The sequence below is a fragment of the Clostridium sp. AT4 genome (assembly GCF_001517625.2).
In the GTDB taxonomy this organism is placed as follows: Bacteria; Bacillota; Clostridia; order Lachnospirales; family Lachnospiraceae; genus Enterocloster.
Genome location: NZ_LN999828.1, coordinates 57,672 through 288,357, shown reverse-complemented (window position 1 = coordinate 288,357; position 230,686 = coordinate 57,672). Strand labels below are relative to the sequence as shown.

Below are 230,686 nucleotides of genomic sequence, written 5' to 3'. Positions count from 1 at the left end.
TTGTGGCTGTCCTGCCAGTCCACCCCGTACCCTCTTTCATTCATCAGCCGGATAAAGGTTTCCCGGCTGGTCGCTGTTTCCTTACAATCCAGCACCGCAAGGGCAATATCCTGCACATAGCTTTTGACCTTTCCCTGCTCTGCCTGTTTCAAAAGCTGGTAGGTGTCTTTGCTCCATGCCACCGTTTCTTCCCGGACTTCTCCAGCAAATGTCTTTCCTTTCTCCGGCACATGCAAGCCCTGTTCCCAGCTCTGCTCGTTGCACCGTTCCTTTAAGTCTTTAAGGTCGTGCTTACTCCATTGGAGCTTATGACCGTTCTCATAATTTACGGAATTGACAATAAAGTGCGTGTGTATATGCCCCTTGTCTATATGCGTGGCTATCAGAACTTCATGCCCTTTCCATGCCTTTGTATGCTCTGCCAGCTCGACAGCGTTCTTGTGAGCCTGCTCCGGGGTTATTTCCTCGTCCTCATGGTAGGATTGCACATAATGCTTATAGGTTCTTCCGTCCGTCTTGCCCCACAGCTCCTTTGTGGCTTGCATTTCCTCCTTGACCGTCTCCGGCTCACAATGCAGACCGCTGACAAGCTTCTCCTCTGTCTTTTCTTTTTTCGTCACATAATCTATTGCGTGCCCTATGCCCGCCTTTGAAGATACCGCCTTAATGACTGCCATACTTTGTTCAGCTCCTCTCCATGCTTCCGCACTTCCGCTTCACTCGGCAACATTCCCCCCTCATTACACCTCTTTGCTATTTGGTTGAGGTTGTTCCCTATCCGTTTCAGTTCCGGGATAAGTTCTTTGATACCGTCCGTATTCACGATCTGCTTCTCCAGCACACAGGAAAGGATATACTCCTGCTGGTTCTTTCCACTCTCTGAAATCTTCTCCTGCAACTGCTGGTATTCTTCTTCACTTACTCGGAATGATAACTGCTTTGGTCTTGTCTTGTTCATGCCCTTACCACTCCATATCCATGACATCAAGTAAGTCAAAGAAACGCTCCAGCGTCTTATTTTCCTTTTCTGCCGGGTTCTGTTTTACATATTTATCAATTACTTTCATCAGCTCCTGCACCTCGTATCTGTACTCAAACTGAATTTTATCCATTTCTTTTTTCATGCCTTTGACCTCTCTTTCTTCGGTGCTACCACCGTCAAATTATGAGCCTTTCGGCTCTCTAAAAAGGGGGATTGAAGGGGGGCTTGCCACCCTCACAAGTTCTAAAGTGGTAACACTTTAGGGAACTTGCAATATATCCGCTACACATATTATAGCATGATAGACACCCTATATCAAGCGGATATATTCGTGCGTATACTCTGTCAAGTATATAGTGCAGCTTACTTCTTCTTGGGCGACTTTGGAAGTGTAGGTGGAAGAAAGTCAAGGGCTTGTTTTTTATCTGCAGTATGAGCTTAGGCTTGCTGCTCAGCGAGTCCAGCAGCTAAAAAATGGTCGCAGACCACCCTTTACTTTCTTCCGCCGGAACGGACAATGAAGCACAGGGGGAAGTAACGGAACGGACGGACAGCCGTTTTCCCCTCCGGCATTATAGCCAACAAAAAAGAGTATCAAGGGTAAACGCTGCGGTCTATGACCGCCCTTGACACTCTTTTCCTTATGGCTTTGATAATAAACAAGGGGAAATGGCTTCTTGTGGCATTTCTGCCACTATGGTATAATGAGCGACGCTACCACCCCTATACAGGTACAGAAAGGGGGTGTGCCACCATGAGTATATTTTCGTCTTTCTTACTCTCTGTCTTGGCAAGTGTAGTCGCCTACTACATCTGCAAATGGCTGGACGGAGATAAATAGGCGGTAGCCAGCCTAAGGAATAAGCCACCTTGCCACAACGGAATAGAAAAGCCCCGGAGTTGCGACCTCCGGGGCTTTTTGCGTGCCACAATGAGCACTTTCGTCTTTCTTGCCTACTGGCATTATAGCATATGCCTTTCGGCATTTCAAGTATGCCCTCCTTCCCCCACTTGTAAACGGCGCGCTTGCTCAATCCTGACTCTCGAATGCAGTCCGCTTTCTTTCCTGCTGGGTGGCTCTCCTGCCATTCTCTGACTGTCTGCTCCGCTGTTCCACTCCCTTTTGGTCTACCCTCTTTTACTTCTTCTCCTAACTGCTTTTTTAAAGCTTTCATAGTATTCATAACCTTTACATGGTCTTTTTGCTTTCTGTAATTCCGCTTATTTGCAGGTATCGCAACCCTTGTGTTGTCCTCTATCCATTCCCGGCTTGCTATCGTTGACAGCCTTTTTCTGTCCCCTTTCAATGCCCGAAGAGCGTCTTTCACATCTGCCCGGCTGAAATGGTTGTCCTCGTCCTCGGTAAGGCTCTCTAAATGGTCCAGGAACGCATAGGCGTCTCTCCGTATCTTCTGCTCGGATATGCCACACTTCAAGCCATAAGAGCACAACGCCATAATAGAAAAGTAACGCCCTCCGGCTTTCACTTCCTCGGTTATTTTCCGTTTCCACCACTCATATAAAGCTTCGTTACATACCCACGTACCGCCCTGCTTCTTACTTTTCTGCTTCGGCTCTCCCTGCACGATCCGCTTCTCATACCATTCCGGGTACAGCTCCTTTGCTTCTTCCAGCGTAACGGTACTTTTTCTTCTCGGCTTCTCGTACAACGGAGCAAGGTCTACCTTACAGCTCGGTATGCTGGCTTTTATGTCCTCCAGCGTGTAACGGTTCTCTGACAGCTTATAGGCTTTTACTGGGAAATCTGCACCCAGCTTCGACTGACTCCCCACACACCGGAAACCTTGATAAATTCCGGTTATATCCGGGCTGTCCGGACGGATAGAGCTGGTATCATTCCATAGCCGCCGGATAAAGGCTTCTTTCAGCTCCGCAAGCACTTCTTCCCGGTTTCGATACAACTGAACCGGCTCCTGCAAGAAATAGTAAAGATGTACCCCCTTGCCGGAGCTGACAAGATAAGTCGGACGAAGCTGCACACCATTCCCAAACTGCTTCAACAGGTTCTTTAACTGCTGTTTGCCTACATAATCCACGTCCACCACCACCGCAAACAGCTCATGAGCGTTCTCTTTCGTGTGTGACTTTCCGTAAAAACTAATAGGCGGTATCAGCCCAAACCTATCTCCTATGACCTTATCCAGCATTTTCAGACTATCATCAATTACCCACTGCCGGGTTCTTCCTTTGCCAGACGGTCTAATCTGTGTCGCTATAATATTACCTTTTCCGTCCTCCGGCGCTTGCTGGAGACTGCGAGCCGGAAGCAACGCCCGATAGAAATCATGATGACTTACCTCCGGGTATCCCCTCGCCAACATAGTGGCTTCTTTCTCCCGATAAGCAGACTGCCACTCATACCCTCTTTTATCTCTCCTTTTGGTGTATTTTGCCATAGTCTTTTGCTCCTCTCTCCCTCTCGCCTTGACCGCTAATCTTATCAATGAGTTTTGTTTACCTTTTTCCGTCAAGTATAAGGGAGTGCCTTTTGAGTGTCAATATCTACACCTCACTCCCTCTCGCCTTGACCGCTAATCTTATCAATGAGTTTTTTTTACCTTTTTCTCTCAAGTATAAGGGAGTGCCTTTTTGATGTCAATATCTACACCTCACTCCCTCTCGCCTTGACCGCTAATCTTATCAATACATTTTTGCACCTTTTTCTTCGTACCGACAAACTGCAATTTATCTTAGAAATTACAGCGATGTTATTTTGATAAACTTTCAAGAATTGAAATATCATGCTTATCTTTATCTCTTAATTCATAACCTGAATGGAAAACTTTTTGGCCTTTTAAAGATATACAAGGAATTGTTTTGCCTTCAAAAAAAACACTACCAAAGTAATCTTTTTCAAACTCATACCATCCACCCTCTAAATCAGCTTGTTTTGAAGTTCCGTCCTCATTTAAAACGAACGGGTGAATGTCTAAGTAACCAAGTTCATCACTATATAACTCTATTCTAACCGGTTTCCAGTCTGTATCAATTTTATAGCCCAGATTCAAAAGCACATTTAACAATTTTTCCGTATGTTGAGCATCAAAATTTATATCTATATCTCTATGAATTCTTGTTTGTTTACCAGCTAAAATATCTACACCCCATCCGCCATCCAACCAGTATGTAATTCCAGTATTTTCGAATAATTCTATTACTTTCATTAAATCTTCTTTTGTTGTTATTTCTTTTCTACCCATACAAAGTCTCCTTTACAACTTCTATATAATTGTTTAGTTAAGTCAATATCAATATCTAATTGCCAAGGCTCAAAATCAAAAATCATGGTCATCACACTCCTTTTTAAAATTCAAATTTGTTGCTTACATTATACTTCATCAACAAAAAGAATGGAAGATTTTTTCCAGAGTTCCTACTTAAACCTTGTAAAGCATATTTCCACAAAATTCATTTTACCTTTTCTTATATCACATTACCTACAGAGCATTCACCTAATCCTCAAAGGTCTGCCAAATCTATTTTCTCTCTTTTCCTATATAAAACTATTCTCTTTGATTTACAATCCCAAAAAGCAACGTCTAAACTTTGCTTTTTTATCATAGATTTGATTTCTACAACTCCTCTATCTACTATCTCTGTCTATACGTTTCCTCTTGATGTTTTGTTTTGCATTTGTCTGTTCCAAATGCTTTGCAACTTCTATTGCTTCCTTGACCTTATTTTCTCCTAAAACAACTACAACCCGATCCATATCGTATGCCACATTTAACAAAGATACATTCTCTTTCTTTATAATAGACACTTCCTCTCGCAATCGATCCACACGATTTTCAAGATCACTGTTTCTATCTGATAGCTTTTGATTTTTGTTTTTCAAATCCAAATACTTGCTATATAATGACTGTATCATGTTTGCAACTTTTTTCAATAGAGGGAATATCCTCTTTCGATAAGATTTTGCTGACTCTAAAGTTCCGGCTTCTGGCAGCCATTCTTCCGGATAATATCCATACTCACGTGCATGTGAGTCAACAAGTCCAGCTTTTGAATTTAGTGCAGAAAATCGTTTCTCTAACACTTCTGTCTTTTGAATTACTATCTCTCTCTCTTTTTCTACCTGTTCTTTTTCCTTTTGAATCTCATTCACACATTCACTGATATCATGCAAATCATGTTCCAATAAATTCTTATGTTCCGTTAATTCTTCTACTTCCTGTTCTCGAACCTTTTTCTTGTAATCCAATACAGAAAGATGTGGTTCATGAGTTCCTTTCTGATCCCATTCTATCTCATTTTCTCTCATGACCATGGCTAGTTTTTCCTTTTCCGATTGCACCCATTGATTTAACTCCGTCTCACTTCTTGATCCACCTTTAAATCCTAATGACGATAAGGCTTGTTTTAAAGATACTCTTGTATCAAGTCCTCGCTTACTTCCTGTAACATAGGGAATAAAATCAATATGTAGATGTGGCGTTGCTTCGTCTAAATGCAGATGAGCAGCAAATACTCGCAACGTAGGATTTCGTTCCTGAAATCCTCTCATGTATTCATCTAATATCTTTGCAGCAAGTTGTCCTTCCATCGTTTCTGATCCCATATTGTCTTTATCACCGATCTGAAGGATAACCTCATGAAATAATTTTTCTTGTTTTCCAGAACGTATCTTTTCATAGTAATCATCGATCTTACGATCTTTCCGAGTCTGCTTATCGTTGTAACGCTTCAAGGCATCATCAAACAATTCATGATATACATCTTTGATATCTTCATTACAATATTCAACATTCCAATGGGTTCTATTCGGATCTGTATTCTTTGCATGAAATTTTCTACTATTATGGTTCAGGGAGCCTTTCCCTGTCATAAAACTAATTGTCCTCTTCAATAAATCTCCTTTCCTTCATTTTAAAACGCCAGATATGGCAATTATGTTTTGTTACTTTTGTCAAAAGTAACGCAAAAGCACTTTCGACAGCCTAACGTCCATCAAAAGTACCCTTGCGCCCTGCCGGGAGCTTTCAAATCAGCCAGTACGGTATCGGCTCTATACCCTACAGCAATTCTCCTTGTTTGGTATGATACAGGTGCGTGCCACGCTCCTGTTCTATATTCCCCAAACAAACATCACCATCGATAACTGGCTGACACTCCACGCTTATCTAAATATTCCTGTCGTGCTTTCTCCTGCTCTTCCTCAGAAGGAGCAGTCTTATACTTCGTATAGAGTTCATGTCTGACTAATGCATCCAATTTTTCTTCCAAGCCATTTCGAATCTCTTCTTCATACTGATCATTTGAACCCAGATGATAAAAGATCAATTTTCGAAACAGTTCATAATCAATCTGTACTTTTTTCATCGCTTCACTCCTTTTGTTCAAGGTGGCAAGATTCCCTATTCTTTAAGATATGGTAATCTTGCCATCTTCCTTTACTCTTCTTGCAACATCCAAAACCATTTATTTCCTATTTTCACAGAGTCAATCTGCAGCTCCTTCTTCGCATTCCAAAGTGTTTTCTTTTTAATTCCTCGTTCTTCTGCTTCTTCCGCTATTTTTGCCTGTTCCATTGAGCCATTCTCTAAGATCTCTTTTAAAAATTCTTTCGCACTTCGGATCTTTTGCCCTCGTCCATCACCAGATAATAAGTCCTCTGCACTGATGTCATATTTCCCAATCCAATGGAATCCTTTTTCTTTGTCTAATCGAAAGGCGATAGCATCTCCTTCCGGAGCAAGAGAACTCTTTACGTGACAGATCACTCGGATTTCCGGTTCATCTTTCACTCTTCCAACAATCAATACGCTTCTTGCTGCCGCTTGAAAGTCAATAGACCCCAATCCACGATAGGATGATTTTCCATTACTATTCTTATTCATATGACCGATCAGAATAATAGCACATTGATATTTCTCTGCTAATACAGAAATTCTTTTCATCAATGGGCGAATCTCATTTGCCCTATGCATATCAACACCAGCCCCTAGAAAGCCTTGAATTGGATCTAATACTACAAGTCTTGCTTTCGTCTGTATAATCGCTTCTTCCAGCCTTGCATCTACCATTGTTAATGGCTGATCCTGGTCATCAATCACCAAGACTCTGGAACAATCCGCCCCTGCCGCTAACAATCTTGGTTTGATTGTATCGCCCAATCCATCTTCAGCTGTTTGATAAATCACATTGATTGGCTTTACACCTGTTTCTTCTTCGGTTATCTCATTTAGTATTGGTTCTCCCTTTGTTAATTTTGCTATGATCTGCAACACCACAGTAGTCTTCCCCTCTCCAGGATCTCCCTGAATAATAGTGACCTTCCCATATGGTATGAAGGGATAAAAGAGCCATTCGATTTCTTCCACTTCAACCTGATCCATGTGGATCAATTTCAGGCATGGTTCTGCCTTTTTTACTTCTCTATAATTATCTTCCATTTCCACCTCCTGCCCAACCGGGCAAGTCCCTGGCAAACAGAATTTAACAATTGTTGCAACAACAATTTTGTGATATACTCAAGTTGTTAAGGTGATATATCAGTTATTCTGATGATCAGGGAACTTGCTCAGATTATTTCTGGGCTTTTTCTTTTTTCCTTTTTTCATAGTTTCTTTCTTCTGCAAATGCATTTAATATCTCCAACATTGTTCGAATAGGTGTAAACAACTCTTCATCGGCATCCTCTAATGTAGTTAACCTTTTTAGTTCCTCTTCAATCCCTCGAAGCTGTTTTCTAAACTGTACTAACATCAACGGATTTCCTACTGCTGTGACTTTTTGATGTAAAACGCTTTCAATGATATATTCTTGTCTCGTCTGGTATCCACAAAGTTTTACTCTTAAATCCAGCTCTTCATTTTCTTCCGGAGACATTCGAAACGCTATGGTCACATTACGCCACCGATTCTTGTTATCCCTATTTTTTTCACTCATCCAGATATTCCTCTCTTTCCTGATTTAGATTTTCCGCCATCTCTGTTTGAATTGTCGGGAACAAATGTGCATATCGATATGTGATCTCCACACTTTCATGCCCTACCCTTTCTCCAATTGCCACCGCAGAATATCCCATATTAATCAACAATGACACATGAGAATGTCGTAAATCATGGATTCGTATTCTCTTCACCCCTGACAACTTCACACCACGATCCATTTCATGATGAAGATAGCTTTTTGAAATTTGGAATATCCTGTCATTTTCATTTAAACCATACAGCATTCCTATATATGATTCTAATTCTTCGCTTAAAAATTCCGGCATGGTAATTATGCGATTACTCTTCACAGTCTTAGGATCCGTAATAATATCCTTCCCTTCTAATCTTTGATAAGATTTATTGATCCGGATAGTACAAGCCTGAAAATCGAAATCTGCCGGTGTCAGTGCTAACAACTCTCCCATACGCACTCCACACCAATATAGAATTTCAAATGCATAAAAGGAGATTGGCTTATCCGCCACCGCTTCAATGAACTTCATATACTCTTCTTTTGTCCAGAAAAGCATTTCTTTTGTTCTTTCTTTTCCCATAGATCCCGCCTTGCGTGCAGCATTGCTTTTCAAATCATAGAAATTAACTGCATGATTCAAAATTGCACTCAGCTGATTATGGATGGTCTTTAGATAGACCTGCGAATAGCCTTCTCCTTGTTTATTCCGATAGTTCATCATGGTGTTCTGCCACTGTCGAATATCGGAAGGTTTTATTTCCTGCAACTTCTTTTTCGAAAAATATGGGAGAATCTTTTTTTCTACAATATGCTTTTTCGTCAGCCAGGTATTATATTTGATTCTGGATTTGATATCATTCAGATAAAGATCTACAAAATCTTCAAAATACATATCCAGACTCAAATTCTCCTTTAATTTAAACGCTCTTTCCCATTCCTGGGCATCACATTTGCGTTTAAATCCCCTTTTCGTCTTCTGCTTTCTTACGCCGGTCCAGTCCTTATAATAGGTTCTTACCTCGTAAGTATTTGACTTTTTGTTTTTGATTACTGTCAAAACATCACCTCCTGCTATTTCATTTCGTTCATACCGTAAACTCGTTCTTCAAAATATTTACGGCTGATTTTTCCTTTGACAACAACGAAACCTTTTTGCTCCAATTCCGCATTTAACTGACGGATCAAACGATACGCATAGGAATCAGATACTTCTAATTCTTTCGCTACTTCTTTTGCTGATATAAATAATTTACTAGCCATCTATATCCCTCCTTTCTTTTTCAGTTCATTATCGAACGGTGTATATGCATCATAACATTTCATTTCCGTACTGTCAATAGAATAATTTCAAAATTGAACGGTTTATTTTTATATTTCATTTTTGAACTGTTTATGCTATACTTTTAAGTAACAATCAGCAAAGGAGTGTTTTCTTATGACAGTAGGTGAGAAAATAAGAAAATTCCGGATCGATCAAGGATATACACAGAAAGAATTGGCAATCATGTCCGGATTGAGCGAATCGGCAATTAGAAATTATGAACTTGGGAATCGTTTTCCATCATCAGAACAATTAGAAAAAATAGCAAACTCATTAAAAATCAGTCCATACGCCATGTCTGATCCAAACTTTGATACTTATGTTAGTGTCATGCACGCATTATTTGCTTTAGAGGATCAATATGGTCTGCACGCCTACCGAGATGAGTCCGGCGTACCACAACTCATGTTTAAAGACAAAGGACATGATTCTTTAAATATGCTGGATCATATTGGAACATGGGCTGATATGTACCAGAAATTCAGAAATGAAGAGATTACAGAAAAAGAGTATTTAGACTGGAAGAGTCAATTCCCAGCTAAATAAGAAGAAATTATTTACAATAATATTAAAAAAGTATTGTCATTTGATTGTCACCAGACATAGAAAGAGCCAAGAAAGCCCGTAAAATAGGCATTTCTTGGCTCTAATATATTATTCAAACTCAATCGTCGCCGGCGGCTTCCCCGTACAGTCATACAGCACGCGGTTCACGCCTTTGACCTCATTTACAATCCTGCTGGTGACTTTTGCCAGGACTTCCCAGGGGATCTGTGCGGACTCTGCAGTCATGAAATCGCTTGTGAGCACGGCACGGAGGGCGATAGCGTAGTCATAGGTTCTTTCATCTCCCATGCATCCAACGGAGCGCATATTGGTAAGGGCGGCGAAGTACTGGCCCAGATTCTTGTCTGCTCCTGCCTTTGCAATCTCCTCACGGTAGATAGCGTCAGCGTCCTGTACGATCCGCACCTTGTCTGCCGTTACCTCTCCGATGATGCGCACGCCCAGACCGGGGCCGGGGAATGGCTGACGGAATACCAGATTTTCAGGAATGCCAAGCTCCAGTCCTGCCTTGCGGACCTCATCCTTAAAGAGCAGTCTTAAAGGTTCTACCAGCTCCTTGAAATCAACATGCTCCGGAAGCCCGCCTACGTTATGATGGGATTTGATCACTGCGGACTTTCCAAGTCCGGACTCAATCACGTCGGGATAAATGGTTCCCTGAACCAGATAGTCCACTGCTCCGATTTTTTTGGCTTCCTCCTCAAATACGCGGATAAATTCCTCTCCAATGATCTTGCGCTTTGCCTCAGGCTCCTCCACGCCCTTTAATCTCTCGTAGAAACGCTCCTGTGCATTCACGCGGATGAAGTTTAAGTCATAAGGACCTTCGGGACCGAATACCGCTTCTACCTCGTCGCCTTCGTTTTTACGGAGCAGACCGTGATCTACGAAAACACAGGTCAGCTGTTTTCCGATGGCCTTGGAAAGCATAACAGCCGCAACGGAGGAATCAACGCCGCCGGAAAGAGCGCAGAGCACCTTACCGGAACCGATTTTTTCCCGAAGAGCCTTGATTGTCGTATCTACGAAGGAATCCATTTTCCAGTCGCCGGAGCAGCCGCAGACATTATATACAAAGTTGGAAAGCATCTTTGTGCCTTCTTTCGTGTGAACGACCTCAGGATGGAACTGAACTGCATAGAAATTCTTCTCGGCACACTCCATACCTGCTACCGGACAGGACTCTGTATGAGCAGTGATGCGGAAACCGGCAGGAACCTCAGCAATATATACGCCGTGGCTCATCCAGCAGACGGTTTTGGGAGATACACCGTCAAAAAGCTGAGAGGCTGTATCCACGTCTACTTCTGTATGCCCATATTCGCTTACAACGGCTTTTTTAACAACGCCGTCCAACAGGTAGCTCATCAGCTGAGCGCCATAGCAGATTCCCAGAACCGGAATACCCAGTTCAAAAATCTCCTTAGAGCAGCGGGGTGCTCCATCCTCAAATACCACATCGGGACCGCCGGTAAAAATGATTCCCTTGGGATTCATCTCCCGGATCTGATCCAGACTCATGTTATAGGGATGTACCTCGCAGTAAACATTACATTCACGGACACGGCGGGCAATCAGCTGGTTATACTGGCCGCCAAAGTCTAAAACAATAATCATCTCTCTTGCCATGAGATTATCTCCTCTATCTGTTATTTCCTTATAAATCGAAAGAGATTGTACATTGAAAGTACAATCTCCTTTTATCTTTGGTACACACACATTATAAAGGATGGAGGATTAAATAGCAAGATATTTTCTCAAGTTTTTTCCTCTGATCTGGCAGTTTTTTCCCGACTGTGGTAAAATTTTCTTATAAAATATAAGGAGGCTGTGCCTATGAAATGTAAAATATGCGGCAGTGAAAGCGGAAGCTATCCCTTATGCAGAACCTGCTATGCCAAACGGGAAGCTGGTGAGATCATAAAATGCGTCAAATGCGGAAGCTGGCACTATGCCGGTTCCCCCTGCCACTGTGAAGAAGGCTTCCAGGTATCCCGGACCTCCTCTGAAGCGGAGCTTCCATTTTTATATGAAGCAAAACCATCTCTTGTGACGAAAACTGAGACGGCATACTTAAACTGTATTAAATCCTTTCTTCCCCATACCTGCCTGATCCAGGCTCAGGCCAATCTGGCCTCATTTATCAGAAGAACGGATGGGGCCAAATATCAGAATGAGCTCTTTCGAAATGTAGATTTCATCATTACAGATCTGTCATACCGCCCTCTTCTTGTAATAGAGATCAATGACCAGACCCACCGGCTGCCTGAGCGGAGGGAACGGGACAAAAAGGTGGCCTGCATCTGTGAGGAAGCCGGAATCCCCTTGATCAACCTGTGGACCTCCTACGGCGTAAATGAAGAGTATATAAAAAAGAAAATCACACAAACCCTTGCTTCTCTTCCCGTTGAGCGTATCCACCACTTTGCCCCTGTACACGAAGAGACTGCACAGCCGGTTTTAGAATCGCCTCTGCCGGGAGCATCTGCTGCTTCATCCAGCCACGCTGCACCAAAGCAGCCTCAGACCTCCGCCAACAAACAGACGCAGCCCGCCTCCCAAAAGGAAGGCTGCTACATCGCAACCTGCGTCTATGGCTCCTATGACTGCCCTCAGGTCCGGCTCCTTCGCCGTTTCAGAGACGAACATATGAAGAAAACTCCTGCCGGACGTATCTTTATACGATTATACTATGCCGTCAGCCCAGTCCTGGTCCGCTGCTTTGGAAAAAATCCGGCCTTTCATGTCTTCTGGAGACACATTCTTGACTCCCTGATCCGCCGGCTGGAATCCGGCAGATAAAACCAAAACAAGACAATCCGGCCCCTATTTTCTCTCACGTTCCTCCTGCTCCGTCCAGATATTTCCGCCGCCTGTAAGAGCCCGTCTCTCCTTCCGGTTCTTCCCCGGCTCTTCCCGGACGCTCTTCATCCGGCGGAAATAGGAGCTCATTTCATCTGCCATTCCGGACAGGCGGTTTAACAGCGTGGAAAAATCCTTTAACATTTCATCATCTTTAAAATAGGGATATACGATATCGTGATCGATCTCACTCCACCCCTCTTCAAACAGGGTTCTTCCCTGGATCTCCACATAGTAGCCCCTGTATTTGATAATATAATGAAGCGACCGGTAAATTCCATCCGATTTAATGTCGATCAGCTCTTCATCGTAAATCCGGGTATCTCCGTTTCTCCGGTAAACCTTTGGCCGTTCGGCAATGTAAAAATGCTCCGGATCCTCGTCAAAATCCCTGATACGATCCTCTACATAGTTCTCAGGATCATTTTCAAACACCGTTGTAATATAATTGTGAAAATAAATCCAGTCCTCCCGGTACAGAAAAAATACGCGGATTCCGATCAGATCGGTAATATACTTGTGATAATTAGTCCGGTCAATATGATCAAATCTCCCCGGGTGCTCGCTGCGCTTGCGGATAATCTTTTCCAGCAGATGGCCCGGGCTTTTCGTGCGGTAACGATAGGAATGGATTCCCGCCCGTTCGATATCATAGAGGTAATCATTTACAAACTCCTTTCCGATTCCCCTTAATTTCCCCTCAATGGACAAATAGTCATCATAAATAGCAGCCAGCTCCTCCCATGGGACATTGGCTGCCTTAAAATCCGCCTCATCAATATTATAAGCTCTTAAAAATGCGTTCCGTTCGAACACGTTTTCACTTCCTTCCAGGCTAAATCAAATTTACGTTTCATTTGAAATGCTCATGCTCTGTACTGCAAAATCCGTTTCTATGATACTGCAAACAAAGCGTATTTTGCAAGGAAAAAATTCACTTCTCTATTCATGCAGCTCCAGAGGAAGCCCATCTGGATCTGCAAAAAAAGTCATTTTCTTTCCTGTAAACGCATCCAGCCGGATCGGTTCCACGGAAATTCCCTTTTCCTTCAGCTCTTTCACATCTTTCTCTATATCCTCCGTATAAAAGGCCAGATGGCGCAGTCCGGCTGCCTCCGGTCTGGTCACTCGTTTGGGAGGATTTGATACTCCAAAAATTTCCAGTTCTGTAGTGTCATTGATCCGAAGATCCAGCTTCCAGTCTCCTCTGTCCGGCCGGTAATTCTCCCGTATCACGGAAAATCCCAGCTTATTTACATAAAAATCTCTTGATTTTTCATAATCGGAAACAATGATCGCAATGTGATGTATGGTTGAAAATTTCATATATCTCCTCTCTCCATATAACAAATTCCTATCCAATATTATCTACCATCAGCATATTCAGTTTCTGCCACTGCTGCAGTTCCCTTCTTGTGATCAAAAGGCGCTTTTTAAACTCCTCTGTGTGCTCCTGAGGGTACAGTGTCACCAGACACTTAAAGGCACAGGGCATAAGATCCGCACTGGAAATCCCGCACAGAAGGCCGTCCGTTGAATCGCGCAGCTCTAAGGGGTTAAAAATATAAAGCAGATCCTCCTCTAAAGGATTATAGCGGTTTACAAAGGAAAAACGGATCAGCATATCGCTGTAGATGACCTTTCCGGTATAATACAGCTTGCTGCTGCGTCCGGAAGGATTGACAGCGCTCACCGACAGATCTGCCTCATAACTCCCCGCCTCTTTCGTCTCCCGGATATCAATGATTCCGTCCTTCAGCCGCTTATAACGGCCGTCATAAAAATAGAAATACAGCCGCCTGGCCTGAAAAAACGGGCTGATCCCGCTGTTTGCGGAAGGGAGCCTGGTCTCTTCCTCTTCCTGAACCGGAAGATCCACCAGCTGCCCCGGCTGTACCTCCAGAACTCTGGCAATCTCGGTCAGCGTGACGATATCCAGAGAAACCTCTCCCGTCTCATACTTGCTCACACTGGCCCGGCTCTTATGGATCCTGTCAGCCAGCTGCTGCAGCGTCATCTGTCTGTTTTTTCTGTATCTGCGGATCTGTGCTCCCACGTACAGATTCACCTGCTCCACCCTTTTTTCCTCCCCATCTGTATTTATCCTCCTTTCTCCCGGTAAATAGGGAAATGTTTCATATAAATATACATTTTACGTTTTATCCAACTATATTTCTGCTATTATACCTCTTTTTCCGGTATTTTTCCAGTTATATTCAATTTTTATATTATATTTTCTCATTTAATGAAACTTTTCGGCGGTTGCTTTTTCTCTGCAAACCGATATAATCATACTGTTTGGGTCAAAACAGATTTGGCCCCTTTTACAATCCAACAAGACAACGAGGTATTCAAAACATGGAAGCAAAGAAAAAAAGCAGCTTTACAGGCTCCTTAGGCTTTGTGCTGGCAGCAGCAGGAAGCGCAGTAGGAGTAGGAAATATCTGGCGGTTCCCCTATCTGGCCGCCAAGGACGGAGGCGGACTGTTCCTGATCATCTATCTGGCGCTGGTACTTACCTTCGGCTTTACCCTTCTTGTCACAGATGTGGCCATCGGACGGCGCACCAAGACAAACGCCCTTCACGCCTTTGGGAAAATACAGAAAAAATGGAGCTTTTTAGGTTATCTTACCTTCTGCGTTCCGGCCATTATCATGACCTATTACTCCGTCATCGGCGGATGGATTTTAAAGTATCTGGCTGTCTATCTTACCGGAGCAGGAAAGGCAGCCGCCCAGGACGGATATTTTACAGACTTTATCACCTCACCCGTATCACCTGTGGTTTTCATGCTGATCTTTTTATGTTTTACCGCACTGGTCGTATACCGCGGGGTAGAAAAGGGCATTGAAAAATTTTCCCGGATCGTCATGCCGGGACTGCTCTTAATGATCATCGGGATCGGCCTTTTTTCCCTCACATTAAGCAGTACCGGAGCAGACGGAACAGAGCGGACCGGCCTTCAGGGACTGACAGTCTACATTATGCCGAATCTTGACGGAGTTACTCCTGCCAGATTTTTGGAAATCCTTCTGGATGCCATGAGCCAGCTGTTCTTTTCCTTAAGTGTTTCTATGGGAATCATGATCACCTACGGCTCCTATGTAAAAAAGGATGTAAACCTAAGCAAATCCTTAAGCCAGATCGAGATTTTTGATACAACGGTTGCATTTCTGGCCGGACTTATGATCATCCCTGCGGTCTATGTATTTTTCGGCACAGAAGGAATGGCCTCCGGTCCCAGCCTGATGTTCGTATCCCTTCCCAAGGTATTTGAAGCCATGGGACCCCTGGGCGGAGTCCTTGGAATGATATTTTTCCTTATGGTTGTGTTTGCGGCTCTTACCTCCTCTGTATCCATTCTGGAAACACTGGTTGCAAACTGTATGGAGATTTTCCACTCCACACGAAAAAAAACCAGCCTTGTGATCGCACTGCTCTCTGCGGCAGCCTCCGTGATCATCTGTATGGGCTATAACGTATTCTACTTTGAAATGAAGCTGCCAAACGGAGCATCCGCCCAGCTTCTGGATCTGATGGACTATATCAGCAACAGCTTTCTCATGCCATTCATTTCCCTCCTCACCTGCATCTTTGTAGGCTGGATCATCCGGCCGACGTGGATCTGCGAGGAAATGGAAGCCAGCGGACATACCTTTAAGCGCAAAAAAATGTATGCCTTTATGATCCGGTATGTGACTCCGATCATCATGGCTGTGCTGTTTTTACAGTCTGCCGGCGTGTTTGAAATGATCAAAAAGCTTTTCGTCTGATCTGTTGCTCCGGCAAAAAAAGTCCCTTCCGCTCCGTCGGACCAAAGGTCTGTGACGAAAGCCGGAAGGGACTTTTTAGTGTCTGCCCGATACGTTTTTATACTGCTCCACTGTAAATATTTTCCAGCTGCTCATCGGTAAGCTGTACATGGTAGAACAGATCAAAGAATTCCTTTACCTCTTCATCCACATTGTAATTCAGATACTCCGGATAGATGAGGCCGGACAGCCAGCGGATTCCCACAATACGATTGGGCCCCATAGGACGGTCCATCCAGCTAAAGGGGGCATTGGGCGTTCCGTATACCTGTTGGTTCTGCACTGCCTTTAAAGATGCGTAATCCGGATTGGCCAGAATTGCCTCAGCAGCCGAAGCGCCGCTCGTATCCGCCTTTGGCTCTCCGTTTACCACAATCACATCCGGATCCCAGGCAAGAAGCTGCTCGGCAGAAATCTGCACTCTGGAGCCTTCTCCCATTTCCAGATCTGCCACATTGACTGCATTTACCATATCGATGATCTGTCCGTGAGCAGAGCCGGCCGGAGCGGTCTCCAGGGAATCCTCTCCGTTTCCATAATAAATACGTACCTTTTTGTCCTCAGGAACCTCCATTTTTTCAATATCTGCAAAGGTCTTTTCCGCATAGGAAGCCAGTTTTTCAGCCTGCTCTTCCTCTCCCAGCAGCTCTCCCATAAAACGGTAGGCTTCTGCTGAAGCGGCCAAATCTCCGTCTACAGCCACAACCGGAACTCCCAGGCTCTCTGACAGCTTATCGCAGTCTGATATCATTTTGTCATTGATGGTTCCCACGTTGACTGCAATGGTAGGGCCTGCGGCAATGACCGCCTCATAATTAATGGAATCCCCCATTCCAAAATTAGGAAGGTCATGGTATTCTTTCAGAATAACGCTCTTTTCCAGATCATTCAGCTCATAATTCCATCCAAGAAGCTTATCCGGAGCCAGCGTATACATAAAAATAGCAGTTACCGTACTGGCGGAAAATACCGTCTCAACCTCATCCGGCACCACAACCTTACGGCCTGCCATATCTGTTATCTCCCGCTCTCCCGCCGCCTCAGACGCTTCCTCTGCCTGTGCGCTCTGTGCGGCTGTTTTCGTTTCAGCCTGGCTCTGTGTGCTTTCTTTGGCTGTTTCCGTCTTTGCAGAAGAAGCAGAGCATCCTGTAATACTTCCTGCAGCCAGGGTAAGTGCCATCACTGCCGGTAAAATCTTTTTTCCTCGTCTCATTTTCCCTCTCCTCTTAATTGACATTCTGGTCTTTATGCGTTATATTTTTAAATATCGTACTTTTTTATAAAATATAACGGTATTTTCATACTAGCACGGCAAATTTTTTTTGTCAAGCATCAGGAAAGGCGGAAACGTCCATGTTGAATCATCATCTTGAAGTAAAACAGGAAGCGGTCCAGAGACGGCGCTACTGTTTCCTGAACACCGGACTGCTTATCTTTCTGTTTGCAGCAGTCCTTTTATCCTTCTGGGTGGGCTACTATCCCCTGTCACCCTCTCAGGTCGTAACGGCATTTTTATCCCGGTTCGGCTATGAAGGCGAAATCCTTCCTCAGGCTGTTACCATTTTCTGGAATATTCGTCTGCCCCGGATTCTGTCCGCAGTCTTTATCGGAGCCTCGCTGTCCACAGCGGGCGCAGCCTATCAGGGAATGTTCCGCAATCCTTTAGTCTCCCCCGACATCTTGGGAGTCTCCTCCGGAGCCAGTCTGGGAGCCGCTTTTGCAATCCTTTTCGGCGCCTCTAACTGGCTTATACAGCTTTCCGCCTTTGCAGGCGGCACCGCAGCGGTCGCTGCCTCTTATCTGATCAGCCGCAGATCCGTCCATTCCATAACCCTCAGCCTGGTTCTCACCGGCTCCATGATCATGGCGCTGTGCAACGCAGGCGTAACCATGATCAAATATGTGGCAGATCCCAATGATGTGCTTCAGCAGATCACCTTCTGGCTCATGGGGAGCCTTACAAAAACCGATACCCGCTCCTTTTTATGGAGCCTGATCCCCATGTCTGCGGGACTGGTCATCATCTTTCTTCTGCGCTGGCGCATCAATCTCCTCACTCTGGATGAAGAGGAAGCCAAAAGCCTTGGGATCAATATCCGTCTTTACCGTCTGATCCTCATTGCTGCTTCTACGCTCCTCAGCGCTGCCTCCGTTTGTCTGGGCGGCCTCATCGGCTGGGTCGGACTGATGATCCCCCATATGGCACGGGCTTTGGTCGGAGCCGACTACGGCCGTCTGATTCCTGCCAGCGCCATGCTGGGAGCCACCTATCTGGTTCTCATGGATGATCTGGCCCGTTCCCTTCTTTCCATGGAACTGCCCCTGGGCGTTGTAACTTCTATTATGGGAGCGCCCTTTTTTGTATCTCTTATCATTCAGAAAAAGGAGTAAACGACCATGCTTTTACAACTGCAGAATGTTTCCGGCGGATATGGGAAAGGCGATATTGTAAAAAATGTAAGCTGCGAAGCAGACGAAGGAGACATTCTCTGTCTGGCCGGCCCCAATGGCTGCGGAAAAACCACTCTGTTCCGTCTGATAATGGGGTCAATCCCTCTTTCCGGAGGCCGTATCCTCATAGACGGACAGGATCATTTAAAGCTTTCCCCCAGAGAGCTTGCAAACCGTATCGCCTATATTCCACAGTACCATTCTCCCGTCTTTTCCTATACCGTGCTGGATGTGGTGCTCATGGGCCGTGCCTCCCATTTTTCTGCCTTTGACAGTCCTAAGGCTGTCGATCGTGATGCAGCCTTTGAGGCTCTTTATAAGGTCAATGCCCTGGAGCTTGCCAATAAAAAATACACCTCCCTCAGCGGAGGACAGCGCCAGCTGGCGCTGATCGCCCGTGCGATCTGCCAGTCTGCTAAAATCCTTGTGATGGACGAACCCTCTGCCAGCTTGGATTACGCCAACCAGCAGCTCCTTATGGATGTGATCAAGGATCTTGCTTCCAGGGGCTACTGTATCATTATGTCTACACACAGTCCCGAACATCCCGCCTCTGCCGGTACCAGGGTGCTTATGATGAAGAAAGGCTCTGTGGCCGCTTTCGGCTCTCCCGAAGAGGTAATTACTCCCGAAAATCTTCAGGCCGTTTATGGCATTGAAATGGATGTTGTAACTGTAAAAGACAGGTATGGACATTCCCGAACCATCTGTATGCCCGTAAAAGCACCTGTCGGAAAGGAGCGGACTTCTCTTGAATGATCTGGCCTATTTTATCTCTTTAATGGAAAAGGAGACTGAGCCTTCTCCCAATATCTGGGACCGCCGAGCCCGTTCCTGGGCTCATGAGCGAAAAAACAATCGAAAAACGGATGAGCGTCTGGAAAAAGATTTCCTTTTTCTGGAGAACCATGGGCTTCTGAAAAAAGATTTCTCAGTGGCGGATATCGGCTGCGGACCGGGCCGCTTTGCAGCTGCCTTCGCTTCCAGAGTCCGCTTTGTCACAGCCTTGGACATTTCCGGTGAAATGATCGCTCAGGGAAAAGAATATGCCAAAAGCCTGGGACTTACCAATCTCCAGTTCCATCTTTGTGATTTTGATACTTTGGATTTGAAAAAAGAAGGCTTCAAACGGGCTTTCGATCTGGTATTCGTTTCCTTAACCCCCGCAGTCCGCAGTCACAGCCAGCTTTTAAAGGCCATGGAAATGAGCCGGGGCCGTTGCTGCTGTATTTCCCATCTGTACCGCAAAAACCGGCTCATGGAACAGATTATGAACGAAGTCTTTCCCGAAAAAGCCATGAGGCATGAAAATAGCGGCCGATGGTTTTATGCCGCTTTTAATATGCTGTTTCTTATGGGATACAAACCAGAAACCAGTTATGAACCAAGACACAGTGAAAAACAGATCGTTCCGGATGAGGAATATCTGGATTTCCTTATGGAAAAAATGTTTTTGCCTGACGATCGTACTGCTGCAAACAGAAACGCTGTCATGACCTGGCTAACCGATCATACTGAAACAGATGGCACCATAACGGAAATCACCGACTCCTGCTATGGACGTCTTCTCTGGGAGGTAACAAACCAATGACACACCATGTATTTTTAACCGGTGCAAAACAGGTGGGAAAATCCACCCTTTTGAAAAAAACACTGCGCTCGTTTGACGGACAGATCGGCGGCTTTTTTACTCTGCGTACCTGTGAATATTTAAAAACCGGCTTTTCTGTCCATCTTCTTCCCGCCGCTGTCCTTGCAGATCCGGATGAAACCAACCTTCTCTTTATCTGTGGCACGTCTTCGCCGCTTTCATCAAATGAAACGCCCAGACGGTTTGACCGCCTGGGCTGTAACGCGCTGTCTGATTTTCTTCAAAAGGATCTGATCCTCATGGATGAACTGGGCCCCCATGAAGCAGAAGCAGTCCGGTTTCGTCAGATGATTCTTAAAGTCCTGGACGGTCCTGTTCCCGTTCTTGGTGTTCTTCAGGAGGCCCCCTCTCCCTTTTTGCAGGAAATTGCCCAAAGGCCTGATGTGACCGTCCTGCGGATCACCGAAGAAAACCGGAATGAACCGGAACTTTTAAAACAGCTCGCTTCCCTTCTGCCTACCCTATCCTGTCAGTCATCTGTTTTACCGGCTCGCTTACAATAACTCCCAATATGGTGATCACAATATCCTTTGGCACAAAAGCCACCATAGAGTAGGCAAATACAGCGCCTGTGGTCATGTCTCCTGAAAGAGCTGCCCATTGGAGACCGCCGATCAGTTCCACCGCCACCAGACCGATAAGAGAGAGCAAAATCCTCACCGCCAGATCCGAAATCCGGTTTTTGAGTCCTGGACGGATCCCGCAAAGCACCGCCATAACCGGCCAGGCCCAGATATAACCTCCCGTAAGCCCTATAAGCGACCGGATGCCGCCGCCAAAATTAGCAAACACCGGAAGCCCCGCTGCCCCGATCAGGATATAAACCAGTACCGAACAAAGTCCCAGCTTCCATCCCAGAACCGCCCCTACAAGAGCCACTCCAAATACCTGGATCGTCACCGGAACACCTGCGGGCGTAGGGATTGACAGCTGGGAGATGACTGCCAGAACAGCTGCAAACATTCCCGCCAATACCATTTCTCTTGTCGTAAAAGCAGTGTTATGTCTTATTTTTTTCGATTTTTTTGCAGAAACTGAATCCATTTCCATCCACTCCTTTTTCCGGTTCCGTTTTAGATATTTCATCTGCCTGAAACGAAACCTGTTTTATCTTACAGGAATGGTATATCACAGGATGTCCCGATTGTCAACCAATTGTATTTTATGGTTGACATTGTTTTTAATCATTGCATGGCAGGCCGCTGTGGTAAGAATAATTTCCAAGTTCTGTCAAAAGCCGTTCAAATGCCACCGGACGAAGAACCTTTGACCCCTCTATGATCTCATTGATCATATAGAAGATCGTACTCAGTTTCCCAAGACACCGTCGCAGCAGATCCGGCACAGACGCTCTGGAGGCAATGCTCCTGTCCCAGGGATTGCACCAGATTTCATGACGCAGATTTAAACTCCAAACCGGATCCTCTACCACGTCTGTAACCATTTTGCTGGAAGCAATGGGATTTTTAAGGAACAGCGACTCAAAAAACTCAATCCGGTCCTTTTTCCGGCTGTTGGGATCGGCCAGCGTGCGGCAGCCAAAGCGCATGGCCAGAATCGACCGGTGGATCATTCCTGCTGTTACCTGATAATGATTTTTGCTGCTCAGACGGTAAAACGCATCATTGATACAATCGGAAAGGAATACGGAAATAAACTGTGTTTCCATCCCATTGAGACAGATCGTGGCTGCCTGATTAAACTGGGAGGGCTTTTTCTTTTTATATTTTTTCAGAAGAAGGGCGTCAATATCATTTTCCAGCTTGGCATGAAGGCCATGGTAGTATCCCCCCGGATTCTGTACATCATAGCCGATCCGTCCATAGACATAAGGATGGCAGATGGAATCTCCAATATAATGACAGATAAAACCGCACAGAAAAGCCATTCCCTCTTCCTTCTGCTGCTTGGATTCAATCCTGGAAAGGCGGTCAAAGGCGCAGCGGAAAAAATCATTTACACGATGCTCGTGCATATAGGAGCCTACATTTCTGTGGTCTCTATGGCGCAGGATAGGGAGATTGTAAAAAAACATATCCGGCCCCTGAAGTCCCAGCTGATACAGCCAGCGGTACTTTGTAATGACAAACTTAAGATAGTTGGCAGGAAGGTCATTATATGCCTTCATTCCTAATATATAATGGGTTGTAAATCCCGGCATGAGACACCTCTTTTCTGCCTGTGGGGCAGTAGTTTTTGCTGTTACTCTTATTCTATCACACTCTATTTGGAAATGCGAGGCGGAAATCTGCTCCATTTTCTTCCTGTCATACTTTTCCCCCGCTCTGAATACACAGTATAAAGCCTGTTTAAAACACCCGGAGTCTGTTTTTGGGTATATCTCTTGGAGGTTTTGTTATGAAATGGCTCAAGCTGCTGCACGGGATGGTCTGGGGACCATGGACGCTTCTTATCTTTCTGGGAACAGGATTATTTCTCACGGTAAAATGCCGTTTTTTTCAGTTCCGGGGATTTTCCTTCTGGTGGGATGCCACCGCCGGAAGCATCATCCGGGGTAAAAAAAACAACGCGACAAACGAAAGGACGCCAGATGAAGGTTCCCCGGAAACCATCAGCCAGTTCCAGTCTGTATGCACGGCCCTGGCTGCTACCGTTGGAACAGGAAATATTGCCGGTGTTGCTACTGCACTTACTGCCGGAGGCCCCGGCGCCCTGTTCTGGATGTGGGTTTCTGCTTTTATCGGTATGATCACGGCCTATGGGGAAACCTGTCTGGGGATCCGCTTCCGGCTCCGCGAACCGGACGGCCGCTTCCTGTGCGGCCCCTTCCTCTATATGGAGCACGGGCTTAATGTCCCTTTTATGGCCGTTCTCTACAGCATACTCTGCGTTATGTGCGCCCTTGGCATGGGGAGCATGGTCCAGGCGAACTCTGCTGTTACTGCCCTGTCCTTTACCTTTAACCTTCCTCTCTGGCTCCCGGCTGTGTGCTTCACGCTCCTTACAGGAGCCGTCATCCGGGGAGGGATCCGGAGCATCGGAAGGACAGCAGAGCGTCTCGTCCCGGCAGCCGCTGCAATCTATGTCCTCTTTTCCCTCACCGTGATCCTTTCCTCTCTTCCTGTCCTTCCCGGCGTATTAAAGGATATTTTCGACTCTGCTTTTCATATACGGGCTGCCGCAGGAGGAGCAGGAGGCTTTCTCATCAGCCGCAGCGTGCGGTACGGTATTGCCAGAGGGGTATTTTCCAACGAGGCCGGCCTTGGAACTCTGGCCGTGCTCCACGGCCCCGCCGAACACACAACGCCTGAAAAACAGGGGATGTGGGCCATGTTTGAGGTGTTTTTCGACACCGTGATCCTCTGCACGCTCACTGCCCTTGTCATCCTCTGTATGGCAGAAGCTGCGTCACCAGGGCTGGCTTCTCTTCCCTATGAAGGCTCTGCCCTGGCCGCCTGGGCCTTTAAGTGCCGTCTGGGAAATCTGGGAGAAGCCTTTATCAGCGCTTCCATGGCAGTATTTGCCTTTGCTACTGTGATCGCATGGTTTTACCTTGGAAAGCAGGCGCTCACCTATCTTACGATCCGCTGCTCCCTTCCTGCCCTCTTTTCCCGTTTTCTCTATCCTCTGTGCTTTTTATCTGCAATTTTAGCCGGAGGGATCATACAGTCTGAAGCAGTCTGGCTTTTTTCCGACCTCTGGAACGGCCTGATGGCCTTTCCCAATCTGACTGCCCTTCTGTTTTTATCCAGGGAAATCTCTCTCCCCAAAACCTGGAAAAAGATGCACTCAGGATCCAGGCTTCGGTATAACAGAAAAAGCGCATCACCGGATGATGATACGCTCTTTCTGGAAAAAAGTATTATTAAAAGGGAGGAGAGCTGATAATCACTTATCAGCTCGAGTATTATGAAAAAAATCTTGTAAGCATATTGGGGATAGATGAATGTTTCTCTCTCATCTATGATTAAAGTATACCCATGAAAGATGAAGAAAAAATGTTCATTGTGTAAAACCTTTTTGAATGAATTATGAACAGAATGTGAATATCCCTATTCGCCTACTCAATTACCTGATCTCCGTCCTTTGTACAGAAATAGGTCTTTACGCCCAAACGGACCATCCAGTTACGGGTTTCCTGGGTTTTCCACGGTCCGGTTCCTGTTCCGCCGCCGTTGTCATTATCCCAAAGCCACTGAGGTGTGGGCCACAGGCATACGGATGGACGGAGCGCCTTGTAAACTTCGTAATCAACCCCGTTCTGACCGTGGTGAGCCATCTGTACCATGGTACAGTTTAATGCCCCCAGATCTACATTGGCCATCAGGTTTTCACCGCCGGATCTGGCCATATCTCCTAAAAATACGACATTCGTACCATTTAAGGATACAAGGTAGGCCACGCTGCTGTTATTGACAAAGTCATTATTTGCCGCATATGCCTGGTTTAATACCTGGATTTTGGCAGGGCCTGCCTCGATCACCTGTCCGGCCACAATATTTCCGTGAAGAACAGAGGGATCTACCTTCTGAAAGGCTCCCTTTAAGTGGGATACCATGGCAGCCACCGCCGGCTCCTTCTCGGCATACCAGCTATCCTCTAAAAAGGAATAATAAATGCCGTCAATGGTAATCTCACTGCTATGGTTATAAAGAATATCTGCCAGCGCTCCCACATGATCGGAATCCGGATGGGTAAGCAGCCATGCTGCTACATGACCGCCTCTCTGCTTGATCTGCTCCAGTACATAGGCGCTGTTTTCCTGCCATCCTCCGTCTACCACGATCAGTCCGCCGGCTCCATTTTCGATAATTACGGCCAGCTGCTGGGCTCTTGTGTCATGGTTTGCCAGCATGATCATGCGTCCGGCTCCAAAATAGGAGGATGCGTCTGTCACCGGCGTATTTACCGTTCCAAAAGCTGCCGTAGTTACCGGGGCGCTCTGTAATGCAGAAGCGTTTCCTTCCTGGGTCTGTGTATTGCTGATCACAATCTTGGAAGGAGAATTGAGGCTCTGGGCCGCAAAGCTGGTAAAACCTCCCTCTCCCGCCGTCATAAGCATAAGAGCAGCCATCATGCCGGCCGCGCAGCGTTTCCAATATCGGTCGATCCTTCTCATGGCGTCTGCCTCCTTATTTCTTCACAGGCTCAAGAGCTCTTACATCTCCCGCCTTTAGGGTGTCATTGATAATATACTCGGATACCTCTCCCTCTTTATCATAAGGGAATACCTGAACCAGCACATCATGCTCATCAAAAAAGCTGCCGTAGTCGGTGGTGTAGCCTTCTTCGTTTGTCTCAGGCTCCGTGTAATAGAAATTCTGGGTATGTACACAAGTGCCGATGGTAGCCAGGACATCCTGCGCATAAGCGACTGCGGCCTCCGGCGTTGTCTGGTGCGTTACAGGCAGCAGTACCGTCAGAACGCCTGTTTCTTCATTATAGCGTGCATCCAGATCCATCACATAATCAGCAAACGCACCATATGGCTCCAGATACTGATCCCGCAGCTCCTCCCGCACTTCCAGCCAGTCGATTTTAATATTTTTATCGATCTCTGTATCAGGCTGTCCGTCATCGGCTCTTGTACCTCCCTCAGGAGACACGATATTACTCTTGGTACATCCGCTTAAAAGTGAAACAGCCGCTAAAAGGACCAGAGACATTTTCTTCCAGTTAAACATTTCAAAAACCTCCTTTGTTCATAACGTTACTATTATAACGGACAAACTGAAAATTTAACAGATCTTTTTTCTTACAAAATTGTTACACATTCGAAAAAGGATTCTGTATACACATACAGTTTTTTTGAAAAACTTCTTGATTTTTCCAAAATGCGGTGGTATTATGTTCAATATGTTTTATATTACTTAATTTTTGAACAAAAAACGATACAAGCCTGTATCATCAAAGGAGGTTATCATTTTGAAGCACCTTACAAAAAGGCTGGACTGGCTTACCACCCTTGTTCCTTTTCTGTGCATCCTTTTTTTGTGTATTCTTTTTATTGCCTTTCCTGAAGACTCCTCTTCTGTGCTGGGATCCATCCGCTTCTTTCTCGGAGACCAGTTTGGAAGCTTTTATCTTTTAATGGGGCTGGGAGCGCTTTTCTGTTCTCTCTATGCTGCATTTTCCCGTTTTGGCTCCATCCGACTAGGCGGCAAATCCCCCCGGTATTCCAATCTCCAGTGGGGCTCCATGATGTTTACTGCCGGCCTGGCAGCCGATATCCTGTTTTATTCCCTCTGCGAGTGGATGCTCTATGCGGGAGAACCTCATATCTCTGATATGGGTTCTGTGCAGGACTGGGCCTCTGTTTACCCGCTGTTTCACTGGGGACCGATCCCGTGGAGTTTTTATATCATTTTAGCTGTTGCCTTTGGCTTTATGCTCCATGTCCGGAAACGGAACCGTCAGAAATACTCCGAAGCCTGCCGTCCTGTTTTGGGAAAGCGAGTAGATGGAGCTTTGGGACGCATCATTGACCTCACTGCCGTATTTGCCCTGTTAGCCGGAACAGCTACCACTTTTTCTCTGGCAACGCCCCTTTTATCCATGGCTTTAAGCCGTGTAACGGGGATTCCGGAAACGCCGGCCTTTACGATTGCGATCCTGATCGCCATCTGCATTGTATATACAATGGCCGTGTACTTTGGCATGAAAGGGGTGGCCCGCCTGGCTTCTTCCTGTGTGGGACTTTTTTTCGTCCTCTTAGCCTATTTTTTCTTTGGCGGCGGGGAAATGCGCTATATCGTAGAAACAGGTCTTACCTCTTTGGGAAACCTGAGCCAGAATTTCATCCCTCTGGCAACCTGGACCGACGCTCTGCGCACCTCCTCCTTTCCACAGAACTGGACTATTTTTTACTGGGCCTACTGGATGGTGTGGTGCGTGGCGACTCCGTTTTTTATCGGCAGCATCAGCCAGGGACGCACCATACGGCAGACCGTTTTGGGTGGATATTTCTTCGGACTGTCCGGCACCTTTACTTCTTTTATCATTCTTGGAAATTACGGGCTGTCCCTTCAGATGCATGGAAGGCTGGATCTGATGGCAATTTATGTTCAATCCCAGAACCTCTATGAAGCAATTATGGCAGTTTTTGAAACCATGCCTTTCGCCAAAGCAGGCCTTCTTCTCCTGGCCCTTACCATGATCGCTTTTTACGCTACCAGCTTTGATGCCTTAACTATGGTCGCTTCCTCCTACTCCTACCATTCTCTGGATGAGAAACAGGAACCGGACCGCTTCATCAAGCTTTTCTGGGCTGTAACGCTGATGCTTCTTCCCATTGCTCTGATCTTTTCAGAAAACTCCATGAACAACCTGCAGACCGTATCCATCATTGCAGCCTTTCCCATCAGCTTTATCATTCTTCTTATTATATGGAGTTTCTTTAAAGATGCGGGATCCTATCTGAATGAAACAAAAAAATAAGCAACAAAAAAGAGCAGGAAAAACTGACATATCACCTGCTCTTTCTTTTATTTTATGTGCCGCTAGGCGCACCACCACACAAAAACAGGAGGCCTGGTCACACAGCCTCCTGTCATTCTGTCTTGTGCATGAAATGCTACACTTCCTTACTTATCCGTTAGTATTTTGCCATAAAATAGTATGTATCCTGTTTTCTGCCGCATTCTCGTCGCTTCCCTTAAAGCAGAATGTGAGAAAACCACACATATTTAATCTCTTCATTTCATCGTAATGTTTCATATTTGCTGTCGTACTTTCATTGGTTACAAAGATGTCGCAGTCAAACTGATTCGCTGTCTGAATCAGATAAGAAATCGGAATCGGATTAAATCCTCCTTTCCTTATGTCCATACGCCGTGTTACCATAGACTCACCTCAATTCACAAGAAACAAAACGTGCAGGTTACCTTCCTCCTTTAACTTAAAATATATTCCTCTTATAAAACATAATAGCATCTTTTCACAACAAAATCAATGACGTCATTTATATTTTTATGCAGTCTTAATAACTTTCATTCTTTTTTCTCTGTTTACACAAAAGAATCCCACAAGCGGGATTCTCCGCCTGCGGCGGGCCGCATCAGCGGCATAATCCCACTCCGCCGCAGTGCGGTTCCCAAAGGGATTTTTTAATTATTAACTGTATTTATGAAACGCTCACAGCTGCGCCGGCTACAGCCCATCTGTAATTCTGGATTGCCTGCTGAAGTTCCAGACCTGCACAGTGGTATCCTGATTCTGCGGTCAGCCATGCAAGTTCCTGCTGAAGGTATTGGATCTGGCTTAAACTTCCGTTCTGCTTCTGGATCTGAGCCGCATCCCAGACCATTTTTCCGCTTTCATAAGCGGTTTTTGCAGCATCATAGGCAGCGCGTTTTTCCAGGATCTGATCGTACAGCGCCTGAATATCGGAACGGACTGTATTTTCTGAATACTCTACATTTCTTAAACGGTTTTCAGTCTGTGTAGTCGTCTTTGTAGTGCGAGCCTGAAAATCGGTCATACCGCCTCCGGTAGAGCTTCTTAAGCTGATCAGGTTATAGTTGTTATTTACTGCCTTTTCCTTATCTGCATTTACGTCAATGGCGTCAATGGCCGCCAGATCTGCAGAGGGGATTGCTCCAAAGGTAACGCCGGAGGCAGGGTCATATCCTGTAAAGCTGCAGAGAAGCTTATAGATCTGCTCCATTCCCGCATCCAGACTGGCCAGCTGGGACTGCGCAGAGGAAAGAGAAGCCGCTGCGGATAAAACATCGCTGTCCACCGCCATCCCCTGAGACTGCATGGTATCCTGAAGCGCTCTGGCTGTCCGGGCCAGTTCCACTCCCTTTGCAGCCATGGCACGCTGGGAGACCAGCTGCTCATACTGATTCATCATGGACTGGACATTCATGATCAGGGAATTGGCCTGGCGGTCTACCTGACGTTCCGTAGATGAGGTCTTTTTTAAGGACTGACCCATCATGGATGCCGCATTTCTCATCTGTCTGGCAGACTGGCGCAGCGCCTTGGCGGTTGCCGCAGAGATCGCCTGATCCATACCAGTCTGTTCCTCTGCCATATCCTCTGCCACATCGGCCTGGGACAGAAGGTCATTTGCCATAATACGCTCATTTACAGCAATATCAGCCTGATCCTCTACCATTCCCTTTGCCATATCATAGGCGCTTTTCATCGGTCCGTAATAATTTTTTACACGTCCCTCAATCTCACCGTAATCCAGATGTCCGTCTGAGAGAAGCTGCTGCTCCTGTTCATAGGCCACATTTGGATCTGTCTGATCTGCCAGCACAGTAAAGGGCACAGATGCTGCCAGAACCACGCTTAAGGACGCTGCTGCCGTTCGTTTTAAAAATGTGGTTTTCATTTCATCGTCTCCTTTTCATCCTGCTTAATTGGAGGTGGTAAGGCCCTTCACATTCCAGTCATAGCCTTCTAATGCCACTAACAGCTGAAGCTTTTTCGTATTTACATCGCTTTCCGCTGTCATTACAGCATTCAGCGTGGTCTGATACTCAAGATTTGTAATCTGTCCTGCTGTCAGACTGGCAGAAGCCTTGTTTAATTTGGATTGCTCAGCAGCAAGCTGAGACTGAGCGGCATTCAGGGCATCTCTTGCCGTAAGTACAGTATTATACTGCGTTTTTAAGGATCGCACAGCCGTATCCTTTGCATTCTGAATGGAAGCCTGATTGGATTCGATCAGATCCTGGCTGGAAAGATTTCCTGCCTTTTTTTCGTAATATCTTACATCATAGTTATTGGCAAGCGCTGCCTCGGCATCCCCATCCGGGTTTAAGGTATCAATACGGGACATATCCGGCTCCGGTACTGCAAGGATCTCCGGCTGGGCGTCTGCGTCCCATCCGAGCATCAGACAGAGATTTCTGTGGACATTTTCCTTATTCTTCTGGGCAGCAAGGATGGCTGTATCCTGATCCTGGACGCTTTTCTGAGCAGTAAGCACATCTATCTGGGTCGCCATGCCTGCGGCAGCCTGAGCCCTGGTAAATTCATACTGACTCTGAAGAAGAGCCTTTGTATTTTCCAGATTCTTTATATTGTCTTCTGCCTGCTGTAAGGATACCATCATCTGCTGGGCCTGATATACCAGAGCAGCCTCCTGCTGGTCATACTGGATCTTTTCCATATCTGCATCCTGGTAATTGTTGTCTGCCTGCTTGGTGAGAAGGCCTGCGGAAAACCGCATGGACGCCCAGGTAACATCATCCTCAGCCGCATCTGCCTGATCCCAGATATCATCGATATCGTTCATATACTGCTCATATACGTCATTTAAGTCCTTTCCCTTCTGATCCTTATAGGCAGAACGGTTGCTGCGGACTGTAGGGTTATACTCATGGATCAGATCCTTCAGCTCCCCATACTCCATCACGTTATCCCTGAGAGAAGCCCATTTTTCCTCCGTGTAGGCAAATTCAGGGCTCATATCCTTATTATAATTGGGGGCCGGTGCCTCCGGAGCTTGATAGGTATTGTCATCCGGACGGTTAGATGCCGCCAGGATGTTCATGGGAAATGACATAGTCAAAATAGCAGCTGTGATCGCGGCCATATGACGGCCGGCTGTCTTTCTTTTCTGATTTTTCATGATTCATTCTCCTCTAATACGATTTTATATCCGTTTCATCCTATTTTGCCGCCTGCAGACTGCAGACGCCTTTTTCCAAAATCCTCATCTCTGTTTCGGTTGCCTGTAAAATAGATTCCTTTTCCTGCGGCTTCTGGCAGTAAAGGCTCATCGCCCGAATACATACCATAGCGGCTACATCCGCCCCGTAAATAAGAGCCTCCAGGCTCATAGGATAATGCTCTCGATCCATGTGTTCATAAATATCTTTGATAAAACCCTCATAAGGGTCATCCTTTAATGTAAATCCTCTGAAGCCAAAGATCTGATTTTGATTGGAAACGCTCAGATCCGACAGGAGATTTTTATGGATCTTGTAAAAGATATGGTCATTTCCCTTATCCATCCACTCCCGCACCATCTGTAAACAGACCGCAAAAGGACTCCCCATTTCTTTCAGGAGCAGCATCACCCGTTCTCTGAAATGCTCCCGCATTCCCCGGAGCATATAACGCATCAGATCATCCTTATCTTCAAAATATGTATAAAAGCTTCCCCGGGAAATATCCGCCTCCTTTATGATCTGATTGATCGAAGCCGCCGAATAGGGCACACGGGAAAATTCGTGGGCCGCCGCTTCTAAAATCAGCCGTCTTTTTTCTTCCTTTAATTTAAAAAACCGCTGGGTTGGCATAGAAATCAAGGCCTCCTTGAGTCAATGGTAAACATGACATATTGTCACTTTTCAAATTATAAACACTTACAGGTCGGAAAGTCAATGACCCAATTATAAAATTTCTCCAAACATTTTGTATACAGGATCTGAAAAAGGCACAAAATGTAAAATAAGCTTGACTTTTGATGTAACGTTTCCTATACTTATTTTGTACAGTTCGCTTTACATTTTACTCGATCCGTAAAAGGGGAACCATTGATGAAAGGTGCTGTCAGTAAAAAGAAGGGTGGAATCGGTCACAGATGAAAAACAGGATTCAGGAACTGCGCCGGGCCGGACGGATCCGACAGGAGGATCTGGCAGAAGCAGTCGGCGTTACCCGTCAGACGATCATTTCTTTGGAAAACGGAAGATACAACGCTTCTCTGGGACTGGCGCACAAAATTGCCCGGTATTTCGGACGGACCATCGAAGAAATTTTTATTTTTGAAGAGGAGGACGACATATGAGAGAATCTATGAAAAACAACGGTCAGACCCGTTTGGTACGCAGATGCAGGCTTCGGATCTTTCTTGGATCGGCTGCTTTGATTTTAGGTGCGGCCGCTCTCACAGCGGCTCTGGCTTCTTCGGCCGGAGCGTCTCCCATTCTCTATCTGGAACCGGAAAGCCGCAGCTTCATGACAAGCTTCTATTACGGCACCGGCCTGGGGCTGATCATTGCCGGAGTTTTATTGATTTTAAGAAACCGTTCCTATCTGAAGGATCCTGAGCGCAGAAGGCAGCAGGAAATCCGGGAGTTTGACGAACGCAGCCAAGCCATCGGTACTAAAAGCTGGGCCTATGCGGGATACTCCCTGTTTATCCTTCTGTATGTGATGATCCTCCTGTCCGGCTTTGTAAGCGTCCTGATGGTAAAGCTTCTGCTCTGCATCATGGCAGCCTTTGCCGGTCTCCTTATCATCTGGAGAATGATCCTTTCACGAAGGATGTAGCTGTAGACCGGGCGTCCTGCTCACTGGCCCGTACGGCAAAATACCCTGAAGGGCTGAACGGCTTTCAGGGTATTTTGTATTTATCTTTAATTGTGTTCTATATTCGCCGTCTCCCTCACAATATACACCGGACGATCCTTCAGTTCCGTAAAAAGGATAGCGATATACTCTCCGATGATGCCGATGAGCAGAAACATCATGGCGAACATAAAGCAGATCAGCACCACAATGGTAGCATATCCACTGGGAGCTCCCTGACGGGTAAAGAGCGTATAGACCAGAACTGCCATCCCGGCTGCTCCCGATAAGATTCCAGCGTAAATTCCCAGCTTTAAGGGCATATTGGAAAAGCAGAGGATGGTATTAACCGAAAAGATAAACAGCTTTTTTAAGCTGTACTTGCTCTCTCCTGCCACCCTCACGCCTGCCTCATATTCCAGAGTAGTTTTCTGAAAGCCCACGTTCTGGACATAGCCCCGCAGGAAACGCACCTTTTCCCGGTAATTCCCTTTTAAAACCTCTGCCACCGAACGGCTGATCGCAAAAAAGTCAGAGGCATTAGGCTCAAAGTGAACATCCGAAATGCGGTTGATCAGCCAGTAAAATCCGGAGCTGGTGATATTTTTGATCAGGCCTGCGCTTTTGTTTCGGGTACGCACCATACTGATTACCTCGTTTCCCTCCTCAAAGGCCCTGATGATCCGGGGAAGACATTCCGGGGGATGCTGCAGATCTGCATCCATGCAGACCACTCCGTCGCCTGTGCTGTAATCCAGACCCGCGATCATGGCTGCCTCATGTCCGAAATTTCTGGAAAAGCTGATAAGCTTTACCTTCTGATCCTCTGAAGCCAGGGTTTTAAGCACCTCCAGGCTGCCATCTGAGCTTCCGTCATTTACAAAAATCAGCTCATGATCCCAGGAAAGAGTATCCAACACTCTCTTCATCTCTGTATAACATTCCTTCAGCGCCTGTTCCTCATTGTAAACAGACACGACCACGGAAAGAATCTTTTTTTTCAGATTGCTTCTATCTTCACTCAAAGGATGGTTCTCCTTTATCATATTCAGTCAAATACCCGGATCTGCTGGCTGGAATGGGTTGGAACCCGCTTGTCCTCAGGAGGCAGCTGCATATAGTCGCCGTAAACCTCTGTAAGTACCTGATGATACCCCTTTGGGATCATCAGCTGCGTATCTTCAAAAGGCGCATCCTCCGTCTTGGTGCACCAGTCATCCTCCAGAGTTACATAGAGGTAATCCGGCTGGTAATTACTGTAATACCACCGGCTTCCTTTGCTCTTTCTGTCTTTTAAGGCAGCCCATTTCTGCATGGAAATGATCCACTTTAGGGGAATCAGCTTCCCTGCTGTGGCAAGTCCTCCTACAAAAATTTTGTGAAGCAGGCTGTATCTGCTATAATCCAGATCATGGCGGTGACCCATAGCCAGGCCGTAGATGGCCTTGTGGATAAAGCGGGTCATCTCAGACGCCAGCTTTCCCTCGGGCAGCTTATCCAGAATAAAGAGGTCTACCCAGAGATGGTTTAACTTTCCCTCATAATAGTCCATCCGGTCGCTGTCCGGATGAACCTGGCTGTTTTTATAAATAATACGGGGAGTAAAGTCATAAAATGCCCGGCCGCCCCGGTAGCTGTCCGGCTCCAAAAGCTCCATGGTATCGGGAAGTTCCCTTTTTATAACCTTTTTTAACGCCTCGTACTGGCTCCGGATCAGAACCACATCTGCATCATCATCCCAGGGAATAAAGCCCTTGTGGCGCACTGCGCCGATCAGGGTTCCCGCATCCAGGGCATACCGGATCTTATACTTTCTGCAGATCCGGTCCAGCTCCTTTAATATCTTTAAATTGGCCTCATGGACCTTTGTCATATCGTATGTCTGTGCCATACTGTCCTCGACCTCCGTTCCTGTCAGGCAATGGCTTCACGGATGGTCTTTGCCATATAGTCGATCATCTCGTCCGTCATACCGGGATATACGCCTACCCAGAAGGTATCCTTTAAGATCCGATCCGTATGCTCCAGACTTCCCACAACACGGAAGCCCTCCCCGTTCTTTCGCATCTCGTCAAAGCAGGGATGCTTTACCAGGTTTCCTGCAAAGAGCATACGGGTCTGTACGCCCATTTTCTCAATATGCTGAACCACCTGATTGCGGTCTGTGCCTTCCTTACAGGTGATGAGGAAGCCAAACCAGCTGGGTCTTGCGTGCTCGCAGGCCTCAGGAAGAATCAGCTTGTCCTCCGTGCCTGCCAGAGCAGCCTTTAAGCGGTCAAAATTGTGGCGGCGGCGCTCTACAAAGGACGGGAACTTGTCTAACTGGGCGCAGCCGATGGCAGCCTGCATATCGGTTGCCTTTAAATTGTAGCCTAAATGAGAATATACATATTTGTGGTCATAGCCTAAAGGCAGCTCGCCGTACTGGCGGTCAAAACGGTGTCCGCACATATTGTCGCGGCCGGAAGGACATACGCAGTCCCGTCCCCAGTCACGGAAGGAGCGCATAATGCGGTTTAAAAGGCCGTTGTCTGTATACACAGCTCCGCCTTCACCCATAGTCATGTGATGGGGCGGATAAAAACTGGAGGTTCCGATATCTCCGATGGTTCCCGTAAATCTTGTAACCTCGCTTCCATCCTCCTCCATGGTATACTGGGTTCCCAGAGCATCACAGTTATCCTCTACAAGCCACAGATCATATTTGTCGCAGAAGGCCTTTACCGCCCTCAGGTTAAATGGATTTCCCAGAGTGTGGGCGATCATCACTGCCTTTGTCTTTTCAGACCGGGCCGCTTCCAGCATGGTTACATCAATATTATACTGAGGAATGGTTACATCCACGAATACAGGAACGGCGCCGTACTGAATAGCCGGAGCCACGGTGGTAGGAAAGCCGCAGGCTACGGTGATGATCTCATCCCCACGTTTGATGCGGCGCTCTCCAAGCAGCGGAGAGGTCAGGGTCATAAAGGCAAGAAGATTGGCAGATGAGCCGGAATTTACCAGCGAGCAGTATTTTACTCCCAGATATCCTGCCAGCTTTTTCTCAAATTCATCCGTATAACGTCCGGAAGTCAGCCAGAATTCCAGAGCGCTGTCCACCAGATTTACCATCTCATCATGGTCATAAACGCGGGACGCATAGGGAATCCTGTCGCCTTCTCTGTATGGCGCCTTTTTATGAAAGGTATCGCAGTATCCGGCTACCTGCTCCAGAATCTGCGCTCTTGCCTGTTCTTCGGTCATATGTTCAAACATGATATGTTTTCCTCCTTGATTCTATTTCATAGGAACGCCGCAGGGCACTCCCCGCGGAGCGTTTTTATTCCATAGGACGCCCTTTCCTATGAAATGAAAAATTCGCGGATCTGGCGGTCCATCACCTCTGTCATATCCGCTCCCTCCAGATACTCCTTTGACCATTCCACAGTTTTCTCCACTGCTTCCTTTACGCCATATCTGGGCGTCCAGCCAAAGGTATGCTTGATCTTTGAGCAGTCCAGCTTCAGGAAATTCGCCTCATGGGGGCCGCCCACCCAGCGGTTCTCCCAGGTCTGTCCCTGTCCCCAGGCTGCGCAGAACAGATCTGCCAGCGTTCCCGTTGTCACACAGTCCTTGTCGTCCGGGCCTACATTATAATACCCCTCAAAGGTTCTGTCCTCATACTGCCTCATGGCAATGGCCAGATAAACAGCCAGAGGCTCCATCACATGCTGATACGGCCGGGTGGAATAGGGATTGCGGACAATAATGGTCTTTCCTGCCGCAGCTGCCCTCACACAGTCCGGAATGATCCTGTCTGCGGCAAAATCGCCTCCGCCGATCACATTTCCCGCCCGTGCGGTAGAAATGGCGCAGCGTCCGTCCTCAAAAAAGGATTTTTTATAGCTGTGGGTCACAAGCTCGGAGCAGGATTTGCTGTTGGAATAGGGATCATAGCCATCCAGATTGTCACACTCCCGGTAGCCATACTCCCACTCCCGGTTCTCATAAACCTTATCCGTAGTCACATTTAAAAAGGAACGCACGCTCTCCGTCCGGCGGACGCACTCTAATACATTTACCGTACCCATTACATTTGTTTCATAGGTGTAAACCGGCTCCTGATAGGATTCCCGCACAATGGGCTGGGCTGCCAGATGAAATACGATCTCCGGCCGGGTTTCCTCAAATACGCGGCTTAAATGCTCCAGGTCGCGGATATCTCCAACCACACTCTTTATAGTGTCCTCCAGACCGGCAATTTCAAAAAGGCTGGGATCCGTAGGCGGAGTCAGGGAATAGCCCGTAACCTCTGCCCCGGAAAGAGTCAGGATGCGGGTAAGCCAGGAGCCTTTAAAGCCCGTGTGTCCGGTGATCAGAACTTTTTTATTTCCATAAAATTCCTTTAATTTCTCAATTGTCATGGCTTAAGATCCTTTCTGTCATCCTTCCATATTTTCCAGGGCGCATTTCCCGACTGCCATAAGGCCTCCAGCTTTTTCATCTCTCTCTGTGTATCCATACACTGCCAGAATCCGCTGTGATAGAAGGATTTCATCTGTCCCTCTGCCGCCAGCCGCTCCATGGGTTCTCTCTCAAAAACTGTAGTATCATCCTTTAAATATTCAAATACTTCCGGATTCAGCACCATAAAGCCGCCGTTGATCAGCGCTCCGTCATTGTCATCCTTTTCCCTGAAGGAAAGTACGCTGTCATTATCATCAATATTTAAAACACCCTTTGACTGGCCCAGGTTTACGGTCGTAATCGTGGCAATCTTTCCATGGGATTTGTGAAAGTCTGCCAGGGCCTTTAAGTCCACATTAGAAACCCCGTCCCCGTATGTAAGCATAAAGGGCTCGTTTCCGATATAGGGCTGAATCCGCTTTACACGGCCTCCTGTCATGGTGTTAAGTCCCGTATCCACCAGAGTTACCTTCCACGGCTCGGAATAATTATTGTGAACCTCCATCCGGTTATTTGCCAGGTCAAAGGTCACATCTGAGGTGTGAAGGAAATAGTCTGCAAAAAATTCCTTTACCACATACTGCTTATAGCCCAGACAGATCACAAAATCATGGTAGCCGAATTCGGAATAATACTTCATAATGTGCCACAGGATGGGCTTTTCACCAATCTCGATCATGGGCTTTGGTTTTAAGTGGCTTTCCTCACTGATCCGGGTGCCGAAGCCCCCTGCTAATATTACAACTTTCATCGAATCTCCTCCATTAGCGAAATACATTCAACTGATTCTCTTCCAATATCTCAAATGCCTTTCGCAGCTTGTCCGTTCCCTTGCGGTATTCATACAGATCCGGGGCTGCGGGATCCATCTCCATCATCTCCTCATCGGTCAGGTGCGGCATCAGGGGGGCAAGCTCCCTCATCATCTCAAACCGTTCTTCCCGGTAAGGCGCTTTTTCTATCTCACGATATGTAGTATAACCATTTCCCAGAAGGATTGCAATACAGAATACAGCCCCAAAGATGCGGCCGGCTGCAGAGAGCCTGCTTTTCATCTGTACTGCCAGGGCAAAGGTCAGGATAATTCCCAGAATCCCCACCTGAAACTGCAGGGCATACCGGGAGCTTAACGCATAGTTTTCCTTTTCAAAAATGTATCTGGATAAAAAGATCAGCACATGATTTAAGGCACCTCCCGTAAGGAGCATCATAGGGAAAAGGGATCTCTCATAAATTTTGTGCCGCAGATTCATCCATAAAGCCCACAGATAGCCTGCCGACACAAAAAGCCCCAAAAGATAACAGAACCCATCTGTGATTTTCCCGTCTGAAATCCACTGGATCAGCTCCTCTCCTCCGATCAGCATTCCCGCCAGAGATTTTAAAAGAAAACGCACCGGAAAGGAGGGCGCATCCATTAAAAGCTCTCCCAGGGAACGTCCCGTCGCTCCGGCGTGCTCCTCCACCGCAAAGGAATTGCTGAGGATATAAAGCAGAAGGGGGATCAAAACTGCAAAAAGAAATGCCAGATACCTGCGAAAATCCCCCTTAAATCCCAGCCCTTCTTCCCCTTCCAAAGCGGAACATTCTGACTGCTTTTGTTTTTTTCTCCACAGGTCTCTTACAATTCCCGCTGCTGAAGCCAGGATCATTACCACCGCATAGATTGCGCAGTACGGCCCTGCAGTTCCAAGGATAATAAGTACTGGCAGCAGGATCATGCGAAGGGTATCTCCTTTCTTCTCCTGTCCCGTCCACACCCGGTCAAAAACCAATTCATGGTAATAAAAACAGGCAAAGGCAAAAAAGTGGGACCAGCCGCTTCCATTTGTAAGCATCTCCCATTGATTCAGGCTGAATGTCACGGCCATTATAAGAAAAAACCATATGCTCCCCAGCTTGTGACGGATAAAATACAGGCCGAATACCCAGGCCGCAAGCGCTGTGCTTACAGCCCCCAGAACCCGGTCAAAAGTAATGGAAAAGCCAAACAGCTCCACATTGATGATCCGTCCCAGATAGTTAATAGGAATTCTTGTCAGGACATCGGGCACAAAAAAGCGATCCGGATCATAGACATCCGGCAGGTAGCTGTTTACCAGGCGGATATAATCGGAATAAACCACATCGCAGGTGGCATTTTTGATGTACCATAAAAGAAACGCCAGCCCCACTGCGGGAATCAGAAGGCAGAGCGCCTTTCTGTATACGTCTTTTCTGTTTGTTTCTGCCTTCATGATTCGTTACCTCCAAAATTCCCGGCTATTTCCGGCTTTATTCTGCCGAAATGTGAACAATAGCTGCCAGCCGGTCTTCGCCCCTCTGCTCCATCGCATTCTGCATATAAAAATTATAGTCAAAGGTCAGGTGCACCAGCTGCCAGGGGCTGGCCGTAAGGCGCGCATCCAACACACTGGAGTGAAGGGGAAGCTTTAATGGCTCCTCCTGATCCTTTGTAATGGTAATCATTTCTCCGCCGCTCATAATGCCGGGATACATGATTTCCAGATCAATGATTCCTTCTTCTCCCGCCATCACGGTCAGAGAGGCGTGTTCATCCATCCAGCCGTCCTCATAGTAGCCGTAATCCACCTTGAGCTTTAAATCCCTTACAAAATCTGTAATATCCTGAAAACCATTGTGCTCCGGATCCTCCCGCAGCACCAGCATACTGTCATCCACCAGTCCGATGTCGCGGATGCTTTCAATCTTCTTTACCTGCGTTCCCTCGGCCAGTCTCTTTTTGTCAAAGACCTTAAAGAAGGTTCTGGCTGTAAAATCACTCATCTCATAGGTGTCTTCCATGATATAGATGGTTTTTCCGAAAATCTCATCCCCATATTTTTCATAAGTTTCTTCTGCCAGAGAATTATAGCGCAGCTGATCTGGCCAGAGATAAAGCTTTGGATAGCAGCCTCTGTAAAAAAGCTCCACAGGGAACATGAAAAGCACATAGGCTCCAAAGAGCACGCCCCAGGGCCAGATGCGCTTCAGATAAAGCTCTTTTTTCACTCCATTTGTCAACTCGCCGTACATCCAGGCCAGAAACAGCAATGCACCCGCTAAGGATACATAGATCCAGCGCAGTTCCACACGGATCGTAACGCTGGCGGATGCCACATTAAGCGCAATAAAGCCCGTAAATAAAAGGACATTTACCCAAAGGGCCGCCCGTTTTTCTTTCCTTTTTCTTCCAAACAACATTACAAGGAAACCAAGCACAATAGCAAGAACCGCCAGATCTGCCAGGATCACCAAAAGCTTAACCCAAAAAGGGCTCTGGCCCCAGGGGCAGCCGTTTAAGTGCTCCGGTCCCGCATTGATCCCGAAAATGTAAGCTGCCTGACTGAAGGCAAAGCCAATGGCCTGAGGGATATTTAATGTTTCTGCCACCTGAGTGCCTCCCGTTCCTGCCGGAAGCACCGTACCGATGGTAAAGGCCCGGATGAGCTGAACCAACCCGAAGCTTCCCACCGCTCCCACAATGCAGACAGGCCGTCTGCACCGGACCGCGATCAAGGCCAGAATGAGAAGAGGAAAGAGAGCCATATAACGCTCATGGACAAAGCAGACACCAAAATACAGCAGACAGGCCTTTAAAAACAGGCTGTCTCTGTGATCTTCATTGATATACCGGTACAGATTCCACAAAATTGCCGCTGCCATCCACAGCGCCATGGTTTCCATCAGCCCCAGCACCTGTCCGATCTGATAATAGGCCATACGGCTAGATAAAAACATGACGCCTGTAAAAAATCCAATGGCCTTTGCTCCGGAAAGCCTGCAGGCAATTCCATACAGATAGCAGGCCAGAGCTCCGTTTAAAAGGATGTTAATGGGTACGAACCATGACACATGATTTCCCACCACAGCCATTTCCAGCCAGGCTGCCAGATAATAAAGGAAGCGGAAACGGGTACTTCCCATTGGAAATACATACTGCAGAAAGCTCTGCTCTCCGTAGCAGGACCAGAAATACAGGTCATCCATATAAAGGCCCTTGATCTCGATTCCCCGGTTGACCCACACAGCCAGCCCGAAAAGCAGTCCCATAAAGATCAGATGATCCTTCCACTCATATTTTTTCTCCATTCTGGAAAATCCGATCCTGAATTTTATTCTGTCCTTTGCTTCCAATGCTTCTGCCTCCTTTATTCAGGTGTGTTTGCCGGACGCCTACCGGAATCCGTTCTCTCTCATACAGTAGTTTTGGCGGAAGCGCTCCGCCTCCTCTGTCTGAAGCTCCTCTGTCTTTTCATCTAAAGCCACACGGGCTTTCATATTTCCCCACTCAAAGGTAAGATCCCGCAGGGTTCCCTCTTCGATCATGTCTTCAACGATTTCAAAGGCCCTTGCCCGATCGGCCAGATATCCAGCCTGGACAAAGAAATAGTCAACCCCTGCATATTCCAGAAATTCTTCAAAATACGCAAGCTTCTTTACCAGATAAACATCTCCCCCACTGCCGGTCACATCATAATAGCTCTGAACACAGCAGTTTAAATCCAGCACCTCAGGGTGGTATCCAAAAGCCAGTACCCGGTCTCTGGGTGAAAAGCTGGCTGCCAGCGCTTCATAGCCCCGGCGTATTTTCCGCTCGTTCTGTTCTGTCCTGTGGTTATAGCAGCCCGGCCCGGTCCATTTCACAGGGGTAAAGCCCGGTGTGCCGGCCCAGCTGGTGGTGCAGGATACCAGCGTATTGAATAGAAAAAATGGAACTGCCAGAAAACAGAGGCTTTTGTGAGCCCATCGATTCCCTGCCTCTTTCCGGGCTTTTATCCACGTTCCTGTCATGCGCACTGCGCTGATTCCAAGAACCGCATATACCAGCATAAAATAATTTCCGTCCACCTGGCTCAATGTATAAATGCTTAAAACAGAGCCTGCCAGAAGGATTCCTGTAAGAACGCCGTCAAATCGGTCATGACTGTTCATAAAAAGCCCGGACTGCTTTCCTGAGCGAAGCCGGAAAATAAGGTTTATGCACCACAAAATGAGAAGGATGGTCACAAGCCCCGTTCCCCAGGCAATGATCACATGGTCCATATCTTCTCCCACAGGTGCAAGAAGAATCCCTTTCAGACGCTCCATGAGCCTTTCTGCCTTCTCACCTGCCGACAGAGCCCAGGGATCCCCGATGACCCGTGAAAAATTAAAGGGATATTTTACCTCAAAACCGATCTTTTCGCACATTCCGGCAAAAATAGAAGTGATCGGTACTCCCGTGATCCTCCATGTGCGGTACCACAATCCGGCTGCAGCCATAAGCGGAAGCATCCAGAGGAAAACTAACCTTTTATTTCCAATTTTTAAATTTTTCCCAAGCAGCAGGCATAACAGTCCTGCCGCGCCCAGTGCCGTAGAAAACACCAGTGCGGTAGGCTTGAAAACAAGGGTCACAATATAAGCCGCCACTGCAAAGAGCAGCCATGGAACCGCCTGTTTCCCCTGCTCCTTCTTACCAATGGCAAGGCAGAGGAAATCATAAATGATCAGCTGGTACAAAAGGGTAATGCTGTCGCTCTTTGCAGACACTGCCATATTCATAATGCCCGGAATGGCAGCACATACAGCGGCTGTCCACAAAGCCATGGTTTTTCCGCCGTTTCTCCCGCCTATATGTCCGGCCAGAAGCACTGTTCCCACAGTTGTCCAGAAGGAAAAGGCCAGGACGAAACCATAGGTAGGCGTACCTGACAGCGGAAGGTTTAAAACCTCCAGCCCCTTGCTGTAGCTGTACACCAGATTATTCATTCCCAGGTTTTCATAAATTCCCTTCCCATTATCCAGCACAAAACCGGAACGCAGGCCGTAGTGAAGGGAATCATAATCCAGCTCTATATTCAGCCGTCCTGCCTGCAAAAGAACCATGGTAAGGATAAACGCCCATAAAAGAGCCTGTGGGAAGGTATCCGGAAGTACAGCCTGCCAGAAGGCCTCTCTGTTCGGAACCGCTTTTCTTTCCTGCTGCTTTCTGCTCTCATTTTCTCTCCTGATTTGGATTGCCGCACATACCGCCAGTGTTCCCGCAGTAAGGATCAGAGCCAGAATCCGCCAGAAGGGAACTCCTCCATGGCCTGTAAGGGAAATCACGCAGACAATGACCATCCATAAGGCGCTTCCTGTTACAAGGCCCAGAGCCAGAGTCTCTGCCCAGTGGATATTCTCCCATTCTTTCCTGGTCAGATCCTGCATCCTTTTCCGGTCTCCCATCAGCCACCCGTTCAGCCATCTTCCCAGACAGATTAAAACTGCAATCCACACTCCTGATATAACAGCAGGAACAAGCATCTGATGACACCAGGCAAACAGAAGGCTTCCCACACTGATTCCCAAAATCTGGGCTTTACGGTTCTTTACTCTGGAAAGCCACAGAAGGTTCCATAAAAATACGGCCAGCACCTGGGCCAGCATGGTCTTTGTTTCCTCTTTTTTCAGTATCTCCCCCAGAGAACCGGTTAAAAACAGCTCAAATACTCCGATTCCCAGCACAATGGCCCCGGCTGCCCAGAGCAGGACCAGGACCATTTTCATCTCTCTTCGTCTGATGCCGCACATCCTGAAACATTTCCTTTACTCGTATTCCTTATATGCAGAGGCATATCCCCGCATCAAAAACCGGACCACCGGCTCCGGCCAGAAACGGGCAAACATTTCCCGTTCCTCCTTTGCCCTCCGGTTATCCTCCATACAGGCCTTTGTCGCCGCCCCGTCGTGAACCCGATAATACATAAGAGGCTTTTCACGGCAGATAAAACGGCCCGGACGCTCTGCAAGCTGCACCAGATTATCCCAGTCTAACGCGTAGCTGTACTCAGAACGCACAAGAGGTTCTCCCAACAGGGACTTGTGGTAGGTGGTCGCAGGGCAGCAGATGGAGTTTCCAAGCATCAAAGGCAGGCGTTTTACCCAGGTAAAGCCATTAAACGCAGGACAGCGAAGAGGCAGGCGCAGGATGCGTTTCACCCACAAAAGCCTGTCTCCTGTAATGGTTTTTCCGCCCTTTGTAATCACGTAATCCGTTGTGAAAACCGTCATATCCGGCCATTTTCCGGCTGCCTTCAAAAGCTCTGCCGCATACTCCTTATGATACACATCATCCTGATGAGCAATCGTCACATATTCCCCATCTGCCATTTCATAGGCATAATTCCAGTCATCCCGGATGCTGCTCTCTCCCCGGCGCACATAAAGGGGTAGCTCATACTTCTCTGCCATCTGCTCTAAAAATTCACTGGGAGAAGATGTACAGAGGATAACCGGCGACGGCTGGCTCTGAGCCTTTAAAGAGCGGATACAGGTTTCCAGCCAGGGCGACTGCCCATAGGCCGGAATGGCAAACACGTGCTTATACCTCATAAAAATACTCCTCTAACATCAGGCACAGGGCATGATAAACCGGCAGATGAAATTCCTGTATCTTAAAGGTTTCCTGCTCCGGAACCACAATACAGGCATCCGTCATCGCCTTTAAACGGCCGCCATCCCTTCCTGTAAGGCCAATGACCTTTAAGCCTGCTGCTTTTGCCACAGCTGCTGCATACAGGATATTCTTTGAATTTCCGGAGGTGGTAATTCCTAAAAATACGTCTCCCTTTCTTCCGTAACCATAGACCTGCTGTGCAAAGCCCATGCTTCCGTCCACATCATTTAAAAAGGCTGTGGAAAGGGCGGGATGACCCGTAAGGGCAATGGCAGGAAGAGCCCCCTGAAGCCGCTTTGCCAGTTCCTCTCCAAGCTCCGGCTCTGCCTCCTTAAGCTTCTGTTCAAAGGCAGGAGTCACCGGACGCCGTTTTACAAACCCCTTCATCAGTTCCCCCACAATATGCTCGCTGTCCGCACAGCTTCCGCCGTTTCCGGCTATGAGAAGCGTTCCATCCTGCAAAAAGGCATCCCTGAGAATTTCATATGTCTTAAAAATGTCCTCTTTTACAGGCATCAGTACCGGATAGCGCTCCATCAACTCCTTAAGAATCAAATCTACCTTACTGCCGTTCATCCTGTTACCTCTCTTTTTTCCTGAAATATATCACGCCTCTGCTTTACTGCCGCCTTAAAATCCAGTCCGCAGCCTGGGGCAGATTCTCTGCATAATAATCATATGAGGGCGCTTCATCCTTCTTCGCCTGACTGGCTTCATAAAGCTCCTTCCCATATCCCGTTCCTACCAGAATGGAGGTCACACCGTAGTTCTTCCCCGCCTGCGTGTCTAAAAGCTTATCTCCAATCATATAGGAATGGGACTTATCTGCTGTAAACCGCTCTTCTGCCTGCAAAAACATACCGATTCCCGGTTTCCGGCAGCTGCACTCCTTTTTATAGCTCCCGATTCCGTGAACCGGATGGTGGGGACAGTAATAAAAGCCGTCTATTTCGGCCCCCTCTGCCGCCAGCAGCTCATTCATATACCGATGAAGGACTTTTACATCCTCTTCCGTATAATATCCTCTGGCTACCCCGGCCTGATTGGTGACCACCACCAGCTTAAATCCGGCCTCCTTAAGCCTTCTCAAAGCTTCCGGCACCCCGGCTAGCAGATGCATATCCTCCGGACGGTGCAGATAATTTACCTCTTCATTCAGCGTGCCGTCCCGGTCCAAAAATACAATTTTTTCCATATCTCATTCCTGCTTACAGATCAAAGGTATAAATCTTATTTGGCATATGAACCTTTACCTGATCGTACTTCCAGCGCTCCTCGTCTGCCACCCAGCTCTGGGCTCCGCGCAGTTCAAAATTCCAGTCTGCCAGCTGGCCTCCTGCCTGCTCCATACGGGCCGCTACCTTGTGGCGCACATTGTATGGGCAGTACATGAGAAGATAACCGCCGCCGCCGGCTCCAAGGAGCTTTCCTCCCAGGGCTCCGGCCTTGATCGCCTCGTCATAAAGCATATCAATCTGAGGATTGGTGATCTTGCTGCTCATGCGCTTTTTGCTTTTCCATCCATAGTCAAGGAGTTTTCCGAAGCTGTGGAGGTTTCCCTTTAACAGCTCGTCCTTCATGGCATAAGCCAGGGCCTTTACCTCACACATGGCCTCAAAGGCATCCTTTTTCTCGTAATTCTGTACCTGATCCCTGATAATGTTGGCAGATACATGGATATTTCCCGTATAGCACAGTAAAAGGTTGTACTGCAGCTCATGGATAATGTCCTTTTTGATTCTCAAGGGATTTACAACTACGTTGTTTCTGCCGTGGAACTCAATAAAATTAAAGCCGCCGAAGGCCGCCGCATACTGATCCTGATAGCCGCCGTCAATCTTTAAATCCAGCCGCTCCACCTGATAGGCCAGATCCGCCATGGCATAGGCGTCCATCATGATCCCCTTCCATCTTGCCATAGCCGTAAGCATGGCTACCATCACAGTAGAGGAGGTTCCAAGGCCTGAGCCGGGAGGCGCGTCGCACTGTAAATATACCTCGCAGCCCTGGCTGATCTCCATCGCCTTAAGAGCCGCTGTTACCAGATCCAGACGGCCGTCATAGACGTAGTTTTCCTTTGTATTGTACTTTACTGTCATATCGAAATCCAGAGAATGGACAATGATCTGATCGTCCTCTCTGGGTACGATAGAGCAGTAGGCATATTTATTGATGGTGCTCCCAATAATTGCGCCGCCCTGCTCCTCGCAGAAAGGGGCTACATCCGTGCCGCCTCCGCCGAAGCTGACCCGCAGGGGCGCTCTGCCTCTGATTACCATATTTTTCTCCTTCCGTTTCTTACCTACCGGACAACGCCTGTTTCTACATCCCTCTGGAACTGGAAATAAGCCTCCGGAATACCGATATCAATGAAATAACCGTCATTTACAAAGCCGCCCAGCCGCTTTCCCTCTGACAGCCAGCAGGGAATCCTGTCATTTTCCAGAGATACCTTTCCCTCCGGAATCTCGTCTAAAAGGCTTTTTTTCATAAGGTAAATACCGCCGTTTATGGTGCCGGATTCTGCCTCCTGTGTCTTTTCATTAAAGCCTGTAAGGATGCCCTTTTCATCTAAAACAGCCTGACCATAGCGGGATACGTCCGGCACTCTGCGCAGCACCAGCGCCATGTCCAGCTGCTGCTCATCCTGCTGCCTTACCAGTCTTGTATAGTCAATCTGGTAAAAGGTATCTGCATTGAGAACGAAAAAACGATCCTCTGTAATGAATTTTCCGGCATTTTTAATGGCCCCTGCGGTGCCTAGGAGGGTTTCCTCATAGGCGTAAGCTGCATGAAAGCCAAAATCGCTGCCGTCTTTAAAATATTCTTCCACCATGGAGCCCTTATAGCCTACGGCAAAAATAATATCCCTGACGCCGTTTCGCACCAGTTCTCTGGTAACGTACTCCATAAATGGTTTTTCCTGTATGAGAGCCATTGGCTTGGGACGGTCGCTTACGACGCTGCGTAAACGGGTGCCCAGACCTCCGGCGAGAAGTATTGCCTGCATTTTGTTCTCCTTAAATGTATACTTAAATTCCTCAGTGCTGACCTCGAAAACGCTGCGCGTTTCCTCGGTCGCAGGCGTTCGCCCTATAGCCATGCAGCTTTCCCCGTCGAAAAGTAAGCGAGCTTACTTTTCAACGTGAAATTCTGCATGGCTGCACTGCTCACTGCTGTCGCGAAAGTCCTCCTCTATCACCTTCCATGCGCCTTCGAGGCTGAAGTGTCTGCGGATATAGTCCTGAGTGGCGTGACACATACTCCGGCAGCGGGCAGGATCGTTGTAGAGAGATACACATTTTTCTGCAAATGCAGCCGGATCATCCTCGATTTCCAGTATGGTTTCTACCTCCGGAATTCCTTCGGCTCCGGTGCCGGTTGTGACAATGGGGGCTCCGTTGTAGATGGCTTCGACTACCTTGCCCTTTACGCCGGCCCCGTACCGCAGGGGAACGACTACGATTCGGCAGGAGGCATACAGCTCCGCCAGCTCTTCTTCGCTGACAAAGCCCTTTATGATAATTCCGTTTCCAGGCTGCTCAAGGGCCTTTATCTCATCCGTAACCTTGGATCCTACCACATAGAAGTTTATCTCCGGAAGTTTTTCCCGGATCAGCGGGAAGATCTCCTGTGCGAACCACAGCACTGCATCCGCATTGGGCGGATGAGCAAATCCGCCTACAAAGAGCAGTCCTTCTCTCTTTGCGAAGTCCTCCTGGATATTGGCAAGAAATTCATCGTATACATAGGCTGTAATGGCCTTTACCGGGATTTCCGGGTCAATCTTGTGGATGGCATCTACCTCCACATAGGACGGATAATAGGAAATGGCCGCCTTCCGCATCATGGACAGCTCAATGGCTTTCCAGTAATCAGCCTCACGCTTGATTGAAATATCGCCTGTAAGAGCATACTCCCGTCCCAGACGCAGGAAATGAAGGTCATGGCCGTAATAAATCACTTTGATATTCGTATTTTCCTTAATAAAGTCCACATATTTTGTGGCAATATGGGGCCGGTTTAAATAGGCAAAATCAATTTCATCCTTATTCCGTTTCAGCCAGTCCCAGATACCGGAAGCCCAGTCATCCCCGTAGAGGATCTCAATTCCCATCTGCTGGAGAGCCGTGGAATAGGGTTCCTCATGGAGGAAGTTGTCTCCCAGGAATTTTACCACATAGCCCTTTTTCAGGAACATTTTCAGATACTGATAGGTGGTCTTGGAGCCTGCGTCCTTATCAAAGGTAGGCACATAGTGATCCACTACCAGGATCACCTTTTTACCCTGGCTTCTCTCCCTTGCCCTGAATGGATTGGGATTTCCGTCATTGACAGACTGACGCTTAAACTCATCCGCCCATTTTTCCCGAAGCTTTTTGCTGTTTTCCACCTGATACCGCTTCAGGCCCGTACCGTTTACATCCGTACCGTTGGACACCCCTTCAAAATGAATGACTTTGGATAGAGGCTGATATACCACCCGGTATCCGGCTTTTCTCACCTCAAAGGCCAGATCAGAATCTTCACAGTAGGCAGGAGCAAACCGCTCGTCAAAGCCGCCGATCTGCTTCCAGAGCTGAACGGATAAAAGGATGGCGGCGCCGGAAATGTAGTCCACGTCCTTTACATAGTTGTACTCTGCCTTATCCGGGTCATCCAGCCGCCCATAGTTCCAGCCGGAGCCGTCGCTCCACAGAATGCCTCCGGCCTCCTGAAGACGTCCGTCCGGATACACCAGCTTGGAGCCTACCATACCGATAGACGGGTCGGATTCGATCAGCTTCACCAGAGAAGATAGCCACCCTTCCGTCACCTTGGTATCATTATTTAAAAACATGATATATTTGCCCCTGGCTGCCTTTGCCGCCTGGTTGCAGTTTCTTAAAAAGCCCTGATTGGTCTGATTGCGGCAGATCACCAGCCCGTCCACAAAACGGCTGATTTCCGCCGTTGCATCTGTTGACACATCATCTGCAATGATGACCTCATAGGTCACGTCCTTCGTATATTCCAGAATGGACTGAAGACAGGCATAGGTGTAGTGGATCTGGTTATAACAGGGGATCACAATGGAGACTAAGGGCCCTTCCCAGCCATTTTTTCCCTCTTTTCCCTCTCCCGGATACTGCGGGAAGGAAAGGTGGCCTCCGGTGAGATAGCCCTCGCCAATCTTAAAATCACCCTCAATCAGGTTACGGCCCTCTTTGGTGGCATACATCTTCATGTATCTTGCAGGGTGGCGCACCGTATGGAAGCAGTAGTTCAATACCTTGCGCTTTCTGGTTCCCTTTGGGAATGCCTTATTGACCTGAACCCCCAGCTTTCTGCGAAGCTTGTATACAGCCGCTTCATGACCATTCAAATAGGTGGCAAGCTTACCCAGCTCGTCAATCTCATGGCGCAGATCCTTAATCATGATTTCCAGGTTCTTTACATGATTATTGGTAAGGCGCAGAATCTCCTGATCCTTTTTCACCTGAATATTGCGCTCCTCCACCTCTTCCTGAAGCTGGTTGATCCGCTCTCTGGCCTGATCCAGTTCCTTTTCCTGGGCCTTTAATTCCTCTAAGGTCACCAGACGCTGTTTATAATTACCCATATACCCCTGAGTGCCGTCTCCGTGTACCCAGGACTGGAAGGATTCCTCCATGGCAGCATACAGCCCGGACAGTTCTTCCCCGATTCCGAATTCCTTCAGGAAATCAGCTGCATTTTCATAGTCCATCAGGCCTTCATATTTATAATAGAAATAAACCAGATTCCTATAGCGGACAAAACCTGCCGGAACAGGGAAATCAAAGACCCATTCATAATCCAGGCAGTACAGCTTGCCGCCGCTTACCATCAGATTTTCAAACAGGCCGTCAATATTGCTGACTGCGTAGGAAGCATCCGACAGGGCAGACAGCTGCTGTTCCAGTTCTCCCGGAGCGCTATCCTGTGAATCTTCTGCCGGATCCCTTCCAAACACCTCCAGAAATTCCGGCGTCACATAAAAGGACTCCGGGCGCAGGGCTGCCTTTGAGAATACCTGCTCCATCGCTGCCTGAATTGCCTCAACCGGAGCCTTCTTTCCCCGGATCTGCCCGCCAAGCTCCTCTGCCAGCGTCTTTCCTGTAAGAAACTCAAACCGTACCGCCTGTTTATCCTCAGAAAAATGCGGTTCCAGCACATGAACTTCAGGATTTACCTTGGAGAGCTTCTCATGCTTTTCCTCCATAGAACCAATATGTGCTCCGGATGCCTCTGTAAGAGCAGCCTTTTCCACATATCGCTTTCCATTTTCTTCTAAAATGCGGGTGCGGATCTGAAACTGAGGTTTTCTGGTCCGGTTATATTTTGCAAAAATCGTATCAAAGGGCTCCTGCTCCTTAGAGGCCACTGCCAGATAGGCATTGGCGAAAAGTCCAAAGGCCTTTTCCTGAACCAGCTTATCGGAAATCTCATCCTCATGGATGCAGGCCCAGCGCTGGCGGTCATAGACTGCGGTCACATGGGGAATATCGCCCTTTCCGGGAAGATACCGGTCGGAATACACCGTCTGAGCCCGCTTATACTCCGGCATGGGATAATAAAATTCTACGGTTTCAAGGCCTGCCTCACGAAAAGCCGCCTCCAGTTCTCCCTTGGTAAATGCACTCTCATCCTCATCATGGACAGCACCAGATAAAAAGCACAGTCCCAGGGCATTTTCACAGGAAAACACCAGACGGCCTCCCTGTTTTACATACTGAGAAGCCTCCTTTACAACGACCTTTAAGTCCATGTCCGGGCGGGAAGATTCTAAAACCACAAGATCGTAAGCTTCTCTGTGGTCTTCCTTCTTCCAATCGTTTTCTTTTATATAGGAAATATTGTCCGCACTGCTGTTTCTCTGCTCATTCACCACCAGATTTTCATCCCTGCGGTCCGTTACAGTCACATGGGCGCAGCACTCTGCAAACAATCCGGTGAGAACCCCATAGCCGGAATCCAGCTGCAGTACATTTTCACATTTTTCCAGCTCCATCCAGTCGAAAAGATTTTTCCGGACATCGGAAAGAGCATACAACACCTCCGGACGGCTGTCATTTTCAAGGATTTTCTGAATCCCCTCCGGATCGGAGCCGTATTTTTTAAAGAGATCCAGAATCTCATAGCTTATATCATTCATCTGCTTTCCTCTTTTCCGCTTTCACCTGGGATTCCATATCGTAAACGCCCACGGTGTTTTTATTGGAAATAACAGTAATATTTGTCACATCATACAAACGGTGATATACCGTATGCTCTCCGGCCTCGAAGCCGGTACAGCTCATGCTTAACAGGTACTCACCGCCCTGAAGGGTCATCTTCTGGGTAAATTCCACCACATATTCCTCGCCCTTTTTCACCGGCTGAATGTCCGCTCCCTCAAACATGGTGTTGGTGCCAGTGAGCTCCGTTCCCTTTTTATCCTTAATGGTATAGGTAAAAATAGGCGACTGAATATCCGCATGGAAACGGATGCATTCACGGATAGTAAACATCTCTCCTTTTAACAGGAGATTTGTAATATTGCCTCTGGCGTCTAAAAGACCCAGATCATAGATTTCCGCCCGTCCGTCGCCATATTCCGTGCGGTCTGAATTGATCGTCATCTGATCGCGCATCAGCCCCTTGGGATGCTGATTTGTAGTTCCGGCGCTCTCATGGCTGTCAAGAAATGTTTTTTTTGCCAGCTGTGCATCAACAAGGCCGTCTACGTCCATACCGCCTGAGAAATCGGAAAGGTCATCCTCTGTGCCGGACTGCTGATCCGTTTTATGGACTCCTGCTGCCAGCTCCGCCTTCAGCTCCTCCAGCTTTCCGGCCAGAATCTTCTTATACATATCCACCACTTTGCCCGCAGGCCCTTCAGCGATAAATTCGCCCTTATGAAGCAGAACCACCCGGTCACAGTATTTGATAATGCTTCCCATATCGTGTGTAACCATCAGGATGGTCGTGCCCTTTTTGCGGATCTCCTCCATCCGGCGGTAGCATTTGGACTGGAAGAATACATCTCCTACCGACAGAGCCTCATCTACGATCAGAATTTCAGGATCTACGTTGATCGCAAGAGCAAAGGCCAGACGGACAAACATACCGCTGGAATAGGTCTTTACCGGCTGATAGACAAAATCTCCGATTTCAGCAAAATCCAGAATATCCTGAAGCTTTGCATCCATCTCCTTTTTCGTATAGCCCATCATGGTGCCGTTCATGTAGATATTTTCAATTCCCGTATAATCCATATTAAAACCGGCTCCCAGCTCCAAAAGGGCGGAAATCTTGCCGTTTACATCCACCTGCCCGGTGGTTGGCGTCAGCACTCCGGTGATAATCTTTAAAATGGTAGACTTTCCGGAACCATTTGTACCGATGATCCCTACGGTTTCCCCCTTCTTTACCTGAAAGGAAAGTCCGCTTAAAGCATAAAAGTCCCTGTGATAATTTTTATGGGAAATGCTCATCGATTCCTTTAAACGGTCAATGGGCTTGTCATACAGCCGGTAGACCTTGGTCACGTCCCGGACGCTGATGGCATTTTCCTGTTCTCTTACTTCCATATCGTTCTCCATATCTAGTTGCATAACTGCATAATTCTCCACTTTAGGGATAAGTATATCATACAATGGCAAATTTTTATACTGGTAAAAAGAATAAAAACTACCCTTCTTCCTCCCCCGCCGCCAGCCCGATCAACGTTCTGGCCTCTTTTGTCAAAAATTTGTTCTTATGGTAAATAACGGAAAACTTCCGTGACAGTGCAAGTCCTCTTATAAAGAACTCCTTAACCTGCCCCTTCTCAAGGCTGTCCCGAACCAGATAATAAGGAAGAAGCGACAAGCCCAGACCGGCTTTTACCCCTTCCAGCACCGCCTCATTGCTGACGCTCTCCCATAAGGGCTTCACAGAAATTTCCCCTGCTGCCAGAATCCCGTCCAGAACCTCTCGCCCCGCGCTGCCCCGCTCCCGCAGGATCAGATCCTGTCCTGCCAGCTCTTCAGCCGATTTTAAGGTATGCCCTGCAAACGGATGGGCCGGAGGGCAGATAAATACCAGCCGATCGCCGGGAAAGGTCCTACAGTGGATATAGGGACTGTGAACCATTCCCTCAATGATACCGATATCGATCTGATTTTCAAGCAGCTTCTGCTCAATGGCCTCTGAATTTCCCACCGCCGCCTGTACGGTCAGCGACGGAAAACGTTCCTTCAGCTCCCTGATATATCCGGGAAGCAGGCAGGAGCCGATGGTAATGCTGGTACCGATCCGCAATTCTTTCGCCGCCTGGCCGTCTCCCACCCCCTGCTCCATCTCGTCAAAAAGCGCGATAATATGTCTGGCATATTCCAGAGCCTGCCGCCCGCTGTCTGTGAGATACAAACGGCGTGAAATACGGTCAAAGAGCCGAACTTTGTAATGCTCCTCCATCTCTGAAACAGCCAGACTGATAGCGGGCTGGGCAATATAGAGTATCTGGGCTGCCGCAGTCATGCTTCCCGTCTCGCAGACCGTGACAAAAATCCTTAAATGACGCAGCGTCATGATCCTTCTCCTTTCTTTCACTGATTCGTATATTCATAATATTTTCATTATATATATTATAATATTATAGTATTTTACATATGTATCTGCAAGGCGTATAGTAGGAATGCCGGATGGATTTTCCGGCAAAATAACCGGGAATACTTCCCGTTTTAAAAGGAGTTCACCCATGGAAGCTGTATCCCATCATGAAAAGCGGTCTGTCATCTTAAAAAAGCTTTTTATTTCTACCTTTTATCTCAGCGCCTTTACCTTTGGCGGCGGCTATGTAATTGTAACACTGATGAAAAAAACCTTTGTGGACCAGTACCACTGGATCGATGAGGAAGAGATGCTGGATCTGGTAGCCATTGCCCAGTCCTGCCCCGGCGCCATCGCAGTCAACGGGGCTATCGTGGTAGGCTACAAGCTGGCAGGCCTTCCCGGAGTCATGACCTCCGTTCTTGCAACGGTCATCCCTCCCTTTGCCATCCTTTCTCTGATTTCACTCTGCTATGCCGCCTTCCGCTCCAATCAGTATGTGGGCTGGATGTTAAACGGAATGCAGGCCGGAGTAGGAGCCGTAATCATGGAGGTAGTCTGGGAAATGTCCTCTGGCATTATAAAAGAAAAGCAGACAGTTCCCCTTCTTGTCATGGCCGCAGCCTTTATTGCCAACTACTTCTTCGGCGTCAGCGCCATTATCATTATCCTGCTGTGCATCGGCCTTGGTATCGTCACAACCTTAAGCCGTGAAAAACAGAAGAAAGGCGGTTCCTTATGATCTATTTACAGCTCTTTTTAAGCTTTCTGCAGATTGGCGCCTTCAGCTTCGGCGGCGGCTATGCGGCAATGCCTCTGATCCAGAATCAGGTAGTACAGCTTCATCCCTGGCTTTCCCAGTCCGAATTTACGGATCTGATCACCATTTCCCAGATGACCCCCGGCCCGATCGCAGTCAATTCCGCAACCTTTGTAGGCACCCGCATTGCCGGAGTTCCCGGAGCGCTGGCAGCTACCATCGGCTGTGTGCTCCCTTCCTGCATTCTTGTAACGATTCTGGCAAAAATTTACTTAAAATACCGAAGTTTAAGCCTTCTTCAAGGCATTTTAAAATCCCTCCGTCCTGCCGTAATCGCCATGATCGCAGCTGCCGGAGTCAGCATTCTGGTTACCGCATTCTGGGGAAATGACATTTCCTCCCTCCATCTGGATGCCATTCTCTCCAGTACAAATATAAGAGCTGTGGGAATCTTTCTGCTTTCCCTGATTCTTCTTGCAAGATTCAAAATGGATCCCATCCATGTGATGCTTCTTTCCGGAGGGGCGGAAGTTGTCATGCAGCTCATTATGAAGCTTCTGTAAATATTTTTTCTGTTTCGTGACTTTTATCACATAAAAAGAGGGGCGGCTGTGGTATCCTATATACAACAGAAAACGAATTCACATTTACAGGAGGTAATATATATGGCACTTTCACATCTCACATCCGCTGATTTCGACCAGGCAGTAAATGCCGGTGACGACGTAGTAGTCGTTGATTTCTTTGCAACCTGGTGCGGTCCCTGCAAAATGCTGGCTCCCGCAGTAGAACGCATGGCAGAGGTTCATCCGGAGGTACATTTCTACAAGGTAGACATTGATGAAGAAATGGATCTGGCATCCCGTTTCGGAGTCATGAGCGTTCCCACCCTTCTCTACTTCAAGAGAGGAGAGATCGTAAATAAAACCGTAGGACTCATTTCTCCTGCTGATCTGGAAAATGCCATTGCCAAATCCAAATAAACCATAAACACATAAGAGGATTGAACCCTTCGCTGCGATATCTGTCAAACGAAGCATTCAATCCTCTTTTATTGTCCCGCAGCCGGAAATCAGGGTACCTACACGTATCCTCCAAATTCTTTCAGCCACTTTCTTCTCTTCTCATAATCGGGAAGCACATTCTTTACTTCTGCCCAAAACTTCCGGGAATGGTTCATCTCCTTTCGGTGAGCCAGCTCATGGACCACCACATAATCCAGAACCTCCGGCGGCATCAGCACCAGCTTCCAGTGGAAATTTAAATTTCCCTCACTGCTGCAGCTTCCCCAGCGTGTTTTGGCGCTGCGGATGGAAATCCGCCCATAGGTTACTCCCATCAAAGCCGCAAAATACGCAATCCTCTGCCCAATCCGCTCCCGTGCCTTCCTGCGGTAAGCCGCCTCAAGCTTTGGATCTTCCTCATAGTCATGTGGAAATACCTGAGCCAGATTTCGTCTCTTTGTTTCCGAATCGAACCATTTCTTCAGAATCCATTCCTGCCGGGTTCGTACAAACTCCATCAGCACTCCTTCCGAAATGCCCTCCGGCGCACGGATGATCACCTGACCATCCGTCTTTATCTCCAGTGCCAGACTGTGGCGTCGGGAATAGACCACCTGTGCCTCGATCGTTCCTTCCCGCTCTCCCTGTCTCCAGCCAATCCCTATCTTTCCTATCATATCCGCTTACAGAACATCGGAAAAATGAGGCCTGAGTTTTTTAAACATCTTAAGTCCGCAAAGAAGTACGATCAGGGTGAAGGCCCAGTAATACAGCGTCAGCTTCGGCCGCTCCCAGAACCAGTTGCCTGTAATCATGCTGTCCTTGTATCCGGTGACGATATAGTAAAAAGGATTCAGTTTAAAAATCGGTTCCATCCAGGGCATACGGTCTGTAAACATAGATTCATGATACATAATGGGGCTGAGCCAGATGCCAAACTGCAGGCAGATTCCCACGATCTGAGCCATATCCTTAAAAAATACATTGACAGAAGCTGTAAAATATCCCAGTCCCAGCACCAGCACAGAGGCTGCAAAGGTATAATAGAGAACCTGGATCCAGGTAACGCGCACCGGCATCCCGGCGATCAGGTACATTCCCGCCATGATCAGCACGAAAAAGGCATGGACCAGCAGACAGGAAATCAGCTTGATGATCGGCAGGATCTCTACTTTGAAAACCACCTTTTTGACCAGATAGCTGTATTCCTGAAGACAGCCCGTTCCTGTGTTTAACGCCTCGCTGAAAAAGAACCAGGGTACAATGCCCGGAACCAGCCATGCCACATAGCTGACTCCAGGAACAGGCGGCGGAGACTTAAAACCGATTCCGAAAATCACCGCATAAATGACTACGGTCACAATGGGCTGAATAAACATCCATACAATACCGAAGTAAGAACCCACGAACCGTTTTCTGAAATCAGCCTTTCCAAGATCCCATATGAGCTTTCGCTTTGTAATAATCTCCTTTAACAGAGAAACTGCATAATTCATAATCCGTATCCTTCACTGTCAGAATTTAAAGGTATCCTTAAGACCGCTCCATTTCTTATCCTTCTCGGAAATGATCAGCTCCATTCCCGGCTCGATAGGCCACTCTACGCCGATCTCAGGGTCGCTCCAGAGAAGGCCGCCCTCATCGCCCGGATGATAGAAGTCTGTGCACTTGTAGGCAAACTCCGCCTCATCAGAGAGAACCAGAAAACCGTGTGCAAAGCCCTCCGGAATGTAAAACTGCTTCTTGTTTTCAGCAGATAAGGTCACGCCGAACCACTTTCCATAGGTTTTGGAATCGGAACGCAGGTCTACGGCAACGTCAAAGACCGTTCCCCTTACCGCACGTACCAGCTTGCCCTGAGGATACTGCTTCTGGAAATGAAGGCCCCTTAAAACGCCTTTTACGGACATGGACTGATTGTCCTGTACAAAGGTCATATTAAGGCCTGCTTCCTTAAAGTCATTCTGGTTATAGGTTTCCATAAAATAGCCTCTCTCATCCTTAAAAACCGTAGGCTCAATTACATAAAGTCCTTCAATTTCACATGTTGTCACTTTGATCTTTCCCATGATTCTTTCTCCTTCTTTCATCCATCCTGAGTCATTCAGCAGCCCGAAAGCCGCTTTTCCACATCTATCAGGAAATTTTACCACGTTATCCACAAGGGTGCAACTGTTTATGCTGCTTCTCTCTACAGCCGCAGGCACACCACCGCAAAAATCCGCACTGCCACATACAGATCCATCATCATCACCGCATAAAGCAGCCCTCTGTCGTCGCTTCCCGTCCGTACCACCCGGCTGCTGCGGAATGTAAGCAGAACCGCCGGAAGGAAGGGCAGCAGATATCTTCCCTGAACGCCTTCAATCATGGACGCGCTTCTGGGAGTCCAGGCTAACAGCATGGAAAACATCAGCACCCCTAAAAGCAGCAGCGCCAGAAACCAGATCCACAGCCTGTTTCCTGTGGAAAACATCACTTCTTCTCCCGGCTTTTTTAACGCCAGCACCACTAAAATGGTACACAGAGCCAATATGATCACGGTCGGTGTATTTAAAACAGGATCCTGATTTCCCAGAGAGCCGCCGATCATTCCTTCAAACAGCTGCGTTCCCTTCCACGCCAGCGTGTCATAACACATTTTCAGCACATGAAGAGGACGGTGGAGCAGCTCCGTAAAGGTATATCCCGTCTCTCCGGCCCAGGCAATATAGCTGTCCTCTGCCTGAGTATACATGGAAACGGTTCCCAGATTAACTGCAGCCATGGCTGCCGCAAAGGCTCCCAGCACCCCTGCCGCAGAAGCCGTCCACCGGCCCCAGCCCCCAAACTTTTTCACCGGGATCAGAAGGCACAGCCCCGCGATCACTCCGTATACCATCTTGCAGGGTCCCATGACTGCCAGTAAAAATGCCAGAAGAACCACATCTTTCCATTTTACCCTATCCGCCTTATAGGCTAAATCCATGCAGACTGCCGTAAAATACCCGCAGAAGGCCGTAATCAGCACATCATACGATAAAGAAGACACCAGATGGAGGTTCATGGGCAGCAGATATACGGCAAATACGGCTGTCTTTCCAAAGGGAAGCCGCCTTAAGGTCAAAAAGCCGGCGGCTACAAAAAAGAGCAGATTAAACAGACGTCCCAGATACAAAAGGCCCAGGCTTCCAAGTCCCAGAAGCCTTGCAAGGACAAAACCAAAAGCCTGAGGCCCATAGGCCAGCGGAGTGGTCCGCACAGAAAACTGATAAGAGCTTGCCATCTGACCCGCGCCCTGAGAAGAAGAACTTTGAACGTTCTCCCGATGAACAGCTTCGTTTTCACCGGAACGTTCTTCATGGATCCGCCTGTAGGTTTCTTCTGTCAGGCTCTGTCCTAAAATCACGGGCTTTTCATCCCCGCCCTCAGCACTTCCGTCATCTGCCAGCACATCCGCCACATCTTCAAGCCAGGCGTCCTCCGGCCGGATCTGGATCAGCCCCTTTTCATTGACCGAAGGAAGCCCCATCAGACGATTGGAACACTCATAGGCGCTGATATAGTGGCTTACCTCATCGGGCGCAGAAAGAGGCGGGAGCACTAGGGAATAAATCCCGCCCAGACACAGCACCGAAACCGCAAACAAGGCTTCCAGCGTCATTTTCCTGCGGATAAACAGCTCATACCCCAGAAAAACCGCCGCTGCAAGCACCAAAGCCCCAAGCCCTGCATACCAGCCAAACAGCCAGGTATTTCCTGTTTCTGTCACAGAGGCTTTCAGATCCAGGCTGTGCCACAGCAGGAAAAACAGCAGCGCCAAAGGCCCGGCCGCCCACTTATGCCCCAAAATATTTCCTTTTTTTTCCATATTACTGCACCTGCTCCGAAACAGTCCCGGCCGTCCGCCTTTCATCTCCGTCCTTCATTTCCTCTTCCTCCTCTTTGAACCGCTTTTCAAGAGCCATCTTCTGTATCAGCTCCCTCTGGCGGCTTTCCAGCTGGGAAATATGGACCGTCATACTGAAAAGCTTTACGATCAGCAGAAAGATCATAAACAGAAACAGAAAATTCGTTGTGGCATAGATTCCCAAAAGTCTGGCGCAGAAATCTGCCACAGAGGGAAAAACGGCGAAAACCACCAGCATAAGAGCCATGATCACCCAGAAAAGGGCAGCTTCAATCTCCATTTTTGCCTGCCGTATCTTCCTCATCATAAATGTCATGGTAAATACTGATACAAAAATCAATGCAACACGAAGCATAACTGTCATCATCAAAAACCCCGCTTTCCAGGCCTGTCCTCACGCCCTTTTACGCTCTGTCACAGGCCTTTTTCCAGTATTCCCGGTTCATGGTAAGCTTTAAGATCAGCCACTTTGGCAGCAGCCGGTAACATTTTCCTGCCCGGTAACCCAGAAATTTAAAACCGCTCTTTACCACCAGTCCCGGCACCAGCCAGGGCTTTCCCCGGTGGATCAGAAAATGGGCTGTGGATTTCACCAGACGGATTCCCTCGCTTTCCGACCGCACGCAGCCAAAGAGCTCCGGATGGTCTGCCTGAGACACCGCCAGATCGAAATTGCGTTTAAACTGCTGCCTGCAGTTATAGTTGTGGGAATGGATCACACGGGCGCTGGCAGCATAAGCCACTGCGTAGTCATCCTGCAAAAGGGCCTTTCCCGCAAAAATCATATCCTCATTAAAAATCGTCCTGCGGATAAAACCGCCCTGAAACCAGAATTTCTCCCGGTCATAAGCGCAGCACACATTAGAGGCAAAAAAGGTCTTGATTCCCATTTGCTCCAGATCTGCCCTTGTCTTTACACAGCTTTCCTCCGGGTAATTAAAGCTCCTTGTATACCGCTCTGCCAAAGGGCAGTCCTTATCCGGGAGCTGTCTCGCATAAGCCATGATCACAGCCTCTCCCTCAGGTCCTCTCTGTTCAAAGGCCTTCACCAGCGCCTCGATCAGGTGTTCATCTGCAGGGACCGCATCATCTGTCATAAATACCACAATGTCTGCCCGGCTGAAGCGCATTCCTCTGTTTCTGGTCTCTCCGTGGTCAAATTCCTCTTTTGTCAGATGGTGAACCTCCAGGTTTTTAATTCCCTCAAACCCGTGTTCATTCCAAAATGATTTCTCCGTATTCATCACGATGATCTTCCCCACAGGCCAAGTCTGGCGCTGCAGCATTTTCAAAAGCCTTGAAAATTTCTTTCCCGGTTTATAAGTGGGGATCACCACATCCACCTTTTTTCTATCTTCCATAGGCCCTCCTTATTAAACACTCACTTTTTCAGCCCGATTGCCGTACAGATGCCAAAGCCTGCGCAAAGGCCCGCCATAAGAAGCAGATAGCACAGCGCGCCTCCGCCGATCCCAAAGGCTCCTACCAGAGCGCCTGATAAGACCGCTGCTGCCAGAGCGCCTGCGCCGTATACGAAAAATACGGTTTTCTGCCTGCGCATAATCACCAGAGCATAGTACATCAGATTGGCAAAGGCATAAAAACCGCCTCCCAGCACGATTCCTGTAAATGCCCAGAAATGTGCCGTCAGCACGCCCGGATCCCCTCCCATGATCTGCTCCATCACAGAAAGAACCCATTTTCCCAGACATAAGGTTCCTCCCACTGCCAGCACCGTAAGACCGGCAATCACCGCGCTGATCCTTTTAAGGGTATTAAAAAAAGCCCTCCTGTCATCCTTCCCCCAAAATTCTGTCAGGACGGTCAGATAGGGGCGGATCACAAAATTCGCTACCATATAGATAACAGAGGTAGGCATAAAAATCAAGTTAAAATACCCGGAAGCCGCATTGTTCATCCTGGCGTCAATGGCATATTTGGCAGAGGAAAAGATATAAAAATCAAGAAATACAGACACAAAGAGAAAGCCTGTGCTTAAAAACAGCTTTCTGCACTGTCCCTTTTTTGCCTCCCATTTCACAGCGGAAAGAGCATGGATCACATCCAGATTAAAAAGGATGACTCCTCCGATCTGAGCCGCTACTGCTGCCAGACAGGCCAAAAGCAGGTTTTCAAAGGCAGCCAGTATGACCGTAAAGACAGATACGGAAAGAATGGTTCGGAAAAAATTGGATTTTCCCGTCAGATACAGGCTTCCCTGGCGCTGAAACTCCGATTCATACACGTCCGCGTATCCGTCAATCACCTTATAGACCACCAAAAGGAGTAGAATGGTGCATTTTTCTCCATTATAATCACCGACTCCCCGAAGATACGCCCCGTGACGGATCATCATAAACACAGCTCCGGCAGCCAGAGCGATCAGGCAGGTTATATTTCTGTGCTCTCTGTAATCTCCAAAGGTATATTCGCCAGCTCCGTCTGTAATGTGGAAGGGGCGGATGCCAAAATAAGCCACTAAAAACAGCTGCTGGCCCAGAGTCGAAAAGCCGAAGGAAAAAATTCCTCCCTGTTCTTCTCCTGCCAGCCGGATTACAAGAAAGGATAAAACCATGCTTGCAAATGCATAGACAAAGCTTCCTGCAATATTCCATACCACATTTGCCCGGTTTATATGATCCCCCTTATATAACAGAGTCTGCGTCATCCGTTTCATTCTCATTTATCCTTTCGTTTTTGCATCCTGCTGCCGTTTCCTGAAATTCTGGATCACCAGAATGGATAAGAGCATACGAACCATATATTTTACAGCCGTAACCGGCTTAAGATAGCTTTCCCCGGCAGTCCGGTCATCAATCGTCACCTGAACCTCAGCCACTCTGGCCCCCTGGTGGATCAGGAAGGAGATGGTATCCGGCTCAGGCCCGTAGTTCAGATTGAGGGCAAATTCCCCGATCATTTTCCGGTTAAACAAACGCATGCCGGAGGTCGGATCCTTTATGTGTGCCCCCGTAGTCAGCCGGATTGCCGCGCCGATGATACGGCTGCCCAGCATGCGAAAAGACCAGTCTTTTTTCTCTGTCACAAACCGGGAACCGATCACAATATCGTAGCCCTCGTCCATCTTCTCCCTCATGGTTTTAATAAATTCCGGACGGTGCTGCCCGTCTCCGTCAAACTGGATCGCATAGCGGTAGCCCTTTTCCCAGGCGTATTTCATCCCGGCCTGAAAACAGCCGGCCAGTCCCAGATTGACCGGAAGATCCAAAAGACGGTAGCCCCGTTTTCTGCAGATCTCTGCAGTCCGATCCTTAGAGCCGTCATTGACTACGATATAGTCAAGCTCCGGAAAACTTTCTGTAAGCTGATCTACCACCCGCTCTATATTCTTTTCCTCATTATATGCCGGTATTACAAGCAGCACCTTATCCATCTGTGTCATCCTCTTTTTCTCAAATCCCTATCTTCCGGCCTTAATCCTTAGAAGGCCGGTCAAAACACTTACCTCTGCCAGTACAAGTCCCAGAAACATCCCGGCGGCTGTCAGGGAAGTCGGGCCTTTATGAAGATAATGTTTATAATAATACAGCTTGCTCTCATGGAGCAGCCTTTGACGGTCAGCCGCCTTTTTATAGCATTTATCAATGGTTACTGAATGGGCATGGACATATCTGGCATCCACTGCCAGAAGTGCCTTTAAACCCAGGTTTTTCAGCTTCTGCCCTAAAATCTTTTCCTCATAGTAAAGGAACACATTTCTGTCAAACAGCTCCTCTAAATCACCCGGTGTAAAGCAGCCTGTCTTTATCATAAAAAAAGACCCGGGCAGTGCGCCCACGATCCGCGTATTGCCGTCCCCGCCTTCAGGCAGTTCCAAAAGAGGCGTTTTTAATACAGGCGCAAACATCCGTCTGGCTAACGGAGCCGTATCCAGAAGATCCTTCCACATAGGCTGCAGGTCCCAGTAGGAAAACAATTCCCGGCCCTCAGGATCTGTCACCATGGCTGATGCTATGGCTCCATCCTCTCTGGCCTCAAGAACCTCTTTCAGCCGTTTTACACAGTCATCGGAAAAATGAACGTCCGGATTGGCAATTATAATATAATCCGGTTCCAGATACTCCATGGCATAATCAATTCCTGCCTGGTTTCCGCTGCCATAGCCGCCGTTTTCATCCGTCCGTATCAACCACAGGCTGGGAAGAATATCCTCTTTATCTTCCTTTTCCTCTTTTTTCCATCCAAGCTCCAGCTTCTTAAACTTCTCCCATGAATCATCGGTGGAGCAGTTATCCACCAGAAGGATATCGTCAATCAGACGGCTCTCCTTTAACTCCTCTGCCAGTCCTGCTGCAGTTTCTGCATCATTATAGTTTAAAATAATACAGCAGATCTTATCCCTGTCCGTGTCACTATCCATTGTAAACTTACTTTCTTTCCTTTCCTGTCTTTCTTGCATCGATCACCCGCATTCCAAGCCGTCTGCTTATGGCAAGACGAAGGGCGGGGCACAGCCGCGTCATCTGGTTAAAGCACCACCACAGCTGCATATAGAGGAATTTTCCCTCTGTGAGAGGCATATCCTTCCAGGGCGTCCTGGTAAGATACTTTTTATAATATTTTTTATAATGATTATGGTTTCCCCTGATCCAGGGCCTCTCATCCCCCAGATAATGGATCACCACCGGAGCACGCTTCGCCTCATAAAACGCCTGCTCTCCCACCTCTTCATAAGTGGCGCAGAGCTTTTTAAGAGTCTGATAGCGAAAATAGCGGTAATTGGTGAAAAAATTGTATTTGGGCGGCAGGGAACAGATTCTCCCCCTTAACGCGCCGTTTATGGTATCCTGATCGCAGGCAAAGAGGCTCCCTGCATGGGCGCCGTAAAAATCAAGGAGCTTTTTTAAAACATCCTCAGCTCTCCATCTGGCCAGATCCATCAGGATCACCCCGGAATTAAAGTATGCATCCTCCGGCTTCATCCCTATGGTCTCTTTCATTTCCTGATATACCGTCGGCTCCATCACCATTCCTGTCAGGCATTCCCCCAGCTCTGTCTCATAGAGAGGCTCAATCGAACCGCACACAATGGTATCACAGTCCAGATACAACGCCCGCTCAACGCTTTCAGGCAGAACCTTGGGTGCAAACAGACGGCCCATGGCGCTGATATCAAAGCCTCTTGTATCTATTTTATAAGGAAAACGCTCCTTTAAATTTCCCAGCTCCACTACGCTCAGGCTCCGCCCAAAGGAAGCTGCCAGGCTTTTAAGGCGGTTCTGATACTCTGTGCACATCCCTACAGACAAAACATAAATGTCGATGTGCTCTGCCCTGCGGTTATGGTCTAACAGAGAGCAGAGAGAAGCCGCCAGATGGCCTGCGTATCCGTCATTGGAAGCATATATGATATTGATGCGTGAGTCTGTTTCTGCCATACGATCACCTGTTTCTTACATTCTCCGGTCATTTTATTTACGATTTTACAATAAGAGCTTAAAAAAGTAAATCATCTATGGCATTTTTCCTTTAAATATGTTAAATTAGGTTACAGTACATCATCCATTCAGGAGGTTTTTTATCATGCGAAGATCCCTTCGATATATGGCTTTGGGAGTTCTTACCGCTTCCCTGCTGTCAGGAAATGCCCTTACAGCTCTGGCGGATCAGGACGTCAACCATGGCCCCGGCGTTTCACAGGCTCCCGAGGTTTCACAGGAGGCTCCCGGCGTTTCCGGCGACACCACCCAGAACGGCCCCGGCATCATCGTAGAGCCGGGAAGCGGAACCGGCGGGCAGGAATCATCCCAGTCTGAAACTGCCTCTCCGGAAACGGAAACCCCAGCTCCAGAAGCAGGAACAGAGGGACAGGCCTCAGGCGAAACAGCCGGACAGGCTCAGGAAGTCCCCCCGGAGGAAAGCACCCAGGTTCCTTCCAATCAGGCCTTTTTACAGGTGCAGCTTCTCCGTCCGGATATGACCTGGACCGATCCCATCCGTGACGATACCACCATTTATCCCGGTGAAGGCGGCTTTATTAGTATGTCCATTTACGCCAATAATCTTCCCGGCGACGTACTTTACCGCACCTACAGCGCTCCCCGCGGCTGGAGTAACTGGGCCATGAACGGCGGCCACACATCCTGGGCTGCAGACTGCCCCATTGAAGCGGTCCAGATCCGTTTAAACGGCGTATTCGGAAACAGCTTTGACGTATACTACTGCGCAACCCTGTCGGATGGAACGGTCTGCGACTGGTCAAAAAACGGCGGAACGAACGGAGCCATGGCCTGCGGACGCTACATTACCGGCCTGCGTTTTTCCCTCTGGGGCAAAGGCACGGAAGGCGCTGTCTATAAAATGGACGCTCCCCTTGTATCTGCCGCACCGGACGGCATCCAGTTTGTAAACGGCACCCCCGTATTCAGCAACGGTACCGGAGATCTGTTCACCGGCTGGGTATGGAATGACAGAGACCGCTACTATGTGGTAGACAACGCGATCGTTACCGGCTGGCAGTACATTGACGGATACAAGTATTATTTTGAAGCAGACGGAAAGCTGGTACAGGATCTGGAGCCTTATCTGAACGCTCAGGGGCCTTTTATGCTTAAGATTAACAAGCAGATGAACTGTACCACGGTTTACATACAGGACGGTACAAACGGCTTTATCATCCCCTATAAGACATTCCTTTGTTCAACCGGCGACGACACGCCTCTGGGCGATCACAAGACGCCTGAGAAATACCGCTGGAGACTGATGAACACGGATGAATACTGCCAGTACTGCACCCGTCTGGATCAGGGAATTCCGATCCTGCTCCACTCTGTTATCTATGAGAGACCGGATCCCTATACCTTAAAGCCTGTAACCTACAACTACCTGGGCGCGACTCCCTCTCATGGCTGTATCCGCTATACCACAGAGGATGCCAAGTGGATTTATGACCACTGCGCTCTGGGGACAACTGTAAATGTATACAATTCAGATGTACCGGGGCCCTTTGACCGTCCGGCCATCCAGAAGATGATCCCTGAAACACAGACCTATGATCCTACCGATGTAAATGTTCCGGAAAATGGGCTGAGATAACACAAAATACCGGAGGCTGTCCGCGCCGATGCAGGACAGATCTCCGGTATTTTTATGCCCATTTTCAATGAGACGACAGCTTCACTCTTCTGCACCTCTCCAGTTGTTTTTTTGATACTCCTCATAGGAAACATCCGGATCCAGAAACAGGCTTCCATGCATGGTTGGGGCTTTCGCAGGCTTCATATAATCCCCATATTCCTGTTTCAGCCGTCCATCATAGCCTGCCGGGGCAGGAATCCGGCGGTTTTCAAAGGGAAGATACACCATTTCATCAAACCACTGGCGCTTCCAGGTATTTTTTTCCAGATGGCGGATAAATACCGTATCGCAGACCCTTGTGGCATTCGTACCATTAAACCTCCTGCAGACTGCTTCATAAAAGGAAACAGCCCGTTCCATAGGAATCGAAAGGAAGGCTCCAAGCCTGTTTAAAATCCTCCCAAATACCGTGGCATTTTCATAATAGTCAAACCGATACCAGGTGTAAAGCACCGTCCACAATGTCTGGATGGAAAAAGCCCAGATCCTGGAGAGAACACGGCCTTCAGGCATGGCATCCAGGGGGAAAATATCAATGAAAATCCCACAGTTATATCCTGCTTTCCTGTCCTCCCTGCTGCAGCCTGTGGTACGGCTGTTTCGCAGCTGGGCATGGGCCCGCAGATAATTTTTCTCCCTGTAAGGCGTCTGTAGCACCAGATGCTCCTTTAATTCTCCCGGAGCCACCTTAAGAAATGTTTCATAGTCCTCCCGGAGCATTGCCAGATCAATATCATCATCCCAGGGAATATATCCCTGATGGCGCACCGCGCCGATAAGCGTACCGCTGTCTGCAAAATATTTCAAACCGTATTTTTTGCAGATCCGCTCCACCTCGTCCAGCATTTCCAGCTGGACAGCCCAGATCCTCTTTGTCTTTTCATCCACTCTCCAGCCGCAGCGGATTTCTTCTTTATAGAATTCTGCTGTTTCCATTTTAAACATACTCCTGTTTTTTTATAATGCGCTCCACCTGCTTCCATATAAAGGGATCTCTAAGCACCAGGAGAATCATGCCATACACCACGGCGCCGGCTCCAATCTGCAAGAAGGTCACTGCCGGACTATAGCCCCAAAGCTTTACAAGTGTACGGCCCAGCACAGCTACGCTTATAAACATGCAAACGCCCGCAATCAGGCGTCTCCAGCTGTATTTCCATACAAGCGACAGTTTTACAAATCCCCTGCCAAGCCGGAGATATAAAAGCGTGATAAAGCACTCCGCTGCCACTGAAGCCGCAGCGGCTCCATAGGACTGAAATTTAGGAATAAGGATCAAATTCAGGATAAAATTCACCACAGCCCCTCCTACAATCGCACGGCCGCTCTGAGCCCTTAACCCTGCCGGTGTCAAAATCTGGCTTCCCAGACAGTCGCTTAGACCCACCACTAAAACCAGAGGCGCACAGACATACATCAGAGGGATCACCGGAAGGTAATCATCACCTAAAAACCAGGGTACAAAGCCTGCGGCAATCCCTGAAAGTCCCAGTGTGATCGGAATGGCTAAAAGAAGCACAAAATCCAGAGAACCGCGAAGACGCTCTCTCACCTCATCCAGTTTCCCTGCGCCAAACAGATAGGACATCCGTGCAGACATAACCGCATTAAAGGACATGATCAAAATCTTTGACATATTCACAAACCCTGTGGCGTATTCGTAGTAGCCATTCTGGGACTTGTCCCCATCTGTGAACCATCCCAGCATGGTTTTATCCAGGATCGTATAGACAGAGGTGGCTATGGTGGGGATAAAATACACCAGCGTTTCCTTTAGATGGCGCAGAGGCTTAAGCTGGCGGATATCCGGTTTTCCCACAAAGGGTTTTAAATAGCCCCACATGGAAATATTTCCCAAAAGTCCGGTTGCTGCCGTTAAAGCCACATATAAGAGAAGATCATTTTTAGTGCGGATAAAAAGGAACAGAAGGACAATGCCCACACATTTTACAGCCATATTCCGAAGAACAATCAGCCCGTATTCCTCCAGACCTCCGAAAAACCATGAAATATCAAAGGCCACTGCAATCAGCGTCATGGACAATGCAGCGTAATAGGGAGCATACTCTTTTGAACATCCGATCACGCCCAGCCAGAACACCAGACAGACTGCCGTCGTCCCTGCGCAGAGAAGCTCAATCTCCCAGAACAGACGGTTCAGCGCTTCCCTATCATCCCGGTGCATGGCAATCTCCCTCTGCCCGTAGGAGGCTGTTCCAAGAGCCGCCGCAATGGCAAAATACTGAACCACGGAATTGGTATAGCTCTGGATCCCCGTTCCGTCCGGCCCTAAAACCCTTGAGAGGTATGGAGTGGTAATAAAGGGGGTCAAAAGCGTCATAACCTGATAAATCAGATTATAGGTATAATTTTTACGGATACTGGGCATCCTGTGTGTCCTGCCGGACTTGTTTTTATTCATATGGATCCTGCTCCAATCTCTCCATTTATTTGCCTTCTGAAATTGTAGCATATTCGCAGGCAGGGTGCAATCCGATTTGGAGCTCATCCGCTTTTGCAGTGTGCTGTACCCCTTGCGGAAGCTGCCGACTGCAATCCCGTTTGACATACCCCCTTAAATGACTTATAATCAGAACCATAATCGGATCGGCAGATCATGGAAGGAGGAGCCCTTGAAATTCGGAGTTATCATTGTAACCTATAACCGCCTTGCACTCTTAAAGGAATGCGTAAGCTGCGTTCTGTCCCAGACCGAACCATTTTCCAATATATGTATTGTAGACAACCACAGCAGTGACGGGACAGCAGACTGGCTGAAAAACCTGCCGGCCTCATTTCAGGCTGAAACCGACTCCTGTACCGGGCCTTTTTTTGATATCTGCCGTCTTAAGGAAAATCTGGGAGGCGCAGGAGGCTTTGCTTATGGAATGAAACGTCTGTCTGCCACGGACTGCGACTGGATTTTAATTATTGACGATGACGCCATGATCGCACCTGACTATATAGCCGAGCTTAAAAAGGCCATCCTGAGTCACGAATACTTGGCCTACTCCGGCACCGTCACCACAAAGGGAGCCATTGATACCAGCCACCGGCGCTTTTTAAAATGCCCCACGTTTATGTTCTATGAACCGGTTCCTGAAGCATCCTATGGAACACCTTCCTTTGAATACGATATCAGTACCTTCTGCGGCCTCCTTGTAAAGGCTTCTCTGGTTCGGGAAATCGGCCTTCCAAAAACGGAATATTTTATCTGGTTTGACGATACGGAGTACTGCATGCGCTTTCACAGCCGATCCCGGATCCTGAATGTAAATACCGCGGTTTTAAACCACCGTACCGCTCCACCTGGGGATGCTCCCACGGTCAGCTGGAAAAATTACTACGGCTTCCGCAACGCCATTGACATCGGGAAAACCTATTCCCGGCATCCCTTCCTCTATATGGCCTATATTATTTTAAATCATCTGGCTCATATTGTGCTGGACTCCCTTTTGGCCCTTCTGGGAAATCAGCCTGCCATGCGGCGGTACCGGGCCGGAATCTATAAAGCGGTATTAAAGGGCCTGCGCCAAACGCCCAATGGGATCTGTAAAGACTATCTGCCCGGAAGCGGCAAACGAATATAACGAAGGAGAACAAACACTATGCAGGCAATGATTCTTGCTGCAGGTATGGGAAAACGCCTGAAGCAGCTGACACAAAATAACACAAAATGCATGGTAAAGGTAAACGGGGTTCCCATGATCAACCGCACCTTAAGCCAGCTGGAGCGCTGCTCCCTTTCCCGGATCGTGATCGTGGTGGGATATGAAGGCCAGAAACTCATGGAGCATATCCGCACTCTTGATATCAAAACTCCTGTGGTCTTTGTAGACAACCCCATTTATAATAAGACCAACAATATCTATTCCCTGTTTCTGGCAAAGGACTATCTTCTGGAGGAGGATACCCTTCTTCTGGAATCGGATGTGATCTTTGAGGATTCTGTCCTGGACTGTCTGGTAAATGATTCCAGAGACAGTCTGGCTCTGGTGGCAAAATACGAATCCTGGATGGACGGAACCTGCGCGCGCCTGTCTGAGCAGGATGACATCGTAGATATGATCTCCAAAAAGCAGTTCCGTTTCTCAGAGATCGAGGATTATTATAAAACGGTAAATCTTTATAAATTCAGCCGTGAATTTTCCCGTACCCACTACGTTCCTTTCCTGGAAGCATACACAAAGGCTCTGGGAAACAACGAATACTATGAGCAGGTATTAAAGGTGCTGGTGGCTCTGGATGATCCCGGCATCAAGGCCAAACGTCTGAGCCCTGACCAGAAATGGTACGAAATTGACGATATTCAGGATCTGGATATTGCAGAATCCATGTTTGCCCCTGAAAAAGAGCGCACCGCCTTAATCAGCCGCCGGTTCGGAGGCTACTGGCGCTATCCCGGCATGCTGGATTTCTGTTATCTGGTAAACAGCTACTATCCGCCCAAAAAGATGCTGGATGAAATCCGATCCAATTTTGATGTACTGATCCGCCAGTATCCTTCCGGAATGTATGTAAATTCCCTTCTGGCTGCCAGAAACTTCTCTCTCCGCCAGGATCAGATTCTGGTTGGAAATGGAGCCGCCGAACTGATCAAGGCTCTCATCGGTCATACAACTGGAAAACTTGGCGTGATCCGTCCGACCTTTGAAGAATATGCCAACCGGTATGAGTCAGACAAAGTTGTTCCATATTATCCGGATAACGATAACTTTTCCTATACGGCTGACGATCTGATAAACTTTTTTGAGGATAAGGATATCAGCTGTCTGACCGTGGTCAATCCTGACAATCCCTCCGGAAACTACATTCCCAGAGAGGATATGCTGCGGCTGATCCGATGGACGGGCGAACGAAACATTCATATGATTGCAGATGAGTCTTTTGTTGACTTTGCAGATGAGGAAAATGCCACCCTTTTACAGGAAGAGCTTTTAGATGAGTATCCCCATCTTACGGTTATAAAGAGCATTTCCAAATCCTACGGCATTCCCGGACTGCGCTTAGGGATTGCTGCCAGCGGCAATAAAGCCCGCATCTGCCTGCTGAAAAAAGAGGTAGCGATCTGGAATATCAACTCCTTAGGGGAGTTCTATATGCAGATTGAAGAAAAGTACAGAAACGATTATGCCGCGGCTCTGGTAAAGGTAAAGGCAGAACGGGAACGCTTCGCGAAAGCCCTGGGCGAAATCCCCGGAATCCGTGTAATCCCCTCCCAGGCAGATTATCTGATGATCGAGCTTACAGGCGGCCACAGCGCCGGCCAGGTCACAGAACGGCTGTTAAATCAGTACCATTGTCTGGTAAAGGATCTGTCCTCCAAGCTCTCTGCTGATAACCGCCAGTTCCTGCGGCTGGCAGTGAGAAACCAGGAAGAGGATGATGTTCTGGTGGATGCGTTGAGAGCGGTTTTGGTGTAAAAAAGAACTCTTTACAGAATCGTCATCAGGTAAATGCAATTTGAAGAAACAAAAGTTAATTTTTTGTTTCCCAATTTCAAAAATCGTTATAATAATTTTGCTTTAGCATAGTTCCATTATAACATGGAACGGAGAGAAAGGTGGTTATCGTTAGCCATCTTTTTCTCTTTTTAAGAGAAAAGTTTCAGGGGGGCATTGTGACTTGTCCAGTCACAATGCCCCCCTGTTTTAGGCTATCTATTTCCCGCCCCCCATTCTATACATAGAAAATCCGCCCGAAAAATGGTCTGCCTGTTTTTCGATTCACTTTCACAGTATACCTCCGTTTTTACGGCACAGTATTTCCAGATCTTCCACGATTGTTCCAAAATCTAACGTATGCTCCACTTCATAATTTTCTTTTATAAAAGCAATGCCCTTAAATTGAAAAAGATAGCGAAATGATTCTTGTAAACTGATATTATGCTGCTGGGCAAATTCACTTACACAGGCAACGGTAAAACCTATCTTCTCCTTCTGTTCGCTCATTCAAATCCTCTTCACCTTCTCACCCAACTTAGAATAAATCCGCTCCGCAAACCACGGTTCGCTGCACCGGCTTTCTATCTCATCTGCCGGAATCCAGCCCACACGGCTGTTTTCATCAGGTTTTACAGCCAGAGGCGCCTCTGTATCCCCCTCCAGGAGGAAGGTCACATTCAGATGCAGATGAGAGGATACATACTCACCTCTTTTTTCGTGGCCATCCACGGTGAGGATTTCCAGCGAAAACAGCTCATCCGAAAGGAATTTCACTTCTGTAAGCCCACTTTCCTCCTGTATTTCCTTTTTGATAACCCGTCTTACATCCTCATCTCCGTCCGCATGGCCTCCCAGCCAGGCCCATGAGCGGTAAATATTGTGGTAGGCCATCAGGACCTTTTTACGATCCGGGCTTACCACCCAGCCGGAAACGGTTATGTGGGCATTTTTATTATTTCTCGTCAATATATCCCGTCCGGAATCAATCTGCTCTAATATCAGCTCCCGATCTCTTTCTTCCTGCTCATTATACGGAACATACGCTTCTACCAGCTGCCTTAACTCATCCATCCTGTCTGCCCCCTCTTTTAAAATATCTCTTCCGCCTTCTTCATGGCAGATTCGATCACCTTATCCATATCGTAATACTTATACTCGCCCAGACGGCCTCCAAAGATTACATTCTCCTCTTTCTCTGCCAGCTTTGCATACTTCTGGTATAATGCCTGGTTTTTCTCATCATTCACCGGATAGTAGGGTTCCATTCCCTCCTGCCAGGATACGGGGTACTCTCTGGTAATCACAGTCTTTGGCTGAGTGCCGAACTCAAAGTGCTTGTGCTCAATGATCCTGGTATAAGGAGTTTCCCTGTCTGTGTAATTTACCACAGCCACTCCCTGATGATTTTCTTCCTCCAGCACCTCTGTTTCAAACCGCAGGCTCCTGTATTCCAGCCGTCCGAAGCAGTAATCATAAAAGCCGTCAATGGTTCCCGTATAAACCACCGTGCCGCCCAGGCTGTTGTAATACTCCCTGTTTTCCAGATAGTCCACTCCGGTTTCAATCTCGCATCCCTCGAACAGCTTATAGATCATCACATTGTAGCCGCCGATGGGGATTCCCTGATAGAGATCGTTGAAATAATTATTGTCATAAGTATAACGCACCGGCAGACGGCGGATGATAAAGGAAGGAAGCTCCTTGCAGTCTCTGCCCCACTGCTTCTCCGTATAGCCCTTTACCAGTTTTTCATAAATTTCCCGGCCTACCAGACTGATAGCCTGCTCCTCCAGGTTCTTCGGCTCTCCCTGGATTTCTTTTTTCTGTTCCTCAATGATCGCCTTCGCCTGGGCAGGAGTGGAAAGGTTCCACATCTTGCTGAAGGTGTTCATATTAAAGGGCATATTATACATCTCGCCCTTATAATTTGCCACCGGACTGTTGGTATACCGGTTAAACTCTGCCAGGGAATTGACAAACTCCCACACCTTTTTATTGCTTGTATGGAAAATGTGGGCTCCATACTTATGTACATGGATATCCTCCACATCCTCGCAGTAAATATTTCCCCCTATGTGATCCCGTTTTTCCAGAACCAGACAGGTTTTCCCCTGTTTTTTTGCATACCAGGCAAATACGCCTGCATAAAGACCGCTTCCTACCAGAATATAATCGTATTTTTTCATATGATTGCCGCTCCTTTTCCCATCCGTGATCGAACCATTGATCCTATACCCGCATTATATCAGTTATCTTCCTGGCTGTCACGCTCCTACGCCAGAGGAATCCCAAGAAAATACCATCTGATCAAAAAAAGTACAAAAAGGTGAAGGGGATAAAACCAGTAAAACAAAAACTTTGCCTGCTGCTTTCCCCGTTTTCCGTTATAAAACCATATGGGCACCGCTGCCAGCGCCCCTGCTCCCAGAGTAGGGAACAGCGTCTCTATAAAACCCAGCACTCCTGCTGCCACAGTCTGCTTCCTCCGGCTGTTCCTGAAACGGTATAAAAATACAATAATCAGTATGCCGACGGCATTATAATCCGCTCCTGCAAGGACCGCAGCTCCGCAGCCGATAAAGGTGTACAGACAGACCAGATCCATTTCCTTTAGTCCATATGTCCTCTTCTCCGCCCGTTCTATCCAGCAAAGGATTAAAAAGCCGATAAAAAGCTCAAAAAACACATTTTGATACATGGGATCGAACACCCTGTTTGCCACTGCCAGATTAAACGGAATCTCCGATATCAGACCAAACAGAAGAAGGTTTCTGCCGTATCTCTTTCTGTCCCTTGTATGTACAAAGCCTTCCACAAGAAGAAAACAGTAAATCAAAAAGGCCGGGCGGCCGAGAATCCTCAGAAGCAGCGACAGCGGATATAAAAATACTCCCCATGACTGTTCCAGAAGGAAATCCATCCGTTCTGCTCCGCCCTGATAATACAGTCCATACTCCAGGACCACAGCCCCTATATGGTCAATGAACATGGAGCACATGGCAATCCATTTAAGGGCCGCTCCGTTAAGCCCTCTCTCCGGCCATACTCGTTCCGTCCAGGTAACATGCGTGATTTTATTTTTCATAAATATCCATTTTCTATCGATACTGCCCCAGTGCAAAAGGTATCAGCCGTCTGGCAACCACAGCCGCCATCACACACAGGATAAAGTCCTCTGCCGCCGTAATCAGAAAACAGTTAATTACCACCAGTTTCCAGCTTACCGGCATATGGATCACATAATTACTGATCACATAAAAATATACCATTCCGCACAGATAGTACGTCATCATGCCCCAAAAGGCAGAAAAAAGCCGCCAGGCTACCCCTCCCCCCGGACGCTTCCAGCACAGCTTTCCTGTAATCCAGGCCGCAGCCACAAAGCCGATCAAAAAACCAAAGGTAGGACGGATCAGATACGCCGGCCCTCCGCCTGCTGCAAATACGGGAATCCCCGCCAATCCCACTGCCAGGTAAACGCACACACAGGCAGCTCCCCGTCTGGCCCCCAGCACATAGCCTGCCAGAAGCACAAAAAAGAACTGCAGCGTAAAATGCATGGGAAATGGCTGAACCGGAATATCGATCCTCATATAGGCTCCTGCTGCGATCAAAGCCGCAAACAGGCCGGTAAATGCCATTTCCTGGCTTTTTATCCTCTGGCGTCCCTCTAAATGTATTTCCTGCATTATATTTCCTCCAAGTCCGGGCCGGAAATGCCCCTTTTATTAAATCTGATTTTCAGTCACCCTCCTATTCTATCAGGAATCAGCTCCTGTGGAAAGAGGATTTTTTTCCATAGAAAACAGCGGCTGGCTTCCTTTGAGTGGAAGCCGCCGCTGCTGCAATCCTGAATATTGCCGGTTATTAATAAAACAGCCGGTTCACCGCACTGAAAATACCGCGGATCGACGCCCGGGTAATATTGGAGCTGATTCCTACGCCGTAGGTTGCCTTTCCTGTGGTCTGGTCTACCAGATGGATATAGGAGGCTGCCTGCGCTCCGGAACCGGAGGCCATGGCATGCTCGGTATAATCCAGAACCTTGATATGGATACCGAGAGCATCCTCCAGCCCCCGCTGAACCGCATCGATGGGGCCGTTTCCAATGCCGTCGAAATGCTTTTCCATGCCATGATCCGTATAAACAACCTTTGCAAGAGTAGCAAACTCGCCGTCTGCCGTCTCCGTATCCGTGATCCGGCACTTGCGGAAATGGATCGGCTCCTTGCGCTCTAAGTATTCCTTCTTAAATTCATCCATGATCTGCTCGGGAGCTACCTCACCTTGCTTCTCTGAAATCTTCTGGATCACATCCGCAAACTCCTTATGCATGCCCTTTGGCAGCTTGAAGCCATAGAAGGTATCCATTACAAAGGCTACGCCGCCCTTTCCGGACTGGCTGTTGATGCGGACGATCGGCTCGTATTCCCGCCCGATATCGGAAGGGTCAATGGGAAGGTAGGGAACCTCCCAATACTCGCTGTTTCTCTCTCTGAGAGACTGCATTCCCTTGTTGATGGCATCCTGATGGGAGCCTGAAAAAGCGGTAAATACCAGCTTTCCTGCATAAGGATGTCTGGGCGGGATATCCATCTTGGTGCACCGCTCGCAGATCTCGGCAATCTCACGGATATTTTCAATGTTTAACTCCGGGTTAATACCCTGAGAGAACATATTGTAAGCAACGGTCAGAATATCCACATTTCCGGTACGCTCGCCGTTTCCAAACAGAGTTCCCTCTACACGGTCTGCCCCCGCCAGCATGGCAAGCTCCGTAGAAGCCACGCCTTCGCCGCGGTCATTGTGAGGATGTACGCTTAAGATAATGCTTTCTCTGTTTTTGAAATGAGTATTCATCCATTCAATCTGATCCGCATATACATTGGGAGTTGTCATCTCCACCGTAGAAGGCAGATTAATGATAATGGGATTTTCCTTTGTAGCGCCCCAGGTTTCCTGAACGGCAGTACAGATATCAAGGGCAAACTCCAGTTCCGTGCCCGTAAAGCTCTCCGGCGAATACTCCAGACGGATTTTCGTATCACAGTCTGCCGCATAGCGCTGTACCAGTTTAGTGCCTACAATGGCAATATCCTTGATCTCCTCCATATCCTTGTGGAACACCACATCCCTCTGCAGAGTGGAGGTGGAATTATAAATGTGCACAATGGCCTTTTTAACGCCATCCAATGCCTCAAAGGTCCGGCGGATCAGGTGCTCTCTGCACTGTACCAGAACCTGAACTTCCACATCATCGGGAATCAGCCTGCGCTCTACCAGAGTACGCAGAAAATCGTATTCGATCTGAGACGCCGCAGGAAACCCCACCTCAATCTCCTTAAAGCCCAGCTTCACCAGAAGGTTGAACATCTCCACCTTTTCTTCTACTACCATGGGCTCCACCAGAGCCTGGTTCCCGTCCCGCAGGTCTACGCTGCACCATACCGGCGCTTTCATGATTTCTTTATTGGGCCAGGTGCGCTCCGGAAAATCTACCACCGGCACTCTCTTATATCTCTTATAATTTAACATCTCCCATGTCCTCCCTTCCAGCATTTTCCTCAAGGCTTTTGAATGTTACTTTATTATAGCATAGTGAGTTATAACTTACAAGCAAGGGACGGCTTTTTACTATTCATAATAGTTATGGTTGATATTCCTGTTTTTTATTGCAGCAATGCTGATTTCCGTCTCAGATGCAATGCCCCTGAGCCTTCATGACCGAAATCACCTGATCTACATATTTCTCACAGGTTTCCATATCAGCCGCCTCCACCATGACGCGAACCAGGGGTTCTGTGCCGGAGGAACGCAGGAGGATCCGTCCGTCGCTTCCCAGAGCTTCTGTTACCTTCTTCACCTCTGCCTGAACTGCCTCATCCTCCTGAGCCGCAATTTTGTCCTTTACTCTTACATTTTTAAGAACCTGAGGATAAATTTCCACCTCAGAAGCCAGCTTTGCCAGAGACTGCTTCTTTTCCAGCATGACTTCCATTACCTTTAAGGATGTCAGGATACCGTCTCCTGTGGTCGCATGCTTGCTGAAAATAATATGGCCGGACTGTTCGCCTCCCAGGCAGTTTCCCGTAGCCGCCATGTTTTCATACACATACTTATCGCCTACGGCTGTCTTTTCATAGGAAATCCCTTCTCTGTCAAAGGCTTTGTACAGTCCGAAATTAGACATAACGGTCGTAACAACCGTATTGTTAAACAGGCTTCCCTGCTCTTTCATGTATTTTCCGCAAATATACATAATGCGGTCGCCGTCTACTACATTTCCCTCATTGTCCACAGCAATACAGCGGTCCGCATCACCGTCATAGGCAAAACCGGCATCGCAGCCCTGCTCTGCTACAAATTTTTGAAGGTGTTCAATATGGGTAGAGCCGCAGTCTGTGTTGATGTTCAGGCCATTGGGCTCATTGTTTATCACAAAGGTCTGAGCGCCCAAAGCGTCAAATACATTCTTTGCAATGGCAGAAGCGCTTCCGTTGGCACAGTCCAATGCCACCTTCCTGTTTTTAAAGGAACGTGTTGCAATCGAGATCAGATATCCGATATAGCGGTTTCTTCCGGCTGCAAAATCCACAGTACGTCCAATCATATCCCGCTTTGCAAGAGGAAGCTCCTCCATCTTCCCGTCCAGATAGCGCTCAATCTCCGTAATCACTGCTTCTTCCAGCTTCTCTCCCTTTTCATTGATGACCTTAATGCCGTTGTCATAATAAGGATTGTGACTGGCAGAAATCATGATGCCGCAGTGAAAGCCCTCTGTGCGCACCACATAGGAAACGCTTGGAGTCGTTGTTACATGAAGGAGAAATACGTCTGCTCCGGAAGCTGTAAGACCGGATACCAGAGAGTATTCAAACATATAGCTGCTTCTGCGGGTATCTTTTCCGATCACAACCCGGCAGCGCTCTCCCGGATTTTTCTGTCCGTAGTACCAGCCTAAAAAGCGGCCCACCTTATATGCGTGCTCTACTGTAAGATCCACATTGGCTTCGCCTCGAAAGCCATCTGTTCCAAAATATTTTCCCATTGCTTTTATGTCCTCTCTGTCTCAGATTTTCCCTGCATCATGCAGGCTGCCTTCCCCGATACTAAATCTCCTGTCCTTCCTTCTTAAGCTCCTTTAAATATCGTCCCAGAGCATCCTGCCAGGAGGGAAGGCGGTCAAAGCCATTCTCTGTGAGCTTTTCTTTGCTCATACGGCTGTTTGATGGTCTCTTTGCCTTAGCCGGAAAGCTGGAGGAATCCACCGGACTTACCTTTACATCCATACCAGCCTGCTTAAAGATCTCGCAGGCAAATTCATACCAGGAACACAGTCCCTCATTGGTAGCATGGTAGCGGCCGTAACGGTCAGTCTGTATCATTTCCACCAGAAGCTTTGCAAGATCATAGGTATAGGTAGGAGAGCCGATCTGGTCGTCCACTACACTCACCGCTCCCCGTTCCTTTCCCAGGCGCAGCATGGTTTTGATGAAATTCTTTCCGTTAATGCCGAATACCCAGGCAATGCGGACAGTAAAGAATTTCTCCACATTCTGCTCTACTGCAATCTCACCCTCATATTTTGTCAGTCCATAGACATTTAAAGGCTCTCTGTGGTCATCCGGCTCCCAGGGCCGTTCTCCCTGTCCGTTAAACACATAATCTGTACTGATGTACATCATCTTGATATCCAGCTCTTTGCAGACCTTTGCAATATTTCTGGTTCCGTCTGCATTGACCTTCCGGCACAGCTCCACATTGTCTTCCGCCGCATCTACTGCAGTATATGCTGCACAGTGGATCACTGCGTCAGGTTTTGCTTCCTTTATCACTCTCTGGCAGGCATCTGCGTCTGTGATATCCATTTCCTCCACATCCACGCCAATGCCTTCGATTCCCTTTGCTGCCAGCTCATCCATCACATCATGGCCTAACTGTCCCTTTACACCTGTCACCAGAACTCTCATATCCTTAACTCCTCATTCTTTTAGAATCTCTACTATGGCACAAAGGCTGGCAGCGGCAAATGTACTCTCTTTAAGTGCCTTTGCCGCCGTCAGCCATACGTTTGTTTCTCTTATTTACAGGCGGTTTCCGTACATTTTATCAAAATAGCTGCTGTACTCGCCGCTTAAAATATTTTTCCACCAGTCCTGATTGTCCAGGTACCACTGGATGGTCTGTTCAATGCCTGTGTCAAAGTTATACTTTGGCTTCCAGCCAAGCTCTGTCTCGATCTTGGTGGGGTCAATGGCATAGCGCATATCGTGACCCGGACGGTCTGTAACGAAGCGGATCAGGCTTTCCGGCTTGTCCAGGGCCTTTAAGATGGTCTTCACAACCTCCAGATTGGTGCGCTCGTTGTGTCCGCCGATATTGTAAACCTCGCCCTCGCGGCCCTTGTGGATCACCAGATCAATGGCCTCGCAGTGGTCTGCCACATGGAGCCAGTCACGGACATTTTCACCGGTTCCGTATACGGGAAGCTCCTCATTTGCCAGAGCACGGCTGATGATCAAGGGGATCAGCTTCTCCGGGAAATGATAGGGACCGTAGTTGTTGGAGCAGCGGGATACGGTCACAGGCAGCCCGTAGGTCCTGTGGTAAGCCAGCACGAAAAGGTCTGCGCTTGCCTTGGAGGAAGAATAAGGGCTGGATGTGTGAAGAGGGGTCGTCTCTGTAAAGAAGAGATCCGGACGATCTAATGGCAGATCTCCGTACACCTCATCCGTTGACACCTGATGATAGCGCTTGATACCGTAGGTACGGCAGGCATCCAGCAGTGTAGTAGTTCCCATTACATTGGTACGCACAAAGGCTTCCGGATCAGTAATAGAACGGTCTACATGGCTCTCAGCCGCAAAGTTCACCACCATATCCGGTTTTTCCTTCTCAAACAGATCGAAGATAAATGCTCTGTCTGCAATATCGCCTTTTACGAACTTGTAGTTGGGCTTATTTTCAACCGGCTTTAAATTCTCCAGATTGCCTGCATAGGTCAGAAGATCCAGATTGATGATCTCATAATCCGGGTATTTATTTACCATATGGTGTACAAAGTTACTTCCGATAAATCCGGCTCCGCCGGTAACGATGATCTTCATTGATTCTATTCCTCCAAACTCTGCTGTTCCTTCAGCTTATCCACATATTTGCCGTCCAGAACATCCTTTAAATACTTTCCGTACTGATTTTTCTTAAGCACTTCATAGGTTTCAAGAACCTGCTCCTTCGTGATCCAGCCGTTTAAGTAGGCGATTTCCTCCAGGCAGGCAATCTTTCTGTGCTGGTGGGTTTCTACGGTCTTTACGAAATTGGTAGCTTCAACTAAAGACTCATGGGTTCCCGTATCCAGCCAGGTAAAGCCCTGTCCCAAAAGGATCACATCCAGCTCGCCGTTTTCCAGATAGATGCGGTTTAAGTCTGTGATCTCCAGCTCTCCTCTGGCAGAAGGCTTTAAGTTCTTTGCGTACTCTACCACACGGTTGTCGTAGAAATAAAGTCCTGTGACACAGTAGTTTGACTTTGGCTTCTCCGGCTTTTCTTCGATGGAAATAGCCTTTCCCTTTTCATCAAACTCCACAATGCCGAAACGCTCCGGATCGTCCACATAGTAGCCGAACACGGTTGCGCCCTTTTCCCTGGCAGCCGCAGCCTTTAACCGCTTTGTAAGACCCTGTCCATGGAAAATATTATCGCCTAAAACCATGGCAACGGAATCGCCGCCGATAAATTCCTCTCCGATGATAAAGGCCTGAGCCAGTCCGTCGGGGCTTGGCTGAACCGCATAGCTTAAATTGATGCCAAAGGGATGTCCGTCTCCCAAAAGCGCTTTAAACCGGGGCGTGTCCTCCGGTGTGGAAATGATCAGTATATCCCGGATTCCTGCATTCATCAGCACAGACAGCGGGTAATAGATCATGGGTTTATCGTAAATAGGCAGAAGCTGCTTGGATGTAACCTTTGTCAGCGGATACAGTCTGGTTCCGCTTCCTCCGGCAAGTATGATTCCCTTCATATATTTCCTCCTTGCAGATCCGCCGCGCAGCGGATCCGACCATTATTTCTTTCCCCACTATACCATACAATCCCCTGATTTTCAAATACTGGAAGCAATATTTTGGGAATATTAAGGATTTTTATTCAATGGGTTTCTGATAAAAGCCGCCGAAAAATGTTTCTGTGGGCAGAACATTTACAATTACATGGGGATCCACCTGGCGCATCAGGTGGACAATATCCTGAACCTCATACGCGGAGACAACGGTGTGGAGCAGGCTCATCTTCTTTCCGCTGTAGCCTCCGTGGCCGTCCAGGACAGAGATTCCGTGACGGTACTGACCTACATACGCCTTTACCACCGCTTCCGGCTCCTCCGTTGTCACCTGAAGCGTTACACGCTTATACCGATGATAAAAGCTGTCAATGGTCTTTGTGGAAATGAACTGAAACATAATGGAATAGCCCGCGTATTCCCAGCCAAAGAGATAACCGAACACACAAAGCATTCCTGCGTTAAAGGCAAATACATACTGCCAGATGGCCTTTCCCAGACGGTTTGACACATAAAGGGCGATAAAGTCCGTCCCTGCGGTAGAAGCGTTTCCTTTTAATGCAACTACAATAGCCAGACCGTAGATAAAGCCTCCAAAGCAGATATTTAAAAGCGCATCCTCAAACAAAGGCTCAAACAGGGACAGTTTCAAAAGGAAGCTGGCCAAAAAAACCTGGATCATAGAGAAAATCACAAATTTCTTTCCAATGTGGCGGTAACAGAAAATGGCAACCGGCACATTTAAAGCGATCATTCCCAGGGAAGTAGAAAAATGAATCCCCAACAGGCCTGTAATCTGCTCCGTCAGACGGGCCACTCCCGTAAAGCCGCTGGGAAGAATCCCCGTAGGCATTAAAAAAACATTCATAGCAAAGGCCTGCAAAAGAGCGGAAAGAGTTACGGCCGCCGCTGTCATCAGATACCTCAGCGTTTTACTGTTCTTTTTCATCATACACTCCCTTTCAGCTTTCTTACCAGCGTTTCATTTACTGCATCGTAATCATTTTCATGAGGCACCGGAGCAAAGCAGTAATTCACCCAAGGGCCTATTGTAGTTTCATCCCGCTTCCAGTCCCTGCAGGAGGAATGAACCTGGGTAAGGCCGGTTTCCTCCAACAGCGCTTTTGCATTATCTGCGTTGATGCCGCTTCCTGCCAGAAGCTGGATCTGGTTTCCATAGTTTTCCTGAAGCTCCTTTAAAAGACCGGCTCCGGCAGCTGCCTTTTCCTTAAGCCCGCTGGTGAGAATACGGTCTGTTCCCAGGCGGATCAGCTCCTCAATGGCTTCATATGGATCCTCCACACAGTCAAAAGCCCTGTGGAATACGGCTTCCCCATGAAATTCATGGATCAGGCGGATCATACGGCCTGTCCTTTCACTGTCAATTTTTCCCTCAGATGTCAAAAAGCCAAAAGCAAGCCCGTCGCTTCCATTTTCCATCAAAATACGGGCGTCTGCAAACATCTGCTCTGTTTCCGCTTCTGTATAGCTAAATCCCGCTCCTCTGGGCCGTACCATGGAAATCACCTTCAATCCCGTATTTTCCTTTACCAGCCGCAGACTGCCGATGGAAGGCGTCAGGCCTCCCAGATACACCGCACTGTTTAATTCGATCCGCTCTGCGCCTCCCTTCCAGGCGGCCAGGGCATCCTCATAGCTTCCGCAGCATATTTCTATCATAACTACTCCTTTCTCTTTGCAATCCTCCCAAAAAACCTCTGGGGGATTTCAAATACAAATATAATTCCCAGCACAATGGCTGCCGCTGCCTTCACGGCCTCAAATCCCGTGCGGCTTGCCAGCGCCAGCTGGTCGGTGACAATGTAATGGGCAGTCCAGTAGATGCCGGCTCCGGGAACAATAGGGAAAATACCTGGAATCATAAACAGGGTAGCCGGACAGCGCTCCCAGACCGCAAAGAGCCTGGACAGAAAGATTACGGCAGCTGCGGAAAAGAACGTAGACTCTGCGGGCGAAAGTCCGTCCCAGTGAAAACAGAAATACACCAGCCAGCCGATGGTACCACAGGCAGCACAAAGCCCGTAATATTTTTTCGGCACAGAAAAGAGGACTGAAAAAGCAGCCGTTCCTACTGCGGCGGCAGCCATTTCCCCTGCCAGTTCTCCCCATGGAAACGCATTCATAAAAGATTTCCTCCTGTCAATCTATAGTACATGGTAAGTACAAATCCCATTCCCAGGGCAATGCTTAAAACCACCAGCCCTGCATCCATCATCCGCACAGAACCGGCAATGTAGTCTCCATCCGTAATATCGCGGATCCCGTTTGTAAACGCCACTCCCGGAATCATGGGGATCACAGAACCGATGATCATGGAGCTGATGTGATGGCCCAGCCCCAGATGGTAAAGCACCACGCAGCAGAAGGTCACCAGAGCTCCTCCCAGAATATTCTGCACCAGTTTTGACAGATTTTTCCCTATATATAAAATATAGACATACAGCACAAGGCCGGACAGAAAAGCAGCTGCGCTGTCTGCCAGATCGCCGCCCAGCAGATAGCAGAACGCCCCGCTTCCCACCGCCGAAGCCCCGATCTGAACGCCCTTTCTCTTTCCGGGCATCTGTTCAATATCATCCAGGCATCTCCCAAGCTCCTCTACCGTATGCTTTCCCTCTTCAATCTCCCTGGAAAGCTGATTTACAGCCGCCACACGGTTTAAGTGCGCCCCGCTGACAGGAATGTGCTGTACCCTGGCAAAAAAGCTTTCCCTTTCGTTCCCCATGGTAGAAAAAATACCGTTGCTCAGTACAAAGGAATTGGCGGATTCAATCCCGTAATGACGGCAGATCCGGTCAATAGTTTCCTCCACCCGTGAGATCTCCGCCCCATTTTCCAAAAGGATATGCCCGGCACGCATGGCGATTTCCATGATTTTTTCTTTCTGTTCTTCAGGGACGGTGCAGATGGGGGGATGGGACTGTAGTCGTTTCTGTTCGATCATTTTATATTATCTCCTGCTTATTAAACACATATTTTTATTGTACTCTGAATTCCCCATGAAGACAACCATTCCTTGCAATCCGGATATCCGAATATTACTTTTATCCTTTTTCATGCTGCATTTAAAGAAAACATATACCACAATATAATGATTAAAGGAGTACGAACTGAATCATACTCCTTTTTGTTTACTTCATATCATTTTTTAAGAAATACTTTTTCCCACTCTTCAGGAAGATATTTTCTGGTATTACCAATCATTTCTTTCAGAAGTTTTTCTCCATCTCCAAAACTGATACGCCCATGAACCAAAGGATCTTTCATAAAAGCTTCATAGGCTTTTTCAAAGTTACATTCCATTGCAGCTTGCAAAATTTTTTCATAACCTTCAATATGAGGCATTGTAAGTCTTCTGATTTCTTCAGGACATACTCCAGCGTAAACTGGTGCAATATGATCCCTGCTAAATACCGCATTCGTTTCTACAACAGATTCTCTGGGGAAATTTGGAATCTGACCGGCAAAATTAGGAATATTTACATTAGTTACAAAACGTTCTAAACCACATAAAGCTTTTATTAAACGCAATCCCTCCTCTCCTGTATCCTTTAATTCTAAGTTTTCTAAACCGCCAGCAAGTCGCTCCGCCTGTCTATTTTTCTGTTCCTGTCGTTCTTTTCTCCAAGCTACTGTAGTTAATGCAAACTTCCATTTCTTTACGGTTTCTGGATCTTTTAAATACATCTCCCCAGGCATAAACTCTGCCAGATGTCTATCTCCTGCAGCAGCAATTGCGCCATACCGGCGGAATAAATCAAACTTCACCCGATGTGCACAGTTAAATGTACCATTCATCCAATTTCTATCCGGATCATGATATCCTTCTTCAAAATTACGCTCAATAAAATTCTGATAAACAGGAAATAAATCCATATCCTTGTAAGATGCTTTGGTAAACCATGTAAAATGATTAATTCCAATCACATCTACCAATATTTCTTCTCTTTCTATCTCCTTAATTCCTGTTTCCATTCTAACAATATCGCGCAGAACCTTCTGAGTTCCAAACACCTCATGACAGCATCCAAACGCTTTTATTCCGGGAAAAACATGATATAATGTCTTAACACACAATGACATGGGATTCGTATAATTTATCACCCATGCATCAGGACAATATGTATGTATCGCCTCTGCAATTTCTGCAAACATTGGGATAGTACGTAACGCACGTACCAGTCCTCCCGGTCCCGTAGTATCGCCTACCGATTGATAAATTCCATATCGTTCCGGTAAATGTACATCTGATTCCATCTCATCAAATGTTCCCGGAAGGATTGAAATTACCACAAAATCGGCTCCTTCCAACGCAGTTCCCAATGATTCACTTGTTTCAAACTCCCACTGTCCCTTCACATCCTCCCGTGAAAACAGTCTTTTTCCTATTATTTCATTATCATGAGCCGCCTCTCTGTCAATGTCATATAAGCGTACCGTTCCACTTATACTTGTTTCTTTGGACAAATCTGTCATAAATACCCAGGCCCAGGCATGACTGCCTCCTCCAATATAAGCAATTTTCAAGTCTTTTATATGCTGTTTCATCACTCTTTTGTCTCCTTTGGATTTTCATTAAATGTGATATATGACATGTCCGGAAATGAGTATTCGCCTCTATAATTAGAAGCATTATACACCGGATATTTAACTGGATGATACGAACTATCTTCTATTTCATTTTCCTGTGTATAAATATACAGGCTATGGTAATCCCATACTACAAGTTCATCCCTGCTATCCCCGAGTAAATCTATAGCCTCACAGCACATAACTGGATGACCATCATCTGGAAATACAACTGCAATATCTCCATGACCATCCATCAGTCCTCCTTTTTCAGCATCGGCGTTCGTAAGAAAAAAATCCGTCCCATTCCCCAGCCAATTTACAGGAGCAAGTATATTGCCATTCATTTCATTCTCTTTTTCCCATAACTCATTTCCATCTGAATCATACAGATAAATCACTCCCTGATGTCCCCAAAAATTAGTTACTGCAATTTCAAATCCTTTACGTTCCGGCAGATAGTTGGCAATGCTGATTCTTTGTGCATGTCCAATATAGTCCCTGCTCAAAATATTTCCCTGGAAATCTCCTATAAAAAATCCCTGAGTACCGGAAACACATGCAAAATACCCCTTATCTATATCATTTTTAAATTTACCAGCCACAATTTCATCGGTATGATCCAGTTCTATCGGATACGTCCACAAAACATTCCCCTGACAATCTAATAGTGTATAACCCACTAAAATCTCATCATGTCCATCCCCATTTACATCTACGGCCAACGGATAATGGCCTGTATTCTTAGGACTTTGGTATTTCCATAATAAATTTAAATTGCTGTCTAATGCATAAACACGGCAATATCTATCTTTTATTAAAATATCACTCGGCCTTTCCAGACCTCTAAAATTGCAAATACGAATTCCATCTGGGTTAATTCTATCAAAAGCGTACTGATTATAGGGCACACCTATCAACGTTTCGTTATCTTCATCTGATATAGGTGTAGCTGCTGATTTTTTTATCTTTCCCGTCCTTCCATCAAGAATCTGAATTTGAAAATTTTTTGCTGTAATTACCTCATCATATCCATCTCCGTCAATATCATAAACCTGACACGGAAGATCCGCGCTGATCTTTCCAAGAATATTTGAGTTTTCTGAGGGTTCTCCAATCTGCCACAATATATTTCCATTCAAATCTATAGCTGTGAGACAGCTTATATGAGCATATGCATCTCTATCTACTCTTTTCTGAGCCTGTGGAATTACAATCTGCCATTCATCATTTCCCAGAAGATGTCCAAAACGAATCTGACGGCTGGTTCCAAAATTCTGAAGATCCAGCTTACGCACTAATTTCATATGAGGATAAGACGCCTGAAGCTTCTTCAAACGTTTCTTCTCTTGTTTTTCCAAATATTGAATTTCTCTAAAAGTGCTGTCTTCCGTACTGACATATATATCTGTAAACTGTGTTGGGCAATCGGCCGTTATTCCTATCTTTCCTCCACGCATTGCCAACTCTGTATCCATATCCATAACCAGCGTACTGTTTATAAAACACTTTACATTTTTCCCCTCCACGGATACCTTTATTTTATACCACTGATCCGAATCAGACATAAATTTCTTTTCCGTTAATATATGGACTTCTTCCTTGTGACGCCATGCAAGTCTTGCTGTTTTCTTTTCTTCTAAAGAAAATACGAGGGTATCAATGCTATTATTCATACAAAATGCAATTCCTGCCATACCACTGGTTGAAATCCTGCGCATAGACACAGAAACGTCATAATCCTTCCAGCCCGTATTTCCTGTCTGGAGCGTTGGAAAAATACGATGTGGAATACCTTTTTCAATACGACTCTGTTCCATATAGTGCTTTCCGTTTTCTTCCGTAACAATCCATGACGGTCCATGTCCATTATAACGGTAATTACATACCTGATCCTTCCATTCGCCGCAAACGCCTTTTGGTGTCACATAGTGATATTCTCCAGCAGCTGAGTGATCTGGATCATAAGGAAATTCCCCTATAGGGAATTTCCTAAAATCATCTGAAAACAGACATATATTTCTCATAATAGTTACCTTCTCTCCATCTTATCCCTTAATTCCACTGGAAGCCACACCCTCTACGATATATTTCTGCAACAGCATAAAAATGATAATAATCGGCATAAGGGACAGTACGCACATTGCAAACATCGCACCATAGTCAGAGGAACTCATAGGATCGGTGAAATTTTTCAATGCAATGGATACCGTATATTTTTCTGGCGAATTAAGATAAAGCAACGATCCCATGTAATCATCCCATTTCCAGTAGAACTCAAAAATCGCACACGTTACCATTGCAGGTTTTACAAGCGGAAGCATAATACTGGTAAATATTGTATATGGACTACATCCATCCATCTTTGCTGCCTCATCTAAATCCTTTGGTACTCCTTCAATAAACTGCATTATCATAAAAATAAACAATGGCTTAGCACACCAGGCCGGGACTACAATTGGCATCGGGGAATTTACCCATCCTAACAAATTAAAAATAATATATTGGGGAATCATAATTACCTGATTCGGAAGCATCATTGTAATCATCATGCAAAAAAACAATCCCCTTTTTCCCGTAAAGTTAGCTCTTGCAAAACCATACGCTACCATAGTTGAAGAAATAACCGCACCAATCGTTGCAAGTACTGTAATTATAATCGAATTCTTGAAGAATGTAGCAAAGGTGATCCCACCGAATCCCTTCCAACCAGTTATGTAATTTAAAATCGTCCATTGACTCGGAATCAGCTGAGCAGCCGTAGTCATAACCTGATCTGTGGGCTTAAATGAACTGAGAAACATCCATGCAATAGGATAAAACATGAAAATGGCAATTCCTCCTACTATCACATGGAAAACAACTGCATTCCATCTGCGTTTTGTTTTCATTCCCATCTTCATGTTCTGCTCACCCCCTTCTTCTTTTTAGATGCCATATCTGTATTATTTTCATAAAATACCCATTGTTTTGAAGAACGAAATACCATTGCTGTAAAAAATCCTACAATTACCAAAAGAATCCATGCCATAGCAGACCCATATCCCATCTCATAATATTTAAAGCTATTTTGGTATAGATAAAGGATATAGACCAGTGTTTCATTAACAGGTCCTCCTCCGGTAATGATTTGTGCCTGTGTAAATACCATAAAACCATTAATAATCTGCATAATCAGATTAAACAGGATAATAGGACTTAAAAGGGGCAGCGTAATAGAGAAAAACATCCTTATTTTTCCTGCTCCATCCACCTCTGCTGCTTCATAGTACGAAGTTGAAATCTGTTTTAAACCCGACAAAAAGATAAGCATAGACGATCCAAACTGCCATACATACAGCAATATCAAAACATAAATTGCAGTATCTGTATTTCCTAACCAGTTTATCTTACAATTAATACCCATCGCCTGGAGAATACTGTTAAGAACACCTGATTTTGTAAACAGGTTTCTCCACATCACAGATACTGCTACTGATCCGCCGATTATAGATGGAAGGTAATAAACTACCCGGTAAACCGGAACTGCCCTGCTTTTACGATTCAAAATCATAGCTACAAACAAAGCGAATATCAATCTTAATGGAACAGAAATAAACGCAAATTTAAATGTAACAAACAGTGATTTTAAAAACAGTTTATCCTGTGTGAAAAGTTTTACATAATTATCCAATCCAACAAATTTTGTATCCGGAGACAAAATATTAAAATTAGTGAATGACAAAATAAAGGACATAATAAAGGGCACTAATGTAAAACAGAGAAATCCTGCCAGCCATGGAAAAATAAATACATATCCCACTACATTTTCATTATAGATGGACCATTTTTTTCTGCCACGTTCCACGTCTTTAACCTCCTGGCTGTTTTGTTATTTTGCAAGAATTTCCAACGACTGCTCCATCCAACTATCTACACACTCCTGTGCAGTCATCTGTCCATACATCAATTCATTCACATTATTGTTCAATACCTCTACACACTGTCTTGATGTAGATGGTTCTGCCGGATCTGCATCGCGGCAATAATCCACTACCTCATCCATAAAATCATATACCTTTTTTTCATTTCCCTCTGCTTTGGTTTTTAATTCCTCACGGATTATTTTTGAAGCCGGTATTCCACGTTCTCCATTTAATGTTTCATTTGCAGTCTTATCATTGATAAAGAAACTGATTGCTTTAGCGGCAGTTTCAGGATCAGGACAATCTTTTGTTATGGAAAAGAACTGAGCCGGCCTTACATACATTCCCTTTTCCGTCCCATTATCAAACAAAGGCTGTGTAGTCATTGCCAAATTCTGGTCAAAGTAGCCTGCAAAGTTAGAAAATTGAGAACTCCAGTTCATTCCCATTGCAGCTTCTCCCGTACAGAGCGCTCTTTCTGAATTATCTTTCCACAAAAGCTGATCTCCCGGATTAACAAATACGCCTTCCTGTGTTAAATCATAGCAATCCTGCAGAACCTGAACAAGCTCGGCTTTCGTTGTATCGTCAAAGCCAAACCCTTTTCCATCCTCAGAATATAAAGCCTGTCCCTTGGAACGAATCATTGGTTCTAATAAATATCTCGGCATTCCTAATGCCACATTCTCTGTCTGTACCCCTGTTTTTTCATAAATCTCTCTTGCAGCAGATATAAATTCAGACCATGTCCAACCCATCTTCGGAGTTTTTACCCCGGCAGCATCAAAAAGATCCTGATTGTACATAATTGTCATTACATTGGCCCCAAGAGACACTCCATAAAACCCATCTTTATAATTTCCTCCGGAAATATAAATATCGTCACAGTTACTTAAGTCCAACGCTCCGCTTTCCACATATGGATTTAAATCCAGTAAAAGTCCATTATTAATATAACCGGCATACTGATCCGTTACCTGCTGAACAATGCCAGGAAGATTATTTCCTACTGACTGTGTCGCTAACGTTTCCCAGTATGCATCATAACTGTTATACTCATATGTAAAATCAGCACCGTTGGCCTCAGCAAACGCATCAAATGCCGCAATCGTCGCATCTGCCCGTTTCTGATTTCCCCACCATGCTATACGAATACCTTCGCCTGTCTTTCCATTTGCAGATGCATTTTCCCCTGATGCATCCGCCTGAGTATTTTCATTCTGAATAGCCGTTGGTTTTTCATCCGAGTTTCCCGAACATCCTGTCACTGCTACTCCTGCTACCGCTGCTGCTGCTAAAAACAATAAACTTTTCTTCATAAACAACCTTCCCTTCTCTCTGTTTTAAACTACAGATTTTATTGATATTTTTATTATACAAACAAAAAAACACTTCTTTAATCCAAAATAATGTCTATTTTGTGCAAAAAAGTGTTTTCTATAATTTGTAATTATATACATTTCTCTCGTAATTCCGAAGGAGATTTCCCAAAATATTTTTTAAATACCGTACTAAAATACTGTGGATTATTCCCAAACCCCGTTCTTTCAGCAACTTCATAAACCGTAACATCACAATTTTCCCGAAGCAGCTGCGCCGCCTTCTCCATTCGTTTAATCGTCAGAAATGTAGAAAATTTATATCCTGTTTCTTTTAAAAACAGTTTAGACAAATAATTTCCGCTCATAAACAAAACTTCATCAGCAATTTGCTTTAAAGATAATTCCGGCTGATCTAAATTCATTTCTACACAAGATATAATTGTTTTAACAGTTCCTGAGTACTTTTGAGGATGTAGTTGAAGTGTCGTCTGCTGTTTGGGAAAATGCAAATCCCTGATGCGTATTAACGCGTCTAAAAGTTCTTCCTCCTTGATTGGTTTCAATATATAATCATCTGCTCCATATCTAAGAGCCCTCTGTGCATATTGAAAATCATCATAACCAGACAATATCAGAAATTTAGAATCATATCCACTTTCTCTGCTGTTTCGAATGAGTTCCAAACCATCCATAACAGGCATTTTGATATCGGTTACTACAATGTTAACAGATAATTGCCCCAAATATTCCAAAGCTTTTTCTCCATTTTCCGCTGCACCAACCACTTCAAATCCATTTACCTCCCAATCAATACATTTTTTCAGCCCCTCTCTTACAATTGCCTCATCATCTACAAATAAAATCCTGATTCTGTCCATTTTGCAAAGATGCCTCCTTTTTTACCCGAAATGAAACAGTCGCTCCACCTTCCTGATTCTTTTCGACCATAACTCCATAATGCAAACCATACAGACTTTTCAGCCGCTCATCCAAATTAATTAATCCAACTCCATTTCCCTGAGCTTTAATATCCCCACTTTGTAGTTTCTTAATAATATCCAAATCCATCCCATTTCCATTATCTGATACAATACATAAAATATCATTTTTCATTTCTTTAACGGATATCCTGATCCTACAGGGAGTAGAAGCCTGCTCCATCGCATATTTTACAGAATTTTCTACCAGAGGCTGCAGACTAAACGCAGGAATTTTAATCTCCATCATTTCTTCGCCTATATCCATTTGAACATTTAATCGTGCGCCAAAACGTGCTCTCTGGATAACAAGATATCCTCTCATATATTCCATTTCCTGTTTTATCGGAATTAATGCCTCTCTGCTATTAATAGAAATTCTCAAAATATCTCCCAGTGCTTTAACAATTCCCGGAATCTGATGGTATTTTTCCTCTGTAGCCATCCAACGTATCGTATCTAATGTGTTGTATAAAAAATGAGGATTCAATTTAGAACGAAGAGCTGACAGTTGCGCATTCTGAAGATACAGCTTTTGTTCATAATTTTCATGTATAAGCTCTCCAAGACGTCTTGTCATACTGGCAAAATTTTTCTCAAGGTGCCCTATTTCATCATCTCTCTCTTCATATTTTGTTTTTACCGGATTATTTAGTGCTTTTACCGGATTAGAGTCGCGGCTGATTTTATCTATTTGTTCCGATAACTCTACAATAGGACGCACCATATTTACAGATACACCTGCTGCCAGAATCCCTATCACCATCAACATCCCTAAAAGAACTGCTGTATAAAAAATATCCATTTTTTGAATAAATGCAAACTGCCTCAGATAATCTGAAAAATTATAATACTGCCATCCCAATTTTGGCGACAGAATAGATGTAGTAAAATACTTTTTTCCATCTAACTCGGTAATCTCATAGTTTTTTATTTCTGATAGTGGATTTTCAAAAAAGTTCTGCACAATCTGTATTGGGAAACTTGAAAATATTACATTTTTCTTTTCATCTAAAATTACAAGATCATCATGCTCCATCAAAAAGGAAGCCGCCAATTCCTCTGGTGCAATCAGATAGATTACAGTTCCACAATATTCCATACTCAGGTTCTTTCTTTCACGAAGAATTCTTGAAAGGTATATTTTATTACATAATTCACCATTTTTTTCTGTAATCTGAATAATTCCGCATCCAGCGCTTCCATTATTTTTCATTGCATTGTTAAGAATAAGCTCAAGATTTTTATCCGATATCCTATATTTGGATGCTCCGTAGCCATTGTATACCTTCCCTGACAGATCTACAAAATATCCTGCATCAACTTTATAACCACTGACCAGTATTGTATCCAGTTCTTTTAATATTTCAACCAGACTGGATGTTTTTACCTGATTTGCTTTTGACTGTTTTTCTAAAATCAAAGGCAGATTTTCACCAACGCTTTCCTGCATCTTCGCCCTTTCCATCTCTGCAAGAATATCATATGCTTCCTTCAGTGCCGAAGCATATACCTGTATACGGTCATTCGTAATAAACTGATATGTTCCATTTTCATACGCAGCAAGTTTATCTTCAATTCCTGCCATAGAACTGTTCAATAAATCCCTCTTTGCTTCATAAACATAATTAGCATAGGCATTTTCCAATTTTTTTATCACCAGCAGACTCACTGCAAAAGATGCACCAATTGATAAAACAATCAGTAAAAATATTTTCTTTGTAATAGAATGTTTAATCTTTTGAAAAATCTTCATATAAATACCTTCTTAATTTAGGATGAATCTCTTTATCATCTCCCGGAATCATTTGCTGCATATAAAGGAAGCAGAGACGGTTAGTCGGATCAATCAACCCATAATTTCCTGAACTTCCATACCATCCGAACTCACCTACCGGTGTCTTTCCCTCCTCTCTCACTCTCACTCTCACCCCATATCCATATCCATAATCTGGTATTGTAAAATCCCTCATTTGCTCTTGTGTAAGCACATTTGTATGCATCATTTCTACATATCCCTCTGACAAAATCCTATGTTTTCTCCATATTCCTCCATCAAGCAAACATTGTTGAAATCTCATATAATCATCCAGTGTAGACAGCACCCCTCCTCCGCCTTCTTCAAACTTTCGACCCGGCTGATAAAACCAATCTTTATCTGCAACCGGTATTAAATCGCCATTTTCCATACGTTGATACATCTGACACAAATTTTCCTTATCCCTTATGCTTCTGAAACGAAACATGGTATTTTCCAACTCCAATGGCTCCCATATATAACGCTGCAAGTAATCACCCAGGCTCATTTCTGACACAATTTCTATAATTGCTGCAAGGACGTCATACCCTGCTCCATATAAAAAATGAGTTCCCGGTTCAAAGGCTAAAGGAATTCTGGAAAATAGTCGTGCATATTCCTGAGTGGTATAATCCTTTTTCTGTTGGCGGAAATTGATCACTTCTCTTTTCGTCTGACACATAGTCGGACCGTCATTGTCATAAGAATAGGATATACCCGAACGCATAGTTAAAAGGTGAGAAATCAGCAAAGGGCTTCTGGTTTTTTCAATATTATTCCATCCATTTGCCGCAACATGGTTAACATTAAGATATTTATATTCTGGAATATAGTCAGCAACTGCTGCATCTAGCCGTAATTTTTTCTGCTCTATCAGTTGTAGAGCAGCTACAGCTGTATAAAGTTTCGTAAGAGAATATATACGATAAAGTGTATTCTCATTCGGTGCTTCCCCAGTTTGCAAATTGCATTTTCCTGCATATTTTCTATACTGTTCTATGCCATTTTGAAGTATCAAACATGAACATCCCGAAATAGTTTCCCTGCATAATTCATCTATATAAGTATCTAATTTCTTCCAAAAACTGCTTTTCATATATCCCTCTCCAAAAACTGCTTTAGAATTTTTAATATAAATTTTATCACAAACATTCCAAAAGAAAAAGCCACTATTAATTAATACCTTACCACTTCTGGAACTTAATGTATTTTTACTATATTTTACTACATTTTCCCAGTATTTTTCTGGAAGCCCCTGTCCATAATTGATACAATAGGAGTGAGAAAGATTCTCAAAATACAATACAGAAAGGAAGATTTTTATGAGGAAGAGATTTTGCGCAGCAGCGCTGGCACTGACAGCCGCGCTATCTGCCGGACTGCTTACCGGCTGCAGCAGTGCCTCCGGCGGTGAAACAATGATCGTCCGGATCGGTCACAACCAGTCCACAAACCATCCCACCCACATAGCATTGGCTGCTTTTGAAGAATTTATCGAAAGCAGGCTGGGAGACAAATATGATGTGGAAGTATTTCCAAGCGAGCTTTTAGGTTCTCAGAACGAAATGGTTCAGCTGACGCAGACAGGCGCCATCAATTTCTGCGTGGCTTCCAACTCTCTTCTGGAAACCTTCAGCCAGAACTACACTCTGTTTAATCTTCCCTATCTGTTTTCTTCCAGCGAAGCCTACCATGCGTCCATGGATGATACTTCCATCACGGAACCCATCTTTGACTCAACCAGACAAGCTGGTTTTGAGGCTGTTACCTGGCTGGATGCAGGCACCCGGAATTTCTATACGGTAAATAAGCCCATCCATTCTCCTGCTGATTTAAAGGGACTTAAGATCCGCGTCCAGCAGTCCCCTACCAACGTACAGATGATGAACCTTTTAGGAGGCTCTGCCACTCCCATGGGCTTTGGAGATGTGTACACGGCCCTCCAGTCCAAGATCATCGACGGAGCAGAAAATAATGAACTGGCTCTGACGGACAACGGTCATGGAGATGTATGCAAATACTATTCCTACGATATGCACCAAATGATCCCTGATATCCTGATCGGAAATATTGCTTTTCTGGACAGTCTGTCCCCGGAAGAACGAGCCATTTTTGACGAGGGCTTTGACCTCGTGAATCAGATCCAGAGAGAGGAATGGACCATCGCAGTGGATGCGGCTAAAAAACGGGCTTCCGGAGACCAGAAGGTGAATTTCCTCTACCCGGATACAGCCCCATTTAAGGAAGCGGTTATTCCCATGCATGAATCCATGCTGGGCCAGCACCCGGATTTTGTTCCCATCTATGATGCGATACAGGCTTACAACCAGAAGTATCCGTCAGCTGAATCCTAAAAGGAGGTGACCGGCATGAAAAAGCTGAGAAATGTATTTACATCCCTTTTAAATATACTGGCAGGCGCCAGCCTGATCGCTATGGTTGCGCTCACCTGCTGGCAGGTATTTACCCGATACATCTTACAGAATCCGTCCCCCTGGTCTGAGGAGCTTGTGGCTTACCTCTTTGCATGGGCCAGCCTTTTAGGCGCTTCCATCATCACAGGAGAACGGGGACATATGAATATTCCCATTGTCACAGACCATTTCACTCCCGGCATCCAGAAGCTCCTCGCAATCTTTGGAGAGCTTATCGCATTTGCCTTTTCCCTGATCATCCTGGTATACGGCGGCATCAAGATCACAAGCCTCGCCATGGGACAGATGACCTCTGCCCTGGGCGTTGCTGTAGGTGTGTTTTATGTGGTAATGCCTTTATGCGGTATTTTAAACATGATCTATACAGTTCTCAACATCGTGGATATCTCAAAAAACGGCGTCATTACGGCGCAGGAAGAAAAGGAGGCATAGACTTATGGCAATGGAATCTCTGCTTATCATAATTGTTGTTCTGGCCGTGCTCCTGATCGTCGGCGTACCGATTTCCTATTCCATCGGCATTTCCGCCCTGATCGCCATCCTGCGGACCGTGCCTTTGGAAGTATCGGTGGTAACCGGCGCTCAGCGTATCTTTGTGGGCATGAGCAAATTCAGCCTGACGGCCATTCCCTTTTTTATCCTGGCAGGAAACCTGATGAACCAGGGCGGCATCGCCAAACGGCTGGTTGATTTTGTGATGGCAATCCTTGGCAAGCTGCCCGGTGCCCTTTTAGTGACAAATGTAGGGGCAAACGCCCTTTTCGGCGCTATTTCCGGTTCGGCCTCTGCCGCCGCAGCAGCCGTAGGAAGTATGGTAGAAAAGGGCGAAGAGGAACAGGGCTATGACAAGGCGCTCTGTGCTGCCACCAATGGGGCTTCTGCTCCCTCAGGCCTCCTAATCCCGCCCTCCAATGCCCTGATCACCTATTCTCTGGCAGCCGGAGGCACCTCTGTGGCAGCACTCTTTATGGCCGGTTATATTCCGGGCATCATCTGGGCGGTGGCCTGTATGGCAGTTGCTGTGATCATTTCAAAGAAAAAAGGCTATAAGGGAATCCCTGGAAAATACGACTGGAAAAACCTGTGGGTCTGCACCCTCAGAGCCCTGCCCTCCCTTTCCCTGATCGTAGTGGTAATCGGCGGCATCATCGGCGGTGTGTTTACAGCCACAGAAGGCTCTGCCATTGCGGTAATCTACGCCCTGATCCTCGGCATCCTCTACCGCAACATTACTTTAAAATCCTTCTGGAAAATCGCAGTAGACAGCGCCAAGATGAGCGGTATGGTTGTATTCCTGATCGGCGTTTCCAATATCCTTGGCTGGGTCATGGCATTTACCCAGATCCCTCAGGCCATCTCCGACGCCCTCTTAGGCCTTACAAGCAATCCCATTATCATCCTGCTGATCATGAATGTCATCCTTTTAATCGCAGGAACCTTTATGGACGTAACTCCGGCTATCCTGATCTTCACTCCCCTGTTTCTTCCGGTGGTTAAGACCTTTGGCATGGATCCGGTTCAGTTCGGCCTGATCCTGGTATACAACCTCTGTATCGGAAATATTACTCCGCCGGTGGGAAATACCCTGTTTGTAGCCATCAAGGTCGGGCGAAGTTCCCTTTCCCGCGTCATGCCCTATATGCTCTGGTACTATGTGGCAATTCTTGTAGGGCTTCTCATGGTGACCTATATCCCTGCGGTGAGCCTGGGACTCCCTGCAATGGCCGGACTGATCTGACCGATATTTTTTCTTCCATAACATAAAAGACGGCTGGCGCAGCTATGTGGTGATCTCCACACAGCTCTGCGCCAGCCCTTTCGTATTCGTTCGTTCCGTATTCTTTATTTAGTTGTAACTATTCAGTTCTCATTCATCTTAGCCAGCTTTGCTGCCTGATCTGCTGCAATGCAGGCATCCAGGATCTCCTGGATATCTCCGTTTAAAATCTTATCCAGCTTATAAAGGGTCAGATTGATCCGGTGATCCGTCACACGGCCCTGTGGGAAATTGTAGGTACGGATTTTCTCCGAACGGTCGCCGGTACCGATCTGGCTGCGGCGCTCTGCTGCCTCTGCATTCTGCTTTTTCTCAAGCTCAATATCATAGAGCTTGGAGCGCAGGAGGCGGAAGGCCTTTTCCTTATTCTGAAGCTGGGATTTCTCCGTCTGGCTGTAGATTACGATTCCTGTGGGAATATGGGTAAGACGCACGGCAGAGTCTGTGGTATTTACACACTGCCCGCCGTTTCCGGAGGCACGCATTACGTCGATGCGGCAGTCATTCATATCGATCTGTACGTCTACATCCTCAGCCTCAGGCATCACGGCTACCGTCGCTGTGGAAGTATGGATTCGTCCGCCGGACTCTGTCTCAGGCACACGCTGTACCCTGTGCACGCCGCTCTCGTATTTCAGCTTGGAGTATGCGCCCTTTCCCGTAACCATGGCTACCACTTCCTTAAAGCCACCGATCCCGTTTTCATTTAAGCTTACGATCTCCACCTTCCAGCGCTGGCTGTCCGCATAATTGGAATACATCCGGTACAGCTCGGCAGCAAACAAGGCTGCCTCGTCTCCGCCTGCACCTGCACGGATCTCCAGAATGATGTTCTTTTCATCATTTGGGTCCTTGGGAAGAAGGAGGATCTTCAATTCATGCTCCAGCTCCTCGATGCGCTTCTTTGCGTCAGACAGTTCTTCCTTCGCCATTTCCCGAAGATCTTCATCACTCTCCTCTTCCAGCATTGCAAGGCTGTCTTCCACATCCTGTTTCGCCTGCTTATACTGCTTATATGCCTCTACGATGGGAGCCAGATCCGCCTGCTCCTTCATCAGTCTGGTAAAACGCTTTGTATCCTGAGTCACATCAGGATCCCCCAGCATCAGCATCAGTTCTTCGTAATGGATCAGTATATCATCCAGTTTATCAAACATAATCTTCTCTCTCCTATCATCACGGCCTTTTAGCCTGCACCACCCGGTCCAGCCCGGCCATATCCTTTATCACCTTAAGGCCCTCAAAACCGGCCTGTTCAAAAAGCTCTGAAACGTCCTTCCCCTGGTCAAAGCCTATCTCCATATAGATCTTCCCTCCGGGCTTTAAATATGCCATGGAACGTTCTGCCAGAATCCGGTAAAATTTCAGCCCGTCCGCTTCCCCGTCCAGAGCCAGCCGCGGCTCATGATCCCGCACCTCAGGTTCCAGTCCTTCTATGACCTCTGAGGGGATATAGGGCGGATTGGACACAATAACGTCAAACTGCGCTTTGGGTTCCAGCCCTTCAAACATATCGCTTTTTATCAGCCGGAGCCGCTCCTTTTCTTCTCCCAGGATCCTTTCCCTGTTAGCCTCTGCCACCTTGAGCGCTTCCTTAGAGATATCAAGAGCGGTCACTGAGCGGTATTCCCCCAGTTTTACAAGGCTTATAGCAATACAGCCGGAGCCGGTGCACACATCCAGTATGGCGCTGTTTTTATCTCTGTTTTCCTCCAAAACACGCTCCACCAGTGTTTCCGTATCCTGTCTGGGAATAAGCACCCATTCATTTACCTTAAATTCCAGTCCCATAAAGCACTGGCAGCCAGTCAAATGTTGCAGGGGAATCCTCTCTGCTCTTGCAAGAACCGCCTGTTCATACTGTTCTGCCGCCTGTTTTAGCCTGTAAATTTCCTCTTCTCCACCAATGGCCTGTTTAAAAAGAGGCTGGTCTCTTCTGGTGAGAAAAGAGGCAAAATTCAGATCAAACGCCTCCAGCAGCAAAAGTCTGGCATCCAGCGCAGCGTCCGGCACTCCGGACTCTTCCAGTTTTTTCCTCCCGGACTCATAAAGCTGTCCTAAGGTCGTCTCTTCCCATACTCTCTCCGCACTCATTCTGTTTCCTTCCAGCCTGGGAAGTTTTCATCCAGGTACGCTTTCCAGTCAAAAACCTCTTCCACTGCCGCGATCGCCACTTCGATCATGGAGTCATCCGGCTCTGTGGTGGTCAGACCCTGCATCCACATGCCGGGACGGCTCAAAAGGTTTACAAGCTTACTGTCATGGCGGCCTGCAAATCGGAGAAACTCATAGGACACGCCTGCGATCACCGGTATCAGCACGATCCGGCTTAAAAAGCGCAGCCAGACTGTATCCGTACGAATCACCATAAAAAACAGGATACTTATGATCATTACAATCATGATAAAACTGGTTCCGCAGCGCTTGTGCTCCTTGGAGCTGCCCCGGACATTGGCTACATTTAAAGCCAGTCCATGCTCAAGACAGTTGATGCATTTATGCTCCGAACCGTGGTACATAAAGGTACGGCGGATATCCTCCATACGGGATACCAGTTTAATATAGATAATAAAAATCACAATGCGGATCACGCCCTCAAGAACCGCCATCGCCGTTTCCGAAGAGATAAAAGGCTTACAGATACGGGCGATCCCAAGGGGAAGCAGCATGAAAATGCCGATTGCCATAATAAAAGAAAAAATCATGACAACCGTCATAAGAATACTTTCCAGCTTTTCACCGAATACCCGGTCCAGCCACTGCTCAAACTTTCCCGGCTGAGCATCCTCATCATCCTCAAAAAAGCTGCAGGACCAGGTTAAAGCACGCATCCCCACCACCATAGAGTCTGCAAATTTGAAAACGCCGCGGATAAAAGGAAGGCCCAGGATGGGGTATTTCTCCGTAAGACTCACATACCGATCTCTTTTTACCTCAATCTCTCCGTCAGGCTTTCGGACTGCAATGGCGTAATCGTCACCGTTCTGCATCATGATGCCCTCGATCACCGCCTGACCGCCGATTCCAGAATATTTCATTGTATCATTTCCTCTCCCTGCCGCAGCAAGCTGCGGCTGTGTTTTGCCAAAAGAACACAAAAGGGCTGAGCCTGATCTCTCAGGCTCAACCCCTTGATTTTTTCTCGCTTATTACTGGGCGTCAATGCCATACTTACGATTGAACTTGTCAATACGTCCACGGGCAGCAGCAGCCTTCTGCTGGCCAGTATAGAAAGAATGGCACTTGGAGCAAACCTCAACGTGGATGTCCTGCTTTGTGGAGCCTGTTACGAACTCGTTGCCACAGTTGCAAACTACCTTTGCCTGGTAGTAATTTGGATGGATTCCTTCTCTCATTTTCATTCACCTCTCTGATTATTTGCGGTTTCCGACCGCGGCCTTGTATGCCAATCTGCCTCTGTACACTGCAGGCAGCCGGCCGGGGCCGTCACCAGAACGCACAGATATCAGCATCTTTTAAGTTATACACGCCCTTACCGCAAGTTCCTGACTCACGCAGGCGCTAAAACTGCTCTCCATATTCAGGACAGCTTAATCAGTATAGCATAGAATTTTTTGTATTGCAAGAGGGAATGTGGCTGAGTTTTTGCATTTTTCCCGGCTTTCCACACCATTTTCAGGACTTACCCGCACTCTGCCATCAGTCGGCGGATAAACCGGCGGCGGGCCGGCTCCTGATCCTCCAGGCTTTTGAGCTTATCCGTGCTTTTAGCCGGAATCCAGGCCTTGTTTGTATTATAATAGAAATTCAGCTGCTTCCAGTATTTTTCCGGAAAGAGGAACATACAGGCCAGACTCTTTCGCTCCCTCCGGTCCATAGGGCGCACCCGCTGGTAGGAATCCAGCATGGACAGGCCAAGCTCTGTATCCCAGCCATGCTTTTCCAGAGCTTTTCTCATCAGGCGGTAAAGATCCGACGCCTGGATTCCCAGATGCATCCGGTTATACTCCACAATGGCCGTATATCCCCGCCCCATGAGCACATGATGCTGGTCTAAGTCCCCATGGCAGAGAGAAAGGCCTGAAACAGACTCTGCGGACAGCTCTGCTGCCATCAACTGTCCATCCTCCTCTGTTATATGCTGTCCGGCAGCCGCTCCGTTTCTTTCCCAGAGCCTCATCATCTCATCCGCCGCTTCTTTTGCCTGCTCATAAAAGCCGTCATAATTTCCAATGACGCAAAGCTCAAATTCCGTCTTTCCCCGTTTTCTGCGGATAAAGCTTCTGGCCTTCTGCATTTCCCTGATATGGCGGTTCATCTCCGGACCTGCCTGTTCCCTGCAGACCGAACCCATGCGCCATTCCTCCTGAAAGGGAATCCGGGCCAGCTGGGCATGGAGCATGGCAAGGCGGGCAATGGACTGACGGACCTCATAGCTGTCTCTTATATTACATTCCCGGTCGGAAAACCACTCCTTTAATATGTAGCGTGTTCCGTCTCCCGCCATAGTCACGAGCCCGCCTTCCCGGTTTCTCTCGTACCGGTCTGTCCGCAGGCTTGTACGGGTATCTATCATTCCCAGAATCTGGTCTTCTATTTCCAGTCTTCTCACAGTCCCCCTGTATTCCCGTAAAAGCTTAAGCCCCTGATCCGTCTCGCAGATCCAGGCCCCCCTTCCCTTTCTCACAGATATGATTTCCATTTCATATTGTTCCAGCGCTTCCAAATATCTGTCGATCATCCTACCCCTCCGTTCTTTTGCCTGTTTTACTGCTTTTTCAGTTACAGAAAAAAAGAGTATGTCTGAGCTTTATCACTCAGGCACACTCTAAGGTATGTCAGAAAAACGCAGGATATGACTTTCCATTCTAAATGGATTTATGGCTGCCCGTCCTTCCACTGCAGATGATGCAGCTCTCCCGCCAGCTCCATCTTTTCAAATCCATTCTGGCGCAGGGCCTCATAAAGCACAATGGCGGCAGAATTGGAGAGGTTTAAGGAGCGGATATCGCCCCACATGGGGATGCGGATGCAATGCTCCTCATTTTCCACCAGGATTTCCTCAGGAATACCGGCGCTTTCTTTGCCGAACATCAGATAACAGTCCGGGCTGTAGCTTACGTCAGAATAAACCTTATGGGCCTTGGTTGTGGCAAAATACATATTGCCTGCAGCCTGTGGATTTTTTTCAAGAAAATCCTGGTAATCGCTGTATACGCTTACATCCAGCTTATCCCAGTAATCCAGTCCGGCCCGTTTTAAGGCCTTTTCATTGAGCTTAAAGCCCAAAGGCTCGATCAGATGGAGCCTTGTATTGGTTGCAACGCAGGTGCGGCCGATGTTGCCTGTATTAGAAGGCATTTCCGGTTCTAAAAGTACAATATTCATCATAGCTGTCACGCCTTTCCGTCATGGTTCTTTACAAAGCGCTCAATGCGGCCTAAGGCCTCTTTTAAGCTCTTAAGGGAGTACGCATAGGAAATACGCACAAACCCTTCTCCGCACGCTCCAAAGGCCGTTCCCGGCACCACAGCTACCTTTTCCTCTTTTAACAGCGCTGTGGCAAATTCCTCAGAGGTCATACCAAATCGGCTGATATTGGGGAAGGTGTAAAAGGCGCCCAACGGCTCAAAACAGTCGATCCCCATTTCCTTAAATGCATTTAAGAGGTACCGGCGGCGCTGGTTATAAGATTCACGCATCATTTCCACATCATTATCCCCGTCCCGAAGGGCAGCGACCGCCGCATACTGGCTGGTAGTGGGAGCACACATGATGGCATACTGATGGATCTTTAACATCTGCTTTAAAATAATCTCCGGAGCCGCCGCATATCCCAGACGCCAGCCTGTCATGGCATAGGATTTGGAAAAGCCGTTGATCAATACCGTTCTTTCCTTCATTCCGGGGAAGGAAGCGATGGTAACGTGATTATCTGTATATGTAAGCTCGGAATAGATTTCGTCTGAAATTACAAAAATATCCTTTTCCACCACAATCTTAGCAATCTCTTCCAGCTCATGACGCTCCATGATCGCTCCAGTGGGATTATTTGGAAATGGAAGAACCAGGATTTTCGTTTTATCGGTAATCTTTTCCAGAAGTTTCTCAGGGGTCAGTTTAAAATGATCCTTTTCCTCCAGTTCAATCACCACCGGCACACCGTCCGCCAGCACGGCACAGGGCACATAGGAAACATAGCTGGGCTGGGGAATCAGGACTTCATCCCCGGGATTCAACATGGCACGCATGGCTGCATCAATGGCTTCGCTGCCGCCTACCGTAACCATGATCTCTTTGTCTGAATCATAGCTTACATCAAAACGGCGGCTTAAATAACGGCTGATCTCGTCCTTTAAGGACTTAAGGCCTGCATTAGAGGTATAAAAAGTACGTCCTTTCTCCAGAGAATAGATGCCCTCCTCCCTGATATGCCAGGGTGTGTCAAAATCAGGCTCGCCTACGCCCAGAGAAATGGCTCCCTCCATCTCGTTTACAATATCAAAGAATTTCCGGATCCCAGAAGGAGGGATACTTACGATCTTATCTGATAAGGGATTTCTCATGGGGTAATCAGCATCCTTTCATCCTGGACCGGCTCGCTGATAATAGTGCCGTGATCCTTATATTTTTTCAGTACAAAATGTGTAGCTGTGCTTAAAACAGCCTCCATGGGAGCCAGCTTGTCGGAAACGAACTGTGCTACCTGGCGCATGGTCTTTCCTTCGATAAATACGGTAAAATCAAAGGAACCGCTCATCAGATACACAGCGTTTACCTCGCTGTACTGGTAAATGCGCTCTGCGATCTTGTCAAAGCCCATGCCCCGCTGAGGCGTTACCTTTACCTCGATCAGCGCAACTACCTTTTCCTCACTGGTATTATCCCAGTTGATCAGGGTATGATAACCGCAGATAATATGCTCTTTTTCCATATCTGCAATCTCATTTGCCACTGCAATCTCACTTTCGCCCAGTAAAACCGCCAGATCCTTTATATCGATCCTGCTGTTTTTTTCAATCACCGCAAGAATTTTTTCTCTCATAACCATCCTCCATTCTGCTAAAAAAATCCCCTGAGGGCATATATTACAGTCCCAGCTTTAAAAGCTCATCCGGCTGGGGACGCTCCAGATATCCGGCTGCTTCCTCACCGTGGCGGAGCTTTCTTGCAATGCCTTTTTCCGCCCATCCGATCACTGCCGCCGGAATCCCCGCCTTCTTTAATTCCCGCACCAGGCGGCTGCCGCTGTCTGCCGCAAGGAGCACACAGTTTTCACTGTAAAGCCGGTAGGGATTTAATTCAAACAGCTCACAGATTTCGATTGCCGCCTGATGGACAGGGAAAAGGCGCAGATCCACGTCCAGTCCTGTGCAGTAGATGCCTGAAAAATTCCAGAGTGCTGCCAGTACGCCGCCTTCCCCTGCAAACTCCCAGGCTGTAACCGGACTGTTTTTTTCCGCTGTCGCCTGATCCAGCCAGCTTTTTACCGAATATTCCTCTTCTTTCAGTTCTCTTAAAAATGAGGGAGCAAATCGCCTGGAAATTATTTCCTTTTTTGCTTCCAGGATGCGTCTGGCTCCTGCCAGACCGGCAGAACCTGCAAAAATCAGCTCCTGTCCCGGATTTATATGGCCGTCCCGCTTTTCAAAACCGCCCGGCCCCTGCCCTGCTGTTCTCATTGAGCCACCTCCCCTGATGGGGCGGGAACTCCCAGGACGCTTCCCGGAGCTGCTGCGCTGCCTCCGGCCTCTGGCGATGCTCCGGGGCCTCCACCGGAAACTGCTCCGCTGCTTCCTCCTGCACCCTCCAGTGCCCCCGGACCGCCCCCTGCCGGTGCTCCCGGACCGCCTGAGGCCGCCTTTTTGTCCCAAATTTTCCCGGAAACATCCTCCTTCTTCCCCCTCTGATCCTGCCTTGGGCCTTGGGGATTCTTCCCTGCCTCTTATCCCCTCCAAGTGGTGTATAAGAGCCGGCCCGCCCCGCTGCCGCTTGTGCCGCCTGCTGGTGCTCCCGGGCCGCCTCCCGGGACAGTTCCGCTTTCTCCCGGCATTCCGGGGCCACCTGCCACATTTTCTGCACCGGGTGATTCAGGAGAAGTATTTTCCCCTGCTCCGGCAGTCTGTCCTCCTGCGGGATCGGTCTGCACAGGCGCATTGACCGGCGCTTCCGGACCCACACGGTAGATTGCCTTTGAAGCATTATAGGTATCTTTATTTAACAGCGTGCGCTCCGTCTCCACACCGTCTACCGTAACCACCTTCCACAACCGGGATCGCAGTCCGGTATGGGAAGACTGCACCCGAACCTTCGCTCCGGGAGCCAGAGTATTGTCAACGATCAGCTGAGGTTCACCGGGACTGGTAGTACCTATGGTTTCTGAGATATACTCCACCTTTCGTCCCTCCGGCCGCGTTTCCTTTCCATAGAGGGTAAAGGTCAGCTTTTTCCCGGAAGTATAGGCTTCTACGTAGATGGGAGTACTGTAATTATTTTTAATTTTAATATCCTTATAGGTTCCCGCAATGGCTGCATCCATGGAAGGCTCCACATAGGTAACGATCATGGAATGGTTCTGCCTCTGAACAATTTCCACCTCTGCTTCCAGAGACGCGCCGTACAACGTGGTCGCGATCTGGCAGACGCCTCCTCCGATACTGTCTACCACCTTGCCGTTTTCATATGCGGCTGCAGTCTTGTATCCATTGGAAGTTGTAAAGGGCTGCAGGCACTCATAGCCAGAAAGCACTTCTCCGGGCATCATTACCCTGCCGTTGATCTTGGCCGCTCCCACGGAAAGATTGGTGGAACGGGCTGCTCCGCTGCTGGAAAAGTCTGTGGTACAGGTGCCAAGCACATCCTGGATGGACGCCAGTTCCTCCGATGTGATCTCCGGCTCCTGCTCCGTGATCACCGCGTCCGCCCGGACTGTTCCCTCCTGCTGTCTAGCCAGCGCCTCATTCAGCGCCTGAACCGTAGCTTCCGTATCAACCGCGCGGCCGGAAACTGCCTCTGTAATCACAAAAGCGCCGTTTTCCCGGCGTATGGAGGCATTCTGAGGCTGCGTCAGGATATCCTGGCTGTGGGTATCCACAAAAGCTGTTACCTTCTCAGGATCTACTGCTGTTTCAACCGCAAGCTCTACCGGAGCCCGAGCAAGATCTTTCTTTACCATATACTGGCGGATCAGGCTGCCTCCGGCGTACTCCTTAAGCGTTTCCTCAATCTGGTTCTCATTGCTCCAGTAAAGTCCCAGCTCCTTTGCCGTGGTCTCCTTCTCCTGTCCGTCCAGGGTCAGGATAACCGGACAGTTTCCCAATTCCTCCTCATAAGTCTCTATTACATCACGGGCCTCCCCACAGGTTTTTCCTGCCAGATCCTGCCCCTGTACACGAATCCCGTCGGGAAGTACAGGAGCCGCCATGGCTGTACCAGGGAAGGCCCACACTGCCCCGGCTGCCGCCAGGACAGTCAGGGCTGTTTTCCACATTTTATTTTTCATTCTCACATATCCTTTTCATTCCGGAAGCCATTTTTCCGGCATTTTGGCCCGTATCACAGATCCTTTAATACATCAGTGCACTTAAAGCCATCGGTACGATCATAGCCAGTACCAGGATCACAACAATAATGGTTGAAATGATCTTCTTTGTCTTATGGTCTCTCATGTTCAGCATTTTTTCACCTCTTTTAATCCTGCGGTCCCTTCCTCTTACCGGAACCGCCAGCAAAACCGTTATATCGGGAAGACAGAGAATGCTCCGTAAGTCTTCCCCGCTGCAGGATAATCTGGTCGATCAGCCTGGACGCCTCGCTTCTGCTTAAGGCATCTATCTGCAGAGTTATGTCTATTCTATGACATTTTATCAAATCCTGCAAGTATTCTTTTTGCCTTTTTGTAGCGGGCTGTTCCCGTTTTGCCTTGTGGATCAGCGGACATGGAACAAAAAGCTCCTCCCGTTCCTTCCCATAAAGGGCCTTAAGCTTTTCATAAAGCAGGTGGGCTGATTCTGCATCCGCTTCTGCCCGATGAGCAGCAGACTGGGGAATCTGAAACCAGGTACAGGAAGCGGATAAATTCTTTTTCTCATCCGACGGCATCAGATGACGGCACAGCGTCAGGGTATCGACCGCCTCAAACTCACATTCCAGACGGCTGTTTACTGCTGCCTGCTTTAAAAATCGGTAATCAAAGAGGATATTGTGGCCCAAAAGCGGAAGACCTTCACAAAAGGCCAAAAGCTCTCCAATCACATTTTCCATGAGAGGCGCTGTCCGTACCATCTCATCTGTAATTCCCGTAAGCTGCGTAATTTTCTCTGAAATAGGCCTTCCAGGATTGATCAGCGTCACAAACCGCTCCCGCACCGTTCCGTCAATCACCTTTAAGGCCGCTGCCTCTGTAATTTTTTCCGTCTTTGATTCCAGGCCAGTCGTCTCCAGATCAAGGGCAATATAAGAAGTCATCATCGCGCCTTACCCCCGTCAAAAACCACCGGCTCTTCGCAGGACGGGCAGTATTCCTTTAAAAAGCATTCCCCGCATTTGGGTTTTCTGGCCGTACAGACAGTTCTTCCCAGTGTAATAATATGGATATTCCACAGAATCCAGTGGTCCTTTGGCAGCACCTTCATCAGATCATACTCTACCTTTTCCGGCTCCTCCTCCAAGGTCAGGCCAAGCTTTCGGGAAATCCGCTTTACATGGGTATCCACCACAATGCTCGGCACATGATAAACATTGCCCCGGATCACATTAGCTGTTTTCCTTCCCACGCCTGCAAGGGAGGTCAGATCCTCCAACGACTCCGGTACCTCTCCTGAAAACCGTTCCAGCAAATCTCTGGCGCAGAGAATGATATTCTTTGCCTTATTATGGTAAAACCCGATGGAATGGATATCCTGCTCCATCTCTTTTACATCCGCTGCGGCAAAGGCCTCCAGAGAAGGGTACTTCTGAAACAGGCCGGCTGTTACGATATTTACCCTGGCATCTGTGCACTGGGCACTTAAAATCACGGCGATCAGCAGCTGCCACGGTGTTTCATGGTTCAGATAACAGATCAGCTCCGTGCCGTATTCCCGGTCTAAGGCTTCCAGTATATGAGCAACCCGCTGGCTGCGGGCCGTTTTTGTCTCCCTTTTTATCTTTGGCATATAAAACGCTCCTCATTCCTTATATTTCAGTCCATTTCAGTATACGGCATATGATGCCGGTTTTTCAAGAGACATTTTCTTTGAGTTTCCGCATGTTGCAGTGCGCTCTGGCATCTGGTGTTCAGGACGACTTTGAAGGCCATTAGAAAACCTTGGAGAATTAAATTTTTCGTTAAAAGTCATATCAAACCTGTCTGAGCGCAGCGAGTTTTTGATATGGCTTTTGTTTTTAGAAAATTTCAGACTCTTAGGTTTTCTTATGGCCGGAAACCGGAGTCCTGAACACCAGACGCCCGGACACAGTGCAACATGCGGAAATTCAAAATATTTTCCATAACAAAAATACGCCCTGAACGAGATAAGCATCTCTCAGGACGTACTCCCAATTTCTTTAAACCGTCTGGGAAAGCAGATATTCTCCCACATGGTACATCAGCCTGAGCGCCTCCGGCAGAAGGCATTCTGGGAAATATCTTCCATAATTATTAACCTCAAAGCTGAAATATCCCTTATATCCAATTTCCCTCAGGGTCTGTACCGCCTCTTTCCAGTCAACCGTTCCCATAAGAGGCAGAACGTGCATCAGATCCGGGTCTGTGGCGCTGTGGGTATCCGATACATGGGTCGCGTACAGATAGCTGCCGATCAGCCTTAATGCATCTCTCTGATTCTGCTGCATGATGTCCCCATGTTCAAAATCCCAGCAGATTCCAAACCGGCTGTCGCCCACGCGCTTTGCCAGATTTACCAGTTCCTCCGGATAAGCGCCGAATTTCCGCTTGGGGGCAATAGTAATGTCGCACATATTTTCAACTGCAAACGCCATGTCAAACCGGGCTGTTTTATCCAAAAGTTTCCGGAAATATTCTGCATTCTTCTCCTCTGATACTGCCATTGGACGTGGGGAATCGTACACAGTATCCGGATGAGTCACACAGAGTCTGGAACCCAGTATATAACAGCATTCAATGGAGCGCAGGGTCAGCTCTTCATGGTGCTTTCTCTCTTCCGGCGTAAGAGCCGGAGAAAGGAAATTATAAGTATAAGCATGGCTCTGTCCAAACCGCATCCCCAGGCGCTCTTTTTCCTCTGCCACCTGATCAATCCATTTTTTCCATTCGTCGGTAAGGAACGGAGAACCGGGAAGAGCCCAGTCGTAAAAGCTGATATCCAGTGTATCAAAGCCCGCCTCCTTTGCATAGCGCATCATGCGGTCCATATGGAAAAATGGCCCCTCTGGCCGGTCAAATACAATATTGCTGGAGGTTGATAATTTCATGAAAATACCCTTTCTAGGAACAAGTCAATATAGATGTCAAAATCAAAGCAGTACGCTGCCCATACATCGGAGTTCCATTGATCCGCATATCCTTTTGCCCCAAACAGCGTCTGACCGCACATCAGACCGTCCTGATCTGATACAGCAGCCTTTCCATGGATATACTCTGCAATTTCCGGCCGCACAGCCGCTGCTACTGCCATGGCGTCTACTAAAAGGCTGTAGGGCTCAAGTCCTCTTTTCAGGTTAAAGGCCACAGCCCGTTCAAGAAACTGAAAGGCCCATCCGTTTTTATTCCCCTCTGCCATCAGGCGCTCTGCCATGGCATTTTCCAGTCTCATCGTTACATCCAGTCCCAGCGCTGTAACTGGGATCCCGGATTCAATCACATATTTTGCCGCCTCCGGGTCTGTGCGCACATTCCAGCTGGGCCTGGGATTCCAGCTGCTCTTGTCCGGCGCTACGCCGTAAGAGCCGTTTATGGTATAGATTCCTGCAATCTGCCCTCTGCTCTCAGGGTATTTCATCAAAAGTTCTGCCAGATTCGTCATGGGAGCAATGGATATTATATAAATCTCTCCCGGATGCTCCTCCAGTTTCCTGTGGATCAGCTCCACGGCAGGCAGTCTTGACAAACAGGAAGAGGCGGGGACAAGCCCCGTCTCCGAAAGTCCATCACAGCCGCAGTATTTTCCGTCAAATTCCAGCCTGCGCTTTAATGGCTGGCTGGCTCCGGCAGCCACTGATACATCGGACCTGCCGCACAGCTCCAGTATGTTTAAAGCATTCCGGGCGCTCTGGACGACCTCGCAGACGCCGGAAACAGCGGTCACCGCTTCCAGCGAAAGCTCTGCAGATGCTGCCGCAAGCATCAGCGCCAGCGCATCATCCGCACTGGGATCACAGTCAATGATTACTCGTTTCACTTACAGCTTCCTTTCCTGTCTTCTTACTCATTTCCCTTACTCAATAGGGTTGGCTCTGTAATAATCCTCAAGCGCCTTCGCACAGCCGTCCTTGATGGCGTTGAAGGTTTCCTCTTTCGTTGCTGTTCCATCACCGAAGGAAAGCATTGCATCCTTAATCACCGTATCAATGGTGCTGTTATTGGGGATAAAGGCCGGAATCACAGAGATTCCAGACTGCATCAGCACATCATAGGGAACCTGAAGCCTGGACTCTGCCTCTACTGCTGTCTGATAGGATTCCAGCTCCTGAGACTTTACATTGACAGGCGTATAACCGGTTCCCTCAAGCCACATTGCCTGAGCCTCAGGGGATGCCATATACTGTACAAATTCCCATGCAGCCACTTTCTTTGCCTCGTCATCACGATCCATCATAAACAGGCCGGAGCCACTGGGATATGCACCACCGATATCGTCTGCAGATACGGCAGGAATTGCCGCAACTCCCCAATTAAAGCTGTCTCCCACCAGCTCGCTGATGGTCGGGATACGGGAGCTGGTCATAATAACCATTGCGTGCATACCCGCTGCAAATTCCTCATTGATGGAATCCTTAGATGGCTTGTAGGCGCCGCTGTTTACAACCTTTTCCCACTCCGTTAAAAACTTGTCCAGCGTACCGTTGGATACGCAGGAAAGCTCTGTCATATAGCCTTCGTGTCCATTTTTGTTATTTCCGAATTCACTGCCGGACGCCCCCTGAGTCTCAATCCAGTTTTCCAGCTCATACTGGTTTACACGCACATTTAAGCCATACTCTGCGCCCGTTTTTTCCACCAGCACCGGAAGGGCATCCGCCATCTCTGCGATCGTTGCGGGCACAGCCACACCGGCCTGATCCAGATAATCCTGATTGTAATATAAAAGCAGGGCTGACGTAGTCCACGGCATTCCGATCATCCTGCCTCCGATGGAGTATTCCTCAACCGCTCCCGGCATCAGATCCTCTTTTTTCATTGTTCCCTCTGTTGTAAGCATGTCTTCTGTCCATACGGTACGCTTGTAATCCCGAATAAGGTTTACGCTCTCGCTGTAAAGCTGGATCACATCCGGCATATTTTCGATATCGTCCGCAGGCATGGCGGCCATGAGGGCATCTGTGCCGGGCCAGTTCTGGAATACAGGCGTTACATGGATATTTTTTTCTTTTCCGATGGTTTCATTGAACTGATCCACCTGCTTCTGGGTAATCTCTCCAAACACGCTGTCCATGGAGTGCCAGAATGTGATCTCTGTCATGCCGGAACCAGCTTCCTGTTCCTGTGAAGCAGCCCCGCTGTTCCCGCCAGAAGCACCCTGACAGGCAGTAAGCCCCATTGTAATCATTGCTGCTGCCGCAATCGGCATAAATGCTTTCATTTTCATTGTTTTATTCCCTTTCTTTCAATTATTCTTTTACCGCGCCGGACATCATGCCCGCCACGATCTGTTTCTGAAATACGATAAAGAGCAGCACAGTCGGAACCAGAGCCACTACAACTCCGGCCATCACCGGCCCAAATACAGCAGATTCCCTGTCCTTTAACATGGTAATTCCTACCTGTATGGTTCTCAGCTCATTTTTATTCGTTACGAGCATGGGCCACACATACTGGTTCCAGACATTTACAAAAGAGGACAGGAATACGGTAGTTACAACCGGACGGCTGGTAGGCATCAGGATACTGAAGAAAAACCGCAAATTCCCGCAGCCGTCAATAGCAGCTGCTTCCTTTAAGCTTTTGGAAAATCCCAGAAAATGCTGCCGCAGCATAAAGATATTAGCCGCAGACACAAGATAAACCACACAGATTCCCATATATGTGTTCACCAGCCGTAAACGGCTTACTGTGGTGAAATTGGCAACGATCAGTACATCCGGCGGGATCATCATGGTGCTGAGAGTCAAAAAGAACAGCAGCTTCTTTCCCTTAAATTCCATAAAAGAAAAGGCAAAGGCGGACATGCAGGCTACCAGTACGCGGCTCACACTGCAGATCACAGCAACCACAAAGGAATTTACCATATATCTTGGAAGGATAGTCCTTGTAAATGCAGTCACATAATTGTCAAAAGTTACCTTAGGAGGAAGGAAATGAAGCGGAGAAGCCAGCACTGCCTTTTGCTCCATCAGTGAAACCGAAACTGCATAGAGAATGGGAAACAGCATGAAAAAGGCCAGTCCCAGACACAAAACCTGCATGAAAACACCCCATTTATCACGTTTTGCCATCATGAGTAATGCACTCCTTTCTTTTCCCATAAAAATCCTAAAAGCGTAGCTGCCAGAGTCATTATAAATGCAATGATCGCCGCCGGATTAGCATTGGTATAGTTGCCGGCTGCGCCGATCTGTTTAAAAATATAGTACATAATTGTGATCGTTGCGTTTTTAGGTCCCCCGTCTGTAAGAACGCTTACAAGACTCATCATCATCATACTGTAGGAAATGTCTGTTATAATAAGATAAAACATGGTAGGCGTTGTCAAAGGAAGATAAATCTGAAACAGCTGACGAAACGGGCCCGCACCGTCTATGGATGCGCTTTCAATCATATCCTTCGGCACGCTTCTCACTGCGGCCAGCATAAAGATAAACGCATAACCTGTAGACAGCCAGATCTGGATAACTGCAATGGCAATCATGGCGTACTTTGGATCTGTCAGCCAGTTGATCTTAAGCCCTGTTACGCCGTTGATAAAGCCCAGGGACGGAACATAAAGAAGCTGGAAAATCATGGCTGTCACGGATACCGCCATTGCCATAGGCAGGGCGAATGAGGTCTCATAAAGGAAGGATGTCTTTCTGCGCTTATTCGCCAAAAGTGCCAGAAGCATTCCCAGTATTTTTGAAACAGGCACCGTTAAAATAACATAAACCAGTGTATTGATCACTGCTTTCACAAAGGTTTCATCCTTCAATATATACAGATAATTCTCAAATCCCACAAAACGCTTCAGCGTTCCCATGGAATCTACAATAAAAAAGCTCTTGTAGACTGTCTGAAGAAACGGGAGAAACGTAAAAGGGATAAACAGCACAAATGCCGGCAAAAGCCAGCAGTACGGTTCCAGTACCTTTTTTAATGATGTTCGCTTTCCTTTCATTGTCCCTTACCTCTTTCTGATCCTTTGCATTCTAAAGCCCCATGGCACCGCTGCGGTAGATTTAAAGCTTCCAGTGCTTCTATAACACCGTAGACCCATTTTTCATGGCTGACATAATCAGCTTCTTCTTTTAATGCAGAAACAGCGTTTCCTACGGCAGCTCCCAGTCCTGCTGCCCTAAACATATCGATGTCATTTTTATTATCTCCCAGCACCATGACCTCATCCATGGGGATCCCAAGACTCTGCGCCAGCCGTTTTACCCCCATTCCTTTTGTGCACTCTCCCGGCATGACCTCTATCCCCCGGTCATCATAGCGCAGGATCGACAGCTCCTCCTGCTTCCGGTTCCTGTTCAGCTCGCAGATTACCTCATCTACTTTACCCGGAGACGCAGGGTCAATGATCAGGAGCTTTTGTATCCTCCAGTTCTGCCAGTCCTCCTCACAGGCAGGACGCCAGGTTTTTGTCCATGAGCCGTTCCTGCTGCGGCTTCTGGTATAATCATTCTGCCGGTAGACCACCTCATCCGATCCATCTGTGGCAATAATCGCCATATTCAGATGATCGGCACATTCAATAGCGGTTCTTACCTGATCTGTATTCAGATGGTCACTCCAAAGAAGCCCTTTCTTCCCTCCTGCCGCAGCCCCGTTGCAGGCCACCATGGGAAGTGTAATCCCGAGGTGCTCTCCCAGAAGCTCCATCATGTCCAACGGACGGCCGCTTGCCAATGTAAACGGAAGCTCCAGCTTTTGGATCATGGTGCCAAGATGCCTAATCCCGTCTGAAACTCCGGGGCCGTCCGGCTCTGTTCCATCCTGTCTGCAGCCTGCCGGCAGGAGCGTTCCGTCAATATCGCTTACGATCAGACTGACTTTCATATCCATCTCCCAACTATACAGCGTTTTGTTTGTTCTACTCGTATTATATATAAGTGTCCCTGTTTCTGGCTTTCATTCTTGCGACACTTTTTATCATTTTTTCGACTTCATGTGTAAATCCATCGTAAAAAAAGTGCTGTTTTTTCCTTATAAGATAAAAAAACAGCACTTTTCCGTATATTAATATCATTTTTCCGAATATTCCATTTCCAGTTTCTGGTTACGTCTTTGTTCGCTTTCTCTGCGGAACTGTTTGGGCGTCACTCCGAAATACTGCCGGAATACACGGATAAAATAGGAAAAATTATCATATCCCGATTCCATTGCCACCTCGCTGACAGAAAGCCCCGTCGTCTGCAGCAGTGTTTTTGCCCGCTCCATTCTCTTTTTAATCAGGTATCCCCGAATCGTCATTCCTGTTATGTTTCGGAAAATTCTGGTGGTATAATCGGGATTTAAGTGAGTTAAATCCGCAATCTGCTCCATGGTAATGTCATTTTTAAGATTAGAACGGATATACTCCTTTACTCTTCTCACCACCTCTGCTCCATGGGTCCCTTCCTTCAGGCTGTTCTGTCCTGTAATATATTCCGTGCATTTGGACACCCACCGGCACATTCCGTCAATGGACAGGATTGCAATCTTATAGAGGCGGTATATCTCATGATTATCGTAAAGCTCATGGGCCCGCATTTCCTTTTTTTCCATATATGTAAAAAACAGCTGGAGCATATCCTGCTGGAAAATACGGAAATTCTGCTCGCTTAAATGCCCCAGTCTTGCCAGAGGTACCAGAAATTTTTCAACCTCTTTTACCAGCCGCTGGGGTTCTTTTGTATAAAGAAGCTCTCCCCAGGTATCCGGAACTGCAATTTCTTTCTTTTCTCCCAGACTCTGCCTGTTTACACAGGTTATGCGGTTCTGCTGAAGCACATCATCCTTGCTGTAGGTAAGAAGGCTGCTGTAGGTATCAGCCAGCTGTTCACAGAACACCGACTCACCAATATAGCACAAAAGCTCTGCCTGATACTCACTGCGGCAGCGGTCTGCCAGAATCCGGCATCGTTCCTGAGCCGTATCAAACTCTGCCTCCTCCAAAAGGATCACTACACGGGTATAAATCACAATCACCTTGCTGCTGTCTCCATCTGTTTTTACAAATGCCCGGGCAAGATTCTGAATCGCTGCCTGGCACAAATCATCCCCCCAGGCCATTTTCATCTCATCTTCATTTGCCAGTGTGATCAGCACCATCCGATAGCGGCTGTCCTTGTCCAGCTTTGCATCTACCTGGGCAGCGGCGGCCTCGATCTCCTCCGGCCCTCCGGGAATCCGGTTTAAACAGAGCTTTTTCCAGAACATCTCCTGAATCATGCGCTGATTATTTTTCCAGTAACGCCCGTACTGCTTTTCTTCGGTTTCCTCCTGTTGTCTGAAGCGCCGCTCTTTAAACCGCTCCACTGCCTTGAAAAATGCTTCCTCTGAAACAGTTTTTTTTAAATAATCGACTGCTTCAACATATAAAAGCCTGCGAAAAATTTCCTCTGAAAAGCGACTTCCAGTCAGGATAATCCCTGCATTCGGGACAGTGGAACGCAGTTCTGTCAGAAGTGCCTCTCCTCCATCCTCAGCGATTTCCGTACAGCAGACGATAAGGTCTGGTTTCTGATTTTTTGCCGTTTCCCTGGCCGTCCTTTCGCTGTAGGCCGTTGCCGCACTCTCCACGCCGCAGGCCTCCCAGTGAATCCTTTTTTTCAGTTCCCTTATATCCTCTATCTCCGAATCGATCAGCAATATCTTCATCCGGTTTCTCCGTTTCCTGTTTATGCGCAGTCTGGCTTTTTCTATTCAATCTCAACCCGAACCATCCTTGCATTATAGGTCAGCGGGTCGCGGTTTTTATAGTCAAACAGCAGAAAACTTCCGTCCCCCGCCGGCTCCAGATGGGCCATCTTTGCCAGCTGGCGGGAATCATATCCCGTATAATCCGGAAGCAGGCAGGGGCAGTCCTCCTCCTGCCTGAAAAAACGCCGGATCTGCTCCTTGAAATGTGAAAGATTCCTGGCAAAGGAAGGACGGCTTTTGATATTTTCCCGGAGGTACAGATCGGTCATCAGAGCATCTCTGTACTGCTCACGCTTTCTCTCTGCATCTGTTCTGCTGCCGTCAGAAAACATTTCCTCTGCCTGCTCCCACAGGATCTCATACCGTGCCAGACGGCTGTGATTTACGCCGCCATATCCCTTCTTCTGGTAAAATCCGGCCAAATCCAGAAACATTTCATAGGGTGTATCAAATTCCTGCCTCAGCTGCTCCAGTGTACAGGTAAACTGGCGGCTGTTATAGTAGACTTCCACCATCTCTTCCACAGCCTTTAACTCCAGGATATCTCCATAAGAAAGCCATCGGGTGGACAAGACCTCATAGGGCGGGGAAGATGAATATAACAGCTCACAGGCAGGAATCATTTCTTCCATATAGGAGCCTTTTAACACCTTCAAAAATCCCAGCTGCAGCTGTTCCGGCTCCATATCATATACCTCATTAAAGGATTTTCTAAAGCTGCTTAAATCCTCATGGGGAAGGCCTGCGATCAGATCCAGATGCTGGTGGATGTTGTGCCGGCTGTTAATATGATGGGTAATCTTTCTTATTTCTGCGATATCTGTTTTTCTCCGGATTGCCGAAAGCGTGTCCGGATTGGTGGACTGGACTCCTATTTCCAGCTGAATCAGTCCCGGACGCATGGAAGAAAGGAGGTTCAGCTCCTCCTGATCCAGAAGATCTGCTGCGATTTCAAAATGAAAGTTCGTAATGCCGTTGTCATTTTCCCGGATAAACTGCCAGACTGCCATGGCGTGGGATTTTTTACAGTTAAAGGTCCGGTCCACAAACTTCACCTGCGGTACTCTGGCATTTAAGAAAAAGGACAGCTCTTCCTTTACCCGTTCCAGACTGCGGAAACGGACGCTCTTATCAATGGACGACAGGCAGTAAGCACAGGAAAAAGGGCAGCCTCTGCTGCTCTCATAGTAAATAATCCTGTGTTCCAGTTGTTCCATCTCCAAAAATCCATAGGGAAAGGGGATCCGGTTCATATCCATGGGCGGACGGATACCGGTGTCATAAACGGGCCATCCTGCCTGTCCATTACTGCCCGTAAAAGTACCCCAGGATGCGCCGTCTTTATTGCCCTGACTGTCCAAAAATACCAGTCCGGGAATCCACTTTTGTTTTATTTCTTCCAGATATCCACTGAAGGAGGCTCCTGATCCCTCCTTTTCCACCAGAACCTGTAAAAGCTGTGCAAAGGTTTCCTCGCCTTCCCCTTTCATCACCAGATCCGCCGCAGGCTGTTCTCTTAAAATCTCCTCACCGCAGTAGGATACCTCAGGACCTCCAAGCCATATCTTCACTTCCGGGAGCACCTTTTTTATATCTGCCAGAAGACATTTTATATAAGAAATATTCCATATATAGCAGGAAAAACCGATCACATCCGGCTTCCTGCAGTACAGATCTTTAAGAATCTGTTCTAACTGGTGGTTGATGGTATACTCCGCCAGCTCGATCTGTATCTGTTCTCTTTTAAAGCCCTGCTCTGCCAGCATCTTCTCACCGTAAGCCTTCAGGCTGTAGATCCCCAGATTGGAATGTATATATTTGGCATTTACCGCTGCCAGAAGAACCTTCATTTTCCCTAAACCTCTATTTCAATTTTACGCCCTGTAGGCTGATACTGATAATACCTTACTCCGGCTGCATTGAGCATCCGCTTGGAAGCCCGCACGGCAGGCGTATCGGCATACTTGTCTTCCCCATAGACAATCGTTGTAATTCCCGCCTGAATAATGGCCTTGGCACATTCATTGCAGGGGAAAAGGGTCACATAAAGCTTGCTGCCCTCCAGGCTTCCGCCTCTGTAATTTAAAATGGCATTCAATTCGCTGTGGGTAGAATAAAAGTATTTTGCATGGTAGGGATCGTCCGCCTCATGCTCCTTCTCCCAGGGAAATTCGTCATCTGAACAGCCCTTGGGGAAACCATTGTAGCCCATAGAAAGGATCTTGTTGTCCTGGCTTACGATACAGGCTCCCACCTGGGTGCTGGGATCCTTAGAGCGTTTCCCCGACAGACAGGCCACTCCCATAAAATATTCATCCCATGTAATATAATCCTCGCGCTTTCCCGACATACGTTTCCTCCTGTTTCGTATATTTTCTCTCTGCATTCCACTATATAATAGATTGGGGGAAAATGCAAGGATGGAGAAGGTTTGTAGATGGGCTCTACACCTGTGAATGAATCAACCTCACTGCCCACTCTGCATCCTTTTTATCCACATAAAAGGAATATGTAACCAGAAGCCTGTTATTTCCCAGGCTTCCAAGTCCGGCCTGATCAAACGGATTTCGTCTTGAATCATCCCGGGCCCGAATCTTGTATTCTATATGATTTTCATTCAGAATTTCCTGTACCCGTTCCTTCTGGAAGCTGTCTGAGGTGGAATATACCCGTTCTGTCTTTCCAATGAAAAGGCTCATGCATTTCTCCTCCTTCTGTAATTGTTCTTTCATTAAAAAATACCATATTTCATCCAGAATGTTAAGGACATTCATTTAAAAACCCTTCTTAAATACAGACAGCCGGACCCGTTTTCACCACTGGTCCGGCTGTCTGTATACATGATTTTATTTCTGTTTCTCCACCGTCTTCGTCACGATCACATCGGAATCGTATCCTAAAAGTCCTTCTATCACTACAGTCCCTGCTTTCACTGGTGCAGTGACGCGGCATCTGCGGATTTCTTCCATGGCGTCAAAGATCCTTGCCTTTGGTATGGGGGCCGTGAGGCGGACACTTGTAAGGGGCAGCTCTCCTCCCTCTACCGAAATGGAGGTTGCGATATTTCTTTTGGGATCGGTGAGCTCCTGCTCCACATAAGCTTTCCCTCTTGGACAGGCTGCTCCTTCTATGGAACGGATCCGGCAGGCTCCATCCTCCGTTTTCTCAAGTTCTGCTGTGATCTCACAGCCATTTGGGCAGATAATGCAGGTAAATTCTCTTACCATTCCACACTCACCTCCAGTTCTTTACAGCCTGACAGCTTCTCTGCCTTTAATGGAATCTGAATCATTTCTGCCGGAATGGCTTTTTTCATCTTTTTAAAAGCCACCTCCGTTCCATCCTGACGTACTACGATACGGCAGTCCTTAAATGGCCTGTTTACACGCAGTGACAATCTGCAGTCCTCTTTTCCGGAAATACGCTGCGGCACTGTGTGATTGATAAAACAATCGGTACGAATCACAACGGGACACTCCGGCAGACATCCCTTATCTACATATTCCGCTGCAGCATCCGCCAGCCGTTCCGCCTCCATGGACACAAAGTCTACCAGATCATGGACGTGGAGCACATTTCCTGCTGCAAAGATACCGGGCCTATCCGTCTGGAAATACTCATCTACTTCTGCGCCCTTTGTTCTCCCGTCCAAGGTTACGCCGGCATCCAGGGAAAGCTCATTTTCAGGAATCAGGCCTACCGACAGGATCAGCGTATCGCAATCATACTCTTTTTCCGTTCCCGGAATCGGTTTCATATGCTCATCTACCTGAGAAACCGTCACACCGGTCAGACGTTTATCCCCGTGGATAGCTGTAACCGTATGGCTCAGATAAAGGGGGATTCCATAGTCATTTAAACACTGCTCAATATTTCTTGGAAGGCCGCTTGGATAAGGCTGAATCTCAAATACAGCCTTTACATGGGCTCCCTCTAACGTAAGGCGTCGTGCCATAATCATACCGATATCACCTGAACCCAGAATCACCACTTCCTTTGCAGGCATCCGGTTATACAGATTGATATATGCCTGAGCCACTCCTGCAGTAAATACGCCTGCGGGCCTTTCTCCCGGAATTCCCAGAGCCCCGCGGGTGCGCTCTCTGCAACCCATAGTAAGGATCACTGCCTTTGCCTTCCACTGCTTTAAGCCCTGAGGCGTAGCTGCAGTAACCACATGTTCCTTTGTCACCTCTAAAACCGTGGCGTCCGTCAGATAGGGGATCTTAAGTTCATGCACCCGGTCGATAAATTTCTGTGCATATTCCGGGCCGCTTAGGGTCAGGCCAAAGCGGGTCAGGCCAAACCCGTCATGGATACACTGGCGCAGGATACCGCCCAGATGTTTCTCCCGCTCCAGAATCAGAATATCCGTAATCCCTTTTTCATACAGCCGCACTGCTGCCGCCAGTCCTGCCGGACCGCCGCCCACTATGACTGCATCCACTGCTTCACAGACGATCTCATGCTCTAAATGTCCCATATCCTACACCTCCCGAACCTTTCCGAACAATACCTGTGAACCTTCCCGCTCATACTGCACCTGGGTTTCTTTTTTCCCCAGCTCCTGTTCGATGAGCTGCTCGATCCGCATCTGGCAGTAACCGCCCTGACAGCGCCCCATCATGGAACGTGTCCTGTATTTGATGCCTGTCATGGTATCCACTCCCAGAGGATTATGGATAGCCTTTAAAATTTCCGCCTTCGTAACCTTCTCACAGCGGCAGATCACCTCTCCATAATCTGGATCTTCTTCAATCAATCGGGCCTGTTCCTCCATGGAACATTCCTCAAAGCGGCGGATTCCCTTTCTTTCCGGATTAAAATCAGGATTCTCTTCCAGTTTTTCCCTTTCCTTCATCATTTCAATGGCATACCGCGCAATAGGTACTGCTGCTGTCAGTCCCGGAGACTCTATTCCTACCAGATTGATGGCCCTGGGCGCAAGATCATCCCGTATCTCAATCTTAAAATCCTGGATCACTCCCTGATCATCCACCCATTTTGGAAGGATACCGGAATAATTGCGGATATAATCCTGCTTACGGATACAGGGCCACAGATCCGAAGCGCTGTTAGCCAGATAATCCATATTTTCCTGCGGCACTCCATAGTAGGTGAAATCCGTCACCAGATCCGCATTTGGCCCGATAATAACATTTCCGTCTGTGGTATTCGTCACATGAATTCCCATATATGTATTGCTTGGAACCGGATAAACGGGCATAGGAAGCAGCGGGCCGGTACGCTTATCCAGAATAATGTAATCGCCCTTGGAGCCGATGATATGGTATCCCGTAATTCCTAGGAGATCGGAAATTTTTCCGCATCCAAGGCCTGCACTGTTTACCACCCAGCGGCTGTAAAAGGTTCCCCCGGAAGTGGAAATACAGTAATTTCCGTCTCCGTCCCTGGAAATATCCGTTACCTCACAGCCGAAATGATACTCAGCCCCGTTCGCATGGGCATTTTCTGCCAGGGCAATGGTATAGCCAAAGGGATCTACAATCCCGCTGTTCTTTGAATACATGGCAAATTTTCCCACTACCGCAGGTACCAGCTCGTGGAGACGTTTTTCGTCAATGAGCTCTAATCCTGAGGCCCCATTGTCCTCTCCCTGGCGGATCGTGCGCTTTAAGGTCTCCATGTCCTCATCCGTATTGCCGACCAGCACCTTTCCACAGCGGATAAAGCGAAAATCCAGTTCCTTAGCCAGCTCTCCCATCATCCGGTTTCCCTCTACGCAGAGCTTTGCCTTTAAACTTCCTCTGTCATAAGCAAAGCCGCCGTGAACCACGCCGGAATTGCGCCCGCTGGTCTCATTGCAGACATCCAGATTTTTCTCCAGAACGCCGATCCTTAAACGATATCGTGACAGCTCTCTGGCAACGGCGCTCCCCACTATGCCTCCGCCGATGACGAGCACATCATATAGTTCTTTCATGTTCTTGCTCCTCCTTCTATTGGGCGAATATTCATCCTATAAATTATAGTTTATTTTTAGCATATTGGCGGGAATAAGTCAATGTGTTTTGAGGCATTTCAAAATATTTATAGGATGAATATGGTTCGCAAACAAAAACCCTGCCGCTTCCATTCCAAAGGGCAGGGAGAATATTTGAACCAGCCTAAAATATTCACGGCAAAACCGTGAATATGGCTGAAAACCACATAGTTACTGTATTTTAATTGCATATTACTTTTCACTTTTTAAGTGAACGGAAAAAGAGCATCCATTTGTGGTAAAATTAAGGTGTCTAATCAAAATAACCACCAACAAAGGATCCCTTTATGAGTATTGTAAATACCTTAACCATTGAAAGCAATAGGCAAATTAAAACAAATTTTGATGCGTTTGTCATGAAGGGGGCGGATGCGCCCCTTAGTTGGACGTCTGCTATTTACCTTGCACTTTTAAACTCTTCCTTTACCTGCTCTAAAAGCCCCGGCTCCTCTGCCAGCCTTGCTCCCATTAAAGCCAGGATCTTAGCAGCAAATATCATACCCTTATGAGCTGCCGGCCTCTTTGCCTGGACAGTCACTGCCCAGCTGTGATTTGGTGTTTTCCGGCCATAGCAGGCTGTATTAATATTTACAACCGGAACAATCTGGCTTACATCTACAATATCACTGGAACCATTATCCTTTTTGATCCTGCCATCTACAGGCAAGATTCCCTCGTCCAGCTCTCCAAGGACCCCCTGGATCCCTACATTTTTGGCCACCTCTCTGGCAAATTCTGATGGTGTATAAATAAAGTTGACACCCTATTCTCAAGGATTTTGATATATAATCATAATCGATACGAGAACAGGAGAAAAACCTATGGCACAGAATCAAAAATCTTATGACAATGAATTTAAAGCACAGGCGGTAAAGCTTGCCCAGGAAATCGGCGGTCATAAAGCTGCTCAGGAATTAGGGATTCCAAAGGGTACTATGTACACTTGGATAAAAGCCTTCAAAGAGGGGCGTCTCAGTGCAAATGAAGCAGTTCATACGCCCAAGAATGCTTTATCCCTCAACGATGAGCTTATTGAACTCAGAAAGCGTGTAAAAGAGCAGGATAAGGAAATTCGTCGCTTAAAAGAAGAAAACGAATTCCTTGAGCAAGCAAGTGCTTTTTTCGCAGCCAGCCGTCGGAAGTCAGCAAAAAACAGAGATTAATGTTTATTGCAATCAAAACGGATGACGGCCGGATTAAGGGTAAAATTTCTTTTTATTGCAAAGTGCTTCATGTTTCAAGGCAGGCATTCAACAAATTCCTAAAAGCAAAAGATACCCCTTGGAAATATCAGGCACTGGCAGATGCAATGCTTGATATTTGCAGCGAAGATGAATGCAATGACACTTATGGAAGAATCCGTATGTATCAGGCCTTACAGCTCAAACAGCCTGAGGGAGTACATATTCCCGGTGAGAGAACTGTTTATCGTGTCATGGCAGAAATTGGTCTTAATCATAAACCAAAACGTAAGCCGAATGCTATTACCAAAGCTGATAGAGAAGCCAGTAAATCCGACGATTTAATCAAGCGTGACTTCGCTGCTGAAAAGCCCCTTGAAAAGTGCATGACCGATATGACTGAAATAAAGGCTTCTGACGGGAAGCTCTATGTTTCAGCTATCTTTGACTGCTATGATTTAGCAGTATTGGGACTTGCTATGGATACAAATATGAGAGCTACCCTATGCGAACAAACCTTAGAGAATGCTTGCAAAGCTTACCCGATGCTCCGTGGAGCTATTCTTCACAGTGACAGGGGAACCCAGTATACCAGTGAGCTATATCGTAAAGCTATCAACAGATATGGCATTGTTCAAAGCATGAACAGTGCCGGTGGCAGATGCCATGATAATGCCAGATGCGAAAGCATGTGGGCACGCTTCAAAGAGGAATTACTTTATGGTCGTTACAATCCTACCTCAATGACCGTAGAGCAGTTAAAGACGCTCATCTGGAGATACTTCATCAGCTACTGGAATAATCGGAGGATCTGCTCTGCTAATGGTGGACTACCTCCAATGGTTAAGCGACAACAATACTATGCTTCGCTACAGGAGGCAGCATAAGGTCGAACATTCTTGAGAAAAAAGTGTAAACCAATATTGACGATATCATTAAATAATTTTTATAGTCAATTTAATTCTGCAAGCGATTCTGTAATCAAAGCATCCATATTTTCAATAAATTCATCAACTGTGATATTTCCAGCCATAACATCCTGAACACCTGCTTTTAAATCCGTCTGTACCAGAGTAGTAAATTCCTGATATCCCCACTCTGCACCAGGTTGTAAATCAGTTGCTTTCAGCTCATTAGAAAACAGTTCAAAATATTCTGAACCGAAATCGTAATCAAGCGTTTCGTTGCCCTTAACCTGAGACAAGTAATAATTCTCCAGACAATACTCTGCATTATTTTCAGGTTGAGACAGCCACTCTATAAATTCTGCTGCCTCCTGCTCCACGCCGCTTCCCTGAAAAGCAGATATATATTTTCCGCCTGGAATACTTGCTCTCTGAACATCTTTGGGAAGATAAGTAACTCCCCATTCAAAATCTGAAATTTCTTCTTTGTAATTGGAAACCATCCAACTTCCTGCCAAATGAGTCGCAACCTGACCGGTTCGAAACATTTCATTTGGATTTTCAGAACCTAACCATACAGATGTCGGAATAATCCCTTCGTCATGGAGATGTTTAAACCACTCTACGCTTCTCTTAACACCCTCTGATTTAAAATTAGATGCGCTCAGGTCTTCTGTCAGCATACTGCCACCTGCCTCATACATTAGGGTGGTAAATCTCTGCGGAGATAAGTCTACAACCATTCCATATTTGCAGTCACTGTTTGCCATCACTGTCTTCAATGCATCTTCAAACTCATCCCAGGTCCAGACTTCATCCTCAGACTTCGGTACGGAAACACCCGCCTGTTCAAAAGCAGTCTTATTATAAACCAAACCATTGGCGGTTATATCCATAGGGGCACCCAGAATTTTTCCATCAAACTCATACTGAAGACCCGAACCAAAATTATTGCGGAATGCATCTGCATCAATATATTCACTTAAATCCAGTAACTGATTCTGAAATGTACCAATATTGGAAAGTCTGGTTAATGCCGGCTGTTCATCTGCGTTTACCATGTTTTTCAGCTTATTTTCCAATTCAGAATATGGAACTTCAATCATTTCAAACTGGATATCCGGATGAGTTTCTGTATATTTTTCAGTCAGGCGTTTAAAGCTTTCTCCTTCTTTTCCATCGCTGAACCAGACTACATCCAAAACCTTTTTTTCATTCGTATCGGATACTTTACCTTCGACTGTCTCATTTTTTTTCACTGTTTCAGAATCTGAAGATTCTGATCCTCCGCATGCTGCCAGCATACTGGCTGCCATTATTGCTGCCATTACTCCTACTAATACCTTTCTCATAATAACTGTTCTCCTTTCGTTTCGTTATTTCTGGTATTTTTCCTGTGTGTATTTTTTTGGTGTAATACCAGTCATTTTTTTAAAAACAGAAATGAAATGACTATCTCCACTATAGGACAGTCGCATTGCCACATCTGTCACTGTCATTCCGCTTTTCAACATTTTTTTTGCTGCCATAATCTTTTGATTTGTGATGTACTGGCTAAGCGTAAATCCTGTTTCTTTTTTAAAATAATGACTTAGATAATACTTGTTCATATAAAAATGGTCTGCGATATCATCCAGCTCCATTTTTTCTTCTACATGAATGCTAATGTATTTCTTAATTTGCTTTACCCTTTCACGATAAAGAGTCACTTCCTCATATGTACTTTCTGTTTGAACAAAATCCTCAGATTCGGATTTTTTTTCCTCAGTGAAGAAATGATACCACTCTGACAACGTATTCAAAAGATCCAGAAAACATAACTTTACATGGATCAAATTATAGATATTATCCATATTCTTTGAAATGCTGGACTCAAAGTTTTTCATCATTTTTTCCACTTTCTTCAGCTTCTCGCCAGATAAATGCATCCAGTTGACCACATCATCCTGAACATCTTCAAACAAGGATGAAAAATTGTATCCAAACGCATTTGACATCTGCACAATCATTTCCGGCTCAAACATCAACACATACCGTCTGTAATCAATCCCCTCTTTTCCAACCGTTCCGTGGTATTCCCTGTTATTAATAAAAAAAATATCTCCTTTTCCGACTTTGTAAATCCGGTTTCCTATTTCCAGTCCCACATCATCACTCATAAAAAGGATGATTTCATACTGATTATGAACATGCAGCCCTTCCATCTTCCAATTACGGCTTATACCATCAAAATAGTAAATCGAATCAAATTCTTCAAAGAAAACCTTTTTTTTCATTAAACAGCCTTACCTTTCCCTGTATATACCATAGCTTCCTGCAACGCCATGATCGTCATTGCCTGACCGTAGGTCATTGGACAACATATAATTTCTTTATAAAAATCCGCATTCTCACCAATGGGAGTTCCATAAGATACATTCATCACAGTTCCGTCCTCTTTGATATATTCCGGCAGATGTGCCAGTGCTTTATCAACCATATCACCATACTCGTTGATATCCAGATGACCTGTACGAATACCATGAAGAATTCCGCACAGGAAACCGGCACTTGCAGAAATCTCAATATAGGAGCTGTTGTCATTAATAATCGTATGCCATAACCCACAATCCCTATCTGCATATTTTTTCAATGCGTTTACCTGATCATAATATACCGTCAGGAAATGACGTTTCAGTCCCTCATCTATCTCTACCATTTCCAAATAATCCATAATAGCAACCGTATACCAACTGTTGCCTCTGCCCCACATTATTTCACCATAGTTGTTATTCCGGTCGAAATTAAAGCCATGGTAAAAGAGACCTTCCTTTTTATTCAGCAGATATTTAATGTGCTGAAGGAATTGATAGTTCGCTTCATCTACACAATCCTTTCTTCCTAAAATAACACCTGCCCTCGCCAGGAAGAGAACCGTCATAAACAGCGTATCAATCAAAATTTCACTCTGATTAGGATCTCCCGTAATCATATGCTGGAAGCAGCCGTCTCCTGTACGGATCAGGCTCCCGTCCATAATCCACGCAGTCCATTCACGAATCAAATCCAGATATTCTTCTTTCCGCGTAATCTCATAAATATAAGTCAGGGTCAGCATCGGTGCTGTAGTATTTACATTCTTTTCCAGAATTCCTTCTTCCATTCGCTCATCGTACCAATGTATCAGAAAATCAAGTATATCCTGCCTGCCACTTGTTTCATAGTATTTGTATAATCCATAAATACCAACTCCCTGAGGCCACTCCCAGCAATTAATGTCAATCAGGCTAATAGGAAAACGTTCCTCAATCCCGTTATTTTTCATGGTCAGCATACATGAAGAAACCCGGTTCAACAGTTCTTCATAAGCAATATTGACATTGTCACACATCATTATTTTTCCTTTCTATTACTATTTTTCCTTTTACATCCATCGGATAGTGATATACCCTTTCTTCATTTACCAAGAAGCTTTTGTCTACTCCGATTTTATAACGCATATTGCCATTCTTTATCAAAATTTCACCATTTTCATCTTTTTGAATGAAAATATTATTCATCTCCTCCAAGAACTCTTCCAGACTTTCATAATCGTCTGCCACAGCAACCTTTACAATCCAAATATTCTTTCTACCAGGACTGATAAACTCTCGATAAGCAGTAACTCCTTTTCTCTGAAGCGTAATACCATTCAATGTACGAATTCCAATATATCCGCCATTTTTTGCTGCTACAAGCGAATCCTCGCTTCCCATATACTGCTGAAATTCACAAAGTGGTATATATGCATGTGTAAAATCAATACGATTCTCCTCCGGAATATTATAAACTAGGATTCCTGTATTTCGATATTGTACTCCCAGTGGTAAAATCCCATTACCGGCCCAGTAGTTAGGTCTTCCGCTTCCGTATGGATGTGATTCGCCCGGATGGTTAATAAAAATCTGGGCTGTCTTATCTAGTGTTGCCTGCAGAATATGCTCTTGGTATCCTTTTTGAAAAGGCTTAAAGGCAACAGCTGTGGACAGCATCACCCGGCTGTTTTTATATAAATACAGGTTTACATGTTGTTCAAAGCCCTGGGTATTCTGATGAATCAGTACTTCACCATCTTTCAACCCCATATATTTTCGGTATTCATCCGGAGCCTCATAATCGCTTAAAGCAAGAGATATGCTTCCGATTCCAGCACGCGTCAGATGTCCGGTATTATAAAGTAAATAAAGCAGAGATGTTGTTCCGGCATTGTAATTACCCTTCATTTCCTTCTCATATGTTCTGCCAAAACTGGCCATAACCGCACCTTTATGCTCATTTATTGCAATGCTGTAGCATACCATATCCAGTGCGCGTTTTGCCTTTTCATGCAACAGATCTCCTTCTTCCGTGATATTATAAATTGTCGCCAGACCGTGTACGTCGACCGGAATATATGCACTGGAATTCCATTCGGTAATAAACTCACGGAAAAATTCTTCAAACCATTTATCTAACAGCGCCCTTCCATGTCTGCAAACTTCTTCACCGTACTTACCGCTGTTGATAAACAATCTGTCCGGGAATAGCTTTCCTGCCAGGTACTGACATGTATGGAACAGCAGTGCATGATTCTCACTAAAAAACCACATAACATCATCACCCGGCTCATCAATCCAATAACGATATCCCAGAGCTGTCTCTTCAATAACCTGACGAAGCTGTTGGGAAAGCCTGTCATAAAAACGGTAATAAATATACAGAATAATTGTAAAATGAAAATCTGAACAATCCTGCCTGTCCTTTACACCCCCGATTTCCTCAAATATAATTCTCTCAGCTTCTTCATATCCATATCCTTTTTCAAAATAAGCGGCTGCTTTATAGGCATTATCAGATCCATGGTGAATCAAAATATCTAAAAACTCTGTTTTTCTGACTTTACTGTCATCTGAGCCTCTCCCAAGGAATTTTTTCCATACAATCTGATTGCCGACTTTACGCCTTATCTTAATCGGCCCTTCTTCCATCTCAAACATAAAGTTGTAATATCCAGGAAGAATATCTTCTGCATCCATCAGCTTCAAATGCTTCTGCCCCGCATCCAGCTGATACCTGCAAATATAGTCTTCACCCACCTGGTGATTCATTTTCTCCACAAATTCACCATGTGAAATAATAAGTTTCAGAAAGTCATCCCTGATTAGGCCTCCCGGCAGTGTCATACTAACTTCTTCACTGATGTAAGATTCCTTATCAAAATATATCAGATCTAAAATATCTTCATAACGCTGTACATTCTCAATATCAACCTCGTCCGGCACAGGAAGAACCATCATCAAATTTTGTTCTCCGCAATAACGCAGATGAAAATAATAATCTGTATCCCGCTCTGCCAGATCATCCAAACAGAGAATCAACTTGTTTGTTCCCTTTCGAAGTGGAAGGATAATATTTGTATTTTTTACCATATTTCTGGTAAAAGGAATATAATCTGTCACCAGTTCATCATTATTCCAAACTGTCACACCTCCGCAGGTTTCCAGACTGAATACCGCCTCTTCATCCTGCTCTGCCTCCAAATCCACATAACAATATGTTCTTAAGTAAGTTGGGCAGTAACAGAAACAGGATTCCTCATAACCAATATTTCCAAAGGGAAAGTAGACGCTCAATGCCCGTCTCTGTTCAAAGCTTTCTGCTTCCTGACCAATCTCGCTCATACTGATATCATAATAGGGAGGAAGTTCATCCTTACGGACAGCAATCATTTCTTTTCTGCATGGATTTTCATGAATTGAAAATCCTTTTTTCAGCCATTCATTAACCCGTCCATTTAAAATTGCTTTCTGAAATCTCCTCGGTTCCGTAAAAGCACCTGTAGTAATAAAACGGTTTATATATTTTTCGCCTTTTAATTCATATTTCAGGTATTTCATAACATTGTCCTCATCTTTCTCAGCCTTTTACTCCGCCGGCTGTCATGCCGCCAATAATATACTTCTGAAGCGTCAGAAACACAACCAAAACTGGAATCATGGAAATAACAGACATTGCCAGAAGACTACTCCAATCTACAGAATATTCTCCTGAAAAATTGGCAAGAGCCAATTGTAATGTATATTTCGTCTTGCTGTTGATAACCAACTTCGGCCACAGATAGTCATTCCATCTCCACATGAATGAAAAAATACAGAGAACGGAAATAATGGGCTTTGCTAGCGGAAGCATAATTCTCATCAAAATCTGCATTTCAGATGCACCGTCAATTCTCGCTGCCTCCATCAAAGCATCCGGTATCGGTTCATAATACTGCTTTACCAGAAATACCGCAGTTGGGGATGCAACCGCCGGAATAATCAGTCCCCACAGATTATTATACATATGAGTTGAAACAATTACCTTAAAAATCGGAATCATAATAACTTCCAGTGGAATCATTAAAGTAACCATAACCATTCCAAACAGAAGTTTCTTTCCTTTGAACTCATATTTGGCAAATACATATCCGGCCATTATATTCACAATTACCGTCAAAACAGTAGCTAGCACACTTACTACAACTGTATTTAAAAACCAACGACCAAAGTCACCTGCGGCAAATGCCTGAGTGTAATTATCCAACGATGGATTCCTTCCCAATAACGTCGGTGGCCAGGTAAATAATTCTCCTGCCGGTTTAAAAGAGGAGAAAATCACCCATACAATAGGCATCAGAAATACTGCGCTCAGAAATACCAGTAGTGTATAGATTAAAAACTTCAATATGGAACTTCTACTCTGCATCCTGCTTTCCTCCTTTATTTAATTTAAACTGTATCACAGTCAGTACTGCCAGAACTAAAAACAGAATCATCGTCATCGCACAGGCATAACCCATCTTTCCCTTTTCAAAACCGGTTTCCTGAATAATCTGGACCATAAACCTTGTTGCACCTGCCGGACCACCCTTTGTCAAAGCAAATACTAACGGATATGTCTTAATTATCGTCACTGTAGACAATACTAACACTAAAAGGCTAGTAGATCTCAGCAACGGAAGGGTAATATAGCGAAACTGCTGCCAAAAGCGTGCGCCATCAATTGCTGCGGCTTCATAGTAATCTGAAGAAATTGATTCGATGCCTGCTACAAACATAACCATATAATAACCAGCCATGCTCCAAACAGTAACAAATACTATAACTGCCATAGCTACTGTCGGATTCGTCAGCCATTTCACAGATGTTCCTCCTGCCACAGTAATTAAATAATTAATTACGCCAAAATCCTCCCCTAACAAAAACCTCCAGGATAAACCTATAATAATACTGGAAATCATAGTTGGCCAGTAGAACACAGCACGAAAGAAACCGCTTCCTTTTACTTTTCTGGTTAAAAGTAATGCAAGACCTAATGCAGACACATAAACTCCCGGCACAGAAAGTGTAGTAAACAGCATGGTCTTTGAAAATGCTTTCCAGAACGTTTTATCTCCCATTAATTTTACGTAATTATGCAGACCAACAAATTCCTGTGGGTTTACACCGTCCCACTTAGTAAAAGAAATCAGAAATCCATTAATAGCCGGTACAAATAAAAATACTCCGAATATTATTACCATAGGGAGAAGCATGAGGTACGGAAACAGCTTACGTTCCATTGTTTTCATTGTAAATCCTCCTTTTTGAGCTTTCTTTTTATTACCCTGCTCTTTAAATCATACTCTAATCATACAGGATAAGTGCCCCAATTTCTTTTATATATTTGATAAAAAATAATATGTTTTTGCTCTTTCGTATAGCAAATCATTACAAAACACATGATGAATCCTACGGTTAAGTACTTAATATTTGCTCCCATAATCTCCCCACTATCTCGCTATATTAGTCCCGAAGTTAAGAAGGCATCGCTCAATCATCTAATTTGATGATTTTACAATGCCCTCTTAAATCTGCTTGTTTTTCTTCAACATATCCGCCATCCAAGTACTGTTTCCGACACTGGTAGTTCCCATTTGTATCGGTAAACTCTGTTAAAAATCGGTATCCTCATACCGTTACTGATACGCAATTGTCTTAATAGTGAAAACACGTGCCTGACCATGGATTACATCTCCTGGTTTTAAAATTTTCTCTTCTGTTTTTCTCTCATACGCTTCTCCTTCCTGAATCATGTATTAAGTATTACAAGGAACTTACGGAAATGGTCTAACTTGCCCTCTATCTAAACACTGTACTTATCGGTAAGATCCTCGACGATTACACTGCTATTTCTGTTGAGAAATACTCGCTGACCGTCAATCATTGCATACTCGGTATGCTGGTAAATTGTTGTATTCTGAGCATTTTCACATTGAACCTGCCCTCCTTCCTCTTGGCTTTCAACTTTTCACGGTATCTATTGCGAATAGCCCGGTCTTTTTCGGGATTTCGCTTTCTCCATTCCCGCATATAAGCGGCGTTTTCTGCTCTAATCTGTTTGCGAGCTACTTCTAATGCTTCCTGTTCCGTCATTCTTGAACCTCCTTTCCGACGACAAAAAAAGGTGCGCTATCGTTCAGAGAATTTAATCTCTGTGCGATAATGCACCTATCGTTTCCATTTCTTCTTTCCTCAATCAATGAGGAAAGTGTGATCGAATCACTATGGTTATTTTGTTGTGACCATCATTATAGCAGATGGGGCATAAATTACAACTATCCAATACGGACAAGAAATTATCCAAAGGCACAAATCAATCTAATTTGGATAGACAGCTAATACTGGTACTATTACTGTGTACCATTCAAAAGATAATATCTTATCTCTGCGGCGTTGTTAGATAATAGATAGAAGTATACCATATTATTTGTTTTTGGTACTAATGGTACTGTAAATTAAACCATACCCTCTCTCTAAAAAACTTTTATTGCTTGAGGTTATTCAGACTACTCCCTCGGCACTATGAGCGGGGTATATATCCTCCTCCGAGGGAAGGGACCTGTTCCTGACTGGTGTTGATGTGATGTGAAAATCAACAGGAAATCAATACGCCCAAATATAAACCCATTCACACCCGAACGAGCCGAAACAGCCCAGAACATAAAAATACTATTGATAATTATAAATAAACCTGAATTATTCACGACTTTGCCACGAATGTGGCTGAAAGCCACATAGTTACTGTATTTTAACTGAATATTGCTTTTCACCTATCAAGTGAATGAAAAAAGAGCATCCATTTGTAGTAAAATTAAGGTGTCTAATCAAAATAAATACCAACAAAGGAGCCCTTTATGAGTATTGTAAACACCTTATCACTAGAAAGCAATAGACAAATTAAAATAAATTTTGATGGAGGAGATTTATCCTCCGATGAACTTACAAATGATCCTGTATTCAAGTCTGTACTTGAAAAAGACACCCTTGCATCACAGCCTACGGTATCAAGATTCTTTAACCGTATGGATGAAGATACCTTAAACCAGTTACTTATGATTGGCAGAATACTCCGAAAGAGAGTTTATCGTATTCAGATGCCACAGGCTGTTATTCTGGATCTGGATTCCACTCTTCTTGATGCATACGGCAAACAGGAAGGCAGAGCCTTTAACTTTCATTATCAAAGCAATGGATACCATCCACTTGTCTGTTATGATGGAATGACCGGAGATCTGGTAAAAATCCAGCTTCGTGATGGAACCGAGTATTCCTGTACCGGAGTGGTTGACTTCCTGTAGCCGATACTTGATGAATACCTGAATGATTATCCGGTGATCCGTATTCTGCTTCGTGGTGACAGCGGTTTCGCTACACCTGATCTTTATAAGCAGTGTGAGGAAAACGGCACAAGCTATGTGATCCGGCTGAAGGAGAATGGCATTCTCCGCAAAAAAGCATCCTATCTTGTGGATGGGCTTGATGAGATCACCAAAAATAATAAAGTCGATTATGCAGTAGCCTATGGCGAATTCATGTATAGAGCGAGTTCATGGACTTATGAAAGGCGTGTGGTATGCAAGGTTGAAAAGCCGGAAAACCAAATGGTTTACATGTACACATTTGTTGTCGCAAACATGGATTCCTCACCAGAGTATCTCATCAAATTTTACTGCAAGCGAGGGCTGATGGAAAACTTCATTAAAGAAAGCAAATCCGGTTTTGATTTTGCGTCCGTAAGCAGTCATACCAGAATGGTAAATGCCAATAGACTGCAGGTACATGCTCTTGCGTATAACATATTTAATTGGTTTAGAAGATTGCTGCAAAAGTAGTTCATTCAGCAGGATATATCACATTCAAACTGTGCAGCAGTTGCCCCTATAAGAATGAATTCTATGAGACACTTTCAAATATCGGCAAGCTGAATGTACAGCTGGAATAGCAACTATTAACGAACATTGACAGCTTAACAACTGCTCTGAACTCTGCTACAGGGATTTTATACCCTTTTGACGGGTTAATTGAGTGATGTTATGGCTGCATGGATCAATTTTCAGATTCATGGTACTGTTATCAATTCAGATACTTTTCCGTGAATAATTCAGGTTTATGATATATATTTTTGAGATAATGCATGGTAAAATAGTGTCACTATAAATGAGCAAATTTAAAAAACTGCACAATAAGTTTATGCCGCAAAAACCAGAACCTCCTCAAAACGGATATGCTTTGCTTCGCACTGATAGATGAACCAGAGCCATTCTTTCTGGATATGCCTGTAAATGTAAGCATAGCCGTCTTCAAAAGACATGGCTTCACCACATCAGGTACATGCAAGCAGATATGCCGATGACATCAGCAGCCAGTACCTGCGGATTCCTTCCAATGAACAGATCTGATACCGGTCAAAGGCCAGTTTGTCCTTTATCTGACGGCAGAACACCTCTACTGGCCAGCGTTCCACATAAATGTCCAGAATTTTCTGGGTGCTCAAGGCAACATCCGTGCTGATGAAAACACACAGGGTTCTGGGATTCAGGAACACATCCTTCGAATGGCTGAGCAGAACTACGGCATTTTCAATGCTATTGAGACTCCCTTCATAACGGCAGACATAATAACTCAGCTACCAGAGGTCACGAGGCTGACAGCCGCATCTGTCTTCCGCAGATGAAGGGCGAACTCACAGGCCTTCTGCCTGATGCCACAGAGGTACAGTACCCAGTTCGTTTTCAGTACGCCAATGGTATAGAATCTCTTTTTGATAAAAGCGTCCATGATACCGCTGCAGGTATACCAGCTGTCGCAGAAAAAGTAAGAAACAACCGGAGGCACAGGCAGTTCCTCTGCAATGTCCTGTACGATTTTTACCTTGGATCTGGATTTATCGTACATGACAATGACATAATTCAGGACAATCCTATTGCAGGAAAACATAGCGGCTACAGCCTGATGCCCGTAATCCTGTTTCCCTTGAGGTGGGACTGGTGGAAATACGCATCTTCAATCGGATACAGAGCCCATGACGAAGGCTTTGCTTGAAGGAGATGGTATCATCCACAATACAGAACGCAGGGCTTCCTCATAAATAATCTGGATAATGGTGCTTTTTAGTATATCTTCCAGTCTGCTGTCATCTCATTTCCCTTTATTCAGGAAATGCGCGGTCATAGTACGGTGGCAGGAGCTGTATTTTTCAAAATCCACTTTCCATGATATCCGAGAGAAAAGACGAATATCAGTACTGCCATGATATATTTCATGGTGATCTGAGGAAAAACACGACATAAATTTAAGTTTTTAAAGCAGCGTTAAATGGTATATACTGTTTTTTATAGGACATCATTCTTTAGAAGTTATTTATTTTTTCGTCAAAAACAGTATACGCTCCAAAAGGCATGGTGTCTTTAGTTTTAAGGCATTTAAAGCAATTTGGGTGAAATTTCAAATTTGCTCATTTATAGTTGATAAAAAATTTTTTATTTTCAGCGTTGTGACCTATAACTGATTCGAATGGCTTATCTGGCGTGGGTGTGAAAAGTATTGAATCACTTTTCCACCTACATCTTTTATTCCCCTGCCTGACTGTTCTATTTGTTTTAAATTTTTAGCAACCGTTGCCATAGCAGGGCGTGCAGCTATCGCTGCTCCTTCCGCCTTTTTCACTGCCCCTTTCGTCTTTTTCTTCCGTTCACCGTTTTTGTCATTCCGGTTTGAAGCCAATAATTCCCCTGCTTTACAATAAATACCTGCTTTTAGAATCGAATTTTGATGAATAGCAGAAAAACATTGATTGATGTTTCGCATTTATTCCTTAATCAGTTCCGTCCTTCTCTTCTTTCCATACTCATAAGCTTTATTCCTAAGATAGATAATCTCCGACTGTATCATTAAGGTCATCTGAAAAATTGAATCTGTTAAGGCCTTGATTGAGAAATAAGATTTTTCTTCATCTACAATCCACAAAGCATCAACTACAATCCGTATTTTTCCGTTTCCTGATAGATCTGTACTCCAGTATTCCGGTATCTGTCTCAGTACATCATCATAAATCTTAGATGCTGTTTTTTCCGCCTTCTCCATCTGCAAAGTAAATGCCTCTTCCAAAAGCTTCATAGGAAACGCCTCATCATATGGTGAGATGCCAGCAAATATTGAACCGTTCTTAGCTTCCATTTCATTTCCTCTTTTATCGATTATTCTCCCCACTCCGCCCGATACCGATTACTGTTATACATCAAATGGAAATACATCTCCATCTTTGCATCCTCTCCCCTCCGCTCCCGGATGGCCTCGAAGATTCTCCTGTGGGAAGAAAGTGTCTGCTCATATTCCGTTTCCTGAACCGAGACGGCAAACATCCGCACGCCTTCTGTGATCACAGGCACCAGATTGGTCATGATCTGGTTGTGGCTGCAGTTAGCGATCTGCTCATGAAACTGTGAATCCTTTAAGGAATAATCCTTTCTCTGACGGATCAGATCTTCCAGCTCCTCTTTGATCTGTTCCAGTTTCTGTAAATCCTCTTCGGCAGCATTCTGGGCTGCCAGTGCTGCCAGCTGAGGTTCCAGCATCAGACGTACCTGGATCAGATCCTCGGTCAGCCTGCGCCGGTCCTCCATCATGGAAAAACCCAGCGGATCATCCACAACGCCTTTTTTTTCAGAAATAAAAGTTCCGGATCCCTGACGGATGGTGACAATATTTCTGGACATCAGTATGCGCAGCGCCTCCCGGACAGTATTGCGTCCCACTCCCAGAGATTCCACCAGCTCTGCTTCCGTCGGAAGCTTATCCCCCGGGCCAAAGCCCTCCTTTTGTATCATTTCCAAAAGCATCTGGGCTGTCTTTTCACCCAGGGTCTGTTTTTCCATGTATTTTCCCCCTCTTATACACGCACAATCTTATATCCTGCCGCCTTGGACAAACGATTCATAATCGCCTGCCCCAGATGGTCTTCCCCAAAGCTTTCCGAAAAAATAACTTCTGCCTTCAGATCATCAAATTCCCGCAGTACTCCGTACAGGTTATGAGCGACCGATTCCTGGCTTTTTCTTGCTCCAATGCTGCGGACAATGCCCTCCGGGTAGGCAGCTCTGGACTCATCCGTACAGATAATTCCCACCCTCACTCCGGCGTCAATCTGCTCCTTTGCCAGTTTCCATACCATGGAAACCATGCGTTCTACCTGTTCCTGAGTCATGGAAGCCTTTTTGTCCTCCATCGCAGGCTCCACTAAAGTAAGCTCTGCCTTGGGAGCATAGTGTTTATACTTCATTCCAGGCGCCTTGGGACGCACGCCTTCTGCCATAGGGCCTAAAATAGCCGGATCAATCGTCACCTCTCCCAGAGTCTCTCTTAACATTTCCATCGTAATGGCTCCCGGCCGAAGCACCACAGGCACCTGTCCCGATACATCCACAATGGTAGACTCCACGCCGATCCCCACAGGGCCTCCGTCAATGATCATATCAATTCTTCCGTTCATATCCTGCCATACATGATCTGCTGTAGTGGGACTGGGACGACCGGAGGTATTGGCGCTGGGAGCGGCAATGGGAACTCCTGCCAGAGCAATCAATCGGTTCGCCACCGGATCGGAAGGCATCCGCACCGCAACTGTCTCCAAACCTCCTGTGGTTCCATAGGGAACCCGGCTGCTTTTGGGGAAAATCATGGTAAGCGGCCCCGGCCAGAAGGCTTCCATCAGCTTCTTACCAGCCTCAGGCATATATTCTACAAGAGGTTCTACTTCTTCCGGACAGGAAACATGGGCAATCAGAGGATTGTCAGAAGGCCGGCCCTTGGCTGCATAAATCTTTTTTGCAGCATCCTCATCCAGAGCATTTCCTCCCAATCCGTATACAGTTTCCGTAGGAAAGGCCACAAGACCGCCCCGGCGGATGATTTCTGCCGCCTCCAAAAGCTCCTCATCCCTTACATGTTCTGTATCCTTTATATAAATTCTCTTTGTCTCCATCACATCTGTACCTCTGTTTTCTTTCCTGTATTTCCCTCATTCTACCACGCAGCAAATGGAAAAACAATTAGTTTAAAGTATCAATCGCCGCCATAACAAAAAACAGCCGCCTTACGGCGGCCATTTTTAATCAAACTATAATCTATTTTACTTTTCCACGGTTCCGATACGGACCAGAGCCCTGTGAAGCTTTGCCTCGATCATCTGACGCTCCACCTCAGACAGGCCGGACTTGTTCATCTTTTCCTCCGCCCGTGCCTTTGCACGCTTTGCACGCTCCAGATCGATCTCATCGCTCCATTCCCAGGTAGTAGGGATCAGACGGCACTCTCCGTTCATCACGGTCAGCATACCGCCGATACAGGCGGCTGTGCGCTCTGTACCATCCTCCATTATCACATGAGCGGTTCCCATGCCTACTGCCGTACAGTAGTTCATATGACGGGCCATGATCGCCAGATCTCCGTGGATCGTACGGCAGGAAACGCTCTGAACCTGTCCGTCAAAGACATTTCCGTCCATGGTTACGATCTGCAAATGGAAGGCTGCCATAAAGCCTCACCCTCCCTTCTACTGTGCCTTTTTCGCTTTCTCAAAGACATCGTCAATAGTTCCCGCAAACAGGAAGCAGCTCTCGGGAATCTCATCGCACTCGCCGTCCAGAATCTTCTTAAAGCCACGAATGGTTTCCTTTAACGGCACATACTGTCCTGCCATACCTGTAAACTGCTCTGCAACGGAGAAGCTCTGAGACAGGAAGCGCTGTACCTTTCTTGCTCTGGATACAGTCAGCTTATCATCCTCTGACAGCTCATCCATACCCATAATTGCGATAATGTCCTGCAGTTCTTTATATCTCTGAAGCACTCTCTGCACAGATCTTGCCACCTGATAGTGCTCCTCTCCTACTACCTCCGGTGAAAGGATACGGCTGGTAGACTCAAGGGGGTCCACAGCAGGATAAATACCCTGGCTGGCAATATCTCTGGAAAGAACCGTAGTTGCATCCAGATGGGTAAATGTGGTAGCCGGAGCCGGGTCAGTCAGGTCATCCGCAGGCACATATACAGCCTGAACAGAGGTAATAGACCCCTTCTTTGTAGAGGTGATACGCTCCTGCAGGGCGCCCATCTCCGTAGCCAGAGTAGGCTGATAACCTACCGCGGAAGGCATACGTCCCAGCAGAGCGGATACCTCGGAGCCTGCCTGGGTAAAACGGAAAATATTATCAATAAACAGAAGCACATCCTGATTCTTCACATCACGGAAATATTCTGCCATGGTCAGGCCGGAAAGGGCAACTCTCATACGGGCCCCCGGCGGCTCGTTCATCTGACCATATACCAAAGCGGTCTTGTCGATAACGCCGCTCTCCTTCATCTCGCCGTAAAGATCATTTCCCTCACGGGTACGCTCGCCAACGCCTGTAAATACAGACAGGCCGCCGTGAGCCGTAGCAACATTGTGGATCAGCTCCATAATAAGAACCGTCTTTCCTACGCCGGCACCGCCGAACAGACCGATCTTACCGCCCTTTGCGTACGGACAGATCAGGTCTACTACCTTGATACCTGTCTCCAGGATTTCTGTAGCCGGCATCTGCTCTTCATAGGAAGGAGCCGGACGATGGATAGCCCAGCGCTCCACATCCTCAGGAGCAGGCTTCTCATCTACCGGATCACCTAACAGATTGAATACACGTCCCAAACACTCATCGCCTACGGGAACGGTAATCGCACTTCCCGTATCTACTGCATCTGCACCGCGCACCAGTCCGTCCGTAGAACTCATGGCAATACAGCGCACTACATCGTCACCAACCTGCTGGGCAACCTCTGCCACCAGGCGATGACCATTTACATCAATCTCAATCGCATTCAGCAGCGCAGGCAGCTCTCCTTCCCTGAAACGGATATCCAGAACAGGACCCGTTACCTGCACTACCTTGCCTATATGTTTCTCAGTCATATACAAATCTCCTTGTTATCCACCCTTTGGCATGTTCTGCCAAAAAATGATGCATATCATCCCCGCACAGATACTCGCGGGGCCGTCTATCCCGCAGATCAGGGTTCCTCCGCTCCTGCCACAATCTCTGTGATCTCCTGAGTGATGCTTGCCTGACGGGCGCGGTTATAGTAGAGACTCAGCTGTTCGATCATCTCGCCGGCATTCTTGGTAGCGGCGTCCATGGCGGTTCTTCTGGCAGCCAGCTCACTGGCTACAGATTCGCACATAGCTCCGTAAAGAAGTCCTGCCAGATACTCCGGTACAATGGAGTCAAATACAGTTTCCGCATCCGGCTCGTACAGGATCAGAGAACGGATCTTTTTTACATCCTTCTCTTCCCCGGAGAAATCCTCCAGAGGCAGCATGCCGGATACGCCGGGACGCTGTGAGAGCATGGAAATAAAATTGGTATAGCCCAGTGCCGCATGGCCAAAGTCGCCTGATTTAAAGCCTTTGCAAAGAAGCTTTGCAATAGTAAAGCAGTCGGAAACAGACAAATCTCCCACCTCAGCAAACTCTTCTGTGAGAATCTCTACCTTACGGCGCTTATAATACTCTACCGCCTTTTTTCCGATGGGAAGCACAATACAGTCCTTTCCTGCCATCTGCGCTTCCATCTCTTTAAACAGGTTGGCATTGTAGCCGCCTGCCAGACCTCTGTCTCCGGCAACTACTACATAACACCAGCGACCGCTTTTTCCGGACCTGGTATAAACCGATGAAAAGTCCGTATTGCCTGCCGCAATGTCAGCCAGCGTATCCCTTAAAGTATGAAAATAGGGACGGCTGGCATCTGCCCGTTCCTTGGCCCTGCGAAGCTTGGAGGATGCCACCAGTTCCATTGCTTTGGTGATCTGCATGGTGCTCTGTATGCTCTTCATACGGAGCTTTACGGCTTTCATATTTGCAGCCATGGTCTTCCTCCTTTTATCTGATTATCTGGCCTTTAAAAAACGGTCTGTGTAATCCTTAAGAGCCGTCTTTAACTTCTCTTCTGTCTCGCCCTCCAGCTTACCTGTTGAGCGGATTCCTTCCATAGCGGACACACCTGCAGCATCACTGTCTAAGAAGGTGTAAAGTCCCTCTTCATAGGACTGGATATCCTCTACCTCAACCTGAGTTAAGATACCGTTTACAACGGCATACAGGATTGCTACCTGCTTCTCAACCGGAACCGGCGTACTTCTGCCCTGCTTTAATACCTCTACGATACGGGCGCCCTGAGCCAGACGGGCTTTGGTATCCGCATCCAGGTCAGAACCGAACTGAGCAAAGCTCTGAAGCTCTCTGTACTGAGAGTAAACCAGCTTTAAGGTACCGGCTACCTTCTTCATCGCCTTGATCTGTGCATTTCCTCCTACTCGGGAAACAGAAATACCCGGGTTTACAGCAGGCATAATGCCGGAATGGAACAGCTCTGTCTCAAGGAAGATCTGTCCGTCTGTAATGGAAATAACATTGGTAGGAATATAGGCTGATACGTCACCTGCCTGGGTCTCGATAATAGGAAGGGCTGTCAGAGAACCGCCTCCCTTTTCATCAGAAAGCTTTGCTGCGCGCTCAAGCAGTCTGGAGTGCAGGTAGAATACGTCGCCCGGATAAGCTTCACGCCCCGGCGGACGGCGGATCAGAAGGGAAAGTGCTCTGTATGCAACTGCATGCTTACTCAAATCATCATAGATGATCAGAACATGTTTTCCCTTGTTCATAAAATATTCGCCCATCGCACAGCCGGAATAAGGCGCAATGTACTGTAAGGGGCTTGTTTCAGAAGCAGTAGCCGTAACTACGATGGTGTAATCCATCGCGCCGCCTGCCTGGAGCTCAGATACCAGGTTCGCAACGGTAGAACGCTTCTGTCCAATGGCTACATAGATACAGATAACGTCCTTGCCCTTCTGATTTAAAATCGTATCCGTAGCAATGGTTGTCTTACCGGTCTGACGGTCTCCGATGATCAGCTCACGCTGTCCTCTTCCAATTGGGATCATGGAGTCAATTGCCTTGATTCCTGTCTGGAGAGGCTCCTTTACGGGCTGTCTGTCGCAGATACCGGGAGCCGGAGACTCTACGGGTCTGTATTCACTTGTTTCAATAGGGCCTGCTCCGTCAATGGGCTGGCCGATGGCATTTACAACGCGGCCGATCATAGCCTCGCCTACAGGAACAGATACGACCTTTCCGGTGCGCTTTACTGTCTGTCCCTCGCTGATCCCCTGGTCAGATCCGAATAATACAACAGAAACATTTGTTTCTTCCAGGTTCTGGGCCATTCCGAAGGTGCCGTCTTCAAATTCCAGAAGCTCGCCGGACATACAGTTTGTAAGCCCGCTGACTCTGGCAATACCATCGCCGACCATAAGGACGGTTCCCGTCTCGCTCTGCTCAATGGCATTCTGGTAATATTTGATCTGGCTGCGGATGACCTTGGATATCTCTTCAGGTTTTAATTGCATTCCATTCACATCCTTTATACGATGATTTCCGTAACTTTCTTTCGCAGTCCTGACAGACGTTCCTGCAGTGTGCCGTCAAGCTGCCTTCCCTCCAGCTCTGCCCTGATGCCGCCCACTACCTGCGGGTCAACCTTAAGGGTAAGCTGAATGGTTTTATTGCTAATCTTTTCCAGTCTGGCTTTGAGTGCCTCTTTCTGTTCCTCTGTCAGAGGCACCGCACTGGTGACCACTGCCTCAGCAATTCCCTGGTCTTCATTGTACCGGGTTCTAAATTCCCGGCAGCAGTCTGAAAACTCCCGGAGCATGCCGTTTTCACATAAAAGCTTCAGGAAATTCAGCAGATATACATGAATCTTACCTTCAAAGGCCGTATGGATCAGACCCACACGCTCTGTCTTTGGAATAGAAGGTTCTGCAAGGAGCCGCAGATAAGAGGGTTCTTCCTTAAAAAGCGCCCGAACCATGTCAAGCTGCTCTAACATTTCCTCTGTCAGCTTTTCTTCTGAAGCAAGGTCATAGAGGCTGCCTCCGTAGAGTCTGGCAGTTTTTGTCATGACGCCTCACCTACATTCTCAATAAACTCGTCTATCAGCTTCCTGTGATCGTCCTCGCTGATCTCGCGCTCGATCACCTTTCCTGCGATATCCATGGCAATGCCGCCGATCTCATTTTTGATCTCATTAACGGCTTTCTTCTTCTCCTGAAGGATATCGGCTTCTGCTTTTGCCTTAATACCGGCTGCCTGAGCCTTTGCCTCCTGCAGCATAGCCTCACTGCGGGCAGCTGCATCCTTCTGGGCATCCTGAAGGATTACGCTGGCAGTTTCTTTTGCCTTTGCCATCTCTGCCTCGTATCCGGCCTTCATGGTCTCTGCCTCTTCTTTTGCCTTCTTTGCGTCCTGAATCTGGGAATCTGCCAGAGCCCTGCGCTTTTCAATCACTTCGCGGATAGGCTTGAACAGAAACTTTTTAATCAGCCAGCACTGAATGAACAGGTTGCAGATCGTAGCAATGAAGGTCCAGGGTACGATGGTTACAAGTTCCTGTGTCTCTCTCATCTTCCTACCTCCTGTCTGCGGAATACGGTGTTCCCTTTTCCATTAAGACAGGAAATTCATGAATGTGCCAGGAGCAACGAAGATCAAAAGCAGACCTGTAACGAAACCGTAAATACCAGTAGTCTCTGCAATCGCACATCCAAGAAGCATTGTGCTGGTTACGTCAGACTTGCACTCCGGCTGACGGCCGATCGCCTCCAGCGCCTTTGCAACCGCATTACCTTCACCGATACCAGGACCGATACCTGCGATCAGAGCGCAGCCGGCGCCGATGGCACATCCTGCTAAAGCGATACCTTTTGCTAATACCTGAAAATCTGTCATGATAATTTTCCTCCTCGAAAATAAATGTTCTGAGTAAAATAAGTCTGCTTAACCTTCTGCCGCATTGGCAATGTACATGATGGTCAGCATACTGAAAATAAACGCCTGCATGAGACCGGAGAACCAGTCAAAGTATACAGACAGAATGGCGGGAATACCCACATCCAGGATGGGAATGCTTCCCAGGATTTCTCCCAGCGCGCCCGGAAGCCAGCCAAGCAGTGCAGAGCTTGCCACGGCCAGAGCCGCATAAAGAAGGCCGTTGATAACAACGCCGGAAAGAATGTTTCCAAAGTGACGGCAGGCCATACTGATGGGCGTTGCGATCTCAGAAAGGATATTGAACGGCGTCATCACCGGAATCGGTGTGGTAAAGCCCTTCATGTATCCCAGAAGACCGCTTGCCTTAATCTTGTTGGCTGTGATCATAACAAAGACCACTACCGCCCAGGCTGCTTCGACGGAAAGATCGGCTGTCGGGCTTCTAAGACCCGTCAGGCTGATCAGGTTTGACACCGCACTTGTGGTAAAGAGGGCTGCCACAAAGGGGATCAGATAGTCGAACTTTGTACCGCCGGTATTGTTGCGGACCAGATTGGTGGCCTGCTCTACCAGCATCTCTGCTACCGCCTGACGTTTGGAAATATTTTCCACCCTCAGATCCCTGGTAAGCCAGATACAAAAGCCTGTGATCAGGATCATGACAAGCCAGCTGACAACCATGGTCTCAGTGATCACAAAATCACCCAGAACGGGAATTCCTGTGGGAATCCTTAAGTATATGGCCGCACCTGAAATATCAAAGTTCATACTTGCAGTTTCATCTCCTTTCTATGGATTTGGTTTTGCATTTATCATTCCAAACATACTCAGCACCTTGATGCCTGCGCTTGGAAAAAACAGGGGGATAAGCCCTGCTGCACCATTCAGAAACGGAAGGGCTACTGCAAGCACCACCCACAGAAGCTGGGTAACGGTGCGGAACCGGTAGCTGGCCTTCATATCTTTTCTAGCCTGTTCCTCATCCTCGCCGGAAACGATCTTCTGAATCGTAAGTCCCATAAAGAAAAAGTTGGCCACAGCCACTCCGCTGCCTAAAAGGCCGCTTATAATGACCTTCATATCAAAGGGAACTGATGCAGGTGAAATCTTATGAAGAACAAAAAAAGCTGCAAACATAATGACGCACCCTGTCAAAGTAATCCCCGTCACACGGGCTGTCTCCTTTTTGACAGCCGGCTGAATCTGTGCCATCCTCATTCCTCCTTAAAAATGTTCGTTAAATGCCCTCTCATTGGTTCTTTTTTTCTTTTTCTGATGCTTCATAATGTTCTGGTAGACCTTCCAGGCCGTAGCTCCAGAGCCTCCCAGCCCAAAGAAAAAACCGGGAATATAGATCCACGTCCCGATACCAAAACGTCCGGTCAGCCAGCTGCATATAAGAACACAGAGAAGAAGAGGGGCTGCCAGGGACAATCCCAGCTGGGAAAACATAGAAAGAGAACTCATGGTATGGGCCCATCCCTTCATATGTGTGATCCTCCTGTCATATCCTGCGTACCTAAATTTTTTTGGTTGCCTATAGGATTATTTTTGTGCACTCCCTGTCATATTGCACAAATTCCTTTGGCATATTTTTCCATATCAGACACAGTCTTTTGGGTCATGTCCTTACTTTCTTTGTACAATATGAGTGAATTATACTCCATACCCATGGATTTATCAATGGTATTTAGGGAGTTTCTAAATTTTTTATAATATTATCATGCAATTTTTTGTTTGTTTTGCCTTTACGTCTTTTTAACTTGACATTTTTTTAACACATTCTGTCTCAATTTTTATACAATTTTTTTTAGATTTTTTGCTCTTCCCGCGTATCTTCTGTTACATTTTTATTATGGACAGGGGATCAAAGGCATCTCTAAGGGCGTCTCCCACAAAATTTACCGCTGTAACCACGATAATTATCACAAGTCCCGGAGGAATCCAGAGCCAGGGCTGTTTTGTAAGAACGGTAACCGACTGCGCGCTGTTTAACATATTTCCCAGACTGGCGGCCGGAGGCTGCACCCCCATGCCAAGAAAGCTTAAAGCAGCCTCATCCAGCATGGTAAGGGCCATAACAGAGGTGGCATAAACCAGCACAGGAGCCATGGTATTGGGAAGGATTTCTGAAAACAGGATGTGGAAAGCAGGCATGCCTGCCGCCTCACTGCTCTTTACAAAATTCGTCTCTCTTAAGCTGAGCACGTTTCCCCGCACCAGTCTGGCAATTCCCGGCCAGTCTACAAACCCCAGTATCAGGATAATGCTCCACAAACCGGGCTTGAAAATAGCGGCTGCCACTAAAACCAGAAGAATATAGGGAAATGACATAACCATATCCGTAAAACGCATAATCAGGATATCCGCCAAGCCCCCGAAATATCCAGCCAGAAGGCCCAGAAACACGCCCAGAGCAGTAGCGATCAGCGTAGCCAGTACGCCTGCAAAAAGAGAGGTTCGGGCTGCATATAGAAGGCGGCTCAGCATATCGCGGCCAATCTGATCCGTCCCCAGCAGAAATTCATCTCCGGGAGGTGCTCCGAAGGGTCCCACGATTGCCTCCGGATCATAGGGAGCGATCACAGGCGCAAGGACGGCGCTGCCGCAGATCAGAACCAGCACAGCCAGACTTGCCAAAGCCAGACGGTGGCGGCAGAATCTGCGCCATACCGCCCCCGCATAGGTCTCATGATTTTTCATTTGCTTTTTCATTTCATTTTCCTTTGCTAATCGTACTGAATGGAAGGGTCAACCACAGCATAGAGGATATCTGTAACCAGATTCGCTGCCAAAACCACCACAGCGGCTAAGAGGCAGACGCCCATAATCACAGGATAATCTCTGGATAAAATAGCGCTCATGGTCATAAGTCCAAGTCCGGGCCAGGAAAACAGCTGCTCCACGATCACAGCGCCTCCAAACAGAAGGGGAATCTGCATCCCGATCACTGTCACCACCGGCACAAGGCCGTTCCGCAGGGCGTGGCGGCCTATTACCAGCCGTTCCCCTATGCCCTTTGCCCTGGCTGTCCTCAGATAATCCTTTTGAAGGATCTCCAGCATGGAGCTGCGGATATAGCGGATATTTGTTCCCGCCATGGAAAGGGCTAAAACGGTCACAGGCATCACCATGTGGGCTGCCAAGTCGCCAATTCCCCCGGAGCCTCCCAGGGTAATCATCCCGCTGGACGGAAGGAGCTTAAGCTTAATATTAAAAATATAAACCAGAAGAAGGGAGAGAAAAAATCCCGGGATGCTGCTGCTTAAAAAGGACGCTGTTACCACCGCATAATCTCCTTTGGAATACTGGCGCACTGCGCTGTATATTCCCGCAGGGATACTGATAAGAAGGCTCACTGCCAGGGAAACTCCCATCAGTAACAGGGTGGGCCCCAGACGTTCCATGATCATCTGGCTTACGGGCTGGTAGGTCTTGATGGAAACACCCAGATTTCCCTTAAGAACCTGTCCCAGCCATATAAAATACTGAACATAGAAGGGCTTATCAAGCCCCAGAGCCGCTTCCTTTGCAGCTACTGCCTCCTGAGAAATACGGGCGCCCTGAAGCATTTCCAGAGGACTTCCTGCAAAGCACATGATCGCATAATCAATCAGCGTGATCCCGATGAGGGTAGGAATAGCAATGAGAAGCCGTTTTATAATATATTTTTTCATTCGTTTCTTTTTACCTCCAAAACAGCAGGACTACAAGCCGCCAGATGGGTGCTGCCCGGACGGACGGGACGAAGCGGTACCTCTGCGCTGCTGCATTCCGGCCTTTTCCTGAAGCAGCGGTCTTTAAAGGGACAGCCCTTATCCTCTGCCCCTGTGCTGGACGGCTCATACGCTGTTCCTTCACTGGTCTCGCCCCAGTTTTCCTCCCTTTTTCTGGGATCCGGGATGGGCACTGCCCCAAGAAGGGTTCTGGTATAGGGATGGACCGGATGCTCAAACAGCTCACTGCTCTCCCCCGTCTCTACCAGTTTCCCCAGATACATCACCGCAATACGCCGGCTTACATAATTTACAGCCCCTAATCCATGTCCGATAAAAATACAGGTCAGGTCTAACTCCTTTTGAAGGCTTTTAAGCAGATTCAGGATCTGGGCCTGAATGGATACGTCCAGAGCGCTTACCGGCTCATCGCAGATCAAAAGCTTCGGCTCCAGTGACAGCGCCTTTGCAATGCCGATTCTCTGCCGCTGCCCGCCTGAAAACTCATAAGGGTAACGGTCCAGAGCGCTGAGAGGAAGCCCAACCAGCTCCATCAGATGCTCCGCCTTCTTATGAACTGTATGCTTATCCGCCAGGCTGTGGTAAAGCATGGGTTCTGAAAGGATCTGAAAGATCTGTTTTCTGGGATTTAAAGAGGAATAGGAATCCTGAAATACCATCTGGATCTCTGTGCGCACTGCGCTATAGCCTCTGCCTCCCTTTGCAGTCAGTTCCTGTCCTTTATACCAGATGCGCCCGGAGTCCGGTGCTTCCAGCCCGGCGATCATACGGCCCAGAGTAGATTTTCCGCAGCCGGATTCTCCCACCAGCCCCAGTGTTTCCCCCGGATAAAGCTCCAGAGAAACATCATCTGCCGCCCGGATCCATGAGGTGGGACGGCCGAAAATGGGCCGGTTCTGGGGATAATATTTTTTCAGATGCTCCACCTTAAGCAGGGGCTCTGTATTCTTATAAGGTTCTGCCACTTTGCTCTGCCTCCTTTGCCCGCCAGCACCGCACCCGGTGAAGCTCCTGTGCCTTCTGTGTTTCCTCTGCCTTTATTTCTTCCAGCTCCTGGGGCGCTTCGCAGCCCTGCTTCCGGTAAGGGCACCGGTCTCTGAAACGGCAGCCGGTCATCTGCCCGTAATTTTCAGGAACCGTCCCCTCTATGGCCTGAAGCATTTCCTCCGGATTCTGCTCCATGGACGGAACTGCAGCCAGCAGCGCCTTTGTATAGGGATGGGACGGATGGTCAAAAATCTCAAATACCGTCCCTTCTTCTATGATCTGCCCCGCATACATCACCATAACCCGGTCTGCCATCTGAGCCACCAGTCCCATATCGTGGGTAATCAAAAGCAACGACATACGAAGCTCCTTTTTCAGGGAACGCAGCAGATTCATGATCTGGGCCTGGATGGTCACGTCCAGAGCCGTTGTGGGTTCGTCTGCAATAAGCAGAGAAGGCTGGCAGGATAAAGCCATAGCGATCATCACACGCTGACGCATTCCTCCGGAAAGCTGGTGGGGATATTTCTTCATCACAGCCTCTGCTTCCCGGATTCCTGCTCTGCCCAACAGATCAAGGGCCCGTTTCCTGCGCTCCTCTTTTCCCAGCTCTGTGTGGGCCTTTAAGCCCTCTTCCAGCTGTTTTCCAATGGTCAGAACCGGGTTTAAGGAGCTTAATGGATCCTGAAAGATCATGGACAGCTCTTTTCCCCTGACCTGATCCAGCTCCTTCCGATCCATTTTCAAAAGATTTCTTCCATTAAAAAGGATTTCTCCCTGTGACACACGGCCGCCCCGGCCCAAAAGCCCCATAACAGCCAGAGATGTAATACTTTTTCCGCAGCCGGACTCCCCTACCAGACAGACTGTCTCTCCCTGATCCACAAAAAAATCAATCCGGTCTGTGCCAATGGTATTTCCGCGTTCCCCTGCAAATGCAACCTGCAGGCCGCGGACTTCCAAAATATGTGACATTCCTAACTCCTTTTTCAGATTTTGTAATGAACCGACATTCCCCGGCAAAAAGCTTTGCCGGGGAACGAGTAACAATGTATGGTCACGTACGGCAGACGGGATCACACTCAGCCTGTGATATCCCATTCTTCCACATGATTAAAGAAGCCGTATACCGAGGGGTTTACTCCGGTCAGGCGTTTATTTTTCGCTGCCATGGTGCGGATCACATACGCGGAAAACATGGGCACATCCTCCTGCATCCGGCGGTCAATGATACCGTACTGCTCTTTTAATTCTTCCTTATCGCTTAATACAGCAATTTTTGAAAGAGCCTCCTCTGCCTCAGCGTGGCTGTAACCGGTCCAGCTTCCCTCGCCGCCTAAAAGCCATGCAATATCTACATAAGGATCTACAGGCGGATAGGTGTACTGCACCGCCATAATGTCAAAGTCTCCGCTTCCTGCAGTACTCATAAGCGTATTGATATCCATGGTACGGATCTCCGTCTGGATTCCCACAGCCGCCCACTGGGCTGCGATTACAGAGGCAGCATTTACAAAGGTACTGTCTCCGGAATCAATATAGAAACGCAGGGGAGAAGAAGGCATCCAGTTACTTTCTGCCAGAAGTTCCTTTGCCTTTGCAGGATCGTAAGAAACAGGCTCAATGGACGGATCGTAGTAAGGGCCTGCGGTGGAAAGGAAGCCGTCTACCACTTCTCCATTGCCCTTTAACAGCTGCTTTAAAATCTGATTTCTGTCAATGGCATATAAAAGAGCCTGGCGGAACTTCTGATCCGGCACATTTTTTGTATTGATAAATACAGACTGGTTGGTAATAGCGTCACCGAAGCTTGTCTCCACTGTTTCCAGCGCCTGAAGGCTCTCATAATCCTCCAGCGGAATGGCGCTCATGGTGTTCTGTGTGATATCGATTTCCCCGGACTGAAGTCCCGCATAAAGCTGGCTTCCCTCTACAATACGGATATTCAGCTTCGGAATTTTAGGCGCTCCCTTCCAGTATTTCTCATTCGCCTCATAGGATACATAGTGATCCTTGTCAAAGGCGGTGACACGGTAAGGGCCACTTACTACATCCGGCTTTGCAAACCACTCGTGGGAGGCCAGCTCTGCCTCAGGGATCTCTCCGATCACATGCTTTGGAAGAGGCATCAGATACCGGGCATAGGAATTCTGAAAGGTAACTAAGGACATGGGCTCCTTTGTGGCGAAGCGCACCGTCTTATCATCCACCTTTGTGATTCCCTCAATATGGTCTGCTCCCATTTCCACAAAACCGTCATCACCAACGCCTTCAAAGACATAATACATCATGGCTGTGTTGGCAATGGCCGGACTGCACAGGCGCAGAGCTGTGTATACTACGTCATCAGCTGTTACCGGCTGGCCGTCAGACCAGACCGCCTCATCGTCAATGTGTACCAGAAAATGTTTCTCGTCCTCTGCGGTAATGGAGTCTGCCAGCATGGGCTCAAACTCCATATTGGTGTCCAGCTCCATCAGCGGAAGAAACATCAGTCCGGTGGCATATTTATTGATCTCCACGCCGTCCATCAGGAGGGGATTCAGGGTATTTACTGTTCCTGTTACTCCCACATTTACAATCTTTTCCCCTGTGGCCTGAGCAGGCTTTTCTGCAGCTGCCTCCTGTTTGGCAGATTGGCTCTGGCTTTCACTGCTTCCGGTACCTCCTGCACAGGCTGCCAAGGACAGCGCCATGGCAGCAGAGAGAACTGCTGCAAGACATTTTCCTGCAATTTTCCTATATTTTTCCATAATGTCCTCCTGGGTGTTACGTTTGCACACTATTCATAGTAACTTAGTATGGTTTTATTTATAGCATCCAGAGGGAAAAATGTCAATACCAGCCCTCTCTGGGTTTCTATATAAAATCAAACAGGTTCATCTGCCGGATCACCGATCACAAACAGTTCCTTTCCATCACGGTTCCATTCACGGATCAGACGGTACTGAATGGGGCTGATATCCTGAAACTCATCTGTCCGTCCGGATTTGCAATTTCATCCGGTTCAAAAAGCCGGATGATACCATATTCTCCGTCAAAGCCCGGAAGACGTTTTACCCGGCCTTCCCGCAGACGGCGGATTCCCTCAGAAATCAGATGACCAGAATGGCTTCTGATTTCTTCAATCGGAATCGTTCTTAAAATATCAAATTCCGTTCCCAGCTCATCCACCATTTTACAGTATTCTTCCTGAACCTTCTTTGACGCTGCAGACCGTCCGGTAGACGCAGCAATGACCTCCAAAAGAGGAACCAAGCTTTCAAACGTTTTTCTTCCCTCTGGTATAAAGCCTTCGGGCCGGTCTGCCAGCTGATCGATCCGATGAGAAACGCCCATAGTAAGCTTCTTTTTGCATACCGGGCAGATCCCGCCATACCGTTTCGCCTCCGCCGGACTCAGACAGATGTGGCATTTCCGGTGTCCGTCGAAATGGTATTTCCCCTCCTCCGGGAAAAACTCAATCGTGCCTTCCAATCCCTCTCCTGTTTCAATGGCATTTTTCAGCCCCGCATAGGACATTTCACAGTTCAAAAGATTTGCCTCTCTTCCCAGCTTGGCAGGGGAATGGGCATCTGAATTGGAAATGAGCTGGAACCGGTCCAGGGCAGAAAGCCGCCAGTTCATCGGCGGATCGGAGGAAAGCCCTGTTTCCACTGCATGGATATAGGGCGTCAGCTCCCCAAAACAGTCCTCCACCCGGTCAAAACCAGAGCATGCACCAAACATGGAAAAATGAGGCGTCCAGATATGGGCTGGTATCAACATTCCCCCTGGACAGATCTCCAGCATGATTTCCAGAAGATCATGGCAGGAAAGTCCAAGAATGGGGCGGCCGTCTGAATGTATATTTCCAATCATTTCCAGTTTCGCCGACAGCCTCTGGGCATCCTCCAAATCAGGCAGAAGAATCAGACTGTGAACCTTTCGCACCTTTCCGTCCTGTTTGTAAATGGAGCTGATCTCTCCGGAAACAACAAAACGTGGCGTAGCTGTCTCTGACCGCCGTCCATTCTCTGACCTGTATTCGTCCTTCAGGCAGTAAAGTCCGTCCTCTGCCCTGACCAGCTTCTCATACAGCTCTTCACGCCAGGCCGGATGGGTAAAATCCCCGGTTCCTAAAAGATGTATTCCCTTTTTTCCCGCCTCCAGATCCAACTGCTCCGGTGTCAGCTCCCGGCTGGTGGCTCTGGAATATCTGGAATGAATGTGAAGGTCTGCAATGTACATATCTCTTTCTCCCTGTCACTGTTTAATCATCTAACAACCCCATTAAGGTATTGTACAGTATTTTCATATCTACGGGTTTAGCCACATGGCCATTCATTCCGGCACTTATGGATTTCTGCACATCTTCTGCAAACGCATTTGCAGTCATAGCCAATATCACCATTGTCTTCGCCTCCGGATGGGACGAACTGCGGATTTTGCGTGTTGCCTCATAGCCATTCATAACAGGCATCTGTATATCCATTAAAATCGCATCGTATGTTCCCGGAACACTGCTTTCAAACTCCTCTACTGCCTGCAGCCCATTCTCCCTCAAAACACAGGTTGCTCCCCACATCTGAAGAAGTTCTGCCAGAATTTCTGAATTGATCGCATTGTCTTCTACCAGAAGAAAATGTCTTCCTTCCAGCGATTCCTCCGGTATGCATTCATCCGCATTTGGGGAACGCTTCTGCTTTCCGTCTGCCACAGCAAATTCCAGTTCAATCTCAAACATCGTTCCCTGATGAAGCTGGCTTTCTACCCGGATTTTACCCCCCATAAGATCTACAAGCCCCTTTGTAATACTCAGTCCCAGACCGGTTCCCTCTACCCTGTTCACCCGTTCACTGCGGCAGAAGGGCTCAAATAAATGGCTGATAAACTCCTGTGTCATACCGATTCCCGTGTCGCTGATGATAAAACGATACCTTACTCTTCCGCTTTCAGATGACGGTATTTCCTCCGTCCTGAACCGAACGTTTCCGCCTTCCATGGTGAATTTAAATGCATTGCTGAGTATGTTGATTAAAATCTGTTTTATCCGTAAGGCATCCCCCTGAAAATACAGATGCTGTATCTCTCCCCGCTCAACCATAAATTTCAGTCCCGCGTCCTTTGATGGGGAAGCCATAATAGAGGAAATCTGATTCAGAAGTTCATCAATATGAATAACCTGCACATTCATATGTAATTTGGACTGCTCAATCTGGCTCATATCCAGAATATCGTTAATCAAACTCAGCAGATGCTGAGAAGATACAGAAATCTTTTTCAGGTAATCCTCCACCTTCCGTGAATTCGAAAGATTGGCCTGCGCAAGGGTTGTCATTCCCACAATAGCATTCATAGGGGTACGGATATCATGGCTCATGTAAGACAGAAAATCACTCTTAACCCTGCTTGCCTTTTCTGCCTCTGATAATGCCTTTTCCAGATCATACTTCACTTTTCTTTCCGCGGCAAGCATATCGGTTACGTCTGTCCGCACCAGGCAGATTCTGCCAAGACTCAGATCAATGGCGGAAATAATCATATTTTTAGTCTGGATTTCATTGCTTCCATTATTTACAGAATACCGGAACGAATAGAATTCTCCGTCCTTCAGCCGGCTGACCATCTTCCCCGGATCCAGCATATCCCTTACATATGCTTTCTCCGAGTCCACCACAAGCTCCTCAACCACACGTCTCACCCGTTCCATCAGGCTTCCCTGAGTTTCTGTTATATTATGGTCCCCACCGCTTACGACTTTATACTGATCATTTATCAAATCCACGTCTGCAACCAGATCATAATTTAAAGATGACAGCATTCGGATGATTCTGTCCTGTATTGTCTTTTCCGTAATATCTGTAACCGTTAAAATACCCGTTATATCTCCCGTATCCGGGGTTTCCACAAGATTCACCTTAAACTGTACATATCTTCCCTGCGGATAATTCGGAAGCTTCACAAAACATGGCATCAGAACTTCCTTTATCCCATTTTCAAAAGCCCTGATAGACGGTTCATTTAAATATTTTTCATAAAACAGGCTCCGCTCCGCTTCTGACGCTACCAGAGTTCCAATTCCTGTAAAAAAATCCTCCCGTTTATCACCAAACCGTTCGAGAAGTCCGGAATTGGTACGGTCTTCAATCTCAATAATCTTATTTTTTGTGATATTACAATGCCCTAAAATCAGTGTGTTGGGATCTGTTATCAAATAATGCTGGAAAATCTGCTCCCTGTACTGAAGCCTTAATCTCTCCTGCATTTCTCTCTCTTCTGTAATGTCATGATAATCCGCATAAACCATGGCGTCCCCAGCTTCACACTGAATAACGGAAAATTTTGTATTGACCCAGATATAACCGCCGCTCCCCTTCTTCAGCCGGTATTGAAGGGCTTCTCTGTCGCAGTTTTCACGAATACAGCGGTCTAATGTCTGTTTTACATATTCCTGATCATCCGGATGGACACCTGAAAGCGCATTTGTCTTATACATATCCCAGGCTTCTTCCATAGACATATCAACCATCTCGGCAAATCCTTCGGACAAATACTCCGGAGTCAATCTCCCATTCAGTCCATGGTGAACAACAGCAACTCCGCCCGGAAGGTACTTCAAAACTGTCTCGAAATATTTTTCCAGACGCTCCTTTTCTCTTTTCACCGTTGCTTCTTCGGTAATATCCCTCACATATTTTATATATGCAGGCGTCCCGTTCCACTCTGTTTCTTTAAAATGTGTAGCATAGCAGCGCCCTCCCTCTTCATAGCTCGTCTCACAGGGCATTTCCTCTGACCCGCCCATCTTCATCATACAATGGAAACAGGGCTCTTTTTTATTATAAATATGCTCATAACATTTAGGTGTATTCTGCCCTTCCTCATTCCAGAATGCACGTTTAAAACCATTTACATAAAGAAGATCATAATTTTCTTTATCAATCACATAAATATTGTCTGCATTTTCACTGGCTATGCTCTGGAACAGCTGGGTTTCCTGGGACATTCCCCCAAAAAGGAGACAGTATGTTGTTCCATCCTCCCATCCCTCTATTTTATACCACTTTAAACAGCCTGTTTTCTCTTTGACCGGAGAGTAAACTTTGATTCCTATATGCCTGGATTTTGCGGACATAATTGCATGCTCCACTTCCATTCTGTCCTCGTCACACAAAAGCCCCAGGGCATCTTTACTGAAATGCCGATCAAAATACGGCATATCATACCCTAAGAGCTGCACTACTTTTTCCGGACAATATTGAAAACAAAACGTTTTACATTCTTCATCATAAACGGCGACTGCGCCGCAAAATGCATTCAAAATTCTTTCTCCTATGCAATCCATTCTGTTGTTCCCTTCCTTGAAATCAACTTTTGTACTGTGTTTCTCTCTGTTTTAATAATACCATATTTTTTTATTATGTGTGTAGTCTGATCCGCTGAAGAATACAGAATATTTTCCTGTTGTTCCTCTCCGACAATTTTATCGACACATCCGGATGTCAAAAATAAAAAGCGCTTTTACAGCGCATTTATTAAGGAGGGAGATTTGTATGGAAATTGTGAAACTGATCGGCGTCCTCATCGTAATTGCAGGATTTATACTTAAGCTGGACACTCTAGCCGTGGTGGTAACAGCAGGTCTTGCTACCGGTCTGGTGGCAGGCGTGGTCTATGCCCTGCTTTTTGACCGGATTTTGAAACGCAGATTCGGAGATAAACGCAGAAAAAAGGAGGCAAACTAATATGACCTGGACTCTCAGTACTGCAGTTGCTGAATTCTTTTACTGTATTATAGGCCTTATTTTTATTGGCACAGGCTTTAAAGGATCCGACCTGTGAAAAACGGATTACAACCGCGGCCTTCTGGTTTATTCTGGCCGCTACATTTATTGCGGGTCCCTATTTCCCCAGATGGATCACCGGACTATGTGTCGTCCTTATGGCGATCCTCACTGCATTTAAAAGGGTTGCCCCCAGAAGCAGCGACGTTCCCGCGGCAGCCAAAACACGTGCAGCGGCAGACCGGTTAGGATATTCTGTATTTATTCCGCCTCTTCTTCTGGCCTTCAGCGCCGTACTGGTCGCTACCTTTTTTAAATCTTTGGGAGCCAATAACGCCATCGGCGTATCAGGAGTAATTGCACTTATTGCGGCTTTCCTACTCTTTCGCCCAAAACCTGTATATGCGGCAAAGGACTGTACTCGTCTTACAGACAATGTCGGCGTCACCGGTATTCTCCCGCAGGTTCTGGCCGCTCTTGGAGCCGTGTTTACCGCTGCGGGAGTCGGCGATGTAATTGCCGCAGGCGTAAGCGCTGTGATTCCTTCCGGAAATCTGTTTGCAGCTACCGCAGTCTATTGTATTGCCATGGCGGTTTTTACCATGATCATGGGAAATGGTTTTGCTGCCTTTTCCGTAATTACCGTCGGGATCGGTATACCTTTCCTGATCGCACAGGGAGCCGATCCGGCGGTTGTAGGCGCCCTTGGACTGACAGCTGGCTACTGCGGTACTCTGATGACGCCCATGGCTGCTAATTTTAACATTCTCCCAGCGGCAGTACTGGAAACGAAAAACAAATACACCGTAATCTTATCCCAGCTCCCCATGGCTCTTTTCATGCTGGCCATCCATATTGTACTGATGTATTTTCTGGCATTCTGATACATTTGAAGCTGTTTTCACACCATCTGCGGAAAGGATATTTTATTATGAAGCTTTTACTTACAGCATTTGATCCCTTTGGAGGCGAACCGGTTAACCCGGCTCTGGAAGCCGTAAAAAAAGTACAGAACCAGATCGGCTCTGTTTCTATCGTTAAGCTGGAGGTTCCCACTGTATTCGGAACATCCATTCAAACAGTGGCAAAGGCCATAGAACAGGAAATGCCAGACGCCGTCCTGTGTATCGGACAGGCCGGCGGACGCTATGGACTGACGCCCGAACGGGTGGCGATCAATCTGGATGACGCCCGTATTAAAGATAATGAAGGTAATCAGCCCATCGATCTCCCCATCTTTAAGGACGGAGCCCCGGCTTACTTCTCTACCCTGCCCATCAAAGCTATGGTGCAGTCTATCCGTCAGGCAGGACTTCCCGCCAGCGTATCGAATACTGCCGGAACCTTTGTATGCAATCATCTGATGTATGGCGTCCTTTATACTCTGGAACGGAAATACCCCGGAGTAAGAGGCGGTTTTATGCACGTTCCCTTTATCCACAGCCAGACCGTCAACCGTCCGGCTCCCGCCCCTTCCATGAGCATCGAAGATATTGCTGCCGGGATCGAAGCCGCAATCAGAGCTATCGGCGAACATGAATCTGATATAAAGGCTGCCGAGGGCGCTACACACTGATCTTATTTTATAAAAATCAAACTGGCTGCTTACGAAAGATTTCACGGATCGTTGATGACATCAAAAAGGGAATTTCCTGTTTTAATAAGGAAATTCCCTGGGTAATTGAGCCAGCTGCCTTCATTCCTTTATATCGCGGCAAATCCCTTTTCAAGATCAGCGATAATATCGTCAATATGTTCTGTTCCAATCGAGAGTCTGATCGTACTCTGTTTGATGCCCTGATCTGCAAGTTCTTCATCTGTAAGCTGACTATGGGTTGTGCTGGCCGGATGAATGACAAGGCTTTTCACATCCGCTACATTTGCAAGGAGTGAGAAAATCTCAAGGTTATCAATAAACTTCCATGCCTCTTCTTTTCCACCCCTGATCTCAAACGTAAAGATGCTCGCTCCGCCATTGGGGAAATACTTTTCATAGAGCTCATGATCCGGATGTTCCTCCAGAGACGGATGATTCACCCGGGCAACCTTTGGATGGTTCCTTAGGAACTCTACAACCTTTCTGGTGTTCTCTGCATGTCTGTCCAGACGAAGGGATAAAGTCTCTGTCCCCTGAAGCAAAAGAAATGCGTTAAAGGGTGAAATGGCTGCCCCCGTATCACGGAGAAGAATGGCCCGGATGTAAGTTACAAATGCTGCGGGGCCTGCCGCATCATAGAAGCTTACTCCATGGTAGCTTGGATTTGGATCAGCGATATTGCCGTACTTTCCGCTTGTCTTCCAGTCGAACCTTCCGGACTCAACAATAATTCCACCAAGTGTAGTTCCGTGTCCGCCAATAAACTTAGTTGCCGAATGAACGACGATATCGGCGCCATGCTCAAAGGGCCTGAAGAGATAAGGTGTGCCAAATGTATTATCTACTACGACAGGAAGTCCTGCTGCATGTGCAAGTTCTGCAATGGCGTCAATATCCGGAATATCTGCATTCGGATTTCCTAAAGTTTCAAGATAGACAGCCCTGGTATCATCCTGGATCGCTGCCTTTACTTCCTCAAGATTATGGGCATCCACAAAAGTTGTGGTAATTCCATACTGGGTAAGGGTATGGGCAAGCAGATTATAGCTTCCCCCATAAATCGTCTTCTGTGCGACAATATGCCCGCCGTTTGCCGCCAGAGCCTCAATGGTATAAGCAATAGCCGCCGCTCCACTTGCTAATGCCAGGGCAGCGGAGCCGCCCTCAAGCGCCGCTATTCTCTTCTCAAACACATCCTGTGTGGAATTCGTAAGTCTTCCATAGATGTTACCGGCATCTGCAAGGCCAAATCGGTCTGCCGCATGCTGAGAGTTTCGGAAAACATAAGATGTTGTCTGATAAATCGGTACCGCTCTTGAATCAGTTGCCGGATCTGGATGTTCCTGTCCTACGTGTAACTGCAGCGTCTCAAATCTGTATTTGCTCATATCATTCTCCTCCGATTCGCCTCTGTTTCCTATATGTTGACTAGGTTTTATGGGCCTATTATAACCGGCTTCTCATTTCCTGTAAAATACATAGAAGTTAGAACTGGCTATAAGTTTCCATTATAACAATGAATAACCCGCTGAAATACCGAACTCATTTATAGGATTTAAGAATATCAATATACTTTCTTCCCAGAAGGCTGAGGGGTATATTTTTCCGCTTGATATAACCGATTGTCATGGTATCTGTTGTATCAAGAGGAACCGACACGTAGAAATCCCCATTCAGATCCTGACATATGATCCCGCTGCACAGGGTATAACCATTTAATCCTGTCATAAGATTCAGCATCGTCGCTCTGTCATCTGCTTTGATGATCTGTTTGTATGCATGGGTACTGAATACCTCTTCTGCAAAGTAAAAGGAATTCCTTTCCCCCTGCTCAAAAGACAGGCATGGATACTCGGACAGCTCGTCCATTGTAATCTTCGTCTTCTCTGCGAGGGGGTGGTTCTTACTAAGGTAAACAGATATGCCACAGTCATATAAAGGCATGAATTCCAGATCATTATCCTCCAGTATTCTGGTCATTGCTTTTTCATTAAAGGAATTTAAGTAGAGCACACCAAGTTCACTTCTATAATCCTTTACATTATCAATCACTTCGTGGGTCTTTGTTTCATGAACCGCCAGTTCATACTCCCCAATAGAAAAATTTTTTGCCAGTTTAATAAATGCCTCCACTGCAAAAGAATAATGCTGCATGGACACACTAAACTTCTTTTTTGCTATTGTTTTATTCACAAACCGCTCTTCCACCAGATTTCCAAGCTCAACCATCTGCCTTGCGTAGCTTAAAAATTCCTGGCCTTCTGTTGTGATCACGATTCCCTTATTGGTTCTGATAAACAGTTCCGTTTGAAGTTCCTCTTCTAAATCCTTAATTGTACCTGACAATGCCGGCTGTGATACAAATAAAGCGGCCGCCGCTTTATTCATGGACTTTGTTTCCGCAATTGCCACTACATATTGTAACTGTGTTAATGTCATTGTATCACCTGCAGTTTTAATTTGTGCTGAACAAGGCTGTTGACAAATACCGGTCTCCAGAGTCGGGAAGCAATGCAACGATCACTTTACCTGCATTCTCCTGTCTGCCTGCAAGGATAACCGCAGCCTTTAATGCTGCTCCGGAAGAAATGCCGACCAGGATGCCTTCTGATGTTGCAAAAGCTCTCCCTTCTTTAAATGCGTCTTCATTCTCAATCGTAATGACTTCATCATAAATCTCCGTATTAAGTGTCTGCGGCACAAATCCGGCTCCAATCCCCTGAATCTTATGGGCTCCCGGGGTTCCCTTGGAAAGAACCGGACTTCCTGCCGGTTCCACTGCTACAATCTGGATATCCGGATTCTGTTCCTTTAAGTATTCTCCCACACCAGTAATGGTTCCTCCTGTTCCGACGCCGGCAACGAAGATATCCACCTTTCCATCTGTCTGTTTCCAGATCTCCGGCCCTGTCGTCTCTTTATGTATCTTTGGATTTGAGGGATTAATGAACTGCCCCAGAATAACCGAGCCCTCAATTTCCCTGTTTAATTCCTCTGCTTTCGCAATGGCTCCCTTCATCCCCTTGGAACCTTCCGTCAGTACCAGCTCGGCTCCATAAGCCTTCAGGAGATTCCGGCGCTCAATGCTCATGGTATCTGGCAGTGTAAGAATAGCCCTATATCCTTTTGCCGCAGCCACAGCCGCAAGCCCGATTCCAGTATTCCCGCTGGTCGGTTCAATAATCGTCGCTCCAGGCTTTAAAATGCCGCGTTTCTCTGCATCTTCGATCATAGCAAGCGCAATTCTGTCTTTGACAGATCCTGCCGGGTTCAAATACTCCAGCTTTGCCAAAATAACCGCCTTATTTACCCCTGCTTTTTTACTGTATCTTCCCGCCTCCAGAAGCGGTGTTCCTCCAATTAATTCTAATGAGCTTTTCCTGATATCTGCCATGATTTTTTCCTCCATTCTTTTATTACCTATTATTTATATAGGTTATATATGTTTATGTAAGTATAGTGCCACAGATTCCATTTGTCAATCTATTTTTAAGCGTTGAAAGCCTATCTTTTCTGTAGTATAATAGGCAGCGAGGAGGTGATCCTATGAAAATATCAACCAGAGGACGCTATGCCCTGCGCATGATGGTAGATCTGGCGCAGCATTATGATCAGGGATTTATCGCATTAAAAGACATTTCAAAAAGACAGGATATTTCAAAGAAATATCTGGAGCAGATTATCCCGTTCCTGAACAGAGGTAATTTACTTAGCGCAACAAAGGGACATATGGGCGGTTACAGGCTGGCAAAAGCGCCTTCCGAAATCACAGTCCGTGAAATCTTAGAAAGCGCTGAGGGAAGTCTTGTTCCTGTAAGCTGTATGGACAACACCCCAAACCTGTGTAAAAAATGTGAAGACTGTATTACTTTACCAATTTATGAAGGCCTGTACGATGTTGTCACAAAATATTTCGACAGTATTACCTTAGAAGATATTATCAACCGTCAGGTTTCTGAATTCACCTATACCATTTAAAAATATCCATGCACTCCTTATTGAATGTTTAACAGTTCTTTCTGACTGATGGTGTATAAATCAATCACGAAGCTGGATTTTTACCAGATCTCCGGTCATTCCATCATAACAGACAAGTGGATGGTATCCATTGCTTTGATAATGAAAGTGAAAGGCTCTGCCTTCCTGTTTGCCGTATGCATCAAGAAGAGTGGAATCCAGATCCAGAATAACAGCCTGTGGCATCTGAATACGATAAACTCTCTTTCGGAGTATTCTGCCAATCATAAGTAACTGATTTAAGGTATCTTCATCCATACGGTTAAAGAATCTTGATAGCGTAGGCTGTGATGCAAGGGTGTCTTTTTCAAGTACAGACTTGAATACAGGATCATTTGTAAGTTCATCGGAAGTATCATCTTCGAAGTAGCCTGCAATGATCATATATATCATCTGGAGCAGGTTTTTCTGATCTGTATGATATCTGAATAATGCAGAATCGTTGGTCTTGAAAACTTTGCCTAAAAGATTATCAATACCAAGTTTTCTTACGAATTCTTTGATGAGAAGCAATCCTGCATCGGAGGATAAATCTCCTCCATCAAAATTTATTTTAATTTGTCTATTGCTTTCTAGTGATAAGGTGTTTACAATACTCATAAAGGGCTCCTTTGTTGGTATTTATTTTGATTAGACACCTTAATTTTACCACAAATGGATGCTCTTTTTTCATTCACTTGATAGGTGAAAAGCAATATTCAGTTAAAATACAGTAACTATGTGGCTTTCAGCCACATTCGTGGCAAAGTCGTGAATAATTCATGGTTATTTACCTTTTTCTCTCCAGCTTCACGACACATTCCACATGTGTTGAGGGTGTGATTTAGATTCCCGGAAGGCAGAATTTATCCCGAGTGGAAACTTATTTTTCACACTTTTCCTTCAAATAATCTCTAATTACGCGATGTATCGTTACATCAGCAAATTATTCATCTACTTTTTCAATAGACCCTTCTTAATAATTCTCTAAACAACTCAAGCAATTAAAAACAGCATAGCGGCAATAAAAATTAGGATTAGAAAAATCCACTTTAGTATCTCTTTCCAGTCATTTTTTCCACAAACAATAACTTTAGTAAATAACAAAAGGAAAAAGATACAAACTATTGTTGATGTATTAATCAGCAATATGACACCTAGCCCTTTTTCCGCAAATGTGGCTATACTGCTCATATTCACAATAAGAAGTGCAATTATTGCCGCAAATACAGAGATAATCTCTATGCTCTTTATAGTGCTATTTTCTATATCATTCACTCTTTTTTCAAGACTAGATTTTGTTTCCTCAACATAAGATTTGTACTCTTGAACACTTTGATCAATCACCTCTTGAAACGAATTTTCCAATTGACTAGTAATTTGTTCTGTTTGTAAATCGTCTAATATTTCTCTGTACAATTCTAGTCCAGATATTTGTGCCTTTTGACTAAGTTCAATTTTGCTATCATCTGTTATACTATTTTCAAATTCACACAAATTTTCAAGATATTTATTTGTATTCTCCGAATGTAAATCATCAACAAAATTATCAATATATTCTACATTATAGTCAGAATATTTCAGCAGCCCTTTACGAGCTAAACACTGTAAGTTGCTTTTTAATAATTCTTTACTACTTGTTGGTGTATGCTCTTTAAGAATCTGTACTGCTTCACTCATTGACATTGGATGAACAGTAATCCAGTTTAATTCAGAATACTTTTGGCAAGAGGCTTCTGCTATCCATATAAAGCTATCATACAAATTTGATTCTTTTAATGACTTTATACAGTCTGAATATATTCCCTTCATTTTATATTCCCTCGTATATCGTATTTAATTTCTTCTGTTAAATATTGTACAACCAATCATATGAACAACATAGCCCGAAGTGATTAAAAAAGAGCAATGCTGCAAGCCCCCCAATGGCAGCCTTCTGCCCTCGCCTTACTCTGCCACAAACTCCGAGAACTCCCGAATCACATTCGTTACCTCATCCCACAACTTTTTTATATCATTACAAATACCCATGACAGTTTGTATAGCCTCTTTTTCTTGTCCTACGACAAAACTTCTAAAGAAATAATGATATGCTAGCACCTTAAGTCTCTGTAATAGGGTCAAGTCTAATGTTTTTTCAGACCAAATTTACTTTTATCGTAAAAATAATTCAATCGACCACCACTACATATAGTTTTACTGAATAATCAGAGAGAAATTAGCAAGAATAATCTGTTACAAAGTTATCTTATAGCGATACTATAATGAAATAAATCCTTGATTGCTTTCTGTACATCTATTTTTTCAATATCATAACATCGTAATTGCATTGCATATAACACAGTTTCCAGAAAAACCACATCAATCAATGACTCATTTATAAACTCTTCATCTATATCGCCATGTGCAAAATGATTTCTTTGATTTCCTAATCTTAATCCCATTTTCGAATACGATAACTCTTGACCATTTAACTCATACAAATACTCTCCAAACGGATTTATTATATCTCCATAATCTTTTCCCATTTGTTCAACTTCAGATTGCAGAGAATCAGACTTAATAAGCTTTTTCAAAAATTTATACTTATCTTTTAATTTGCCTGTACTGTTATCAATTAACTTCTGTATTGCTTGCGTTGCTTCTTGCTCAATTTGTTTTGTTTTTTCTCCTCTCTCTATGCCATTTGGATAATTTCTACGAAATTCCCATTCAAATGCTGCTGTTATCATTACAAATCTTGCTGCATCAATATGATGTCCCACTTTATATGTATCAGGCAAATGACGCAGGTATATTTTATGATTAATAATATCTGAAAAAATCTCACCTTCATGACCAGAAATATATTCCTGTTTAATATACCGCCTTCTTTTCAAAGAATCTACATCTACAGCTCCATCTTCCCCCAAAATATATATTGTTGCAAATTTCTCATGTTTTTCTTCCTCGTAAGGTGAGTAAATATCTCCAACAGGTAAATGCACATCCTTACGATAGCATAAAAATTGCAAAAAACTTTTGGCTATTCTCCATATTTCTAATACAAATTCAAAATCATTTGTTGGATCAAATTCAAATATAAGAGAAGAATCTATTGACAGTGGTGATTCTCCAACTTTATGGCTAACTCCTCTTGAAACACCAAAATAAACTACCACTCGCCTATCCTCTAATAAAAATTCTTGTTTCTCTGTAGTTGTTTCACTAAACTTTTTCGTTATTAACTTCAACTCACCATCTCTACTATAGGTCTCTATATCTGGTCCATATTCTACAGTAAAAGACTCACTAACCGGATGAATGCAATTAATTTCGGCATTACTAAAGCTAATTCTATCTACAGTTTCCCGTCTATACTTCTGGATAATATATGCAAGTATTGGAACTACCAAAACCTCATTTCTATATACTATATCCATGCCCTTTTTAGTTAAAAAAACAATAGTCTGCAAGGTTTCATTGCAAATTCCAACCAAATATCCTTCTTCTATTTTTACAGTCTGCCCTGTTATTGATATTCCTCGTCCAAGATAACCCAGAAACAAAGACCTTCTCTCTGACTCATTCAATTCAGAAGCAATTAATCGTAATTCTTCTCCATCAAATATAAAAGTAAACTCCTTATCTTTATATTTAAGCTGACCTGTATATAAATCACTTTTCATCATTATACTGCCTCATATTTGAAAAGGGTCACCTACTATTGGGCAACCCTTTCCGATATCCTTTTACATACCACTAGCTAAATTTATGCTCCCTTTTGAACAGCAATTTTCTGGATTTCCTCAACTGTAAAGCCAGTATACTTTGCAATTTTTTCATAAGTCAACTCACCATCTTCAAGTAAACTGCATGCCATTTTCTTTCTGGCAGCTAAATCTGCTGCCAAAGCAGCCTCATTCCGCATATCTTCCATCGCCTTACACATAGCAGCCACTCCTTTCTCATCTTCCTTGAAATATCTTACACGTTCTGCCAATGCTCTATACTTCATATCTTTGGCATCGGTACAGGAAAAATCATGCATCAGAATCCCTATAGGCGACTCATCCCGGTATTCACCGTTCACATATAAAATATGTGCCTCATCGCCAAAATTCTCGCCGGTTTCTTTGATTACCCGGTCAATATGATAAATTGGTTTTCCCTTTCCCAGCACATCTCGTTCTGTAATAAAGATTACATAAGTCTCTACCAGATTTTCCAGCTTCTCTCCTGGCTCCGTCACATTGGCATCGATCAAACTGCTGTGATACCTGGCTCTTTTTGCTCCCGCACCGCGATCTGCTCGCTGGATCTCCACATTATATCTTTTTCCAGCATGATCCGTAGCATAGATATCAAAAATAATTGATCTACCCTGCAAATTTTTAAGCTGATGCTGGATTGCTACCTTTTCCACCTTCAAATCATCTCTGCCCAGCACAATCTGCAGTACCAACTCCGTACACTCTATATTTTCCTCAAAACATTTTGACATAAAGTCATCATCCATCAGGCGAAATCCGCGGAGTCGCTGCAGATCTTCCGGCCTGAACTTTTCTTCCCAATCCTTACTCATATCTGCTCTTCCTTTCTCTGCCTGTTTTTATCAGAAGTATCCACTTCCCCTATCATACCTAAATTTTATCACAGGCACACTTTTGTTGCAAGGTTCATTCCAACTCATTTTATGTTTGAATTTTATGTTTTTAGTTAGGCGGTCCCCGTATTTCTTCCTTAATATCCATTTCTAGTCTTCCCATGTATCCAGCCTCTGCACCATCACGATCCCCGACCGGAACTGGATCTCGATCTTATTCTGGTTGATAACCTTGACCGTCTGAATCAGCCTCCACACCAGGTCATTATCGAATTCCCGGCTCAGTACCCCTGCTTTCTTCATATAAGCATCCATCCCTTCTACTCTCTGGTCATATGCTTCTGCCAGACGCTGTTCCTTCATGAACTGTTCTTTCTTTTTTCTCAGCTCCTTCAACTGCTCTGTAACGCCCCGGTATTCCCGGTCAAAATCTGCCTCTTGGCAGTTTCCCTTGGCACTTTCTTCGATCAGTGTCATCAGACGCTTCTCCTGTTTCTGAATCTCCGTATCGTATTCTGTCGGTTCTGCTTTACTTCCATAGTTTCCGATAATCCGGATCACGTTTTCACGGAACGCCTGTACAAATTCGCCCTGATCCTCTACCACCTTGCTGATAGCCGTCATAATCGCTTCGTGGAGGATTTCCTCTTTTAGAGTCGGGGAATTCCTGCACCGCTCGGAACCATGTTTCAACCGGTTATCACATCTCCACACAGCACTTTTCTTTCCATATTTGGACCATACCTGCCTCCGGTAGGGCTGTCCGCATTCTGCACAGACCATCAAATCCGACAATGCATACTTGCCGCTGTATTTACTTTTTTCTTCTCCCCATTTTTTCTTAATAGCTGCCCGATAAATATTTCCTCTTCGAGCTTTCTCTTCCTGTACCCGATAAAATAATTCTTTTGGTATGATGGCTTCATGATCATCCTCGATATAATACTGGGGAACAATCCCCTTATTGGCCACCTTTTTCTTGGTCAGAAAATCTACGGTATAGGTCTTCTGCAGAAGGGCATCTCCCATGTATTTCTCATTGGTCAGCATCTTATCGATCACGGTTGCCTGCCACACGGTATTTCCGGTTACCGTCTTAATCCCCTCTGATTCCAGGATCCTTTTAATCCTATAGCTGCTGTTTCCTTCCAAAAACAGCCGGTAAATTCGCCGCACCAGTTCCGCTTCTTCTGGTACAATCACCAGATTTCCGTCCTTGTCCTTCGTATATCCAAGGAACTTACTGTGGTTGACAATGACCTGTCCTGCTTCAAATCGTCTTACGATTCCCCAGTGACAGTTTTCGCTGATATTCCGGCTCTCCTCCTGTGCCTGGCTGCTCAGGATCGTAATCAGCAGTTCTCCGCTTCCCTCCAGCGTGTTAATCCCTTCTTTTTCAAAAAATACGGCAATGTTCTTTTCTTTCAACTTCCGGATATTGGTCAGGGAGTCTACGGTATTTCTGGCAAACCGGCTGATGGATTTTGTAATGACCATGTCAATCTTTCCTGCCATGCAGTCATCGATCATAGACTGGAAATCCGATCTCTTTCTGGTACTGGTTGCACTCTTTCCATCATCTGCATAAATCCCCGCCAGTTTCCAATTGGGATTACTTTTAATCTTTTCTGTGTAATACTGCACCTGGGCTTCATAACTGGATTCCTGCTGTTCCATCAAGGTACTGACACGGCAGTAGGCTGCCACCCGAAGGGTTCGCATCTGCGGCCTGATGCTCCGGTCATAAGCTGGCTTTGCCGGTATGACAGATATGTTCTTTTTTACACTTGCCTGCATCGCTGCTTCCCTCCTCTCCATTCTCTTTAATCTGGATTATGACTCCGTTTCTCATATGTACATCCATGGTTCCATTCTTAAAAACCATGATTTTCTCCACCGTCTTTTGAAAACATCCTTCATTAAATTGTTCCTGTTTTCCACTTCTGCACAGGATTTCTGCCATCTGCTCTGCATAATAAGGCTGGCTTTGTATTTCCATGGATTGATACTGTTCCATTGCTCTCTCGTAAAGCAATGTTTTGATCTCTTCTGCTGAAAACTCTTCCATTTGCAGAAGTTCTTCAATCTGTCTGGTCAGCTTTCTGTATTTAGGTGTTTCCAATGTCACTCTTTCTTTTTGAACCATCTGAGCCAGTTCCGGGTGCTCTGCTACCATATTTATAGCTTCCATAGCCGCACTTTGAATCTGCTCCTCTGACAGAATTCTGTTTCCGCAGGACACCTTCCTTCCATTCTGATATTTGGAGCATTTCCAGCACCATTTATCTTCTTCTGACTTTTGCCGCTTCTTTGCATATTTTCGATATTCTAATCCACACTCTCCACAAAAGATCTTCCCATTCAAAATGCCTTTGTTTGCATAGCTGTTTGGATGGTACCTGCGTCCCAGTTGACTGGCCTTATTTGCCCGTCTCTCCTGTACCTGTTGAAACAGTTCCTTTGAAATAATTGGCGGATAATATTCATCCCCACAATATCTTGGGTTCTTCAACAAATTTCCGATAGAGCCATGATTCCATGAAGGATGTCCGTTTGCATTCAGCACTCCCAGCTCTGTCATCCACTTTGCAATTCCATAGATGGTGGCTCCCTCCTGATAATCCTGAAAAATGCGTTGTATCAATTCTGCCTCTTCTGGAATTATCTCTGCCCTGCCATTTTGAATTCGATATCCGATTGGCAAATGCCTTTGCTTTTTAGTTCCTGCCATCCGCCATGTCTCCTTCCTCCAGTGACTCTTCCAGCTCCAAACCATTTTTCAGGCAAAACTGAACTCTCTTTTCTGGATATACTGTCACATGGTCAATAATCATCAAAAATGCTTCTTCATCGTAATCCTCCATCCTGGCTGGGCGGCTCCGAAATATGGTCAGCAGATATTCTGTTTGCATGATCTCCTGCTCAAAAAACTGATCCTCCTCTAAAAGCTGCCTCCTGTGGATCGCTGTTTCCAGTTCTGAATCCAGTTGGTTCCGTCTTTCTATAAAAACAGCAGAGCCAATGTTACCGTCCACCAGGACTTGCCGCAACATATGGCTCTGCTTTCTTAATTCCTCTATTTGATGACTTAACTCCCCAATCTCCTTTTCCTGCTTTGGATCTCTTGGAACCGCTTTGAGTCCTGCCAGCAAAGGTATCAGGATTTCCTCATAATTTCCAGCCAGTCGGTTCCACATCCTGGTAAACAAACACTGAATATCGTCTTCCCGGATTGCCTTTTGACCACAGGCCTTTCTGTCCTGAATATGTTTATGGCAGCACCACAGGACTTTTTCATAAGGTTTTCCTATGTATATTTTCTGCCTGCGGAATGTGCTGCCGCACACCCCACACCGAATCCGGCTGCTAAATGCATAACGGTTCTGATATACCTCTGTGTTCTCGACACACTGCTGTTCCTTTCGATATGCACAGAGCTTACGAACTGCTTCCGCTTCTTCTCTGCTGATAATGGGTTCATGGTTATCGCGGATCAGATATTGGGGAAGTTCTCCATGGTTCCGTTTTTTTCTAAATGGTACCCCTTCTGTAGTACAGGTCTTCTGCAAAAGCAGATCCCCTTCGTAAACCGGATTTTTAAGAATTTCTTTAACAGAACCCTCCTGCCAGCCATTCGATTTCCGGCTGGTAGGGATTCTCTCCTCTTGTAAGCTCCGGGCGATTGCATAGGAACCCATCCCTCCCAGGTATGCTTCAAAAATTCTTCGTACCACTGCCGCTTCCTTCGGTTCAATGATCAGATTTCCATCTGGATCTTTACAGTATCCATAAGCAGGCTCACTGATGATAAAGGTACCATTTTGAAATCTCCGTACCACAGACCATCTGACATTGGTAGAAGTATTCTCTGATTCTCCCTGGGCAATGGAACTTAAGATGGTAAGAAGCTGTTCACTTTTTTCAGAAAGGGTATCAACCCGTTCCTTTTCAAAGTATACGCCAATTCCAAGAGCCTTTAATTCACGAATCGCCTGAATGCTGTCTACTGTATTTCTGGCAAACCGTGTAACGGATTTCGTGATAATATAATCATGCTGTCCATGTCGACAGTCCCGCATCATTTTCAAAAATTCGTCCCTGCCATCCATCCGGGTTCCACTTCTTGCTTCATCTGCATAGATGCCCGAAAAAATCCAGTTATTGTGTTCTCCAATCAGGTGGCTGTAATATGCAACCTGAACTTCAAATGAATTCTTTTGATGTTCAGAATCTGTACTGACCCTGCAATACGCACACACTCGTCTTATCTGTGTTTTTTCAAGGAATTGTGTGGTACGAACTGGCTCAATCCGCGTGATTTTCTTTTCCTTTTTTGCTTTCATTTTTCTTCTCCTTTCCTCCATTTTTCAGAATTCAGATATACTTTTCTTATAATCATCTCTCCTGTTAGTACCACACAATACCACAATTTCTGCAGGATATCCAGGAATTTAAGCATATACTTTGGAAAGTTCCGGTTGAAATGTCAGACGGTTTAAAGCATCAATTTTTTCATATTCCTCTGGCAGTAAAAAACCATTTTTCAACATCAGATCCAACAGTTTCACAGCCAACTTATAATTGACTTCCCTGCTCTCTTTCTTCTCCAAGCCAAGTCCCTCCCCATTTCTTTAATCTATCTGGTAGCTCCCTGCCACTTCAAATGCAATACCAGCAGTTACCAAAAAGCCACCGATTCCTACCACTACAATAATCAATATTCCAATCATTATCATTCTCCCATCCACCCAGTAATTCCTATAACATCTGGTATTCTGCCATCGTAACTACTTCATCTTCCATAGCAAAGTATTGATTTGACACATTCCGATCCACAGCTAACACTTTACCTGCCTCTTTTTCTCCCATCTGAATCGGTAACAGATGCTGCACAATTCTCCTACATAACTTCTGATTAGGACAAACATCTAACATTCCAAACATGGTGTTCACAACCAACCTGTCCGCTATGTCAGTTATAATAATTTTTTCTGCTTCGCATCCTCTTGCACCTATAAAGTTCGCCAGATTTTCCGGAGTCAGTGCCAACATATACTCTTTTCTGGCTCCTCCACCATATGGATACTCATAGGCATACCCCATCGTACCTGTACCCATAATCCGTTCCACCATCCTCTTATCTTCTGCTTTCATTGCCAGCTTCTCCTTATTTTTAATGGCTGAATCCAATCTCTCCCTCCATTGGGGAATAAACACGCACTCCATGGCTCTCCTGCAAAATCTGTACCCTTGCCAGCTGCATGGAAGACCTAGACAGGCAGTTCCTATTCATAATCAAAAGCACCTTCACACTACCTTTCTGAACCTGGCTTACAAACTGCCGGAATCCATTTCTCTCCCAAAGTGGTTTTGCTCCTACATCACTGGAGCTCCCGACCACTCCAAGTTCCATCTGGTCTGCATAATCAATCAACTGTTTAAATTGTTCTTTCAATGTGTCATGGGTATCATCCGGTGCATCAATCGCACAATAAATCCATGCCCCTCTTCTCTGTTCCATTCCTGCCTCCTGTCAAACATCCAAACACCATTCTATGCCCGATTTTGTTCTTTTAATCCAAAGCTGATGAGTATAGCCCGATCCACCTTCTGCATCATGCTCCCATTCAAGCTTCCTATGTATCGTTTCAGTCGCATACGATCAATGGTACTCACCTGCTCCAGCAAGATGACCGAATTTCTACGAAGTCCTCTTACTTCCTGCTCTAGCTGAATATGAGTAGGAATGGAATGCTTCTGAAATCGGCTGGTAATTGCTGCAGCGATTACGGTTGGGCTGTAATAATTGCCAATATCATTTTGAATAATCAAAACCGGGCGGATCCCTCCCTGTTCAGAACCAACAACGGGAGTCAGATCTGCATAATAAATGTCTCCTTTTTTTATCGTGATGTTCACCTCGCTTTCCCTTTTGACTTTATAACACAAGGGCAGTGACAGCCTTATTCTGTGATTGATTCGGTATGAATCCTCTGCATAAGACTGTCACCGTAGTTTCTGTTATAAAATCACTTGTTCTTCATTTTCACTGGCTCCTATTCGACACTACTTCCCGGAACCGGATACCAACAGGAACACTCATAAGTGATCCTGTTGTTCTCTCTGGGCGGCAATGCAAACCAGCCATGGCTCATGGCTGTCATGGGATTTATCCCCTCCGAGGATCTCTCCGAGCCGCCCTCATTGCGTGATCCCTTCTTAAGGGGCTGTGACTGGACGGAAGTATCATTATAGGCTGTTCAGGTCGTTGCAGGCAGCCTGCCATAGACTGCTTTGAGGACAAATCGTTCCCGCTCTGCACCTTTGATGTCATCTTATTGACAGACCCTCTGACCGTCTGCAGGTGGTCATGGCGGATTCTCCTCTGTGCTTCTCCTTTTGGGCTGAACAGCTAAAGTATCTGTATTGCCGGATATGACTGTCAAAACAGTATTTGCCAAGGAACAGAAGGGGAAATCAATCCCCTTCACTTTTTTCCACGCTGGCAGAAGATTTTGCACACCCTAAAATCAATTTTTTTCTAATATTTTTTTTAGTTTTTCCAAAATCCTCTTTTTCTGTTTATGAACTGCATTGTGATAGACACTCATTTGTTTTGCTACTTCTCGCTCTGTCTGATTTTCAAAATAAAGTTCATGGATCAGCCACTGCTCCTCTTTTGAAAGTGTCAAAATTGCTTTATGTAACCGTTCAAATTCCAACTTTTGTAAGATCTGATCCTCCACACCATCGTCTTCTTCTGGAAACTGTACCGCCATCTCCTGCAGCCTCTCATAAGAATCTTCTCTGCTTGGAACCGTCATTACTTCTCCTGTTTTCGGATCCACAATATTCCTCGCTCTTTTTAAGTCATATTCCTGATACTGCATTTTTCTTTCTGTTGTTCTTAAAACAGCGATGACTTCCTCGCTGGCTTCCGGATACATTTTTCTAAAATCTGGTATTTTATATGGCTTTGCCATAGCTTGTCCTCCTTCATTCGCTCAATTTCTCGAAAATGAAGGACAAGCGGAGGGCTTCGACACCTGAAACTTTCGCTCTCAGAACGCAAAAAAATGCCTGCACAGACAGTTTTATCCATACAGACACTTATTTCATGTTTTATATGCTCTAACAGTTCACTTTTCTGACCACAAACATCCTGTTTCCATAACCAGCTTTCAAAAATCTCTATAAAACCTATTTCGCTGTTATGTTTCTTAACAGAAAACTTTAAATCAAAAATTGAATCGTGCAGCTACGAATTCGCAGCATACAATTCCAGCACATGAAAATATCCCCCCAAACTCCAAACGGAGCTTGAAGGGATAAAATTATGGCGTGCTTCTACAGCCCGTCAAGATACCGTTTTTTTTAACAGGCTGGATCCGCAATTATAAATTTTTTACTATTCAACAGAATAATGAAATATTCAATAATTTCAGTATCCCATTGTATTCCACAAATATCTTTTCAATTAATGCTTGATTCATGAAAGAACTCCCTTCATTGAATCGTCCATTCCTTTTCTATCATTTTAAATCCAGTGTGAAAAAGAAAGAGGCCCCTCCCCCCGGCGTATCTTCCATACCAATCTTTCCCTGCAACATCCGGGCCAGTTCTTTTGCAATACTTAACCCCAGCCCAAAATGCGATTTATCTGTGTGAGACTGGTCTGCACAGTAGAACCGATCAAAGATAAATGGTTTGTCCTTTTCTTCCACGCCAATTCCATGATCTGCAATCCAGAACGTCAGTTCTTTTGAAGACATATCCACCCGGATCTGGATTTCTTTTCCCTCTGGACTATAATGCAGTGCATTATCCAGATAGATACTGAGCAGCTGGAACAATCGCTCCTTGTCTGTCATAATAACTGGAAATAACTCTTCTCCCAGATCCAAAGTCAATTTTATCTTCTTTTTCATGCACCGCGGTTCATAGGCTTCATACAAAGAAATAAGCAGCGTATCCACATTGACCTCAGAAGTATGGATCGTCCACTTTTCCGCATCCGATGACGCTAAAAGAAGCATATCCTTAATTAAACGGGACATACGCATACACTCCGAATCAATGACTTTTAAATTCCCCTGAAGCCCTTCGTTTTGTGCTTCATGCTGCATATTCTCCACATTTGCCACAATCACAGCCAATGGTGCTTTCAATTCATGGGAGGCAGAAGCAACAAACTCTTTCTGGCTCTGCATCACACGCTCGGTTGGCTCCAAGGCTTTCTTCAGCAAAAAGCGGCTGACCAGACTGACACAAAGCAGTGTGACAATCCAGATTGCCAGATACATCGGCAGCTGTTCCAAAAACATCTGAAATATAGGCGTTTGCTCATAAACCAGAGTCAATGAATTGTTTGTATCATCTTCGGAAGTAAAATGGGCCAGGTTAATCAGATACCTCTCATAATGGTTTCCTTTCATCTCAACCATTCCTTCCACGGCTGGAAGTTTGGCCTGATTGCCTTCCTCTTCTGCCGAATAGGTAACAATCTGCATTCCCACATTGTTCAGCTGTCCTTCAATATCCTCTAAACCAGTTCTGCTCTCGTAGAGAAGTTCTCCATATGCATCGGTCAATTTTGATGATACAGACATATCTTTTTCATAGGCAGAAAGAACTTCTTTTGCATTCGCCCCTTCTTCCTCCAGCTGATTAACGATCAGCGCTGTCATTCTCTGTAAAAAGGTTACTTCTGCCGCCTCGCTTGCATTTACATGATTGGAAAAGGATAATCCAATCACGCCCGTAACAATTACCATGATTGTCATAACAAAAAACAGGTGCAGTTTTTGAAATAAATGGTTCAGCATAGGCTGCACCTCAACTGATATCCGCTTCCATAAATAGTCTTAATCTCACATATGCTATTTAATTGCTTTAGCCTTTTTCTGAGAAAGGAAATATAGTTATCTACATTTCCAGGTTCAATGTCTGAATCAGTTCCCCAAACTTTTAGAACCAGCTGTTCTCTTGTCAGAAGCGTTTCCGGTGATTTGAGTAAGGTGTACAGAAGCTCCGATTCCTTGGCTGTCAACAGGAGTTCCTTTCCATTGGCCTCAAGTTTCCGGTTGGAGCGTTCCAGCTTTAAGTCCTGATAAGAAAGAATATCCTGCTCTTTCATTTCATGAGGTCTTCTGGTCAAAGCCCGTACCCTTGCCAATAGTTCACGGATATAAAACGGTTTGACCAGATAGTCATCTGCTCCTCCATCCAGACCATCAATCCGGTCATCAATAGAGGACATTCCTGTAATAATAATTACTGGAACCGAAATTCCTTTTTTACGCATGGCTTTAATAATTGTCAGACCATCAATGACCGGCAGCATCCGGTCAACAATGGCCAGATCATATCCAAATTCTGCATTCAGTGCGTAGAGAAGCCCTGTTTCCCCATCATTGCAGCAGTCCACCATATAATCATTTCTCAAAAGTTCCTGCTTCATTGCCAAACTCAGCTCTATATCATCTTCCAATATGAGTATCTTCACAATAAATCATCCCTTTCTTTTTCACGGTTCAGTATATCAAATATACCAGGGAAAATCTCTAAAAGTCCTCTAAAAATTCATCAAAATCTTTCTTTTTCTTAGAGGAGTTTTAGATAAGTTTTTGAATAAAATGGTATGCAGAAAACAGCAAAGGAGGGATTCAATTGCTATGTCAACAACGGCCTCGGAAACGGCGAAAAAAACACAATCGTCGAAACATTTTCCGTATGATATTAGGCCTGATACTTATTTCAGTTATCAGCATATGTGCTGTCCGTCTTTTTTACAGGAGCCGCTCTTCCCCACCATCTGATTCAGATTCTGATTATATAATCATGGCAGCAGATCAAAATGGCAATGTATCCGATACTCCGATAGAAAATTCTACGGATGCAGATCTGCTGCAAACCTTACAGACATTGAAAAAACAGGAGCCAAAAATACAGGACATTATCGATCACTTTCAGGAATACCCCTCCGAACTCCTCGAAATGTTATCCAAAAATCTGGATATGTTGGACTTTGTATTGGAGTATCCCAATAAAAAAGGAGAGGTTTTCTCTGATACCATCGGTGATGTAAAACTTGGAACCTATCCGCTCCTTCTGCAATACGATCCACGATGGGGATATGCATTGTATGGGGATGAAGTAATAGCGGTAAACGGATGTGGTCCTACCTGCCTGTCTATGGTAATTGCTGGTCTAACCGGCAAAAACACCATTACCCCCTATACAATAGCCAGCTATGCCACGCAGCAAGGGTATTATGCCCCAGATTCGGGCACCAGCTGGTCTCTGATGAGCGATGGTGCATCCCATTTCGGCATTATCGGAGAAGAATTGACCCTCTCTCAATCCGCAATGGAAAACGCCCTGTCATCTGGACAGCCAATCATCTGCAGTATGCGTCCCGGTGATTTTACAACAACTGGACATTTCATTGTTATCACGGGACTCAAGGATGGAAAATTTATCATAAAGGATCCCAACAGTAAAGAGCGAAGCAATCAACTTTGGGATTATCAAACACTGGAACATCAAATTAGTAATCTATGGGCATTTCAAGCCTTATAGAAATAACAGAAAGGTGGATATCACATGAAACACACAAAAATAACAGTAGGATTCGCAACTCTCTTATGTATTTTCTCATTGGCCGGGTGTCAGAGTAAACCTCAAAATCAACCCGTTGAGACAGAAACCGAAATGCAGCAAACCAATACTGTGTCTGAGCCCCAGACAGAACAACCTCAGCAGGAATCCTCGGAAACACATCCGAACAATGTGCCTGCCAGTGCAGAAGAATTACTGAATTCTGCCACTGTCTCTGGCGAGGTGACTGCTTTTTCTGATACAGATCTGACCCTTAACCCGCTCTCAACAACAGATGCCGGGGCTGCCATCATGGCCGTTGATTCAGAAAATGCGGAAAATCTCCTTACTGTCAACTATCTGGAAAACTGCACGTTCCAGCTTGCCCGCATCAACCAATCTACTGGAGCACTTTCACTGGAAACCGCAAGTGCCGCAGATATCAAAAAAGAAACATCTATCGCTGTCTATGGTGAAGCAGACGAATCCGGAGCGATTCTGGCCAAGCAGATTTTCCTGATCCGTTACGAATAAGCAGGGAGGAAACTATCATGTCATTTTATCACAGAGCCTGCTTATACCTGTTCCGCAAACGGTCAAAAACTGTTTTATTATTTCTGATCCTTTTACTGGTAAACAGTATGATCCTCGGCACTGTCATGATTCTTCATGCCGCCCAAACAACCAAAGTGTCTATGCAGGAAAAATCAAAGGCGAAAGCAGTCTGTGAGATCACGCAGGATACATACCAGCTTTCCAGTCAGGATATTTCTGCTGCAGCACAGTTGCCTCATGTCACATTCCTGAACCGTCATGCAGAAAGCCCAGGTTATCTTTCCGATTTCTTACCCATTACAGCCAGTGATTCTCAGAAACCGGAAAATTCACAGATTCATTTAACCGCTTATGACGATTTAGAAAAAGATGGCCCCTTTGCCACACAGAACTATCGCCTGACCGGTGGAAAACTGATCAATCCACAGTCTGATTCCAGTGCAGTCATAAATGAAACATTTGCCACAATCAATGGTATTTCCATCGGAGATCGGATTCGTCTGGAAAATGAGCATGGAAAAACCATTTCCGCAACCGTCTGTGGCCTGTTTCTTTCCGGAAATGAACACCAACAGGACAATACTCTGGATTCCCTGTACCGTATCGAAAATCAGATTTTTATCGATGCCAAATCCTATATAGCCCTATTTGGTGCCGATCGGTTTAACCGATTGATTGTTTATACCGATCAGCCAGAGCAGACAGAGACTCTGGCTGAGAAACTGCAGGAATTGTTGGGAGAAAAGGCAGAAGTTACATCCTCCGATCTCTTATACCAGCAGATGAAAGCCCCTCTGGAACAGATCATTCGGATTACAAAACTTATGATGGCCTTCACACTTTTGTCCGGAACCGTTATTGTTTCTCTGCTTCTGTGTATGTGGATGAGAAGCCGTCAGAGGGAAATGGCTGTACTCATCAGTCTTGGAGAGTCAAAGGGAGCCATCTTTCTCCAGACCTTTCTGGAATCTGTCATGATCTTTCTCCTGGCTGCCATAGGGGCGTGCTGTCTTGGAACTCTCAGTGCTAATGTAGTGCAGGCCATCCTTTCAGCCTCGGAACTCGCACTTGTCATGACGCCAAGCCTTCAGATGAAAGAAATTGTCATTCTGTTTGCAACTGGCAGCCTGGTAATTTTGACAGCAGTGCTGCTGTCCCTGGTTCCCGTTTTAACTACCAACCCAAAAGATATCTTATCCAGAATGGAGGGATAATGTGAATCTATTTCAAAGAGCCATCCGATCCTGCCTCAGAAAACCAGTCAAAAGCATCCTTCTGCTTCTTGTAATCGGTACGATCAGTCTTCTGTTTCTGTCTGGTATGGCAAGCCGCTCTGCTAATATTGCAGCAAAAGACAGCACCCGGCAGGCAATCGGGGCCGGTTTCCTGTTAGAAGGAAACCCGGAAAATCGAAACAAACGTCTTCAGGAAGCATTTAAAGCAATCGAAGAAAAGTTCGGAGTCGGACAAAGCGGCAGTTATCAAGGCGTTCATGCAGAAACGATCATCAGCAATGGACAGCCCTCCGGATATGTGTGGACGGATCATTCTTTTGAATCCCTCGTCCGGGAAGACATTGAAAAAATAGCTGCTGCTTCCGGAATCTCTGATTACAATATTACAACGGTTCCAACTCCTGTAAAGCCAGAGGGATTTTCCCGAATTGAAGATCCGGACAAAGATCAAACCTATGATTCTAAAGGTGTTTCCCTGGTAGGCAACCGCACGATGAATTTGGATTCTAATGTCTTAAATGGAGTCGTAACCATAAAAGATGGGCGTATGACTGTCCCCCAAGACCAGGATGTCTGCGTAATATCAGAAGAACTTGCCCTTTTAAATAATCTTACAGTCGGTGACCGGATCGGCTTTTCCCCTGTTAAGCAGGAAGGTCCAATCCAATATGCAGAGATTGTAGGTATCTACCAGGTCAGGGAACCTATGACTCCTTATATGTCCGGCGACACCTACCGCTCCGAAAACATTATTTTTACAAATCTGGACTTTCCGGCAAAAGCGGAACAGGATTCCCCACTGTTTGAAAAAGCCTATTTCAAAGTTGAACAGGTCGGTGAATACGAAGCAGTAAAGGAACGAATCCAACAGACTGACATCAACTGGGAACGGTATGATTTGATTGATAACAATGGAAATCTGGATACTATGGCATCCAATTTTAATGACCTGGAGCATATCAGCCAAATGCTTTTACTCATTATTGCTGGTGCCAGTTTCATTATTTTATCCCTTATTTTTGTTTTCTGGATGAAAAGCCGAACCCATGAAATAGGGATCCTGATGTCCTTAGGAATCTCAAAGCTGGAAATCCTTTTTCAAATGATTCTGGAGGCCTTTTTCATCGGAATTATTGCCGTCAGCCTTTCTTTTCTGGCTGCTCCCATGGTTTCCAAAACTGCGGCTGAATACCTGGTCGTTCAACAGGAACAACAGGCACAGCTTCAAGAAGATCAAACGGCAAATCAAATACAGACTGAATATGTTGCCCCAGAGCTGACAGTAACGGATGTACAGATATCTCTGTCCTCATCCATGTTCTGTGCTGATGGCATCAGCATCACACTGTTAACCTTATTATCTGTTTCTCTTGCAGGAATTACGATGTTCCGCAAAAAGCCAAGAGAAATTTTGAGCGAAATGAGTTAGGAGGTCTTGCAATGATTTTGGAAGCAAACCATATAAGTTATACTTACCGAACACAAAAAAACATCCCTGTGCTGCACCAAATATCCGCCGGATTTCAAGCGGGCAGATTTTATTCCATCATAGGCTCCAGCGGATCCGGAAAAACCACCTTTCTCTCCCTTCTTGCCGGACTGGACACTCCTGGCGAAGGAGTAATCCAATACGATGGGGAGGATATTCAAAAATGTGGACTTAATTTCCATCGCAGACACCATATTTCTCTGGTATTTCAAAACTATAACCTGATTGATTATCTTACCGCTCAGGAAAACGTAAAGCTGGGCGGAACCAAAGATCCCAGAGAACTTCTCACCAAAGTAAATATCCCACAGTATGCCTGGAACCGGAATGTCCTCCAGTTATCCGGCGGTCAGCAGCAAAGAGTGGCGATTGCCCGTGCTCTGGCCAGTGAAGCAAAGGTTCTTCTTGCTGATGAACCAACTGGAAACCTGGATGAAACCACAACAGGAGAGATTATTGAACTCCTAAAACAAACAGCCCATGAGCTTGGAAAATGTGTCATCGTTGTTACCCACAGCAGGGAAGTCGCTCAGGCAGCGGATCACATTTTGAAACTGGATCATGGAACTCTGATATAAAATACCAACAGAAAGAGAGGCCGCTTATGACAAAAGAAAACCCAAATACCATCCCATCCAACTATATTCCCGGTCAGGATCCATTGGATGATTATATTGCAGAACAGTTAAAGGCTGCCGCTGATTCCATCCCACTGAGTGATGATGTGAAATGCAGGGTGGAACAAAAACTGTCCAACCTAAAAATGCAGGAATCTAAAAACGAAAGGATATAACAACATGGACATTCGCATTCAGGATTTAAGTATGACCTATCCCAATGGGAAACAAGCTCTTTCAAATTTGAGTCTGGAACTAAAAGCTCCCAGCATGATCGGACTTTTGGGACCAAACGGTGCTGGAAAATCCACACTGATGAAGCTTCTGACAGCTGCCTTGATTCCTTCAAACGGAAGTATCCTTGTAGATGGACAGCCACTTTTGAAACAGGAACATCTGTTAAAAAGCCACTTGGGATACCTTCCCCAGACATTTGGACTTTATGAAGAGCTGACTGTTTATCAGTTCCTGGACTATATGGCTGCCTTAAAGGGATTATCCAACACAAAAACCATTCTGACTAGAGTAATCCAGGAAGTCAACCTTACGGAAAAATCCAATGCCCGGATCCGAACCCTGTCCGGCGGTCAGCGTCAGCGGGTTGGAATTGCCCAAGCATTTTTAGGCGATCCAAAACTCCTGATTTTTGATGAGCCAACCGTAGGATTGGATCCAGAAGAACGGATCCACTTCCGCAACTTATTTTCCCAGGCTGCCCAGGAACGTCTGGTACTTTTAAGCACCCATATCATCGAGGATGTACAGTCTGTCTGTGACCAGCTGATTGTTATCCACCACGGCTCCATCCTCTTTACTGGAGCACCGTCTGACCTGATCCGGCTCGCCGCTGGACACGTAGGCACCTTTTTTGAACAGGACACGTCCCATGAGCAGGGTCTTCACATTACAAGCCGTGTCAATACTGCTTTTGGGGTACGCTGCAGGGGGGTATGGGAAACACTTCCCTCTTACGCTCACGCCGAAGAACCCACCTTAGAAGACGCCTACCTTTATCTGATCTCCAAGGAGGAACTGCGATGAGAATCTTTTCCTTATTCTGGTTAGAGTTCCGGCGTCTTCTGCGTTCGCCTCTAACCTGGCTGATTATGGGACTTACCGTTCTTTCCCCTGTCATGGGTCTGTTTCTATATCAACCAACGGAGGCTACCACTTTGGGGACCTATCTGGCCAATCCATCCCTGGCCGCTGGAATCTTTTCCAGCCTTCTGTTTGCATTCCTGACTGTCTGGGAATGGAATCGGGTAAAACGCGGGCAGATGGAGGCGCTCCTATATTCAATTGTCTCTCCACTGACTGTTTCCTGCATCCGTCTGTTGTCTCTTATAGGTACCGCTGGTTTAGCATGGAGTATCACTGTAGTTGTCTGGATGCCATTTACCATGATGGCTTCTGGAAGTGTTTTTGATAGCCTAACCTATTTCTTATGCTACTTTTTATTTATGGGAATGGCCATACCCATTGCTATCCTGTTGTCCTCTTGTGCATATCAGTTCACCCGCCGTCTGGATCTGTCTATCGTCATACTGGCTGCCCTGGCCGGACTGAGCCTGACCATCTGGAAAGACAACTGGCAGCTGTGCTGGCTCAACCCCTGCGTATGGGCAATCTCAGATGATTTTACAAATTTCCGTATCTTCCGTTCGGTAGCTTATATGCGTTTTACTTGGATCACAGGCGCGGCAGCAGTTTGGCTCTTATCCTATCTGTGTATTCGACAATATGGCAAAGGTCCCTTGGGTTCCATGAAGTACAGTATCCGCCGCTTCTGGCGTCCCATGATTACAGTCTGCCTTTTTGCTTTTTGCGGCTTTTTATATAAGTTTCAGCCATTCCTGGATCACAGCAATCCGGATCTGTCTGCCACCACCTTTTTTGAAATTCCCTACCTGGAGGGAGTGTTCTGTGAAAAAAGGGTCACAGATGTCCATCCCAATCTTTCCAAGGGAACCGTATCCGGCACTGCATCCTTCCAAATTGAAAATACAACAGGAACAGAGCAAGAGGTGGCATTTGCAATCAATCCCGGCTATAAGGTAAATTCTGTCCAGGCCAATGGCCAGCCTGTGCCTTTCCAAATTGACGATTATCAGGAATCCAATATGGCACTTTTAAATGTCACGATCCCTGCTCTTGAGTCCATCGATCTTTGCTTTGACTACCATGGATTCCCACAGGACTGGAATCTCATGGAAACCATGCAGGGAAAACCGGAGATCAGCTCAAAGTATTTATGTCTGGAAAATCAGGCTCTGGTTCCTGTAATCATGAATGCAGGAACTGCAGATGGTACGTTTTCTTCCATCACAGATATTACTCTTCCAGACACCATGACTGTAATCCCGTTTGGACTAGCCGAGGCAAAAAAAGAAGCAGAGCATGACAACGGAACCATTACATGGCGAATCGAAGATACAGAAAACCGTGGTATTCTCTATGCAGGAGACTATGTCCGCCAGGATATTGAAGCTGTGGGTACAACAATTCAGTTCTATTATGGTCGTAAGCACCAGCCGATCATGGAAGAAGCCAATGCCGCAGAAGCAATCCAAACAGTTATAGAATACTGCTCCTCTCATTATGGAATGCCCCAGTTCTTCTCTTTCGACTCTTTAAAACTAATTCAAGGTCGTATCGCTAATGGCGGATATGCACGTTCCGGTGTCAGTCTGGTAGATGAACAGGATTTTACTGCCCAAAATCTGCATGATTCCGATAAAGGTGCAATCCCCGGAGAAGTCATGATCCATGAAATGGTTCATCAGTGGTGGGGACTTGGAGCCATGTTCGATGTCTCCCAGCCAGACAGTGCCTGGTCTGCGGAAGGACTAACCGTTTATACCACATACCGGATCATCAAAGATCTTTACGGAGACGCGTATGCCAAAGAACATTACATTGACCAGTGGCAAACAGCAGTTGATGACTATTACAATAACTTTTACATCCGCAATCCCCAATACCTGGAGGCACTGCCAGAAGAAAAACGTTTGGACATTTCCAACCAACTCTCTACCATGCGGTACTACAATGAAATGCCTCTAAAAATTTTAAAAGCAGAAGAACTGGTTGGCGGCGAGGAAGCGATGGATCAGATTCTGTACCAGCTTTTTAACCGGGAAGTGGATCCCATGTACCCCTACTTGACTGAACAGGAATTTTTAGATGCCTGCGGGCTGACAGAGGAGGATTTAAATCTTGACTAGAATCTTTTTTTACGAATTAAAAAGGCTTCTTTGGAATCAATTTTTTGTTGGTATCCTGGCCGTTATTCTATTTACCGGATGGCAGATCTTAAATCAGGTAACGCTTTTAGGAATCGAACAGACGGCTCCCTTTTCTGTGCAAAGTTTTTGTGACTATCTTCTTCGGCTCCTACCCCTTTTATGGATTGGCACCCTGTTCTTTCTGTCATTCTTCTTTTCAAAATCGGAACAGAGAACATCTGTAATCACCCATGCTACACCCGTAAATCCACTGATTTACGCGTTCATTCGATGCAGTGCAGCCTTTGTAGGATCACTCCTTCTGATAGCTGCCGTATTCCTTCTGGCTGCTGTATTTTACGGAAGATTTTTTCACTGGTATCACTGGGAAACTTTGCTGATTCCCGGCTGCCTGCTTCTAATCCCGATATTACTGATTGATATCCTCATTAGCTGGTTTATAGGACGGAAATTCCCCTGGCTTTTAGTCATCTGGATGCTGGTTCCCGTTTTCATCATAATTATAATTTTATAAGTAACCTATATACCGAATCAATCGCTTGAATTTCCAAACTCAAGCGATTGATTCGGCAGCTGCATTATTTCCACATATACCTATTTCATGCTCTATAAGTAATCATTATAAATATTTCCAGCCTTTGCAATACTATTTAGCCGTTCCTTATCCTGTACCACCAATAATTTGACTGGCTGTAAATTCGCCGCAGTTGGTGCAACATGGGCGGAAGCCAATATTTTATCCAGCTTTTCTTTTTCTACAGGCTTATCTTCATATGCTCTAACAGAATATCTTTTTTTGCAATATAGGAATTACATTTTTTGTATTCTTTATTTACAAGAAATAACATATCGTGCAATGATAGGAGAATTTACTATCTATTATCGCGGAAAAATCGTTGGCGATATATATGATGATAGGCTACTTGTAAAACCAACAAAGTCTGCAATCTCTTATATACCAACAGTTATCTATGAAATTCCATGCGAAAATACTAAAGAAATGTTATTAATCGAAGAAGTGGATAATAAAGATTTTTTGACAGGTTTATTTGATGTGATGTATGATGAACTACCAACGCCAAAACCTAAAAAGAAAAAATGAACAGCCTCTAGTTTTACAATTTCATATCCATACACACAAAGCAGTTGGTCTTTTTGATTGTCTGCTTTTTCTTACCTAAATTTCCAATTGGAATGACAAACTAATGTACTGTTAGAGCTGTTCAACAAGATTATCGGTGCATAAAATTTTATTGTGATACTGATATGAGGATGGTATAATTGGGATATAAAACATACAAATAAATTTGTTGAAAAATGAGGTATCAAAATATGGAAAATGAATTACTGGAAAACTTAGACAGACTCCACACGACTGAACTTGGCGTTATTAGAATTAAAAAGAATTTGTCTTTGAATATAGAAAATGTAATTGAATGGTGCAAAGAAAGAATTAGTCTTTCTAATGCGGAAATCATAAGAAAAGGAAAAAACTGGTATATAACGATTGATAATTGTATTATAACGGTAAATGCGTACAGTTATACCGTTATCACTGCTCACAAGGTAAAATGATAAATTTTTCTATAAAGGAATTAAACGCATTTGCAGTTATTGGGCAGGAAGTAGAACTTACTGATTATCAAAAAAAGAATATTCAGATTAGTACACAGTTTTGGAGAAAGTTTAACAGTAGTTTGAAAAAAGCGTATCTTTCACACTCGGGAAATTGGGTAAAATATGCTTTTATGGAAAGAAGAAATGGAAAACTTTATTATTTCTGTTCTATTCCCAAAAGAGCCATTACCCCAGAGGGCTTTCTGTATAAAAAAATACCGTCTTATAAATATTTGGTTGTGGAGCATATTGGTGCTATGGATAAAATATATGAAACTTATGGCAAGATTTATCAAGAAATTATTCCTAGTACATCGTATATTCCTATAAAAGATATTATCCTACACTTTGAAAAATATGATTATCGTTTTCATTGGAATAGTGATAATTCAGTTATTGAAATTTGGATACCTATTCAAGATTAGAAACAATTTTATATCCTTACACACAGAGCAGTTAGTCTTTATGATTGACTGCTTTTTAACAAAAGACACCACGCAGGTGTCAATCGTGTCTTTTTAGTGCTGTTTCATTATCATATCAAGGCTCATTCAATAGTGGTAAATTCGTGGTAAAATGAGTGTTTTACTATACTTCAAAATGCTTGAAAGTATAGTATTTATGCAGATAATCGAAAATTAGATATAAAATTTAATATTACATAACATATTTGAAGATTTCATAACGATTTGAAAAAAGAATGAGCAATACCATAGTATTACCCAGACCGTCCACAAAGTCCCGACACTCGCCGGGATTTTCTACATTTATAACCGTTTTCCTGATATAACGAAACTATTATCCTGCAATGTTCATATCGAACGCTGATTATCAAACTTCAGCGATAGCCGAATATGCTACCGCCTTTTTTAGCATTCAAATAATGAATCAAAGAAACAAATGAAAGCCGAATAAATTTTTTCAAATAATATGTCACCATAACGGCTTATATGGTGTGTTTTATATAGAGAGGTAAAAATAAATGAAAACAGAGGAATTGTTTATCGAGTACATGGACAATCTTTATCGAATAGCAGTGTTTATGCTGTCTAATGTCCAAGATGCTGAGGATGCGGTTCAGGAAACGTATGTAAGATATTTACTAAAAAAACCTAAGTTAAATAATCAAGAACATGAAAAAGCATGGCTAATGTGTGTTTGTATCAATATCTGCAAAAATCAAATCAGATATAGAAATAGACATCCTAAGTACAACATTGAAGAAGTAGATGTGATAGGAATCGAATTAGAGGAAAAAGAAATTTTAAGAGAAATTTCACTATTACCAGTAAAACTGAAGAGAAAATTGTCCGGCTCGCTTCTTGCCTGTTCCAGTCAGTCGGACAACTTGCAGCACTTCGTCAATTCTCTTATCTGGCAATCCCAAAATGATTGTCCTAACTTTCAGATTTTCATAGGCAGTTAAGTTCTCATAAAGAGGCGGCATTTCAATTAATGCTCCGATATGATTTAAATCGCTGCGCTTCCATGTATGACCGTCAAATTCAATACTTCCAGAAGTCGACCTCAAAATACCTGTGATCATTTTTAGTGTTGTGGATTTTCCTGCTCCATTCGGCCCCAATAATCCATAAACGGAATTTTTTTCAATATTCAGTGATAAGTTGTTTACGACACTTTGCCCGCTGAAAGATTTACAAAGGTCTGTTGTTTTTAAAATCTTACTCATATTCTGTCGTATCCTCTCTTTATAATTAATTATAAGAAAAAGGATAAACTTCTATTTTGAAGATTTCATAAAGAAAAAGCAATTCATAAAATGTTAACACACCATCTTTTTGAACTATTAGTTCATGTATAGCAAGAATTATTAGAGCGTTCATTTCTTTCAACAAGAACTGTAAAATGACAGTGGAGGTGAACTATCAGTGGAGGTTTTCAATACATCTTATATGGGAGCTATTTTTAAAACTGCCAGAAAGCGGGCAGGCTTGACACAGGAACAGGTAGCTGAACAGGTCAATATCACCCCCCGCTTTCTTATGGGGCTTGAAAAAGGCGAAAAACGTCCCAGCCTGGAAGTCCTGCTTCGCTTAGCACACCTGCTCAACATCCCTGGTGACGCCCTGATCCATCCTCAGCTGTCTTTTGTCGATAAAGAAGACCAAGAACTCCTCCGGCTGTTCATGGAGCTAACTGCCAGAGATAAAAAAGTAATCCTGGCTGCAGTCCACGAAATGCTGGGGCATTCCCATACAGAAAAATAGTCTTTCTAAAGTATTTCTTTTTCTGCCTATGATAATTTTCAAGTGTTCTCTTAGCAGGATACGCCACAATGCTATATCCCTTATGCCACCAGAAGGGCAGATGTCCCCCCTGGTGGCACTTTTCTTTTAACTGTACTCAATCAAGGTATATAAAAGGCTGCTTCTGCCACCATTTTCTCTCCACCGCTGCTCTTTTTGAAGTAGACCAGCCTTTTCCAAGTCCTGGATTGCCCGTTCTACCGTCCTTCGTGACAGATTCAGCTCCCTTGCAATGGTACCAATTGCCGGATAACACTGTCCCTCTGCATTGCATCGGTCTTTCAGGTACATATAGACAGCTTTGGCCCGATGGGGCAGTTCAGATGCATAAATCTTCGAAAAATATCCCACACCTATCCTCCTCTAGTCTGTCCTAAGCGGCGGTCTTGGAGGGGAATCATGCCTCCATTTACATTTTCGATGCTCCTCTTCATATGCTTTCTCAAACTGGCTCTCTCCTGTTCCCTCTTCTTCCAATCTCCCCTCCTCCCACTCTTCCTCATCTTCACAGGCAGTCTGCCTCCGTACAATCTCCTGTTCCAGTTCAAACCGGTCCGCATAAGCCACCGTTCTGGCTGCCTGTTCTGCCACCTCATAGGCTTCCCCGAACTGGATTCCCCATTTTAGGAACAGAGGAAGCTGGGTTCTCATGGGACAGGTTCCTGTCTTGGCCAGCACAAAATGACCTTTGGGAAGCGTCTTTAATTCCTCCGGAGCCATTAACGGCCGGCTCATCATCTGCAGGCTCTGGCTGGGATCATTTTTTCCTCTGGAAATAGAACCAGACAAAACGGTTCTGTTTCCCAGTGCTTTTGATAAAATCTCCGCACTTTCTGAGTTGGGTGCAAAGCCTCCAAACAGAATGTCCTGGCAGTTATCGATGATAATACTGGAACCTTCTTTTCCATAATTCTTCTCCAGCTGTGCGAAACTTTGAATAATGGGAACCATGCTGATCCGTCTGGAACGTCCTGCGGAGAACATCATTTCCATGGACTCGATCTTTGGGATAGTTCCAATTTCATCCGCAAACATCATCACCCGGTTTGGAAGTTTTCCCCCACACTCATCAGCGATCATGAGCATTTCCCGATAGAGCTGCTGTAAAAACAGAGATACCATAAAATACTTCGTGTTATCTTCCTCTGGCAGCACAATAAAAATTGCTGACTTTTCCCTGCAGAACGTTTCCGTATCCAATGTGCTGTCAAAGCACAGGATCTGCTCCATTTCTGAATCAAGAAACGCATTGAGCCGGGACATGGTCGTGGACAATACGGAGGCCATTGCCTGATCCGCAGAGTTTAGGGCTGCCCCTGCAAACCACTTCGCTTTATGAGTAGGCGGCAGCTTATCCATCAGTAGCTGGAACAGGCTCCGGTTCTTCACTGGAGATGGAGCCAGAAGATCCTGGATCAGCTTGAACACCGAAATAATGTGGCGTTTCTCTGGCGGGCAATACTCTGCAATCAGCAAAATGACCGATGCCAGTAGTCCTTCTGCCGCATCATAGAAAAAGGCATTCTGCCCATAGCTACTGGCCGATGCCCCATCGGAACTGATGATGGTCTTTGCCGTAATCTTTGCATACTTCTCTGCCCTGGCCTTAGCTGCCAGATTCTTTGGATTCTCCAGATACGCATCCATATATTTATTCACCAGTGTCAGGATATTGTTTCCATCCGAGCGGGTAGGATTCCGCAGGTCCAGAATTGAAATCCGGTATCCATAACATTCCTTTGCAATCCCTGCATAATTCCGAAACAGATCTCCCTTGGTGTCTGTAGTCAGGAAACTCATCCCGGACGCACAGGCGTATTCGATATTTGGATACAAAAAGTTGGCAGTCTTACCTACGCCGGCTGCTCCAATCATAAGGCAATGAATATCTCCGCTGTCTACCAGTGCTGTAATGGAATTTCCTTTCTTCTTGTACCCAACCACCAGCCCCTGCTCGTTCGGAAGATGGTTTCCTTTTCTCCATTGCTCTGGTTCATAGGGTACATGGGCGTATGTTTCCCTGATTTCCTTTTCCGTCGCAAACCGGGCAGTCCCGTACTGCCCATCCCCCACAGTTTTTGATTTGATCCCATTGAGTGTATAGTGGCTGGACAACATAGCAAGACCTCCGATCACTGCAAACATTCCCAATCCGATACACACAAACATAAAAATTCCCTGTATTGGTATTCCCTCCCCTCACATCATCTGCATTACTGTCTGGCGTTCTACTATAGATTCCGGCGGCGGCTTCTGTAATGCCTGGAGATCTTCATTCCAGTCCTTCTGATAAGAAAAGAGCGGGAACACATTTCCGTATCCCCGCTCAGACAACCGTCTTTTGATCCGCTCTCCTGCCTCGATTCCTGCTTTATCATGATCCAGACACAGAGCGATTTTGGAAAGGTGTGGTACATCCTCAAGAAGCTGTACCAGTGCGTGTTCCGCCACCCCACAGAGTGCCACATAGCTATGCTCCATCCACTCCTTTTGATACATGGAAATAAAAGACAGCATATCAATCGGTGCTTCAAATACATACACCGTATCGCTTTTCCCAATCCAGTGAAAACTGTATCTTGGATCGCAGCTTTCCACATTTCCCTTAAACGGTTTCCCCTGCTGACAGGTTCCTCGCTTATGGGCATGGCGTGGAATTCCATCCACATCAAACCCCACAAAAACTGTATTGTGGTATTTGGCGTCTTCATAAATCATATGTCTTCTTGCAAATACAGACACGACTTTAGGATCCAGACAGCGTGTCTTTACCAGATATGCAAAAGCCCGGTGCATCGTCCGATTGGCCTCCGGAAGTATAAATGGTTTTTTCGGTTCCTGTTCCTGCTTCATGCTTTCCCTATATGCTTCCCCCTGCTCCCCTCCCAACAGCATAGTAACTGCATCCGGAAAACTCTGATTGTAAAACATCCGCACAAAATCAATGGAACAGCCTCCCTTTTCTGTTGCATGATCATACCATTGGTTTCCTCTTACTGTAATACTGTGATCACTGGCCAACCGTTTTTCTCTTCCAGAACGAAGCAGTTTCTCTCCCTGTCTGGAAAGAAAATCTTCCAGATCTACCGCATTGGCCCTTTGCTTCTGTTCTTCTGTAAAATAAATAAATCCTCCCATGCCTTCCTCCTTTGTCAGTAACTGCCTTGTACCGGCTCCCGATCATCCCGTTTGTATCCCTGAGCCTGCTTTTTCTCTGCCAGCTTCCACCGACGTTTTCGATCAATCTGATACCGCTTCATTTCCATTGGTCTCTGTACTTCTTCGCAAAACAGCTTTTCCAGATGATGAAGCAGTCTGGTTGCTGCCAGAAACAAGGACGGATCCTGATATGCATCCAGATGTTCCAGTAAAAAACTGGCATACAGATTTCCTTGTTCTGCCGATGCTGTCAGATATTCCACTGCCTTTTCCCGATCACGGGAAACATCTCTGCCACAGAGATATAACTTTCCCAACACATACTGAGCATACTGGTTTCCTTTTTCCGCACATAGTCCCAGGTAATGTACTGCTGTTTCCACATTTTTCGTTACATGTTCTCCTGAAAGATATAACTTCCCTAACTGATAAAAGGCCCATTCATTTTTCTGCTCCGCTGCCTGTTGAAGCCATTTCATTGCCACTTCCACTTGAGGAGAAAACTCTTCCCCCTTGAGATATAGCATTCCAAGCCGATACTGCGCATATGGATTTCCTTTTTCCGCTGACAGGCTGAGCCACTTCACAGCCGCTTCCACATCCTTCGGTATTTCCTCCCCCAAAAGCAACAAACATCCCATCCGATATGCAGCATATTCATTTCCAAGTTCTGCTGCAGAGCGGAACCATTTCATGGCCTGATCCATATCTTTATTAAAATACACACCATCCTGGTATAATTTCCCCAACACATACTGGGCGGCTGAGTGCTCTGCATTTGCTGCTTTTGTAAGCCATTCCACTGCCTGGCCGCTGTCTCCACTTCCCGTTTCCAGCCAGAGTGTTCCAAGTGCATACTGAGCATTGATATTCCCCAGCTTTGCAGACTTTTCCCAATACCTGGCCGCCCCCTCATCATCTTTGCTGGTTCCCGTTCCAGTATGAAGCATCTGACCAATCCGGTACTGGAGTTTATCATCATGACTTTTTTCTTCCAGAACCACAAAACCGGAATACGCATTCTGAAATCTCCACTCTGCCTGCTGTAAATCCGGCTCTGTACCAAAACCATCCCTATACATCTTCGCCAGTTCCAGGCTGGCATAAGGATTCCCCTGCTCTGCTGAACTCATATATAGAGAAAACGCCCGTATATCATTTTGCTCCACCCCCCGGCCCCGCCGGTAAAGCCCAGCCAGAGAATACTGGGCATACTTATGATCCATTGCAGCCGCCTGAGAAAACCAGTGTGCCGCCTTTTCATAATTTTGTTCTGCTCCCAAACCAGAAGCATACATTTTCCCAATACGATATTGCAGATATGGTTTCTCCTTTTTCTTTACGGATTCTTCTCTTACAAGAAATGCTTCCAATGCTTTCTCATACCATTTCTGTGCCAGCCCCACATCCGCATCCCGTCCCAAGCCATCCGCAAACATTCGACCAAGGTCGTGCATGGCAAACCCATTCCCCTGCTCTGCTTCCTGAAGGAACTTCTGATATGCCTTTTCAAAATCCTGCAATGTAGAATCGCTGCCATACAAATAATTCCTAGCCTGTATATATCCATCTGTCCACCAATTGGAACTGGATTTTTCTTTTCTGCCATTAGGAAAAAGCTCTTGCTTGACTTCCTCCACCGCATAGTCCGAATCTAGTTCCCCTGTCAGCTCTGCTACCGGATCTGGTTCTTGTATAAAAAAATCGTCCTTTGGTTCTGAGTATCCATCTTCATTCTCTTCAAACAAAAAATGATGACTGCCAAGCCTCAATGCTTCTGCAATCACCATATTTTTGATACTTTTTAATTTAGGCTGTTTTGATAAAGGCGGTAATTCTTCCGTCTGTTTTCGGTAGGTCTTCACAATCTCATCCTCCCATAGCCCCCATTCCCGGTACAGGGCAGACACCCGGTCATCTTTCTCCAACTCGTCTACGATGTGATCGACCAGATCCTTCACATCTCTCTTCAGGTAGCCATAAACCTTTTTCCCACCTGTATTTTGCAGCCGTTTAGAAAGCTGCATCATACTGGTTTCAATTTCCGAACTCTTAAGCGTCCCCGCCCGTATTTCATCTATCCATGTCTTCATTACAACTTCCGACCGTTCCTTTAAATCCATACGAGACTGCGCCTGTTCCTCATAAATATTTGCAAAATCCTGACGGAAAATATCATGCGCCAGCTCAGAACGCATGGCCTCAATCGACTGCTTTGTCAGATACCCTTCTCCATCTTTTACTGAGTACACCAATAGATGAACATGGGGATGATGGCTTTCATTATGAAATGCAGCGTACCATTTCAGATTGGCGCTGTCAATTTTCATATGCTTACACAGCATTGCCCGTTTGGAACGCAGCAATGCCATCCACTGAACAGCACTGTCATACCCTAACCGGGCTGCATCCTCGCGCCGAAGGGAAATCACATGGGTCCACACAATTCCCTTGTGATCTGCCACTTGATTCTGCACCTGTCCAAGAACCATCGGTTCTCCCTCATCTGTAAACAGACCATGCTCACCAATCTTTTCTACACGGGGACGATGCGCCAGATAATCCACATAATTTTTTCGCGTCGCTGCTATATCAAGATTTTGTTCCAATACACAGGAAATAAATTCCGAGGCATTTTCGATTGTTGGTTTTCTTTGATAATCTTCATACTCCAGCATTTCTTTTGTCGCCGGAAAATCCTGCAGGAGCTGATGCACTAACTTCTTTTGACTCACCGTTGCTGGGAGGTGCTTTTTACTTGTATCAATTTTCTCTACCCCTTTCCGCGTTCCAATGTAATGGACATAATTTTCTTTCTGAGATGGTTTTGCATCTTTTAAATATCGGGAAGTAAAAATAAGTTTTGCCATGTTACTCCTTTTTAGAAAGCAAAAAGGAACCTATGGCTTATCACACACCATGGCTCCTTTTACATTTTATCACATCTTCTTCCGTTACATAGTTTCAACATTTGAACATATCATGTACATTGCTTGATCCAGTCAGAAAGAAAGTCCATCTGCTCTTTCGTATGAAACCAGTGCTCCCCGTTTTCCATAACTGTAAGTGTTGCTCCGATTCTATCTGCAAACTCAGCTATTGTTTCATACGATGTCAAGTTATCCTTTTCTCCATACAGAATGTGCGTTGGAACAGTCCAGGTAACAGGATGCTCCCTCACATAACAAAGATAAGCCCAGGAAAGTGTTTCCCCAAAGGATGTCGGGATTTCTTTCTGTTTCTGCAAATCATCTTCGGTCACATTCGCCCACTGCATCATATTCCGAATCAATCTTTCCATATCTACAACCGGAGAAATAAAGTATGCCTTCTCTATTTTGCTGTCTGCCAAAGCACTCATAGCAAAGAAAGCACCAATGCTGTTCGCAATCACTGTTACTGTTTCATATGTTCCGCATAGGTTATCAAACAATCTGGGGAACTCTTTTTTCGCTTCCCAAGGTAACTGTGAGGAATAGTCAAAACCAATTACATCATATTCTTCAAAGAGCGCTTTATAATACTCTGCCTCTTTCGGATTTCCACCTTTACCATGTATATACAAAATTGCCTTGTCCATTTATTTGTTTTCCCTTCGCAATACCTATTTTTTCTTTTTGGGTTTGGGCAGCGGCAGTTCATCATACATCGCGTGGAACAGTCCTGTCAAAAATTCTTTCTGATCAACCTCCTCTACCAGCAGCATCTCTTTTGTTCCCTCATAAGGTACTTCATATACCGGATCTGTCATATAGGCAATTGCTGACTTTGTGGGTTTTACAAGCAGTCTGTCATCATAAATGCCTCCTACGATCTTGCCACGATAATAGATAATAAATTCTCCCATCATAGTCCGATATGTAATTTCATCCAACTCGGACAGCTGCTCTAAAACAAATTGTAAATAATTTTTACTTGATGCCATCGTTTACCTCAAACCAAATTTTGTGTAAGAATACATTACATTCTTAATGCCCTCGATGTTTCTCTTTTTTCTTTTTTTGTTTTAAGTCAAACATTTTTTTCTCTTCTGCCAATTTGTCTTCCCGGCTTTTAGACTTACGCTGCTGTTTCCTTTGTTCCTGCTGCAGCTTTAGTGCTTGCTGAGATTTTGTTCCAGCGCCCCTATCCAACATTTGTTTATGAATTTCACGCTGGAGCTTCTTTGGGTTTTTTGTTAGTTCCTTTTCAGTAACCTCCACAGATGGACTAAATTGCAAACGATCATATTCCTTTAGCACAAATTCCCATATCTCATAGTCCTTTGGTTCAGTTCCAAATGTTACTTTGGAAACGGAAAGTTTCCCATTTTCAACTCTCTCAAAAATACCTACCCAAAATGGTTCCTCAAAAAACACTGTCAGCTTGCCTGTCCTTATACTCATGGCAATCCCTCCTTAATGATTGAAATGAGCAAAGAATGGACAACCCGGAGGGGCAGGTTACTTACCCTGATATACAGGACGGCCGGGCTACCTACCGGCTCTGGTATGCATCACTGCATACGTTGCGTTTTTATCTTTACTTTTATAATCAAGCCTCCTCGGCCAGATTAACACATATAATTTTTCTGTTTCTAATTAAAACCAACTAGTCTTTTCATCTCTAAATTTAGGCATATCACTATCCTCATAAGGATTATAATTGTTTAAGTTACATCCAAACTCCTTTAATGATTTTATTTTATTATCTGCTGTCCATACAATCAAGGACATTCCGTCAAATTCCTCTATATTCCCATTATTCATTTCATTTTTAAAATACCACTCTACAACCGTCTGGTTATCTTTATGAAAGAACTGCTTGATCTTCCACTCCATCACCTTGCCACGTGTATTCCATTCATTAAACCAATGTTTTACAACTTGACGGTTATTATATTTTGGACTCCAGCTTTCAGTATAAATCACGTCTTCCGCAAAAATGTCATCCATACCAAGATCCTGTTGTGTAAGCCACATTTTGAACCATAGTTGAATGATTTGTTCTCTCTCATTCAAAATTCTACACCTCGATTCATTTCTTAGTATATTATAATCGATGAGTTATTGCATCGTAAAGGACAAATCTATTTTTTATCTCTTCTGAAAATTCATCACACAACTAGAGGGAAGTACAAATAAATTCTCTTTCCATCGTTTCCTTTCCAACAATATCTACACATCCCGCTTTTGATAATGATACGCATCTTCAAACTTCACAGTTCCATTGATCCGTCTCACTTCATCAACACATTTTACGTGCAGCCTGTTTAAAGATTCTTCATCCACATCATGAGTGTAGGCAATTACCTGTGAGAGCTTGGACAATTCCACTGCTATCTTAAAGTCCATCCTGGCCAGACGGTTCTCACTATCCTGAACGGTTCCCGTAAGCACAGAAGCCAGTGACTGCAAAAAATAATTTTCTGCTTTTCCTGCAAGAAGATATCCCATATAGAATTTAAGTGCTTCTGCTACAAATTCGTTTCTGGAACGCACATTGGCAGTCTCCAACAACCCGTCTGCCTGTTCTAATATAGCTTTTTCAATATAAATCCCAACACGGACTTTCGCGTTTTCGCTCCCCATCGTTCCCTCCTTACCAGGTATTCACAAACTCTCTCTCATTTCCTCCAAAATCCTGCCACTTTCAAAAATCCAGCACCATTCTTTCGACCGCCTTTTCCAAAAGTATTCAAACCAGATTTCCCGAACGGCTTTGCCGGTCGGTGTTTTCCAGGGGTAGGCTGCCAAAAGCAGCATACCCCCTTTAACCTGCACACATTTCGACCCTGCCAAAAGCCTCTGGAATTCAGCATTTTCTCTGCCTATTCCACTGTTTTCAGAACCTTCTTTCACATTTGCCCAACACCGCCTTCATTCCCCACCAGGGTACACGAATGCCACCTGGCTGTCTAAAGCCTGACACGGGGGCACACAAGGGCTTACAAAAGGCTATGTGCTTCTTCCATCTGCACCATACAGCATCCTCTTTCTCCGCTCTTATGCCTCTCCTGCCGTCTCTGCCAGATTTTCTACCCGTCTTGCAGACCGTTCTGCCCTCCGGGTTCGATCTCTGGCAGATAAAACCTCTCTCGCCACCTTATCATCAATGTACTCACGGGTGGCCTGCGAAACATATTTCTCATACAGTTTCTGTACCGTATCATTTAACTCTGCCTGCAGATCCGCATCCCGTTTCTCCATATGAAATTTCAAAGCATCCAGTTTTTCTGTATTAAAGCTAACCGTCAACGTGGTTGTTCTCATTTACATCCTCCTCTCTCTGGATCCAGAACAAGCGGCTGCTCTCACAGCCGCTCCCTTGTCTAAAATCAAGTCCTCAAGTAACGCATCACTTCGATAGCATCTGCCAGCCCTGCCTTGTAATACCGCAGCCGTTCCTGATTTGGTACATCCAGCTTTTTCATCATCTGATCATCCAGCCACTCCCTCTCTTCCTCTGAAAGGCTATTCAGGATTCGTTCCACATGCATGATATACTCCTCCTTTTCGGCTTGATCGGTCTGACTTTTTTCCTCTTCCATTTTTCCTTTCAGCTGCATAACCCGCTCTTCAATCACCTGCTCCAACTGATCCATCATCTCATTCATAAGGTACTTCCCTCCTTTCAGCCACACACAATACCCGATCCTGTTCCGAAAGTCGATACCAAATATCCATAAATCTCCCTGGCAGATCCGCACCAACTTTTTTATCTTCATACCTTATTCTGGGATTGCAGCCAGCCTTCCAAATGCATACAGATGGGTGCTCCAGTAAGAAGAATTAAGATTGGCATAACCAATTGGAGAACCACAATGCAGCATTTTTGAGTCCCCAACATAAATCCCTACATGGCTCACTGCCCCGGAAGCTGCATAGGTTCCTGTAAAGAAAACCAAATCCCCAGGCTTTGCCTCCTCTCTGGATACCACTGCACACTGGTCAAAAATCCCCTGGGCTGTTGTCCGTGAAAGATGGTACACCCCAGACTGCGTATAGACCCAACAGATGTATCCGCTGCAGTCAAAGCTGGTAGCTGGAGAGCTTCCTCCCCACACATAGGGATATCCAATATAGCGGGTTGCTTCTGCCATCAGAACAGAAAAACTTCCATCTCCCATTGCCTGTCCAGGAGGAAGTCCGTTCCCTCCCGGCACACTAACCCCATATTTCGCCAGCGTATAAATCCGTTGTGCATTGGTTTTATCTTCCAGGAAAATCTCCCGATTTAATTCTGAAGCCAGATTTTCATAAACTGTATTCAAACTTTGGATTGGAACTGCAACCGTATAAGTTTCCCCCTCTTCATCCTCCCTCTCCTCATATGTCACAAAGCAATCTGCGAATGCCCGGCAGTCCTCCTCGTCCATCCGGGGCTGATCCTCACCAAAAAACAGGGCATAAAAGATTGCTTTTACCCGGTAAGGATCTATCTCCCCGCTTTCTATCATTCCATTGATCTCACTTAGCACACCGTCCAGTTTTCCGAAGCTATCCTGCATATTTTCGATATACATCCGGTACTCTGCTGGCACCTTTGAAGATAAATATCCCCCATGAAAGGACAGCTGGACAGCAGAAATATTATGGTCTGCAGTTCCAGAAAGGGTACACAGGAGCATGGTAACAATCAAAAGAAAAGGTGTTAAAAGTGCCGCAACAACAGAAAGAACCACCATCCGCCCTCTCTCGCTGGACGCTGTAAGCACTGCGGCTTTCGCTGCCAGAATCGCAGCTGGTACTGCCATAGGTTTCCTCCCTTCATTATATCCTATCAAGGTTATTATTCAACCTGTATCCATGATGTTTATATTCGATTGTGTGCGGTAAACTATCTCTATCAAGGATGTCAGGTGGTGATGGTTTGAAAAAACAATTTAATGTGGAAGTTGGCGGTCGTATCCGAAAAGCCCGCGAAGCACTGGGATATTCCCGTGAAGCACTTGCCGAAAAGGCGGATCTCGCCAGTTCTTTTCTCGGCACAATCGAACTTGGCACCGGCAGTTTCACTGCAGAAACCATGAGTAAGCTCTGCAATGCTCTTGGAGTATCTGCTGATTATATTCTCTTTGGAACAGAATCCCAGAACGATCTGTCTGCCATCCATGCCATGCTTTCTGGCTTAAATCCTGAGTATCTGCCACTTGTAGAACAGCTGCTCAGTGCCTATATCCAATCCATCCAGCTCTCACAAAAATAAGTCCTGCTTATGTTGCAGGGCTTTATTTGATTTCCCCATATCCGCTTATTCCAAACAGGCTCTGCTGGCGAAAGTCCTGGCTGTTCTCCTGTTTCTGCACCATCTCAAATGCATGTTCAATGGCATCCTCCAGAACCTGTGTATCAAATCCTGCCGTTTCATAGCCCTCCCAGATCACATTTGCATAGTGATCCGATGGGATTCCAAATGAATGTCCTGGTGTCATCACATACACCATGGCAGATATTGTCTTTCCGTCCATCTCGACTTCTATCATCTGCTTGTCATAAAAATTGGGATATCCTTCATAAAGATCCAGCGATTCCTCATCTCTTTTCTGGATATCCCATATCAGTACCGGCACAGCACTCCCCTCTTTTGGTTCTACGGTTGCCACAGCTCCCCTGCGGCCTCCCCGAAACAACAGCTCATAATCCTTCAGTTCTCCCTTCCCTACTACCTTTGCAGTCGGACACCGAAATGCCATTTGCGTCAAGTTCAGATTGCTTCCATAAGCAACATAAAGTCTTGGTTTTCTATTCACACGGATCCTCCTTGTCACATTCGCATCATAAAAGCCGGGGGTTCTTCTGCCTCCCCGGCCGATTCTGGTTCTCCAGTTGGAGAAATAGGTTCCTGTCTCTGGCTCCGCTCCTCCAGTTCTTTTTCTCTCTTCTGCCGCATCCGTTCCTTTTGAGCTTCCGCCTGAGCCGGATCCCTCCAGGCAATGCACCCTGGGAGATTCGCCAGCAGATGTTGACGGGCTGTAGCGAATTCTTCTCCATTCAGTCCCAGCCGCAGCAGCCAGGTGCGGAAGGTGTATTTCTCATTCGTGGTCTGTGTCTTTCTTCTGCTGGCACAGGACTGGTTAAGAGCCTGAGCACCAATCGCCAGACAAAATTGAATATACGCCTTAATCTTACCTGCATGGAGCGTCCCGTTGAACAGGCGGAATTCTACCGTTCCTTTTTGAAAGACAGAATGAAGGTTCAGACAATGATAACGGCTATCATCATAATGTGCATTCCTCCGGCTCTCTCCGTTGTACCAGATCCGCTCTACAGCTTCCATGCTTCTTGGCTTTCTCCGATTTAACTCATCCAAAAACCTCTGTTCCACTGGCTGGCACCATTGGTGCTGCCGTTCCACAGACACTCCCAGGGCTTTATAAATCAGATCTTCCTTGGATGCCATAATATTGGTGATATTTCGGAGGGTTCTTGCATCAAACGGTTCCACATTGATATGCACATGGATCCCGCAGCTTCCGTTCGTCAGGGCACCGTATTCTTTCAGCTTTCGGATGATCTCCTGAATCGTCACAATATCCTCATAACGACAGATGGGACTTACCATCTCCGTCCGGTATTCTCTTCCCGCACTTATCTTTCTTCCATTCAATTTCTGCTGTGCGGTTATGCTGCTGTCGCTCATAAACTTCCACTGACGCCCTTCTGTGTCAATGGCTGCATAAGTGTCATAATAGGTTCCCAGATATTTCACTCTGGTTCCAAAATACCCTGCTGTTACTTCTGCCGCTTTCGCACGGGTGATGCCGGTCATCTCAATCTCAATGCCAAATTTCTGCTCCTTTAACTCCATTCACAGTCTCCCCTTTTAGCGTCCTCCCGCCTTTCCGAACAGCTTCGCCTTATGCTCCGGTGCATGGACCATCAGGTTGTACCGCTCATTTCCGCATTTATACAGGCATACTCCCCGCTGCGGATAGCGGATCAGGTTGTATTCGCTTTCTTCCAGCTGCAGGGTATCCGTATAAAATTTGGCATCAATGCTTCCAGCATTGAACAGGAACTGATGGGTCGGAATGGAAAACAGTGGCTTTGTATATTCTTTCACTCCATCCAGATTAAAATCTTCCAGGTTCTGGCTGGCTATGATAACTGCCGAATCTTTCTTTCGCACACGCTTCATAAAGTTCCGGACATACTCCACAGCAGTTAAGTTGGAGAGGAACAGATAGAACTCATCCAGACTTGCTGCCGTATTGCCCTGCGTCAACAGCTCATCGCTCATAAAAGAAAGCACATTAAAGAGCAGGGCATCTTTTAAATTCCTGCTGGCCTGCAAAAGACCTTTTACTCCAAAGGTAATAAAACTGTCATCGGTGATATTGGTATGCCCATTAAAGAACTTACTCTCTGCTCCTACGCACATAGAGTTTAAACCGAGCAGGATACTCTGGAGCATCTCTGCAGTATAAAGAGGATAGTTCTTCGCATCAAATGCCCGGTATTCCTCTTCTATGAAGGCATACAGGTCAGACAGAATCGGGTAATCCCCCGAATCCAGGCGGTCAAAATCACTCTGATCCGTCAGTCCCCACCTTACATACAGTTTCTGCAGCATGATCTCGATCACGTCGATCTCCCGGTCCGTAAAGTCTTTATAGCTTCGGAAAAAATCTTTTAAGAAGCTGATGTGCTGGGACAGTCTGGATCGGATGCGAAAAGTCTGAGGAGCATCCAGATCCTCCGGGCTTCCTGCATCGTCCCAGGTCTTTGGCTCCAGCGGGTTGATGATATAATACCCGCTCATCAGATCAATAAAACATCCCCCCAGGTTGTTGGTCAGATCCTCATACTCCATCTCCGGATCCAACGCACAGATATGCATCCCGGATTCCCGCAGATTGGTTAACAGAAGCTTTAATAAATAGCTCTTTCCCTGACCGCTGTTTCCTAAAATCAGGATATTGGCATTGGTCTTGTCATCTGCCCTGCGGTTAAAATCTACCAGAACATTACTTCCAAACTTATCCCGTCCAATGTAGAACCCTTGGGGATCCGTCTTTCCCGAATAATTAAACGGATACAAATTTGCCACACTGCTGGCCGGAAGCACCCGTTCAAACTGGTTACGAAACCGGTTATAGCCGCTTGGCATCACACACTGGAATCCCTGCTGTTGTCTAAGCATCAGACGGTCCACATTTAACTTGGATCGGATCAATTCCGTCAGTACCTCGGTCTGAAGGAGCTTTAACTGGTCTAAATCATGGGCACACAGTTCCAGATATACTGCTGTATGCAGAAGCGGTTCCCGGTTGCGGTGCATCTGAGCCACAATGGTCGTCACGTCCTGCAAGTTGCTTTCTGCCAGTACCGTCTGCTGTAAGTCATTGGTATTGCTCCGATCCATCCGATTCTTATTGGCTGCATTGCTGATGATCTTTCGTTCCTCCACCGGAGTGACATGGCGGGTATAAATGCGAAGTGTTACCCCATCCTTCTCTCCCAGATGGGACAGGATCGCCTGCTCCTCTGTGGCAGTCGGATATTCCCTTAATGCCCACACACAGCGATAGGTATTGCCGCAGATAAAGTGGTCTGTTTCAAACTTGATCACAGCTGGGGCAATCATATCCAGAAATTCCTGAACCCGTACATCTCCTATCGGCTCTGCCGACATACGCTTTTCTCTCTTCAAATCAGCTCCTCCTTTTCTCAAATCTCCGGGATGATCCACCGTTCCCCATCAAAATCCTCAAACTTTTCTGTGGTTACGTTCTGCTCATAGTAAACTGCCAGGATCCGTTTGATATCCTCTTTGCCTGCCCGCTTGACAGAAAAGCTCTGTTCCTTCAGGGATTTCTCAATTCTGGAAAGATATGGAAATATATCCGACTCTTTTTCATCTTTCAGGCGAATCATGATCAGGAATTCACGGGCAGTCGCCATCTGTACCTGGATCCGGTCCAGATGAGTCTGGTCCTTCTCTAAAAGCTTCCGCACCACCGGATTTTCTTCCTCCTTCATCCGGGTACGCAGGAACCGTTTATTATCTTCAAAGCTCTCTCTGCTGTTTAAACACAGCATTTCAATCTCTGCCACACCTTTGAGTACCGTCATCAGGGCATAGATCCTGGCACCGATACTGGTTTCTGAAAGCACTGAGATATTGGTTGGCTTCACAATAAAATACACCAGTTCCCCGTGTTCATAGGTAACCAGGCTGTAGTCCGTTACCTCTTTTGCACCGATAAACTGGCGTGTAGAAAGTCGCCTGTCGGCCTCTTTTTTTGCTCTCTTTTTCTCTCTGTTCATTCCTGCCTCCATTCAAAAAACTGCTGTCGGATAAAGAAATATTCACAGGCATAACGGATAAAATCCAGAATACTGGTATCGCCAAGGCGGATCGTCAGAAACCCATACACTCCGGTCAAAACAATGGGTGGGAAACACCCAGCCTGCGTGACTGCTAAAATCGAAACCAGTCCACACACACCAAGGATCCCGATATCCCAAAGCTGCCACAGCCACAGGGTCGCTTTTGATTTCAAATGGTCCGGATAAATATACAATCGCTCACCTCCAAAATAATTACCGCCGGCATCATTTTCATCTGCCGGCGGTAGTCGTTTTCTTTTTTACACTTCTGTTTCCTCATGCCCCTCGTTCTCTGCCGTCTGGATTGCTTCTTCAATCAGTCCGATCACAAAATCTTTCTGGCTCTGCCCAGTCTTCTTTAAATGAACCTTCACCCTCTGGAATAACTCCTCGGATACCTGAAATGCCAGTGTCCTCATTCCGCTTTCCATCTCTCTTTCTCCCTTCTCAAAGTGGTCTTTTAGAAGCCGTTCCATATACTCGTTCAGCTTGATTCCCCATTCTTCCTGTTCTTCCCGCACTTTCTTATGCAGAGATTCTGGAATCATGGCACATAAATTCTTCTTACGCTCTTCCATTACGATCTCCTTTCCTCATTTTTACAAGCCAAGTATATCCACAAAGAGATGAGATAGCCAGGGCGATACCCAACAAAGATTGCCTTAAAACTGGAGCAGAACCACTAATGTTAGGGATTATCCCCCTTCATCTGCTGTAAAAAATAAGCGATGCCACGGAGAATAAAATCCACACATGGAATCGCTACACTGTTTCCTAACGCTTTATATCTGGCACTGTCAGATGCTCCGGGGATGTCCGTCCAATGATCCGGGAATCCCTGAAGCCGTTCACATTCCAAAGGGGTCAGCCGCCGGATCAGCTTCCGCTTCTCCACAATGCATTTGTCTTCACTGACATACTGGTTGTTGATCCCCTTATGATCCGTATACCCAATGGTCCCTACTGTATCCTGATAGGGTTCACACACCAGATCCATGGCATCCTTATGCTGTCTGGTACTCTGGGTTGCTGTTACCTTGTTTTCTAAGAATTCATCGCTTCTCTGCCGGCTGAACACCGCATGGCGGTCTGCACTAGTCAGGGTATAAGAAATGTCTGCCTGACATCCCAGACCATTTCCGCCGTTCTGCACCTCCCTGTCAATGATGTTGCCGGCAATACAGTAACTCTCTGGTATTTCCGAGACCAAAGGAACATTATTGCCGCCAGTCCCATACCGTGCAGACATGGTTGGTGCCACCTCATGCGGTCCCGTATATCTGGCATCAATTCCATGATTCTCAAACAGGATCGGCTGATTATTCCCGCTGGTTCCTGCCGCCTCTGTAAGAGTCGGACACAGATCCACACCAATCCCCGCATTTCCCTGCTGGCTGCCCATCACCAGAGGAGGATGACCGCTCATCCCCGCCCGCAGTGTGGCAGTCACATTGATAGAAACATCCATCCGCTCGCCGCCTTGGTCATTGAGACACAAACACACCTCTTTCTTTTCTGCCGTTTCCATGGAAAGTATATAAAAATTCACCTGTCTTTCCTTTTCTGCTCCACACCAGCCTGAATCTGGAGGGCTGTTTCCAACTGCGGCGGCAGTTCCTTTCCTCTGGCCTTGGCTCTCCGCAAGATCCCCAAGCAGGCGTTCCTGCTCAAATAATATTTTGGGTGCGGTGAGTCCTCCAAAATCTGCGACAAGGAAGATCCTACGGCGACGCTGGGCGACTCCCCAGTATTGAGCATCCAGGACTCTCCAAGCCAGGCTGAACCTATCTCCCAGAATGGCAGCCCCAGCAGGTTCCCAGCTCCCGGTGTCAGGTCGAGGCACATGACAGGTACATTCCTTAATGCGGACGATCTCCTCGATGACCGCCCGGAAGTCTTCCCCGTTTGCGGAGCTGAATGCTCCGGGGACATTTTCCCAAACGAGGTATCGAGGTCGAACAAGGTCATCTGATATCCCTCGTCTTTCATTCTCTGCTCTCATCTCCTTTACAATACGCACCTGATCCATAAAGAGTCCGGAACGTTCTCCCGCCAGCCCTTTCCGAAGTCCTGCTACTGACAGGGACTGCCTCCACAGATCACATCCACAGGCAGCAACTTTGCACCATCCAGTTTTGTGATATCCCCTACATGGATCATTTCGGGAAACCGGAGCTGCGTTACTCTCATGGGAAACGATTCGATCTCACTGGCCCATACTGGCACGATCCCGCAGTGGACTGCCGCCAGGGGGAATCCTCCAATCCCGTCAAACAGGCTGCCCAGTGTCATCATCCGCCCATCTCCATTCCCTTCTGTACCGGTGCTTCACACAGCCCCCATCCAATCTCCTGCTCACTGACCCGCCTAAGCGGAATCCGAAACCGTCTTGCCGCACGGATCTCCTGCTCCATCCCCGAGGACAGTTCATTTCCACACACCCAAATCTCATCACACACTTTTAGGATTCGAAGTCCCATACCTGTTCCAAGATTTCTCTCTTCCGGTACTTTATCATCCAACATCTGCGGATATAACAGATGGGAGGCAATGGGCGTAACCCCCTGCTTCATGGCATAACGACAGGCTGCCTTTGCAAATGCTACATTCCGCTCTACATCTCCAGAATAGGGAGATGCAATATATACCAGTTTGTTGTGTTCCATTCTTCACCGTCCTCTCTCTATTTGGAAACCACCTGCACAACGGTTCTTGTCAGATTGACGGCTCCCTGTGCTGCATAGACCGCTCCCATGACATTGGCCTTTGTTCCTGTTTCCAGCCCAAACTGGCCTGCAATCCGTGGAATCTCTCCCGCTGACAGCATAAGCCCCAAGCCAAGCAGGGCCTGATCCTTAACAACCATCAACCCCGCAATCAAAACCGTTGCCTGCAAAAATGCGGTCAGACACAGACCAATTACCTGTTTGCACCAGCCAACAAACCCATCAATATATCCCCTCGGCACACTGAATAAATAAAGACTACCCACCGCAATCTGGATCAAAAGGATGCCTCCTCTCTTCAGGTTGGCAAAAAACACCTTGATCACTGCATACCCCATCATAATCAGGAGAAAGATCATGAAAATAGGACTGGTGATACTTCCCAGTCCTCCAAAAATTCCCGATGTGGCCGCATCCTGCCAGGTAGCCGTATCCTTTAAGGATTGGATGATCTCGGATGCTACTGTCCCGATATCTTTTCCAAGCCCCGTAATCCCTGCAGTAAAACTTCCCTGAAGGGAAACACTGAGCTTATAAAGCTCTACTGGGACAACGCTAAACAGACTTACTGCCAGAAAACCTTTGATCACATTTAAGGCAGTGTCCCGGATACTGCCGCGGCCGTTCTGATACTCAATTCCGCACTCAAAAGCTGCCACCACAATCCCAGTTACATAAAGTGCCCATGCCAGATAAGAAAAGAACAGAACAATGGACCGCACCCAGCTCATCTCAAACAGATCAGCTCCCATACTTCCCATCTGCATGAAAAAGTCTCCCAAAAAACCTACAATCTGTCCATACAGCCAGTCAATGATCTGTCCTAACACCGTATCAGCGACAAAATCCCAGATAAACAATCGCTCATCACCTCTTTTCTTATTCCATCCTCTGTCCCATCTGCATGGTTTCCACCGGCTCCTTAAATACCTCTAAATAAGTGTTTACTGCCTCCGACATCTTTTTATAATCCGCTTCCCCTGGCTGGTACACATACCATTTCGTTTCCCTGCCATAAGACCAGATATGCGGATTTACTCCATCACGGAAGTTGGGATTCGATGTCTTTTTGATTCCCAGCACATCCTGAAAGGTCAAAACCATGCTGTCAATGATACCCTCATTCCGGTTTAACAAGGTTACCTTTAACCGGTCATAATGGTCTGCAATCCCACCGGTCTGAAAGTTGACTTTTACCCGGATATTGTCTGTCAGCCTGCCATAACACGCATTTCCTACATATCGTTGTTCCGTAAAGGCTGGTTCCTTTCCAACCATCTTTTTCAGTTCCTGTTCCAAAAATGTCATATGATCCCCTCTCTTAAATCCCAAGAATCTGCCAGATATAAAGCGGTGCAGTCAGCGTAAACACCAGACAGGCAAACAGGATAGCCGGAGCTGCCCACTCAAACTGTCCATGCTTACGATAATCAAAATACGCCGTTCCCAATTTTCCAAAAAAGAAAACGGCTAACACCAGGTCAATGGCCGGAAACACCACATGATCCACCACTGCCTTGATCTGCTTCGATGCCGTATCCCAGGTTCCCTCAATGGCACCCGCCACATCGCCCGATGCATAAACCGGTACGCAGCACAAAACCGCCAGTACGACTACCATGCACATAACTGCTGAAATTTTCTTTGTTCTCATCTGCTTCTTCCTCTTTCTGTCATTAGGTGATTTTTCTAACTTCTCTATCTGTTGATATGACATATTTCCTCCTATTCTGGTTTCTGTGGTGCGATATGCCAGTCACTCCACAAGTTCCCGTCAATGGTAATGGAATCAGTCAGATTCATGGAGAGCATCCCAGCCGGTGTCCAGCAGTCAAGCAGCCAGGTATACGGTGTGTAGCTTCCATCCGGATACCAGATTGGGGTGAAGTGGGTTCTCTGGCGATAAGTGCTGTAGCCGTTCTCCTTAAATTCATGGGTCATATCATAACCGCCGTTCATCCGCTCCAGAAGTCTCCAGAATTTCTCATATTGAAACTCAGGAAAATAGGTCACGGCATTCTGAGCCGGTGTGACTGCAAAACTCTGATTGGTGCTGACATGGGTTATTACTTTTTCCTGGAATCCATAACCGGATTTCATCGTCCTTTCCGTAGCGGTAGGGGACTTCTCATCGGTTGTAATTCTCATATCTGCAGCCAGACTTGCAGAGTATCGGTCCAGGTCAAACTCCCACCAGCCATGGTCACACCAATACCCGTCATCCTCCTCATCTCCGCTGTGCCATACCCAATGTTCCTGCCACCATGGTCTCCACACACCCCAGGCGGCAGAGGTAACTTCTGCCTTTGACGGTACGGATGGTCTTGTAAAGCCATCATTCCGGTCATCTGCGTTGGGATCCAGCGGAGGATTTTCATCCAGATCTACGATCTTGATATTCAGCGTTCCCTTTTCCGTTCTTCCCCCTCCATGAACTCGTACTGTCATCATCATGGTCTGAGGTTCCTTCGGGGTGGTCCAGCGAATCCAGGCCAGCTGACTGTCACCGGATGGATAATACACATGGTCCACGCGGTAGCTTTTCCCTCCCACAGAAAATGTGACAGACACCGGATCATCTGGATCACTCTGGCCTCCGCTCACCTCTACCGCTGTGATGACTTCTGTGTTGGTCCGGTACTCATAATCATAGGTACTGATTTCCGGTTCCTCTGGCGGGGCTTCGTGAAACCGTACCACACCAAGACCCAGGGAACTTTTGATCTCACTGTTGGAACGGACTCCAGATGTAGGTCCGCCCCATGCCGGATATCCCAGATCTGGTGTTTCCAAAAACATGGAAAGCGGGAGGTTCTGAAACGCCACAGTCGGAAGTACCGCCCGCATCCCCCCGCTTAACATCTCATCATACAAAGCTGCCTCTGTAGCCGTCGCTGCGATCAGGGTTCCCTGAAATTTTAAGAAACTGATCGGTTCCAGTAAAAGCCGGTACTCTCCTCCTACCAGCGTATCAATGTCCATTCCTGTCAGCCCTGCAATACTGCGGACCACCTGCTCATCTGTAAAATAACTTTTGATCTCCTCAATGTTGGCCTGTCCCAGACTTTTGGAGCTGATGATCCTCGGAAGGGACTGGGCCGGATTCACATATTCGTAAGGGTTGGTATCAACCGTTAATGCACTCCCCTTGGTATAAGACATCTTGCTGACCTTTCCAAAGGAATAGACAATCTTCGGCTGCTTGTTTGTCAGGTCAATGGGCCTTGTTACTGGCTCATGCCCTTCTGCCCGGATCACGGTCACACGGACTCCCTCATTTCCCGGAGACCAGGAGTTTTGACTGGTTCCCTGCCCCATATTTCCTCCGCCTCCGTCAATATTTCCATCTCCGACTGCATAAACAGGTACAGAAAACAGGAACGACAGTGAGAGTAAAACCGCAAGAAACACACCTCTCTTCTGCTTCAAATATCCTCCTTTCCAACCACAGGAAGCAGACGTTTCCATCTTCCCTGGTTTTAAGCAAACAAAAAGCACCGCATGGCTGCGATGCCTCCTCATTGGGTATTAATCCATGATGCCGATCTTATTTCCATTCTCATACATATCCTCCGCCACGGTGCCGGATCCGCCTCCCCCATGGTTCTCAACCCATCCAAATCCAGGAACATAGATCTGGTTTCCGGATGTATCGCCAGCCTGCGGCTGTCCAGGATCCGGTTCTGGTTCTGCTGGCTTCTCTACTGACTCATGATCCACTGGCATGGGCGGTTCTTCCAGCTTTGTACCATCCGGCTTCTTCGTTGGATCCGTCAGCATTTCTTCCCTGGGCGGCTCTGGTTTTGTCGGTTCCGGCTGGATACTCTGCTGTGTCTGGTCCGTCTGTGCCGGCCGGCTGTCTGCCGCCTGTCCGGTAGTCTCGTTTGTTTCTTCTGTCCCCGGCTGAATCACCAGATCCGTTTTCCCACCGGATTCTTCCACGCTTTCTTTTGGAGCCTTTTGGGTTTCCAAACCCGTCCCTGGATCAACGACCACTTCGGTCACGGTCTGTGTTGTCTCTGGCAGAACATCTTCACTGGGCGGCTGTCCAAACTGCATCCCGATCGCTGCGAGCAGACCAATCCCAAGGATCATACCGCCAGTAATCACCAGATATTTTTTCGTCTTTTCTGTCAGTTTCATCTTCTTATGCCTCCTTTACCACTGTATCCTATTTCCTGTTACGCCAAACATACCCTACCTTTCTTAGAATGTCCAGGCATTTCTTAAAACACCTCCGTATAACCTGCCTGCACTTTTAATGTGATCCACATGGATGGAAGAAGCCTGCCTCCAAAGCGGACTGGCACTTCTAACCGCACAACTGCATCTGCCTCAAACCTCTGGGCATTTGCCGGATCAGAGGGAGCCAGAGGTGCATTCCGAAGCGTCACCTGCAGGCTATCAATAGCAAATTCCATTGCAGTCCCGCCATCGGCATACTTTACATGACGGCCGCCGGATAGCCGTGTTCCCAGTGTATCATCCAGAACTGCATAAATATCGCCTTCGCTTAGTTCCTCCTCCCAGTTTCCTTCTCCAAATGGCACATAGCTTCCGGAATATCCCTCCCTGGCTCCATGGTACACCCCTGCATAATTGTCATTGACTGTGGAAATCATGGCATCCTCCACCGCTTCCCTCACACCTGCCGCGATCACCTGCAGGCGGAAATATTCACTGATCCCACACAGAAGAAGAATCAGTGCCAGCACAATGCCTATGGTCATTGGAAACGATGACGCCCGTTTCTCCCTGAAAATCTTCTGAATTCGTCTGCCCACCTTAACCACCTCACTTCCAGTATACTTCCGACTTTCCGGAAGCCTTTGCCCGAAGCGTAATGGGAAAGGATGCAAACTCCCCAAACAGGCCGATATTGGTATCCAGTGTCAGGGTAACGGTAACCTCTTCATTTAACTGGATCCTTCCATTGGCTGACCATGAAATGTTCGGATGAATCCCTGTTTTTTCTGACAGCACAGCAGCACGGCGGCTTGTCTCCGCTCCAACACGCCCGCTTACTTCTGCCTCTCTCACTAATTCTGTGGCAAAAGTATCCAGCTGCTGTTTTTGAATAAACACTGGAAACACCCGCATAGAAAGAGCCAGCACCATAACCGCACTGAGAACCAGGATCATCACATCCACATACCCCTCCCCATTCTGGCTTTCTGCTATCTTTTTTACGCGTTTTTCCACATTTCACCTCCTGTATTCCGAATAAATCCACAGAATACACTCACTCTAAGTGCATTCCCCATTCTATTTTCTCTTTTGGGGCTGTAATCTCTTCCTTCAGATTTTCATACATCTCCAAAAGGTCATAACATTCCGTATCAAAATCAACGCCTTGCAGGGTGGGATAGCGTGGAACCAAAACACTGGGAAGATTCATTTTTTTTAACTGATAGGAACTATAGCATTTTGACAGTTCACTATAAAATACAGGCCTTTCATGAAGGACATACGCTTTCCTGGTTTCTTTCTGCATTTCCTTTAATGCATCAAATACATTCCGATATCCGTGTTGGCTCTTATAGACATAAAAGGTGGTACCTGTAATTCCATATGATACCAGAAAACCGGCCATCGTCTTATAATTCGTTCCTCTGACCCGGCAAGCCGGAATATAATTCAGAGGTTCTTCCTGCGGAATATTCGCCCATTCTTTTAATGTCACTAAAATCTGCAGGGACTCTATAAAATCAATAGGATTACTTTTAGTCAATTCCCTGATGCAACGTTCTGATATGCCATAGGCACGACAGGCCTCCCGGTGGCTTGGATATTCTATCCCATGAAACTCTACTGCTTTCCGGTTTCCGTTTGACTTAATGGGGCGAGTCAGTGCTTCTTTTAAGGACAGGCCATAGGTCAGCCGCTCATAAATGTTATCCTGAAGGACTCCATTGTCTGAACAAAGCTCCGACAAAGATTCATAATCCCTTCCTTCATACCGGATTGGTTCTGTCCTAAGAAGAACATCTACCGCTTTTTCCAGAGTTCCCATGCTCTTTGCCTTTGTTCTTAGCGATGTATATTTTAGACCGAACTGTATAGCAACATCTGCTATCCCATGATACGGTTTGCCCCACAGGGAAACTTCAATCCCCTGTTCTTCTAAACACCGCTGCATGGACAAATGGATGTCATGATTCCTGGCATAATAATGGCTTAGTCTGGAGTAGGAAAACTCGTACTCTCGGGCAAGGGAACGGATGGAGGGATATTCTTTCCCTTCAAATACCACGGACTGCCAGTGTTCCCTTCCTTTCTGGATATTCTTTTCCTCCACAGTGCCTCACTACCTCCTTTAAAACATTCCCCCAAGGCTCTCTAATGCTACATAGCAGATGATCGCCAGGTAAGTCAGCAAAAAGCACGCCAGCATGACAAAAGAAAACACCCGGATCTTAGGCGGGATCTTCTGGGCCTGTGCCTTTAATCGCTGCAGTTCGATCTGCTTGAAATCATGAGCTAGCATCTGAAAATATACCGAACTGTCATCTCCCCGCAGTACACCAATGAGCCCCCTTACCACATCTGACAGCATAGGAGAATTGAGTCTTGCCTCAAACCGGGTAAGGGCTGCCTCATAGTTGGAGGACCGCATATCGGCTAACAGAATATCCAGCTCCCCAGTCAGAGCCGGTCCTGCATTTCCCTTAAAACGCTCCAGCATCCCGATCACATTGCGGCTAGCCTTTAACTCCTGTTCAATGGTTGCTACCATCCTTGGCAGTTCCCCTTCAATCTCCTCCCGTTTTGCCTTTAACTTCTCATCTGCTTTCTGCCCTTCCTTAAAATAAAGGAGCAAGGCTAACACCACGACCACGGGAACCAGAAGCGGCATCAGGATGGCACAGGGAATGACCGCCAAAAGAACCGTTCCTGCTTTTACCAGTGCATATGCCTGATATACCTCCGGGGTCAGATTCATGCCGCTGGCCTTAAGGACATTTCCCATCCGGCTCTTTTTATATTCATCCATTCGGATATAGTGAGACAGCCTGACTGCCAGAATCATAAAACAGGTTTCCAATGTCTTTGCACCTTTCCGCTCCTGTTTGGCCGTCCCAAGCATGGCCTTTGCCGCACCGATGGTCGGCAGGTGCAGGAGGGAAGCCGCCAGAAAGAAAAGTCCCAAAGCCAGAAACAATCCAAATAAAAACAGTAATCCTTCCATGCCTACCTCCTGTATTCAATGGGGCGGGTGAGTTTTACCACAAACCCTGCAGATATAAAAATAGCAGCCGCTGTCACGGCCAGAATACACTGCCCCAGTGCGGTGTGCATCAGCACATCATACCAGTCCTGATTTAGCAGATACATAAGCGGGATATTTCCAATGACAAACACCACCATGATCATAAATTCCTTTCTGGGTTCCGCGATCATGTATTCCAGCTCTGCATTCACATTCCGCATATCGGACAGCTTTGCCACAATGGGTGTCAGCGTGGTCTTTAAGCTCCGGTCATGCTGGCAGTCGCTGACTGCGTCACACCATTCCCGAAACACTTCATTGTCAATCCTTCCTCTCATGATCCGCAGGGCTTCCTGCACATCCGGATTTACCATCTTGATCTGGATGAGAAAGTCCTGAAACACCCTGGATACCGGAGGATTTAAATAGGCCGTATTTTCCTCCACCGCTGTCACAATATCTTCTGTCCGCAGGTATGCTGTGGTAATCACGGATAACGCAGTTTCCAGTTCTGCCGACACATCTCTCTTATAGTGGTTTGCCGTCAGCTTCACATACCAAAATGGCAGAAACAAAAACCCTACTGCCATTACCGGAGCCAGGAAAAAATTTCCAATCAGGATCGCAATCGATCCTCCCATGCAAAACAGTGCCAGGGCAGCCGCACACACCATGGAAAACCGACTTCCTCTTCCGGTCATCTGAAGCACTGCCTGTGCCTCCTTCATCTCCCTTCGCAGAATTCCTTCTTTTTTTCTTCCAGATGATGCCTTAAGTTCTTCCCGAAGGCTCCGTCTGGGATTTAAGAAAAACCCAAACAGGCTGTCCGTAAATTCCACCGGCCGGATGCCAAGCATCAAAAATACTCCTGCGATCATGCCTGCACAGGCTAACAACTGAATGGCTGTCATCTTACTTCTCCTTTCCTTCCTCTGTAACGGCCAAAAGCCGGGACAGCTTCTCCTGGGGCATCCCATTCTCCATCAGCCTCCTTGCCAGACTCTCCGAGATTGGATTGACCTGCCGGTGCTGCCCTATGATCACAAATTTCCCGTCCTCTATCCGATTCTCCATAATCTGGTACTGGAACAAGGGTCGAAACTTTCTGGTACCATCCGGCAAAATCTCACACTCCATGATCTCCATCAGGCGGCGTTCCTTATTTTCCAGCTGCTTGCAGAAAGCCACAATCGGGTATGCCTCCGTTACGAACCCCATCAGGGTGTCGTCGCTCATATCCACTGCCCGCTTGCACAGGGATACCATACGGCGGTACGTTGCATCACAGCTCATGGAATGGATGGTTGTCACAACCGCCACGCCGGTTCTGGCTGCTTCCTGTGCTGCATTCGCCTCCGGTCCCCGCATCTCACCCACTACAATAATATCCGGATTAAACCGCAGGGCCATGTCAAGGAGTGCAATCTGATCCACTCGCTGCCGTTCATTCTCGCTGTCACGGGTCAGGGTATGGATGACGGAATTGACGACCTTTCCCTCTTTTCTCCGTACCAGGGCCAGCTCTCTGGAACCGTTCTCAATGCTGTAGATCCGCTTGCTGTCAGGAATCGTAGTCAAAAGCCAGCCAAGGAGTGTGGTTTTTCCGGAGCTGGTTGCTCCTGCCACACACACGGAAATGCCATACCGGATGCACTCCGATAAAAAGTCCAGCATCTGCCCGGTTGCCGTTCCACCTTTCACAAAGTCCTGTTTCTGCATACTCTGGGGATTGACAATTCGGATGGAAGCCGCCACCCCTACATCTTCATCCACAATCGGGGTCTTTAATACTGCAATCCGGATATTTTTGCTTAAATGTCCCAGTACACTGGGGCTGGCATCATCTAACACCATACCGGATACATGCAGCATCCGCCGCACCACATTGATGGCGTGTTCCGGACTGTCAAAGTGTTCTGTAAGCTTCTTTGTCACACCTCCCGAAAACTGTACCTCCACATCATCCCAGGCATTCACATCGATTTCCTCTATGCCTTCCCCGTAAATGTACTTTGTAAGAAAACCAAACTCTGCCATCTCAGAATAAATAGCATCGATCAGCTCATCGGTGGTCTTTCCTGTCACCTGGATCCGGTGATCCTGGATGTACTTCCCGGCAAACCGGCGGATCTGAGCCTTAACTTCCTCATTTCCATCCGCAGTTACCAGACTGCTGTACTCTTTGGAAAGATAGGCCTGTACCTCCCGCAGCACCGAAGTAAAATCCCGGCTTGTATCCTCCGCTGCAAAGAACAGATCATGGGTGCGTAAGGACCGCCCTCCCGTCTTTTGAACATGGGAGGGTTCCGATTCTTCTTCCTCTGGTTCTTCTGTTTTTTCTACTGCCCCATCCTCCCCTCCAAAGAAGTCTCTTGGACGATTTTCTTCTGTCTCATTTCCATCCTCCATAATCTCCTCAAAGTCGGGATCCTCTTCTTTCCAGATCTCTGCCTGCAGGTGTCCGGAATTCTCATGGGGCTGTTCCTGAACACGCTCTGCAAAACCCGCTGAAAATGCGGCTTTGCTTCGTCTTTCCCCTAACATCCGAACACCTCCTTTGAAATGGCTTCTATGGATTTTCGGAATCCTCTGCTGTCTTTTAAGCCCAGTTCTTTTAGCAGATCCCCTTCCAGAACCTGTGCCTTTACCTCCTCCGAATGGGGGATCTGGAATGCCACGCTGCCTAACACCCGTTCAATATACTCGCTGGCCTCATTGGGATAGACATTGCTGGCTACCTTATACTGCTTTTCCGCATCCCATTTGTTTTCCCGAAGGAGCGGAAGCTGGCTGGAGAGGTAACTGATGGACTTCAGGTCACAGTTGACCAGACGCAGGACTGCATCCGCCTCCATCAGGGCAATCGCAGAAAGGATGTCATTGGCGATATAACTGCCGCAGTCAATGATGATATACGGAGCAATGTTTCTCAAACACTGTAACAGTTCCTCCGCCTGTGTCCGCTCATAAGACGGGTAGGTATACTCATTTTCCCCTTTTCTCATGCCAAGGATCGTCAAATGGGAATGCCGCTTATGGGTAATGCAGTGATGGCGTACCAGGGATTCCCCCACATGGGCTGCCGCCAGAATGCTTCCCAGGGAATGTTCTTCTTCCAGATCTCCGGGCGGGCAGATACAGGGAAGCATTGGTGTATTCATATCACACAAAAGAAGAGCCACATCCCGCTTCTGCATGGCAAGCCTTGCCGCCAGTTTTACCGCCACTGTGGTCTTTCCGGAACCGGGGCTTCCCCAGACTGCCAGCATTTGGTTTTCATTCTCCGGCTCCCAGTCCGAAGAGTTGTCACGGTTCCCCCGGCTGAAAATACTGTTTTTCAGAAAATTCAAGGCTTATTCCACCCCACTTTCCTCGGTTTCTTCCAAAGCGGCCTCATTTGTTTCTTCTTTTGAAGATTCTGTCTGCTCTGTTTCTTGTGTGATCTCTCCTTCTTCCTTCTCTGGAGCATACAGTTCTTCCAACACCTGTTTCTGTGCCTCGATAAACTGTCCCGCACTTGCCGCATCCCCCCGGTACACTAAGGACAGGTGCAGCTTTCCATCTGCCTCCAGCTCTGCAAGCACCTTGGACTGTTCCGGTGTCACTAAAAGCGTTACTGTTCCCGGAAGTTCCCTGTCCGCCCCCTCTTCCAGTTCTTCCCCTGTATTGGCATCATAGCCGCTGTTTGCAGTTACTGCGATGACCTCCACATACTGCAGTTCTGCCGGGATTACCGTCATGCCCTGCTTTTTATAATCCGGTGCGATGACAGAGACGATATCGCCGCTCTTAAGTTTGCCCGACAGACCATTGGCAAACGCCTTGACCGTTACGGAAATCGCCTGCTTTTCTCCAGTCAGGTGATACAGATAGGCATTTTCCGCCGCTGGTTCCTCTGCAATCTTGGAGGCAAGAATGTAATCCCCTGGTGCCAGGTCTGCCGACGCAAAGGTTCCAATCACCGTATCCAGCTGTTTTACTACATCCTCCGGCAGGTTATAACTGCCAACCTCCACGGTTTTTACCATATCGGCTGTAATCTCTTCCCCACTCCGAATGGGCTTGACCACACGGACGATCTCCTTCTTCTCACTCATGGTCTTTTGAAACAATGGCGTGACCACAAAACAGATGATCAGGGACAGCACAATACAGATCACACCGATGACCGTCCGGTTCTTCAACACTCGCATAGTCGTTCCTCCTGCTTTGATTTTTTCATTTTTCTTTTTACCGGGCGGACAGTAAACATCCGCCCGCCCTTTTTCTTACCAGCACCCGCTTCTTTTGCGGCAGAAAATTACAGCAGTTAACACCATAAGGGGTACAGCCGCACAAACGGCAATCCATCTTTTTTTCTTCATTGAATCCGTCCTCCCATCTTCATACCATAAGCAGCCACAGCCCCTACTGCCAGAAACGGTCCCACAGGAAAGGGGAGATTCCCTTCCTTTCCATGATGCCGTTCCCATAAGTGGACGGCTGCACCATACAAAACAAATCCGGCCAACCCCAAACAGGAAGCTGTCAGACTGGCCGGAAGCCCAAGCACTAGCCCCATCGCCCCTGCAAGCTTTACATCTCCCCCACCGATCCCCTTTTCCTTCTCACACAAAAGTGCGACCAGCAGATAGGGAGCTGCCCCCAAGATCCCAAGCAGGTTTTTGGGGGAAAACTGCAAAAGAGAAAGCAGGGCAATGCCTGCCTGAAGCCGGTCCGGAATGATCCGGTACCGCAAATCCCAGACAGACACTACAGCCAACAGCGAAACAAACAGCACCACCTGTAATACCAAAGGAACCGGCACCCTGCCTGCAGCCATATCAGCCACTGTAATCAAACATTTCCTGCACACGTCTTACCAGGGTCGGCAGGACGGTATCATTAAACAGGGCATAAAGTCCTGCCAAAAGCAAGGCTCCTAACACCACCGCAATCAGGATCTTGATGGCAGTGTCCACATATCCCTCACCGGATGTTTCCTTAAGCTTGTTTTTTACCTTCCAGGCGTGCATAACCATTGCGTTCCGATAATTTACCAACTGTTTCTTGATATTCTTCATTCCTGTTTCCTCCTTGATTCTCTTTCTGTTCTTTTTCTGGTTTCCTTCATAGACCCGCCATCTGCGGGCCTGCCTGTTCCTCCTGCGGGGCTGCCGTCTGTGGAGCTGCAGTCTGTGCCATGGTCAGTGCCTGCTCATAAGCTCCAAGCACTGCCTGATGCAGTTCCTTGCGAAATTCTGCTGTCACAGGAAAACAGATATCTTTATACCCATCCTGTGTCTTGCGGCTGGGCATGGATACAAACAGCCCATCCTTACCGCCCTCTACGATTTTGATTCCCCGGACGGCAAAACAACCGGCGATCGTGGCGGATGCAATGGCTCTGGTTCCTCCCTGTGCCCCTGGCGGGTACATGGATGTGATCCGAACATCTAAGTTTGGCATACGGATGTTTCCTCCTTTTTCTCTTTCTGTTCATAACATGGTCCTTTCTATATCTATTTCAGCAAAACAGGCTTCCATGGCTGCCTGTTAATACTGCATAGTCGGGGTCTGTCCCTGATTCTGGCTCTTCCCAGAAAACTCTATTTCCTGGAAATCATAGCGGTCCACATAAAAAAAGGAACTCCCGGTTTCATCATAGAGTTCCAATACATCACTGATGGACAGCCCATGCCCGGTATATCCGGATGGCGGGTGATAGCGGAATTTATCATACAGTTCTTCCAGGTCATTGGTGTCAGATGCCCCTTCATAGACTTTCATATAATGCTCCGGCTGGGGCGGGCCGTACTGATGAACCAGCAGGGCAAAGTCAATGAACTTCCTTTGGACATCCACATCCCCTTTCAGCTGCCAGACCCGCACATCTTTTAATCCCTGGGATATTTCCGGAGCCACAGCCCCAGCTGTCAGCCGGTCGAAAATCCTGTCCTTCCACTGGATTTCCTGAATACTCGTTTGCTTTCTTAAAAAGCCCTCCAGCTCTGATCCCTGAAACATCGGATCCACTACGGCACAGCCTTTCGTTACCCGCCCGGCCCGGTTTCCGTAATACAGGATGATCCCATTCTCAATCCGAATCTGCTTCATGTCTCATCCCTCTTTTCTAAGCCATCCGAATCCCCCCATGCCCTTGCGTCTGTCGAAACTCCTCCAGGGTCTGTACATCCGGAAAGAGCATCTGTCCTTCCTGCATCTCTAAGACGGCAAAGTCATCCCTGTCACAGATCATGATCCGGTGCTGATAGTCCTTCTGCATCATTACATACTCCCATGCCTCCTCCGGATCTGCCAGCCACACGCCTGCCGCATACCGGCCATCCGGCAGAAAACTGTAACCGGAATATTCCGGTGAATGTTCCCGAAGATCCTTTGCACCAAAAGGACGGATCTGGGACAGCTGAAGTCTGGCCGTTTCTCCCAGCAACTCCGGTTTCAGGATGCCGATCACATCCCGATGCCAGCACTTCCATACTTCTCCAGTAGACAGAGATACCAGCTGGGCAATGGAATGCCTTGGATTTTCCGTCCCCTGGACACCCGTGCAGAAAAAGAGCTGTCCCGGATGGTTCCCCGGCAGTGCCCTGGGAGCCAGGACAACCACCCGGCTTTTAAGAGAAACCTCCTCCCCTATCCCTACACAATCCTTTTTCGTAAACTCCTGCATGATCTAATCCTCCTTTTTCTGAAGCAGGCTGCTCAGTTCCCCTATCAATTCCAGCCGCAAGCTGTCCGGCATGGACTGAAACGCTGCACGGACGTAGGATTCCACTGCTTCCGGTGACTGGTCGCCTACTTCAATGACATGTACCTTCCGGACGGTTATCTTACCGTCTGTCATTCCCAGACAGACAATATCCCCGTAATCCATCTTTGCTGCATCCCGCATTGCCTTGGGGATCAGCACACGCCCTTTTCCATCCATCAGCCGATAAACCGGTTTGCTCATCCAATCCCTCCTTTTCTTCCCATCAATGCCTCCACTTCATTCTCTGCAATCCCCAGCTGGTCAAATACCTCCATCAGGGGCCTGCAAACCATCTGCACCGGGGTTTTCGTTCCAATCAGAATGACACCGGGAACCGTCTCAATCACCAGGTTGCCGTCCGTTGGGATCCCCGCCGCCGATAAAAGCACCCTCGGAATGGAAAGTACGCCGCCTTCCCCCGGATCCACGGTGTTTGCCCCCTTTTTTTCTTCTGTTTTCATAGCACCTCTCTTTCCGGGCTGACTTCTGCCCGAATCTCATAATGGTCGGTTTCCCCGTCTCCCCATATGCCAAACAGATCCAGCTGTCTTGGTCGTAACCGTTCCCGCTCGCCTGGATCATAGTTAGTAATGATGACTTCCGGGAACTCGCAGCCCCCCTCATACCGCTGGGCCAGGTTATTGATACGGGTAACAGCTGTAATAAAATATCCATCATACAGATCCCGGATAAACGCACAGTCATTGTAGCTGACCATCCACTTGCCCTTACATTCTGCAAGGGTATCCCGGAGCCGTTTGTGATCTTCCTTCCGAAACACCACCGCATAGTGTCCTTCCGTTTCGTAGTAAGGCGGATCGCAATAAAAAAAGGCACTGTCCCGGTCATACTGCCGAATCAATGCCTCAAAGTCTTTATTTTCTATTACGGTATCTGCCAGCCTGCGGGATGCCTGCCAGATGGTGTCAAAGCAATTTCTCACATCAAAGGGACGGCAGCCAAAGGACGTGCAGCCGCTTCCATAACTGTAACGGATCAGCTTAAAAAATGCAGCCGCCCGTTTTACATCCGTTACCTCTGCATTTTGAAGCAGGATTGCTTTCAGCTCCTTATAATCCGGCGGCATCAGATACTTCTCTGCCAGTTTTAACTCCTCTCCTAAAAAGCGGGTATCCGGTTCCTGCTTGTCGATAAAATTACGAATGATAGTAAATTCATCCCTGCTGTTTAAAGGCAAAAATCCCAGTTCCTTTAAGAAAGCCCCTGTACGGTTCTTCACGCAATAAAACAGGTTTGCAAGGTTTGAATTATAGTCATTGTAGATCTCCATGCACCGTTCATCCGGTGGCTTCCCAAAAAGGACCCAGCCTCCGCCGCCAAACACTTCAATGTAGCGGTCAAAATTTGCAGGGAACATGGTATAGATCAGGCTACGGAGTGCTTTCTTTCCGCCAACCCATGAAATAAAACTGTTGATTCTTCATCACCTTCTTCTCTCGTTTATTCTGCTTATTCCATCTTCATTCCAGGCTGCAGCGCCGTATACTCATGCTGAAACGGAATCTCATTTCTCCGGATCACACCATATGTGGTACATACATGTCCTGCCTTGCCCAATTGTCGTAATCCATACCCATAAAAATGAAAATTTAAAAATGCAGGATCCTGCAGATCAACCCCCGCTTCCTGCAGAATATAATTTCCATACGTTTTAGGAGAATAGATATGAGGATCGAAATCATAACAATCCAGATTTTCTGCAATATCCAATGCCAAATCCAGTCCATCACAACTTTCCAGTTCCAATGCTGCCGCATATTTACAATGCATTCTGTTATCTGGAAAATTCTGAATCCGTTTCGCCAGTTCATTCAGCTTTTCAATATCTTCATCTGCCTCCAGATCACACCAGCTGATGGGACTACGGCCTTCTGCTATGATACAATCTTTAAAGTTTCTTTCCTGTAATGCATTAAGCGTCCATTGAAACTCGCGTTCTGTAGCAGGAAGTTCCAGCCAGACTCCTGTCTCCTCCGGATGCTGGGTACTGACTATCCGAAGCGAAAAAATCCCCTCAGAAATACCGCTGATATCCGGCAAGTGTTTTCCATCATACATGTCCTGCCTGGAGCGTGCATTTGGAAATGCATAGCCTTTTGATGTAAAAACCCCTTGTTCTTCCCGTCGCTGCTCCATCCCTACCTTCTCTGGATCCAAAAGCTCCACCACATCATCTGAAAGCCTGTCAATCCAATCAGAAATTCCTCCATCCAGGCAGACTTCCCCCAGTTCCCGATCATTCCTGATCCCCGGCCGGAACTCATAACAATCCAGGTTATAGCAAAGGTTGATCAGTTCTTTTATTGTAGGTGGAACATCAATCTTTTCTTCCTGCCGCATCTGAATGGCTGCTTCATAGGTTTCCATCTGAAGTGTGTCCATATAGCTGACCAAATACGCCAACACATTTGCTTCTTCCAATGTAATGCTTCCTGTCTGATTCAGTGCATCTACCAGAAAATCAGGCCATCTGCCACAAAATTCAATCCTATATGCTTCATTTTCATCCACATAAGCCCTACGCATTGTATCTCTTAAAAAGGAATCTTCTGTCGGCAAAGTTATATTTGCTCCAGAATAGCCAACTTCTGAAATTTGCCTCTTAGAAAAAATTTCGACTTCCAATGCCGGAGTCAGCAAATGGGCGGTCCCTTTTAATACTTTTTCCGGAAGGACAAAATAATCCAGCCCTTCATTCCCCAGAAGAGCCGTAAGTGTTCCTTCCGAGACTGGAACTTGATTCCCCCTCAGTTCCTTTATAAAACCTCCAACGGTAAGTTTCTCCCATGTCTCTGACAGACGCTGCACCTCTTCATGGGTTAGTTTCTCAAACGATTCTGCCTGCAGCACACTCCAAATCCGACCTCCATAGGATTCTACTTCCAGAGACAACGATCGGATATTGGGCATCTGTATTTCACCACTGAAATATTGCCACAGCTTCCGATTGTTTTCTCCAAGAAGTTCTGCCTGTTTCAAACTGTCACGAATCGGCTCCTCATACAGTTCCATTTCATAGGCAGTTAGAGAAATGTTTTCCTCCATCATTCTGTCACTCGGACACAATTCTCCCTCTATAGGGCTAAACAGACGGATCCTGTACGGCTTATCCCATCGTTCCAAAAGTCATTCCTCCCATCTGTGAGGATGGTTCCTGTACCTGCCCCTTCAGTTGTTCTTCTGTCGTAATAAAAAAATCACTTCCAGAATTCCAAAAACTGACACACACTTCCCCATCCGGAGTTTTGATCTCCCGCTGTTCAAATCCTTCTCCCCAGCCATCGCTTTCCTGACCTTCCCAGTATTCCTTTACTTCCTCAAGTTCTTTTTTTGAAAGTTCTCCTCTGCATTCTACTTCCAGTACGCCCCACAACTCTCCCCGCCAGACTTCTACGGTAGGGTTCATACTATAAATTTTTTCTTTCAGGCCTTCATCATTCAGATATTCAGCCAGCCCCCGATCTCCTTCCTCTGGAAGCTGCTCTTTTGCAATCTGGTCGCGAATCTCCTTTTGATAGCTACACAGTTCTGCCGGTAAGAGTTCCTCCCCTTCTCCATTGAGATCTTCCCAGTCATATCTCGGATACCGAATCGCCGTCAATGGGCTAAATAAACGGAGCATCGTCCGTTTTTCTGGCTTTTTACTGCCATGATCAAATATCCTTTCTTTCATCACTGCAATCCCTCCTCCTGTAAAACCACATTTCCATACCGGCGAATCAGACATGCCGTAACAATCCGTTCAAACACCTGGTCACTGACCAGTTCTGGGTCAATCAACTCAGACAGACTGATATGCTGACTTCCCCGATACAGATCTCTTGCCATATAAAACAGGACATAACCATCCAGATCTACACCATGAATGTGAATCTCTGAAAACTGGATCTGATCCTGATCCACCGCATACAACGCCCTTCCCCACAAAAACCGATCCGCAGAAAGAAGATATATGGCTGCACACAGTGCCGGTTCTTCTGACTTGTGGATGCATCGCCCCAGCATCATAAAAAACCGTTCTCTATGACCATTCCGGAACAAGCAAGGCTCTTTCATGCCTGTCAAACGGTTTACACGCCTCACAAACGGGCTGACAGCTACCTCCTCTGCCAATACCTCCAGCAGCTTGTGAAATGGGATACACCCGTCCGAAATGTGCCCACGCAGGTAGTCCTGTTTTTTCGGATCATCTGGAAGGTGACTGACAACCATTCCGCTTCTTCGTGGCCGAAATCCAGGAATATGCTGCATTTCCTGTTCCAATCCGGCATAAGGTGTATGACTCATAAATCGTACTACCACTTCGTTTCCTCCTTCCATTTTTCTTTGCCAAAAGAAAAAGCCAACCATGCTTCCCAAATGAAGAACATGATTGGCTTTTCTAACTTTGTATAAATTTCTCCTGATTTATCACAAAAAAATAACACTGGCACTCCCAGTGCTTAAACCTTGTTAACTTCTCTTATCCTCCCCTATCTCTAATATCGGACACTATGAATTGCATTCTTTTTCCTCCTCTTCTATTCCTATCCCTCTAAAATAATTGGATTACAGATTCACACTTTAACCCGTTGTCATCTGTTTTACCCCTTTTTTTCTCCGATGTCATCTGTCAAAAGGTCAAAAAATCGAGGTCGAAAATCGTTCATTTTCGCCTCGATTTTTGCTCATTTTTCACTTCCAAACCACAATATCTTGTGGTTATATGACACTATTTTCGCTTATCACCACAATACGCCATCATTATCACTGTCTCGACTGTTGTTTCGTTGTCCCAACTCATTTCCTCTATCTCCTTTCCATTAAAATAGACAGGAAATCTGAATTTAATGTGCTTCAAGAAACGGCCATCCGGCTGCTCTTGCTCGTATATATCAACTCGTTCAATGAAGCTGTTAAGAAACTCTTTCTTTTCAGCATCCGTGAACTTATCATACAGTTTATCAAAATACAGAAGAAATTGATAGATGTTGTCACCGGAAATTTTCTGCTGACGCACATTATAGATTCTGGTTTCCACTTCCTCAATTTCTTCTTCCACAGAATCAATATCATCATACAGCTTATACAAGCGTTCTTCCATATCCTGATACTTGCGGTCATAATGCTTGTCTGTTACATCAAGACTGTCCATCTGCTGTCCCAACTTTGCTTTTGCTCCGTTTAGCTGATGAAGTTTCTTACGAAGCTGTTCCAGTTCGGTTTCCAATTCTTCTGTATCAATTCTGGAACCAATCTTCTGACGGATTGCCTGTTCAAACTTCGGGTTTGTAACCAGTTTTCTGATCACTTCTTCTACCGCAGCGTCCACCATTTCCTGTTTCCACTGTCGTCTGTATCCGCATTTATGACCATTTACCGTAGTACGGTGTTTGCAATGATAATAATAATAATCCTTATATAAGGTTCCGTCTTTTTTCTTCTTACGATTTACATTGCCGTACATCGCAGCCCCGCACACAGGACAACGAAGAATACTGGAAAGGATGTTTTCATGTTCCTGATTATAAATTTTCTCGCTTTTGACACCTGTTTCCTGACGTTTCCTTTGTGCCATCTGCCATACTTCTTCCGAAACAATTGCTTCATGTACTCCATCATAAACCGGGTAATCGTCCTGTTTCACAATATGATACTGATTACGGGTTCCTGCAATCTTTTCATTCTTACGGCGACCATAAGCGAGTTTTCCACAATAAACCGGATTGTCTAAAATTGACTTGATAAAATGTGCTGAAAACATATCCAGCGTGTTATTCTGGCGCTTTTTCTTTACATAGCCATGCTCATTCAAATACGTTGCAACTGCAGATGCTCCCATTGTTGTATTCACATACTTATCAAAAATAATGCGAATCACATCGACTTCATCATCTGCAATATATAAATAACCATCTACCAGCTTATATCCATAAGGAGCAAAACCGCCATTCCATTTTCCCTCACGAGCCTTCTGTCTGCGCCCCTCCATAGTCTGAACAAGGATATTTTCACGCTCAATTTCCGCAACCGCAGATAAGACAGAAATCATCAATTTCCCGCTGTCTTTGGAACTGTCTATGCCATCTTCTACACAAATCAGATTGACCCCAAAATCCTGCATACGCTGTAAGGAACTAAGTACATCGGCTGCATTTCTTCCGAATCGGGAAAGTTTGAATACAAGGACAAATTCAACCTTATCTTTGCCTGACTCAATATCTTTCAGCATTTGCAAAAATTGTGGACGACCTTCTATGTTCTTACCGGATTTTCCCTCATCAGAGTATTCACCCGCAACTACCATATCCTGAAATTCCGCATACTTTTTCAGCTTATCTTTCTGTGCATCCAAACTATATCCATCTACCTGCATCGAGGTAGATACTCGTGTGTATATGTAACATCTTCTTGTTTTCAATTCCTAACCACCTCCATCCATAGGGTGATATGTAATTGTGCCACGGCCTGTGGCACTTTTTACTCCAATTCTTTTTCGATTTCTTCAATAGACGGCAAGCTGCTTTTCAGTTCTTCCGGAAGTGCTTTTACCATCTGGTTTTTCCATTCTGCTACGCCAATTGGATTCTGGTATCCTGCAAGAGAATACTCAACTACCGTCTGATTTTTACCTTTAACCAAAAGCAATCCGATAGTCGGATTATCACTCGGATGACGCAGAATATCATTTACAACATTCTGATACATATTGAGCTGACTGATGAAACCGGGCTCAAAATCACAAGCTTTCAGTTCAATTACCACATAACAGCGAAGTTTCAGATGATAGAACAAAAGATCAATATAAAAGTCATCTCCGCCCACTTCCAGATGTACCTGTCTGCCTACAAACGCAAATCCCTGTCCCAACTCCAAAAGAAAGTTCTGGATATGCTCTGTCAGCTTACGTTCAATCTCAACCTCTCGCCTTGGCATATCAGTACCAAGGAAATCAAACAGATACGGATCTTTGAAAATCTGATTTGCCATATCGGAATCCGCAGGTGGTAAAGCAACAGGGAAGTTATTGACACTTTTTCCTGTACGTTCAATCAATTTGCTCTGAATCTGCAAATCCAGAATCGTACTGCTCCAACCGTTTTCGATGGTTTTATGTGCATACCAGATTCGTTCTTCCTGTGTATCCAATTTGTCAAGCAACATACGATTGGTACGCCATGGAATTTGTGCCACGACCCGTTGCACAATTTCAAAATCCGGCCAGCACTCTGCGAATTTTCTCATATACTTAATATTTCTTGGAGAAAAGCCGGACATATCCGGAAACGCATCTTTCAGGTCTTTTGCCATGCGGTCAATGACTTTGGCTCCCCAGCCTTCTTCCTCCTGCTTTTGCAGAATAGCTTTACCAATATTCCAATAGAGACAGATCATACTGGAATTTGCATTCAGTACAACCTTTAATCTCTGG

General features: G+C 46.1%; 231 protein-coding genes and 7 pseudogenes (2 of these 238 only partly in view). 40 read left to right on the top strand and 198 right to left on the bottom strand.

The features are described from left to right. The 11 genes from BN3656_RS07590 to BN3656_RS07535 all read right to left on the bottom strand — a co-directional run. Nucleotides 1-677, bottom strand: partial view of a relaxase/mobilization nuclease domain-containing protein gene (locus tag BN3656_RS07590; protein WP_055166537.1) — the 5' portion only. It extends 433 nt beyond the left edge of the window; the window shows 677 of its 1,110 coding nt (coding positions 1-677); it begins with the start codon at nucleotides 675-677; the stop codon falls past the left edge of the window. Continuing rightward, nucleotides 638-958: a MobC family plasmid mobilization relaxosome protein gene (locus BN3656_RS07585; RefSeq protein WP_009256578.1), complete on the bottom strand. Its 321-nt coding sequence runs from the start codon at nucleotides 956-958 to the stop codon at nucleotides 638-640. Before BN3656_RS07585 ends, BN3656_RS07590 begins: the two co-directional genes overlap by 40 nt. A 4-nt stretch (nucleotides 959-962) precedes the next feature. Then, entirely contained in the window at nucleotides 963-1,124 is a 162-nt protein-coding gene (locus BN3656_RS16635; protein WP_004614779.1) for a hypothetical protein, read from the bottom strand. Between the two features lie 499 nt (nucleotides 1,125-1,623). Continuing rightward, entirely contained in the window at nucleotides 1,624-3,399 is a 1,776-nt protein-coding gene (locus BN3656_RS07570; RefSeq protein WP_242962968.1) for a repa, read from the bottom strand. Nucleotides 3,400-3,711: 312 nt separating this feature from the next. Next, nucleotides 3,712-4,203, bottom strand: a complete 492-nt coding sequence (locus tag BN3656_RS07565; protein WP_009263190.1) for a hypothetical protein — start codon at nucleotides 4,201-4,203, stop codon at nucleotides 3,712-3,714. 383 nt (nucleotides 4,204-4,586) lie between these two features. Beyond that, nucleotides 4,587-5,831 carry a plasmid recombination protein gene (locus BN3656_RS07560; RefSeq protein ID WP_066546045.1) on the bottom strand — a complete coding sequence of 415 codons (1,245 nt, stop codon included), beginning with the start codon at nucleotides 5,829-5,831 and terminating at the stop codon, nucleotides 4,587-4,589. Between the two features lie 260 nt (nucleotides 5,832-6,091). Next, nucleotides 6,092-6,325: a complexin-2 gene (locus BN3656_RS07555; RefSeq protein ID WP_066546043.1), complete on the bottom strand. Its 234-nt coding sequence runs from the start codon at nucleotides 6,323-6,325 to the stop codon at nucleotides 6,092-6,094. A 71-nt stretch (nucleotides 6,326-6,396) separates the two neighbouring features. Further along, on the bottom strand, nucleotides 6,397-7,398 hold the full coding sequence (locus BN3656_RS07550) for an AAA family ATPase (RefSeq protein WP_066546041.1): 1,002 nt from the start codon (nucleotides 7,396-7,398) through the stop codon (nucleotides 6,397-6,399). Nucleotides 7,399-7,531: 133 nt separating this feature from the next. Next, nucleotides 7,532-7,894, bottom strand: a complete 363-nt coding sequence (locus BN3656_RS07545; protein ID WP_016439643.1) for a hypothetical protein — start codon at nucleotides 7,892-7,894, stop codon at nucleotides 7,532-7,534. Beyond that, nucleotides 7,887-8,972, bottom strand: a complete 1,086-nt coding sequence (locus BN3656_RS07540) for a site-specific integrase (protein ID WP_066546039.1) — start codon at nucleotides 8,970-8,972, stop codon at nucleotides 7,887-7,889. Before BN3656_RS07540 ends, BN3656_RS07545 begins: the two co-directional genes overlap by 8 nt. 14 nt (nucleotides 8,973-8,986) lie before the next feature. After that, nucleotides 8,987-9,175 (bottom strand): hypothetical protein, encoded by a 189-nt coding sequence (locus BN3656_RS07535; RefSeq protein ID WP_003019365.1) that lies wholly within the window; start codon nucleotides 9,173-9,175, stop codon nucleotides 8,987-8,989. Nucleotides 9,176-9,350: 175 nt separating this feature from the next. Here BN3656_RS07535 and BN3656_RS07530 point away from each other — a divergent pair, with 175 nt between their 5' ends. Beyond that, complete coding sequence (locus tag BN3656_RS07530; RefSeq protein ID WP_016439640.1) at nucleotides 9,351-9,782, top strand: helix-turn-helix transcriptional regulator; 432 nt, start codon at nucleotides 9,351-9,353, stop codon at nucleotides 9,780-9,782. Between the two features lie 108 nt (nucleotides 9,783-9,890). Here BN3656_RS07530 and guaA read toward each other — a convergent pair whose 3' ends face one another. Further along, nucleotides 9,891-11,432, bottom strand: a complete 1,542-nt coding sequence (guaA, locus tag BN3656_RS07525) for a glutamine-hydrolyzing GMP synthase (protein WP_066546037.1) — start codon at nucleotides 11,430-11,432, stop codon at nucleotides 9,891-9,893. Between the two features lie 207 nt (nucleotides 11,433-11,639). On the opposite strand from guaA, the gene BN3656_RS07520 reads away from it, so the two are divergent. Next, entirely contained in the window at nucleotides 11,640-12,605 is a 966-nt protein-coding gene (locus BN3656_RS07520) for a CFI-box-CTERM domain-containing protein (RefSeq protein WP_066546034.1), read from the top strand. 24 nt (nucleotides 12,606-12,629) lie between these two features. Here BN3656_RS07520 and BN3656_RS07515 read toward each other — a convergent pair whose 3' ends face one another. The 3 genes from BN3656_RS07515 to BN3656_RS07505 form a co-directional block, all read right to left on the bottom strand. Next, on the bottom strand, nucleotides 12,630-13,481 hold the full coding sequence (locus BN3656_RS07515) for a GTP pyrophosphokinase (protein ID WP_066546026.1): 852 nt from the start codon (nucleotides 13,479-13,481) through the stop codon (nucleotides 12,630-12,632). Nucleotides 13,482-13,607: 126 nt separating this feature from the next. Continuing rightward, a complete protein-coding gene (locus tag BN3656_RS07510; protein WP_066546023.1) occupies nucleotides 13,608-13,991 on the bottom strand; it encodes a VOC family protein in 384 nt (127 codons plus the stop codon). Between the two features lie 28 nt (nucleotides 13,992-14,019). After that, nucleotides 14,020-14,742: a helix-turn-helix transcriptional regulator gene (locus BN3656_RS07505; RefSeq protein WP_066546021.1), complete on the bottom strand. Its 723-nt coding sequence runs from the start codon at nucleotides 14,740-14,742 to the stop codon at nucleotides 14,020-14,022. 281 nt (nucleotides 14,743-15,023) lie between these two features. On the opposite strand from BN3656_RS07505, the gene BN3656_RS07500 reads away from it, so the two are divergent. After that, nucleotides 15,024-16,439 carry a sodium-dependent transporter gene (locus BN3656_RS07500; protein WP_066546018.1) on the top strand — a complete coding sequence of 472 codons (1,416 nt, stop codon included), beginning with the start codon at nucleotides 15,024-15,026 and terminating at the stop codon, nucleotides 16,437-16,439. Nucleotides 16,440-16,536: 97 nt separating this feature from the next. Here the strand turns inward: BN3656_RS07500 and BN3656_RS07495 are convergent, their stop codons facing one another. Continuing rightward, nucleotides 16,537-17,691, bottom strand: a complete 1,155-nt coding sequence (locus BN3656_RS07495) for an ABC transporter substrate-binding protein (protein WP_066546016.1) — start codon at nucleotides 17,689-17,691, stop codon at nucleotides 16,537-16,539. Between the two features lie 140 nt (nucleotides 17,692-17,831). Here BN3656_RS07495 and BN3656_RS07490 point away from each other — a divergent pair, with 140 nt between their 5' ends. From BN3656_RS07490 to BN3656_RS07475, 4 genes are read left to right on the top strand one after another with little or no spacing between them, the layout of a single operon-like run. Beyond that, nucleotides 17,832-18,869 carry an iron ABC transporter permease gene (locus BN3656_RS07490; RefSeq protein WP_066546009.1) on the top strand — a complete coding sequence of 346 codons (1,038 nt, stop codon included), beginning with the start codon at nucleotides 17,832-17,834 and terminating at the stop codon, nucleotides 18,867-18,869. 6 nt (nucleotides 18,870-18,875) lie between these two features. Next, entirely contained in the window at nucleotides 18,876-19,688 is an 813-nt protein-coding gene (locus BN3656_RS07485; protein ID WP_066546007.1) for an ABC transporter ATP-binding protein, read from the top strand. Continuing rightward, a complete protein-coding gene (locus BN3656_RS07480; protein ID WP_242962967.1) occupies nucleotides 19,681-20,520 on the top strand; it encodes a class I SAM-dependent methyltransferase in 840 nt (279 codons plus the stop codon). Before BN3656_RS07485 ends, BN3656_RS07480 begins: the two co-directional genes overlap by 8 nt. Further along, entirely contained in the window at nucleotides 20,517-21,083 is a 567-nt protein-coding gene (locus BN3656_RS07475; protein WP_066546005.1) for a nucleoside-triphosphatase, read from the top strand. The genes BN3656_RS07480 and BN3656_RS07475 overlap by 4 nt, the downstream gene beginning before the upstream one ends. On the opposite strand, the gene BN3656_RS07470 is transcribed toward BN3656_RS07475, so the two are convergent. Beyond that, a complete protein-coding gene (locus BN3656_RS07470) occupies nucleotides 21,037-21,624 on the bottom strand; it encodes a biotin transporter BioY (protein WP_066546003.1) in 588 nt (195 codons plus the stop codon). The genes BN3656_RS07475 and BN3656_RS07470 overlap by 47 nt on opposite strands. Before the next feature lie 136 nt (nucleotides 21,625-21,760). Beyond that, nucleotides 21,761-22,741, bottom strand: coding sequence for a zinc dependent phospholipase C family protein (locus tag BN3656_RS07465; protein WP_066546002.1), 981 nt, complete (start codon nucleotides 22,739-22,741; stop codon nucleotides 21,761-21,763). 197 nt (nucleotides 22,742-22,938) lie between these two features. Here BN3656_RS07465 and BN3656_RS07460 point away from each other — a divergent pair, with 197 nt between their 5' ends. Then, nucleotides 22,939-24,426: an amino acid carrier protein gene (locus tag BN3656_RS07460; protein ID WP_081422892.1), complete on the top strand. Its 1,488-nt coding sequence runs from the start codon at nucleotides 22,939-22,941 to the stop codon at nucleotides 24,424-24,426. 175 nt (nucleotides 24,427-24,601) lie between these two features. On the opposite strand, the gene BN3656_RS07455 is transcribed toward BN3656_RS07460, so the two are convergent. After that, on the bottom strand, nucleotides 24,602-25,660 hold the full coding sequence (locus tag BN3656_RS07455) for an MBL fold metallo-hydrolase (protein WP_066546000.1): 1,059 nt from the start codon (nucleotides 25,658-25,660) through the stop codon (nucleotides 24,602-24,604). A gap of 13 nt (nucleotides 25,661-25,673) precedes the next feature. Next, a complete protein-coding gene (locus BN3656_RS07450; RefSeq protein WP_066545998.1) occupies nucleotides 25,674-26,225 on the bottom strand; it encodes a hypothetical protein in 552 nt (183 codons plus the stop codon). A gap of 241 nt (nucleotides 26,226-26,466) precedes the next feature. Here BN3656_RS07450 and BN3656_RS07445 point away from each other — a divergent pair, with 241 nt between their 5' ends. Beyond that, nucleotides 26,467-27,978 (top strand): BCCT family transporter, encoded by a 1,512-nt coding sequence (locus BN3656_RS07445; RefSeq protein ID WP_242962966.1) that lies wholly within the window; start codon nucleotides 26,467-26,469, stop codon nucleotides 27,976-27,978. A 150-nt stretch (nucleotides 27,979-28,128) separates the two neighbouring features. Here BN3656_RS07445 and BN3656_RS07440 read toward each other — a convergent pair whose 3' ends face one another. The 4 genes from BN3656_RS07440 to BN3656_RS07425 all read right to left on the bottom strand — a co-directional run bounded on the left by BN3656_RS07440 (nucleotide 28,129) and on the right by BN3656_RS07425 (nucleotide 31,802). Continuing rightward, the gene (locus BN3656_RS07440; protein ID WP_242962965.1) at nucleotides 28,129-28,368 is read right to left on the bottom strand and encodes an HPr family phosphocarrier protein; all 240 of its coding nucleotides are present in this window, start codon (nucleotides 28,366-28,368) and stop codon (nucleotides 28,129-28,131) included. A 295-nt stretch (nucleotides 28,369-28,663) separates the two neighbouring features. Next, nucleotides 28,664-29,884 (bottom strand): TolC family protein, encoded by a 1,221-nt coding sequence (locus BN3656_RS07435; protein WP_066545991.1) that lies wholly within the window; start codon nucleotides 29,882-29,884, stop codon nucleotides 28,664-28,666. A 24-nt stretch (nucleotides 29,885-29,908) separates the two neighbouring features. Continuing rightward, entirely contained in the window at nucleotides 29,909-31,129 is a 1,221-nt protein-coding gene (locus tag BN3656_RS07430; protein ID WP_066545988.1) for a TolC family protein, read from the bottom strand. 40 nt (nucleotides 31,130-31,169) lie between these two features. Then, nucleotides 31,170-31,802: a TetR/AcrR family transcriptional regulator gene (locus BN3656_RS07425; RefSeq protein WP_066545985.1), complete on the bottom strand. Its 633-nt coding sequence runs from the start codon at nucleotides 31,800-31,802 to the stop codon at nucleotides 31,170-31,172. 284 nt (nucleotides 31,803-32,086) lie between these two features. Here BN3656_RS07425 and BN3656_RS07420 point away from each other — a divergent pair, with 284 nt between their 5' ends. Both BN3656_RS07420 and BN3656_RS07415 read left to right on the top strand, forming a co-directional pair. After that, nucleotides 32,087-32,293, top strand: coding sequence for a helix-turn-helix transcriptional regulator (locus BN3656_RS07420; RefSeq protein ID WP_066545983.1), 207 nt, complete (start codon nucleotides 32,087-32,089; stop codon nucleotides 32,291-32,293). Next, nucleotides 32,290-32,778: a hypothetical protein gene (locus tag BN3656_RS07415; protein ID WP_066545980.1), complete on the top strand. Its 489-nt coding sequence runs from the start codon at nucleotides 32,290-32,292 to the stop codon at nucleotides 32,776-32,778. The genes BN3656_RS07420 and BN3656_RS07415 overlap by 4 nt, the downstream gene beginning before the upstream one ends. 86 nt (nucleotides 32,779-32,864) lie before the next feature. Here the strand turns inward: BN3656_RS07415 and BN3656_RS07410 are convergent, their stop codons facing one another. From BN3656_RS07410 to BN3656_RS07335, 16 genes are all read right to left on the bottom strand, one after another. After that, a complete protein-coding gene (locus BN3656_RS07410; RefSeq protein WP_242962964.1) occupies nucleotides 32,865-33,821 on the bottom strand; it encodes a glycosyltransferase family 2 protein in 957 nt (318 codons plus the stop codon). A gap of 23 nt (nucleotides 33,822-33,844) precedes the next feature. Then, entirely contained in the window at nucleotides 33,845-34,687 is an 843-nt protein-coding gene (locus tag BN3656_RS07405) for a LicD family protein (protein WP_066545977.1), read from the bottom strand. A gap of 23 nt (nucleotides 34,688-34,710) precedes the next feature. Further along, a complete protein-coding gene (gene rfbH / locus BN3656_RS07400; RefSeq protein ID WP_066545968.1) occupies nucleotides 34,711-36,057 on the bottom strand; it encodes a lipopolysaccharide biosynthesis protein RfbH in 1,347 nt (448 codons plus the stop codon). A gap of 86 nt (nucleotides 36,058-36,143) precedes the next feature. After that, nucleotides 36,144-37,205 (bottom strand): CDP-glucose 4,6-dehydratase, encoded by a 1,062-nt coding sequence (gene rfbG / locus BN3656_RS07395; protein WP_066545967.1) that lies wholly within the window; start codon nucleotides 37,203-37,205, stop codon nucleotides 36,144-36,146. Next, nucleotides 37,202-37,999 carry a glucose-1-phosphate cytidylyltransferase gene (rfbF, locus tag BN3656_RS07390; RefSeq protein ID WP_066545966.1) on the bottom strand — a complete coding sequence of 266 codons (798 nt, stop codon included), beginning with the start codon at nucleotides 37,997-37,999 and terminating at the stop codon, nucleotides 37,202-37,204. Before rfbF ends, rfbG begins: the two co-directional genes overlap by 4 nt. A gap of 13 nt (nucleotides 38,000-38,012) precedes the next feature. Next, nucleotides 38,013-39,485, bottom strand: coding sequence for a hypothetical protein (locus tag BN3656_RS07385; RefSeq protein ID WP_066545964.1), 1,473 nt, complete (start codon nucleotides 39,483-39,485; stop codon nucleotides 38,013-38,015). A gap of 37 nt (nucleotides 39,486-39,522) precedes the next feature. Further along, nucleotides 39,523-41,385 (bottom strand): hypothetical protein, encoded by a 1,863-nt coding sequence (locus BN3656_RS07380; RefSeq protein ID WP_066545961.1) that lies wholly within the window; start codon nucleotides 41,383-41,385, stop codon nucleotides 39,523-39,525. A 39-nt stretch (nucleotides 41,386-41,424) separates the two neighbouring features. After that, complete coding sequence (locus BN3656_RS07375; protein WP_096807409.1) at nucleotides 41,425-43,806, bottom strand: hypothetical protein; 2,382 nt, start codon at nucleotides 43,804-43,806, stop codon at nucleotides 41,425-41,427. Nucleotides 43,807-43,821: 15 nt separating this feature from the next. Continuing rightward, nucleotides 43,822-44,607 carry a glycosyltransferase family A protein gene (locus tag BN3656_RS07370; RefSeq protein ID WP_066545958.1) on the bottom strand — a complete coding sequence of 262 codons (786 nt, stop codon included), beginning with the start codon at nucleotides 44,605-44,607 and terminating at the stop codon, nucleotides 43,822-43,824. Next, on the bottom strand, nucleotides 44,597-45,247 hold the full coding sequence (locus BN3656_RS07365; RefSeq protein WP_066545955.1) for an SIS domain-containing protein: 651 nt from the start codon (nucleotides 45,245-45,247) through the stop codon (nucleotides 44,597-44,599). Before BN3656_RS07365 ends, BN3656_RS07370 begins: the two co-directional genes overlap by 11 nt. A gap of 43 nt (nucleotides 45,248-45,290) precedes the next feature. After that, on the bottom strand, nucleotides 45,291-45,866 hold the full coding sequence (gene gmhB, locus BN3656_RS07360) for a D-glycero-beta-D-manno-heptose 1,7-bisphosphate 7-phosphatase (protein WP_066545952.1): 576 nt from the start codon (nucleotides 45,864-45,866) through the stop codon (nucleotides 45,291-45,293). 13 nt (nucleotides 45,867-45,879) lie between these two features. After that, entirely contained in the window at nucleotides 45,880-46,950 is a 1,071-nt protein-coding gene (locus BN3656_RS07355) for a GHMP kinase (RefSeq protein ID WP_066545950.1), read from the bottom strand. Nucleotides 46,951-46,973: 23 nt separating this feature from the next. Continuing rightward, on the bottom strand, nucleotides 46,974-47,681 hold the full coding sequence (locus BN3656_RS07350; RefSeq protein WP_066545948.1) for a nucleotidyltransferase family protein: 708 nt from the start codon (nucleotides 47,679-47,681) through the stop codon (nucleotides 46,974-46,976). A 123-nt stretch (nucleotides 47,682-47,804) separates the two neighbouring features. After that, nucleotides 47,805-51,827 carry a glycosyltransferase gene (locus BN3656_RS07345; protein ID WP_066545946.1) on the bottom strand — a complete coding sequence of 1,341 codons (4,023 nt, stop codon included), beginning with the start codon at nucleotides 51,825-51,827 and terminating at the stop codon, nucleotides 47,805-47,807. Continuing rightward, nucleotides 51,820-53,244 (bottom strand): ABC transporter ATP-binding protein, encoded by a 1,425-nt coding sequence (locus BN3656_RS07340; RefSeq protein WP_066545943.1) that lies wholly within the window; start codon nucleotides 53,242-53,244, stop codon nucleotides 51,820-51,822. The genes BN3656_RS07345 and BN3656_RS07340 overlap by 8 nt, the downstream gene beginning before the upstream one ends. A 100-nt stretch (nucleotides 53,245-53,344) precedes the next feature. After that, on the bottom strand, nucleotides 53,345-54,226 hold the full coding sequence (locus BN3656_RS07335) for a LysR family transcriptional regulator (RefSeq protein ID WP_066545936.1): 882 nt from the start codon (nucleotides 54,224-54,226) through the stop codon (nucleotides 53,345-53,347). A 169-nt stretch (nucleotides 54,227-54,395) separates the two neighbouring features. On the opposite strand from BN3656_RS07335, the gene BN3656_RS07330 reads away from it, so the two are divergent. The 3 genes from BN3656_RS07330 to trxA all read left to right on the top strand — a co-directional run bounded on the left by BN3656_RS07330 (nucleotide 54,396) and on the right by trxA (nucleotide 55,990). Beyond that, nucleotides 54,396-54,989: a chromate transporter gene (locus tag BN3656_RS07330; RefSeq protein ID WP_066545933.1), complete on the top strand. Its 594-nt coding sequence runs from the start codon at nucleotides 54,396-54,398 to the stop codon at nucleotides 54,987-54,989. Then, on the top strand, nucleotides 54,986-55,570 hold the full coding sequence (locus BN3656_RS07325; RefSeq protein ID WP_066545930.1) for a chromate transporter: 585 nt from the start codon (nucleotides 54,986-54,988) through the stop codon (nucleotides 55,568-55,570). Before BN3656_RS07330 ends, BN3656_RS07325 begins: the two co-directional genes overlap by 4 nt. Before the next feature lie 102 nt (nucleotides 55,571-55,672). Next, on the top strand, nucleotides 55,673-55,990 hold the full coding sequence (gene trxA / locus BN3656_RS07320; RefSeq protein ID WP_066545927.1) for a thioredoxin: 318 nt from the start codon (nucleotides 55,673-55,675) through the stop codon (nucleotides 55,988-55,990). Nucleotides 55,991-56,088: 98 nt separating this feature from the next. Here the strand turns inward: trxA and BN3656_RS07315 are convergent, their stop codons facing one another. From BN3656_RS07315 to BN3656_RS07270, 10 genes are all read right to left on the bottom strand, one after another. After that, entirely contained in the window at nucleotides 56,089-56,688 is a 600-nt protein-coding gene (locus tag BN3656_RS07315) for a SprT family zinc-dependent metalloprotease (RefSeq protein WP_066545917.1), read from the bottom strand. Nucleotides 56,689-56,694: 6 nt separating this feature from the next. Next, entirely contained in the window at nucleotides 56,695-57,507 is an 813-nt protein-coding gene (locus BN3656_RS07310) for an ABC transporter permease (RefSeq protein WP_066545914.1), read from the bottom strand. A gap of 18 nt (nucleotides 57,508-57,525) precedes the next feature. Next, nucleotides 57,526-58,080 carry a dTDP-4-dehydrorhamnose 3,5-epimerase gene (rfbC, locus tag BN3656_RS07305; RefSeq protein ID WP_066545911.1) on the bottom strand — a complete coding sequence of 185 codons (555 nt, stop codon included), beginning with the start codon at nucleotides 58,078-58,080 and terminating at the stop codon, nucleotides 57,526-57,528. A gap of 122 nt (nucleotides 58,081-58,202) precedes the next feature. Next, nucleotides 58,203-59,861: a DUF2142 domain-containing protein gene (locus BN3656_RS07300; RefSeq protein ID WP_096807408.1), complete on the bottom strand. Its 1,659-nt coding sequence runs from the start codon at nucleotides 59,859-59,861 to the stop codon at nucleotides 58,203-58,205. A gap of 1 nt (nucleotide 59,862) precedes the next feature. Beyond that, nucleotides 59,863-60,267 carry a DUF2304 domain-containing protein gene (locus BN3656_RS07295; RefSeq protein ID WP_066545905.1) on the bottom strand — a complete coding sequence of 135 codons (405 nt, stop codon included), beginning with the start codon at nucleotides 60,265-60,267 and terminating at the stop codon, nucleotides 59,863-59,865. A 37-nt stretch (nucleotides 60,268-60,304) separates the two neighbouring features. Then, the gene (locus BN3656_RS07290) at nucleotides 60,305-61,261 is read right to left on the bottom strand and encodes a glycosyltransferase family A protein (RefSeq protein WP_066545902.1); all 957 of its coding nucleotides are present in this window, start codon (nucleotides 61,259-61,261) and stop codon (nucleotides 60,305-60,307) included. Nucleotides 61,262-61,281: 20 nt separating this feature from the next. Beyond that, nucleotides 61,282-62,577, bottom strand: coding sequence for a hypothetical protein (locus BN3656_RS07285; protein ID WP_066545899.1), 1,296 nt, complete (start codon nucleotides 62,575-62,577; stop codon nucleotides 61,282-61,284). A 6-nt stretch (nucleotides 62,578-62,583) separates the two neighbouring features. Beyond that, nucleotides 62,584-63,294, bottom strand: coding sequence for a glycosyltransferase family 2 protein (locus tag BN3656_RS07280; RefSeq protein ID WP_066545896.1), 711 nt, complete (start codon nucleotides 63,292-63,294; stop codon nucleotides 62,584-62,586). Nucleotides 63,295-63,321: 27 nt separating this feature from the next. After that, nucleotides 63,322-64,281, bottom strand: a complete 960-nt coding sequence (locus BN3656_RS07275; protein ID WP_066545893.1) for a glycosyltransferase family 2 protein — start codon at nucleotides 64,279-64,281, stop codon at nucleotides 63,322-63,324. A 7-nt stretch (nucleotides 64,282-64,288) separates the two neighbouring features. Further along, nucleotides 64,289-65,299 (bottom strand): glycosyltransferase family 8 protein, encoded by a 1,011-nt coding sequence (locus tag BN3656_RS07270; RefSeq protein ID WP_066545886.1) that lies wholly within the window; start codon nucleotides 65,297-65,299, stop codon nucleotides 64,289-64,291. A 145-nt stretch (nucleotides 65,300-65,444) separates the two neighbouring features. Between BN3656_RS07270 and BN3656_RS07265 the strand changes: the two genes are divergently transcribed. Beyond that, nucleotides 65,445-66,956: a L,D-transpeptidase gene (locus tag BN3656_RS07265; protein WP_066545884.1), complete on the top strand. Its 1,512-nt coding sequence runs from the start codon at nucleotides 65,445-65,447 to the stop codon at nucleotides 66,954-66,956. Between the two features lie 81 nt (nucleotides 66,957-67,037). On the opposite strand, the gene BN3656_RS07260 is transcribed toward BN3656_RS07265, so the two are convergent. Next, nucleotides 67,038-67,934 carry a LicD family protein gene (locus BN3656_RS07260; protein ID WP_066545882.1) on the bottom strand — a complete coding sequence of 299 codons (897 nt, stop codon included), beginning with the start codon at nucleotides 67,932-67,934 and terminating at the stop codon, nucleotides 67,038-67,040. A 1-nt stretch (nucleotide 67,935) separates the two neighbouring features. After that, a complete protein-coding gene (locus BN3656_RS07255) occupies nucleotides 67,936-69,420 on the bottom strand; it encodes an oligosaccharide flippase family protein (RefSeq protein ID WP_066545880.1) in 1,485 nt (494 codons plus the stop codon). Nucleotides 69,421-69,631: 211 nt separating this feature from the next. On the opposite strand from BN3656_RS07255, the gene BN3656_RS07250 reads away from it, so the two are divergent. Further along, nucleotides 69,632-70,588: a glycosyltransferase gene (locus BN3656_RS07250; protein ID WP_066545876.1), complete on the top strand. Its 957-nt coding sequence runs from the start codon at nucleotides 69,632-69,634 to the stop codon at nucleotides 70,586-70,588. 18 nt (nucleotides 70,589-70,606) lie between these two features. Then, complete coding sequence (locus BN3656_RS07245) at nucleotides 70,607-72,421, top strand: aminotransferase class I/II-fold pyridoxal phosphate-dependent enzyme (RefSeq protein ID WP_066545873.1); 1,815 nt, start codon at nucleotides 70,607-70,609, stop codon at nucleotides 72,419-72,421. A 309-nt stretch (nucleotides 72,422-72,730) separates the two neighbouring features. On the opposite strand, the gene BN3656_RS07235 is transcribed toward BN3656_RS07245, so the two are convergent. The 22 genes from BN3656_RS07235 to BN3656_RS07125 all read right to left on the bottom strand — a co-directional run bounded on the left by BN3656_RS07235 (nucleotide 72,731) and on the right by BN3656_RS07125 (nucleotide 96,187). Beyond that, nucleotides 72,731-72,949: a DUF3791 domain-containing protein gene (locus BN3656_RS07235; protein WP_066545870.1), complete on the bottom strand. Its 219-nt coding sequence runs from the start codon at nucleotides 72,947-72,949 to the stop codon at nucleotides 72,731-72,733. Continuing rightward, the gene (locus tag BN3656_RS07230; RefSeq protein ID WP_066545867.1) at nucleotides 72,950-73,513 is read right to left on the bottom strand and encodes an NUDIX hydrolase; all 564 of its coding nucleotides are present in this window, start codon (nucleotides 73,511-73,513) and stop codon (nucleotides 72,950-72,952) included. Nucleotides 73,514-73,530: 17 nt separating this feature from the next. Beyond that, nucleotides 73,531-74,628 (bottom strand): UDP-galactopyranose mutase, encoded by a 1,098-nt coding sequence (gene glf, locus BN3656_RS07225; RefSeq protein ID WP_066545864.1) that lies wholly within the window; start codon nucleotides 74,626-74,628, stop codon nucleotides 73,531-73,533. A gap of 86 nt (nucleotides 74,629-74,714) precedes the next feature. Beyond that, a complete protein-coding gene (locus BN3656_RS07220; protein ID WP_066545861.1) occupies nucleotides 74,715-75,527 on the bottom strand; it encodes a TraX family protein in 813 nt (270 codons plus the stop codon). A gap of 13 nt (nucleotides 75,528-75,540) precedes the next feature. Next, nucleotides 75,541-76,131 carry a biotin transporter BioY gene (locus BN3656_RS07215; RefSeq protein WP_066545859.1) on the bottom strand — a complete coding sequence of 197 codons (591 nt, stop codon included), beginning with the start codon at nucleotides 76,129-76,131 and terminating at the stop codon, nucleotides 75,541-75,543. A 178-nt stretch (nucleotides 76,132-76,309) separates the two neighbouring features. Then, a complete protein-coding gene (gene leuA, locus BN3656_RS07205; RefSeq protein ID WP_066545849.1) occupies nucleotides 76,310-77,977 on the bottom strand; it encodes a 2-isopropylmalate synthase in 1,668 nt (555 codons plus the stop codon). Nucleotides 77,978-78,137: 160 nt separating this feature from the next. Next, nucleotides 78,138-79,490: a phosphoglucosamine mutase gene (glmM, locus tag BN3656_RS07200; RefSeq protein WP_066545846.1), complete on the bottom strand. Its 1,353-nt coding sequence runs from the start codon at nucleotides 79,488-79,490 to the stop codon at nucleotides 78,138-78,140. 61 nt (nucleotides 79,491-79,551) lie between these two features. Next, nucleotides 79,552-80,412: a dTDP-4-dehydrorhamnose reductase gene (rfbD, locus tag BN3656_RS07195; protein ID WP_066545836.1), complete on the bottom strand. Its 861-nt coding sequence runs from the start codon at nucleotides 80,410-80,412 to the stop codon at nucleotides 79,552-79,554. 114 nt (nucleotides 80,413-80,526) lie between these two features. Continuing rightward, nucleotides 80,527-81,549, bottom strand: a complete 1,023-nt coding sequence (gene rfbB / locus BN3656_RS07190; RefSeq protein WP_066545829.1) for a dTDP-glucose 4,6-dehydratase — start codon at nucleotides 81,547-81,549, stop codon at nucleotides 80,527-80,529. Between the two features lie 5 nt (nucleotides 81,550-81,554). Then, nucleotides 81,555-82,463 carry a glucose-1-phosphate thymidylyltransferase RfbA gene (gene rfbA, locus BN3656_RS07185; RefSeq protein ID WP_066545827.1) on the bottom strand — a complete coding sequence of 303 codons (909 nt, stop codon included), beginning with the start codon at nucleotides 82,461-82,463 and terminating at the stop codon, nucleotides 81,555-81,557. A gap of 121 nt (nucleotides 82,464-82,584) precedes the next feature. Continuing rightward, nucleotides 82,585-83,451, bottom strand: a complete 867-nt coding sequence (locus BN3656_RS07180) for a YitT family protein (RefSeq protein WP_066545825.1) — start codon at nucleotides 83,449-83,451, stop codon at nucleotides 82,585-82,587. Beyond that, entirely contained in the window at nucleotides 83,448-84,179 is a 732-nt protein-coding gene (locus tag BN3656_RS07175; protein WP_066545823.1) for a copper homeostasis protein CutC, read from the bottom strand. Before BN3656_RS07175 ends, BN3656_RS07180 begins: the two co-directional genes overlap by 4 nt. Before the next feature lie 2 nt (nucleotides 84,180-84,181). After that, nucleotides 84,182-84,643 carry a threonine/serine exporter family protein gene (locus BN3656_RS07170; protein WP_066545821.1) on the bottom strand — a complete coding sequence of 154 codons (462 nt, stop codon included), beginning with the start codon at nucleotides 84,641-84,643 and terminating at the stop codon, nucleotides 84,182-84,184. After that, complete coding sequence (locus BN3656_RS07165; protein ID WP_066545819.1) at nucleotides 84,640-85,464, bottom strand: threonine/serine exporter family protein; 825 nt, start codon at nucleotides 85,462-85,464, stop codon at nucleotides 84,640-84,642. The genes BN3656_RS07170 and BN3656_RS07165 overlap by 4 nt, the downstream gene beginning before the upstream one ends. Before the next feature lie 197 nt (nucleotides 85,465-85,661). Then, entirely contained in the window at nucleotides 85,662-87,068 is a 1,407-nt protein-coding gene (locus BN3656_RS07160; protein WP_066545812.1) for an alpha-glucosidase/alpha-galactosidase, read from the bottom strand. Next, on the bottom strand, nucleotides 87,068-89,116 hold the full coding sequence (locus BN3656_RS07155) for a hypothetical protein (protein WP_066545809.1): 2,049 nt from the start codon (nucleotides 89,114-89,116) through the stop codon (nucleotides 87,068-87,070). Before BN3656_RS07155 ends, BN3656_RS07160 begins: the two co-directional genes overlap by 1 nt. Before the next feature lie 21 nt (nucleotides 89,117-89,137). Continuing rightward, on the bottom strand, nucleotides 89,138-89,980 hold the full coding sequence (locus BN3656_RS07150; RefSeq protein WP_207653719.1) for a carbohydrate ABC transporter permease: 843 nt from the start codon (nucleotides 89,978-89,980) through the stop codon (nucleotides 89,138-89,140). Between the two features lie 8 nt (nucleotides 89,981-89,988). Next, nucleotides 89,989-90,936 carry a sugar ABC transporter permease gene (locus tag BN3656_RS07145; RefSeq protein WP_066545806.1) on the bottom strand — a complete coding sequence of 316 codons (948 nt, stop codon included), beginning with the start codon at nucleotides 90,934-90,936 and terminating at the stop codon, nucleotides 89,989-89,991. A 24-nt stretch (nucleotides 90,937-90,960) separates the two neighbouring features. Beyond that, nucleotides 90,961-92,313: an extracellular solute-binding protein gene (locus tag BN3656_RS07140; protein ID WP_066545803.1), complete on the bottom strand. Its 1,353-nt coding sequence runs from the start codon at nucleotides 92,311-92,313 to the stop codon at nucleotides 90,961-90,963. A gap of 131 nt (nucleotides 92,314-92,444) precedes the next feature. Next, nucleotides 92,445-93,194 carry a response regulator gene (locus BN3656_RS07135; protein WP_066545801.1) on the bottom strand — a complete coding sequence of 250 codons (750 nt, stop codon included), beginning with the start codon at nucleotides 93,192-93,194 and terminating at the stop codon, nucleotides 92,445-92,447. Then, a complete protein-coding gene (locus BN3656_RS07130; protein ID WP_066545799.1) occupies nucleotides 93,163-95,049 on the bottom strand; it encodes a sensor histidine kinase in 1,887 nt (628 codons plus the stop codon). Before BN3656_RS07130 ends, BN3656_RS07135 begins: the two co-directional genes overlap by 32 nt. Continuing rightward, the gene (locus BN3656_RS07125; protein WP_066545797.1) at nucleotides 95,027-96,187 is read right to left on the bottom strand and encodes a serine hydrolase; all 1,161 of its coding nucleotides are present in this window, start codon (nucleotides 96,185-96,187) and stop codon (nucleotides 95,027-95,029) included. The genes BN3656_RS07130 and BN3656_RS07125 overlap by 23 nt, the downstream gene beginning before the upstream one ends. A gap of 226 nt (nucleotides 96,188-96,413) precedes the next feature. Here BN3656_RS07125 and BN3656_RS07120 point away from each other — a divergent pair, with 226 nt between their 5' ends. The 3 genes from BN3656_RS07120 to BN3656_RS07110 are packed head-to-tail and all read left to right on the top strand — an operon-like array spanning nucleotide 96,414 to nucleotide 99,264. After that, nucleotides 96,414-97,445 (top strand): TRAP transporter substrate-binding protein, encoded by a 1,032-nt coding sequence (locus tag BN3656_RS07120; protein ID WP_066545795.1) that lies wholly within the window; start codon nucleotides 96,414-96,416, stop codon nucleotides 97,443-97,445. 15 nt (nucleotides 97,446-97,460) lie between these two features. Further along, a complete protein-coding gene (locus tag BN3656_RS07115) occupies nucleotides 97,461-97,958 on the top strand; it encodes a TRAP transporter small permease (protein ID WP_066545793.1) in 498 nt (165 codons plus the stop codon). A 4-nt stretch (nucleotides 97,959-97,962) separates the two neighbouring features. Further along, nucleotides 97,963-99,264 carry a TRAP transporter large permease gene (locus BN3656_RS07110; protein ID WP_066545791.1) on the top strand — a complete coding sequence of 434 codons (1,302 nt, stop codon included), beginning with the start codon at nucleotides 97,963-97,965 and terminating at the stop codon, nucleotides 99,262-99,264. Nucleotides 99,265-99,386: 122 nt separating this feature from the next. On the opposite strand, the gene prfA is transcribed toward BN3656_RS07110, so the two are convergent. From prfA to BN3656_RS06970, 27 genes are all read right to left on the bottom strand, one after another. Beyond that, nucleotides 99,387-100,460, bottom strand: a complete 1,074-nt coding sequence (gene prfA, locus BN3656_RS07105; protein WP_066545785.1) for a peptide chain release factor 1 — start codon at nucleotides 100,458-100,460, stop codon at nucleotides 99,387-99,389. A gap of 19 nt (nucleotides 100,461-100,479) precedes the next feature. After that, a complete protein-coding gene (prmC, locus tag BN3656_RS07100) occupies nucleotides 100,480-101,397 on the bottom strand; it encodes a peptide chain release factor N(5)-glutamine methyltransferase (RefSeq protein WP_066545782.1) in 918 nt (305 codons plus the stop codon). Further along, a complete protein-coding gene (locus BN3656_RS07095) occupies nucleotides 101,394-102,341 on the bottom strand; it encodes a DUF1385 domain-containing protein (RefSeq protein ID WP_066545779.1) in 948 nt (315 codons plus the stop codon). The genes prmC and BN3656_RS07095 overlap by 4 nt, the downstream gene beginning before the upstream one ends. A gap of 111 nt (nucleotides 102,342-102,452) precedes the next feature. Beyond that, on the bottom strand, nucleotides 102,453-102,659 hold the full coding sequence (gene rpmE, locus BN3656_RS07090; RefSeq protein WP_066545777.1) for a 50S ribosomal protein L31: 207 nt from the start codon (nucleotides 102,657-102,659) through the stop codon (nucleotides 102,453-102,455). 287 nt (nucleotides 102,660-102,946) lie between these two features. Further along, nucleotides 102,947-104,005, bottom strand: coding sequence for a spore coat protein CotS (locus tag BN3656_RS07085; RefSeq protein WP_066545774.1), 1,059 nt, complete (start codon nucleotides 104,003-104,005; stop codon nucleotides 102,947-102,949). Between the two features lie 137 nt (nucleotides 104,006-104,142). After that, a complete protein-coding gene (locus BN3656_RS07080; protein ID WP_347461173.1) occupies nucleotides 104,143-104,652 on the bottom strand; it encodes a tRNA (cytidine(34)-2'-O)-methyltransferase in 510 nt (169 codons plus the stop codon). 8 nt (nucleotides 104,653-104,660) lie between these two features. Next, nucleotides 104,661-105,830, bottom strand: coding sequence for an aminotransferase class I/II-fold pyridoxal phosphate-dependent enzyme (locus BN3656_RS07075; RefSeq protein ID WP_066545768.1), 1,170 nt, complete (start codon nucleotides 105,828-105,830; stop codon nucleotides 104,661-104,663). Continuing rightward, nucleotides 105,827-106,309 carry an Lrp/AsnC family transcriptional regulator gene (locus BN3656_RS07070; RefSeq protein WP_066545765.1) on the bottom strand — a complete coding sequence of 161 codons (483 nt, stop codon included), beginning with the start codon at nucleotides 106,307-106,309 and terminating at the stop codon, nucleotides 105,827-105,829. The genes BN3656_RS07075 and BN3656_RS07070 overlap by 4 nt, the downstream gene beginning before the upstream one ends. Before the next feature lie 43 nt (nucleotides 106,310-106,352). Beyond that, nucleotides 106,353-106,946 carry an AIR synthase-related protein gene (locus BN3656_RS07065; RefSeq protein WP_066545762.1) on the bottom strand — a complete coding sequence of 198 codons (594 nt, stop codon included), beginning with the start codon at nucleotides 106,944-106,946 and terminating at the stop codon, nucleotides 106,353-106,355. Further along, nucleotides 106,912-107,154 (bottom strand): hypothetical protein, encoded by a 243-nt coding sequence (locus BN3656_RS07060; RefSeq protein ID WP_066545759.1) that lies wholly within the window; start codon nucleotides 107,152-107,154, stop codon nucleotides 106,912-106,914. The genes BN3656_RS07065 and BN3656_RS07060 overlap by 35 nt, the downstream gene beginning before the upstream one ends. A gap of 55 nt (nucleotides 107,155-107,209) precedes the next feature. Beyond that, nucleotides 107,210-108,766, bottom strand: coding sequence for a VanW family protein (locus BN3656_RS07055; protein ID WP_081422888.1), 1,557 nt, complete (start codon nucleotides 108,764-108,766; stop codon nucleotides 107,210-107,212). Nucleotides 108,767-108,954: 188 nt separating this feature from the next. After that, the gene (locus BN3656_RS07050; protein WP_066545756.1) at nucleotides 108,955-109,734 is read right to left on the bottom strand and encodes a 3'-5' exonuclease; all 780 of its coding nucleotides are present in this window, start codon (nucleotides 109,732-109,734) and stop codon (nucleotides 108,955-108,957) included. Beyond that, nucleotides 109,731-110,420 (bottom strand): endonuclease III, encoded by a 690-nt coding sequence (gene nth / locus BN3656_RS07045; RefSeq protein ID WP_081422887.1) that lies wholly within the window; start codon nucleotides 110,418-110,420, stop codon nucleotides 109,731-109,733. The genes BN3656_RS07050 and nth overlap by 4 nt, the downstream gene beginning before the upstream one ends. Nucleotides 110,421-110,811: 391 nt before the next feature. Beyond that, nucleotides 110,812-111,699 carry a sugar phosphate isomerase/epimerase family protein gene (locus tag BN3656_RS07035; protein ID WP_066545752.1) on the bottom strand — a complete coding sequence of 296 codons (888 nt, stop codon included), beginning with the start codon at nucleotides 111,697-111,699 and terminating at the stop codon, nucleotides 110,812-110,814. Next, nucleotides 111,696-112,625: a nucleoside hydrolase gene (locus BN3656_RS07030; protein WP_066545750.1), complete on the bottom strand. Its 930-nt coding sequence runs from the start codon at nucleotides 112,623-112,625 to the stop codon at nucleotides 111,696-111,698. The genes BN3656_RS07035 and BN3656_RS07030 overlap by 4 nt, the downstream gene beginning before the upstream one ends. 36 nt (nucleotides 112,626-112,661) lie before the next feature. After that, the gene (locus BN3656_RS07025) at nucleotides 112,662-114,032 is read right to left on the bottom strand and encodes an extracellular solute-binding protein (RefSeq protein ID WP_066545748.1); all 1,371 of its coding nucleotides are present in this window, start codon (nucleotides 114,030-114,032) and stop codon (nucleotides 112,662-112,664) included. Between the two features lie 22 nt (nucleotides 114,033-114,054). Next, nucleotides 114,055-114,882 (bottom strand): carbohydrate ABC transporter permease, encoded by an 828-nt coding sequence (locus BN3656_RS07020; RefSeq protein WP_242962962.1) that lies wholly within the window; start codon nucleotides 114,880-114,882, stop codon nucleotides 114,055-114,057. Further along, nucleotides 114,879-115,754 carry a sugar ABC transporter permease gene (locus BN3656_RS07015; protein ID WP_066545745.1) on the bottom strand — a complete coding sequence of 292 codons (876 nt, stop codon included), beginning with the start codon at nucleotides 115,752-115,754 and terminating at the stop codon, nucleotides 114,879-114,881. Before BN3656_RS07015 ends, BN3656_RS07020 begins: the two co-directional genes overlap by 4 nt. Next, entirely contained in the window at nucleotides 115,751-116,638 is an 888-nt protein-coding gene (locus BN3656_RS07010) for an HAD family hydrolase (RefSeq protein WP_066545743.1), read from the bottom strand. Before BN3656_RS07010 ends, BN3656_RS07015 begins: the two co-directional genes overlap by 4 nt. Nucleotides 116,639-116,824: 186 nt before the next feature. Continuing rightward, nucleotides 116,825-118,441, bottom strand: a complete 1,617-nt coding sequence (locus BN3656_RS07005; protein ID WP_066545741.1) for a helix-turn-helix domain-containing protein — start codon at nucleotides 118,439-118,441, stop codon at nucleotides 116,825-116,827. A 41-nt stretch (nucleotides 118,442-118,482) separates the two neighbouring features. Beyond that, nucleotides 118,483-120,333 (bottom strand): B12-binding domain-containing radical SAM protein, encoded by a 1,851-nt coding sequence (locus tag BN3656_RS07000; protein ID WP_066545739.1) that lies wholly within the window; start codon nucleotides 120,331-120,333, stop codon nucleotides 118,483-118,485. Between the two features lie 5 nt (nucleotides 120,334-120,338). Then, a complete protein-coding gene (locus tag BN3656_RS06995; protein ID WP_066545737.1) occupies nucleotides 120,339-120,833 on the bottom strand; it encodes a dCMP deaminase family protein in 495 nt (164 codons plus the stop codon). A 94-nt stretch (nucleotides 120,834-120,927) separates the two neighbouring features. Then, nucleotides 120,928-121,182 (bottom strand): DUF2007 domain-containing protein, encoded by a 255-nt coding sequence (locus BN3656_RS06990; RefSeq protein WP_143331336.1) that lies wholly within the window; start codon nucleotides 121,180-121,182, stop codon nucleotides 120,928-120,930. A gap of 147 nt (nucleotides 121,183-121,329) precedes the next feature. After that, the gene (locus tag BN3656_RS06985) at nucleotides 121,330-121,710 is read right to left on the bottom strand and encodes a DUF1667 domain-containing protein (protein WP_066545732.1); all 381 of its coding nucleotides are present in this window, start codon (nucleotides 121,708-121,710) and stop codon (nucleotides 121,330-121,332) included. Beyond that, a complete protein-coding gene (locus tag BN3656_RS06980) occupies nucleotides 121,704-122,966 on the bottom strand; it encodes an FAD-dependent oxidoreductase (RefSeq protein ID WP_066545725.1) in 1,263 nt (420 codons plus the stop codon). Before BN3656_RS06980 ends, BN3656_RS06985 begins: the two co-directional genes overlap by 7 nt. A gap of 3 nt (nucleotides 122,967-122,969) precedes the next feature. After that, a complete protein-coding gene (locus tag BN3656_RS06975; RefSeq protein WP_066545716.1) occupies nucleotides 122,970-124,427 on the bottom strand; it encodes an NAD(P)/FAD-dependent oxidoreductase in 1,458 nt (485 codons plus the stop codon). Between the two features lie 457 nt (nucleotides 124,428-124,884). Further along, nucleotides 124,885-125,208, bottom strand: a complete 324-nt coding sequence (locus BN3656_RS06970; protein WP_066545714.1) for a hypothetical protein — start codon at nucleotides 125,206-125,208, stop codon at nucleotides 124,885-124,887. Between the two features lie 100 nt (nucleotides 125,209-125,308). On the opposite strand from BN3656_RS06970, the gene BN3656_RS06965 reads away from it, so the two are divergent. Both BN3656_RS06965 and BN3656_RS06960 read left to right on the top strand, forming a co-directional pair. Next, a complete protein-coding gene (locus BN3656_RS06965; protein WP_066545712.1) occupies nucleotides 125,309-125,650 on the top strand; it encodes a transposase in 342 nt (113 codons plus the stop codon). Further along, nucleotides 125,650-126,555: an IS3 family transposase gene (locus BN3656_RS06960; RefSeq protein ID WP_066545706.1), complete on the top strand. Its 906-nt coding sequence runs from the start codon at nucleotides 125,650-125,652 to the stop codon at nucleotides 126,553-126,555. Before BN3656_RS06965 ends, BN3656_RS06960 begins: the two co-directional genes overlap by 1 nt. 65 nt (nucleotides 126,556-126,620) lie before the next feature. On the opposite strand, the gene BN3656_RS06955 is transcribed toward BN3656_RS06960, so the two are convergent. The 7 genes from BN3656_RS06955 to BN3656_RS06925 all read right to left on the bottom strand — a co-directional run bounded on the left by BN3656_RS06955 (nucleotide 126,621) and on the right by BN3656_RS06925 (nucleotide 135,023). Then, on the bottom strand, nucleotides 126,621-127,925 hold the full coding sequence (locus BN3656_RS06955) for a sugar ABC transporter substrate-binding protein (protein WP_066545704.1): 1,305 nt from the start codon (nucleotides 127,923-127,925) through the stop codon (nucleotides 126,621-126,623). A 24-nt stretch (nucleotides 127,926-127,949) separates the two neighbouring features. After that, a complete protein-coding gene (locus BN3656_RS06950) occupies nucleotides 127,950-128,849 on the bottom strand; it encodes an AraC family transcriptional regulator (protein WP_066545702.1) in 900 nt (299 codons plus the stop codon). Further along, nucleotides 128,849-129,946, bottom strand: coding sequence for a glycoside hydrolase family 88 protein (locus tag BN3656_RS06945; protein WP_242962961.1), 1,098 nt, complete (start codon nucleotides 129,944-129,946; stop codon nucleotides 128,849-128,851). Before BN3656_RS06945 ends, BN3656_RS06950 begins: the two co-directional genes overlap by 1 nt. Beyond that, nucleotides 129,936-131,936: a hypothetical protein gene (locus BN3656_RS06940; protein WP_242962960.1), complete on the bottom strand. Its 2,001-nt coding sequence runs from the start codon at nucleotides 131,934-131,936 to the stop codon at nucleotides 129,936-129,938. Before BN3656_RS06940 ends, BN3656_RS06945 begins: the two co-directional genes overlap by 11 nt. Before the next feature lie 550 nt (nucleotides 131,937-132,486). Then, entirely contained in the window at nucleotides 132,487-133,314 is an 828-nt protein-coding gene (locus BN3656_RS06935) for a carbohydrate ABC transporter permease (protein ID WP_066545696.1), read from the bottom strand. Continuing rightward, nucleotides 133,304-134,179 carry a sugar ABC transporter permease gene (locus BN3656_RS06930; protein WP_066545693.1) on the bottom strand — a complete coding sequence of 292 codons (876 nt, stop codon included), beginning with the start codon at nucleotides 134,177-134,179 and terminating at the stop codon, nucleotides 133,304-133,306. Before BN3656_RS06930 ends, BN3656_RS06935 begins: the two co-directional genes overlap by 11 nt. Before the next feature lie 631 nt (nucleotides 134,180-134,810). Next, entirely contained in the window at nucleotides 134,811-135,023 is a 213-nt protein-coding gene (locus BN3656_RS06925; RefSeq protein WP_066545692.1) for a hypothetical protein, read from the bottom strand. Between the two features lie 761 nt (nucleotides 135,024-135,784). Here BN3656_RS06925 and BN3656_RS06920 point away from each other — a divergent pair. Next, nucleotides 135,785-136,872 (top strand): annotated as a pseudogene (locus BN3656_RS06920) (IS1380 family transposase). Between the two features lie 246 nt (nucleotides 136,873-137,118). Here BN3656_RS06920 and BN3656_RS16980 read toward each other — a convergent pair. The 25 genes and pseudogenes from BN3656_RS16980 to BN3656_RS06800 all read right to left on the bottom strand — a co-directional run bounded on the left by BN3656_RS16980 (nucleotide 137,119) and on the right by BN3656_RS06800 (nucleotide 158,826). Continuing rightward, complete coding sequence (locus tag BN3656_RS16980; RefSeq protein WP_278283777.1) at nucleotides 137,119-137,241, bottom strand: hypothetical protein; 123 nt, start codon at nucleotides 137,239-137,241, stop codon at nucleotides 137,119-137,121. 12 nt (nucleotides 137,242-137,253) lie between these two features. Next, entirely contained in the window at nucleotides 137,254-137,424 is a 171-nt protein-coding gene (locus BN3656_RS16630; protein ID WP_167544864.1) for a transposase, read from the bottom strand. 128 nt (nucleotides 137,425-137,552) lie between these two features. Further along, nucleotides 137,553-137,867: a hypothetical protein gene (locus BN3656_RS06910; RefSeq protein ID WP_096807406.1), complete on the bottom strand. Its 315-nt coding sequence runs from the start codon at nucleotides 137,865-137,867 to the stop codon at nucleotides 137,553-137,555. Between the two features lie 561 nt (nucleotides 137,868-138,428). Further along, nucleotides 138,429-138,737: a hypothetical protein gene (locus BN3656_RS06905; RefSeq protein WP_066545691.1), complete on the bottom strand. Its 309-nt coding sequence runs from the start codon at nucleotides 138,735-138,737 to the stop codon at nucleotides 138,429-138,431. Continuing rightward, nucleotides 138,738-139,139: a hypothetical protein gene (locus BN3656_RS06900; protein WP_143331334.1), complete on the bottom strand. Its 402-nt coding sequence runs from the start codon at nucleotides 139,137-139,139 to the stop codon at nucleotides 138,738-138,740. Continuing rightward, entirely contained in the window at nucleotides 139,127-139,804 is a 678-nt protein-coding gene (locus BN3656_RS06895; protein WP_066545688.1) for a FadR/GntR family transcriptional regulator, read from the bottom strand. Before BN3656_RS06895 ends, BN3656_RS06900 begins: the two co-directional genes overlap by 13 nt. 14 nt (nucleotides 139,805-139,818) lie before the next feature. Then, nucleotides 139,819-140,910, bottom strand: a complete 1,092-nt coding sequence (locus tag BN3656_RS06890) for an L-threonylcarbamoyladenylate synthase (RefSeq protein ID WP_066545686.1) — start codon at nucleotides 140,908-140,910, stop codon at nucleotides 139,819-139,821. 147 nt (nucleotides 140,911-141,057) lie between these two features. Next, a complete protein-coding gene (atpC, locus tag BN3656_RS06885; RefSeq protein ID WP_066545684.1) occupies nucleotides 141,058-141,462 on the bottom strand; it encodes an ATP synthase F1 subunit epsilon in 405 nt (134 codons plus the stop codon). Between the two features lie 18 nt (nucleotides 141,463-141,480). After that, nucleotides 141,481-142,878 (bottom strand): F0F1 ATP synthase subunit beta, encoded by a 1,398-nt coding sequence (atpD, locus tag BN3656_RS06880; protein ID WP_066545682.1) that lies wholly within the window; start codon nucleotides 142,876-142,878, stop codon nucleotides 141,481-141,483. A 98-nt stretch (nucleotides 142,879-142,976) separates the two neighbouring features. Continuing rightward, entirely contained in the window at nucleotides 142,977-143,834 is an 858-nt protein-coding gene (atpG, locus tag BN3656_RS06875; RefSeq protein WP_066545680.1) for an ATP synthase F1 subunit gamma, read from the bottom strand. 21 nt (nucleotides 143,835-143,855) lie between these two features. After that, complete coding sequence (gene atpA, locus BN3656_RS06870; RefSeq protein WP_066545675.1) at nucleotides 143,856-145,376, bottom strand: F0F1 ATP synthase subunit alpha; 1,521 nt, start codon at nucleotides 145,374-145,376, stop codon at nucleotides 143,856-143,858. 14 nt (nucleotides 145,377-145,390) lie between these two features. Continuing rightward, nucleotides 145,391-145,930, bottom strand: coding sequence for an ATP synthase F1 subunit delta (gene atpH / locus BN3656_RS06865; RefSeq protein ID WP_066545672.1), 540 nt, complete (start codon nucleotides 145,928-145,930; stop codon nucleotides 145,391-145,393). Beyond that, the gene (atpF, locus tag BN3656_RS06860) at nucleotides 145,927-146,433 is read right to left on the bottom strand and encodes a F0F1 ATP synthase subunit B (RefSeq protein WP_066545671.1); all 507 of its coding nucleotides are present in this window, start codon (nucleotides 146,431-146,433) and stop codon (nucleotides 145,927-145,929) included. The genes atpH and atpF overlap by 4 nt, the downstream gene beginning before the upstream one ends. Before the next feature lie 42 nt (nucleotides 146,434-146,475). After that, nucleotides 146,476-146,757, bottom strand: coding sequence for an ATP synthase F0 subunit C (gene atpE, locus BN3656_RS06855; protein WP_066545669.1), 282 nt, complete (start codon nucleotides 146,755-146,757; stop codon nucleotides 146,476-146,478). A 48-nt stretch (nucleotides 146,758-146,805) separates the two neighbouring features. After that, nucleotides 146,806-147,567, bottom strand: coding sequence for a F0F1 ATP synthase subunit A (locus tag BN3656_RS06850; RefSeq protein WP_066545666.1), 762 nt, complete (start codon nucleotides 147,565-147,567; stop codon nucleotides 146,806-146,808). Nucleotides 147,568-147,588: 21 nt separating this feature from the next. Beyond that, nucleotides 147,589-148,011: a hypothetical protein gene (locus tag BN3656_RS06845; protein WP_066545663.1), complete on the bottom strand. Its 423-nt coding sequence runs from the start codon at nucleotides 148,009-148,011 to the stop codon at nucleotides 147,589-147,591. Between the two features lie 12 nt (nucleotides 148,012-148,023). Continuing rightward, a complete protein-coding gene (locus BN3656_RS06840) occupies nucleotides 148,024-148,287 on the bottom strand; it encodes an AtpZ/AtpI family protein (RefSeq protein WP_066545660.1) in 264 nt (87 codons plus the stop codon). Between the two features lie 354 nt (nucleotides 148,288-148,641). Then, entirely contained in the window at nucleotides 148,642-149,514 is an 873-nt protein-coding gene (locus tag BN3656_RS06835; protein ID WP_066545657.1) for an ABC transporter permease, read from the bottom strand. Between the two features lie 14 nt (nucleotides 149,515-149,528). Beyond that, complete coding sequence (locus BN3656_RS06830; RefSeq protein WP_066545646.1) at nucleotides 149,529-150,476, bottom strand: ABC transporter permease; 948 nt, start codon at nucleotides 150,474-150,476, stop codon at nucleotides 149,529-149,531. Beyond that, a complete protein-coding gene (locus tag BN3656_RS06825) occupies nucleotides 150,473-151,501 on the bottom strand; it encodes an oligopeptide/dipeptide ABC transporter ATP-binding protein (RefSeq protein WP_066545643.1) in 1,029 nt (342 codons plus the stop codon). Before BN3656_RS06825 ends, BN3656_RS06830 begins: the two co-directional genes overlap by 4 nt. Continuing rightward, nucleotides 151,485-152,498, bottom strand: a complete 1,014-nt coding sequence (locus BN3656_RS06820) for an ABC transporter ATP-binding protein (RefSeq protein ID WP_066545642.1) — start codon at nucleotides 152,496-152,498, stop codon at nucleotides 151,485-151,487. The genes BN3656_RS06825 and BN3656_RS06820 overlap by 17 nt, the downstream gene beginning before the upstream one ends. Nucleotides 152,499-152,605: 107 nt before the next feature. Beyond that, complete coding sequence (locus BN3656_RS06815) at nucleotides 152,606-154,276, bottom strand: ABC transporter substrate-binding protein (protein WP_066545641.1); 1,671 nt, start codon at nucleotides 154,274-154,276, stop codon at nucleotides 152,606-152,608. Between the two features lie 116 nt (nucleotides 154,277-154,392). Further along, nucleotides 154,393-154,461, bottom strand: a complete 69-nt coding sequence (locus tag BN3656_RS06810) for a hypothetical protein (RefSeq protein WP_242963030.1) — start codon at nucleotides 154,459-154,461, stop codon at nucleotides 154,393-154,395. 32 nt (nucleotides 154,462-154,493) lie between these two features. Then, nucleotides 154,494-155,753: pseudogene (locus BN3656_RS06805) on the bottom strand (endonuclease Q family protein); the annotation flags it as partial. Nucleotides 155,754-155,775: 22 nt separating this feature from the next. After that, on the bottom strand, nucleotides 155,776-158,826 hold the full coding sequence (locus BN3656_RS06800; protein WP_066545640.1) for a PAS domain-containing hybrid sensor histidine kinase/response regulator: 3,051 nt from the start codon (nucleotides 158,824-158,826) through the stop codon (nucleotides 155,776-155,778). Nucleotides 158,827-159,067: 241 nt separating this feature from the next. Between BN3656_RS06800 and BN3656_RS16800 the strand changes: the two are divergent. From BN3656_RS16800 to pcp, 3 genes and pseudogenes are all read left to right on the top strand, one after another. Then, a pseudogene (locus BN3656_RS16800) lies at nucleotides 159,068-159,190 on the top strand (DUF969 family protein); the annotation flags it as partial. Nucleotides 159,191-159,315: 125 nt separating this feature from the next. Further along, nucleotides 159,316-160,173, top strand: coding sequence for a DUF979 domain-containing protein (locus tag BN3656_RS06790; RefSeq protein WP_242962958.1), 858 nt, complete (start codon nucleotides 159,316-159,318; stop codon nucleotides 160,171-160,173). Between the two features lie 47 nt (nucleotides 160,174-160,220). Continuing rightward, nucleotides 160,221-160,865, top strand: coding sequence for a pyroglutamyl-peptidase I (pcp, locus tag BN3656_RS06785; protein WP_066545634.1), 645 nt, complete (start codon nucleotides 160,221-160,223; stop codon nucleotides 160,863-160,865). 128 nt (nucleotides 160,866-160,993) lie between these two features. Here pcp and BN3656_RS06780 read toward each other — a convergent pair whose 3' ends face one another. The 3 genes from BN3656_RS06780 to cysK all read right to left on the bottom strand — a co-directional run bounded on the left by BN3656_RS06780 (nucleotide 160,994) and on the right by cysK (nucleotide 164,280). Continuing rightward, nucleotides 160,994-162,274 carry an O-acetylhomoserine aminocarboxypropyltransferase/cysteine synthase family protein gene (locus BN3656_RS06780; RefSeq protein ID WP_066545625.1) on the bottom strand — a complete coding sequence of 427 codons (1,281 nt, stop codon included), beginning with the start codon at nucleotides 162,272-162,274 and terminating at the stop codon, nucleotides 160,994-160,996. A 154-nt stretch (nucleotides 162,275-162,428) separates the two neighbouring features. After that, nucleotides 162,429-163,325, bottom strand: coding sequence for a LysR family transcriptional regulator (locus tag BN3656_RS06775; protein WP_066545623.1), 897 nt, complete (start codon nucleotides 163,323-163,325; stop codon nucleotides 162,429-162,431). Between the two features lie 16 nt (nucleotides 163,326-163,341). Further along, the gene (gene cysK, locus BN3656_RS06770) at nucleotides 163,342-164,280 is read right to left on the bottom strand and encodes a cysteine synthase A (protein ID WP_066545621.1); all 939 of its coding nucleotides are present in this window, start codon (nucleotides 164,278-164,280) and stop codon (nucleotides 163,342-163,344) included. Nucleotides 164,281-164,432: 152 nt separating this feature from the next. Between cysK and BN3656_RS06765 the strand changes: the two genes are divergently transcribed. Beyond that, nucleotides 164,433-164,864 carry an RrF2 family transcriptional regulator gene (locus tag BN3656_RS06765; RefSeq protein ID WP_066545618.1) on the top strand — a complete coding sequence of 144 codons (432 nt, stop codon included), beginning with the start codon at nucleotides 164,433-164,435 and terminating at the stop codon, nucleotides 164,862-164,864. 63 nt (nucleotides 164,865-164,927) lie between these two features. Here the strand turns inward: BN3656_RS06765 and BN3656_RS06760 are convergent. From BN3656_RS06760 to BN3656_RS06700, 14 genes and pseudogenes are all read right to left on the bottom strand, one after another. Beyond that, nucleotides 164,928-165,503: pseudogene (locus BN3656_RS06760) on the bottom strand (transposase); the annotation flags it as partial. Nucleotides 165,504-165,878: 375 nt separating this feature from the next. Then, nucleotides 165,879-166,694, bottom strand: coding sequence for a hypothetical protein (locus tag BN3656_RS06755; RefSeq protein ID WP_066545616.1), 816 nt, complete (start codon nucleotides 166,692-166,694; stop codon nucleotides 165,879-165,881). Between the two features lie 431 nt (nucleotides 166,695-167,125). Further along, on the bottom strand, nucleotides 167,126-168,553 hold the full coding sequence (locus BN3656_RS06750) for a hypothetical protein (protein WP_066545613.1): 1,428 nt from the start codon (nucleotides 168,551-168,553) through the stop codon (nucleotides 167,126-167,128). Between the two features lie 80 nt (nucleotides 168,554-168,633). Continuing rightward, nucleotides 168,634-169,446 carry a PD-(D/E)XK nuclease family transposase gene (locus BN3656_RS06745; RefSeq protein ID WP_066545610.1) on the bottom strand — a complete coding sequence of 271 codons (813 nt, stop codon included), beginning with the start codon at nucleotides 169,444-169,446 and terminating at the stop codon, nucleotides 168,634-168,636. Nucleotides 169,447-169,617: 171 nt separating this feature from the next. Continuing rightward, a complete protein-coding gene (locus BN3656_RS06740; RefSeq protein ID WP_066545607.1) occupies nucleotides 169,618-171,264 on the bottom strand; it encodes a recombinase family protein in 1,647 nt (548 codons plus the stop codon). Further along, a complete protein-coding gene (locus tag BN3656_RS06735) occupies nucleotides 171,209-172,198 on the bottom strand; it encodes a recombinase family protein (RefSeq protein ID WP_066545604.1) in 990 nt (329 codons plus the stop codon). Before BN3656_RS06735 ends, BN3656_RS06740 begins: the two co-directional genes overlap by 56 nt. Next, nucleotides 172,185-173,810: a recombinase family protein gene (locus BN3656_RS06730; RefSeq protein WP_066545601.1), complete on the bottom strand. Its 1,626-nt coding sequence runs from the start codon at nucleotides 173,808-173,810 to the stop codon at nucleotides 172,185-172,187. Before BN3656_RS06730 ends, BN3656_RS06735 begins: the two co-directional genes overlap by 14 nt. Before the next feature lie 108 nt (nucleotides 173,811-173,918). Next, nucleotides 173,919-174,077 carry an SHOCT domain-containing protein gene (locus tag BN3656_RS16625; RefSeq protein WP_167544862.1) on the bottom strand — a complete coding sequence of 53 codons (159 nt, stop codon included), beginning with the start codon at nucleotides 174,075-174,077 and terminating at the stop codon, nucleotides 173,919-173,921. A gap of 148 nt (nucleotides 174,078-174,225) precedes the next feature. After that, the gene (locus BN3656_RS06725) at nucleotides 174,226-174,621 is read right to left on the bottom strand and encodes a hypothetical protein (RefSeq protein WP_066546174.1); all 396 of its coding nucleotides are present in this window, start codon (nucleotides 174,619-174,621) and stop codon (nucleotides 174,226-174,228) included. Between the two features lie 19 nt (nucleotides 174,622-174,640). Continuing rightward, nucleotides 174,641-174,988, bottom strand: a complete 348-nt coding sequence (locus tag BN3656_RS06720; protein WP_066545598.1) for a recombinase family protein — start codon at nucleotides 174,986-174,988, stop codon at nucleotides 174,641-174,643. Between the two features lie 32 nt (nucleotides 174,989-175,020). Continuing rightward, nucleotides 175,021-175,380 carry a type II toxin-antitoxin system PemK/MazF family toxin gene (locus BN3656_RS06715; RefSeq protein WP_066546171.1) on the bottom strand — a complete coding sequence of 120 codons (360 nt, stop codon included), beginning with the start codon at nucleotides 175,378-175,380 and terminating at the stop codon, nucleotides 175,021-175,023. Between the two features lie 617 nt (nucleotides 175,381-175,997). Further along, nucleotides 175,998-176,450, bottom strand: a complete 453-nt coding sequence (locus BN3656_RS06710) for a sigma-70 family RNA polymerase sigma factor (RefSeq protein ID WP_066545595.1) — start codon at nucleotides 176,448-176,450, stop codon at nucleotides 175,998-176,000. Nucleotides 176,451-176,999: 549 nt separating this feature from the next. Next, a complete protein-coding gene (locus BN3656_RS06705; protein WP_066545593.1) occupies nucleotides 177,000-178,292 on the bottom strand; it encodes a HAMP domain-containing sensor histidine kinase in 1,293 nt (430 codons plus the stop codon). Beyond that, nucleotides 178,286-178,972, bottom strand: a complete 687-nt coding sequence (locus BN3656_RS06700) for a response regulator transcription factor (protein ID WP_179297083.1) — start codon at nucleotides 178,970-178,972, stop codon at nucleotides 178,286-178,288. The genes BN3656_RS06705 and BN3656_RS06700 overlap by 7 nt, the downstream gene beginning before the upstream one ends. Nucleotides 178,973-179,307: 335 nt before the next feature. Between BN3656_RS06700 and BN3656_RS06695 the strand changes: the two genes are divergently transcribed. Genes BN3656_RS06695 through BN3656_RS06660 form a run of 8 tightly spaced genes read left to right on the top strand, consistent with a single transcriptional unit; the run spans nucleotide 179,308 to nucleotide 187,186 of the window. After that, nucleotides 179,308-180,048, top strand: a complete 741-nt coding sequence (locus BN3656_RS06695) for a C39 family peptidase (protein WP_066546169.1) — start codon at nucleotides 179,308-179,310, stop codon at nucleotides 180,046-180,048. Nucleotides 180,049-180,072: 24 nt separating this feature from the next. Then, entirely contained in the window at nucleotides 180,073-180,600 is a 528-nt protein-coding gene (locus BN3656_RS06690) for a hypothetical protein (protein ID WP_143331333.1), read from the top strand. 17 nt (nucleotides 180,601-180,617) lie between these two features. Next, the gene (locus BN3656_RS06685; RefSeq protein ID WP_066545587.1) at nucleotides 180,618-181,835 is read left to right on the top strand and encodes an ABC transporter permease; all 1,218 of its coding nucleotides are present in this window, start codon (nucleotides 180,618-180,620) and stop codon (nucleotides 181,833-181,835) included. A gap of 1 nt (nucleotide 181,836) precedes the next feature. Continuing rightward, nucleotides 181,837-183,285, top strand: coding sequence for an ABC transporter permease (locus BN3656_RS06680; RefSeq protein ID WP_179297082.1), 1,449 nt, complete (start codon nucleotides 181,837-181,839; stop codon nucleotides 183,283-183,285). 11 nt (nucleotides 183,286-183,296) lie between these two features. Further along, a complete protein-coding gene (locus BN3656_RS06675; RefSeq protein ID WP_081422883.1) occupies nucleotides 183,297-183,923 on the top strand; it encodes an ABC transporter ATP-binding protein in 627 nt (208 codons plus the stop codon). A 26-nt stretch (nucleotides 183,924-183,949) separates the two neighbouring features. After that, on the top strand, nucleotides 183,950-184,138 hold the full coding sequence (locus BN3656_RS06670; protein ID WP_066545584.1) for a hypothetical protein: 189 nt from the start codon (nucleotides 183,950-183,952) through the stop codon (nucleotides 184,136-184,138). 4 nt (nucleotides 184,139-184,142) lie between these two features. Continuing rightward, nucleotides 184,143-185,003, top strand: coding sequence for an ATP-binding cassette domain-containing protein (locus tag BN3656_RS06665; protein ID WP_066545581.1), 861 nt, complete (start codon nucleotides 184,143-184,145; stop codon nucleotides 185,001-185,003). Further along, on the top strand, nucleotides 185,000-187,186 hold the full coding sequence (locus BN3656_RS06660) for a hypothetical protein (protein ID WP_066545579.1): 2,187 nt from the start codon (nucleotides 185,000-185,002) through the stop codon (nucleotides 187,184-187,186). Before BN3656_RS06665 ends, BN3656_RS06660 begins: the two co-directional genes overlap by 4 nt. A gap of 639 nt (nucleotides 187,187-187,825) precedes the next feature. Here BN3656_RS06660 and BN3656_RS06650 read toward each other — a convergent pair. Further along, nucleotides 187,826-188,023 (bottom strand): annotated as a pseudogene (locus tag BN3656_RS06650) (nitroreductase family protein); the annotation flags it as partial. Here BN3656_RS06650 and BN3656_RS06645 point away from each other — a divergent pair. The 3 genes from BN3656_RS06645 (at nucleotide 188,022) to BN3656_RS06635 (ending at nucleotide 189,249) form a co-directional block, all read left to right on the top strand. Next, on the top strand, nucleotides 188,022-188,309 hold the full coding sequence (locus BN3656_RS06645) for a competence protein TfoX (protein ID WP_096807424.1): 288 nt from the start codon (nucleotides 188,022-188,024) through the stop codon (nucleotides 188,307-188,309). The pseudogene BN3656_RS06650 and the gene BN3656_RS06645 sit on opposite strands and share 2 nt — an antisense overlap. A gap of 230 nt (nucleotides 188,310-188,539) precedes the next feature. After that, on the top strand, nucleotides 188,540-188,782 hold the full coding sequence (locus BN3656_RS06640) for a DUF3781 domain-containing protein (protein WP_066545556.1): 243 nt from the start codon (nucleotides 188,540-188,542) through the stop codon (nucleotides 188,780-188,782). After that, nucleotides 188,779-189,249 (top strand): GyrI-like domain-containing protein, encoded by a 471-nt coding sequence (locus BN3656_RS06635; protein WP_066545546.1) that lies wholly within the window; start codon nucleotides 188,779-188,781, stop codon nucleotides 189,247-189,249. The genes BN3656_RS06640 and BN3656_RS06635 overlap by 4 nt, the downstream gene beginning before the upstream one ends. A gap of 872 nt (nucleotides 189,250-190,121) precedes the next feature. Here the strand turns inward: BN3656_RS06635 and BN3656_RS06625 are convergent. Continuing rightward, nucleotides 190,122-190,514, bottom strand: a pseudogene (locus BN3656_RS06625) (ATP-binding cassette domain-containing protein); the annotation flags it as partial. A 199-nt stretch (nucleotides 190,515-190,713) separates the two neighbouring features. Here BN3656_RS06625 and BN3656_RS06620 point away from each other — a divergent pair. After that, complete coding sequence (locus BN3656_RS06620; RefSeq protein ID WP_066545541.1) at nucleotides 190,714-191,052, top strand: helix-turn-helix transcriptional regulator; 339 nt, start codon at nucleotides 190,714-190,716, stop codon at nucleotides 191,050-191,052. 126 nt (nucleotides 191,053-191,178) lie between these two features. Here BN3656_RS06620 and BN3656_RS06615 read toward each other — a convergent pair whose 3' ends face one another. From BN3656_RS06615 to BN3656_RS06555, 12 genes are all read right to left on the bottom strand, one after another. Continuing rightward, complete coding sequence (locus BN3656_RS06615) at nucleotides 191,179-191,442, bottom strand: helix-turn-helix domain-containing protein (RefSeq protein WP_066545538.1); 264 nt, start codon at nucleotides 191,440-191,442, stop codon at nucleotides 191,179-191,181. A 12-nt stretch (nucleotides 191,443-191,454) separates the two neighbouring features. Further along, nucleotides 191,455-193,260, bottom strand: a complete 1,806-nt coding sequence (locus tag BN3656_RS06610; protein WP_242962957.1) for a VirD4-like conjugal transfer protein, CD1115 family — start codon at nucleotides 193,258-193,260, stop codon at nucleotides 191,455-191,457. Between the two features lie 30 nt (nucleotides 193,261-193,290). Next, nucleotides 193,291-194,229, bottom strand: a complete 939-nt coding sequence (locus BN3656_RS06605) for a DUF3991 and toprim domain-containing protein (protein WP_066545536.1) — start codon at nucleotides 194,227-194,229, stop codon at nucleotides 193,291-193,293. Between the two features lie 14 nt (nucleotides 194,230-194,243). Then, nucleotides 194,244-197,120, bottom strand: a complete 2,877-nt coding sequence (gene mobP3 / locus BN3656_RS06600; protein ID WP_066545534.1) for a MobP3 family relaxase — start codon at nucleotides 197,118-197,120, stop codon at nucleotides 194,244-194,246. 110 nt (nucleotides 197,121-197,230) lie between these two features. Next, entirely contained in the window at nucleotides 197,231-197,830 is a 600-nt protein-coding gene (locus BN3656_RS06595) for an alpha/beta hydrolase (RefSeq protein ID WP_055650618.1), read from the bottom strand. 24 nt (nucleotides 197,831-197,854) lie between these two features. Further along, nucleotides 197,855-198,175, bottom strand: coding sequence for a TfoX/Sxy family protein (locus BN3656_RS06590; RefSeq protein ID WP_066545531.1), 321 nt, complete (start codon nucleotides 198,173-198,175; stop codon nucleotides 197,855-197,857). A gap of 43 nt (nucleotides 198,176-198,218) precedes the next feature. Then, entirely contained in the window at nucleotides 198,219-198,635 is a 417-nt protein-coding gene (locus BN3656_RS06585; RefSeq protein WP_055650616.1) for a YjdF family protein, read from the bottom strand. A gap of 195 nt (nucleotides 198,636-198,830) precedes the next feature. Continuing rightward, on the bottom strand, nucleotides 198,831-199,250 hold the full coding sequence (locus tag BN3656_RS06580; protein ID WP_066545529.1) for a nuclear transport factor 2 family protein: 420 nt from the start codon (nucleotides 199,248-199,250) through the stop codon (nucleotides 198,831-198,833). A 156-nt stretch (nucleotides 199,251-199,406) separates the two neighbouring features. Next, nucleotides 199,407-199,820: a hypothetical protein gene (locus BN3656_RS06575; RefSeq protein ID WP_002593797.1), complete on the bottom strand. Its 414-nt coding sequence runs from the start codon at nucleotides 199,818-199,820 to the stop codon at nucleotides 199,407-199,409. 414 nt (nucleotides 199,821-200,234) lie between these two features. Next, nucleotides 200,235-200,501, bottom strand: coding sequence for a DUF6103 family protein (locus BN3656_RS06565; RefSeq protein WP_066545523.1), 267 nt, complete (start codon nucleotides 200,499-200,501; stop codon nucleotides 200,235-200,237). A gap of 65 nt (nucleotides 200,502-200,566) precedes the next feature. Then, nucleotides 200,567-200,845 carry a chemotaxis protein gene (locus BN3656_RS06560; RefSeq protein ID WP_066545520.1) on the bottom strand — a complete coding sequence of 93 codons (279 nt, stop codon included), beginning with the start codon at nucleotides 200,843-200,845 and terminating at the stop codon, nucleotides 200,567-200,569. 114 nt (nucleotides 200,846-200,959) lie between these two features. After that, nucleotides 200,960-201,985 (bottom strand): C40 family peptidase, encoded by a 1,026-nt coding sequence (locus tag BN3656_RS06555; RefSeq protein WP_066545515.1) that lies wholly within the window; start codon nucleotides 201,983-201,985, stop codon nucleotides 200,960-200,962. Between the two features lie 116 nt (nucleotides 201,986-202,101). Here BN3656_RS06555 and BN3656_RS06550 point away from each other — a divergent pair, with 116 nt between their 5' ends. Further along, entirely contained in the window at nucleotides 202,102-202,437 is a 336-nt protein-coding gene (locus tag BN3656_RS06550) for a helix-turn-helix transcriptional regulator (protein WP_066545513.1), read from the top strand. 22 nt (nucleotides 202,438-202,459) lie between these two features. On the opposite strand, the gene BN3656_RS06545 is transcribed toward BN3656_RS06550, so the two are convergent. From BN3656_RS06545 to BN3656_RS06380, 34 genes and pseudogenes are all read right to left on the bottom strand, one after another. Continuing rightward, the gene (locus BN3656_RS06545; RefSeq protein ID WP_081422882.1) at nucleotides 202,460-202,981 is read right to left on the bottom strand and encodes a gamma-glutamylcyclotransferase family protein; all 522 of its coding nucleotides are present in this window, start codon (nucleotides 202,979-202,981) and stop codon (nucleotides 202,460-202,462) included. 14 nt (nucleotides 202,982-202,995) lie between these two features. After that, nucleotides 202,996-204,039: an amidoligase family protein gene (locus BN3656_RS06540; RefSeq protein ID WP_066545511.1), complete on the bottom strand. Its 1,044-nt coding sequence runs from the start codon at nucleotides 204,037-204,039 to the stop codon at nucleotides 202,996-202,998. Nucleotides 204,040-204,054: 15 nt separating this feature from the next. Beyond that, nucleotides 204,055-205,866, bottom strand: coding sequence for a DUF87 domain-containing protein (locus BN3656_RS06535; RefSeq protein ID WP_066546152.1), 1,812 nt, complete (start codon nucleotides 205,864-205,866; stop codon nucleotides 204,055-204,057). Nucleotides 205,867-205,901: 35 nt separating this feature from the next. Continuing rightward, nucleotides 205,902-206,501 carry a hypothetical protein gene (locus BN3656_RS06530; RefSeq protein WP_066545508.1) on the bottom strand — a complete coding sequence of 200 codons (600 nt, stop codon included), beginning with the start codon at nucleotides 206,499-206,501 and terminating at the stop codon, nucleotides 205,902-205,904. Beyond that, nucleotides 206,498-206,758 carry a hypothetical protein gene (locus BN3656_RS06525; protein ID WP_066545505.1) on the bottom strand — a complete coding sequence of 87 codons (261 nt, stop codon included), beginning with the start codon at nucleotides 206,756-206,758 and terminating at the stop codon, nucleotides 206,498-206,500. The genes BN3656_RS06530 and BN3656_RS06525 overlap by 4 nt, the downstream gene beginning before the upstream one ends. A gap of 66 nt (nucleotides 206,759-206,824) precedes the next feature. Then, on the bottom strand, nucleotides 206,825-207,142 hold the full coding sequence (locus tag BN3656_RS06520; protein ID WP_066545488.1) for a 4-oxalocrotonate tautomerase: 318 nt from the start codon (nucleotides 207,140-207,142) through the stop codon (nucleotides 206,825-206,827). Nucleotides 207,143-207,252: 110 nt separating this feature from the next. Beyond that, nucleotides 207,253-208,859, bottom strand: a pseudogene (locus BN3656_RS06515) (DNA cytosine methyltransferase). Continuing rightward, nucleotides 208,856-209,230 (bottom strand): DUF4406 domain-containing protein, encoded by a 375-nt coding sequence (locus BN3656_RS06510; protein ID WP_066545481.1) that lies wholly within the window; start codon nucleotides 209,228-209,230, stop codon nucleotides 208,856-208,858. Before BN3656_RS06510 ends, BN3656_RS06515 begins: the two are co-directional and overlap by 4 nt. Before the next feature lie 17 nt (nucleotides 209,231-209,247). Beyond that, complete coding sequence (locus BN3656_RS06505) at nucleotides 209,248-210,150, bottom strand: conjugal transfer protein TrbL family protein (RefSeq protein WP_066545478.1); 903 nt, start codon at nucleotides 210,148-210,150, stop codon at nucleotides 209,248-209,250. Nucleotides 210,151-210,169: 19 nt separating this feature from the next. Next, nucleotides 210,170-210,598 (bottom strand): hypothetical protein, encoded by a 429-nt coding sequence (locus tag BN3656_RS06500; RefSeq protein WP_066545471.1) that lies wholly within the window; start codon nucleotides 210,596-210,598, stop codon nucleotides 210,170-210,172. Nucleotides 210,599-210,611: 13 nt separating this feature from the next. Then, nucleotides 210,612-210,944: a DUF3852 domain-containing protein gene (locus tag BN3656_RS06495; protein WP_066546149.1), complete on the bottom strand. Its 333-nt coding sequence runs from the start codon at nucleotides 210,942-210,944 to the stop codon at nucleotides 210,612-210,614. Nucleotides 210,945-211,015: 71 nt separating this feature from the next. Then, nucleotides 211,016-212,758: a hypothetical protein gene (locus tag BN3656_RS06490; RefSeq protein WP_066546146.1), complete on the bottom strand. Its 1,743-nt coding sequence runs from the start codon at nucleotides 212,756-212,758 to the stop codon at nucleotides 211,016-211,018. 60 nt (nucleotides 212,759-212,818) lie between these two features. After that, on the bottom strand, nucleotides 212,819-213,433 hold the full coding sequence (locus tag BN3656_RS06485; RefSeq protein ID WP_066545469.1) for a DUF6550 family protein: 615 nt from the start codon (nucleotides 213,431-213,433) through the stop codon (nucleotides 212,819-212,821). Nucleotides 213,434-213,516: 83 nt separating this feature from the next. Next, nucleotides 213,517-214,020, bottom strand: coding sequence for a hypothetical protein (locus BN3656_RS06480; protein WP_066545467.1), 504 nt, complete (start codon nucleotides 214,018-214,020; stop codon nucleotides 213,517-213,519). Between the two features lie 64 nt (nucleotides 214,021-214,084). Then, nucleotides 214,085-214,432, bottom strand: a complete 348-nt coding sequence (locus BN3656_RS06475; RefSeq protein WP_066546143.1) for a DUF4320 family protein — start codon at nucleotides 214,430-214,432, stop codon at nucleotides 214,085-214,087. Nucleotides 214,433-214,532: 100 nt separating this feature from the next. Then, on the bottom strand, nucleotides 214,533-215,588 hold the full coding sequence (locus BN3656_RS06470) for a hypothetical protein (RefSeq protein ID WP_066545465.1): 1,056 nt from the start codon (nucleotides 215,586-215,588) through the stop codon (nucleotides 214,533-214,535). A gap of 18 nt (nucleotides 215,589-215,606) precedes the next feature. Continuing rightward, nucleotides 215,607-216,479 (bottom strand): secretion protein F, encoded by an 873-nt coding sequence (locus tag BN3656_RS06465; RefSeq protein WP_066545463.1) that lies wholly within the window; start codon nucleotides 216,477-216,479, stop codon nucleotides 215,607-215,609. A gap of 2 nt (nucleotides 216,480-216,481) precedes the next feature. Continuing rightward, complete coding sequence (locus tag BN3656_RS06460; protein ID WP_066545461.1) at nucleotides 216,482-217,411, bottom strand: hypothetical protein; 930 nt, start codon at nucleotides 217,409-217,411, stop codon at nucleotides 216,482-216,484. A 1-nt stretch (nucleotide 217,412) separates the two neighbouring features. Next, nucleotides 217,413-218,909 carry an ATPase, T2SS/T4P/T4SS family gene (locus BN3656_RS06455; RefSeq protein ID WP_347461172.1) on the bottom strand — a complete coding sequence of 499 codons (1,497 nt, stop codon included), beginning with the start codon at nucleotides 218,907-218,909 and terminating at the stop codon, nucleotides 217,413-217,415. Nucleotides 218,910-219,037: 128 nt separating this feature from the next. After that, complete coding sequence (locus BN3656_RS06450; RefSeq protein ID WP_066545456.1) at nucleotides 219,038-219,850, bottom strand: AAA family ATPase; 813 nt, start codon at nucleotides 219,848-219,850, stop codon at nucleotides 219,038-219,040. 3 nt (nucleotides 219,851-219,853) lie between these two features. Beyond that, nucleotides 219,854-220,693 (bottom strand): Flp pilus assembly protein CpaB, encoded by an 840-nt coding sequence (cpaB, locus tag BN3656_RS06445; RefSeq protein WP_066545447.1) that lies wholly within the window; start codon nucleotides 220,691-220,693, stop codon nucleotides 219,854-219,856. A gap of 167 nt (nucleotides 220,694-220,860) precedes the next feature. Beyond that, nucleotides 220,861-221,331, bottom strand: a complete 471-nt coding sequence (locus BN3656_RS06440; protein ID WP_242963029.1) for an A24 family peptidase — start codon at nucleotides 221,329-221,331, stop codon at nucleotides 220,861-220,863. Next, nucleotides 221,324-221,521 carry a DUF6133 family protein gene (locus BN3656_RS06435; RefSeq protein ID WP_338126564.1) on the bottom strand — a complete coding sequence of 66 codons (198 nt, stop codon included), beginning with the start codon at nucleotides 221,519-221,521 and terminating at the stop codon, nucleotides 221,324-221,326. The genes BN3656_RS06440 and BN3656_RS06435 overlap by 8 nt, the downstream gene beginning before the upstream one ends. A gap of 88 nt (nucleotides 221,522-221,609) precedes the next feature. Next, nucleotides 221,610-221,948, bottom strand: coding sequence for a SpoVG family protein (locus BN3656_RS06430; RefSeq protein ID WP_066545435.1), 339 nt, complete (start codon nucleotides 221,946-221,948; stop codon nucleotides 221,610-221,612). An 87-nt stretch (nucleotides 221,949-222,035) separates the two neighbouring features. Beyond that, nucleotides 222,036-222,596 carry a YodL domain-containing protein gene (locus BN3656_RS06425; protein ID WP_066545433.1) on the bottom strand — a complete coding sequence of 187 codons (561 nt, stop codon included), beginning with the start codon at nucleotides 222,594-222,596 and terminating at the stop codon, nucleotides 222,036-222,038. A 16-nt stretch (nucleotides 222,597-222,612) separates the two neighbouring features. Then, nucleotides 222,613-223,173, bottom strand: a complete 561-nt coding sequence (locus BN3656_RS06420) for a hypothetical protein (protein ID WP_066545430.1) — start codon at nucleotides 223,171-223,173, stop codon at nucleotides 222,613-222,615. Nucleotides 223,174-223,176: 3 nt separating this feature from the next. Continuing rightward, nucleotides 223,177-223,455 (bottom strand): AbrB family transcriptional regulator, encoded by a 279-nt coding sequence (locus BN3656_RS06415; RefSeq protein WP_066545428.1) that lies wholly within the window; start codon nucleotides 223,453-223,455, stop codon nucleotides 223,177-223,179. Continuing rightward, a complete protein-coding gene (locus BN3656_RS06410) occupies nucleotides 223,452-223,715 on the bottom strand; it encodes a hypothetical protein (RefSeq protein WP_066545426.1) in 264 nt (87 codons plus the stop codon). The genes BN3656_RS06415 and BN3656_RS06410 overlap by 4 nt, the downstream gene beginning before the upstream one ends. Next, a complete protein-coding gene (locus tag BN3656_RS06405) occupies nucleotides 223,712-224,692 on the bottom strand; it encodes a DNA adenine methylase (protein ID WP_081422881.1) in 981 nt (326 codons plus the stop codon). Before BN3656_RS06405 ends, BN3656_RS06410 begins: the two co-directional genes overlap by 4 nt. 32 nt (nucleotides 224,693-224,724) lie before the next feature. Further along, nucleotides 224,725-226,398 (bottom strand): hypothetical protein, encoded by a 1,674-nt coding sequence (locus tag BN3656_RS06400; RefSeq protein WP_143331332.1) that lies wholly within the window; start codon nucleotides 226,396-226,398, stop codon nucleotides 224,725-224,727. Next, complete coding sequence (locus BN3656_RS06395) at nucleotides 226,382-226,948, bottom strand: hypothetical protein (protein WP_066545418.1); 567 nt, start codon at nucleotides 226,946-226,948, stop codon at nucleotides 226,382-226,384. The genes BN3656_RS06400 and BN3656_RS06395 overlap by 17 nt, the downstream gene beginning before the upstream one ends. Further along, a complete protein-coding gene (locus tag BN3656_RS06390) occupies nucleotides 226,948-227,577 on the bottom strand; it encodes a hypothetical protein (protein ID WP_179297080.1) in 630 nt (209 codons plus the stop codon). Before BN3656_RS06390 ends, BN3656_RS06395 begins: the two co-directional genes overlap by 1 nt. Before the next feature lie 409 nt (nucleotides 227,578-227,986). Then, on the bottom strand, nucleotides 227,987-229,675 hold the full coding sequence (locus BN3656_RS06385) for a recombinase family protein (RefSeq protein ID WP_066545414.1): 1,689 nt from the start codon (nucleotides 229,673-229,675) through the stop codon (nucleotides 227,987-227,989). Nucleotides 229,676-229,734: 59 nt separating this feature from the next. Continuing rightward, nucleotides 229,735-230,686 carry the 3' portion of a PDDEXK nuclease domain-containing protein gene (locus tag BN3656_RS06380; RefSeq protein ID WP_242962955.1) on the bottom strand. Its footprint extends 125 nt past the window's final position, so 952 of the gene's 1,077 nt are visible here — the last part of the coding sequence; its start codon lies off the right edge, out of view; it ends in the stop codon at nucleotides 229,735-229,737.

Bases quoted from the DNA above. Each gene is read 5' to 3' on its own strand.
- BN3656_RS07005 (WP_066545741.1), bottom strand. From the start codon at position 118,441: ATGAAGATATTGCTGATCGATTCGGAGATAGAGGATATAAGGGAACTG.
- BN3656_RS07485 (WP_066546007.1), top strand. From the start codon at position 18,876: ATGCTTTTACAACTGCAGAATGTTTCCGGCGGATATGGGAAAGGCGAT.
- BN3656_RS07565 (WP_009263190.1), bottom strand. From the start codon at position 4,203: ATGGGTAGAAAAGAAATAACAACAAAAGAAGATTTAATGAAAGTAATA.
- BN3656_RS06555 (WP_066545515.1), bottom strand. From the start codon at position 201,985: ATGGCAGTACCAGCTGCGATTCTGGCAGCGAAAGCCGCAGTGCTTACA.
- mobP3 (WP_066545534.1), bottom strand. From the start codon at position 197,120: ATGGCAAAACTTATTTTTACTTCCCGATATTTAAAAGATGCAAAACCA.
- BN3656_RS06530 (WP_066545508.1), bottom strand. From the start codon at position 206,501: ATGAACAGAGAGAAAAAGAGAGCAAAAAAAGAGGCCGACAGGCGACTT.
- BN3656_RS06610 (WP_242962957.1), bottom strand. From the start codon at position 193,260: ATGTTTGTGTGTATCGGATTGGGAATGTTTGCAGTGATCGGAGGTCTT.
- BN3656_RS07025 (WP_066545748.1), bottom strand. From the start codon at position 114,032: ATGAAAATGAAAGCATTTATGCCGATTGCGGCAGCAGCAATGATTACA.
- BN3656_RS06670 (WP_066545584.1), top strand. From the start codon at position 183,950: ATGACAAAAGAAAACCCAAATACCATCCCATCCAACTATATTCCCGGT.
- BN3656_RS07585 (WP_009256578.1), bottom strand. From the start codon at position 958: ATGAACAAGACAAGACCAAAGCAGTTATCATTCCGAGTAAGTGAAGAA.
- BN3656_RS06395 (WP_066545418.1), bottom strand. From the start codon at position 226,948: ATGAAAGAAAGGATATTTGATCATGGCAGTAAAAAGCCAGAAAAACGG.
- rfbF (WP_066545966.1), bottom strand. From the start codon at position 37,999: ATGAAAGTTGTAATATTAGCAGGGGGCTTCGGCACCCGGATCAGTGAG.
- prmC (WP_066545782.1), bottom strand. From the start codon at position 101,397: ATGAGTGCGGAGAGAGTATGGGAAGAGACGACCTTAGGACAGCTTTAT.
- BN3656_RS07140 (WP_066545803.1), bottom strand. From the start codon at position 92,313: ATGAAGAAAAGTTTATTGTTTTTAGCAGCAGCAGCGGTAGCAGGAGTA.
- BN3656_RS07110 (WP_066545791.1), top strand. From the start codon at position 97,963: ATGGCAATGGAATCTCTGCTTATCATAATTGTTGTTCTGGCCGTGCTC.
- BN3656_RS07260 (WP_066545882.1), bottom strand. From the start codon at position 67,934: ATGGAAACAGCAGAATTCTATAAAGAAGAAATCCGCTGCGGCTGGAGA.
- BN3656_RS07170 (WP_066545821.1), bottom strand. From the start codon at position 84,643: ATGAATGCGTTTCCATGGGGAGAACTGGCAGGGGAAATGGCTGCCGCC.
- BN3656_RS06935 (WP_066545696.1), bottom strand. From the start codon at position 133,314: ATGCAGAGTAGAAGTTCCATATTGAAGTTTTTAATCTATACACTACTG.
- BN3656_RS07465 (WP_066546002.1), bottom strand. From the start codon at position 22,741: ATGCCGGGATTTACAACCCATTATATATTAGGAATGAAGGCATATAAT.
- BN3656_RS07385 (WP_066545964.1), bottom strand. From the start codon at position 39,485: ATGAAGGCAGAAACAAACAGAAAAGACGTATACAGAAAGGCGCTCTGC.
- BN3656_RS07085 (WP_066545774.1), bottom strand. From the start codon at position 104,005: ATGATCGACAGATATTTGGAAGCGCTGGAACAATATGAAATGGAAATC.
- BN3656_RS07180 (WP_066545825.1), bottom strand. From the start codon at position 83,451: ATGATGAAAAAGAACAGTAAAACGCTGAGGTATCTGATGACAGCGGCG.
- BN3656_RS06735 (WP_066545604.1), bottom strand. From the start codon at position 172,198: ATGGCAGGAACTAAAAAGCAAAGGCATTTGCCAATCGGATATCGAATT.
- BN3656_RS06720 (WP_066545598.1), bottom strand. From the start codon at position 174,988: ATGGAACAGAGAAGAGGGGCATGGATTTATTGTGCGATTGATGCACCG.
- BN3656_RS07000 (WP_066545739.1), bottom strand. From the start codon at position 120,333: ATGAAGGTTCTTCTGGCAGCGGTAAATGCCAAATATATACATTCCAAT.
- BN3656_RS07245 (WP_066545873.1), top strand. From the start codon at position 70,607: ATGCAGGCAATGATTCTTGCTGCAGGTATGGGAAAACGCCTGAAGCAG.
- BN3656_RS07420 (WP_066545983.1), top strand. From the start codon at position 32,087: ATGAAAAACAGGATTCAGGAACTGCGCCGGGCCGGACGGATCCGACAG.
- rfbA (WP_066545827.1), bottom strand. From the start codon at position 82,463: ATGAAGGGAATCATACTTGCCGGAGGAAGCGGAACCAGACTGTATCCG.
- BN3656_RS07340 (WP_066545943.1), bottom strand. From the start codon at position 53,244: ATGGAAGTAAGAGAACAGGAAAATGCCATCAGCGTCCGGGACGTGACC.
- atpC (WP_066545684.1), bottom strand. From the start codon at position 141,462: ATGGCAGCCTTCCATTTGCAGATCGTAACCATGGACGGAAATGTCTTT.
- BN3656_RS06730 (WP_066545601.1), bottom strand. From the start codon at position 173,810: ATGAAAGCAAAAAAGGAAAAGAAAATCACGCGGATTGAGCCAGTTCGT.
- BN3656_RS07440 (WP_242962965.1), bottom strand. From the start codon at position 28,368: ATGGACATAAGGAAAGGAGGATTTAATCCGATTCCGATTTCTTATCTG.
- BN3656_RS07095 (WP_066545779.1), bottom strand. From the start codon at position 102,341: ATGAAATATTCTGGAATCGGCGGTCAGGCGGTGATCGAGGGCATCATG.
- cysK (WP_066545621.1), bottom strand. From the start codon at position 164,280: ATGGCAGATATCAGGAAAAGCTCATTAGAATTAATTGGAGGAACACCG.
- BN3656_RS07220 (WP_066545861.1), bottom strand. From the start codon at position 75,527: ATGAAAAATAAAATCACGCATGTTACCTGGACGGAACGAGTATGGCCG.
- BN3656_RS07020 (WP_242962962.1), bottom strand. From the start codon at position 114,882: ATGATGGCAAAACGTGATAAATGGGGTGTTTTCATGCAGGTTTTGTGT.
- pcp (WP_066545634.1), top strand. From the start codon at position 160,221: ATGAAGCTTTTACTTACAGCATTTGATCCCTTTGGAGGCGAACCGGTT.
- BN3656_RS07115 (WP_066545793.1), top strand. From the start codon at position 97,461: ATGAAAAAGCTGAGAAATGTATTTACATCCCTTTTAAATATACTGGCA.
- cpaB (WP_066545447.1), bottom strand. From the start codon at position 220,693: ATGCGAGTGTTGAAGAACCGGACGGTCATCGGTGTGATCTGTATTGTG.
- BN3656_RS06565 (WP_066545523.1), bottom strand. From the start codon at position 200,501: ATGAGAACAACCACGTTGACGGTTAGCTTTAATACAGAAAAACTGGAT.
- BN3656_RS07425 (WP_066545985.1), bottom strand. From the start codon at position 31,802: ATGCCAACCCAGCGGTTTTTTAAATTAAAGGAAGAAAAAAGACGGCTG.
- BN3656_RS07280 (WP_066545896.1), bottom strand. From the start codon at position 63,294: ATGGATAAGGTGCTGCTTGTAATACCGGCATATAATGAGGAAAAGAAT.
- BN3656_RS06585 (WP_055650616.1), bottom strand. From the start codon at position 198,635: ATGAGTATAAGGACAGGCAAGCTGACAGTGTTTTTTGAGGAACCATTT.
- BN3656_RS06980 (WP_066545725.1), bottom strand. From the start codon at position 122,966: ATGGGACATTTAGAGCATGAGATCGTCTGTGAAGCAGTGGATGCAGTC.
- rfbB (WP_066545829.1), bottom strand. From the start codon at position 81,549: ATGAAGATCATCGTTACCGGCGGAGCCGGATTTATCGGAAGTAACTTT.
- BN3656_RS06910 (WP_096807406.1), bottom strand. From the start codon at position 137,867: ATGTTTTCCTGCAATAGGATTGTCCTGAATTATGTCATTGTCATGTAC.
- BN3656_RS06710 (WP_066545595.1), bottom strand. From the start codon at position 176,450: ATGGCAAAGCCATATAAAATACCAGATTTTAGAAAAATGTATCCGGAA.
- BN3656_RS07545 (WP_016439643.1), bottom strand. From the start codon at position 7,894: ATGAGTGAAAAAAATAGGGATAACAAGAATCGGTGGCGTAATGTGACC.
- BN3656_RS06415 (WP_066545428.1), bottom strand. From the start codon at position 223,455: ATGAGCAAACCGGTTTATCGGCTGATGGATGGAAAAGGGCGTGTGCTG.
- BN3656_RS06435 (WP_338126564.1), bottom strand. From the start codon at position 221,521: ATGGTTATGCACGCCTGGAAGGTAAAAAACAAGCTTAAGGAAACATCC.
- atpF (WP_066545671.1), bottom strand. From the start codon at position 146,433: ATGAGAGAGACACAGGAACTTGTAACCATCGTACCCTGGACCTTCATT.
- BN3656_RS07450 (WP_066545998.1), bottom strand. From the start codon at position 26,225: ATGTTTAACTGGAAGAAAATGTCTCTGGTCCTTTTAGCGGCTGTTTCA.
- BN3656_RS07510 (WP_066546023.1), bottom strand. From the start codon at position 13,991: ATGAAATTTTCAACCATACATCACATTGCGATCATTGTTTCCGATTAT.
- BN3656_RS07315 (WP_066545917.1), bottom strand. From the start codon at position 56,688: ATGATAGGAAAGATAGGGATTGGCTGGAGACAGGGAGAGCGGGAAGGA.
- nth (WP_081422887.1), bottom strand. From the start codon at position 110,420: ATGCCAAAGATAAAAAGGGAGACAAAAACGGCCCGCAGCCAGCGGGTT.
- BN3656_RS06485 (WP_066545469.1), bottom strand. From the start codon at position 213,433: ATGAAACTGACAGAAAAGACGAAAAAATATCTGGTGATTACTGGCGGT.
- trxA (WP_066545927.1), top strand. From the start codon at position 55,673: ATGGCACTTTCACATCTCACATCCGCTGATTTCGACCAGGCAGTAAAT.
- BN3656_RS07235 (WP_066545870.1), bottom strand. From the start codon at position 72,949: ATGAGCGAACAGAAGGAGAAGATAGGTTTTACCGTTGCCTGTGTAAGT.
- BN3656_RS06925 (WP_066545692.1), bottom strand. From the start codon at position 135,023: ATGACGGAACAGGAAGCATTAGAAGTAGCTCGCAAACAGATTAGAGCA.
- atpE (WP_066545669.1), bottom strand. From the start codon at position 146,757: ATGACAGATTTTCAGGTATTAGCAAAAGGTATCGCTTTAGCAGGATGT.
- BN3656_RS06975 (WP_066545716.1), bottom strand. From the start codon at position 124,427: ATGAAAGAACTATATGATGTGCTCGTCATCGGCGGAGGCATAGTGGGG.
- BN3656_RS06465 (WP_066545463.1), bottom strand. From the start codon at position 216,479: ATGGAAGGATTACTGTTTTTATTTGGATTGTTTCTGGCTTTGGGACTT.
- BN3656_RS06835 (WP_066545657.1), bottom strand. From the start codon at position 149,514: ATGAAAAAGCAAATGAAAAATCATGAGACCTATGCGGGGGCGGTATGG.
- BN3656_RS07355 (WP_066545950.1), bottom strand. From the start codon at position 46,950: ATGGTAATCAGAGGCAGAGCGCCCCTGCGGGTCAGCTTCGGCGGAGGC.
- BN3656_RS07050 (WP_066545756.1), bottom strand. From the start codon at position 109,734: ATGATGACTTCTTATATTGCCCTTGATCTGGAGACGACTGGCCTGGAA.
- atpD (WP_066545682.1), bottom strand. From the start codon at position 142,878: ATGACTGAGAAACATATAGGCAAGGTAGTGCAGGTAACGGGTCCTGTT.
- BN3656_RS06490 (WP_066546146.1), bottom strand. From the start codon at position 212,758: ATGGAAACGTCTGCTTCCTGTGGTTGGAAAGGAGGATATTTGAAGCAG.
- BN3656_RS07165 (WP_066545819.1), bottom strand. From the start codon at position 85,464: ATGATCGAACAGAAACGACTACAGTCCCATCCCCCCATCTGCACCGTC.
- BN3656_RS07150 (WP_207653719.1), bottom strand. From the start codon at position 89,980: ATGAAAACAAAACGCAGATGGAATGCAGTTGTTTTCCATGTGATAGTA.
- BN3656_RS06990 (WP_143331336.1), bottom strand. From the start codon at position 121,182: ATGAGCCTTTTCATTGGAAAGACAGAACGGGTATATTCCACCTCAGAC.
- atpH (WP_066545672.1), bottom strand. From the start codon at position 145,930: ATGACAAAAACTGCCAGACTCTACGGAGGCAGCCTCTATGACCTTGCT.
- BN3656_RS06950 (WP_066545702.1), bottom strand. From the start codon at position 128,849: ATGAAAAAAAAGGTTTTCTTTGAAGAATTTGATTCGATTTACTATTTT.
- BN3656_RS06475 (WP_066546143.1), bottom strand. From the start codon at position 214,432: ATGATCCTGGTTCTCAGTGCGGTTATGGTGCTGGCTCTTTCTATGCGG.
- BN3656_RS07015 (WP_066545745.1), bottom strand. From the start codon at position 115,754: ATGAAAGGAAAGCGAACATCATTAAAAAAGGTACTGGAACCGTACTGC.
- BN3656_RS07475 (WP_066546005.1), top strand. From the start codon at position 20,517: ATGACACACCATGTATTTTTAACCGGTGCAAAACAGGTGGGAAAATCC.
- BN3656_RS06905 (WP_066545691.1), bottom strand. From the start codon at position 138,737: ATGCGAAACATCAATCAATGTTTTTCTGCTATTCATCAAAATTCGATT.
- BN3656_RS07560 (WP_066546045.1), bottom strand. From the start codon at position 5,831: ATGACAGGGAAAGGCTCCCTGAACCATAATAGTAGAAAATTTCATGCA.
- BN3656_RS06500 (WP_066545471.1), bottom strand. From the start codon at position 210,598: ATGACATTTTTGGAACAGGAACTGAAAAAGATGGTTGGAAAGGAACCA.
- BN3656_RS06665 (WP_066545581.1), top strand. From the start codon at position 184,143: ATGGACATTCGCATTCAGGATTTAAGTATGACCTATCCCAATGGGAAA.
- BN3656_RS07535 (WP_003019365.1), bottom strand. From the start codon at position 9,175: ATGGCTAGTAAATTATTTATATCAGCAAAAGAAGTAGCGAAAGAATTA.
- BN3656_RS07365 (WP_066545955.1), bottom strand. From the start codon at position 45,247: ATGAACGGCAGTAAGGTAGATTTGATTCTTAAGGAGTTGATGGAGCGC.
- BN3656_RS07570 (WP_242962968.1), bottom strand. From the start codon at position 3,399: ATGGCAAAATACACCAAAAGGAGAGATAAAAGAGGGTATGAGTGGCAG.
- BN3656_RS06455 (WP_347461172.1), bottom strand. From the start codon at position 218,909: ATGGAGGATGGAAATGAGACAGAAGAAAATCGTCCAAGAGACTTCTTT.
- BN3656_RS06740 (WP_066545607.1), bottom strand. From the start codon at position 171,264: ATGCAGGCAAGTGTAAAAAAGAACATATCTGTCATACCGGCAAAGCCA.
- BN3656_RS06765 (WP_066545618.1), top strand. From the start codon at position 164,433: ATGAAAATATCAACCAGAGGACGCTATGCCCTGCGCATGATGGTAGAT.
- prfA (WP_066545785.1), bottom strand. From the start codon at position 100,460: ATGTTTGATAAACTGGATGATATACTGATCCATTACGAAGAACTGATG.
- glf (WP_066545864.1), bottom strand. From the start codon at position 74,628: ATGAAAAAATACGATTATATTCTGGTAGGAAGCGGTCTTTATGCAGGC.
- BN3656_RS07455 (WP_066546000.1), bottom strand. From the start codon at position 25,660: ATGAGAAGGATCGACCGATATTGGAAACGCTGCGCGGCCGGCATGATG.
- BN3656_RS07350 (WP_066545948.1), bottom strand. From the start codon at position 47,681: ATGCAGGCAATACTTCTCGCCGGAGGTCTGGGCACCCGTTTACGCAGC.
- BN3656_RS06605 (WP_066545536.1), bottom strand. From the start codon at position 194,229: ATGGGAGGATTTATTTATTTTACAGAAGAACAGAAGCAAAGGGCCAAT.
- guaA (WP_066546037.1), bottom strand. From the start codon at position 11,432: ATGGCAAGAGAGATGATTATTGTTTTAGACTTTGGCGGCCAGTATAAC.
- BN3656_RS07310 (WP_066545914.1), bottom strand. From the start codon at position 57,507: ATGAATTATGCAGTTTCTCTGTTAAAGGAGATTATTACAAAGCGAAAG.
- BN3656_RS06425 (WP_066545433.1), bottom strand. From the start codon at position 222,596: ATGAAGCAGATTCGGATTGAGAATGGGATCATCCTGTATTACGGAAAC.
- BN3656_RS07035 (WP_066545752.1), bottom strand. From the start codon at position 111,699: ATGAAATTATCAACCTCCAGCAATATTGTATTTGACCGGCCAGAGGGG.
- BN3656_RS07270 (WP_066545886.1), bottom strand. From the start codon at position 65,299: ATGGCAGAAACAGACTCACGCATCAATATCATATATGCTTCCAATGAC.
- BN3656_RS06535 (WP_066546152.1), bottom strand. From the start codon at position 205,866: ATGTCGGCAGAGCCGATAGGAGATGTACGGGTTCAGGAATTTCTGGAT.
- BN3656_RS07160 (WP_066545812.1), bottom strand. From the start codon at position 87,068: ATGAAACAGCATATAAAAGACTTGAAAATTGCTTATATTGGAGGAGGC.
- BN3656_RS07055 (WP_081422888.1), bottom strand. From the start codon at position 108,766: ATGAAAAATAAAATGTGGAAAACAGCCCTGACTGTCCTGGCGGCAGCC.
- BN3656_RS06750 (WP_066545613.1), bottom strand. From the start codon at position 168,553: ATGATGAAAAGTGATTTATATACAGGTCAGCTTAAATATAAAGATAAG.
- BN3656_RS07415 (WP_066545980.1), top strand. From the start codon at position 32,290: ATGAGAGAATCTATGAAAAACAACGGTCAGACCCGTTTGGTACGCAGA.
- BN3656_RS07070 (WP_066545765.1), bottom strand. From the start codon at position 106,309: ATGAGAGAAAAAATTCTTGCGGTGATTGAAAAAAACAGCAGGATCGAT.
- rfbC (WP_066545911.1), bottom strand. From the start codon at position 58,080: ATGGGAAAGATCAAAGTGACAACATGTGAAATTGAAGGACTTTATGTA.
- BN3656_RS07325 (WP_066545930.1), top strand. From the start codon at position 54,986: ATGATCTATTTACAGCTCTTTTTAAGCTTTCTGCAGATTGGCGCCTTC.
- BN3656_RS07500 (WP_066546018.1), top strand. From the start codon at position 15,024: ATGGAAGCAAAGAAAAAAAGCAGCTTTACAGGCTCCTTAGGCTTTGTG.
- BN3656_RS07370 (WP_066545958.1), bottom strand. From the start codon at position 44,607: ATGAGGTATAAGCACGTGTTTGCCATTCCGGCCTATGGGCAGTCGCCC.
- BN3656_RS07010 (WP_066545743.1), bottom strand. From the start codon at position 116,638: ATGAAAGTCAGTCTGATCGTAAGCGATATTGACGGAACGCTCCTGCCG.
- BN3656_RS06780 (WP_066545625.1), bottom strand. From the start codon at position 162,274: ATGAGCAAATACAGATTTGAGACGCTGCAGTTACACGTAGGACAGGAA.
- BN3656_RS07265 (WP_066545884.1), top strand. From the start codon at position 65,445: ATGCGAAGATCCCTTCGATATATGGCTTTGGGAGTTCTTACCGCTTCC.
- BN3656_RS07065 (WP_066545762.1), bottom strand. From the start codon at position 106,946: ATGAGAACAGCAGGGCAGGGGCCGGGCGGTTTTGAAAAGCGGGACGGC.
- BN3656_RS06850 (WP_066545666.1), bottom strand. From the start codon at position 147,567: ATGAACTTTGATATTTCAGGTGCGGCCATATACTTAAGGATTCCCACA.
- BN3656_RS06840 (WP_066545660.1), bottom strand. From the start codon at position 148,287: ATGAAGGGATGGGCCCATACCATGAGTTCTCTTTCTATGTTTTCCCAG.
- BN3656_RS07460 (WP_081422892.1), top strand. From the start codon at position 22,939: ATGAAATGGCTCAAGCTGCTGCACGGGATGGTCTGGGGACCATGGACG.
- BN3656_RS07520 (WP_066546034.1), top strand. From the start codon at position 11,640: ATGAAATGTAAAATATGCGGCAGTGAAAGCGGAAGCTATCCCTTATGC.
- BN3656_RS07375 (WP_096807409.1), bottom strand. From the start codon at position 43,806: ATGTGCGGCATCAGACGAAGAGAGATGAAAATGGTCCTGGTCCTGCTC.
- BN3656_RS07430 (WP_066545988.1), bottom strand. From the start codon at position 31,129: ATGAAAAATCAGAAAAGAAAGACAGCCGGCCGTCATATGGCCGCGATC.
- BN3656_RS07155 (WP_066545809.1), bottom strand. From the start codon at position 89,116: ATGAGAAATATATGTCTGTTTTCAGATGATTTTAGGAAATTCCCTATA.
- BN3656_RS07435 (WP_066545991.1), bottom strand. From the start codon at position 29,884: ATGAAAACCACATTTTTAAAACGAACGGCAGCAGCGTCCTTAAGCGTG.
- BN3656_RS06595 (WP_055650618.1), bottom strand. From the start codon at position 197,830: ATGGACAAGGCAATTTTGTATATACATGGTAAAGGTGGAAATCCGAAA.
- BN3656_RS07285 (WP_066545899.1), bottom strand. From the start codon at position 62,577: ATGAAACGGATGACGCAGACTCTGTTATATAAGGGGGATCATATAAAC.
- atpA (WP_066545675.1), bottom strand. From the start codon at position 145,376: ATGCAATTAAAACCTGAAGAGATATCCAAGGTCATCCGCAGCCAGATC.
- BN3656_RS06575 (WP_002593797.1), bottom strand. From the start codon at position 199,820: ATGGGGAGCGAAAACGCGAAAGTCCGTGTTGGGATTTATATTGAAAAA.
- leuA (WP_066545849.1), bottom strand. From the start codon at position 77,977: ATGTTAAATTATAAGAGATATAAGAGAGTGCCGGTGGTAGATTTTCCG.
- atpG (WP_066545680.1), bottom strand. From the start codon at position 143,834: ATGGCTGCAAATATGAAAGCCGTAAAGCTCCGTATGAAGAGCATACAG.
- BN3656_RS06410 (WP_066545426.1), bottom strand. From the start codon at position 223,715: ATGAAAACAGAAGAAAAAAAGGGGGCAAACACCGTGGATCCGGGGGAA.
- BN3656_RS07215 (WP_066545859.1), bottom strand. From the start codon at position 76,131: ATGCAGGAAATACATTTAGAGGGACGCCAGAGGATAAAAAGCCAGGAA.
- BN3656_RS07060 (WP_066545759.1), bottom strand. From the start codon at position 107,154: ATGTTTCCGGGAAAATTTGGGACAAAAAGGCGGCCTCAGGCGGTCCGG.
- BN3656_RS06775 (WP_066545623.1), bottom strand. From the start codon at position 163,325: ATGACATTAACACAGTTACAATATGTAGTGGCAATTGCGGAAACAAAG.
- BN3656_RS07555 (WP_066546043.1), bottom strand. From the start codon at position 6,325: ATGAAAAAAGTACAGATTGATTATGAACTGTTTCGAAAATTGATCTTT.
- rpmE (WP_066545777.1), bottom strand. From the start codon at position 102,659: ATGAGAGAAGGAATCCATCCAAATTACTACCAGGCAAAGGTAGTTTGC.
- BN3656_RS07125 (WP_066545797.1), bottom strand. From the start codon at position 96,187: ATGAAAAGCAGTTTTTGGAAGAAATTAGATACTTATATAGATGAATTA.
- BN3656_RS06755 (WP_066545616.1), bottom strand. From the start codon at position 166,694: ATGAAGGGAATATATTCAGACTGTATAAAGTCATTAAAAGAATCAAAT.
- gmhB (WP_066545952.1), bottom strand. From the start codon at position 45,866: ATGGAAAAAATTGTATTTTTGGACCGGGACGGCACGCTGAATGAAGAG.
- BN3656_RS06820 (WP_066545642.1), bottom strand. From the start codon at position 152,498: ATGTCACATATTTTGGAAGTCCGCGGCCTGCAGGTTGCATTTGCAGGG.
- BN3656_RS07490 (WP_066546009.1), top strand. From the start codon at position 17,832: ATGTTGAATCATCATCTTGAAGTAAAACAGGAAGCGGTCCAGAGACGG.
- BN3656_RS06540 (WP_066545511.1), bottom strand. From the start codon at position 204,039: ATGGAGTTAAAGGAGCAGAAATTTGGCATTGAGATTGAGATGACCGGC.
- BN3656_RS06480 (WP_066545467.1), bottom strand. From the start codon at position 214,020: ATGACCATAGGCATTGTGCTGGCACTGATTCTTCTTCTGTGTGGGATC.
- BN3656_RS06685 (WP_066545587.1), top strand. From the start codon at position 180,618: ATGTCATTTTATCACAGAGCCTGCTTATACCTGTTCCGCAAACGGTCA.
- BN3656_RS06995 (WP_066545737.1), bottom strand. From the start codon at position 120,833: ATGTCGGGAAAGCGCGAGGATTATATTACATGGGATGAATATTTTATG.
- BN3656_RS16635 (WP_004614779.1), bottom strand. From the start codon at position 1,124: ATGAAAAAAGAAATGGATAAAATTCAGTTTGAGTACAGATACGAGGTG.
- BN3656_RS06660 (WP_066545579.1), top strand. From the start codon at position 185,000: ATGAGAATCTTTTCCTTATTCTGGTTAGAGTTCCGGCGTCTTCTGCGT.
- BN3656_RS06815 (WP_066545641.1), bottom strand. From the start codon at position 154,276: ATGGAAAAATATAGGAAAATTGCAGGAAAATGTCTTGCAGCAGTTCTC.
- BN3656_RS06675 (WP_081422883.1), top strand. From the start codon at position 183,297: ATGATTTTGGAAGCAAACCATATAAGTTATACTTACCGAACACAAAAA.
- BN3656_RS07345 (WP_066545946.1), bottom strand. From the start codon at position 51,827: ATGAATGATATAAGCTATGAGATTCTGGATCTCTTTAAAAAATACGGC.
- BN3656_RS06495 (WP_066546149.1), bottom strand. From the start codon at position 210,944: ATGAGAACAAAGAAAATTTCAGCAGTTATGTGCATGGTAGTCGTACTG.
- BN3656_RS07075 (WP_066545768.1), bottom strand. From the start codon at position 105,830: ATGAGAAATCCCTTATCAGATAAGATCGTAAGTATCCCTCCTTCTGGG.
- BN3656_RS07405 (WP_066545977.1), bottom strand. From the start codon at position 34,687: ATGGCACAGACATACGATATGACAAAGGTCCATGAGGCCAATTTAAAG.
- BN3656_RS06955 (WP_066545704.1), bottom strand. From the start codon at position 127,925: ATGAGAAAGGTATTAGTAGGAGTAATGGCAGCAATAATGGCAGCCAGT.
- glmM (WP_066545846.1), bottom strand. From the start codon at position 79,490: ATGGGAAAATATTTTGGAACAGATGGCTTTCGAGGCGAAGCCAATGTG.
- BN3656_RS06695 (WP_066546169.1), top strand. From the start codon at position 179,308: ATGGCAGCAGATCAAAATGGCAATGTATCCGATACTCCGATAGAAAAT.
- BN3656_RS07175 (WP_066545823.1), bottom strand. From the start codon at position 84,179: ATGATAGAAATATGCTGCGGAAGCTATGAGGATGCCCTGGCCGCCTGG.
- BN3656_RS07135 (WP_066545801.1), bottom strand. From the start codon at position 93,194: ATGGACAGAATCAGGATTTTATTTGTAGATGATGAGGCAATTGTAAGA.
- BN3656_RS07495 (WP_066546016.1), bottom strand. From the start codon at position 17,691: ATGAGACGAGGAAAAAAGATTTTACCGGCAGTGATGGCACTTACCCTG.
- rfbD (WP_066545836.1), bottom strand. From the start codon at position 80,412: ATGAGAGTTCTGGTGACAGGTGTAAAGGGACAGTTAGGCCATGATGTG.
- BN3656_RS06830 (WP_066545646.1), bottom strand. From the start codon at position 150,476: ATGAAAAAATATATTATAAAACGGCTTCTCATTGCTATTCCTACCCTC.
- rfbG (WP_066545967.1), bottom strand. From the start codon at position 37,205: ATGACAATTGAGAAATTAAAGGAATTTTATGGAAATAAAAAAGTTCTG.
- BN3656_RS06635 (WP_066545546.1), top strand. From the start codon at position 188,779: ATGATAAATTTTTCTATAAAGGAATTAAACGCATTTGCAGTTATTGGG.
- BN3656_RS07300 (WP_096807408.1), bottom strand. From the start codon at position 59,861: ATGGAAAAAAAAGGAAATATTTTGGGGCATAAGTGGGCGGCCGGGCCT.
- BN3656_RS07130 (WP_066545799.1), bottom strand. From the start codon at position 95,049: ATGAAGATTTTTCAAAAGATTAAACATTCTATTACAAAGAAAATATTT.
- BN3656_RS06945 (WP_242962961.1), bottom strand. From the start codon at position 129,946: ATGATGTGTGACAATGTCAATATTGCTTATGAAGAACTGTTGAACCGG.
- BN3656_RS07120 (WP_066545795.1), top strand. From the start codon at position 96,414: ATGAGGAAGAGATTTTGCGCAGCAGCGCTGGCACTGACAGCCGCGCTA.
- BN3656_RS07470 (WP_066546003.1), bottom strand. From the start codon at position 21,624: ATGGATTCAGTTTCTGCAAAAAAATCGAAAAAAATAAGACATAACACT.
- BN3656_RS06965 (WP_066545712.1), top strand. From the start codon at position 125,309: ATGGCACAGAATCAAAAATCTTATGACAATGAATTTAAAGCACAGGCG.
- BN3656_RS06930 (WP_066545693.1), bottom strand. From the start codon at position 134,179: ATGAAAACAATGGAACGTAAGCTGTTTCCGTACCTCATGCTTCTCCCT.
- BN3656_RS07080 (WP_347461173.1), bottom strand. From the start codon at position 104,652: ATGAATATTGTACTTTTAGAACCGGAAATGCCTTCTAATACAGGCAAC.
- BN3656_RS06890 (WP_066545686.1), bottom strand. From the start codon at position 140,910: ATGGAGACAAAGAGAATTTATATAAAGGATACAGAACATGTAAGGGAT.
- BN3656_RS07335 (WP_066545936.1), bottom strand. From the start codon at position 54,226: ATGACGCTGCGTCATTTAAGGATTTTTGTCACGGTCTGCGAGACGGGA.
- BN3656_RS07275 (WP_066545893.1), bottom strand. From the start codon at position 64,281: ATGGATAGTGACACGGACAGGGATAAGATCTGCTGTATTATTTTAAAC.
- BN3656_RS06510 (WP_066545481.1), bottom strand. From the start codon at position 209,230: ATGGAACACAACAAACTGGTATATATTGCATCTCCCTATTCTGGAGAT.
- BN3656_RS07530 (WP_016439640.1), top strand. From the start codon at position 9,351: ATGACAGTAGGTGAGAAAATAAGAAAATTCCGGATCGATCAAGGATAT.
- BN3656_RS06590 (WP_066545531.1), bottom strand. From the start codon at position 198,175: ATGGCATCAAGTAAAAATTATTTACAATTTGTTTTAGAGCAGCTGTCC.
- BN3656_RS07295 (WP_066545905.1), bottom strand. From the start codon at position 60,267: ATGATGACAGTTATGCTTCGTGTTGCATTGATTTTTGTATCAGTATTT.
- BN3656_RS07230 (WP_066545867.1), bottom strand. From the start codon at position 73,513: ATGGATGAGTTAAGGCAGCTGGTAGAAGCGTATGTTCCGTATAATGAG.
- BN3656_RS07330 (WP_066545933.1), top strand. From the start codon at position 54,396: ATGGAAGCTGTATCCCATCATGAAAAGCGGTCTGTCATCTTAAAAAAG.
- BN3656_RS06430 (WP_066545435.1), bottom strand. From the start codon at position 221,948: ATGCCAAACTTAGATGTTCGGATCACATCCATGTACCCGCCAGGGGCA.
- BN3656_RS06640 (WP_066545556.1), top strand. From the start codon at position 188,540: ATGGAAAATGAATTACTGGAAAACTTAGACAGACTCCACACGACTGAA.
- BN3656_RS06745 (WP_066545610.1), bottom strand. From the start codon at position 169,446: ATGAGTAAGGATTGGGAAGAAAAGTTCAGGCCGGAAGATCTGCAGCGA.
- BN3656_RS16980 (WP_278283777.1), bottom strand. From the start codon at position 137,241: ATGTCTTTTGAAGACGGCTATGCTTACATTTACAGGCATATCCAGAAA.
- BN3656_RS06460 (WP_066545461.1), bottom strand. From the start codon at position 217,411: ATGACAGCCATTCAGTTGTTAGCCTGTGCAGGCATGATCGCAGGAGTA.
- BN3656_RS07255 (WP_066545880.1), bottom strand. From the start codon at position 69,420: ATGAATAAAAACAAGTCCGGCAGGACACACAGGATGCCCAGTATCCGT.
- BN3656_RS06985 (WP_066545732.1), bottom strand. From the start codon at position 121,710: ATGGTAAGAGAATTTACCTGCATTATCTGCCCAAATGGCTGTGAGATC.
- BN3656_RS06560 (WP_066545520.1), bottom strand. From the start codon at position 200,845: ATGAATGAGATGATGGATCAGTTGGAGCAGGTGATTGAAGAGCGGGTT.
- BN3656_RS07290 (WP_066545902.1), bottom strand. From the start codon at position 61,261: ATGGAAGATAGAAAAAAGGTGGATGTGGTGATCCCCACTTATAAACCG.
- BN3656_RS06960 (WP_066545706.1), top strand. From the start codon at position 125,650: ATGTTTATTGCAATCAAAACGGATGACGGCCGGATTAAGGGTAAAATT.
- rfbH (WP_066545968.1), bottom strand. From the start codon at position 36,057: ATGTTTGAACATATGACCGAAGAACAGGCAAGAGCGCAGATTCTGGAG.
- BN3656_RS07550 (WP_066546041.1), bottom strand. From the start codon at position 7,398: ATGGAAGATAATTATAGAGAAGTAAAAAAGGCAGAACCATGCCTGAAA.
- BN3656_RS06895 (WP_066545688.1), bottom strand. From the start codon at position 139,804: ATGGAAAAACAGACCCTGGGTGAAAAGACAGCCCAGATGCTTTTGGAA.
- BN3656_RS06705 (WP_066545593.1), bottom strand. From the start codon at position 178,292: ATGCTGAACCATTTATTTCAAAAACTGCACCTGTTTTTTGTTATGACA.
- BN3656_RS06420 (WP_066545430.1), bottom strand. From the start codon at position 223,173: ATGCAGGAGTTTACGAAAAAGGATTGTGTAGGGATAGGGGAGGAGGTT.
- BN3656_RS06520 (WP_066545488.1), bottom strand. From the start codon at position 207,142: ATGGAAGAGCGTAAGAAGAATTTATGTGCCATGATTCCAGAATCTCTG.
- BN3656_RS06845 (WP_066545663.1), bottom strand. From the start codon at position 148,011: ATGGCACAGATTCAGCCGGCTGTCAAAAAGGAGACAGCCCGTGTGACG.
- BN3656_RS06690 (WP_143331333.1), top strand. From the start codon at position 180,073: ATGAAACACACAAAAATAACAGTAGGATTCGCAACTCTCTTATGTATT.
- BN3656_RS06725 (WP_066546174.1), bottom strand. From the start codon at position 174,621: ATGAAAGCAGAAGATAAGAGGATGGTGGAACGGATTATGGGTACAGGT.